General features: G+C 59.3%; 206 protein-coding genes, 2 tRNA genes, 4 rRNA genes and 1 pseudogene (2 of these 213 running past the window's edge). 100 read left to right on the top strand and 113 right to left on the bottom strand.

The annotated features are described in order from the left end of the window. Positions 1-42: the end of an amino acid ABC transporter permease gene (locus ACYZUC_RS20520; RefSeq protein WP_461990016.1), read on the top strand. Its footprint begins 795 nt before the window's first position; only the last 42 of its 837 coding nucleotides appear in the window; the start codon falls outside the window, past its left edge; its stop codon occupies positions 40-42. Positions 43-275: 233 nt separating this feature from the next. Beyond that, complete coding sequence (locus tag ACYZUC_RS20515; RefSeq protein ID WP_461990014.1) at positions 276-2,333, top strand: autotransporter outer membrane beta-barrel domain-containing protein; 2,058 nt, start codon at positions 276-278, stop codon at positions 2,331-2,333. A 189-nt stretch (positions 2,334-2,522) separates the two neighbouring features. Here the strand turns inward: ACYZUC_RS20515 and oadA are convergent, their stop codons facing one another. Both oadA and ACYZUC_RS20505 read right to left on the bottom strand, forming a co-directional pair. Then, the gene (oadA, locus tag ACYZUC_RS20510) at positions 2,523-4,331 is read right to left on the bottom strand and encodes a sodium-extruding oxaloacetate decarboxylase subunit alpha (protein WP_461990012.1); all 1,809 of its coding nucleotides are present in this window, start codon (positions 4,329-4,331) and stop codon (positions 2,523-2,525) included. Positions 4,332-4,342: 11 nt separating this feature from the next. Further along, positions 4,343-5,758: an acetyl-CoA carboxylase biotin carboxylase subunit gene (locus tag ACYZUC_RS20505; protein ID WP_008030739.1), complete on the bottom strand. Its 1,416-nt coding sequence runs from the start codon at positions 5,756-5,758 to the stop codon at positions 4,343-4,345. Between the two features lie 190 nt (positions 5,759-5,948). Here ACYZUC_RS20505 and ACYZUC_RS20500 point away from each other — a divergent pair, with 190 nt between their 5' ends. After that, positions 5,949-6,911, top strand: coding sequence for a LysR family transcriptional regulator (locus ACYZUC_RS20500; RefSeq protein WP_109626852.1), 963 nt, complete (start codon positions 5,949-5,951; stop codon positions 6,909-6,911). Here the strand turns inward: ACYZUC_RS20500 and ACYZUC_RS20495 are convergent. Then, positions 6,853-7,062: a PA3496 family putative envelope integrity protein gene (locus ACYZUC_RS20495; RefSeq protein WP_008030742.1), complete on the bottom strand. Its 210-nt coding sequence runs from the start codon at positions 7,060-7,062 to the stop codon at positions 6,853-6,855. The genes ACYZUC_RS20500 and ACYZUC_RS20495 overlap by 59 nt on opposite strands. Positions 7,063-7,276: 214 nt before the next feature. Further along, positions 7,277-8,143: a transcriptional regulator HexR gene (hexR, locus tag ACYZUC_RS20490; protein ID WP_008027445.1), complete on the bottom strand. Its 867-nt coding sequence runs from the start codon at positions 8,141-8,143 to the stop codon at positions 7,277-7,279. A gap of 353 nt (positions 8,144-8,496) precedes the next feature. On the opposite strand from hexR, the gene ACYZUC_RS20485 reads away from it, so the two are divergent. Further along, positions 8,497-8,811 (top strand): hypothetical protein, encoded by a 315-nt coding sequence (locus ACYZUC_RS20485; RefSeq protein ID WP_461990010.1) that lies wholly within the window; start codon positions 8,497-8,499, stop codon positions 8,809-8,811. Between the two features lie 59 nt (positions 8,812-8,870). Here the strand turns inward: ACYZUC_RS20485 and ACYZUC_RS20480 are convergent, their stop codons facing one another. Then, positions 8,871-11,738, bottom strand: coding sequence for an EAL domain-containing protein (locus ACYZUC_RS20480; RefSeq protein ID WP_461990008.1), 2,868 nt, complete (start codon positions 11,736-11,738; stop codon positions 8,871-8,873). A gap of 258 nt (positions 11,739-11,996) precedes the next feature. Here ACYZUC_RS20480 and uvrD point away from each other — a divergent pair, with 258 nt between their 5' ends. The 4 genes from uvrD to ACYZUC_RS20460 all read left to right on the top strand — a co-directional run bounded on the left by uvrD (position 11,997) and on the right by ACYZUC_RS20460 (position 16,374). Further along, positions 11,997-14,180 (top strand): DNA helicase II, encoded by a 2,184-nt coding sequence (gene uvrD, locus ACYZUC_RS20475; protein WP_223415547.1) that lies wholly within the window; start codon positions 11,997-11,999, stop codon positions 14,178-14,180. A 157-nt stretch (positions 14,181-14,337) separates the two neighbouring features. Then, a complete protein-coding gene (locus ACYZUC_RS20470; RefSeq protein ID WP_007934436.1) occupies positions 14,338-14,778 on the top strand; it encodes an EamA family transporter in 441 nt (146 codons plus the stop codon). A gap of 178 nt (positions 14,779-14,956) precedes the next feature. Further along, positions 14,957-15,829, top strand: coding sequence for a Tim44 domain-containing protein (locus ACYZUC_RS20465; RefSeq protein ID WP_461990005.1), 873 nt, complete (start codon positions 14,957-14,959; stop codon positions 15,827-15,829). Positions 15,830-15,966: 137 nt separating this feature from the next. Beyond that, positions 15,967-16,374 carry an SMI1/KNR4 family protein gene (locus tag ACYZUC_RS20460; RefSeq protein ID WP_461990003.1) on the top strand — a complete coding sequence of 136 codons (408 nt, stop codon included), beginning with the start codon at positions 15,967-15,969 and terminating at the stop codon, positions 16,372-16,374. Positions 16,375-16,395: 21 nt separating this feature from the next. On the opposite strand, the gene ACYZUC_RS20455 is transcribed toward ACYZUC_RS20460, so the two are convergent. Then, on the bottom strand, positions 16,396-18,159 hold the full coding sequence (locus ACYZUC_RS20455; protein ID WP_461990001.1) for a cation:proton antiporter: 1,764 nt from the start codon (positions 18,157-18,159) through the stop codon (positions 16,396-16,398). Between the two features lie 201 nt (positions 18,160-18,360). On the opposite strand from ACYZUC_RS20455, the gene ACYZUC_RS20450 reads away from it, so the two are divergent. Then, positions 18,361-18,843: an acyl-CoA thioesterase gene (locus ACYZUC_RS20450; RefSeq protein WP_008027457.1), complete on the top strand. Its 483-nt coding sequence runs from the start codon at positions 18,361-18,363 to the stop codon at positions 18,841-18,843. Positions 18,844-18,988: 145 nt separating this feature from the next. On the opposite strand, the gene pdxY is transcribed toward ACYZUC_RS20450, so the two are convergent. Further along, entirely contained in the window at positions 18,989-19,861 is an 873-nt protein-coding gene (pdxY, locus tag ACYZUC_RS20445; protein ID WP_461989998.1) for a pyridoxal kinase PdxY, read from the bottom strand. A 120-nt stretch (positions 19,862-19,981) separates the two neighbouring features. Here pdxY and ACYZUC_RS20440 point away from each other — a divergent pair, with 120 nt between their 5' ends. Continuing rightward, a complete protein-coding gene (locus tag ACYZUC_RS20440) occupies positions 19,982-20,395 on the top strand; it encodes a DUF3301 domain-containing protein (protein WP_008027461.1) in 414 nt (137 codons plus the stop codon). 84 nt (positions 20,396-20,479) lie between these two features. Here the strand turns inward: ACYZUC_RS20440 and ACYZUC_RS20435 are convergent, their stop codons facing one another. After that, complete coding sequence (locus ACYZUC_RS20435) at positions 20,480-21,445, bottom strand: CobW family GTP-binding protein (protein WP_461989997.1); 966 nt, start codon at positions 21,443-21,445, stop codon at positions 20,480-20,482. 27 nt (positions 21,446-21,472) lie between these two features. Between ACYZUC_RS20435 and ACYZUC_RS20430 the strand changes: the two genes are divergently transcribed. Then, complete coding sequence (locus tag ACYZUC_RS20430; RefSeq protein WP_461989995.1) at positions 21,473-21,829, top strand: NADH:ubiquinone oxidoreductase; 357 nt, start codon at positions 21,473-21,475, stop codon at positions 21,827-21,829. 4 nt (positions 21,830-21,833) lie between these two features. Here the strand turns inward: ACYZUC_RS20430 and ACYZUC_RS20425 are convergent, their stop codons facing one another. Then, entirely contained in the window at positions 21,834-22,484 is a 651-nt protein-coding gene (locus ACYZUC_RS20425) for a DUF1826 domain-containing protein (protein WP_461989993.1), read from the bottom strand. Then, positions 22,484-23,692 carry a zinc metallochaperone GTPase ZigA gene (zigA, locus tag ACYZUC_RS20420; protein ID WP_461989991.1) on the bottom strand — a complete coding sequence of 403 codons (1,209 nt, stop codon included), beginning with the start codon at positions 23,690-23,692 and terminating at the stop codon, positions 22,484-22,486. Before zigA ends, ACYZUC_RS20425 begins: the two co-directional genes overlap by 1 nt. A gap of 144 nt (positions 23,693-23,836) precedes the next feature. Between zigA and ACYZUC_RS20415 the strand changes: the two genes are divergently transcribed. Next, a complete protein-coding gene (locus ACYZUC_RS20415) occupies positions 23,837-24,214 on the top strand; it encodes a glutamine synthetase (RefSeq protein WP_461989990.1) in 378 nt (125 codons plus the stop codon). Here the strand turns inward: ACYZUC_RS20415 and ACYZUC_RS20410 are convergent. Beyond that, positions 24,211-25,407 (bottom strand): N-acetylmuramoyl-L-alanine amidase, encoded by a 1,197-nt coding sequence (locus tag ACYZUC_RS20410; RefSeq protein ID WP_461989988.1) that lies wholly within the window; start codon positions 25,405-25,407, stop codon positions 24,211-24,213. The genes ACYZUC_RS20415 and ACYZUC_RS20410 overlap by 4 nt on opposite strands. A gap of 85 nt (positions 25,408-25,492) precedes the next feature. Between ACYZUC_RS20410 and folE2 the strand changes: the two genes are divergently transcribed. From folE2 to ACYZUC_RS20375, 7 genes are read left to right on the top strand one after another with little or no spacing between them, the layout of a single operon-like run. Next, on the top strand, positions 25,493-26,389 hold the full coding sequence (gene folE2 / locus ACYZUC_RS20405) for a GTP cyclohydrolase FolE2 (protein ID WP_461989986.1): 897 nt from the start codon (positions 25,493-25,495) through the stop codon (positions 26,387-26,389). Then, positions 26,386-27,054 carry a metal ABC transporter ATP-binding protein gene (locus ACYZUC_RS20400; protein WP_461989984.1) on the top strand — a complete coding sequence of 223 codons (669 nt, stop codon included), beginning with the start codon at positions 26,386-26,388 and terminating at the stop codon, positions 27,052-27,054. The genes folE2 and ACYZUC_RS20400 overlap by 4 nt, the downstream gene beginning before the upstream one ends. Further along, on the top strand, positions 27,054-27,920 hold the full coding sequence (locus tag ACYZUC_RS20395) for a metal ABC transporter permease (RefSeq protein ID WP_461989982.1): 867 nt from the start codon (positions 27,054-27,056) through the stop codon (positions 27,918-27,920). The genes ACYZUC_RS20400 and ACYZUC_RS20395 overlap by 1 nt, the downstream gene beginning before the upstream one ends. An 11-nt stretch (positions 27,921-27,931) precedes the next feature. Continuing rightward, positions 27,932-28,807, top strand: coding sequence for a metal ABC transporter substrate-binding protein (locus tag ACYZUC_RS20390; RefSeq protein ID WP_461989980.1), 876 nt, complete (start codon positions 27,932-27,934; stop codon positions 28,805-28,807). Continuing rightward, entirely contained in the window at positions 28,804-29,364 is a 561-nt protein-coding gene (locus tag ACYZUC_RS20385) for a gamma carbonic anhydrase family protein (RefSeq protein WP_150630614.1), read from the top strand. Before ACYZUC_RS20390 ends, ACYZUC_RS20385 begins: the two co-directional genes overlap by 4 nt. A gap of 2 nt (positions 29,365-29,366) precedes the next feature. Then, positions 29,367-30,704, top strand: a complete 1,338-nt coding sequence (locus ACYZUC_RS20380; protein WP_461989978.1) for a dihydroorotase — start codon at positions 29,367-29,369, stop codon at positions 30,702-30,704. A gap of 22 nt (positions 30,705-30,726) precedes the next feature. Beyond that, positions 30,727-31,632, top strand: coding sequence for a His/Gly/Thr/Pro-type tRNA ligase C-terminal domain-containing protein (locus tag ACYZUC_RS20375; protein ID WP_461989976.1), 906 nt, complete (start codon positions 30,727-30,729; stop codon positions 31,630-31,632). Positions 31,633-31,711: 79 nt separating this feature from the next. On the opposite strand, the gene ACYZUC_RS20370 is transcribed toward ACYZUC_RS20375, so the two are convergent. Then, on the bottom strand, positions 31,712-32,233 hold the full coding sequence (locus tag ACYZUC_RS20370; protein WP_008027488.1) for a DUF3617 domain-containing protein: 522 nt from the start codon (positions 32,231-32,233) through the stop codon (positions 31,712-31,714). Positions 32,234-32,365: 132 nt separating this feature from the next. Here ACYZUC_RS20370 and cls point away from each other — a divergent pair, with 132 nt between their 5' ends. Beyond that, on the top strand, positions 32,366-33,805 hold the full coding sequence (gene cls / locus ACYZUC_RS20365; protein ID WP_461989974.1) for a cardiolipin synthase: 1,440 nt from the start codon (positions 32,366-32,368) through the stop codon (positions 33,803-33,805). Here cls and cfaB read toward each other — a convergent pair. From cfaB to hflK (ACYZUC_RS20340), 5 genes are all read right to left on the bottom strand, one after another. Beyond that, positions 33,802-34,986: a C17 cyclopropane fatty acid synthase CfaB gene (cfaB, locus tag ACYZUC_RS20360; protein ID WP_461989972.1), complete on the bottom strand. Its 1,185-nt coding sequence runs from the start codon at positions 34,984-34,986 to the stop codon at positions 33,802-33,804. The two genes, cls and cfaB, sit on opposite strands and share 4 nt — an antisense overlap. Positions 34,987-35,176: 190 nt before the next feature. Next, positions 35,177-37,087 carry a cation-translocating P-type ATPase gene (locus tag ACYZUC_RS20355; protein ID WP_461989970.1) on the bottom strand — a complete coding sequence of 637 codons (1,911 nt, stop codon included), beginning with the start codon at positions 37,085-37,087 and terminating at the stop codon, positions 35,177-35,179. Then, positions 37,084-38,142: a protease modulator HflK gene (gene hflK, locus ACYZUC_RS20350; RefSeq protein WP_461989968.1), complete on the bottom strand. Its 1,059-nt coding sequence runs from the start codon at positions 38,140-38,142 to the stop codon at positions 37,084-37,086. The genes ACYZUC_RS20355 and hflK (ACYZUC_RS20350) overlap by 4 nt, the downstream gene beginning before the upstream one ends. Then, positions 38,139-39,179, bottom strand: coding sequence for a protease modulator HflC (gene hflC, locus ACYZUC_RS20345; RefSeq protein WP_032828679.1), 1,041 nt, complete (start codon positions 39,177-39,179; stop codon positions 38,139-38,141). Before hflC ends, hflK (ACYZUC_RS20350) begins: the two co-directional genes overlap by 4 nt. After that, positions 39,176-41,134 carry a protease modulator HflK gene (gene hflK / locus ACYZUC_RS20340; RefSeq protein ID WP_461989965.1) on the bottom strand — a complete coding sequence of 653 codons (1,959 nt, stop codon included), beginning with the start codon at positions 41,132-41,134 and terminating at the stop codon, positions 39,176-39,178. The genes hflC and hflK (ACYZUC_RS20340) overlap by 4 nt, the downstream gene beginning before the upstream one ends. 217 nt (positions 41,135-41,351) lie before the next feature. On the opposite strand from hflK (ACYZUC_RS20340), the gene lpdA reads away from it, so the two are divergent. Then, entirely contained in the window at positions 41,352-42,752 is a 1,401-nt protein-coding gene (lpdA, locus tag ACYZUC_RS20335) for a dihydrolipoyl dehydrogenase (protein WP_461989963.1), read from the top strand. Positions 42,753-42,873: 121 nt separating this feature from the next. Here the strand turns inward: lpdA and ACYZUC_RS20330 are convergent, their stop codons facing one another. Then, entirely contained in the window at positions 42,874-43,347 is a 474-nt protein-coding gene (locus tag ACYZUC_RS20330; RefSeq protein WP_008027506.1) for an Lrp/AsnC family transcriptional regulator, read from the bottom strand. Between the two features lie 144 nt (positions 43,348-43,491). Here ACYZUC_RS20330 and ACYZUC_RS20325 point away from each other — a divergent pair, with 144 nt between their 5' ends. Then, a complete protein-coding gene (locus ACYZUC_RS20325) occupies positions 43,492-44,121 on the top strand; it encodes a LysE family translocator (RefSeq protein ID WP_461989960.1) in 630 nt (209 codons plus the stop codon). Here ACYZUC_RS20325 and ACYZUC_RS20320 read toward each other — a convergent pair whose 3' ends face one another. From ACYZUC_RS20320 to ACYZUC_RS20300, 5 genes are all read right to left on the bottom strand, one after another. Continuing rightward, complete coding sequence (locus tag ACYZUC_RS20320; protein WP_461989958.1) at positions 44,122-46,242, bottom strand: hypothetical protein; 2,121 nt, start codon at positions 46,240-46,242, stop codon at positions 44,122-44,124. After that, on the bottom strand, positions 46,229-47,425 hold the full coding sequence (locus tag ACYZUC_RS20315; protein ID WP_461989956.1) for a DUF3142 domain-containing protein: 1,197 nt from the start codon (positions 47,423-47,425) through the stop codon (positions 46,229-46,231). The genes ACYZUC_RS20320 and ACYZUC_RS20315 overlap by 14 nt, the downstream gene beginning before the upstream one ends. A 129-nt stretch (positions 47,426-47,554) precedes the next feature. Then, a complete protein-coding gene (locus tag ACYZUC_RS20310; RefSeq protein WP_461989955.1) occupies positions 47,555-49,585 on the bottom strand; it encodes a 2Fe-2S iron-sulfur cluster-binding protein in 2,031 nt (676 codons plus the stop codon). Positions 49,586-49,648: 63 nt separating this feature from the next. Next, positions 49,649-50,275: a glutathione S-transferase family protein gene (locus ACYZUC_RS20305; RefSeq protein ID WP_461989953.1), complete on the bottom strand. Its 627-nt coding sequence runs from the start codon at positions 50,273-50,275 to the stop codon at positions 49,649-49,651. A 130-nt stretch (positions 50,276-50,405) separates the two neighbouring features. Then, the gene (locus tag ACYZUC_RS20300; protein WP_461989951.1) at positions 50,406-51,308 is read right to left on the bottom strand and encodes a LysR family transcriptional regulator; all 903 of its coding nucleotides are present in this window, start codon (positions 51,306-51,308) and stop codon (positions 50,406-50,408) included. Positions 51,309-51,414: 106 nt separating this feature from the next. Here ACYZUC_RS20300 and ppk2 point away from each other — a divergent pair, with 106 nt between their 5' ends. Further along, positions 51,415-52,236: a polyphosphate kinase 2 gene (ppk2, locus tag ACYZUC_RS20295; protein ID WP_461989949.1), complete on the top strand. Its 822-nt coding sequence runs from the start codon at positions 51,415-51,417 to the stop codon at positions 52,234-52,236. Between the two features lie 69 nt (positions 52,237-52,305). Here the strand turns inward: ppk2 and glmS are convergent, their stop codons facing one another. From glmS to rpmH, 21 genes are all read right to left on the bottom strand, one after another. Next, positions 52,306-54,138 carry a glutamine--fructose-6-phosphate transaminase (isomerizing) gene (glmS, locus tag ACYZUC_RS20290; RefSeq protein WP_461989947.1) on the bottom strand — a complete coding sequence of 611 codons (1,833 nt, stop codon included), beginning with the start codon at positions 54,136-54,138 and terminating at the stop codon, positions 52,306-52,308. Between the two features lies 1 nt (position 54,139). Next, positions 54,140-54,916 carry a DeoR family transcriptional regulator gene (locus ACYZUC_RS20285; protein WP_008027522.1) on the bottom strand — a complete coding sequence of 259 codons (777 nt, stop codon included), beginning with the start codon at positions 54,914-54,916 and terminating at the stop codon, positions 54,140-54,142. Positions 54,917-55,140: 224 nt separating this feature from the next. Next, entirely contained in the window at positions 55,141-56,508 is a 1,368-nt protein-coding gene (gene glmU, locus ACYZUC_RS20280; protein WP_461989945.1) for a bifunctional UDP-N-acetylglucosamine diphosphorylase/glucosamine-1-phosphate N-acetyltransferase GlmU, read from the bottom strand. A 116-nt stretch (positions 56,509-56,624) separates the two neighbouring features. Then, positions 56,625-57,050 (bottom strand): F0F1 ATP synthase subunit epsilon, encoded by a 426-nt coding sequence (locus ACYZUC_RS20275; RefSeq protein ID WP_075946957.1) that lies wholly within the window; start codon positions 57,048-57,050, stop codon positions 56,625-56,627. Between the two features lie 45 nt (positions 57,051-57,095). Beyond that, the gene (gene atpD, locus ACYZUC_RS20270; protein ID WP_461989942.1) at positions 57,096-58,475 is read right to left on the bottom strand and encodes a F0F1 ATP synthase subunit beta; all 1,380 of its coding nucleotides are present in this window, start codon (positions 58,473-58,475) and stop codon (positions 57,096-57,098) included. Positions 58,476-58,502: 27 nt separating this feature from the next. After that, the gene (gene atpG, locus ACYZUC_RS20265) at positions 58,503-59,363 is read right to left on the bottom strand and encodes a F0F1 ATP synthase subunit gamma (protein WP_461989940.1); all 861 of its coding nucleotides are present in this window, start codon (positions 59,361-59,363) and stop codon (positions 58,503-58,505) included. A gap of 50 nt (positions 59,364-59,413) precedes the next feature. After that, positions 59,414-60,958, bottom strand: coding sequence for a F0F1 ATP synthase subunit alpha (gene atpA / locus ACYZUC_RS20260; protein WP_461989938.1), 1,545 nt, complete (start codon positions 60,956-60,958; stop codon positions 59,414-59,416). 21 nt (positions 60,959-60,979) lie between these two features. Further along, positions 60,980-61,516 (bottom strand): F0F1 ATP synthase subunit delta, encoded by a 537-nt coding sequence (locus ACYZUC_RS20255; protein ID WP_150746238.1) that lies wholly within the window; start codon positions 61,514-61,516, stop codon positions 60,980-60,982. Positions 61,517-61,528: 12 nt separating this feature from the next. Continuing rightward, positions 61,529-61,999, bottom strand: coding sequence for a F0F1 ATP synthase subunit B (locus tag ACYZUC_RS20250; RefSeq protein ID WP_008027535.1), 471 nt, complete (start codon positions 61,997-61,999; stop codon positions 61,529-61,531). Between the two features lie 56 nt (positions 62,000-62,055). Further along, positions 62,056-62,313, bottom strand: a complete 258-nt coding sequence (atpE, locus tag ACYZUC_RS20245) for a F0F1 ATP synthase subunit C (protein ID WP_002555987.1) — start codon at positions 62,311-62,313, stop codon at positions 62,056-62,058. 133 nt (positions 62,314-62,446) lie between these two features. Further along, positions 62,447-63,316, bottom strand: coding sequence for a F0F1 ATP synthase subunit A (gene atpB, locus ACYZUC_RS20240; RefSeq protein ID WP_461989935.1), 870 nt, complete (start codon positions 63,314-63,316; stop codon positions 62,447-62,449). Positions 63,317-63,332: 16 nt separating this feature from the next. After that, the gene (locus ACYZUC_RS20235) at positions 63,333-63,740 is read right to left on the bottom strand and encodes a F0F1 ATP synthase subunit I (RefSeq protein ID WP_461989933.1); all 408 of its coding nucleotides are present in this window, start codon (positions 63,738-63,740) and stop codon (positions 63,333-63,335) included. A gap of 148 nt (positions 63,741-63,888) precedes the next feature. Next, positions 63,889-64,761, bottom strand: a complete 873-nt coding sequence (locus ACYZUC_RS20230) for a ParB/RepB/Spo0J family partition protein (RefSeq protein ID WP_008027541.1) — start codon at positions 64,759-64,761, stop codon at positions 63,889-63,891. A 9-nt stretch (positions 64,762-64,770) separates the two neighbouring features. Further along, positions 64,771-65,568 (bottom strand): ParA family protein, encoded by a 798-nt coding sequence (locus ACYZUC_RS20225; protein ID WP_027926208.1) that lies wholly within the window; start codon positions 65,566-65,568, stop codon positions 64,771-64,773. An 18-nt stretch (positions 65,569-65,586) separates the two neighbouring features. After that, on the bottom strand, positions 65,587-66,231 hold the full coding sequence (gene rsmG, locus ACYZUC_RS20220; protein ID WP_007948096.1) for a 16S rRNA (guanine(527)-N(7))-methyltransferase RsmG: 645 nt from the start codon (positions 66,229-66,231) through the stop codon (positions 65,587-65,589). After that, complete coding sequence (gene mnmG / locus ACYZUC_RS20215) at positions 66,228-68,126, bottom strand: tRNA uridine-5-carboxymethylaminomethyl(34) synthesis enzyme MnmG (protein ID WP_461989931.1); 1,899 nt, start codon at positions 68,124-68,126, stop codon at positions 66,228-66,230. The genes rsmG and mnmG overlap by 4 nt, the downstream gene beginning before the upstream one ends. Positions 68,127-68,677: 551 nt before the next feature. Beyond that, positions 68,678-70,048 (bottom strand): tRNA uridine-5-carboxymethylaminomethyl(34) synthesis GTPase MnmE, encoded by a 1,371-nt coding sequence (gene mnmE, locus ACYZUC_RS20210; protein WP_461989930.1) that lies wholly within the window; start codon positions 70,046-70,048, stop codon positions 68,678-68,680. Positions 70,049-70,127: 79 nt separating this feature from the next. Continuing rightward, on the bottom strand, positions 70,128-71,813 hold the full coding sequence (gene yidC / locus ACYZUC_RS20205) for a membrane protein insertase YidC (RefSeq protein ID WP_226298303.1): 1,686 nt from the start codon (positions 71,811-71,813) through the stop codon (positions 70,128-70,130). A gap of 2 nt (positions 71,814-71,815) precedes the next feature. Next, on the bottom strand, positions 71,816-72,061 hold the full coding sequence (gene yidD / locus ACYZUC_RS20200) for a membrane protein insertion efficiency factor YidD (protein ID WP_010207715.1): 246 nt from the start codon (positions 72,059-72,061) through the stop codon (positions 71,816-71,818). Next, positions 72,054-72,455 carry a ribonuclease P protein component gene (gene rnpA / locus ACYZUC_RS20195; protein WP_027926203.1) on the bottom strand — a complete coding sequence of 134 codons (402 nt, stop codon included), beginning with the start codon at positions 72,453-72,455 and terminating at the stop codon, positions 72,054-72,056. The genes yidD and rnpA overlap by 8 nt, the downstream gene beginning before the upstream one ends. A 16-nt stretch (positions 72,456-72,471) precedes the next feature. Then, a complete protein-coding gene (gene rpmH / locus ACYZUC_RS20190; RefSeq protein WP_003213577.1) occupies positions 72,472-72,606 on the bottom strand; it encodes a 50S ribosomal protein L34 in 135 nt (44 codons plus the stop codon). 566 nt (positions 72,607-73,172) lie between these two features. On the opposite strand from rpmH, the gene dnaA reads away from it, so the two are divergent. From dnaA to ACYZUC_RS20165, 5 genes are all read left to right on the top strand, one after another. Next, positions 73,173-74,693: a chromosomal replication initiator protein DnaA gene (gene dnaA / locus ACYZUC_RS20185; protein WP_461989928.1), complete on the top strand. Its 1,521-nt coding sequence runs from the start codon at positions 73,173-73,175 to the stop codon at positions 74,691-74,693. Between the two features lie 39 nt (positions 74,694-74,732). Next, positions 74,733-75,836: a DNA polymerase III subunit beta gene (gene dnaN / locus ACYZUC_RS20180; RefSeq protein WP_017341709.1), complete on the top strand. Its 1,104-nt coding sequence runs from the start codon at positions 74,733-74,735 to the stop codon at positions 75,834-75,836. Between the two features lie 20 nt (positions 75,837-75,856). Next, on the top strand, positions 75,857-76,960 hold the full coding sequence (gene recF / locus ACYZUC_RS20175) for a DNA replication/repair protein RecF (protein WP_008041454.1): 1,104 nt from the start codon (positions 75,857-75,859) through the stop codon (positions 76,958-76,960). Positions 76,961-76,965: 5 nt separating this feature from the next. Further along, complete coding sequence (gene gyrB, locus ACYZUC_RS20170) at positions 76,966-79,383, top strand: DNA topoisomerase (ATP-hydrolyzing) subunit B (protein ID WP_461989926.1); 2,418 nt, start codon at positions 76,966-76,968, stop codon at positions 79,381-79,383. 237 nt (positions 79,384-79,620) lie between these two features. Beyond that, entirely contained in the window at positions 79,621-80,139 is a 519-nt protein-coding gene (locus ACYZUC_RS20165) for an Hcp family type VI secretion system effector (protein ID WP_461989925.1), read from the top strand. Positions 80,140-80,324: 185 nt separating this feature from the next. On the opposite strand, the gene ACYZUC_RS20160 is transcribed toward ACYZUC_RS20165, so the two are convergent. From ACYZUC_RS20160 to glyQ, 4 genes are all read right to left on the bottom strand, one after another. Next, positions 80,325-81,104: a lysophospholipid acyltransferase family protein gene (locus ACYZUC_RS20160; protein ID WP_461989923.1), complete on the bottom strand. Its 780-nt coding sequence runs from the start codon at positions 81,102-81,104 to the stop codon at positions 80,325-80,327. A gap of 82 nt (positions 81,105-81,186) precedes the next feature. After that, positions 81,187-81,720: a D-glycero-beta-D-manno-heptose 1,7-bisphosphate 7-phosphatase gene (gene gmhB, locus ACYZUC_RS20155; protein ID WP_461989921.1), complete on the bottom strand. Its 534-nt coding sequence runs from the start codon at positions 81,718-81,720 to the stop codon at positions 81,187-81,189. Positions 81,721-81,726: 6 nt separating this feature from the next. Beyond that, positions 81,727-83,781 (bottom strand): glycine--tRNA ligase subunit beta, encoded by a 2,055-nt coding sequence (gene glyS / locus ACYZUC_RS20150; RefSeq protein ID WP_461989919.1) that lies wholly within the window; start codon positions 83,779-83,781, stop codon positions 81,727-81,729. Beyond that, complete coding sequence (glyQ, locus tag ACYZUC_RS20145) at positions 83,778-84,731, bottom strand: glycine--tRNA ligase subunit alpha (protein ID WP_003213601.1); 954 nt, start codon at positions 84,729-84,731, stop codon at positions 83,778-83,780. Before glyQ ends, glyS begins: the two co-directional genes overlap by 4 nt. A gap of 81 nt (positions 84,732-84,812) precedes the next feature. On the opposite strand from glyQ, the gene tag reads away from it, so the two are divergent. From tag to ACYZUC_RS20130, 3 genes are all read left to right on the top strand, one after another. Further along, entirely contained in the window at positions 84,813-85,370 is a 558-nt protein-coding gene (gene tag, locus ACYZUC_RS20140) for a DNA-3-methyladenine glycosylase I (RefSeq protein ID WP_207284998.1), read from the top strand. 40 nt (positions 85,371-85,410) lie between these two features. Then, positions 85,411-86,298, top strand: a complete 888-nt coding sequence (locus tag ACYZUC_RS20135; RefSeq protein WP_223413987.1) for a lysophospholipid acyltransferase — start codon at positions 85,411-85,413, stop codon at positions 86,296-86,298. Positions 86,299-86,466: 168 nt separating this feature from the next. Continuing rightward, positions 86,467-86,706, top strand: coding sequence for a PilZ domain-containing protein (locus tag ACYZUC_RS20130; RefSeq protein WP_008027574.1), 240 nt, complete (start codon positions 86,467-86,469; stop codon positions 86,704-86,706). On the opposite strand, the gene ACYZUC_RS20125 is transcribed toward ACYZUC_RS20130, so the two are convergent. The 5 genes from ACYZUC_RS20125 to def all read right to left on the bottom strand — a co-directional run bounded on the left by ACYZUC_RS20125 (position 86,707) and on the right by def (position 91,379). Next, complete coding sequence (locus ACYZUC_RS20125) at positions 86,707-87,021, bottom strand: tetratricopeptide repeat protein (protein WP_008027576.1); 315 nt, start codon at positions 87,019-87,021, stop codon at positions 86,707-86,709. 116 nt (positions 87,022-87,137) lie between these two features. Continuing rightward, a complete protein-coding gene (gene trkA / locus ACYZUC_RS20120) occupies positions 87,138-88,511 on the bottom strand; it encodes a Trk system potassium transporter TrkA (protein WP_008027578.1) in 1,374 nt (457 codons plus the stop codon). Positions 88,512-88,534: 23 nt separating this feature from the next. Beyond that, the gene (rsmB, locus tag ACYZUC_RS20115; protein WP_461989916.1) at positions 88,535-89,845 is read right to left on the bottom strand and encodes a 16S rRNA (cytosine(967)-C(5))-methyltransferase RsmB; all 1,311 of its coding nucleotides are present in this window, start codon (positions 89,843-89,845) and stop codon (positions 88,535-88,537) included. Continuing rightward, positions 89,842-90,801, bottom strand: a complete 960-nt coding sequence (fmt, locus tag ACYZUC_RS20110; RefSeq protein WP_461989914.1) for a methionyl-tRNA formyltransferase — start codon at positions 90,799-90,801, stop codon at positions 89,842-89,844. The genes rsmB and fmt overlap by 4 nt, the downstream gene beginning before the upstream one ends. Positions 90,802-90,872: 71 nt before the next feature. Further along, positions 90,873-91,379, bottom strand: a complete 507-nt coding sequence (def, locus tag ACYZUC_RS20105; RefSeq protein ID WP_008027583.1) for a peptide deformylase — start codon at positions 91,377-91,379, stop codon at positions 90,873-90,875. A 172-nt stretch (positions 91,380-91,551) separates the two neighbouring features. On the opposite strand from def, the gene ACYZUC_RS20100 reads away from it, so the two are divergent. From ACYZUC_RS20100 to ACYZUC_RS20090, 3 genes are all read left to right on the top strand, one after another. Continuing rightward, positions 91,552-92,577, top strand: a complete 1,026-nt coding sequence (locus ACYZUC_RS20100) for a LysM peptidoglycan-binding domain-containing protein (RefSeq protein ID WP_461989912.1) — start codon at positions 91,552-91,554, stop codon at positions 92,575-92,577. Positions 92,578-92,657: 80 nt separating this feature from the next. Beyond that, a complete protein-coding gene (gene dprA, locus ACYZUC_RS20095) occupies positions 92,658-93,758 on the top strand; it encodes a DNA-processing protein DprA (RefSeq protein ID WP_461989910.1) in 1,101 nt (366 codons plus the stop codon). Positions 93,759-93,812: 54 nt separating this feature from the next. After that, positions 93,813-94,370, top strand: a complete 558-nt coding sequence (locus ACYZUC_RS20090) for an L-threonylcarbamoyladenylate synthase (protein ID WP_461989908.1) — start codon at positions 93,813-93,815, stop codon at positions 94,368-94,370. Between the two features lie 113 nt (positions 94,371-94,483). Here ACYZUC_RS20090 and ACYZUC_RS20085 read toward each other — a convergent pair whose 3' ends face one another. Continuing rightward, positions 94,484-95,461 (bottom strand): NADPH:quinone reductase, encoded by a 978-nt coding sequence (locus ACYZUC_RS20085; RefSeq protein ID WP_461989906.1) that lies wholly within the window; start codon positions 95,459-95,461, stop codon positions 94,484-94,486. Between the two features lie 180 nt (positions 95,462-95,641). On the opposite strand from ACYZUC_RS20085, the gene hemF reads away from it, so the two are divergent. Both hemF and aroE read left to right on the top strand, forming a co-directional pair. Continuing rightward, positions 95,642-96,556 (top strand): oxygen-dependent coproporphyrinogen oxidase, encoded by a 915-nt coding sequence (gene hemF, locus ACYZUC_RS20080; protein WP_461989904.1) that lies wholly within the window; start codon positions 95,642-95,644, stop codon positions 96,554-96,556. A gap of 13 nt (positions 96,557-96,569) precedes the next feature. Continuing rightward, on the top strand, positions 96,570-97,391 hold the full coding sequence (aroE, locus tag ACYZUC_RS20075) for a shikimate dehydrogenase (protein ID WP_461989902.1): 822 nt from the start codon (positions 96,570-96,572) through the stop codon (positions 97,389-97,391). A 133-nt stretch (positions 97,392-97,524) separates the two neighbouring features. Here the strand turns inward: aroE and ACYZUC_RS20070 are convergent, their stop codons facing one another. The 3 genes from ACYZUC_RS20070 to betC form a co-directional block, all read right to left on the bottom strand. Beyond that, entirely contained in the window at positions 97,525-99,093 is a 1,569-nt protein-coding gene (locus ACYZUC_RS20070) for a SulP family inorganic anion transporter (protein ID WP_461989900.1), read from the bottom strand. A 174-nt stretch (positions 99,094-99,267) separates the two neighbouring features. Further along, positions 99,268-100,188, bottom strand: coding sequence for a choline ABC transporter substrate-binding protein (gene choX, locus ACYZUC_RS20065; RefSeq protein ID WP_461989898.1), 921 nt, complete (start codon positions 100,186-100,188; stop codon positions 99,268-99,270). A 16-nt stretch (positions 100,189-100,204) separates the two neighbouring features. After that, entirely contained in the window at positions 100,205-101,719 is a 1,515-nt protein-coding gene (gene betC, locus ACYZUC_RS20060; protein WP_461989896.1) for a choline-sulfatase, read from the bottom strand. Between the two features lie 114 nt (positions 101,720-101,833). On the opposite strand from betC, the gene ACYZUC_RS20055 reads away from it, so the two are divergent. Continuing rightward, entirely contained in the window at positions 101,834-102,784 is a 951-nt protein-coding gene (locus ACYZUC_RS20055) for a choline sulfate utilization transcriptional regulator (protein WP_461989894.1), read from the top strand. Between the two features lie 51 nt (positions 102,785-102,835). On the opposite strand, the gene ACYZUC_RS20050 is transcribed toward ACYZUC_RS20055, so the two are convergent. Next, complete coding sequence (locus ACYZUC_RS20050) at positions 102,836-103,498, bottom strand: NAD(P)-dependent oxidoreductase (RefSeq protein ID WP_461989892.1); 663 nt, start codon at positions 103,496-103,498, stop codon at positions 102,836-102,838. A gap of 81 nt (positions 103,499-103,579) precedes the next feature. Here ACYZUC_RS20050 and ACYZUC_RS20045 point away from each other — a divergent pair, with 81 nt between their 5' ends. Beyond that, a complete protein-coding gene (locus ACYZUC_RS20045; protein ID WP_461989891.1) occupies positions 103,580-103,906 on the top strand; it encodes a DOPA 4,5-dioxygenase family protein in 327 nt (108 codons plus the stop codon). Here ACYZUC_RS20045 and ACYZUC_RS20040 read toward each other — a convergent pair whose 3' ends face one another. Then, positions 103,907-104,308, bottom strand: coding sequence for a GFA family protein (locus ACYZUC_RS20040; protein WP_223480226.1), 402 nt, complete (start codon positions 104,306-104,308; stop codon positions 103,907-103,909). Between the two features lie 408 nt (positions 104,309-104,716). Between ACYZUC_RS20040 and ACYZUC_RS20035 the strand changes: the two genes are divergently transcribed. The 9 genes from ACYZUC_RS20035 (at position 104,717) to ACYZUC_RS19995 (ending at position 115,186) form a co-directional block, all read left to right on the top strand. Further along, positions 104,717-106,024 carry a CitMHS family transporter gene (locus ACYZUC_RS20035; protein ID WP_192417821.1) on the top strand — a complete coding sequence of 436 codons (1,308 nt, stop codon included), beginning with the start codon at positions 104,717-104,719 and terminating at the stop codon, positions 106,022-106,024. Between the two features lie 85 nt (positions 106,025-106,109). Next, the gene (locus ACYZUC_RS20030) at positions 106,110-106,877 is read left to right on the top strand and encodes a TerC family protein (RefSeq protein WP_461989888.1); all 768 of its coding nucleotides are present in this window, start codon (positions 106,110-106,112) and stop codon (positions 106,875-106,877) included. A 306-nt stretch (positions 106,878-107,183) separates the two neighbouring features. Further along, positions 107,184-108,842: a Na/Pi cotransporter family protein gene (locus ACYZUC_RS20025; RefSeq protein ID WP_461989886.1), complete on the top strand. Its 1,659-nt coding sequence runs from the start codon at positions 107,184-107,186 to the stop codon at positions 108,840-108,842. 165 nt (positions 108,843-109,007) lie between these two features. Further along, positions 109,008-110,384 carry a M16 family metallopeptidase gene (locus tag ACYZUC_RS20020; RefSeq protein ID WP_461989884.1) on the top strand — a complete coding sequence of 459 codons (1,377 nt, stop codon included), beginning with the start codon at positions 109,008-109,010 and terminating at the stop codon, positions 110,382-110,384. Between the two features lie 207 nt (positions 110,385-110,591). Then, complete coding sequence (locus ACYZUC_RS20015) at positions 110,592-111,620, top strand: DUF5924 family protein (protein ID WP_192228126.1); 1,029 nt, start codon at positions 110,592-110,594, stop codon at positions 111,618-111,620. A 54-nt stretch (positions 111,621-111,674) separates the two neighbouring features. After that, the gene (locus ACYZUC_RS20010; protein WP_461989882.1) at positions 111,675-112,823 is read left to right on the top strand and encodes an ABC transporter permease; all 1,149 of its coding nucleotides are present in this window, start codon (positions 111,675-111,677) and stop codon (positions 112,821-112,823) included. Continuing rightward, the gene (locus ACYZUC_RS20005; RefSeq protein WP_192417834.1) at positions 112,820-113,623 is read left to right on the top strand and encodes an ABC transporter ATP-binding protein; all 804 of its coding nucleotides are present in this window, start codon (positions 112,820-112,822) and stop codon (positions 113,621-113,623) included. The genes ACYZUC_RS20010 and ACYZUC_RS20005 overlap by 4 nt, the downstream gene beginning before the upstream one ends. 1 nt (position 113,624) lies before the next feature. Next, positions 113,625-114,563, top strand: coding sequence for an MlaD family protein (locus tag ACYZUC_RS20000; RefSeq protein WP_461989880.1), 939 nt, complete (start codon positions 113,625-113,627; stop codon positions 114,561-114,563). After that, on the top strand, positions 114,560-115,186 hold the full coding sequence (locus ACYZUC_RS19995) for an ABC-type transport auxiliary lipoprotein family protein (protein ID WP_461989878.1): 627 nt from the start codon (positions 114,560-114,562) through the stop codon (positions 115,184-115,186). Before ACYZUC_RS20000 ends, ACYZUC_RS19995 begins: the two co-directional genes overlap by 4 nt. A 115-nt stretch (positions 115,187-115,301) precedes the next feature. Here the strand turns inward: ACYZUC_RS19995 and ACYZUC_RS19990 are convergent, their stop codons facing one another. The 4 genes from ACYZUC_RS19990 to ACYZUC_RS19975 form a co-directional block, all read right to left on the bottom strand. Continuing rightward, entirely contained in the window at positions 115,302-116,531 is a 1,230-nt protein-coding gene (locus tag ACYZUC_RS19990) for a nucleoside recognition domain-containing protein (protein WP_461989876.1), read from the bottom strand. Positions 116,532-116,745: 214 nt separating this feature from the next. Beyond that, complete coding sequence (gene gltP / locus ACYZUC_RS19985) at positions 116,746-118,077, bottom strand: glutamate/aspartate:proton symporter GltP (RefSeq protein WP_461989874.1); 1,332 nt, start codon at positions 118,075-118,077, stop codon at positions 116,746-116,748. 833 nt (positions 118,078-118,910) lie between these two features. Then, the gene (locus ACYZUC_RS19980; protein ID WP_003177151.1) at positions 118,911-119,075 is read right to left on the bottom strand and encodes a DUF1328 domain-containing protein; all 165 of its coding nucleotides are present in this window, start codon (positions 119,073-119,075) and stop codon (positions 118,911-118,913) included. Positions 119,076-119,156: 81 nt separating this feature from the next. Beyond that, positions 119,157-119,444 (bottom strand): hypothetical protein, encoded by a 288-nt coding sequence (locus tag ACYZUC_RS19975; protein ID WP_008044713.1) that lies wholly within the window; start codon positions 119,442-119,444, stop codon positions 119,157-119,159. Between the two features lie 437 nt (positions 119,445-119,881). Here ACYZUC_RS19975 and algB point away from each other — a divergent pair, with 437 nt between their 5' ends. Together algB and ACYZUC_RS19965 are read left to right on the top strand one after the other, a co-directional pair. Then, positions 119,882-121,228, top strand: a complete 1,347-nt coding sequence (gene algB / locus ACYZUC_RS19970) for a sigma-54-dependent response regulator transcription factor AlgB (protein ID WP_461989871.1) — start codon at positions 119,882-119,884, stop codon at positions 121,226-121,228. A gap of 10 nt (positions 121,229-121,238) precedes the next feature. Beyond that, complete coding sequence (locus ACYZUC_RS19965) at positions 121,239-123,029, top strand: KinB sensor domain-containing domain (RefSeq protein ID WP_461989869.1); 1,791 nt, start codon at positions 121,239-121,241, stop codon at positions 123,027-123,029. A gap of 7 nt (positions 123,030-123,036) precedes the next feature. On the opposite strand, the gene ACYZUC_RS19960 is transcribed toward ACYZUC_RS19965, so the two are convergent. The 7 genes from ACYZUC_RS19960 to ACYZUC_RS19930 all read right to left on the bottom strand — a co-directional run bounded on the left by ACYZUC_RS19960 (position 123,037) and on the right by ACYZUC_RS19930 (position 130,372). Beyond that, positions 123,037-124,650 (bottom strand): EAL domain-containing protein, encoded by a 1,614-nt coding sequence (locus ACYZUC_RS19960; protein WP_461989867.1) that lies wholly within the window; start codon positions 124,648-124,650, stop codon positions 123,037-123,039. 76 nt (positions 124,651-124,726) lie between these two features. Next, positions 124,727-125,509 (bottom strand): N-acetylmuramoyl-L-alanine amidase, encoded by a 783-nt coding sequence (locus ACYZUC_RS19955; RefSeq protein ID WP_461989866.1) that lies wholly within the window; start codon positions 125,507-125,509, stop codon positions 124,727-124,729. Positions 125,510-125,611: 102 nt separating this feature from the next. Next, positions 125,612-127,675 carry a GGDEF domain-containing protein gene (locus ACYZUC_RS19950; protein ID WP_461989864.1) on the bottom strand — a complete coding sequence of 688 codons (2,064 nt, stop codon included), beginning with the start codon at positions 127,673-127,675 and terminating at the stop codon, positions 125,612-125,614. After that, the gene (locus ACYZUC_RS19945) at positions 127,672-128,550 is read right to left on the bottom strand and encodes an endonuclease/exonuclease/phosphatase family protein (RefSeq protein WP_150630683.1); all 879 of its coding nucleotides are present in this window, start codon (positions 128,548-128,550) and stop codon (positions 127,672-127,674) included. Before ACYZUC_RS19945 ends, ACYZUC_RS19950 begins: the two co-directional genes overlap by 4 nt. Positions 128,551-128,564: 14 nt before the next feature. After that, complete coding sequence (dsbA, locus tag ACYZUC_RS19940) at positions 128,565-129,206, bottom strand: thiol:disulfide interchange protein DsbA (protein WP_461989862.1); 642 nt, start codon at positions 129,204-129,206, stop codon at positions 128,565-128,567. 199 nt (positions 129,207-129,405) lie between these two features. Then, the gene (locus ACYZUC_RS19935; RefSeq protein WP_461989860.1) at positions 129,406-130,035 is read right to left on the bottom strand and encodes a c-type cytochrome; all 630 of its coding nucleotides are present in this window, start codon (positions 130,033-130,035) and stop codon (positions 129,406-129,408) included. Positions 130,036-130,081: 46 nt separating this feature from the next. Continuing rightward, positions 130,082-130,372: a c-type cytochrome gene (locus ACYZUC_RS19930; RefSeq protein WP_008027657.1), complete on the bottom strand. Its 291-nt coding sequence runs from the start codon at positions 130,370-130,372 to the stop codon at positions 130,082-130,084. A gap of 191 nt (positions 130,373-130,563) precedes the next feature. On the opposite strand from ACYZUC_RS19930, the gene yihA reads away from it, so the two are divergent. Next, the gene (yihA, locus tag ACYZUC_RS19925; protein ID WP_008044703.1) at positions 130,564-131,208 is read left to right on the top strand and encodes a ribosome biogenesis GTP-binding protein YihA/YsxC; all 645 of its coding nucleotides are present in this window, start codon (positions 130,564-130,566) and stop codon (positions 131,206-131,208) included. A 372-nt stretch (positions 131,209-131,580) separates the two neighbouring features. On the opposite strand, the gene polA is transcribed toward yihA, so the two are convergent. Beyond that, complete coding sequence (gene polA / locus ACYZUC_RS19920) at positions 131,581-134,352, bottom strand: DNA polymerase I (protein ID WP_461989858.1); 2,772 nt, start codon at positions 134,350-134,352, stop codon at positions 131,581-131,583. Positions 134,353-134,426: 74 nt separating this feature from the next. Between polA and ACYZUC_RS19915 the strand changes: the two genes are divergently transcribed. Continuing rightward, positions 134,427-134,714, top strand: a complete 288-nt coding sequence (locus ACYZUC_RS19915; RefSeq protein WP_008027663.1) for a DUF2782 domain-containing protein — start codon at positions 134,427-134,429, stop codon at positions 134,712-134,714. Between the two features lie 58 nt (positions 134,715-134,772). Next, a complete protein-coding gene (locus tag ACYZUC_RS19910; protein ID WP_461989856.1) occupies positions 134,773-135,723 on the top strand; it encodes a homoserine kinase in 951 nt (316 codons plus the stop codon). A gap of 126 nt (positions 135,724-135,849) precedes the next feature. On the opposite strand, the gene ACYZUC_RS19905 is transcribed toward ACYZUC_RS19910, so the two are convergent. Beyond that, on the bottom strand, positions 135,850-136,770 hold the full coding sequence (locus ACYZUC_RS19905; RefSeq protein ID WP_461989854.1) for a zinc ABC transporter substrate-binding protein: 921 nt from the start codon (positions 136,768-136,770) through the stop codon (positions 135,850-135,852). Between the two features lie 66 nt (positions 136,771-136,836). On the opposite strand from ACYZUC_RS19905, the gene zur reads away from it, so the two are divergent. From zur to ACYZUC_RS19885, 4 genes are read left to right on the top strand one after another with little or no spacing between them, the layout of a single operon-like run. Further along, complete coding sequence (zur, locus tag ACYZUC_RS19900; RefSeq protein ID WP_008027669.1) at positions 136,837-137,319, top strand: zinc uptake transcriptional repressor Zur; 483 nt, start codon at positions 136,837-136,839, stop codon at positions 137,317-137,319. After that, positions 137,319-138,104, top strand: coding sequence for a zinc ABC transporter ATP-binding protein ZnuC (gene znuC, locus ACYZUC_RS19895; protein ID WP_008027671.1), 786 nt, complete (start codon positions 137,319-137,321; stop codon positions 138,102-138,104). The genes zur and znuC overlap by 1 nt, the downstream gene beginning before the upstream one ends. Beyond that, entirely contained in the window at positions 138,097-138,885 is a 789-nt protein-coding gene (gene znuB, locus ACYZUC_RS19890; RefSeq protein ID WP_008027673.1) for a zinc ABC transporter permease subunit ZnuB, read from the top strand. Before znuC ends, znuB begins: the two co-directional genes overlap by 8 nt. 37 nt (positions 138,886-138,922) lie before the next feature. Further along, complete coding sequence (locus tag ACYZUC_RS19885; protein WP_461989852.1) at positions 138,923-139,639, top strand: PA5502 family lipoprotein; 717 nt, start codon at positions 138,923-138,925, stop codon at positions 139,637-139,639. A 134-nt stretch (positions 139,640-139,773) separates the two neighbouring features. Here the strand turns inward: ACYZUC_RS19885 and katE are convergent, their stop codons facing one another. Then, entirely contained in the window at positions 139,774-141,912 is a 2,139-nt protein-coding gene (gene katE / locus ACYZUC_RS19880; protein ID WP_461989850.1) for a catalase HPII, read from the bottom strand. A 264-nt stretch (positions 141,913-142,176) separates the two neighbouring features. Between katE and ACYZUC_RS19875 the strand changes: the two genes are divergently transcribed. From ACYZUC_RS19875 to ACYZUC_RS19865, 3 genes are all read left to right on the top strand, one after another. Continuing rightward, on the top strand, positions 142,177-143,184 hold the full coding sequence (locus ACYZUC_RS19875; protein WP_461989848.1) for a methionine ABC transporter ATP-binding protein: 1,008 nt from the start codon (positions 142,177-142,179) through the stop codon (positions 143,182-143,184). Then, positions 143,184-143,858, top strand: coding sequence for a methionine ABC transporter permease (locus ACYZUC_RS19870; RefSeq protein WP_461989846.1), 675 nt, complete (start codon positions 143,184-143,186; stop codon positions 143,856-143,858). Before ACYZUC_RS19875 ends, ACYZUC_RS19870 begins: the two co-directional genes overlap by 1 nt. A 74-nt stretch (positions 143,859-143,932) precedes the next feature. Further along, entirely contained in the window at positions 143,933-144,703 is a 771-nt protein-coding gene (locus tag ACYZUC_RS19865; RefSeq protein ID WP_461989844.1) for a MetQ/NlpA family ABC transporter substrate-binding protein, read from the top strand. Positions 144,704-144,853: 150 nt separating this feature from the next. Here the strand turns inward: ACYZUC_RS19865 and ACYZUC_RS19860 are convergent, their stop codons facing one another. The 5 genes from ACYZUC_RS19860 to ACYZUC_RS19840 are packed head-to-tail and all read right to left on the bottom strand — an operon-like array spanning position 144,854 to position 148,756. Beyond that, positions 144,854-145,489 carry an SCO family protein gene (locus ACYZUC_RS19860; protein WP_461989842.1) on the bottom strand — a complete coding sequence of 212 codons (636 nt, stop codon included), beginning with the start codon at positions 145,487-145,489 and terminating at the stop codon, positions 144,854-144,856. Continuing rightward, complete coding sequence (gene cyoE, locus ACYZUC_RS19855; protein WP_008027686.1) at positions 145,486-146,385, bottom strand: heme o synthase; 900 nt, start codon at positions 146,383-146,385, stop codon at positions 145,486-145,488. Before cyoE ends, ACYZUC_RS19860 begins: the two co-directional genes overlap by 4 nt. Then, a complete protein-coding gene (locus tag ACYZUC_RS19850; RefSeq protein WP_192417858.1) occupies positions 146,373-147,446 on the bottom strand; it encodes a COX15/CtaA family protein in 1,074 nt (357 codons plus the stop codon). The genes cyoE and ACYZUC_RS19850 overlap by 13 nt, the downstream gene beginning before the upstream one ends. Positions 147,447-147,456: 10 nt before the next feature. After that, positions 147,457-148,050 (bottom strand): hypothetical protein, encoded by a 594-nt coding sequence (locus ACYZUC_RS19845; RefSeq protein WP_461989840.1) that lies wholly within the window; start codon positions 148,048-148,050, stop codon positions 147,457-147,459. Further along, a complete protein-coding gene (locus ACYZUC_RS19840; RefSeq protein WP_461989838.1) occupies positions 148,016-148,756 on the bottom strand; it encodes an SURF1 family protein in 741 nt (246 codons plus the stop codon). Before ACYZUC_RS19840 ends, ACYZUC_RS19845 begins: the two co-directional genes overlap by 35 nt. Positions 148,757-148,826: 70 nt before the next feature. On the opposite strand from ACYZUC_RS19840, the gene ACYZUC_RS19835 reads away from it, so the two are divergent. Next, positions 148,827-149,030: a twin transmembrane helix small protein gene (locus tag ACYZUC_RS19835; protein WP_008027692.1), complete on the top strand. Its 204-nt coding sequence runs from the start codon at positions 148,827-148,829 to the stop codon at positions 149,028-149,030. Positions 149,031-149,034: 4 nt separating this feature from the next. Here ACYZUC_RS19835 and ACYZUC_RS19830 read toward each other — a convergent pair whose 3' ends face one another. The 5 genes from ACYZUC_RS19830 to coxB form a co-directional block, all read right to left on the bottom strand. Then, positions 149,035-149,922, bottom strand: a complete 888-nt coding sequence (locus ACYZUC_RS19830; RefSeq protein ID WP_461989836.1) for a cytochrome c oxidase subunit 3 — start codon at positions 149,920-149,922, stop codon at positions 149,035-149,037. A gap of 25 nt (positions 149,923-149,947) precedes the next feature. Beyond that, on the bottom strand, positions 149,948-150,499 hold the full coding sequence (locus ACYZUC_RS19825; protein ID WP_461989834.1) for a cytochrome c oxidase assembly protein: 552 nt from the start codon (positions 150,497-150,499) through the stop codon (positions 149,948-149,950). Further along, on the bottom strand, positions 150,492-150,629 hold the full coding sequence (locus tag ACYZUC_RS19820; RefSeq protein WP_461989832.1) for a hypothetical protein: 138 nt from the start codon (positions 150,627-150,629) through the stop codon (positions 150,492-150,494). The genes ACYZUC_RS19825 and ACYZUC_RS19820 overlap by 8 nt, the downstream gene beginning before the upstream one ends. Continuing rightward, positions 150,626-152,218 (bottom strand): cytochrome c oxidase subunit I, encoded by a 1,593-nt coding sequence (gene ctaD, locus ACYZUC_RS19815; protein ID WP_461989831.1) that lies wholly within the window; start codon positions 152,216-152,218, stop codon positions 150,626-150,628. Before ctaD ends, ACYZUC_RS19820 begins: the two co-directional genes overlap by 4 nt. Positions 152,219-152,300: 82 nt before the next feature. Then, on the bottom strand, positions 152,301-153,428 hold the full coding sequence (gene coxB, locus ACYZUC_RS19810; RefSeq protein ID WP_461989829.1) for a cytochrome c oxidase subunit II: 1,128 nt from the start codon (positions 153,426-153,428) through the stop codon (positions 152,301-152,303). 371 nt (positions 153,429-153,799) lie between these two features. On the opposite strand from coxB, the gene ACYZUC_RS19805 reads away from it, so the two are divergent. Continuing rightward, positions 153,800-154,450 (top strand): hypothetical protein, encoded by a 651-nt coding sequence (locus ACYZUC_RS19805; RefSeq protein WP_461989827.1) that lies wholly within the window; start codon positions 153,800-153,802, stop codon positions 154,448-154,450. 100 nt (positions 154,451-154,550) lie between these two features. Here the strand turns inward: ACYZUC_RS19805 and ACYZUC_RS19800 are convergent, their stop codons facing one another. The 3 genes from ACYZUC_RS19800 to ACYZUC_RS19790 form a co-directional block, all read right to left on the bottom strand. Further along, positions 154,551-156,077, bottom strand: coding sequence for a SulP family inorganic anion transporter (locus ACYZUC_RS19800; protein ID WP_461989825.1), 1,527 nt, complete (start codon positions 156,075-156,077; stop codon positions 154,551-154,553). 90 nt (positions 156,078-156,167) lie between these two features. Next, positions 156,168-156,899 carry a carbonic anhydrase gene (locus tag ACYZUC_RS19795; RefSeq protein ID WP_461989823.1) on the bottom strand — a complete coding sequence of 244 codons (732 nt, stop codon included), beginning with the start codon at positions 156,897-156,899 and terminating at the stop codon, positions 156,168-156,170. Between the two features lie 243 nt (positions 156,900-157,142). Then, positions 157,143-158,201, bottom strand: a complete 1,059-nt coding sequence (locus tag ACYZUC_RS19790) for a PA0069 family radical SAM protein (protein WP_008027708.1) — start codon at positions 158,199-158,201, stop codon at positions 157,143-157,145. Positions 158,202-158,432: 231 nt separating this feature from the next. On the opposite strand from ACYZUC_RS19790, the gene ACYZUC_RS19785 reads away from it, so the two are divergent. Together ACYZUC_RS19785 and ACYZUC_RS19780 are read left to right on the top strand one after the other, a co-directional pair. Next, positions 158,433-158,738 (top strand): hypothetical protein, encoded by a 306-nt coding sequence (locus ACYZUC_RS19785; RefSeq protein ID WP_461989821.1) that lies wholly within the window; start codon positions 158,433-158,435, stop codon positions 158,736-158,738. 200 nt (positions 158,739-158,938) lie between these two features. Then, positions 158,939-159,580, top strand: coding sequence for a dual specificity protein phosphatase family protein (locus ACYZUC_RS19780; RefSeq protein WP_461989819.1), 642 nt, complete (start codon positions 158,939-158,941; stop codon positions 159,578-159,580). Between the two features lie 44 nt (positions 159,581-159,624). Here ACYZUC_RS19780 and ACYZUC_RS19775 read toward each other — a convergent pair whose 3' ends face one another. Together ACYZUC_RS19775 and prlC are read right to left on the bottom strand one after the other, a co-directional pair. Further along, the gene (locus tag ACYZUC_RS19775) at positions 159,625-159,909 is read right to left on the bottom strand and encodes a YheV family putative zinc ribbon protein (protein WP_461989818.1); all 285 of its coding nucleotides are present in this window, start codon (positions 159,907-159,909) and stop codon (positions 159,625-159,627) included. Beyond that, positions 159,906-161,984: an oligopeptidase A gene (prlC, locus tag ACYZUC_RS19770; RefSeq protein WP_461989816.1), complete on the bottom strand. Its 2,079-nt coding sequence runs from the start codon at positions 161,982-161,984 to the stop codon at positions 159,906-159,908. Before prlC ends, ACYZUC_RS19775 begins: the two co-directional genes overlap by 4 nt. A 62-nt stretch (positions 161,985-162,046) precedes the next feature. Between prlC and ACYZUC_RS19765 the strand changes: the two genes are divergently transcribed. The 3 genes from ACYZUC_RS19765 to ACYZUC_RS19755 all read left to right on the top strand — a co-directional run bounded on the left by ACYZUC_RS19765 (position 162,047) and on the right by ACYZUC_RS19755 (position 163,902). Next, entirely contained in the window at positions 162,047-162,592 is a 546-nt protein-coding gene (locus ACYZUC_RS19765) for a gamma carbonic anhydrase family protein (protein ID WP_008027715.1), read from the top strand. Between the two features lie 27 nt (positions 162,593-162,619). Next, a complete protein-coding gene (locus ACYZUC_RS19760; protein ID WP_461989814.1) occupies positions 162,620-163,270 on the top strand; it encodes an HAD family hydrolase in 651 nt (216 codons plus the stop codon). Between the two features lie 173 nt (positions 163,271-163,443). Next, complete coding sequence (locus ACYZUC_RS19755) at positions 163,444-163,902, top strand: REP-associated tyrosine transposase (protein ID WP_192228107.1); 459 nt, start codon at positions 163,444-163,446, stop codon at positions 163,900-163,902. Between the two features lie 129 nt (positions 163,903-164,031). Here the strand turns inward: ACYZUC_RS19755 and ACYZUC_RS19750 are convergent, their stop codons facing one another. Continuing rightward, the gene (locus ACYZUC_RS19750) at positions 164,032-165,123 is read right to left on the bottom strand and encodes an aminopeptidase (protein ID WP_461989812.1); all 1,092 of its coding nucleotides are present in this window, start codon (positions 165,121-165,123) and stop codon (positions 164,032-164,034) included. Positions 165,124-165,183: 60 nt separating this feature from the next. Between ACYZUC_RS19750 and ACYZUC_RS19745 the strand changes: the two genes are divergently transcribed. Both ACYZUC_RS19745 and ACYZUC_RS19740 read left to right on the top strand, forming a co-directional pair. Then, entirely contained in the window at positions 165,184-165,606 is a 423-nt protein-coding gene (locus tag ACYZUC_RS19745; RefSeq protein WP_461989810.1) for a PA0061/PA0062 family lipoprotein, read from the top strand. A gap of 40 nt (positions 165,607-165,646) precedes the next feature. Further along, positions 165,647-166,069 (top strand): PA0061/PA0062 family lipoprotein, encoded by a 423-nt coding sequence (locus ACYZUC_RS19740; protein ID WP_461989809.1) that lies wholly within the window; start codon positions 165,647-165,649, stop codon positions 166,067-166,069. 6 nt (positions 166,070-166,075) lie between these two features. On the opposite strand, the gene ACYZUC_RS19735 is transcribed toward ACYZUC_RS19740, so the two are convergent. Next, complete coding sequence (locus tag ACYZUC_RS19735; protein ID WP_461989807.1) at positions 166,076-166,315, bottom strand: DUF1161 domain-containing protein; 240 nt, start codon at positions 166,313-166,315, stop codon at positions 166,076-166,078. A 150-nt stretch (positions 166,316-166,465) separates the two neighbouring features. Then, a complete protein-coding gene (locus tag ACYZUC_RS19730) occupies positions 166,466-166,894 on the bottom strand; it encodes an OsmC family protein (RefSeq protein ID WP_008027730.1) in 429 nt (142 codons plus the stop codon). Between the two features lie 243 nt (positions 166,895-167,137). Between ACYZUC_RS19730 and ACYZUC_RS19725 the strand changes: the two genes are divergently transcribed. Continuing rightward, the gene (locus ACYZUC_RS19725) at positions 167,138-168,139 is read left to right on the top strand and encodes an LLM class flavin-dependent oxidoreductase (RefSeq protein ID WP_223553920.1); all 1,002 of its coding nucleotides are present in this window, start codon (positions 167,138-167,140) and stop codon (positions 168,137-168,139) included. A 69-nt stretch (positions 168,140-168,208) separates the two neighbouring features. Here the strand turns inward: ACYZUC_RS19725 and ACYZUC_RS19720 are convergent, their stop codons facing one another. Beyond that, on the bottom strand, positions 168,209-168,430 hold the full coding sequence (locus ACYZUC_RS19720) for a DUF1161 domain-containing protein (protein WP_461989804.1): 222 nt from the start codon (positions 168,428-168,430) through the stop codon (positions 168,209-168,211). Between the two features lie 122 nt (positions 168,431-168,552). Then, the gene (locus ACYZUC_RS19715) at positions 168,553-168,768 is read right to left on the bottom strand and encodes a dodecin (protein ID WP_008027736.1); all 216 of its coding nucleotides are present in this window, start codon (positions 168,766-168,768) and stop codon (positions 168,553-168,555) included. Positions 168,769-168,926: 158 nt separating this feature from the next. Between ACYZUC_RS19715 and ACYZUC_RS19710 the strand changes: the two genes are divergently transcribed. Continuing rightward, entirely contained in the window at positions 168,927-169,253 is a 327-nt protein-coding gene (locus ACYZUC_RS19710; protein ID WP_008027738.1) for an ElaB/YgaM/YqjD family protein, read from the top strand. Here ACYZUC_RS19710 and ACYZUC_RS19705 read toward each other — a convergent pair. Continuing rightward, positions 169,250-170,143 (bottom strand): LysR family transcriptional regulator, encoded by an 894-nt coding sequence (locus ACYZUC_RS19705; protein WP_461989802.1) that lies wholly within the window; start codon positions 170,141-170,143, stop codon positions 169,250-169,252. The genes ACYZUC_RS19710 and ACYZUC_RS19705 overlap by 4 nt on opposite strands. Before the next feature lie 126 nt (positions 170,144-170,269). Between ACYZUC_RS19705 and trpB the strand changes: the two genes are divergently transcribed. The 3 genes from trpB (at position 170,270) to ACYZUC_RS19690 (ending at position 172,882) form a co-directional block, all read left to right on the top strand. Further along, positions 170,270-171,505: a tryptophan synthase subunit beta gene (gene trpB, locus ACYZUC_RS19700; protein ID WP_008027742.1), complete on the top strand. Its 1,236-nt coding sequence runs from the start codon at positions 170,270-170,272 to the stop codon at positions 171,503-171,505. After that, positions 171,505-172,317: a tryptophan synthase subunit alpha gene (gene trpA / locus ACYZUC_RS19695; protein ID WP_461989800.1), complete on the top strand. Its 813-nt coding sequence runs from the start codon at positions 171,505-171,507 to the stop codon at positions 172,315-172,317. Before trpB ends, trpA begins: the two co-directional genes overlap by 1 nt. Before the next feature lie 121 nt (positions 172,318-172,438). Beyond that, a complete protein-coding gene (locus tag ACYZUC_RS19690) occupies positions 172,439-172,882 on the top strand; it encodes an anti-virulence regulator CigR family protein (protein WP_461989799.1) in 444 nt (147 codons plus the stop codon). A gap of 131 nt (positions 172,883-173,013) precedes the next feature. Here the strand turns inward: ACYZUC_RS19690 and ACYZUC_RS19685 are convergent, their stop codons facing one another. From ACYZUC_RS19685 to ACYZUC_RS19635, 11 genes are all read right to left on the bottom strand, one after another. After that, positions 173,014-174,975, bottom strand: coding sequence for a DUF7844 domain-containing protein (locus tag ACYZUC_RS19685; RefSeq protein ID WP_461989797.1), 1,962 nt, complete (start codon positions 174,973-174,975; stop codon positions 173,014-173,016). Further along, positions 174,972-175,292, bottom strand: a complete 321-nt coding sequence (locus ACYZUC_RS19680; protein ID WP_461989796.1) for a DUF2388 domain-containing protein — start codon at positions 175,290-175,292, stop codon at positions 174,972-174,974. The genes ACYZUC_RS19685 and ACYZUC_RS19680 overlap by 4 nt, the downstream gene beginning before the upstream one ends. Before the next feature lie 27 nt (positions 175,293-175,319). Then, the gene (locus ACYZUC_RS19675) at positions 175,320-175,628 is read right to left on the bottom strand and encodes a DUF2388 domain-containing protein (RefSeq protein WP_461989795.1); all 309 of its coding nucleotides are present in this window, start codon (positions 175,626-175,628) and stop codon (positions 175,320-175,322) included. Between the two features lie 110 nt (positions 175,629-175,738). Further along, on the bottom strand, positions 175,739-176,056 hold the full coding sequence (locus tag ACYZUC_RS19670) for a DUF2388 domain-containing protein (protein WP_461989793.1): 318 nt from the start codon (positions 176,054-176,056) through the stop codon (positions 175,739-175,741). Between the two features lie 144 nt (positions 176,057-176,200). Further along, on the bottom strand, positions 176,201-176,410 hold the full coding sequence (locus ACYZUC_RS19665) for a DUF1127 domain-containing protein (RefSeq protein ID WP_461989791.1): 210 nt from the start codon (positions 176,408-176,410) through the stop codon (positions 176,201-176,203). A gap of 257 nt (positions 176,411-176,667) precedes the next feature. Then, positions 176,668-176,883, bottom strand: a complete 216-nt coding sequence (locus ACYZUC_RS19660) for a DUF1127 domain-containing protein (protein WP_007947887.1) — start codon at positions 176,881-176,883, stop codon at positions 176,668-176,670. Between the two features lie 319 nt (positions 176,884-177,202). After that, positions 177,203-178,696 (bottom strand): acetyl-CoA hydrolase/transferase family protein, encoded by a 1,494-nt coding sequence (locus ACYZUC_RS19655; RefSeq protein WP_461989790.1) that lies wholly within the window; start codon positions 178,694-178,696, stop codon positions 177,203-177,205. A 180-nt stretch (positions 178,697-178,876) separates the two neighbouring features. After that, positions 178,877-180,310: an NAD(P)(+) transhydrogenase (Re/Si-specific) subunit beta gene (locus ACYZUC_RS19650; RefSeq protein WP_461989788.1), complete on the bottom strand. Its 1,434-nt coding sequence runs from the start codon at positions 180,308-180,310 to the stop codon at positions 178,877-178,879. Beyond that, positions 180,310-180,633 (bottom strand): NAD(P) transhydrogenase subunit alpha part 2, encoded by a 324-nt coding sequence (locus tag ACYZUC_RS19645; RefSeq protein ID WP_003187010.1) that lies wholly within the window; start codon positions 180,631-180,633, stop codon positions 180,310-180,312. The genes ACYZUC_RS19650 and ACYZUC_RS19645 overlap by 1 nt, the downstream gene beginning before the upstream one ends. A 15-nt stretch (positions 180,634-180,648) precedes the next feature. Beyond that, positions 180,649-181,770 carry a Re/Si-specific NAD(P)(+) transhydrogenase subunit alpha gene (locus ACYZUC_RS19640; protein WP_008027764.1) on the bottom strand — a complete coding sequence of 374 codons (1,122 nt, stop codon included), beginning with the start codon at positions 181,768-181,770 and terminating at the stop codon, positions 180,649-180,651. A 435-nt stretch (positions 181,771-182,205) separates the two neighbouring features. Continuing rightward, a complete protein-coding gene (locus ACYZUC_RS19635) occupies positions 182,206-183,105 on the bottom strand; it encodes a LysR family transcriptional regulator (protein WP_192417875.1) in 900 nt (299 codons plus the stop codon). Positions 183,106-183,263: 158 nt separating this feature from the next. Here ACYZUC_RS19635 and ACYZUC_RS19630 point away from each other — a divergent pair, with 158 nt between their 5' ends. The 9 genes from ACYZUC_RS19630 to rrf (ACYZUC_RS19590) all read left to right on the top strand — a co-directional run bounded on the left by ACYZUC_RS19630 (position 183,264) and on the right by rrf (ACYZUC_RS19590) (position 191,729). Next, positions 183,264-184,445: an acyl-CoA dehydrogenase gene (locus ACYZUC_RS19630; RefSeq protein ID WP_461989786.1), complete on the top strand. Its 1,182-nt coding sequence runs from the start codon at positions 183,264-183,266 to the stop codon at positions 184,443-184,445. Between the two features lie 13 nt (positions 184,446-184,458). After that, positions 184,459-185,679, top strand: coding sequence for a CaiB/BaiF CoA transferase family protein (locus tag ACYZUC_RS19625; protein ID WP_461989784.1), 1,221 nt, complete (start codon positions 184,459-184,461; stop codon positions 185,677-185,679). Between the two features lie 28 nt (positions 185,680-185,707). Next, the gene (locus tag ACYZUC_RS19620; RefSeq protein ID WP_461989782.1) at positions 185,708-186,028 is read left to right on the top strand and encodes a hypothetical protein; all 321 of its coding nucleotides are present in this window, start codon (positions 185,708-185,710) and stop codon (positions 186,026-186,028) included. A 292-nt stretch (positions 186,029-186,320) separates the two neighbouring features. Next, positions 186,321-187,857 (top strand): 16S ribosomal RNA (locus ACYZUC_RS19615). 82 nt (positions 187,858-187,939) lie between these two features. Beyond that, positions 187,940-188,016: transfer RNA gene (locus ACYZUC_RS19610), tRNA-Ile, on the top strand. A gap of 28 nt (positions 188,017-188,044) precedes the next feature. After that, positions 188,045-188,120, top strand: a tRNA-Ala gene (locus ACYZUC_RS19605). A 236-nt stretch (positions 188,121-188,356) separates the two neighbouring features. Continuing rightward, a 23S ribosomal RNA gene (locus tag ACYZUC_RS19600) occupies positions 188,357-191,248 on the top strand. Between the two features lie 145 nt (positions 191,249-191,393). Then, positions 191,394-191,509, top strand: a 5S ribosomal RNA gene (gene rrf / locus ACYZUC_RS19595). A gap of 104 nt (positions 191,510-191,613) precedes the next feature. After that, a 5S ribosomal RNA gene (gene rrf / locus ACYZUC_RS19590) occupies positions 191,614-191,729 on the top strand. The 16S, 23S and 5S rRNA genes sit together here with 2 tRNA genes alongside, the layout of an rRNA operon. Positions 191,730-191,944: 215 nt before the next feature. Here the strand turns inward: rrf (ACYZUC_RS19590) and ACYZUC_RS19585 are convergent. Further along, positions 191,945-192,991, bottom strand: coding sequence for a FecR domain-containing protein (locus ACYZUC_RS19585; protein WP_461996734.1), 1,047 nt, complete (start codon positions 192,989-192,991; stop codon positions 191,945-191,947). Then, a pseudogene (locus tag ACYZUC_RS19580) lies at positions 192,991-193,071 on the bottom strand (sigma-70 family RNA polymerase sigma factor); the annotation flags it as partial. The pseudogene ACYZUC_RS19580 and the gene ACYZUC_RS19585, both read right to left, overlap by 1 nt. Before the next feature lie 420 nt (positions 193,072-193,491). Between ACYZUC_RS19580 and ACYZUC_RS19575 the strand changes: the two are divergent. Continuing rightward, entirely contained in the window at positions 193,492-195,372 is a 1,881-nt protein-coding gene (locus tag ACYZUC_RS19575) for a methyl-accepting chemotaxis protein (protein WP_461989781.1), read from the top strand. Between the two features lie 126 nt (positions 195,373-195,498). On the opposite strand, the gene ACYZUC_RS19570 is transcribed toward ACYZUC_RS19575, so the two are convergent. From ACYZUC_RS19570 to ACYZUC_RS19550, 5 genes are all read right to left on the bottom strand, one after another. Continuing rightward, positions 195,499-195,966 (bottom strand): SRPBCC family protein, encoded by a 468-nt coding sequence (locus ACYZUC_RS19570; protein ID WP_461989779.1) that lies wholly within the window; start codon positions 195,964-195,966, stop codon positions 195,499-195,501. Between the two features lie 22 nt (positions 195,967-195,988). Next, positions 195,989-199,405, bottom strand: coding sequence for an amino acid adenylation domain-containing protein (locus tag ACYZUC_RS19565; RefSeq protein ID WP_461989777.1), 3,417 nt, complete (start codon positions 199,403-199,405; stop codon positions 195,989-195,991). A gap of 13 nt (positions 199,406-199,418) precedes the next feature. Next, entirely contained in the window at positions 199,419-200,348 is a 930-nt protein-coding gene (locus ACYZUC_RS19560) for a diiron oxygenase (protein WP_461989775.1), read from the bottom strand. Continuing rightward, on the bottom strand, positions 200,345-201,121 hold the full coding sequence (locus ACYZUC_RS19555) for a DUF3050 domain-containing protein (RefSeq protein ID WP_461989774.1): 777 nt from the start codon (positions 201,119-201,121) through the stop codon (positions 200,345-200,347). The genes ACYZUC_RS19560 and ACYZUC_RS19555 overlap by 4 nt, the downstream gene beginning before the upstream one ends. A 638-nt stretch (positions 201,122-201,759) precedes the next feature. Then, positions 201,760-202,470, bottom strand: a complete 711-nt coding sequence (locus tag ACYZUC_RS19550) for a GntR family transcriptional regulator (protein WP_008039600.1) — start codon at positions 202,468-202,470, stop codon at positions 201,760-201,762. A gap of 194 nt (positions 202,471-202,664) precedes the next feature. Between ACYZUC_RS19550 and lapG the strand changes: the two genes are divergently transcribed. Then, the gene (gene lapG / locus ACYZUC_RS19545) at positions 202,665-203,357 is read left to right on the top strand and encodes a cysteine protease LapG (protein ID WP_461989772.1); all 693 of its coding nucleotides are present in this window, start codon (positions 202,665-202,667) and stop codon (positions 203,355-203,357) included. A 14-nt stretch (positions 203,358-203,371) separates the two neighbouring features. Then, positions 203,372-205,318: a cyclic di-GMP receptor LapD gene (gene lapD, locus ACYZUC_RS19540; protein WP_461989771.1), complete on the top strand. Its 1,947-nt coding sequence runs from the start codon at positions 203,372-203,374 to the stop codon at positions 205,316-205,318. A gap of 150 nt (positions 205,319-205,468) precedes the next feature. Here the strand turns inward: lapD and ACYZUC_RS19535 are convergent, their stop codons facing one another. Continuing rightward, the gene (locus tag ACYZUC_RS19535) at positions 205,469-205,834 is read right to left on the bottom strand and encodes a tryptophan synthase subunit beta (RefSeq protein WP_461989769.1); all 366 of its coding nucleotides are present in this window, start codon (positions 205,832-205,834) and stop codon (positions 205,469-205,471) included. Between the two features lie 499 nt (positions 205,835-206,333). Between ACYZUC_RS19535 and bcsQ the strand changes: the two genes are divergently transcribed. The 15 genes from bcsQ to ACYZUC_RS19460 all read left to right on the top strand — a co-directional run. Further along, complete coding sequence (gene bcsQ, locus ACYZUC_RS19530; RefSeq protein WP_461989767.1) at positions 206,334-207,473, top strand: cellulose biosynthesis protein BcsQ; 1,140 nt, start codon at positions 206,334-206,336, stop codon at positions 207,471-207,473. After that, positions 207,470-209,692: a UDP-forming cellulose synthase catalytic subunit gene (gene bcsA / locus ACYZUC_RS19525; RefSeq protein ID WP_461989765.1), complete on the top strand. Its 2,223-nt coding sequence runs from the start codon at positions 207,470-207,472 to the stop codon at positions 209,690-209,692. Before bcsQ ends, bcsA begins: the two co-directional genes overlap by 4 nt. Beyond that, positions 209,692-211,965, top strand: a complete 2,274-nt coding sequence (gene bcsB / locus ACYZUC_RS19520; protein ID WP_461989763.1) for a cellulose biosynthesis cyclic di-GMP-binding regulatory protein BcsB — start codon at positions 209,692-209,694, stop codon at positions 211,963-211,965. The genes bcsA and bcsB overlap by 1 nt, the downstream gene beginning before the upstream one ends. Continuing rightward, on the top strand, positions 211,965-213,200 hold the full coding sequence (bcsZ, locus tag ACYZUC_RS19515; RefSeq protein ID WP_461989761.1) for a cellulose synthase complex periplasmic endoglucanase BcsZ: 1,236 nt from the start codon (positions 211,965-211,967) through the stop codon (positions 213,198-213,200). The genes bcsB and bcsZ overlap by 1 nt, the downstream gene beginning before the upstream one ends. Beyond that, positions 213,176-217,180 (top strand): cellulose biosynthesis protein BcsC, encoded by a 4,005-nt coding sequence (locus tag ACYZUC_RS19510; protein ID WP_461989759.1) that lies wholly within the window; start codon positions 213,176-213,178, stop codon positions 217,178-217,180. Before bcsZ ends, ACYZUC_RS19510 begins: the two co-directional genes overlap by 25 nt. Positions 217,181-217,234: 54 nt before the next feature. Next, on the top strand, positions 217,235-217,858 hold the full coding sequence (locus tag ACYZUC_RS19505) for an SGNH/GDSL hydrolase family protein (RefSeq protein ID WP_050562986.1): 624 nt from the start codon (positions 217,235-217,237) through the stop codon (positions 217,856-217,858). Further along, the gene (locus ACYZUC_RS19500; RefSeq protein ID WP_461989757.1) at positions 217,855-218,523 is read left to right on the top strand and encodes a cell division protein FtsQ; all 669 of its coding nucleotides are present in this window, start codon (positions 217,855-217,857) and stop codon (positions 218,521-218,523) included. Before ACYZUC_RS19505 ends, ACYZUC_RS19500 begins: the two co-directional genes overlap by 4 nt. An 18-nt stretch (positions 218,524-218,541) precedes the next feature. Beyond that, positions 218,542-219,957, top strand: coding sequence for an MBOAT family O-acyltransferase (locus tag ACYZUC_RS19495; protein WP_461989755.1), 1,416 nt, complete (start codon positions 218,542-218,544; stop codon positions 219,955-219,957). An 11-nt stretch (positions 219,958-219,968) separates the two neighbouring features. Then, positions 219,969-221,111, top strand: a complete 1,143-nt coding sequence (locus ACYZUC_RS19490; RefSeq protein WP_461989753.1) for an alginate O-acetyltransferase AlgX-related protein — start codon at positions 219,969-219,971, stop codon at positions 221,109-221,111. A gap of 303 nt (positions 221,112-221,414) precedes the next feature. After that, positions 221,415-222,302: a TauD/TfdA dioxygenase family protein gene (locus ACYZUC_RS19485; protein WP_461989751.1), complete on the top strand. Its 888-nt coding sequence runs from the start codon at positions 221,415-221,417 to the stop codon at positions 222,300-222,302. 18 nt (positions 222,303-222,320) lie between these two features. Further along, positions 222,321-223,346, top strand: a complete 1,026-nt coding sequence (locus ACYZUC_RS19480) for an ABC transporter substrate-binding protein (RefSeq protein ID WP_008039621.1) — start codon at positions 222,321-222,323, stop codon at positions 223,344-223,346. Between the two features lie 5 nt (positions 223,347-223,351). Then, positions 223,352-224,212: an ABC transporter ATP-binding protein gene (locus ACYZUC_RS19475; protein ID WP_461989749.1), complete on the top strand. Its 861-nt coding sequence runs from the start codon at positions 223,352-223,354 to the stop codon at positions 224,210-224,212. A gap of 20 nt (positions 224,213-224,232) precedes the next feature. Further along, a complete protein-coding gene (locus ACYZUC_RS19470) occupies positions 224,233-225,099 on the top strand; it encodes an ABC transporter permease (protein WP_008024502.1) in 867 nt (288 codons plus the stop codon). A 202-nt stretch (positions 225,100-225,301) separates the two neighbouring features. Beyond that, positions 225,302-226,228 (top strand): LysR family transcriptional regulator, encoded by a 927-nt coding sequence (locus tag ACYZUC_RS19465; RefSeq protein WP_461989747.1) that lies wholly within the window; start codon positions 225,302-225,304, stop codon positions 226,226-226,228. A 210-nt stretch (positions 226,229-226,438) separates the two neighbouring features. Then, on the top strand, positions 226,439-226,461 hold the 5' portion of the coding sequence (locus ACYZUC_RS19460; RefSeq protein WP_461989745.1) for an MFS transporter. The gene runs 1,516 nt beyond the window's last position; 23 of the gene's 1,539 nt are visible here — the first part of the coding sequence; the start codon lies at positions 226,439-226,441; its stop codon lies off the right edge, out of view.

Below are 226,461 nucleotides of genomic sequence, written 5' to 3'. Positions count from 1 at the left end.
ATGGAGCGGCATTATGGGAAGGCGTATTTAGGCCGTAGCTAGGCAAAAGATCCCCGTCTTCGGGTATGGGCACTTCTGACTTCTCTAACATTCGTTGAGAATTCCTGTAAGAAAAAGCGCCTTGGCAAAACCGATAAATACGGCCATCCCCATTTGACTGTTCTTTTTCCACGCAACCATCCGACGCCACCTGCATCGCTGCCGGACGCAGCTGACATCGGCACACATAGCCTCCCTTTTAGAGTTTGGCCTCCTGTCAAAAGAGGCCGAATTCGATGCCCGTTCAACACAAATACCGACCCAAACACCTCGCATTTTCGATAGCACTTGCCGTGGGCTGCGCTGAGTTTGCGGCGGCCCAACAAACCAGTACCGATCAAACTTCCGCACCTTTCGAAACGTCCGAAGACTTGATTATGGAACTCGATGCGTTCATCGGAGCTGCCGATACCCACCCCCACTTGATCACCAAAATCGCGGAGTGGCGAAATCTGCAATTGGATGAGCGTAACGATCTGGTCAGCGTCCTTTCCGGAGGGGGCATTACCAAGCGACTGGACGGAGGTGGTGGCATCAACGTCATCAGACTCGATCACACCAAAGGGGGCACGTTGGGTGAAACCCGGGATTTTGCTGGCCTGGATATCAAACAGGGTACGTGGACCCTGAATGGCGGCAAGGACTCCGGAGACTTCCAGATCGGTGCCTTGGTGCGTCCTCAGGCGATGCTCACCAATAACGGACATATCCAAGGGCGCGCAGTCGCTCAAGGCGCGTTGGTGAACAACGGCAGCATCGGCGAAAACGTCGAGGTGTATGAGTCGGGAACCTTCAGTGGCAAGGGCCGCGTAGGAGGGCTGGACGTAAGCGGCGGGCTTGTCGTCAATCGACAACTCGGCGCACCTGTCGTAGCGGGCGACATGAAACTGTCCAGGACCGCAGTTCTGACCTATGAAGTAAATGCCGATGGCCGAGGTGAGACGATCAAAGTCGATGGCACGGCGAGCCTTGGCGATGCAACCCTGAAAATTGCCGCAACTGGTGATTTTCCGCAAACCAACCAGTACACCCTCATTGAGGCGACCAACGTCGTGGGGCGTTTCGGCGACATCGAAAACAACCTTGTTTTCATGACGCCTGAACTGAATTACGACGACCCGAGAATTGTCAGCCTGACTTACGCACGTAACGATGTACCTTTCGAGAGCATCGCGGATACGGAAAGTGGCAAGCAGTTCGGTGCCAGCATTGAAGAGCCAGCGGCCACCCAGACCGAACAAAGAACACCCAGCACAGCCAATGCCGCCGTCACCGCCCTGCTCGGATCCGATCGAGCTACCGCCGCCCACGCGCTCGAAATACTGGCCGGTGACAGCAACGCCAACCTCGCCAAGGCGACCTTGAACAGTGACAACCCGATAAGCGCCACCCTGCTCTCGGCCATGCGCCAGCTCGATAGCACCAGTGTTTCCAATAATAAGAATGGCGCGCCTCGTCTGGCAGCTGGCAGCGATGCCAATGGCCGAGTCTGGCTCCAGGCGCTGGGACACAGTGGGAAACTGGATCGCGACTATGACCCGCTACAGCACTCCACCCACGGATTGGTGTTAGGTGCCGACTGGAAAATTGATGAGCAATGGCGTCTGGGCCTGATGGGCGGCCAATCCCGCACTCGCCAGAAGAGCCGCGAGTTGGACGGCAATCTGGATAGCTGGCACTTGGGGGCTTACGCACTTCGCCAGGACGGGCCAATGTCCCTGCGCTTGGGCGCGACTTACAACAACCATGATGGGAGCAGCACGCGCCGGGTCGAATTTTACGGTTTCAAGGATCGACCCAAAGGCCGTTACGAGGCCAACACCCAACAAGCCTTTGCAGAGTTGGGTTACAACCTTGGCCGCGCCAGCGTCATCATCGAACCGTTTGCCAGTCTTGGGTACCAGCGTTATCAGCGCGACAGTTTCACTGAAAAAGGAGGCGATGCGTCGCTGAAAGTCCACGATCAATCCGAGGAAAACTTCAGCAGTACATTCGGTCTGCGTCTGGCGAAGCTCAATATGCTGGATAACGGAATGCAACTGACGCCGCGTTTCAGCGCAGGCTGGAAACACACGTATGGCAAGGTCTACACAGAAACTAGGCAACGCCTCGTTACCGGCGGCAACGACTACAGCGTCTACAGTGCGCCGCAGGATCGGGACAAGCTGATGGTCGATGCGGGCGTGGACCTCAGGCTTTCCGCACGTAACACGATTGGAGTGGGGCTCACGGGTGAAATGGGCAGCGATAGCCGCAGTCATGGTGTAGTAGGCCAGTGGCGGATGGCGTTCTAATCAACCACTGACATTCCACCATATCTGCTCGCGATAGCGGAGGATCTGCCAATGAAGGGGCTGAATGTCACACCGTAATCGCGAGCAGGCTCGCTCCCACATGGGTCATGTGGTGCCTTGAATAGCAGGAAAAAAAAAGGGGAGCACATGCCCCCCCGAGGTTTAAAGCGTTGTATCGAGGCTGTTAACTCAGCCTTCGATCTCGATCAGAATTTCGCCCGGGTTGACCCGGTCGCCCTTGGCCACGTGGATGGCGGTGACTTTGCCGGCGATGGCTGCCTGCACTTCGGTTTCCATCTTCATCGCTTCGGTGATCAGCACGGCCTGGCCGGCTTTCACAACGTCGCCTTCCTTGACCAGCACGTCGACGATGTTGCCCGGCATGGTGGTGCTGACGTGGCCCGGCGCAGTGGCTTGCTTGCGCTTGCTGCTGCCGCCGCTGACGAATTCGTTGAGTGGTTCGAACACCACTTCTTCCGGCATGCCGTCGATGGACAGGTAGAAGTGACGCTTGCCTTCAGCCTTGACGCCGACACCGGTGATGTCGACGCGGTAGGTTTCGCCGTGGACGTCGATGACGAACTCGGTAGGCACGCCTTCGCCGCCGGCAGAGGCTACGCCGCCCGCTTCCGGAATCGGCAACAGCACTTCTGGAGTGAGGGTGCCGGCAGCGCGTTCCTCGAGGAATTTGCGGCCGATGTCCGGGAACATCGCGTAGGTCAGCACGTCTTCTTCGGACTTGGCCACGGCGCCGATTTCGGCACGCAGCTTGGTCATTTCCGGCTTGAGCAGGTCAGCCGGACGAACGTCGATCACTTCTTCGCTGCCGATGGCCTGGCGACGCAGTTTCTCGTTCACGGTGCCTGGTGCCTTGCCGTAGCCACCTTGCAGGTAGAGCTTCACTTCGTTGGTGATGGTTTTATAGCGCTCACCGGCCAGCACGTTGAAGAACGCCTGGGTGCCAACGATCTGCGAGGTCGGGGTTACCAGCGGCGGGAAACCGAGGTCTTCACGAACGCGCGGGATTTCGGCCAGCACTTCGCTCATGCGGTTCAGAGCGCCCTGCTCTTTGAGCTGGTTGGCCAGGTTGGAGATCATGCCGCCCGGTACCTGGTTGACTTGCACGCGGGTGTCGACGGCGGTGAATTCGCTTTCGAACTGGTGGTACTTCTTGCGCACGGCGTAGAAGTACAGGCCGATCTCTTGCAGCAATTCCAGGTTCAGGCCGGTGTCGAATTCGCTGCCTTTAAGGGCGGCGACCATCGACTCGGTGCCAGGGTGGCTGGTGCCCCAGGCGAAGCTGGAGATCGCGGTGTCGATGTGGTCGGCACCGTTTTCGATGGCCTTCATCTGGCACATCGCAGCCAGGCCAGCGGTGTCGTGCGAGTGAATGAACACTGGCAGCGATTGCTCGGACTTCAATGCCTTGACCAGTTCGCCAGTCGCGTACGGCGTCAACAGGCCAGCCATGTCCTTGATCGCCACGGAGTCGCAACCCATGGCTTCCATTTGCTTGGCTTGCGCGACGAAGGCCTCGATGGTGTGCACCGGGCTGGTGGTGTAGGCGATGGTGCCCTGGGCGTGTTTGCCGGCGGCTTTCACCGCTTCGATGGCCACGCGCAGGTTACGCACGTCGTTCATGGCGTCGAAGATGCGGAACACGTCGATGCCGTTGACCGCAGCCTTGGCGACGAAGGCTTTGACCACGTCGTCGCTGTAATGGCGGTAGCCCAGCAGGTTCTGGCCACGCAGCAGCATTTGCAAACGGGTGTTAGGCAACGCCGCGCGCAATTGGCGCAGACGCTCCCACGGGTCTTCTTTGAGGAAGCGTACGCAGGCGTCGAACGTCGCGCCGCCCCAGCATTCCAGCGACCAGTAGCCGACTTTGTCGAGCTTGTCGCAGATCGGCAGCATGTCTTCGGTGCGCATGCGGGTGGCGAGCAGCGATTGGTGGGCGTCGCGCAGGATTGTGTCGGTAACGTGGATTTGCTTGCTCATTGTTCTTTTCCTCACAGGCCTGCGTGGGCGGCGATGGCGGCGGCGATGGCCAGGGCCAGCTCTTCGGGTTTGCGCTTGATCGAGTAGTTGGTCAGTTCAGGGTGGCTTTCAACGAAGCTGGTGTTGAACTGGCCGCTACGGAATTCCGGGTTACGCAGGATTTCCTGGTAGTACGCGGCGGTGGTCTTGACCCCTTGCAGACGCATGTCGTCGAGGGCGCGCAAGCCACGGTCCATTGCCTCTTCCCAGGTCAGCGCCCACACCACCAGTTTCAGACACATGGAGTCGTAGAACGGCGGAATGGTGTAGCCGGTGTAGATCGCCGTATCGGTACGCACGCCAGGACCGCCGGGTGCGTAGTAACGGGTGATCTTGCCGAAGCTCGGCAGGAAGTTGTTTTTCGGGTCTTCGGCGTTGATCCGGAATTGCAGCGCGAAACCGCGATGCTGGATGTCTTCCTGTTTCACCGAAAGCGGCAGGCCGGACGCGATGCGGATCTGCTCACGCACGATGTCGATGCCGGTGATTTCTTCGGTGATGGTGTGTTCCACCTGCACCCGGGTGTTCATCTCCATGAAGTACACCTCGCCCTCGGCGAGCAGGAACTCCACGGTGCCGGCGTTTTCGTAGCCCACTGCCTTGGCTGCGCGCACCGACAGGTCGCCGATGTAGGCGCGCTGTTCCGGGGTCAGTTGCGGGCTCGGGGCGATCTCGATGAGTTTCTGGTTGCGGCGCTGGATCGAGCAGTCACGCTCGAACAGGTGCACCACGTTGCCAAAGCTGTCGCCGAGGATCTGCGCTTCGATGTGTTTCGGGTTGACGATGCATTTTTCCAGGAACACTTCCGCCGAACCGAAGGCCTTGGTGGCTTCGGAAATGACCCGAGGGAATGCTTGTTCAAGTTCTTCTCGGCTGTCGCAGCGGCGGATACCACGGCCACCACCACCGGAAGTCGCCTTGAGCATCACCGGATATCCGATGCGGTCACCTTCGACCAAGGCTTCGGCGATGTCCGCGACGTTGCCCTCGGTACCCGGGGTGACGGGTACGCCAGCCTTGATCATGCTGCGACGGGCTTCAGTCTTGTCGCCCATACGGCGAATCACTTCAGCCGATGGACCGATGAACTTGATGCCGCGCTCTGCGCAGATATCTGCCAGCTCAGCGTTTTCCGAGAGGAAACCGTAGCCGGGATGCAACGCATCACAACCGGTTTCTACTGCCAGATTCACCAGCTTGCGCGCATTCAGGTAACCGGCCAGTGGCTCGGCACCGATGCTGTGGGCTTCATCCGCACGCTTCACATGCAAGGCATGGCGGTCGGCGTCGGAATAGATCGCGACCGAGCGAATGCCCATCTCGGCGCAGGCTCGCACGATTCGTACGGCAATCTCACCACGGTTGGCGATCAGGATCTTTGTTATCACTTGGAATTTCCCTTGAGCCGGTGGTACCCACGACCTGCTAGACCAGGTCGACGCGTGACCAAATGTTTCAATTCAGTCGCAGGCCCACACTAGCCCCCGCAAGGGATTAACAAAAATGATTAATTATTGGGTCAGGCATAAGTAAAGACTTATAGTTGATGCATCAGCCTGCGGCGGGAGCTTTCAGATAATGCGTAAGTCATTGATGCGTATGACATTGCGTCAATTGCAGATCTTCAATGAGGTCTGTGATTTACGGTCTTACAGCCGTGCGGCGGACGAAATGTCGCTCACACAACCTGCCGTGAGCCTGCAGATTCGTCAACTTGAGGAGCTGATTGGTCAGCCTTTGTTCGATTACGTCGGCAAAAAACTCTACATGACCGAAGCGGCTGAAGCGCTTCAGCGGGCCAGCCGGGATATTTTCGGGCGCCTGGAAAACCTCGACATGCAGCTGTCGGACATGCAGGGATCACTGCAGGGGCAACTGAAACTGGCGGTGGAATCCAGCGCCAAGTATTTCGTGCCACACCTGTTCGCCGCGTTCAAACGCCAGCATCCGGAAGTGAACCTGCAACTGACCGTGGTCAACCGTGGGCAAGTGATCCGCCGCCTCTCCGACAACCGCGACGACCTGGTGATCATGTCCATGGTGCCGCAGGACATGGGGCTGGAGTTCCTGCCGTTCCTCAACAATCCGATCGTGGCCGTGGCGCCGCCGGATCATCCGTTGTGCCATATGGGGCCGTTGCGCTTGCAGGACCTCGAACCCTACACGCTGCTACTGCGCGAACCCGGCTCGGGTACGCGACTGGCGTGCGAAGAGTATTTCAAAGAGAAGCGCGTGCATTTCAACCAGACCCAAGAGGTCTCATCGGCCGAAGCCCAGCGTGAATGTGTGCTGGCGGGTCTGGGCGTTGCGCTGTTGACGCGCCACGCCCTGAACCTGGAGTTGGCGACCGGCGGACTGATCGAGTTACCGGTCGAAGAACTGCCACTGTTTCGCAGCTGGTGCCTGGTGCAGGCCAAGGCCAAACGGCTGTCGCCGGTGGCCCACGCATTCCTTGCGTTTATCCGCAGCGAACGGGTGCAGATCAGCGCCCTGGTTGAGCGTTTCGACGGGAAGTTGCGGGAGCTGCCTGCCAGTAGTTGAGTTCCAGCTCGGGAAAATCACCGATCTCGGCCAGCAACTGGCGGCGTTCGCAGCGATCTTCGATGGCGCGACGAAATTCCATGCGGCGCTGGTCTTCTTGCTGACGACGGGTTTTGACGGCGCTGTTGCGTTCTTCGTAGGGCTGGGCCATTTCGAGTCTCCCAAGGCGATTACGGGAGTTACAGGATGGGCGCGAGGGATGACGGTTTGGCGGCTTGCGCGTTACAGGCAGATGAAAGTTGTCGGATTTGAAAACGCCTTCGCGGGCAAGCCTCGCTCCTACGGATATGCGCTGTCTGTAGGAGCGAGCGGTGCGGCGATCCGACTTGCCCGCGAATGAAGGTCGGTACGACCTTACGACGACGTCAGTCGTCGAGGGCTTTCACCGATTTGGGCGACAACCGCAAGCTACGTAGGCTGCGCTTGACGCTCTTGAGGTGGTTGACCAGGCTCGGCCCGCGCGCCATGGCTACGCCCATCGCCAACACGTCGATCACCACCAAATGGGCGATGCGCGAGGTCAGCGGCGTATAGATTTCGGTGTCTTCGTGCACGTCGATGGCCAGATTGACGGTCGACAGCTCGGCCAACGGTGTCTGGCTCGGGCACAAGGTGATCAACGAGGCGCCGCTTTCGCGCACCAGGTTGGCTGTGATCAACAGATCTTTGGAACGCCCGGACTGGGAAATGCAGATCGCCACGTCAGTCGGCTTCAAGGTGACCGCCGACATCGCCTGCATGTGCGGGTCGGAATACGCGGCTGCCGTCAGCAGCAAACGGAAGAATTTGTGCTGGGCATCCGCCGCCACCGCACCTGACGCGCCAAAACCATAAAACTCGACACGCTGGGCCTGGGACATCAGCGACACCGCCCGCTGCAACTCCACCGGGTCGAGCTTCTCGCGAACCTCCATCAGGGTGTGCAGTGTGGTGTCGAAAATCTTCAGACTGTAATCGGCGACCGAATCGTCTTCATGGATCGCGAACTGGCCGAAGCTCGCACCGGCGGCCAGGCTTTGCGCCAGCTTCAGTTTCAGATCCTGAAACCCGGAACAACCGATGGCGCGGCAGAACCGCACGATGGTCGGCTCGCTGATGCCCACGCTGTGGGCCAGGTCGGCCATGGAGCTGTGCATCACCGCCGCCGGGTCAAGCAGCACGTGGTCGGCGACCTTGAGCTCCGACTTGCGTAACAGGTGGCGTGACTGGGCGATGTGTTGCAGCAGATTCAAGGGGCTGGACTCTTTGTTATTGGCAGGCGCCGGGGATGTAGCAAGCTTGTAGTTATACTACATGAATCGGCTTTTTGCCTGCTCAATGCGCAACCGAATCCCTCGTTTTCAGGCGTGCGCGCTTCATGTAGCACTCATTATCAAAGCTGCGGCGCAACCGAAGCACACCCTCAGGCTAACAACCCTCCCTGATCGACTCACTCAAAGCAGCAGGGTCTTAGTTGCTACAAGAGCAAAAAAGCAAAACACTCAAACTTACAAATGCAAATAACAACCCTCTTCCAAAAACAACTTCATCTAGTTACCTTGATCGTGCAGGAAGCAATCAAACTTAATTAAAGGAGTTACACACTATGAGCATTAAAACCAAAGACTGGACCGCACAAATTGACCGTATGCCTGGCGCAGCTTCTTTCCGCGCTTTCGGCACCGTAACCGTTGCACACGCAGGCATTACCCCTAAGCTGGTAATGACCGATCTTCAGGATAAATCCTTTGATCTGCGACTGGAGTTGCTGCTTGAAAACTCCAACGAAATTTCGCTGCAAGTTGAAACAGACAAAGTTGTCGAATATAAAGCGCTGGGCAACTCCAATGTTTCCGGCGTGAGCATTTTCTATAAAGGTGAAAAAATTCACCACATCGATAAAGTTCTGATTACAAACTAAGTCTATAAACACCTTCCCGTCATTTTAGTGGCGGGAAGGTGTGATTGTGCGACGCACGTTCAGTAGGCGGATTGCGCTCGCAGAAGGTCCGCCAACCCACCCGCTTCTATCGGGCGACTGATCAAATACCCCTGCACTTCATCGCAGCGCTCAGCCTGCAAAAACTCGAGCTGCTCCGACCGCTCCACGCCTTCAGCCACCACCTTCAACGACAATCCGTGGGCCATTGCGATGATCGCCCGGGTGATCGCCGCATCCACGCTCCCCTCCCCCAGGCCGCGAATGAATGCCTGATCGATCTTCACGTAATCCACCGGGATGCGCTTGAGGTAGCTCAGGGACGAATAGCCGGTGCCGAAATCGTCGATGGCCAGCTTCACCCCAAGATCACGTAGCTGCTGGAACGTCGCGATGATGTGCTCAACGCTGTCCAGCAACTGGCTTTCGGTAAGCTCCAGTTCGAGGTAGTGCGGTGCCAGGCCGGTTTCTTCCAATACTTGGCGCACCAGACTGACCAGCTTGCCCTGGCGCAATTGATGCACCGACAAATTGACCGATACCCGAATCGGTTCCAGCCCCTGACGTTGCCATTCGCAGGCTTGCCAGCACGCCTGACGCAACACGAACTCGCCGATCGGGCCGATCAGCCCGGTTTCCTCGGCCAGGCCGATGAAGTCCGACGGCGGCACGCGGCCCATGGTCGGGTGATCCCAGCGCACCAATGCCTCGGCGGCATTCAGCCGGCCTGTGGCGAGGCAAAGCTTGGGTTGGTAAAACACTTTCAGTTGTTTTTCTTCGATGGCTTTACGCAGCTGGTTTTCCAGCTGCAAGCGCTCAAGCGTGCTGGCTTGCAGACTGTCGGTGTAGAACTGGAAATTGTTGCCGCCCAAGTGTTTGGCGTGTTGCATGGCCATGTTCGACTGACTCACCAGCGCGGAGATTTCCCGTGCGTTGTCCGGCAACATGCTGATGCCCATGGACGCGCTGACCACCAGCTCATGCCCATCGACCGTCACCGGCAAACGCAGCTTGGCCGACAGGCGAGTCGCCACCCGCGCCAGGCTCGAAAGGTTGCCGTAAGCGTCGAACAGCACGGCGAACTCATCGCCGGACAATCGGGCGATGGTGTCTGCTTCCGGCAGAGCATTGACCAGCCGCCGGGCCATTTTCTGCAACAGCTGATCGGCGATTTCATGACCAAGGCTGTCGTTGAGCAACTTGAAGCGATCAAGGTTTATGTGCAACAACGCCAGACTGCGCCCGCCCTGGCGCACGCGCTGATGGGCTTCACGCAACCTTTCGCGGAACAACGAACGGTTGGCCAGGCCAGTCAGTTCATCGTAGTGGGTCAAGTAGCGCATGCGCTCTTCGGATTCGCGCCGCGCCGAGAGATCGGCGAAGAAGCCGACGATATGGCTGACATTTCCCCGCGTATCGCGCACGGCGTTCAATTGCAGCCATTGCGGATACAGCTCGCCGTTCTTGCGCGTTTCTACCAGCTCGCCCTGCCAACTGCCGTGTTGCTCCAGCGCCTGATGAATCGCCCCGTAGTGGCGACGGGCATCGCGACTGCACGGCAGCTCCACGACGTTACGCCCGAGCATGTCGTCGATGTCGTAGCCCGTTAAGCGGCTGAACGCCTGGTTTACCGCGATAAGTGCGTAATTCGGATCGAAAATCATGATGCCTTCGCTGGCGGCCTCGAACACCGTCGCCGCCAGTTGCTGCTGGGCTTCCAGACTTTTGCTGGCGCTGATGTCGCGGCGGGTGCCGACCATGCGGATCACCCGACCACTGTCACTGCGCTCCACCGCTCGACCGCGGTCCTCGATCCAGACCCAATGGCCATCTCCATGGCGCACGCGGTATTCAATCTGGTAGTCCTCGCTGCGGCCCTTCAGATGCTCGACCAGTGCGCGTCTCAGCGACGGCAAGTCCTCGGGATGCAGGCGCGGCTTGAGGTGACGCAGCATGGCCGTCACGAACTCCGGCTCCAGGCCGAACAATTCTTGAATATGGGTGTGATGGACTTCGTCGGTCTGCAGGTTCCAGTCCCACAGCCCCAGCTCGCTGGCCTTCAAGGCCAGCGCCAGGCGCGCCTCGCTTTTGCTCAGGGCCTGGTTGGCAGCATCCAGCTCAAGGCTGCGCTGGGCGACGCGGCTTTCCAGTCCGATCTGAATTTCTCGCAACTCGTCTTCGGCACGACGGCGCTGATCGATTTCTTTGGCCAGATCGTGGTTCAACTGGTCACTACGGCTCTGGGCCTGCTGCAAGTGCTCGATCAATGCCTGATTCTGGAAGCGGCGCAACAAGCCGCGATCGATCAGCCGATTGACCTGCCAGGCGACCACGCTCAACGCCCCCAGCAAAATCAGGCCGAACCAGCCCCAACCCTGCTCCTGCTCCTCACCGCCCCAGAACAGATAAGCGATGGCCGGTAACAGGCACGGCAAGGTGAAGGACAAGAAGGCTGGCAGGCTGACGGCGTAAGCGACGCTGGCCGAGAGGGCTGCCGCGCCGATCAGGCCGAACACCCAGGCTTGCTGGATGAAGTTGTCGGCGGGCACCAGGGCAATACCGGCGCCGGCCAGGGTCAGGCCGGTCATGGCCGAACCGAGTAAAAACATGCGACGCCAGACCGGATGGGCCTGGCGGTTGGGAATGGCGGAGTCGAAAGCGGCGACCTGAATCACCCGCAACGCTACCAGCGATAACAGCCACACCAGCCAGACGCTGACCAGGAAGTAGCGCTGCGGACTCCAGAGCAGTCCCGCACACACCAGGCCATTGATCAGCATGAACAGCGTCGGCAGCAGCGAGCCTTGATAAAGCAGGCGCGTGCGTTCGACCGCCATTTCCATGGCGTACTGTTTGCGGATAACCCGGGGCTCCACAGTGGGGCCCGACAGGTCGGAGCTGAGGGTCATAGGCAATGTTCTTGTTCTTATAATGGTGAGCATGAGCCCGAAACGTGGACGGAGCATACACAAGCCAATGCCCTTACCAAACTGCTCCAGATCATAATTTCTACAAAAGCCCGGAACCCTTTTACCCCCTGAAAACGCTGCAAGCGAGCCCCGCCAACGCCTGCAGCCAGTGACCGACCGGTCGTCCTTCGCATATCTTTCATCGGCTAAAGCAAAGCGGGGTTTGCCCGGTGTGGCGCCGCCCCCTAGAATGCCCCGATGCGCGATGATCTCTCCCTTCTGCTGAACTCTCTCAACGATGCCCAACGCCAGGCCGTAGCTGCCTCCGTGGGTCGTCAGTTGGTCCTGGCCGGTGCTGGTTCCGGTAAAACCCGAGTGCTGGTGCACCGTATCGCCTGGTTGATCCAGGTCGAAAACGCCTCGCCCCACTCAATCCTGTCGGTGACCTTCACCAACAAGGCCGCTGCCGAGATGCGTCATCGCATCGAGCAGTTGATGGGTATTAACCCGGCCGGCATGTGGGTCGGCACTTTCCACGGTCTGGCGCACCGCTTGCTGCGGGCGCACTGGCAGGAAGCCGGCCTGAGCCAGACCTTCCAGATTCTCGACAGCGACGACCAGCAACGTCTGGTCAAACGCGTTATTCGCGAATTGGGTCTGGACGAGCAACGCTGGCCGGCCCGTCAGGCCCAGTGGTTCATCAACGGGCAGAAAGACGAAGGTCTGCGTCCGCAACACATTCAAGCCAGCGGCGACCTGTTCCTGGCGACCATGCGCAGCATTTATGAGGCCTACGAGGCCGCGTGCCTGCGCGCTGGCGTGATCGACTTCTCCGAATTGCTGCTGCGCGCCCTCGACTTGTGGCGCGATCACCCGGGTTTGCTGGCGCACTATCAGAAGCGCTTCCGGCACATTCTGGTGGACGAGTTCCAGGACACCAACGCCGTGCAGTACGCCTGGCTGCGACTGTTGGCCAAGGGCGGCGACAGCCTGATGGTGGTGGGCGACGACGATCAGTCGATCTACGGCTGGCGCGGCGCGAAAATCGAGAACATCTATCAGTACTCCGACGATTTCCCGGACGCCGAAACCATTCGTCTGGAGCAGAACTACCGCTCCACTGCCGGTATCCTCAAGGCAGCCAACGCCCTGATCGCCAACAACACCGGGCGTATGGGCAAAGAGCTGTGGACCGACGGCGGCGAAGGCGAAGCGATCAATCTGTACGCGGCGTTCAACGAACACGATGAAGCACGCTACGTGGTGGAAACCATCGAAAGCGCGCTGAAAACCGGCTTGGCTCGCAGCGATATCGCGATTTTGTACCGCTCCAACGCCCAATCGCGCGTTTTGGAAGAAGCCTTGCTGCGCGAGCGCATTCCCTACCGCATCTATGGCGGTCAGCGCTTCTTCGAGCGGGCCGAAATCAAGAACGCCATGGCTTACCTGCGCTTGCTGGAAGGTCGTGGCAACGATGCAGCGCTGGAGCGGGTGATCAACGTTCCGGCACGCGGCATCGGCGAGAAAACTGTTGAAGCGATTCGCGACCATGCGCGCCACAGCGATGTGTCGATGTGGGAAGCGATGCGCCTGCTGGTCGCCAATAAAGGCCTGACCGGTCGCGCAGCAGGTGCGCTTGGCGCGTTTATCGAGCTGATCGAGAACCTCGCCGCCAAGTGCATGGAAATGCCGCTGCACCTGATGACTCAGACCGTCATCGAGCAGTCCGGACTGATTGCCTATCACGAAGCGGAAAAAGGTGAAAAAGGCCAGGCTCGGGTAGAAAACCTTGAGGAACTGGTCAGCGCCGCACGCAACTTCGAGAACGCTGAAGAGGACGAGGACCTGACCCCACTGGCGGCGTTCCTCGGTCATGCGTCGCTGGAGGCGGGTGACACTCAGGCCGATGAGCACGAAGACAGCATTCAACTGATGACATTGCACAGCGCCAAAGGCCTGGAATTCCCTTACGTGTTCCTGGTGGGCATGGAAGAAGGCCTGTTCCCGCACAAGATGAGCCTGGAAGAGCCGGGTCGTCTTGAGGAAGAGCGTCGTTTGGCCTACGTCGGCATTACCCGGGCGATGCAGAACCTGGTGATGACCTATGCTGAAACCAGACGCCTGTATGGCAGCGAAACCTACAACAAGGTCTCGCGTTTCGTACGTGAAGTGCCGAAAGGCCTGATCCAGGAAGTGCGCCTGTCCAACAGTGTCAGCCGCCCGTTTGGCGGCGGTCAGCAACAGAGTTCCAGCAGCCTGTTTGGTGGCAGCGAGATTCCCGACACCGGGTTCAGCCTCGGTCAGACCGTACGGCATTCGGTGTTTGGCGATGGCGTGATCCTGAACTTCGAAGGTGCCGGCGCGCAGGCCCGGGTGCAGGTGAACTTCAGCGAAGGCAGCAAGTGGCTGATGTTGGGTTACGCCAAACTGGAAGCGGTCTAAGGGCTATCGGCTTTTCTGTAGGAGCGAGCCTGCTCGCGAATGAAGGCGCCGCGGTTTATCCGGAAAACCGTGGTGCGGCTATCGCGAGCAGGCTCGCTCCCACAGGGATTAGTTTTGATTTCCACCTCGGTAGGTTGATCTTATAAAGGCGCGAACCATGGGCTCAGGCTTCTTTTCTTCCTGGACATTCTGGGCCCTGATGTCGGCAGCTTTTGCCGCCATGACCGCGATCTTTGCCAAAATCGGCATCGAAAACGTCAACTCCGACTTCGCCACTTTGCTGCGCACCGTGGTGGTGTTGGTCAGCCTGGCCTTGATTTTGTACGCCACGGGCCAATATCAGTCATTAGGATCGATCTCGGCCAGGAGCTACTTGTTCCTGCTGCTGTCGGGACTGGCCACAGGCGCCTCGTGGATCTGCTACTTCCGCGCATTGAAACTGGGGCCGGCCTCGCTGGTCGCTCCGGTGGACAAACTCAGTGTGGTGCTGGTGGCGGTGCTCGGCGTGATCTTGCTGGGTGAAAAACTCGACCTGCGCCAATGGGGCGGAATCGGCCTGATCACGGCCGGTGTGGTCATGCTGGCGCTGCGACGCTAGGCGCCTTCCTACAGAGACTATCCATTCGTCCTACGGACCGAAGTTAACAGGCCTTATTGCCCTGACTGAAGCTGAACACGACCTGTCAGGCAAAAGCCCGAAACACTCTGCCGCTAGCCAGTAACACTTCAGCTGTGCAACATGGCGCGCGTGCCATCCACAAATGGGAATTCCCTTTATGAAACGTTTTCTTAGCATCGCCATGGCGTTGTGCATCGGCCTGACGATGAGCCTCGACGCCAACGCCAAGCGCTTTGGTGGCGGCAAGAGCTCCGGCGCTGCGCCGACTCACCAGACCAGCCAAATGGCTCCTTCTTCTGCTGCAGGTGGCGCTGCTGCCACTGCGGGCGCGGCCGGTGCCGCTGGCGCTGCCGCCAAGGCCGGCGGTGCTTCGCGCTGGCTCGGCCCTCTGGCCGGTATCGCGGCCGGTGGCCTGCTGGCTTCCATGTTCATGGGCGGCGGCTTCCAGGGCATGCAGATCTTCGACATCCTGATCATGGCGGTCATCGCCTTCCTGGTCTTCCGTTTCATCGCCGCTCGTCGTCGCAAGCAGCAGGAGCACCTGGCTCCGGCTGGCGCACCGATGCAGCGTGAAGTGTTCGAGCAGAAGCCAACCGCAATGGGTTCGATCTTCGGTGGTTCGGCCGCTCCGGCTGCCGCTCGTCCGGTCATCAACGCGCCAGCCTGGTTCAATGAAAAGAACTTCATTGAAGCGGCCCGCAACCACTTCCAGTCCCTGCAGCAACATTGGGACGCCAACGAAATGGACAAGATCGCCGAGTTCGTGACCCCGCAATTGCTTGAGTTCCTCAAGCGCGAACGTGCCGATCTGGGTGAAGGTTTCCAGTCCACCTACATTGATAACCTCAATGTTCAACTGGATGGCGTCGATGATCGCGCCGACAAGACCATTGCCACCCTGACCTTCAGCGGCGTGTCGAAAACCTCGCGTTTCGACCAGGGCGAAGTGTTCAGCGAAAGCTGGAACATGGAACGTCCACAGGGTGAAAACCAGCCTTGGCTGGTTGCCGGTATCCGCCAGAACGGCTGAACCGACCTGCGTTAAATGTGTCGCAACAAAAACCCCGGCCTCGGCCGGGGTTTTCTATTTCACGGTTGCATCTATAGCGAGCTACTGTATAAACCGCCCCAACTAAACCGCGCCATACAAGCAAGAGGATCCCGGACGTGGAAGAAATCATCGAACAACTGCGTGAAGCCAACGAACCGGTACCGGTCCCCTTGGAGCTGCCCGACGAAGACCTGCTGGTCGAAATCGAAGAACAACTGTTCATCGATATTCCGTTTGTTTTCAGAGAATTTTTGCTGACCGTCAGCGACGTGGTCTACGGCAGCCTGGAGCCGGTGACCGTCACCGACCCGCAATCCCACACCTACCTGCCGGACGTTGCCGCCAACGCCTGGGACGCCGGTGTCGATCGCAGCCTGATCCCGATCTGCCAGGACGGTGATGACTACTACTGCGTCGAAGAAGACGGCACTGTAGTGCTGTGGCAAGCCGAGGAAGAGCTGCTCGCCGAAGAAACCTGGGAATCGGTGTGGCACTGGGCACGAGACGTCTGGCTGGAAAGCTGAGCCGTCTGACGCGCCGAGTAGTCAATGCCCCGAAGATTCCTTGTGATTGTCCAGGGTTTCCAGCAAGGCCACCTGCATCCGCGTGTGCACGCGGATGAACCAGCGCCAGAGCAGCGCCGCCACGGCGGCCGCAACCACGACAATCAACACCAGCAACTTGTTGGTCGGCAGAATACTGGCCGACAAGGCTGCCAACAGCAGGAAGATCACCAACAGCGAAAGGATCGGGATCACCTCGGCGATCACCCGACGCACTCGCTGCGTGTGACGGCCGGCCATCTCTGGTTTCACGCCCATCTCCGCCAACAACATTGATAGCGCCTTGAGCTTGCGATAGGCGGCGATCAGGAACGGTAGCGACAACAGCAATGCCCCGCCCCAGATCAACGCCTTCTGCCAACTCGGGTCGCTGATCCAGTCCTGCAAATAAGCGGACATTCGTTCGGCAAAGAAAGCGCCTGAGAAGAAGATCGCAATCACCAGCGCCAGATTGACCCCCACCTGCAACAGAATCCGCCGGATCATCGACGCCAGTAGCGCGCCCTCGCCTTGAGGCTGGATGCTGCGCAGCCATTCGCCATACATCCCCAATACGCGGCCCAACCGCTGCGGCATCACGCCTGCCAGTTTGATCGACAGCGGATCAGCGGCGCGGATCAGATAAGGCGTCAGCAGCGTGGTGATCACCGACACCGCCACGGCGACCGGGTAGAGGAAGTTGCTGGTGACCTGCAGGGTCATCCCCAGTGCCGCGATGATGAAAGAAAATTCTCCAATCTGCGAAAGACCCATCCCCACGCGCAGTGAAGTGCGTCCGTCATTGCCGGCGATAAAGGCACCGAGGCCACAGGACAGCATTTTGCCGAGCACCACAGCGACGGTGATGACTGCGATTGGCCAGGCGTATTGCAGCAGGATCATCGGGTCGAGCATCAGCCCGATGGCGACGAAAAAGATCGCACTGAACAGGTCGCGAACCGGCTCGATCAATCGCTCGATCTTCAGCAATTGCCGCGACTCGGCCATGATCGCGCCAATCAGGAACGCGCCGAGCACCATGCTGTATTCGAGCTTGACCACCAACAGGCAGAAGCCGAAACACAGGCCCAGCACGGTGATCAGGAGCATCTCGTTGCTTTCGAATTTGGCCACGTAGGCCAGCAATCGCGGCACCAGCAGAATCCCGATCACCAGCGCGACGATCATGAACAGCGACAGTTTGCCAACCGTGGAAAACACTTCACCGGAGCTGACCGTGCCGCTGACCGCGATGCTCGACAGCAAGGCAATGATGCCAATGCCGAGAATGTCCTCGACGATCAGTACGCCGAAAATCAGCTGCGCGAAACGCTCGTTTTTCATCTTCAGGTCATTGAGTGCCTTGACGATGATGGTGGTCGATGAGATGGCCAGGATCGCGCCGAGGAACAGCGAGTCCATGGTGTTCCAGTCGAACCAGCGGCCGATTTCGTAGCCGATCCAGATCATCAGCACGATTTCCAGGAACGCCGCGATAAACGCCGTGGCGCCGACCTTGAACAGTTTGCGCAGGCTGAACTCCAGGCCGAGGCAGAACATCAGGAAAATCACCCCGAGTTCGGCGAGGGTCTTGATGGTTTCTTCGTCGTGGATCAGGCCAAAGGGTGGCGTGTGCGGGCCGATGATGAACCCGGCGACGATGTAGCCGAGGACGACCGGTTGTTTGAGGCGGTGAAACAGTACGGTCACCACGCCTGCGACCAGCATGATCACTGCCAGATCCTGAATAAAACTGATGGCATGCATGGTGTGGGGCTCCTTAAGGCCGACTTTCGGAGGTTAACACCGCGACTTCCGCCAGAAAGGCGGTGCAATATATGGAAACAGATCGATCCGGCGTGACGGCGATCACCCGCCCGGCGTCCCGATAACTGTGGTTTGAAAAAACCGAACAGGCACCCGCAGAGGTGCACTCCTCCGAAACCTGCCTTGAACCGTGAGAACGCTATGGAACCCGGAAACGCCCAGCTGTCGATGACGGTACTGATGACTCCCGACATGGCCAACTTCTCTGGCAATGTCCACGGCGGTACCTTGCTCAAGTACCTGGACGAAGTGGCCTACGCCTGCGCCAGCCGCTATGCCGGCCGCTACGTGGTGACCCTGTCGGTGGATCAGGTGATTTTTCGCGAGCCGATCCATGTCGGCGAACTGGTGACCTTTCTGGCGTCGGTCAACTACACCGGCAACACCTCCATGGAGGTCGGCATCAAGGTGGTGACCGAAAACATCCGCGAGCGCTCGGTGCGCCACACCAACAGCTGCTTCTTCACCATGGTCGCGGTGGATGATGACCGTAAACCGGCTGCCGTGCCGCCGCTGCAACCGCAGAACAGCGAAGACAAACGCCGCTACATGCAGGCCCAGCAGCGTCGGCAGATTCGTCAGGAGCTGGAAAAGCGCTATCAGGAGATCAAGGGCGACGCCTGATACGTTTGGCCGTTAAATCGCATTCGCGGGCAAGTCGGATCGCCGCACCGCTCGCTCCTACAAGTCAGCGTCGTTTACACATTTTGTGTACGGCTCAAACTTGTAGGAGCGAGCGGTGCGGCGATCCGACTTGCCCGCGAAGCTTTTAAAGGCTGATCGCGGTCGCCTCAAACCGCACGCGCGGATGCGCAATCCGGTCCTGCGCCCGCACCAGCTCCAACTCGTAACTGGCGCACGCCTGGGTCTCCAGCAGCACTTCATGCACCGCCGATGCAGCAAATTCGAACGCCGCCACCAGGCTGTCTCCCAGCAGTACACGCGCCAGAAACAGGCCGGATGTCAGGTCGCCAACGCCCACCGGCTGACGCGGAAACGCCAGCATTGGACGTCGCAGGTGCCAGCTGCCTTCGTTCGTCACCAGCAACATCTCGAACGCATCCTCAGGTTTACCGGGATAGGCCAGATGCTTGACCAGCACCGCCTGCGGACCGCGCGCCAGCAACGCTTTCGCCATGGCCAGGCAATCGAACAGCGACTGCGGCTTGCGGCCCGAGAAGCTGTCCAGCTCCAGTTGGTTCGGGCACATGAAGTCCGCCATGGCTGCCGCTTCTTCCAGCAGAAAATCGCTGACTTCGGCCGGCACACTGCACCCCTTCTCTGGATGGCCCATCACCGGGTCGCACAGATACAGCGCCTTGGGATTCATCGACTTGATCCGCGCCACGCCCGTCAGGATCGCCCGGCCCTGGGCTGCACTGCCGAGGTAACCGGACAACACCGCATCACAATTGCCCAGTTCGCCAATCGCTGCGATGCCTTCGACCAATTCTGGAATCTGCTGCGGCGCCAGCACCTCGCCCGCCCACTGCCCGTACTGGGTGTGGTTGGAGAACTGCACCGTATTGAGCGGCCAGACATTCACCCCGACCCGCTGCATCGGGAAAACCGCGGCGCTGTTGCCAGCGTGGCCGAACACCACGTGGGACTGAATGGCGAGCAGATGGGGCGTACGTTTCATGCGGTGAGTTTTCCGTAAACCGATTGAAATTCAAGCCGCGCAGTATGCGACTAAACGCAGCCTGTACGACAGACCGGCGACGCAGTTAAGCTGACACTATCTAGTTGGAGCACCCTGTTGATGCTGACCCTCGGAAATATCTTCGTGTTGATGCTGCTCGCCACCGGCGGCGCGTGGCTGTGGCACAACCATGGCTTGCGCGAGCGCGCGCTGGAGCGGGTCAAGCTGCATTGCGTCAAGCTCGGGATCGAGTTGCTGGACGGCAACGTGGCGCTGAAAAAAATCGCCTTCATCAAGGATGCCAACGGGCGGCGACGCTTGGCCCGCGTGTATAACTTCGAGTTCACGGTGACTGGCGAAACTCGCCACAACGGCACCATCACCCAGTTCGGCGCCCACAGCGCGCAGATCGAACTGGCGCCCTACCCGATGCCGTTCGACGACACGCCTCCGGTGGTCGACGTGGCGAAGCCTCGCGCTGAAGTGATTGAGCTTAGTCAGTGGCGGCAAGAACACACAAAATGGCGTCCATAAATCATAAGATCGCAGCCTGCGGCAGCTCCTACAGGACTTCGCATTCCCATGTAGGAGCTGCCGCAGGCTGCGATCTTTTGATCTTTAATTCGACCGGCAGTCGGCCAAACCTCTTTGCAGCAACTCAATATCCTGCGGCTCAGTAAAAATCAGCTCGATCCGTGAATCCCGACGCCACTCGCTGGGCTGCCAATCCAGCGTCGAGTTATCCAGGGCATTCGCTGAAACCCAGCCGTCGCTGCTGTGGATAACCAGCTTCGCCCGCCGCCAGGCAAGGCTTTCAAGCCATCGGCCAACACGCGCGGAATCGAATGTCTGGTTCGGATGCCAGCGCCAGCCAATGCTCCAGCCACCCTCCTGCTCCTGACTCAAGCAAATCGGCACCTCGGGATCAGTCCAGACGGCCGGCATCTGCGCCATTCCTTTGGGTTGGACGAAGTTATCCACACCCGCCACAGCCTTCGCCTCCAGGCCGGGCAACTCGCTCAATGGCAACATGGCCTGCTGCGTCCAGTACACGCGACGCGCCGGCAACTGCGCAACGACTCGCTGACGATCGCCTGTGTCGAGGTTTTCCGACTTGTTCAGCAGCAACAACCCGGCGCTGCCCAACGCCTCCTGCTGCGTCACAGGCAGCGGTTTGCCGGCCGCCAGCGCTTGGGCATCCAGCACCAGCACGCTGGGCTGAACGGCCAGCACACCCAACCACGGTGCCTCTTGCAATTGCCTGAGCAACTGCGCCGGATGGCCCAGCCCGGACGGCTCGATAAACAACCGATCCGGCCGCGCCTTGCGCAGCAAGCGTCCGAGGCCAATCTGAAATGGCGCACCATTGACGCAACACAAACACCCCCCGGCCACTTCACCCAGTGCGATACCATCGGCGTCCAGGGTCAGTAACGCAGCGTCGAGGCCGATCTGGCCGAACTCGTTGATCAACACCGCCCAGCGCTCGTTCGCCGGCCGCTGCGCCAACAGATGCTTGATCAAACTGGTCTTGCCTGCGCCCAAGGGGCCGGCAATGACGTGCGTGGGAATGTTCTGCAACATGGTCGGTGTTTTCTGAGGAGGTAAAGGATGCGGTTGATTGGCTGGACGTTGCTTCTGGCGCTGGTTTGCGGCGAGGCGCTGGCCCAGGCCTGCGTGGTACATAGCACGGCTGAGCGACTCGACGTGAAAGTCTGCCAGCAGAACCGCAACATCCCGGAAAAGCTCTTCGCCGACGGGTTCTGCCAGCCCAGCCTTCCTGGCCAGAAAGTCGACGTGCAATACGTCGACCAATGCCCCGGCGGTGCATTCGGTGTGTGCAGCAATGCCCAAGTCGCCAATATGCCTTACCGGCAGGATATTCACTATTACGGCGTGGCCACCGACGCGGCGTACCTGAAGCCGTTTTGCGAAGGCCAGAGCCAGGGCAACTGGCTCAAACCTTGATTCGCTAACCCAACCAGTCGAGGGTCAGGATCAAACGGCGCTCGCCCGGCGCGAGTTGCGGCGAGCGGTGGATCAGGCCAAAGCCTTCGTTGCCATGCCATTTCTCGCCCTTGAGTAAAGCCACGTATCCGCTGCCGATGTGCTGGATCAGCGAATCATCCGTGGGTTCGGCTTCGGGTTTGCTCAATTGGCGGCGATCCATCGCCCCTTCCTTCAGCCATTCGCTGCCGATTCCGGCGTACGTGGTGATCAAGCGCACGGGCACATGATCGACGTGAAAACGCGGGCACATGGCCTTGTCCAGAACCCGTAGACGCACGCCGATGCGCTTGGCGCCCAACAGACAGGCGAACGCGCTGACCAACCAGGAAACGTCGGCGATAAAGCCTTCATAGCCCTCAAGATCGTTGAAGCCCGAGGCCAGCCCTTGCAGATTGGGCTCGGTGTCGTCACCGGGCATTTCCAAAACCAGCGACTCGGCCAATGGCTCGTTCAGGGACAGCAACAAACGGCCGAAATCGGCGATGTGCACCGGGAGTCGGCGCTGCCAAATGGCGAGGTTCACGCCATCGTCCAGAATCCGTGCGAGGGCTTGCGGCGTCTCACCCTGAACCTGGCAAATGACCGGTCGTAACTTCAAGGTCGGCGCCAGCATCACGCGGCTTCCTCTTCATGCCAAGGGCCGAACGGATCGGGCAACAATCGCCAGCCCTCGACGCCGGACGCCATTTCTTCATCACTCAGCAGGCAGTCGTCGAGTTCCGCAGTGAGTAAGTTGAAGTCGATGTTCTGGCCAATGAACACCAGTTCCTGCCGGCAATCGCCAGTGGCGGCGGTCCAGTTTTCCATGATCCCGGCGGTGCTTTCTTCGTCCTGCGGCCATTGGGTTTTCGGCACGAAACGCCACCAGCGTCCGGCAAAACCGTGGCGCATCAAACCGCCCGCCTGAGACCAACTGCCCGCGTCCATGGGTTTACTCGCCAGCCAGAAAAAACCTTTCGAGCGCAGCAGTTTGCCATTCACCCACGGACGGTCGATGAAGCTGAAAAAGCGCTGTGGATGAAACGGTCTGCGTGCTCGATACGCCGTGGAAGCGATGCCGTACTCCTCGGTTTCCGGTACGTGTTCGCCGCGAAGTTCCTGCAACCAGCCTGGCGCCTGCGCCGCTTTTTCAAAGTCGAAACGACCGGTATTGAGGATCTTTTTCAGCGGGATTTCGCCCATGACCATCGGGATGATTTCGGCTTGCGAGTTCAATCGCTCGAGGATCGCGATCAGCTCCTGGCGCTCGCGGCTGCTGATCAAATCGATCTTGCTGATCAGGATCACGTCGGCGAATTCGATCTGCTCGATCAACAGGTCGGTGATCGAGCGCTCGTCCTCTTCGCCAAGGGTTTCGCCACGAGAGGCGAGGCTTTCGGCGGCCTGATAATCGAGCAGGAAGTTCATGCCATCGACCACAGTGACCATGGTGTCGAGCCGCGCGATGTCGGCCAGGCTTTGCCCTTCTTCGTCGCGGAAGGTGAAGGTTTCCGCCACGGGAAGAGGTTCGGAAATGCCGGTGGATTCGATCAACAAGTAATCGAAGCGGCCGTCCTTGGCGAGTTTGCTGACTTCCTCGAGCAGGTCTTCACGCAAGGTGCAGCAGATGCAGCCGTTGCTCATTTCCACGAGTTTTTCTTCGGCGCGGTTCAGGGTGACATCACGCTGAACTTCGCTGCCATCGATGTTGATTTCGCTCATGTCGTTGACGATCACGGCGACTCGCAGGTTGTCGCGGTTACGCAGCACGTAGTTGAGCAGCGTGCTTTTGCCGGCGCCGAGAAAGCCCGACAAAACGGTCACGGGGAGACGATTGGGCATCAGGTAATCCTCACAGGAGATGCCCGGTCGCAGTGTCGGGCTTAATTCAATGTTATAGTATAACAATACAATTAAACCACTCCCCTCTTGCCGGCAGTGACAAAGGGCAGGATGCTGGAGCCCGTTCACCCCGTGAGAAACCCCATGCGCACTGCCTTGAAATTAACGCTGATGAGCGTTTCGCTGCTGCTCGCCGTAGACGCCTGGGCACAAATCCCGAGCCTGGCCAAATGCACCCGCAGCGCCAACCTGCTGGCCTGCGTGGATGCCGACGGCAACGCTTACAGCGTCAACACCGTCGGCAGCACGATCTACTTGCGAGGCTTCGAACGGGCGGGCAAGCGCTATTGGGCGCAAACCAACAGTCGCTATGGGCAACTGACATTCTTCACTGGGATCGCTTCCGACGGCGAAGCCTGGGTGGGCTACAACCGTCGGGTTGGCTGGACCACCATCAACCGGTTTTCCAGTTCCGGTGGCAGCAGTGCCAGGTTCACTTGCAGCCGGATCACCGGCTGCTAGGCCTGCGCTTTTTGCTGTTCCTGCTGCCAGGCGATGTAACTGTTGACCGGCGGATTCTTCTGGAAGTAGCGCTGTAATCCTTCGAACAATCCGTCAGCCACGGCCTGCTGATGCCGCGCCGTGACCAGCCGCTGACTGTCGCGAGCGTTGGAAATGAAGCCGGTTTCCACCAGGATCGAAGGCACGTCCGGCGATTTCAGCACAGCAAATCCTGCCTGCTCCACGCGCTTCTGATGCAACGTGGTGATGCTCGCCAGACTGCCGAGCACCGTGTTGCCCAACTGCAAACTCGCAGCGAGGGTGGCGTTCATCGACATGTCGAGAATCACCCCGGCCAGCATCGGGTCCTTGTCCTTGAGATTGAGCAGGCTGGTGGCGCCCAGCAGGTCCGCGCCGTTCTCTCGCTGCGCCATGAAGCGCGCCGTGGCCGACGTCGCTCCGCCCTCAGACAAGCAATACACCGAGGCACCAGAAGCCGTGAGACGCGGCGCCGCATCGGCATGCACCGAGATGAACATGTCGGCGTTGTGTTTGCGGGCGATCTCCACGCGCTTGCGCAGCGGGACGAAGAAGTCGTCGTTGCGCACCAGTTTCACGTCGAAGCCTTTCTCGCGTTTCAGCCGTTTGGCCAGCAGCTGAGCAATGGATAGCACCACGTCTTTCTCACGCTCACCTTTGGCGCCGACTGCGCCCGGGTCTTTGCCGCCATGGCCGGGGTCGACCACCACGATGATGTCTCGTTTCGGGTGAGCCTTGTCGATGGCTGCCACGGGCGCTGCGGCGATTTGCAAAGGTGCTGCGGTCTTCAGATCAAGCACCAGCCGATGCCCCTGCCCGTCCTGCGGCGGCAGCAGAAAGCTGTTGAGCTGCACCGGGCCGCTGAGGTCGAGGACGATCCGCGTATCGCCCTGACCAAAGTGCCCGGACCGGATCGAGCGAATCACCGTGTCACCGAGCACCAACTGACTGAAGTCGTCACTGAAGTTGGCGCCACTCAGGTCAATGATCAGCCGCTCAGGCGCGCTCAGTGAAAAGGTTTTGTACTGCACCGGCCCGCTCAGATCGAACACCAGGCGCAGCTTGTCGTCCGAGCGCCAGAGCCGCGCGTTGCGAATTTGCGTGGCGCCAACACCGAAGGGCAATGCAAAGGCCGCGCTGGCCAGGATCAGGTTGAGCAAGTGACGTCTGTGCATGGTGAAAGCCGCTCGTGAAAAAGGCGTAGTCGATTTTAATGTAATAACATAACATGTCGAACCGACTTCCACGATGGACCTGCTCATGAATGCGCTGACTCTGCCGGATATCGCCGCGCAGGCCTCACGCCAAGCCCTGCCACTTGAATGGGTGGGCATGTGCGGCATTGCTCTTCCAGTTTTATTCGATGGCCAACGATTGAGCGCGAAGGCCGATGCGGGCGTGAGCCTCGATGATGGAGAAGCGCGCGGCATTCATATGTCACGGCTGTACCTGGCGCTGGAAATGCTCGAACAGGAACGCCTGACGCCCGCCCTGTTACGGCGTGTCTTGCAGCGATTTCTAGATACCCATGAAGGTCTGTCCAACAGCGCTTACCTGAACATTCATGCAGATCTACTGCTCAAACGGCCAGCACTGATCAGTCCATTGTCCGGTTGGAAATCCTATCCAGTCAGCATCAATGCACGTTTGAAAAACGCGATGTTCCACGTGGAACTAAATATCGACATCCCTTATTCCTCAACTTGTCCCTGTTCAGCTGCACTGGCGCGGCAGTTGATTCAGCAGCAATTTGTCGACGACTTTGCCAACCAGCCACTGCAACACGCCGATGTTTTGGCTTGGCTCGGCACCACAAAAGGCATCGTTGCCACGCCTCACAGCCAACGCAGCAATGCGCAGCTAAGGCTGCGTCTCGATGATTATCTCGATGATCTGCCACTGATTGCACTGATCAACGACGCCGAAGCCGCCCTCGGCACCGCCGTGCAAACCGCGGTAAAGCGTGCCGACGAACAAGCCTTCGCGCTGGCCAATGGTCAAAACCTGATGTTCTGTGAAGACGCCGCTCGCCGTTTGAATCTGGCGTTGAAGCGCTCCCCCGGCATCAATGCCTTCCACTTGAAAGTCGTCCACGCAGAGAGCCTGCACGCCCACGACGCCGTCGCCGAAAGCCGATGGAATTGGGAGGACGCATGATTCGCTGCGAGGCCTTGCGCTGGGGCGCACCGGGCCAACCGCTCACGCCGCCGGTAGATTTCGAACTGAACCAAGGCAGCCTGACCGCAGTGATCGGTGCTAACGGCTCAGGCAAAAGCAGCCTGCTGAAAGTCATCGCCGGCCTGCAAAAACCACTGACCGGCAAAGTGATCCTGGATGTTCCACGCAAAGGCTCACTCTCATTCCTTCCCCAGCAACAGCACCTCGACCGGCAATTCCCGATCAGTCTGCAAGAGTTGGTCGCTGCGGGTTTCTGGGGCAGCAAGCTATCCCCTGAAGTCCGAAGCCAACGCCTTAAAGCTGTGTTGGAAAACTGGTGCCTGACCGGTCTGGAACAGCGCCCATTGATGGCCCTCTCCGGCGGCGAATTGCAGCGCGCCCTGCTCGCCCGATTGAGCCTCGCCGAAGCCCCCTTGTTGTTGCTCGACGAACCTCACGCAGCCCTCGACGAACTCGGCCAATCACTGCTGTGGAAAAACATCCACGCCTGGCACGCCGAAGGTCGAACCCTGGTGGTCGTGTGTCATGACCTCGCCGCCGTGCGCCAACACATTCCTCAAACGCTGCTGATCAAAAGCAGTGGCTGCGTCCTCGGCTCAAGCACCGAGCTTATCCGCCAACAACCACAGACGCAGGTGGCCTGATGCTCGCCGCTGCTCAACTTTGGCAACCGTTCCACGAGTTCGTGTTCATGCGCCGGGCACTGCTCGGTGGATTGGTGTTGGCCTGCAGCACGGCTCCGCTCGGCGTATTTCTGATCCTGCGACGCATGAGTCTGATCGGCGACGCGGTCGCTCACGGCATCCTGCCCGGTGCCGCGCTCGGCTTCTGGTTTGCCGGGCTGAGCCTTCCGGCGCTGACCTTAGGAGGCCTCGGTGCGGGCTTGAGCATGGCCGGGATCGCGGCATGGATCACTCGCCGCACCGGCCTGCGAGAAGATGCGAGCCTCGCTGCGATCTACCCCATCTCCCTCGCCAGCGGCGTGCTGATCCTCGGCATCGCCGGCAAACGCCTGGACCTGCTGCACCTGCTGTTTGGCTCGGCGTTGGCGGTCGACGGCCCGACGTTGACCGGCATGTTGTGGGTCTCAGGGCTCAGCCTTATCGCCATGGCGCTCATCTACAAACCGTTGTTGCTGGACACCCTCGACCCACTGTTTCTGCAAACCGTCAGCCGTCTCGGTCCACTGGCGCACGGCGTATTCCTGACATTGGTGGTGCTGAATCTGGTGATCGGATTTCAAGCCATTGGTGCGTTGATGGTCGTCGGTCTGATGATGTTGCCCGCCGCCGCGTCGCGTTTCTGGAGCCGACGCTTGCCCGTATTGATGGCCATCGCCGGGCTGCTCGGCTGCCTCTCGGTGTGGCTCGGCTTGTTGCTGTCGTTCTACTACTCGCTGCCCAGCGGCCCGGCGATCGTGCTGGTGGCTGGCGGCGGGTATCTGCTGTCCGTGGTGTTCGGACCGGTGCACGGCTTGCTGCGCCGCCCGCCCTTGCTCACATCCCAATGAGGTGTTTCCCGATGCGCGCTTTACTCGTGCTGTTCAGTTTGATGCTGTCGATGTCGTTGTCTGCGGCGGAAAAACTGCAGGTGGTCACCAGCTTCAGCATCCTCGCCGACATGACCCATCAGGTCGGTGGCGAGCACATCCAGATCACCAACATGGTCGGCCCCGACGCCGATGCTCACACCTATGAGCCGACCCCGGACGATGCAAAGGCATTGCTCAAGGCCGGACTCATCATCAAAAACGGCTTGGGTTTCGAGCCGTGGCTGGACCGCCTGGTGACCAGCACCGAGACCAAAGCCCCGGTCATCAGCGCGAGCCATGGCGTCATCCCTCGCTCGCTGGATGAAGATGGCGAGACCGTCCCCGACCCTCACGCCTGGCACAACCTGGCGAACACCGAGCTGTACATCAGCAACATTACCAAGGCACTGATCGCCGCCGACCCGGCGAACAAAGCCGACTATGTTCGCAACAGCCAGGCCTACCTGAAACAGATCTACGCGCTGCTCGCCGAAGCCAAAGCCAAGCTCGGTTCGCTGCCACCGGGCAACCGCAAGATCGTCACGTCCCACGATGCATTCGGTTATCTGGGTCAGGCCTATGGCATCGACTTCATGGCGCCACAAGGTCTGTCCACCGAGCGCGAACCTTCGGCCGCCGAAGTCTCCGCGCTGATCACCCAGATTCGCCAGGCCAAGGTCAAAGCGGTATTCATGGAGAACATCAAGGACGCCCGCCTGCTCAAGCAGATTGCCGATGAAAGCGGCGCGCACATCGGTGGCACGCTGTACTCCGATGCGCTCGCCGCCACCGGTCCGGCGAGCACCTTTACCGGGTTGTTCGAGTACAACCTCAACACCTTGTACGAGGCTTTGAGCAAGCCATGATCCGCAAGAATCCCTCAGGTGATTTGCCGCTGATTGCGGAGTCCGCCTACGTTGATAAGACCGCGATCATCTGCGGCAAAGTGGTGATCGGCGAGAACGTTTTCGTCGGCCCCTACGCGGTGATTCGCGCGGACGAAGTCGACGCCTCGGGCGAGATGGAGCCGATCACCATCGGCGCCAACTCGAACATCCAGGACGGCGTGGTGATCCACTCCAAGTCCGGTGCGGCGGTGACGATCGGCGAGTTCAGCTCGATCGCCCACCGCTCCATCGTTCATGGTCCGTGCTCCGTGGGCGACCGGGTGTTCATCGGGTTCAACAGTGTGCTGTTCAACTGCGCCGTCGGTGATGGCTGCGTGGTGCGGCACAACTCAGTGGTCGACGGTCGCGACTTGCCTGCCGACTTCTACGTGCCCTCCACCACCCGCATCGGCCCCAATACCGACCTGTCGCAATTCCCGCCGGTGAGCGTCAGCGCCTCGGAGTTTTCCGAAGACGTGGCGCGTACCAACGTCGATCTGGTGCGTGGCTACAAAGCCCTGCAAAACGAGTTCTGACCATGAACAACGTGCTGATTCGCAATGCCCGGCTGGTGAATGAAGGACGTGTGTTTGACGCTGATCTGTTGGTCAGCCATGGTCGCATCGTCAAGATCGCGAGCAGCATCGAAGGGGAAAATGCCGCCGTCGAAATCGATGCAGAAGGCCAGTGGTTGATGCCTGGAATGATCGATGATCAGGTGCACTTCCGCGACCCCGGTTCGCCCGACAAGGGCAGTTTCTACACTGAATCGAGAGCCGCAGTGGCCGGCGGCATCACCAGCTTCATGGACATGCCCAACACAAATCCGTCGACCCTGACGCTGGCAGCATTGGCCGACAAGAAGCGCCGCGCAGCGATCAATTCTGTAGCCAACTACGGCTTTCACTTCGGCGTGAGCAACGACAATCTCGACACCGTCGCGGCACTCAATCCTTGCGAAGTGTCCGGCGTAAAAGTGTTCATGGGCGCGTCCACGGGCAACATGCTGGTAGACGATCCCGAGGTTCTGGATCGGTTATTCGCCGAGGTGCCGACGATTCTGTTGGCCCACTGCGAACACACGCCGAGCATCGACGCCAATGCAGTGAACCTGCGAGAGCTGTTCGGCGAACACATTCCCGCCTCGGCCCATCCGCTGATCCGCAATGCCGAGGCCTGCTTCCGTTCGTCCTCGATGGCCGTGGATCTGGCCAAGCGGCATGGCACCCGGCTTCACGTGTTGCACCTGACCACCGCCCGCGAACTGGCGTTGTTCGAAGACAAGCCACTGACACAAAAACGCATTACCGCCGAAGTCTGTCTGCACCACCTGCTCTTCGACGATCGCGACTACGCAACCCTCGGCAACTTGATCAAATGCAACCCGGCGATCAAGACTCAGACCGACCGAGACACCTTGCGCCGAGCCTTGATGAGTGATCGACTGGACGTCATCGGCAGCGACCACGCGCCTCACACCTGGGACGAAAAGCAACGTCCCTACTGCCAGGCACCGTCCGGCTTGCCATTGGTGCAACACGCCCTGCCCGCCTTGCTGGAGTTGGTGGCGGATGACGTTCTACCGATCACCACCCTTGTGGCCAAGACCAGTCACCGTGTCGCAGATCTGTTTGCCATTCCCGACCGAGGCTATTTGCGCGAAGGGTATTGGGCCGACCTGGTGCTGATCAAACCCGAACCTGGTGGCGTTGCCGTCTCCCAACAGCCGATCCTGTCTCAATGCGGCTGGACGCCCTTCGCGCAACGGCGCTTTCGCCACAGCGTGAGAACAACGCTGGTATCGGGGCAAATTGCCTGGCACGACAAACGTCTTAATGACAGCTGCCAGGGTTTACCGCTACGGTTTATGCGCTAGCGCAGCACTCGAGAGCACCGACATGATCCACATCACTCTGAGCGATGGTTCATTGCGTGAATACGACCAACCGTTGTCGGTGTACGAGTTCGCCGCGAGCATTGGTCCCGGGCTTGCCAAAGCAGCCGTCGCCGGCCGGGTGGACGGCGTATTGGTGGACTGTCAGTTCTTGATCGAAGCCGATGCCCGGGTCAGCATCGTCACGCCTCAAGAGCCCGATGGCCTGGAGATACTGCGCCGCTCCTGCGCATTGATGCTGGCGATGGCCGTGAAACAGCTCTATCCAAAAGCGCAATTGCAGACCGGATCGGCGCTGGGTGACGGGTTCTATTATGAGTTTTCCTTTGAACGGCCGTTAAACCTGGTCGACCTTGCGGGCATCGAAGCGCGCATGAAGACCCTGGCGGCGACCAATCATTCGATCCGCCGGCGCGAGCCGTCACCGCGTTCCAAGTACATGGAAAAACTTGCGACCTACCTGCTCGGGGACTTCGAATGTGTGTCGATGGGCCCGCATGCTCCGGCAACCAGAGTGTTGCAGGCATTCGCGCTCGATCACATCAGCGGCCTTTCGCCACAGCGGATCTATGGCACGTGCTGGTCTTGCCAGGAGGAACTGGACGACTGGCGGGCACCACCGCACGTGATGGTCGTGAGCATGGATGATCGCCAATCGGATTACGCACAGTGGGTGACCGAAGCCTTGCGCCGAAGCGGCGTACGCGCCCGTGCGGACCTGCGCAACGAGAAGGTCCGCCACAAGATTCGCGAACACAGCCAGCAAGTGCCGTATCTGGTGGTGATCGGGGAGAAAGAAAAAGAAGGCGGGTTTGTCAGCGTGCGCAGTCACACCGGAGAGGATTTTGGCCGGATGGCCATTGAGGCGGTGTGTGATTGGCTGAGATCAACGGGGATTGCGGGTGTCTGAATTGACGCCTTCGCGGGCAAGCCTCGCTCCTACAGGGACGATGTAAATCCTGTAGGAGCGAGGCTTGCCCGCGAAGCTCTTAGGCTCTTGGTTTAACAGTCCCGCAATCCTGCCCCAACCACACCGCGCGAGTATCAAGGCTACCCTTCTGCTGAATGCCGGTAGCATTGAAAGTGCCATTCACCTTGGTGGTGAACTCACGATCACTGAGGAATGTGGCCACACCCGCACCCTGCGCTTTCGGGCAGCTGAAGCGGAATTTCCACTGGTTACCGGTGCGCTCGGTGATTTCCTGCTTGCAGCCCGATTGCGGATCCGTCAGCGGAATGTTGTCAGTCTTCACTTGCTCCGGCGTCAGGCAAGCCCGGATCCCCTTGCCGCCCATGGTGATGCCCTGCTTCTCCAGCTGCGCGCGCTGTTCAGGCGTCATCTGGCTCTGTATCTGGCCAAGGATCAGTTGCAGATCCGGCAGGTTCTGGTCATCGACTTTCATGTTGCTCGAGGTCAATTCCCACAAACCCGGCTGCAGCATCTGCGCCTGAGCGGCCACCGGAAGTGCTAAACCTAAAGCTACGGCCAAACCCAGCAGACGAACGTTCATTGAGTAACTCCTGATCGATAGTGGCCGTTAGACGTCAGCCACGAGCTTCGGTTCATGGGCCAATTAAATAGCGACATTCTGCACGGAACATGGTCTGTTAAGCACTGAATCTTCAGGAGCAAGGCTGCCCCCATGGATTATTTTGGACCGCATATTTTCGGTTACCTGATCGCATTGCTGCACTCGTTAGGCATGATCGCCGCCATACATGCCGTGTTGACCGTTCGGACCGCTCAGGGCTCGATCGCCTGGGCCTTGTCGCTGCTGTTCATTCCCTACCTCACGCTCATTCCCTATCTGGTCTTCGGCCGCAGCACCTTCGATGGCTACATCAAGGCACGGCGACAGGCCAACGAGGAAATGCGCAAGGCCATCTCCGATTTGAACTGGCGCCCGTGGGTTGAAGAAGCACTGACCGCCCGTGCCTCCAACGCCTACGCATCATTGAGGGCGATGCCGAAACTGGGCCGCATGCCCTGCCTTGCGAACAACGAAGTCAGCCTGCTGATCAACGGCCACGCCACCTTCGAGGCGATCTTCGAGGCCATCAGCCAGGCTAAGGAAGCCGTGCTGATCCAGTTTTTCATCATCCACGACGACCGTCTGGGCCAACGCCTGCAAACCTTGTTGCTGAATAAAGCCGCCGAAGGCGTCGCCGTTTATTTACTGTACGACCGCATCGGCAGCCACTCCCTGCCCCACAGTTATGTGCAGCCGTTGCGCGATGCCGGTGTCGAGGTCAAAGCCTTCGCGACGCGTAGCGGCTGGCTCAATCGCTTTCAGGTCAACTTCCGCAACCATCGCAAGATCGTCGTGGTGGACGGCGTGTTGGGCTTCGTTGGCGGGCATAACGTGGGCGACGAATACATGGGCGAGAAACCACCCCTCGCCCCTTGGCGCGATACTCACGTGCGGGTGCGCGGGCCGGTGGTGGCGTGCATGCAAGAGTCCTTCGCCGAAGACTGGTTTTGGGCAGCGCGCTCGTTGCCGCCGTTAATACTGCCGGACGCGTATCCGGACAACGGTGTGCTCTGCCAATTGCTTGCCAGTGGGCCGGCAGATTCCTACGAAACCTGTTCGTTATTCTTCGTTGAAGCCATTCACGCGGCGACCGAGCGGGTGTGGATTACCAGCCCCTATTTCATCCCCGACGAAGCGGTGTTCGCCGCCTTGAGGCTGGCGGTTCTGCGCGGCGTGGATGTGCGATTGCTGCTGCCTTCACGACCGGATCACCGCATCGTTTACGCCGCCTCCAGCCTGTATGCCTTCGAAGCCGTGCGCGCCGGTGTGCGGGTATTCCGCTACGAGCCCGGTTTCCTGCATCAGAAAGTGGTGTTGATCGACAGCGAAATCAGCGCCATCGGCAGCGCCAATATGGACAACCGTTCGTTCCGGCTGAATTTTGAAGTGATGTTGCTGACTGTCGACCGAGTGTTTGCCGGCGAGGTGGAACAGATGCTCAACGACGACTTCGACCAGGCGCATGAAGTTGCCAAAGAAGAAAGCCGGGAGACCCACCGCCTGCAACAGGTCGGCATGCGGATCGCCCGGCTTATTTCACCGATACTTTAAGGGTTGTAGATGTCGTCGCGGGTCCAGGGCAGTTCATGGCTGCCATCGGGGTGGGCTTTCACTGCGAGGATCTGGTGCAGGTTGATCCAGCCCCGGGCGAATGCATAAGCGCATCCCGCCAGGTACAGCCGCCAGATTCGCAAGGCCTGCTCCGGTACCTGCCGGGCGGCCGCTTCCAGGTTGTCCTCCAGGCGTTCGCTCCAATGGTCCAGAGTGCGCGCGTAGTGCAGGCGTAAGCTCTCGACATCGATGATCTCCAGCCCCGCATCACTGATCTCGGCAGAGATCATCGACAGGTGCGGCAGCTCGCCGTTGGGGAACACGTATTTCTCGATGAAATCACCCGCACCGCGTCCCACCGGCCGGCCATCGATATGCTTGGCGGTGATGCCGTGGTTCATCACCAGGCCGCCCTCTTTCACCGCGCCAAACAAGGTTTTGCAGTACTCGGCCAGGTTCTCGTGCCCCACATGCTCGAACATGCCAACGCTGACCACTTTATCGAAGCGCCCGTCCTGAGGCAGATCGCGGTAGTCCAGCAGTTGCAGCTCGACCAGATCGTCGAGGCCTTCCTCTGTCACCCGTTCACGAGCCAGGGCCAGTTGCGCGCTGCTCAGCGTGATCCCGAATACCTTCGCGCCAAACTCCCGCGCCGCATAGCGCGCCAAACCGCCCCAGCCACAGCCGACATCCAGCAGATACTCGCCAGGTTGCAGGCGTAGTTTGCGACACAGGTGGCGGAATTTGGCTTGCTGGGCCTGCTCAAGCGTTTCGCTGCCGGTCTCGAAGTACGCGCAGGAGTACGCCATGTCACTGTCGAGCCATAGCTGATAAAACGCGTTGGAAAGGTCGTAGTGATAGGAAATCGCCTTCGCGTCGGTTTCCTTGTCGTGGGCGGTGCGAACAGGCTGACTGTCGAGGTCGCCCAGCAATGCATGACTCCATTCATCAACGACGCGGATCACCTCGCTGATAGAGCCTTCCAGCTCAAGTTTGCCCTCGACAAACGCCGCCCCGAGCGCGTCGAGGCTGGGATGTGTCAACTGGGTAACCATTTGTGGGTCCTTGACCACAATCGTGACGCTGGGCGTCGGCCCCAGATTAATTTCATGGCCGTCCCAGAGTCGCAGGCGTAGCGGTAACTGCAGATTCTGTAAGGCCGGTGGAAGTTGCGCGAGCATGGAATATCCCCCTTGTTTCAGACGTCTGATGTGAGGGTAGACCATCCTTGAAAAATAGCAGGCTATCGATTTAATAGCCGTCTTCTATGATTTGCAGCGCTTGAATCAAGCGCCGCAAATTCGCAGAAGTGATTGCCCTCCCACTAGATGACTGCGAATTTCGTGCACAGTTCTGAAATGTTCACATCCCTTAGACGTCGTCCTTCATCTTGAGCAACGGCTCTTGGAAACGCAGCAGCCGCCCAGCGTTGCCCAATACCAGCAACGTACTCAAGTTATGCAGCAGCGCAGCAATCATTGCCCCTGCCGCACCGAGCCAGCCGAAGGCAGCGAAAGCAACAATTGCCAGTGTCCAGCCCAGACCGATGATCACGTTGACCTGCAACGTCTGCCGGCATTGGCGACTCAAACGTACGCAAGTGCCGAGACGACGCAGGTCACTGCCGATCAGCACGATATCAGCTGAAGCCAAGGCAATATCCGCCCCGCCCGCGCCCATGGCGACGCCCACCACACCGGCCTTGAGTGCCAGCGAATCATTGATGCCATCCCCGACTACCATCGGCCGGAAGCCGCTGCCGATTTCTTTCAGCACACGGTTGAGTTTGTCCTCGGGCAAGGCTTGGGCTTCGACATCGCTGACCCCGACATCCCGGGCCAACGTATTGGCGACGCTTTGGCGATCGCCGGTGAGCAACAATTGCCGACCCAATCCGAGTTCTCGCAATTCACTCAAGGCGAACCGCGCTTCAGGTTTGACGCTGTCCGCGAGCAACAGCCAGGCCAGGAATTCACCGTTGAGCGCCAACCCGGCGATCGGGCCATCGTGTTCAGGAACGGCCGAGGTGGCGATTGCCAATTGCGCGAACAACTCCGGTCGCCCAAGTGCTGCTTCGCCCTGTTCGGTCATCGCTACCACGCCCAGGCCCTGCCGCTCGTGAATGTCCGTGAGCAGCAGAAAATGTTCCTGGCTAACCAATCCGGCGAGCGCGCGACTGACCGGGTGACTGCTGGCAGAGCCCAGGCTGGCAGCCAGTTTCAGCACGTGGTTGCGATCTTCCAGCGGACTGTCGATCGATTGCAGGCGCAAGGTGCCGAAGGTCAGCGTCCCGGTCTTGTCGACCACCAGCGACGTCAGATCCGCCAGCTCTTCGAGAAACGCCGAACTGCGGATCAGAATCCCGTGTCGTGCGGCAACCGCGACGCCGGCAATCGCCGTGGCCGGTGCCGACAACACCAACGCACACGGACAGGCTGCCACCAACACCGCGAGCATCGCTTGCGCATCGTTGGTGATGAACCAGGTCACTGCTGCCAGCAACAACACCAGCACCATGTAGCTGCCAGCGTAGCGTTCCAGCAAGCGGGTGATTGGCGGTTTGGAACGCTCGGCACTTTGCATTAGCGCGATGACTTTACCGAGTGTCGATTCATTGCCGGTACGGGTCACTTCAATGCGCAGCAGACCATCAAGGTTGATCGCCCCGCCGAACACCGTCATGCCGACGCCCGCCTCCACCGGCACCGACTCGCCCGTGATCGATGCGGTATCGAGACTCGCCTGACCGGAGAGCACACGACCATCGGCCGGTACTCGATCACCGGCGCGAACCTCCACAAGGTCGCCTGCCTTGAGTGTGCTGTTGTCGACTTCAACGATGGAGCCATCCGCCTGAACCTTGCGTGCATGGCTGCGCGTCAGTTTGCCGAGTGCGTGAATCGCCTCCTGGGAACCGATCACGCTGCGCTCTTCCAACACATGACCGAAGATCATGATGATCGGCAACAACGCAGCGGTCAGCAGATCCCCCGTTGCCCAGGCACCCAACATCGCCAACGCAATCAACTGATCGGTGATCCCGTGCAAGCTGGGATAACGCAGGCTGTACCAGGCCGAACGCATCACCGGCACGGCCACCAGCAACGAGGCAAAACCCAGCAGCAATTGACTGACGCCCGTCTGCTCCGGCGACCACCAGCGCCAGATCAAACCGAGCGCCAGCAAGCCGAGCGCGAGCATGGCCAGGGTCAATTGGCGTGCAGCGCTGCGTTGCTCGGCCGAGGACAACATGCTCGGTGCAGCGGCGGTTTGGGCGGTCATTGTGCAGCTCCCTGAATGATCAGGCGGGAATCGTCTTTCGGATTGACTGTGGTCACCGAGCCGGCCTGACCGAGGATTTTCGGCAAGCGCTCGCGGTAAATGCGCAACAGCATTTGCGGGTCAGTGCCTTGTTGTTGCGCCTTGGCCAGGCTCAATACTGTGGCCGTGTTGGCGGAGGCTTTGGCCAGCCGTTCGCTGGCTTGAGCGTGAGCGACTTGCAGCGCACGGTCGGCTTGCTCGTTGGCGGCCTGAGTGAGTTTCTCGGCTTCAGTGCGGGCATTGGCCACGGCTTTATCGGCTTGCTGACTTGCCGTCAGAACGGCGTTGAAAGCATTGACCGCAGGTCCTGGCAGGCTCGACTGCACATCCACGCGCGCCACTTCGATCCCCAGCCCCTGCCCCGTTGCGGTCAATTGCGCGAGTCGCTGATTGATGCCTTGTACCAAATCCCCGCGCAGGCGCTCGCGTCTTTCCGCCGCTTGATTATCCGCGCCGATCAACTCCGGACGCGCCACCAGGATGGTGTCCAGATCTCGTGCGGCGGTGAGTGCCACGGCGCTGCGGGTCACCAGGCGATCCAGTGCAGGCAGCACGTGTTCACCTTGAACAACAAACGCATACGGTTCGGTGACTTTGTAAAACACCCGCACATCCAGTTGCACCACACCCGCGTCACCCGTCAGCAGATAACCGGAACCTGCCAGCGCATCACTGAGCGGCGTGGCGAAAGTGGCTGCTCGGTCGGCCTGCAACGCGGCATCGCTGCGCAGTAGATTGTCGACCCGACGCTCGATCACCCGATCTGCCGCCGGCAACAAAACCACCTGCTCGAACGGCCTCGGCCACGCCAACAGCAGACCGGCATTCTGAATGCGATCCAGCGCGCCAAAGTGCAACACCACCGCACGATTTTGCGGATCGATTTGCCGCACGTTGGAGAACGCCCACGCCAACGCGGCCAGTACCGTCACCGCATACAGGGCGAGAAAAGCCAATCGCCCGGCCTGAATCCAGGGGCTGCTTAACTCATTTGTTCCACGTGGAACCAAATTCATGGCTGCGATCCGGACTTGTTATCGAGCGTCGGCGGACCGTCAACCAACACCCGGAACGGCGCGGCATCGGTGCGCAGAATCAGTTTGGTTCCAGGCGTAACGATGGTGCCCAAGGTGTCGAGGGAGCGCAGCAAGTTATACAACTGCGGCGAACCCGCGTAAGCGCGGCCGTAAATCTGTGCGGCTTCGACCCGGGATTGAGCCTCGATGTCGGCAGCTTTTACCGTGGCATCGGCCTGGACGATTCGCGCATCGCGCTCGGCTGCAGAGCGGATTTGCGCCGCTTCACGTTTGCCGATGGCCGTGCGTTCGGTGGCGATTGTTTCACGCTCGGCGCGCATGCGATCGACGGTGGCGGTCAGGGTCACCGACGGCAAGGTCAATCGTTCGATGCCGACTTGCAGCACACGAACGCCATACGTGGCGAGTAACTGCTGATCGATTTGCTGACGTAACTGCGCTTCGAAATCAGCGATGTGCACCTGGCTGGCATCGGTGTTCACCAGATTGGCCAGATCAAAACTGCTGGCCGTGGTTTCCAGCGCCGAGCCGACGAAGGTGCGAATCTGCCGCGCAGCTTCGTCCGGCTGATTCTGCACAGCGCGCATGAAGCGCTGCACATTGTCTGGATCACCTTGCACCTGCCACGCCACGTAAGCTTGAACGATGATGCGTAAACCGTCGCGCGTGCCCACATCCTGCAAACCACTGGACGTGGTGCGCAAACGCAGATCGACCGGAATCGCCGCCTCAAAAGGCGCGGGCCAACGCCAGCCCAGTCCCGGCTCCAGCAACACCCGCGACGGATTGCCGAAGCGCGTGATCACCGTGGCTTCGCCGGAGCGCACCTGCACCAGGCTCGCGGCGGCGATGGCAAACGCCACCAGTAACGCTGCCCACCCCATGCGCCGCCACGGGAATGGACCTGCTTCCTGCGGATCGCCGTGGTGGTGATGGTGATGCCCGTGGTGATGCCCGCCATGGCCGTGATCGTGGCCGGCGTGGTCATCATGATCGTGAGTGTGCGACTGGCTCAATTGGCAGCTCCTGGCTGAGCAGTTTTACGCGCCGATGCAGGGTCAACCGGCAGCGTGAAAGTACGGAGGTCGATGGTCGGCGCGTTGCCGCTGCCGCCCAGACGATGATCGAGAACCAGCAACCTGGCGTTGGTCAGGCCTTGGGAGAGCTGACTGAAATACTGCTCCAGCACGAAAGCCTGGCCCGCGCTGGCATAGGCTTTTTGCTCGGCGCTGAATTTCAGATCGGCCGCTTGCGCAGCCGCATTGATTTCACGCGCGCTGGCTGTCGCTTGATCCCGTGCGATGCTGGCCTGCAATTGCGCCTGGTTGGTGGCCTCTGCGGCTGCGCCGCGCTCACGCGAGATCAGGGCTTGCGCAGCAATTTGCGCCGCTTGCACGCCGTGATAAGCGTTGGCCGCGCCAGCCGGTGGGTGAATCGCTTCAACCACGGTGGCGAGAATTTCCACGCCGCTGTCGAGTTTTTCCAGGTCTGCCTGCACCGCACGGCCAATCTCTTCAGCGAGCCCTACCCTGTCCTCACCGAGCAGACCGTCGAGGGTTCGCGAAGCGAAGTCGTGCACCAGAATCCGGCTGGCGGTGCTGCGGATCAGTGTCGGCACGTTGGCGCTGTTGTACGTCGCGGCCAACGCCGCTTGATCCGTGAGGCCGATGCGATAGACGAAACGCACGTCCATGTTGACGATCTGGAAGCTCTGTTTGTCGGCACGACTGCTGGCGATCACTTGAGACTTGTCGTTCACGTGGCTGGCGTCCCACAAGCGATTGGCCGTCGCCGGCGCCGGACCTTCAGCCGGTTCAGCCACAATCGGCGCCGCCGCTTCGCCAACACTGGTGGCCAACTCGTGAACCACGCCGTTCTCGACACTCAACACTCGACCCAACGGCCACGGCAGGCCTGCGTGCAAACCGGGGCCGAAGACCTCCACCGGTTTGCCAAAACGCTCATAGATGCCCCGCCCTTGCAGGGAGATTTCGTGAATGCCGGTGAGCGACCAACCGACCAGTGCCACCACCGCGAGCACCGGAACGAATGCCCGGCGCATGTAAGTGAAGGCCCAGATCTGCCGCAGATCGATGCCGAAACGGTTATGTAATTCGTGTTGCAGCGCCAGCAACGGTTGGGGTGGCCAGCGCAGCATGTCGGCGACGAAACTTCGCGCCAGCAACGCAGGTTCGAGTTGTTCACGCTGCGGACTGAACAGTGACAACACCGCGCGTAGCAGCAGTTCGACCGCGACCAGACCCGGCAGCAGGCCAATCAGTACTGCCAGACGTACCGGCCAAACCGACGCTTCGCTGCCCAACAACAGGCACAGCGCGCTCAGCACAAGACAGATGATTGCCACGCGCGTCAGCTGCGCCAACGAACCTGCTTCGGGCCACTGGGCCACGTTTTCCTGGGCAAGTTGCCGTTCCAGCACCAGCAAACCGAAGGCCAGCAGTAACGACAATGCCGCCGCGACACTGGCTGAAAAACCGAGCGCAGCGGGAGGCAGGGCCAGGTTCCAGACTTGATTGATGCTGAACACCACCAGCAGCGCCCAAGCGCCAAGCCACAGCGTCGAGGCGCCGATCTGCGCCAGCAGCCGCAACCATCGCTGGCTGATCCGCTCCAGCAGTCGTTCATACCAGCCCACCGGCGGCGTTTCAGCGACGACTTCCACAGGGAGCATCGCCGGGTTCATCGCCCTTTCACGCCACTGTGTCACCCACCACGCCGATTGCAGCCCGGCGACCAGCACCAGCAAACCGGCGCTCTGATTGACCAGCAGCGCTGGCCAAAGCGACTGCGGTGCAAACAGCCCGACAAAAAACGCCAGCACCCAGCCTGCCCCCGCGAGCGCGCCGAGGCCGATTGCCAACTGCCGCAATCGCCGCCCTTGAAAGACTGCCTGCTGAAAGCGCGGCAGCCCGGCTACCGTTGCGCCCTCAATCTCGAGATCGACTTGCATACCACCCCAGTGATTTTCTTTGCTGACGTCGCAATACGTTACGATATAACGAAAGTCGTGAAATTTTTGTACTAAATCGTTCTATCTAAAGACGCTCAACCTGTCGCTTGGCTGAAGCCTTGACCGAAAGGCGTGGCTGCGCACATATTACGCTCGTAATTTTATTCAGGAACTACGTTTATCCAGCCCGATTCCCATCCAATTCAGGAGTACATCCATGAGCAACTATGACGTCGTGATACTGGGCGGAGGCCCCGGCGGCTATAACGCGGCGATTCGCGCCGGCCAGCTGGGCCTGAAAGCCGCCTGTGTCGAAGGCCGCGCCACCCTCGGCGGCACCTGCCTGAACGTCGGTTGCATGCCGTCCAAGGCATTGCTGCATGCTTCTGAATTGTATGACGCGGCCATGGGCGCGGAATTTGCCAACCTCGGCATCGAGGTCAAACCCACGCTGAACCTCGCGCAAATGATGAAGCAAAAGGATGAAAGTGTTGCCGGGCTGACCAAGGGCATCGAGTTTCTGTTCCGCAAAAACAAGGTCGACTGGATCAAGGGGTGGGGCCATATCGACGGGCCGGGCAAAGTCACGGTGACGGACAGCCAGGGCGGCAAGACTGAGCTGAGCGCCAAGGACATCATCATTGCCACCGGCTCCGAGCCCACTCCCCTGCCCGGCGTGGACATCGACAACACGCGCATACTCGATTCCACGGGTGCGCTTTCTTTGTCCGAAGTGCCCAAGCATCTGGTAGTGATTGGCGCCGGGGTCATTGGCCTGGAATTGGGCTCGGTGTGGCGGCGTTTGGGCGCACAGGTGACCGTGGTCGAGTTTCTCGACCGGATCTGCCCCGGCGTGGACGGTGAGGCGGGCAAAACCCTGCAACGTTCGTTGAGCAAGCAAGGCATCAGCTTCAAGCTGAGTTCGAAAGTCACCCGCGCCACGGCCTCGGCGAATAGCGTTCAACTCAGCATCGAACCGGCCGCCGGCGGCACTGCCGAATTACTCGAAGCCGATTACGTGCTTGTCGCCATCGGGCGCCGGCCTTACACCGAGGGGCTGGGGTTGGAGAACGTTGGCCTCGCCACGGATAAACGCGGCATGCTCGCCAACAAGGGTCATCGCACTGAAGCGGCAGGCGTGTGGGTCATCGGCGATGTCACGTCGGGACCGATGCTCGCGCACAAGGCCGAAGATGAAGCCATGGCCTGTATCGAGCAGATCGTCGGCAAGGCAGGCGAGGTCAATTACGACCTGATCCCCAACGTCATTTACACCAGGCCGGAGTTGGCCAGCGTCGGCAAGACCGAAGAGCAACTCAAGGCTGAGGGCCGCGCCTACAAGGTCGGTAAATTCCCCTTCACCGCCAACAGCCGGGCGAAGATCAACCACGAGACTGAAGGCTTCGCCAAAGTGCTGGCCGATGAGCGCACCGACGAGATTCTCGGCGTGCACCTGGTAGGCCCGAGCGTCAGTGAAATGATTGGCGAATATTGCGTGGCCATGGAGTTCAGCGCTTCGGCTGAAGACATTGCCCTGACCTGTCATCCACATCCGACGCGCTCCGAGGCGTTGCGCCAGGCGGCGATGAATGTGGAGGGGATGGCGACGCAGATGTAGGGCTGGAGACCTGTTGAGACTGATCTACCGCCATCGCGAGCAGGCTCGCTCCCACACTGGATCTGTGGCGTACACAAAACCCATGTGGGAGCGAGCCTGCTCGCGAAGGGGGCAACTCGGTTTAAAGCGGCAAATGCTCTAGAGGCAACGCCCCCGGCGTTTTCACCGTGTGAATCGCAAAGTTGCTGCGTATGTCACTCACCCCCGGCAACTTCAGCAAACGCCCGGTGAGAAAACGGTCGTACGCACGCAAATCCGGCACCACCACCTGCAACAGAAAATCCGATTCCCCTGACACCAGAAACGCCGAAATCACCTCGGGCAAAGCCATCACCGCCACACGAAAGGCTTCGGCCTGTTCGTCGTTGTGGCGTTCGACCTTGACCCCGACAAACACCGTCAGCCCCAACCCGACTTCATCGCGGTCCAGGTTGGCCTGATAGCCGCGAATCACCCCGGCCTCCTCCAGCATCCGCACCCGACGCAAACAGGGGGACGCAGACAGACCGATTTCATCAGCCAGTTGCACGTTGCTCAGACGACCGTCACGTTGCAGGGCCGCGAGAATTTTTCGGTCGTAAGCGTCGAGTTTCATTTTTGGCAGATCCCGCTGATTTGAATGACATTAAGTGGCAGGTTATGCCAACCAATGACTATTTAGAAGCAAACTACGCAACCACCTGCCCTGTGTTTCAGCCCTAGACTGGCGCTACCGAATCGACAACGAAAGGGGTGCAGCATGGCGGGGCTTTGGCTATTTTTCATGGCACTGGCTGTGGTTTACCTGCTCCCAGGCCCGGACATGATTCTGCTGCTGCAAACCGGCGCTCGTCAGGGCAAAGGCGCGGCGCTGGCCACGGCGGTGGGTTTGGGCATTGCCCGGGGTTGTCACGTGGCGTTGGCGGCACTGGGGCTGGCGGCACTGTTCAAGGCCGCGCCCTGGACTTTCGATATGGTGCGCCTGGCCGGGGCCGCGTACCTGTTGTGGATCGGCATTCAATGCCTGCGGACCACGATGCTCCCGAGCCTGAACGGTGCAGATTCAGCCTGTGGAAAACCTCGTTGGCGCGAAGCCATTCAGCGCGGATTGTTGACCAACCTGCTGAACCCCAAGGCGCTGCTGTTCTGCTCGGTGCTGCTGCCGCAGTTTATCGATCCGCAAGCAGGGCCGGTGCTCGCACAATTCGCGACCCTGGGCGTGGTGCTGGTCAGCGTCGGATTGTTGTTCGACAGCGCGTACGCCTTGGCCGGCGCCGCGCTTGGTCGCTGGCTGCAACGCAGTCCTTCGGCCCAACGCGTACAGCAGTGGTTGTTTGGCAGCCTGTTGATTGGTTTTGCCCTGCGACTGACCTTTGTTCAACAGGCGTGATTACTGACGCACCCTACGCTTGCGACGATTGATCAGTACCAGCGCAATGGCGGTAACTGCCACGACAGCGCCCATTTCCAGCCACTTTTTGTAAGGTCGCAACGTCGCGCGGATCGGACTCAATGCCTGGGTGACATAGCGTTTGTCTGCATTATGGAAATCCGGATAAGGGCACCGCTCGCCGAAGAAAAGTGCCCAATCCACGTAGGGACCTTCTTTGACATAGCGTTGATAGAAAGCGCTTTTCTCCTCCTGACCTGTGTTCCATCCCGCCGCCGCGCACAGCACCGCCGCAAAGGCCTGACTGGTATGTGGCAAGTAATCAGCGGCGCGACTGGCCAAGGCATTCGCGACATAACGGTAGTGGAAACGCTGATCGGGTTGAGCGGCACTGGCCTGTTGGCGCCTGACCTCCTCTTCAGCCACTAATGGACCGACCTTGAGTTCGTTACTTTCGAGGCTGTAATTGCCCCCGAACGTCGCGTAATCCGGGGACATCTCGTAGCCCAACAGCTCCATCCCGTTGAAACGGGCCAGCGTCGCGGCATTGTAGTAAGCGAAGGCACGTTTGCTTGGCCACCATTTCGATTCGGCGTCGTGGCGCAACTCCCCGTACGACTTGGCCTGATGGTGCAACGTCTCGCTGTCGAAGTACGCGGGCGCCTCGTCATAACGCTCCTCACGCAACAAGCGCCGCCCGAGCAGGTTGCGCAACTTCGCCGCCACCGACAACGGCACGTAGTTATCGCGATCCTGCTGAGTCAGCGCGGGCGGGGCCGGCACCTGAGTGTCGACGTAATGCTTGAGCTCATCGACGGTCAGCACACGCTCAGCGACGGTCGCGGCGTCGAACCAGTAAATGTCGTTGCTACGATAAAGCTGATCGAATGCCTGCAAATAATCCCCACGTTGCAACGCCAGGATCGCGCTTTCCCCCTCGACTCGGCACTTGGGTTGAAGCGTTTCGAAATCCCAGTCCGGCGTCCGTCGCTCGCCCCAGGATTCGCTCTGCGGGAAGGCCTGGGCAGCCTTGGCGTACGCGGCGGCGGCTGCCGTTTTATCACCCTCGCGCATCGCCAGTTTCGCCCGCAGCCACCACGCCAGGCCACCGTCACCGGCGTGTTCAAGGAAGGCCTTTGCACTGGCGTAATCGCCCTGTTGATAATTCACGGCCGCCAGCCGATCAGCATTATCGAGGCTGCCGCGCGTGCTGTTCTGCAGCAGCTTGATCAGTTTTTGCTCGCTCGGCGGTTGATCACCAAATGACCAACCCAACCGGCTGATCAGCGACGCCGTGACCAGCTGCTGCACCGGTTTGCCTTTCAGCAACGCGGCCAGTTGCTCGTCGGGCATCGCCGCCAGATCGGCCATCAACAGCTTCATTGAGGTGTAACCCACTGCGGAACCATGGAGGTTTTGCGTGGCGTAGAGTTTTATAGCGTTGTCCCAATCGCCCGTCGTGCGAGCGACTCGCGCCTCTTCGCCGAGGCTGGCGACGCCGAGCTCCAATGGATCGCTGAAGCCGTCGATGCTCAACTGGCGCGCCTGCTCAAAGGCCTTGCGCGATTGCGTCAGCAGATCGGGCGCGGCGTCCGCTTCGCTGCTCATGGCAAACAGCGCCCGGCCCAGCGAGTAGGCAGCCCAGGTGCTGCGGAACGCGCGTTGATCTGCCGGCAATGCGAGCACTTTCTGGAAGTAATCGGCGGCCAATCTATGGTCACCGGCGTTGAACGCCACGGCGCCCGCCAGATAGAGCATGAGCTCGGTCGGCAGGCTTGCGCCCTGCGCCTCGACCTGATGAGCATCGCTCAGCGTGCGCAGTTGTTTGACCAACGCCTGCTGCTGCGCCGCCAAACCAGCCTGTTCGGCGTCGTCCCGCTGCACGGCATAGTCAGGCGCGTCCATGCTGTAGACGACTTCACTGACGTTCTTCAAACCCGCAATCACCTGCCCGAGACGACTGATCTCGAACCGGAAGTTGCCTTCCGGCAGCTCCGCCAGCGACTGGCCCCGGTTGTCGAGCAGGCGCATGGGGAAATCCGGCCCGCAGGCCACTGCCGAACCCAGTGGAAAACCGAGGCTCAGGCAAAGCAAATGGCGGGGCCAGTTACGGGTGAACATTAGAACCTCCTTGATCAATGTTTGTGCAGCGCGCCCAACCAATGGCGCGCTGCCCACCGGCCGGGATCCGACCGTCGCGCAGGCGGGTGAAGGTAAGCAGATCCGGGCTTTGTTGCAACGCATAACCGGCCAGGGCATCGGCGCCTTCACAACCTCGTGCCGCGAGCGTCAGGCGTTCGGGCCAGGCGCTGTCGAGGTTGCCTTGATTGCTGACGCTGACGTCATAGAGGCCATCCTGCGCCGAGAGTTTCAGCGTCAGGCGACTATCGAGGGCTTCGCCACGGGCTACGGCGCGCAAGGTCGTCAGGCTCCAGGCCCGGCGATCATTGGCCAACGGCAGGCGAAACCAGATCAACCCGGCCAGATGAGCCGGTGGATCGTTACGCAATTGGGTGGCAAGTGCGCTCAGTTGCTGCGGATCGGCCAGCAATTCCCGGCGCTCGCCGACGCGCTCAATGGGCACTTCGCTTTCCACGTCGAGTGCGCCGCCGGCCTGCGGCAACAACGCTACGCCATAGGCCGGCAGCGCCAGATAAAAAGGTTTCGAAGTGATGCGGCTCCAGGCGCCGGCCCATTTTCTGGCCTGATTCGAGTCAAACAATCCCATGCGCGGGTCGCTCACCGCATGCACCTGCAACACGCTGCTATCGACTGTGGATAACAATGCCGGCAGTTCGGAACTGTCGAGCCACGCCGGCAGCGCAGTAATGCTCAACGGCATGGAAGCCGGCAGCACCGCGCGCAAATCCGTGAGGAATTTCCGATAAGCCGGTAGCCGAGCGTTCCCGGCATCGTGGTCGATTTCCACGCCAGAGAGCACCAGCCCCTGCGCCTGCCAATCGCTGAGCACTTGCTGGATCTGCGCAGTGACCTCGTCCTGATCCAGCGACTTGAGCTGGCCATCGAGACGAATCACCGCTATCAGTGGCCGGCCATCCCGTTTGAGCAGCACCGGATCGATTCGCGCCCGGTTCCAACCCGCCTTGGGGAATGCTTGCAAGGCCAGCACCCGCAGGGTCGAAAAATCCGCACGGCTGTCTTTGAGTGCGGCTTCGTGGGCCGGCGTCCATTGTCGTTGCCATACATAAAGTTGCTGATCGAGCGGCGGTGCGTCCTGTCGTTCACAACCGCTAAGCAAAGCCAGCATCACCAGCAACCCTGACAGGCGAGCGAGAAAAACCATAAAACTCCTAAGCCTGAATCTCATCTTGTAGGAGCGAGGCTTGCCCGCGAAGGCGTCCTAAACTCCGCCAAAAGCTTCGCGGGCAAGTCGGGTCGCCGCATCGCTCGCTCCTACACGCCGCGTTTGATGCTACAGGTCGAGCACCAAAGGCTGCGAGCCCTGCGCCGGAATCGCACAACAAATCAGGACATGTCCTACTTCCGGCACCTCCGCTGGCGGCTGTGGATAATTCACCTGACCGCTGATCAGGCGAGTCTTACACGTCCCGCAGGAACCGCCGCGGCAACTGAATTCCGGGTGCAAACCGCGGCTTTCCGCCAACTCCAGCAAACTGCCGCCCTCGGGTTGCCAGCGGGCTTCTTTGGCCGAACGCTCGAACACCACCGGCATCGACGTGGTTGCAGCCGGCGGTTGCTCGATGACCACCGCGTCGGGGTCCGGCCGGCGACGCAAGGTCGACGGGCCGAAGGTTTCGGCGTGAATCCTGCTGTCACGGATGTCCAGTTCCCGAAGGCTGTCGTACAGCCCTTGAGTAAAACTGCCCGGCCCGCAGAGTACAAAATCCAGCTGATCGTAGTCCTCCACTTCAAGGATGTTCTTGAGCAACGCGGTGTCGATCCGTCCGGTCAGGTCAAAGTCCTCGCCCTCGTGAGCATCGGCCTCCGGTTGACTGAGCAGACGCACTACCCGCACCGAATCACCGGCGTCATCCAGCAAACGATCCAGCTCGGAGCGAAACGGTTGATCCGCCAGCGTGCGCGAACTCTGGAAAAACCATGTAGGCCGAATGTGCCGCGTGCGCAGGCCTTGATACACCACCTCCCGTACCATCGACAGCAGCGGCGTAATGCCTACGCCGGCGGCCAACAACACCAGCGGCCGACGTTCATGGGTTGCCACGGTGAAGTGCCCTTGAGGCGCGCGGGCTTCCAGCAGATCACCAACACGAACCTGCTCATGCAGATGCGAAGACACCCGCCCTTCTCGCTTCACGCTGATGCGGAAAAAGTCATCGGACGGCGCGCTCGACAGGCTGTAGGTGCGGATATGCACCTCACCGCCAATGTTGAACCGCAGCGGTAAATGCTGCCCCGCTTGAAACAGCGGCAACCCGGCGCCATCGGCGGGCTCCAGATAGATCGAGCGGATGTTGTGGCTTTCCGCTTCGATGCGCACCACCCGCAGCGGCCGCCAATGATCACCCAGCGCCCGGGCTTGCAGGCGTGCGTTGGCCTGCTCCCAGGTGCCCGTCAGCAAACTGGTGGGCGATACGCCGTCGAAGCGCCAGCGCAGAGCCAGTGCCGCGGGCCGACGCACCACCTGCTCCACCTCGAATGTCCACAGACGCTCGGCGCCTTGAAAGGCTTCGACTTGGGGGCCTTCAAGGATGATTTCGGTGCGACCGCTGAGGTGCAGCAGGTCGCCGGAGTTGAAATCGATAAACAGCAAACCCGCCCGGGGGTTGATCAACAGGTTGCCCAGGGTATTGAAGAACAGATTGCCGGCGAAGTCCGGGATGGTCAGACGATTACCTTCCACGTGTACGAAACCGGCCTGACCGCCACGGTGGGAAACGTCCACTGAGCGCCGACCGTCGACATCCACATAACTGGCGACGAAGAAGGTATCGGCACCGGCAATCATGGCTTTGGCCGCATCATCCAGACCGTTCATGTGCTGCGCGATGCGCGTCGAGGGATCCGCCAGCGGCACCGAACGAAATTGCCGCAATTGAATGTATTGTGGGCAGTTGCCGAAGGACTGTTCGACCGTTACGCCGAAGCCATTCGCTGTCACGGCGCCGACGCGACCATTGAGGCGATTGCGCCGCCGCGTGTGCAGTTCGATCCCCAACAAGCCGATCGCCGCGCCATCGGTCAATTGCGCCGGGTCATCCGCCCCCGGCAAGCCGTTGAATTGCAGCGCACCTGGCTCGGGCGAGTGAGCGAAGCCCGGTTGCCCCTCAAGAATGCTCGCCCAAGGGTTACCGTCGACGTCCACTGCGCCGTACAGCATGAACGGCAGTTGCTCATAGAATGTGCGGTGCTGGTCCGGCATCTCAGTGCGAACTACCCTACGACCCAACGCCTCCATTCGCTCGGCAACACCGACGTGTGCCTGCAACTGTTTTTCGCCCGCGTGCCAAGGTGACTGGTCCATTACGGCTTCTCCCCTGCGCGCCAGGCGCAATGTGAACAGCCCGACAATGCCGGGCCGCAGGTATCAGGCAGTTTTTTGCAGGCCGGCGACGGTGCGCGGCATGCCGACAAACCCTGGCAAGGCTTCGATGCGCGCCAGCCAGGCTCGTACGTTGGCGTAGTCCTCGAGCGACACGTTGCCTTCCGGTGCGTGGGCGATGTAACTGTAGGCGGCCACGTCGGCAATGGTTGGTTCGCTGCCGGTCAGGTAAACCGTATCAGCCAGTTCCTGATCGATCAGTTTGAGCCAGACGTGGGCGTAAGCGATCGTCTCTTCAGCCCTGTAAGGCGCGCCAAACACCGTGATCAGCCGGGCCCGGCCCGGGCCAAAGGCAATCGGTCCGGCTGCCACTGACAACCAGCGTTGAACCTTGGCGGCGCCGAGCGGGTCGTCTGGCAGCCAGCGACCGTTACCGTATTTTTTCGCCAGATAAACCAGAATTGCGTTGGAATCGGCCAGCACCACACCTTGATCGTCGATGGCCGGGACCTGTCCGAACGGGTTGATCGCCAGGTAATCCGACTGTTTGTGCGCGCCCTTGGCCATATCGACCAGGATCAGCTCGGTCGGCAGTTGCAGCAGGGACAACATCAGCTCCACACGGTGAGCATGGCCGGAACGCGGGAAGTTGTAGAGTTTGATCGCTTGCATGGTCGACTCCGCTGGGTGGTGGCGCCGTTCTGAAACGATCAGCGCCGATGGGAGCCATCTTCCACCCCCAACCAAAACAACAGAATAACCAGCAAACGCAATCCATTATTTCAGCCAGTGCAATAACCCATCAGCCCTGCAAGGCAGGGTGTTCCCGCAGCGCTTTCACCGTGAAGTCGACAAAACTGCGAATCCGGGCCGGCGCATTGCGGCCACCCTGATACACCACATGGATGGGCAATGGCGGCAGTTCGAAGTCAGCCAATACGATTTCCAGTTCGCCGGAAGCGACTTTACTGGCGACTTGATAAGACAGGACACGGGTGAATCCCAGCCCAAGACACGCTGCCGTAATGGCTGCCTGATTCGCCGTCACCACCAATCGCGATTCAACCCGTACGCTGAGTGGCTCGCCCGCATCCTGAAAAGGCCAGCTTTTAAGCTGACCGATAGCAGACGTTGAAATAACCGGTACGTGCGCCAGATCCTGAGGATGCACGGGCCTGCCCTGTGTCCCCAGAAATGGCGGAGCAGCGCAAATCACCCGCCGTACTTCGCCGACGCGGATCGCGTGCTGATTGCTGTCGGGCAACTCACCGATGCGCACAGCCACATCAATCCCCTCCTCGACCATGCTCACCACCCGATCGACCAGCAAGCCGTTGATGCAGACTTCAGGAAACTGCTTCAAATAACTCACCATCACCGGCGTAACGAACAACTCGCCAAATAACACCGGCGCGGTGATCGTCAGTTGCCCACGGGGTTCGGCATGACTGCCCGCAGCTGAATCCTCCGCTTCCTGCACCTCGGCAAGAATCCTCCTACAGTCTTCAAGATACCGCTGACCCGCCTCGCTCAAATGCACGCTGCGGGTGGTGCGCGTCAGCAACCGTGTGCCAATGCGTTTTTCCAGCGCGGCCACGGCACGGGTAACACTGGCCGCCGACAGGCCCAAACGCCGCGCCGCTGCCGAAAAACCTTGGTCCTGGGCGACGGCGGCGAAGACCTGCATTTCCTGGAATCGGTCCACTGGGTATGTCCTCTACTCAGATAATCGCTACCGTCAGGCTGCGAATCCAATACGGCGTTCAAAACAATCTAGTCTGACATAACCGGGAATTTGCGAGGTCTTGATTATGGCAAAGGATAAGAAGCGCCCGCTTAAGCAGAACGCTGCCGACAGCTCGAAGATGACTAACAAGGATTACTTGGAAGAACTGCGCCGACTGCACGTCGAAACCGTCAAGTTGCAGGAGTGGGTTAGGGAGAAAGGCATCAAGGTGTGTATTGTTTTCGAGGGCCGCGACGGTGCCGGCAAGGGAGGGACAATCAAAGCCCTGACTGAACGGGTGAGCCCGCGTATCTTTCGGGTGGTCGCGTTGAGCGCGCCGACCGACCGTGAAAAAACCCAGATGTATGTCCAGCGGTACCTGCCGCATCTGCCGGCGGCCGGCGAAGTGGTGATCTTCGATCGCAGTTGGTACAACCGTGCGGGTGTTGAACGCGTGATGGGGTTCTGCACCCAGGAGCAGGTCGACCGTTTCCTGAAGTCGATTCCTTTGGTGGAACGTGCAATCGTCGATTCGGGCGTCATCCTGATCAAATATTGGCTGGAGGTCAGCCAAGAGGAACAGACACGACGTCTTCAGGCACGCATCAAGGATGGACGCAAAATCTGGAAACTCACCGGCATGGATCTCAAGTCATATAGCCGCTGGTACGACTATTCACGCGCCCGTGACGACATGTTCAAGATGACCGACACCGAACATGCCCCCTGGTTCGTGGCCAACTCCAATGACAAGCGACGGGCTCGCCTGAACATCATCACCGACCTGCTCAGCCGCATTCCCTATAAGGACGTTCCGAGGGAGCCCGTGAAGTTGCCCAAACGCCAGAAGCCAGGCAGCTATCGAGAGCCGGATTATCCACTGCGATTGATAGAGGAAAAATTCTGAGCTGAATGTAAAAGGGGCAAGGTCCTGTCAACAACAGGAACCCTGCCCCTCGATTCAGCTGTGGATAACTTATTCCACGGTGACTGACTTCGCCAGGTTGCGCGGCTGGTCAACGTCTGTGCCTTTCAACACCGCGACGTAGTACGACAGCAACTGCAGCGGGATGGTGTAGAGGATCGGCGACAGAATGTCGTGGATGTGCGGCATGTGCACAACGTGGGTGCCTTCGCCGTTGGTCATGCCGGCCTGCTCGTCAGCGAAGACGATCAGTTGGCCGCCACGGGCGCGCACTTCCTGAAGGTTGGACTTCAACTTCTCCAGCAGTTCGTTGTTAGGCGCCACGGTCACTACCGGCATGTCGTTATCCACAAGCGCCAACGGGCCGTGCTTCAGTTCACCGGCCGGGTAGGCTTCAGCGTGGATGTAGGAGATTTCCTTAAGTTTCAAGGCTCCCTCCATCGCTACCGGGAACTGCGCGCCACGACCGAGGAACAGGGTGTGGTGCTTCTCGGCGAACAGCTCGGCGATTTTCTCCACAGTGCCGTCCATGGCCAGGGCTTCGCCCAGACGGGTCGGCAGGCGACGCAGTTCTTCGACCAGGGTGGCTTCGACGCCTTCGGCCAGGGTGCCGCGCACTTGACCCAGGGACAGCGTCAGCAACAGCAGGCCAACCAACTGAGTGGTGAAGGCTTTGGTCGAGGCCACGCCGATTTCGCGGCCGGCCTGGGTCAGCAAGGTCAGGTCGGACTCACGCACCAGCGAGCTGATGCCGACGTTGCAGATCGCCAGGCTGGCGAGGAAGCCCAGCTCCTTGGCGTTGCGCAGCGCGGCCAGGGTGTCGGCGGTTTCGCCGGACTGGGAAATGGTCACGAACAGGGTGTCGGGCTGCACCACGACTTTGCGATAGCGAAATTCGCTGGCGACTTCGACCTGGCACGGGATGCCGGCCAGCTCTTCCAGCCAGTAACGGGCGACCATGCCGGCGTGGTAGCTGGTGCCGCAGGCGACGATCTGCACGTTGCGCACTTTGGCGAACAGCTCGGCAGCCTGTGGGCCGAAAGCTTGCACCAGCACACCGTCCGGGCTAAGGCGACCTTCGAGGGTACGCTGCACCACAGCCGGTTGTTCGTGAATTTCCTTGAGCATGAAGTGGCGGAACTCGCCTTTGTCCGCCACGTCGGCACCGTCACGGTACTGCACGGTTTGACGCTCGACGACCTTGCCGCTAACGTCCCAGATCTGCACGCTATCGCGACGAATTTCGGCGATATCGCCTTCTTCCAGGTACATGAAGCGGTCAGTGACCTGGCGCAGGGCCAACTGGTCGGAAGCGAGGAAGTTTTCACCCAGGCCCAGGCCAATCACCAACGGGCTGCCACTGCGAGCGGCGAGCAGACGATCCGGTTGCCGAGCGCTGATCACAGCCAGGCCGTAAGCACCGTGCAACTCTTTAACGGTGGCCTTGAGGGCCACGGTCAGGTCGTTCAGATCTTTGAGTTTGTGATTCAGCAGGTGGGCGATGACTTCAGTGTCGGTGTCAGATGTGAACACGTAGCCCAATGCCTTGAGTTGTTCGCGCAGGGCTTCGTAGTTCTCGATGATGCCGTTGTGCACCACCGCCAGATCACCGGAGAAATGCGGGTGAGCGTTGCGCTCGCACGGCGCACCGTGAGTGGCCCAGCGAGTGTGGGCGATGCCCAGGCGACCGACCAGCGGCTCGGCTTCGAGCGCCAGTTCCAGCTCGCTGACTTTACCCGGACGACGCATGCGCTCGAGCTGTTGGTCATTGGTATAGACCGCCACACCGGCGCTGTCATAGCCACGGTATTCCAGGCGTTTGAGGCCTTCGAGGAGGATGGCAGTGATGTTACGTTCTGCGACTGCACCGACAATTCCACACATGCTATTTCTCCTGACTGACAGCCGCGCATATCAGCGTGATACCGCGGGCTTGTATCTGATCGCGTGCCTCCAGCGGCAGGCGATCATCGGTAATTAGGGTATGGACGCTGCTCCATGGCAGCTCCAGGTTGGGAATCTTGCGGCCTATCTTGTCGGACTCCACCATCACGATCACTTCGCGGGCGACATCCGCCATGACGCGGCTGAGTCCCAGCAATTCATTGAAGGTGGTGGTACCGCGCACCAGGTCAATGCCGTCGGCACCGATGAACAACTGATCGAAATCGTAGGAGCGCAGTACTTGCTCGGCGACCTGCCCCTGGAAAGACTCGGAATGCGGGTCCCAGGTACCGCCGGTCATCAGCAGCACCGGTTCGTGCTCGAGTTCACTCAAGGCATTGGCGACATGAAGCGAGTTGGTCATCACCACCAGGCCCGGCTGCTGACCGAGTTCCGGAATCATCGCTGCCGTGGTGCTGCCGCTGTCGATGATGATCCGGGCGTGCTCGCGGATCCGCGCAACGGCAGCACGGGCGATCGCCTGTTTGTACCTGGAAACCGGCTGCCCGATATCGGCGACCAGTTCCTGAGGCATGGTGATCGCACCGCCATACCGACGCAACAAAAGACCATTGCTTTCGAGCGCCGCCAGGTCCTTGCGAATCGTAACTTCCGAGGTTTCGAAGCGCTTGGCCAGTTCATCAACACTGACTTCGCCCTGCTCATTGAGCAAGGCGAGGATATTGTGACGGCGTTGAGGTGTATTGCGCTTCGACATGACTTGGTAAGTTTCGATTCGAAAGATAACGGAAGCAATCAAAACCTATTGGCGAAACTTCGTCAAGCGCGAGGCGATAAAAAGGTCTGTGGATAAAAGCTTCGCGGGCAAGCCTCGCTCCTACGGGATTCGTTCACTATCGGAGAACGACGTGAAATCTGTAGGAGCGAGCGGTGCGGCGATCCGACTTGCCCGCGAACACGATGTCATGAACTGTGGATAACTCAGGTTTTTTTGATTTTCTCTGGCCGCTTCCAGCCATCGATATTCTTCTGGCGCGCACGTCCGACAGCCAACTGCGCGTTATCCACATTCTGCGTGATGGTCGATCCGGCCGCAGTGGTCGCACCGCTAGAGATATCCACAGGCGCCACCAACGAGTTGTTGGAACCGATGAACACATCCTCACCCAACACGGTTTTCCACTTGTTGGCACCGTCATAGTTGCACGTGATGGTGCCCGCACCGATGTTGGTGCGTGCGCCAATCTCGGCATCGCCCAGATACGCCAAGTGACCAGCCTTGGCGCCTTCACCCATGTGAGCGTTTTTCAGCTCGACGAAGTTACCCACATGCGCGCGAGCCTCCAGCACAGTGCCGGGACGCAGGCGCGCGAATGGGCCGGCATCGCTGCCTTCGCCCATGATCGCGCCTTCGATATGGCTGTTGGCCTTGATCACCACACCTTTACGCAAAGTGCTGTCCTTGATCACGCAGTTCGGGCCGATCACCACGTCATCTTCGATGACAACCTTGCCTTCGAGAATGACGTTGATGTCGATCAGCACATCGCGTCCGACAGTGATGTCGCCGCGGACATCGAAACGTGCCGGGTCGCGCAGGGTCACGCCCTGGGCCATCAACCGACGACCCGCGCGCAGTTGATAGTGACGCTCGAGCTCGGAAAGCTGCTTGCGATCATTGGCGCCCTGCACTTCCATGGCGTCGTGCGGCTGCTCGGTGGCCACCACCAGACCATCGCTGACCGCCATGGCAATCACATCGGTCAGGTAGTACTCGCCCTGGGCGTTGTTGTTGGAGAGACGGCTCATCCAGCCGCCCAGTTGCGCGAACGGCAGCGCGAGAATGCCGGTGTTGCCTTCAGTGATCGCGCGCTCGGCTTCGTTGGCGTCTTTCTGCTCGACGATAGCCGTCACCTTGCCGGCGGCATCGCGGACGATGCGGCCATAGCCGGTTGGATCATCCAGCTCCACGGTCAGCAAGCCCAATTGCTGCGGCGCAACCTGCTTGAGCAGACGTTGAAGGGTCTCGACTTCGATCAACGGCACGTCGCCGTAAAGAATCAGGACGGTGTCGGACTCAATGAACGGGACTGCTTGAGCAACCGCGTGGCCAGTACCCAGCTGTTTGTCCTGCAGGACGAAATTCAGATCATCGGCTGCCAGTCGCTCACGTACGGCGTCGGCACCATGGCCAATCACCACGTGGATGCGCTGTGGATCAAGTTGCCGCGCGCTGTGGATAACATGACCAAGCATCGAGTTGCCGGCAATCGGATGCAGGACTTTCGGCAGTGCCGAACGCATGCGAGTGCCTTGGCCGGCAGCGAGGATAACAATTTCAAGAGACATGACTGGCTACCAATCCTGGATGGTCAGCGGCTGCGACCAGGTTATGAAAATCGGAAAAGAAAAAAGGGTAGCCGAGGCTACCCTTTTTAATCAATCGCGCAACAAGTGATGGCCTGTTAGTGGCCGAACTTCTTGCGGATCTGCTGGACGGTGCGCAGCTGAGCTGCAGCCTCGGCCAGACGTGCAGAAGCAGAACCGTAATCGAATTCCGCGCCCCGCTCATGCAAGGCCTTCTCGGCAGCCTTAACGGCTTCCTGAGCGGAGGCTTCGTCCAGGTCGGCAGCTCGTTGCACGGTGTCGGCAAGAACCTTGACCATGTTCGGCTGAACCTCGAGGAAACCACCGGAGATGTAATACACCTCCTCTTCCCCGCCCTGCTTGACCAGGCGGATCGGACCAGGCTTGAGATTAGTGATCAGCGGCGCGTGGCCCAGAGCGATACCAAGATCACCCAGTGCACCGTGCGCAATCACCATCTCGACCAGGCCGGAAAAGATTTCTCCTTCCGCGCTGACGATATCGCAATGGACTGTCATAGCCATCTGATTGCCTCAACCTAAATTAGCGCCCGTTGCCGGGCGCCGGGATTACAGTTTCTTGGCTTTTTCGATCGCTTCTTCGATGCTGCCGACCATGTAGAACGCTTGTTCTGGCAGGTGGTCGTAGTCACCGTTGAGGATGCCTTTGAAGCCAGCAATGGTGTCTTTCAGGGAAACGTATTTACCCGAAGAACCAGTGAAGACTTCAGCCACGAAGAACGGCTGCGACAAGAAACGCTGGATCTTACGAGCACGGTTTACCAACTGCTTGTCTTCTTCAGACAGCTCGTCCATACCCAGGATCGCAATGATGTCCTTCAGTTCTTTGTAACGCTGCAGAACGTACTGTACACCGCGAGCGGTATCGTAGTGGTCCTGGCCGATTACGTTCGGGTCCAGCTGGCGCGAAGTCGAGTCGAGTGGATCGATTGCCGGGTAGATACCCAGGGAAGCGATGTCACGGGACAGAACGACGGTGGCGTCCAAGTGGGCGAAAGTGGTCGCTGGCGACGGGTCAGTCAAGTCATCCGCAGGTACGTATACCGCTTGGATCGAGGTGATCGAACCGTTTTTGGTCGAAGTGATACGCTCTTGCAGAGTACCCATCTCTTCGGCCAGGGTCGGCTGGTAACCTACTGCGGAAGGCATACGGCCCAGCAGTGCGGATACTTCAGTACCGGCCAGGGTGTAACGATAGATGTTGTCGACGAACAGCAGAACGTCGTTACCTTCGTCACGGAACTTCTCGGCCATGGTCAGGCCGGTCAGTGCTACGCGCAGACGGTTACCCGGCGGCTCGTTCATCTGACCGTAAACCAGTGCCACTTTGTCCAGAACGTTGGAATCCTTCATCTCGTGGTAGAAGTCGTTACCCTCACGAGTACGCTCACCCACACCGGCGAACACGGAATAACCGCTGTGCTCGATGGCGATGTTACGGATCAGTTCCATCATGTTTACGGTTTTGCCTACACCGGCACCACCGAACAGACCGACTTTACCACCCTTGGTGAACGGGCAAACCAGGTCAATAGCCTTGATGCCGGTTTCCAGCAGGTCGTTGCCGCCCGCTTGTTCAGCGAAGGTTGGCGCAGGACGGTGAATGCCCCAGCGCTCTTCGGTGTCGATCGGGCCAGCTTCGTCGATCGGGTTGCCCAGTACGTCCATGATCCGGCCCAGAGTCGCTTTACCGACCGGTACGGAGATGGCTGCGCCAGAGTCGGTGACTTCCAGACCGCGCTTCAAGCCCTCGGTGGAACCCATCGCAATGGTACGAACCACGCCGTCGCCCAGCTGCTGCTGAACTTCGAGAGTGGTGCCTGCATCGCTTTTTACACTCAAAGCGTTGTAGATGCTCGGTACGCTGTCGCGTGGGAATTCCACGTCGATAACGGCGCCGATGATTTGAACGATACGTCCGCTACTCATAGCTGGATCCTCTGAATATTTGAACCGTTAAACCGCGGCAGCGCCGCCGACGATTTCCGAGATCTCTTGGGTGATCGCAGCCTGACGCGCCTTGTTGTAGATCAGCTGCAAATCGCTGATCAAATCACCGGCGTTGTCGGTAGCGTTCTTCATCGCGATCATCCGCGCTGCTTGTTCAGCCGCGTTGTTCTCGACCACCGACTGGTAGACCTGCGACTCCACGTAGCGAACCATCAAGCCGTCAAGCAGCTCTTTGGCGTCCGGTTCGTAGAGATAGTCCCAGTGGTGCTTGAGTCCTTGATCCGGGGTTGCCACCAGTGGAATCAACTGCTCCACGGTAGGCGATTGCGTCATGGTGTTGACGAACTTGTTGGACACCACGGACAGGCGGTCAATACGGCCGTCCAGGTAGGCATCCAGCATCACCTTGACGCTGCCGATCAGATCATTGATCGACGGCTCTTCACCCAGGTGGCTGATAGCTGCTACGACGTTGCCGCCGAAGTTGCGGAAGAAAGCCGCACCCTTGCTACCCACTACACACAGATCAATCTCGACGCCGTTTTCGCGGTTTACCGCCATGTCCTTGACCAGGGCCTTGAACAGGTTGGTGTTCAAACCACCGCACAAACCACGGTCAGAGCTCACCACAACGTAACCGACGCGCTTTACTTCACGCTCGATCATGAACGGGTGGCGATATTCCGGGTTGGCGTTGGCCAAATGACCAATAACCTGGCGGATGCGCTCCGCGTAAGGACGGCTAGCAGCCATGCGCATTTGTGCCCTGCGCATTTTACTGACCGCCACTTTTTCCATGGCGCTGGTAATCTTTTGCGTGCTTTTGATGCTCGCAATCTTACTGCGAATCTCTTTTGCGCCTGCCATGTAACACCTATCAGGTTAGCAAGCGGGAGCCTTGCGGCTCCCGCTGCGGCTTACCAGGTTTGGGTCGCCTTGAACTTCTCGATGCCGGCTTTCATGCCTGCGTCGATTTCGTCGTTGAAGTCGCCCTTCACGTTGATCTTCGCCATCAAATCGGCGTGATCGCGGTTGAAGAAGGAAATCAGCGCTTGTTCAAAGCTACCGATCTTGGCGATCGCGACGTCAGTCAAGAACCCACGCTCAGCGGCATACAGCGACAGCGCCATGTCTGCAATCGACATTGGGGCGTATTGCTTCTGCTTCATCAGCTCGGTAACGCGCTGACCATGGTCAAGTTGCTTACGGGTCGCTTCGTCCAGGTCAGAAGCGAACTGGGCGAATGCTGCCAGTTCACGGTACTGAGCCAGAGCGGTACGGATACCACCGGAGAGCTTCTTGATGATCTTGGTCTGAGCGGCACCACCCACACGGGATACCGAAACACCGGCGTTCACTGCAGGACGGATCCCGGAGTTGAAAATGGCCGATTCCAGGAAGATCTGACCGTCAGTGATGGAAATCACGTTGGTCGGAACGAACGCGGAAACGTCGCCAGCCTGGGTTTCGATGATCGGCAGCGCGGTCAGGGAACCGGTTTTGCCGGTCACTGCGCCGTTGGTGAACTTCTCTACGTATTCTTCCGAAACGCGGGATGCGCGCTCCAGCAGACGGGAGTGGAGATAGAACACGTCGCCTGGGTAAGCTTCACGGCCTGGCGGACGGCGCAGCAGCAGGGAAATCTGGCGATAAGCCACTGCTTGCTTGGACAGATCGTCATAAACGATCAGCGCGTCTTCACCGCGGTCGCGGAAGAATTCACCCATGGTGCAACCGGCATAAGGTGCCAGGTATTGCAGGGCTGCAGATTCCGAAGCGCTCGCTGCCACGATGATCGTGTTAGCCAATGCGCCGTTTTCTTCCAGCTTGCGAACAATGTTGGCAATGGTCGATTGTTTCTGACCGATGGCTACATAGACGCAGAAGATTCCGCTGTTTTTCTGATTGATGATCGCGTCGATCGCCAGAGCGGTTTTACCGATCTGACGGTCACCGATGATCAGCTCACGCTGGCCACGGCCGACAGGGATCATGGCATCGACAGCCTTGTAGCCAGTCTGTACAGGCTGGTCTACCGACTTACGCCAGATCACGCCTGGAGCAACTTTCTCGACCGCATCGGTCAGAGTGTTGTTCAGCGGACCCTTGCCATCAATCGGGTTACCCAGTGCGTCGACTACGCGACCCAGCAGTTCCTTACCAACCGGAACTTCGAGGATGCGGCCGGTGCACTTGGCGCTCATGCCTTCAGCCAGAGACTGGTAGGAGCCCAAAACTACGGCACCTACGGAGTCTTGCTCCAGGTTGAGAGCCATACCGAAGACGCCGCCCGGAAACTCGATCATCTCGCCGTACATTACGTCGGCCAGACCGTGAATCCGCACGATACCGTCAGACACGCTGACGACAGTGCCTTCGTTACGGGCTTGGGAGGTCACATCGAGCTTGTCGATGCGGCCCTTGATAATTTCACTTATTTCGGAAGGATTGAGTTGCTGCATTGCTCTGCTGCCCCTTCAAACTCAAGATTTCAATGCTTCGGCAAGATTCGCGAGTTTGCCGCGAATCGAGCCATCGATTACCAGGTCGCCGGCGCGAATGATGACACCACCAATTAGGGCGGCATCCTCCGCAACTTGCAGGCGCACTTCCCGGTTGAGTCGTGCACTGAGAACCTTGGCGAGTTTGTCTTGCTGTTCTTGGTTCAATGCAAAAGCACTGGTCACTTCAACGTCTACCGACTTCTCTTGTTCGGCCTTGTACAGGTCAAACAGAGCGGCAATCTCCGGCAACAGCGGGAGACGGTCGTTTTCGGCAACGACGTTGATGAAGTTCTGTGCCTTGGCATCAAACTTGTCGCCGCACACGTCAATAAACGTGGCGGCCTTGTCTGCGCTCGTCAGTCGCGGGGCCTTGAGCACGCGCTGCATGGTGTCGTCTTGCGACACTGCTGCAGCCAGGCCGAGCATGGCTGACCAAGAGGCCAGTTGCTGGTGGGCCTGGGCGTGCTCGAAGGCTGCCTTAGCGTAAGGTCGGGCCAACGTGGTCAATTCTGCCATGATCGCCCTCGCTTAAATTTCAGCAGCCAGTTTGTTTACCAGCTCCGCGTGCGCGTTTTGATCGATTGTGGCACCCAGGATCTTCTCGGCGCCGCCAACGGCCAGTGCACCCAGTTGGGCACGCAGCGCGTCTTTGACACTGTTCAGTTCCTGCTCGATCTCGGCCTGAGCCTGAACCTTCACACGGTCAGCGTCGATACGGGCTTTTTCAACAGCCTCTTCAACAATCTGGTTACCGCGTTTCTTGGCTTGCTCAATGATTTCAGCTGCCTGAGCCTTAGCTTCGCGCAGTTGTTGACCCGCTTTATCTTGGGCCAACTCCAGGTCGCGAGCTGCTCGGGCGGCAGCGTCCAGTCCATCCGCGATCTTCTTCTGACGTTCGTGCAAAGCCGCGATGACCGGAGGCCACACGAACTTCATGCAAAACAGTACAAAAATGAAGAACGCAACGGACTGGCCAATCAGGGTTGCATTAATGTTCACGCCAACACCTCGCTCGTTCGTTGCACATCAAACCAATCACTCGAAGGTTCGAGTGATTAGCCAGCGAGTTGACCAACGAATGGGTTCGCGAAGGTGAAGAACAGAGCGATACCAACACCGATCATGGTTACGGCGTCGAGCAGACCGGCAACGATGAACATTTTAACTTGCAGCATTGGAACCATTTCTGGCTGACGCGCTGCGCCTTCCAGGAACTTGCCGCCCAACAGGCCGAAACCAATTGCGGTACCCAGTGCGCCCAGGCCGATCAACAGTGCAACAGCGATAGCGGTTAGACCAACTACAGTTTCCATCTTTCCTCCCGACTTTTACGTCGTATGGTTTAGGTTTTTTAGATTTTAAAGCGGTAAAACAAATCGTTTCATAGCCCTGTTCGGGCCCCCACTCGTTTGACCGAGTGGGACATCAGACTAGTCGAGACTGGCCTTAATGGTTCTCTTCGTGTGCCATCGAAAGGTAAACGATGGTCAGCATCATGAAGATAAACGCCTGCAGGGTGATGATCAGGATGTGGAACACAGCCCACGCCCACTGCAGAACTATGCCCAGGCCGCTAAGCCAGAGCAGACCGCTGCCGAACATCACAGCAATCAGAATGAAGACCAGCTCGCCGGCGTACATGTTGCCGAACAGACGCAGTGCCAGGGAGATTGGCTTGGCTACCAGCGTCACGAACTCCAGCAGGAAGTTCACCGGAATCAGCAGGGCCTGAACGAAGATGTTCTTGCTGCCGAACGGGTGCAGGGTCAGCTCGCCGACGAAGCCGCCGATGCCCTTGACCTTGATGCTGTAGAAAATGATCAATGCGAACACCGACAGGGCCATGCCCAGCGTTGCGTTCGGGTCGGTAGTCGACACTGCACGGAACGGGATGTGATGGTCGCCGGAGATCAGGATGGCCAGCTGAGGAATCCAGTCGACCGGGATCAGGTCGACGGCGTTCATCAGGAACACCCAGACGAAGATGGTCAGTGCCAGCGGTGCAATCACCGGGCTACGGCCATGGAAGCTGTCTTTCACGCTGCCATCGACGAATTCGACCAATACTTCAACGAAGTTCTGCAAAGCACCAGGCTGACCGGAAGTCGCCTTCTTTGCCGCCATGCGGAAAAGAAGAACGAAGATCAGACCCAAAGCGACCGACCAGCCGAGGGTATCGACGTGGAAAGCCCAGAAGCCCATTTCTTTGGCTTCTGCTGCGGTGTGGGCAAAACCCCACCCGCCGGTTGGGTGCTGACCGAAAGTCAGGTTCTGCAAGTGGTGCTGGATATAGCCCGAAGCGGTTGTTTCTGCCATGGTTGCCTCAAACGCCCTAAGGTCTCGAAAGTCTTGTTCTCATCAGCAGGGGCGCGAACCAGCTGACCAGTTGGGTCAACACGAAGACGCCGAATACAGCTAGCGGCGCCAATGGCTTCACACCTGCAAACGTCAATGCAAAAAGCACTGCCGTCAAAATCAGTTTGCCCGCCTCACCGGCATAAAAAGACCGGACGATGGCTTGAGCTGCTCGGGCGCCGGAAAACCGAAATGCCCTGTGAGCGAAATAAACATTGGGCAGCAAGGCTATCAGGCCTCCGCAGAGTCCTGAGTACCCGGCAACGACTCCGTGCCATTGCCAAAGCGCCAAAGCGGCGATCATCAACACGACAAACTGAGCCATCAACACCGGAAAAACTGCCAGGCGATGGAACGGCAAGCGGTTTGGCGTGCGGGTTTCCATCACTATTGCTCTCCAATGGTCGGCTGCCAGAATTCAATAACTTGGCATAATTTGTGCCGACAAAATGCGCGCAGAGTATAGGGGCGGTTCTGCCCCTATTCAACTGTCAGGTAGTGATTTCCGACTGCACGCTACATGAGGAAATGTTTCAGCGAATGTGTGCGAGCACACCCTGAAGCTCATCAAGGGAGTTGTAACCAATTACCAACTGCCCTTTCCCCTTCTTTCCGTGTCGGATCTGCACCGCAGAGCCTAGGCGCTCAGCCAGACGCTGCTCGAGTCGGGCGATATCCGGGTCCGGTTTTACCGGTTCGGCAGGCTCCTGTTTGCCACTCAACCACTGGCGAACCAGTGCCTCAGTCTGGCGCACAGTCAGCCCCCGTGCGACAACATGTCGCGCCCCTTCAACCTGTTGATTCTCCGGCAAACCAAGCAAAGCACGTGCATGACCCATTTCCAGGTCACCGTGCGACAGCATGGTCTTGATAACTTCCGGCAACGCGATCAAGCGTAGCAGGTTGGCCACAGTCACGCGGGATTTGCCCACCGCTTCGGCCACTTGTTGCTGAGTCAGCTGGAATTCCTGCTGCAAACGCTGCAAAGCCACCGCTTCTTCGATCGGATTGAGGTCTTCGCGCTGGATGTTCTCGATCAGCGCCATGGCGATGGCGGTTTCATCCGGCACATCGCGCACCATCGCCGGGATGGTTTCCTGGCCAGCCTGCTGGCTCGCACGCCAGCGACGTTCGCCGGCGATGATTTCGAAGCGGCCGCTGCCGATCGGGCGAACCACGATCGGCTGCATCACGCCCTGAGCCTTGATCGATTGCGCCAGTTCTTCCAGCGCTTGCGGGTCCATGTCCCGACGTGGCTGGTACTTGCCGCGCTGGATCAGGTCCAGGGGCAAATGCTGCAGCTCACGCTGATCGGCTTGTACAGCCTGCTCTTCCAGCGAGCTGACGGTCGGACCGCTCAGCAGTGCATCCAGTCCACGTCCGAGACCTCGTTTCTTGACGGCCATGGGGATTCCTTAAGTTGCCTGAGCAGCGGCAGTGCGTGAATTTTTGCGCTGACGGCGAACCATCTCGCCGGCGAGTGCCAGATAGGCAATGGCGCCCCGCGAAGTCTTGTCGTAGGCCAGCGCCGGCATGCCATAGCTTGGCGCTTCGGCCAGGCGGATGTTACGCGGAATAACCGTGTCGTAGAGCTGCTCGCCGAAGTGTTCTTTCAACTGCGCCGACACGTCGTTCATCAGGCTCAGGCGCGGGTCATACATCGTGCGCAACAGGCCTTCGACTTTCAGGTTCGGGTTCAGCAGTTCAGCGATGCGCTTGATGTTATCCACAAGGTCGCTCAAGCCTTCGAGCGCAAAGTACTCGCACTGCATGGGGATAATCACCCCGTCAGCCGCGACCAAAGCGTTCAGCGTGAGCATCGACAGCGACGGCGGGCAGTCGATCAAAATGTAATCGTAGTTTTCACGGATCGGCGCCAGCGCACTGCGCAGGCGGCTTTCCTTCATCTGCATTTCCAGCAGAACCACTTCGGCCGCGGTCAAGTCGCGGTTGGCCGGCAACAACTGGTAACCACCGTGCTCGGAGTAGTGCATGGCCTGGGCCAGATCGCATTCGCCGATCAGCAAGTCGTAGACCGAGTTTTCCAGGCCGTGTTTATCCACACCGCTACCCATGGTGGCGTTGCCCTGTGGATCGAGATCGATCAACAGCACCCGACGCTTGGTAGCGACCAGGGAAGCTGCGAGGTTGATGCAGGTGGTGGTTTTACCCACACCACCCTTTTGGTTCGCTATCGCGAATACCTTAGCCATTCTTGCTTGTGTTCCCAATCATGCCGTGCGGCGCAGTATCAGCAGATGGCGTTGGCCTTGGCAACCAGGTACGGCCAGGGCGTGTTCGCTATCGAGGTGGAAGTCTGCCGGCAATGCTACCAGCTCATCGGCCGGATGAACGCCCTTCATTGCCAGCCAGCGTGTATCGGCGTCGCCGAGGTGGCGCGTCCAGTTGCTGAAGTTCTCCATGCTGCTGAACGCCCGGGAAATGATCCCGTTGAAAGGCTGTGCAGGCTGGAAGGCTTCGACGCGACTGTGGATAACTTGCAGGTTATCCAGTTTGAGTTCGAGTTTGACCTGGGTCAGGAAGCGGGTTTTCTTGCCGTTGCTGTCCAGGCAAGTCACTTGGGACTCTGGAAACAGGATTGCAAGCGGAATGCCCGGCATGCCGCCGCCGCTGCCAACGTCCAGCCAGCGACCATTTTCGATGAACGACATCACGCTCAAACTATCGAGCAGGTGACGCGAGACCATTTCGTCCGGATCGCGCACGGCGGTCAGGTTGTAGGCCTTGTTCCATTTGATCAACAGGGCCAGATAACCCAGCAACTGCGCATGCTGGGTTTCGGTCAATGTGACACCGAGCTGGCGAGCACCTGTGGATAACTCTTCGGCGTGTTGCGAGGTGACCAACGAACTCAAGCGCTTTGCTCCAACTGACGGCCCGCGCCGCGTTTTTTCAAATGAATCATCAACAGCGAAATGGCTGCCGGTGTGACACCCGGAATGCGTGACGCCTGGCCCAGTGTTTCTGGACGGGTCGCACCGAGCTTGCTCTGGATCTCTTTGGAGAGACCGGAAATGTTCGTGTAATCGATATCCACAGGCAGTTTCGTGTCTTCGCTCGCCCGCAGACGTGCGATTTCATCTTGCTGACGATCGATATAACCGGCGTATTTGGTCTTGATTTCGACCTGCTCGGCGACTTGTGGATCTTCTGCGCCCCCGCCAGTCACGGCGATCAGACCAGCGTAGTCGATTTCCGGACGGCTCAAGAGGTTGAGCAGGTTGTATTCGTGAGTCAGTGGCGTGCCGAATTTTTCGGATATCGCATCGCCTTGCTCGGTGCCCGGGCGAACCCAGGTACTTTTCAGGCGCTGCTCTTCCAGCGTGATGCTTTCGCGTTTGGTGCAGAACGCCGCCCAACGCGCGTCATCCACCAGACCCAGCTCGCGACCTTTTTCGGTCAGGCGCAGGTCCGCGTTGTCTTCACGCAAGATCAGACGGTACTCGGCGCGGGATGTGAACATCCGGTACGGCTCTTGAGTTCCAAGGGTAATCAGGTCGTCAACCAACACTCCGATGTACGCCTCGTCGCGACGCGGACACCAGGCGTCTTTGCCCTGCGCACGCAGCGCAGCGTTGGCCCCGGCCAGCAAACCCTGGGCGCCGGCTTCTTCGTATCCGGTGGTGCCATTGATTTGCCCGGCGAAAAACAGACCGCCGATGACTTTGGTTTCCAGGCTGTACTTCAGATCACGCGGATCGAAGTAGTCGTACTCGATGGCGTAGCCCGGACGCACGATGTGCGCGTTTTCCATGCCGCGAATCGATTGCACGATCTGCAATTGCACGTCGAACGGCAGGGATGTGGATATCCCGTTCGGGTACAGCTCGTGAGTGGTCAAACCTTCCGGTTCGATGAAGACCTGGTGGCTTTCCTTGTCGGCAAAGCGGTGGATCTTGTCTTCGATCGACGGGCAGTAACGCGGACCGATACCTTCGATCAACCCTGCATCGGAATACATCGGCGAACGGTCGAGGTTCGCGGCGATGATCTCGTGGGTCCGGGAGTTGGTGTGGGTAATCCAGCAGCTGACCTGTTTCGGATGCTGCTCTTTGGAACCCATGAACGACATCACCGGGATCGGCGTATCACCTGCTTGCTCGGTCATCACCGAGAAATCCACAGACCGACCGTCGATACGCGGCGGCGTACCGGTTTTCAATCGGCCGACACGCAGTGGCAATTCGCGCAGACGGTGAGCCAGGGCGATCGACGGCGGATCACCGGCACGACCACCGGAATAATTCTGCATTCCGATGTGGATAAGTCCACCGAGGAAGGTGCCAGTGGTCAACACCACGGAGTCGGCCAAGAAACGCAGGCCCATTTGGGTGACAACACCGCGCACTTGTTCCTGTTCAACGATCAGGTCATCAGCGGCTTGTTGAAATATCCACAGGTTCGGCTGGTTTTCCAGTGCTTCGCGGACAGCGGCCTTGTACAGAACCCGGTCTGCCTGGGCGCGGGTTGCACGCACGGCCGGGCCTTTGCGGCTGTTCAACACGCGAAACTGAATGCCGCCTTTATCGGTAGCCATGGCCATCGCGCCGCCGAGGGCATCGATTTCTTTCACCAAGTGGCTTTTGCCGATCCCGCCGATGGCCGGGTTGCAACTCATGGCACCGAGGGTTTCCACGTTATGCGTCAGCAACAGGGTTTTTGCCCCCATACGTGCTGAGGCCAGTGCTGCCTCGGTACCGGCATGACCGCCGCCGATGACGATCACTTCAAAACGGGAAGGGAAATCCACCACGCACCTCGTGCCTGCTTAAGTAGGTAATTCAGGAATAGTTTGAGCTCAGGTTTTTGGACCTGGTCGACAAGTATAGGGACTTCGCCCTTCCTAAAGAACCCTCTGCACAAAATTTAACCAGCTGTGGAGAAGTCGGGGTTATAGAAATTAAAAAGAAAGAAATTTATTAAATCTTTGTTTTTATGTTTATTTCTACTGAGCATCATTTCTGTGGATAGATTCATACAGCCCTTTATTTTCAATGTGTACAGAGAATCAAAACCCTGTGGTCATGTGCCAATGAGGCCCTTGGATAACCGGTGTAAGCCTGTGGATGAAAGGGGTGGTTATCCACAGAGGCGGTTATCTTCAGTTTTGAGGCCCTGTTATCAACTGCCCTTAGCGGCAGTTATTCACAGGGCTTAATCCACAGAAAAGCGGTGATTGATCAAATTCCGGACGCGGAAAATCCGCCCGAACAGAAAAAATCTGCTCGGCACTGGAGGCAATTCAGGAGAAGGGGGGAGAACAGACAGGCGCGAATGGCCTGTCTGTGGACAACGAAAGGGCTATTTACCGATACAGAAACTGGAAAAGATCCGTCCCAGCAGGTCATCGGAGCTGAATGCACCGGTGATCTCGCCCAAGGAATGTTGAGCCTGGCGCAAATCTTCGGCCAGTAGCTCGCCGGCACCCGCCAGCGTCAGCTGTGCACGGCCGTGCTCGAGGGACGCACTGGCATGACGCAACGCCTCAAGGTGACGCCTGCGAGCACTGAAGCTGCTTTCCGACGTCTGCTCATAGCCCATGCAGGCCTTGAGATGATCACGCAGCAGTTCCAGGCCTTCGCCAGCCGACTTGGCACTCAGGCTGATGGTCACATGGCCATCCTCACTGACTTCCAGGGCAATCGCTTCGCCGGTTAGGTCGGCCTTGTTACGGATCAACGTGACTTTCGCCGGATCCGGGCGGATTTCCAGGAACTCTGGCCACAACGCGAACGGATCAAGCGCTTCCGGTGCAGTGGCATCGACCACCAACAGCACTCGATCAGCTTCGCTAATGGCTTTCACCGCCCGTTCAACACCGATTTTTTCCACATGGTCATCGGTATCTCGCAGACCAGCGGTATCTACCACGTGAAGCGGCATGCCATCGATGTGGATATGTTCGCGCAAAATGTCACGGGTGGTGCCAGCAATCTCGGTCACGATCGCTGCTTCACGACCGGCCAGAGCGTTGAGCAAACTGGATTTACCGGCATTTGGCCGACCGGCGATCACCACCGTCATGCCGTCACGCAGCAACGCACCCTGCCCGGCTTCGCGCAGCACGGTGGATAACTCGTCCCTGACTTTGTCGAGCATGCTCAGTACATGGCCATCGGCAAGGAAGTCGATTTCTTCCTCCGGGAAGTCGATAGCCGCTTCTACATAAATCCGCAGGCCGATCAGTTGCTCGGTGAGGTTATGTACACGATCGGAAAATGCCCCCTGCAAGGAACGCAATGCATTGCGGGCGGCCTGTGCAGAACTGGCCTCGATCAGGTCGGCGATTGCTTCGGCCTGTGCCAGGTCAAGTTTGTCATTGAGGAACGCACGTTCGCTGAATTCACCTGGTCGTGCCAGACGGCACCCTAGTTCAAGGCAACGCTTGAGCAGCATGTCGAGAACGATCGGGCCGCCATGACCCTGGAGCTCCAGCACATCTTCGCCGGTGAACGAGTTCGGGCCCGGAAAATACAAGGCAATGCCCTGGTCCAGCACCTCTTCGTTTTGATCGAAAAACGGGCCGTAGTGGGCGAATCGCGGCTTGAGTTCACGACCGCTGAAGGCCTTGGCCGCAACGCTCGCCAGCGGCCCGGAAATACGGACGATGCCTACACCGCCACGACCTTGAGCGGTGGCGACGGCGGCGATGGTTTCACGAGGAGCGCTCATAAACCGGTATCCAGACAAAAGTGACAGATAGCAAAACGCCCCACTAGGGGGCGTTTTGAGTGGTTATCCACAGTGTAAATCAGGCAGCCGCTTTAGTAGCCGCTTCGATTTTACGAGTGATGTACCACTGTTGGGCGATGGACAGGCAGTTGTTCACTACCCAGTACAGCACCAGACCAGCCGGGAACCACAGGAAGAAGAAGGTGAAGATGATTGGCATCAGCTTCATCACCTTGGCCTGCATCGGATCCGGAGGAGTCGGGTTCAACTGCTGCTGGATGAACATGGTTGCACCCATGATGATCGGCAGAATGAAGAACGGATCCTTGATCGACAGGTCAGTAATCCACAGCATGAACGGCGCTTGGCGCATTTCAACGCTTTCCAGCAGAACCCAGTACAGCGAAAGGAAAACCGGCATCTGCACGAGGATTGGCAAGCAACCACCCAGCGGATTGATCTTCTCTTTCTTGTACAGCTCCATCATGGCTTGCGACATTTTCTGCCGGTCATCGCCATGTTGCTCTTTCAGCGCGGCCAGTTTCGGTGCCACTGCACGCATGCGGGCCATGGATTTGTAGCTGGCTGCCGACAGCGGGAAGAAGATCCCTTTGATCAGCATGGTCAGGAAGATGATCGACCAGCCCCAGTTACCGACCAGCGCGTGGATGTGTTGCAGCAGCCAGAAGATTGGCTGGGCAATGAACCACAGAATGCCGTAGTCGACGGTCAGTTCCAGACCTGGGGACAACTCTTTCAGCACAGCCTGGCTTTTCGGACCAGCGTACAGAACAGCGCTGGTTTCGGCTTTCGCACCTGGCGCAACAGTCATTGCCGGGGCGGTGTAGCCGATGATGTAGTTGCCTTTGCTGTCTTTACGGGTCTGGACGACGTTGTTTTCGCCCTTCGCCGGAATCCATGCGGTCACGAAGTAGTGTTGCAACCAGGCAACCCAACCACCGTTCACGGTTTCTTTCAGCTGAGCCTTATCCATGTCCTTCATCGACACTTTCTTGTACGGCTCGTTACTTGTCCACAGGGCGGCGCCCAGGTAAGTCGCGGTGCCGGTGGCGGTGCTGGAAGAAGGATCGGAGCTGGCGTCACGCTTCAATTGCGCGAACATCGCACCGGACCAAGGCTTGGCGCTTTCGTTGTCGATCACGTAGGAAACGGTTACGTCGTACAGGCCACGTTTCAGTGTGAAACGCTTGATGTAGTTGACGCCGTCCTTGCTGAACTTCAGGTCTACGACCAATTGGTCCTGACCGTCAGCCAGTTGGTAGATCTTCTTCTCGGAGGAGTAAACCGGACGACCGGCAGGACTTGCGTCCGGACCATCGGTACCGATCAAACCGCTTTGAGCCAGATAAGTCCGCTCGTTGCCGTTATCGAACAACTGGAATGGAATTTCCGGATGGTCCTGGCGACGTGGATACAGCGGCAGCGTCAACTGTGCAACATCGCCACCTTGTGGATCGATAGCCAGGTTGAGCACATCCGTTTTGATCTGGATGAGGTCTTTGCTTGCAGCTACTGGTGTTTCAGCAGGTGCAGTGGCACTGGTATCGCTTGCGGCGCGCGGAATGTCGTCACTGACAGAAGCATTATTGCCAGTCGCCGTATCCGGTAGGCCCGGTGCGGTAGTACTGGAAGCAACATTCTGAGTCGGCAGGGCAGCCTGGCCATAGTCCTGGTTCCATTTAAGAACCATAACGTAGGACACGATTGCCAGGGCGACGATCAGGATCGTGCGTTTGATATCCATGATTACTCGGCCATCGAAGAAGAACGGGAGGTAGGGATAGGTGGAACCGGGTCATAACCACCGGGATTCCACGGATGACAGCGACCTAAACGACGAAAGGTCAGCCAGCCACCGCGCAGAAGGCCATGATTTTCTATGGCTTCTAACGCGTAGCAGGAACAACTGGGGTAGAAACGACAGTGACTGGCCATCAGAGGACTAATGGCATAGCGATAAAACTGGATCGGAACGAGTGCCAGTTTACGCATCTGGACTGTCTACCCCTACAGTTTCGGTTTTGACTGCTGGTACCGGCGTGCTGCGTGCCAGACGCTTCCAGAGTTTGCCGAAATGCTGAATCAATTCGGGGTTTTCTACGTCACCCAAACCTTTGCGCGCGACGATAACGATATCCCAGCCGACCAGTGAATCCTGGTGCAGACGGAACGATTCGCGCATCAGACGTTTGAGGCGATTGCGCTCGACGGAGAGCTTTACGCTCTTTTTCCCGATAACCAGCCCGAGACGGGGGTGATCAAGATCGTTGTTGCGCGCAAGGAGCAGGAGATTTTTCCCCGGAACCTTGCCGGTAGGGGAGTCAAAGACTGCCTTGAAATGCCGGGGAGTAAGCAGACGCTTTTCCCGACTGAAGTCCTGACTCACCTCCAGTGCCGGCTTATCAAACTGCCAGACGCGCACGACCTTTGGCGCGACGACGCGACAGAACGGCACGACCGTTCTTGGTAGCCATGCGAGCACGGAAACCGTGGGTACGAGCGCGTTTGATAGTGCTTGGTTGGAAAGTACGTTTCATTGTCGTGTTACCTGGTTCGTCCACAACGGGCCGGAATGGCCCCCGTTTTAAGAGACCGGGGATTCTAGAGAAAGCAAGCCTCTAGGTCAATTTCCAACCAACGTTTCCTTATAAATAGATCTCCAGACGTTTTGCTCGTCTTCACCTCCAGCCAAATATAAAAATAAAGAAGGAAAGTATTTAAAGCTTTTCTGTAAAGCTTATAAAAGCTAGGGCACCGATCATCTGTGGATAACTACCTTCAGGCCTTCTATCCCGTGATGTACAGAGAATGACAACTACGGTGGAAAACGGTGGTCAGCCTGTGCTGCGCTATCGGATAAGCTGTGTGTGAAAGGGGCTGTTATCCACAGGCAGGTTATCCACCGAGTTTCGCCCCCACTTGTGCAACGACCTCAAGGGTGGTTATCCACAGAGCTTATACACAGACCACTGGTCGTCTTTTTTACGTATAAAACGTTGATTCTTCTTGGTCAGTGACCCACCTACGTGTGGATAAGTCGGCGTCTGGTCGCTACAATGGCCGCTTGTTTTTGCCTCACCGGCTTTCAACTTAGGGGATATCCGTGTCAGTGGAACTTTGGCAGCAGTGCGTGGAGCTTTTGCGCGATGAGCTGCCTGCCCAACAATTCAACACTTGGATCCGTCCACTACAGGTCGAAGCCGAAGGCGACGAGTTGCGTGTCTACGCACCGAATCGTTTTGTTCTCGACTGGGTCAACGAAAAGTACCTGGGCCGCGTCCTTGAACTGCTGGATGAGCATGGCAACGGCATGGCGCCGGCGCTTTCCTTATTAATAGGCAGCAAACGCAGTTCGGCTCCACGTGCCGCCCCGAATGCGCCATTGGCTGCTGCCGCGTCTCAGGCACAGGCGGCTCAAGCGCCTGCCAGTGCCCCGGCACCTGTCCCGGCGGCTACACCGACCAAGCGTTCGACCCAGAAAGTTGCCGAAGTCAGTGAAGAGCCATCGCGCGACAGCTTCGATCCGATGGCCGGCGCCAGTTCTCAACAGGCCCCGGTGCGTTCCGAGCAGCGCACGGTGCAGGTCGAAGGTGCGCTCAAGCACACCAGTTACCTGAACCGCACTTTCACCTTCGAGAACTTCGTCGAAGGTAAGTCCAACCAACTGGCCCGGGCTGCGGCCTGGCAGGTGGCGGACAACCCCAAGCACGGTTACAACCCGCTCTTCCTTTATGGTGGTGTTGGCTTGGGTAAAACTCACTTGATGCACGCTGTGGGTAACCATCTATTAAAGAAGAACCCGAATGCCAAGGTCGTGTACCTGCATTCGGAGCGTTTCGTGGCCGATATGGTCAAGGCTCTGCAACTGAACGCGATCAACGAGTTCAAGCGCTTCTACCGTTCGGTGGACGCGTTGCTGATCGATGACATTCAGTTCTTCGCCCGCAAGGAACGTTCGCAGGAAGAGTTTTTCCACACCTTCAACGCCCTGCTCGAAGGTGGCCAGCAGGTCATTCTCACCAGTGACCGCTACCCGAAAGAAATCGAAGGCCTTGAAGAGCGCCTCAAATCCCGCTTCGGCTGGGGCCTGACGGTAGCCGTCGAGCCGCCGGAGCTGGAAACCCGTGTCGCGATCCTGATGAAAAAGGCCGACCAGGCCAAAGTCGATCTGCCCCACGACGCGGCGTTCTTCATCGCCCAACGTATTCGCTCCAACGTCCGTGAGCTGGAAGGTGCGCTTAAACGCGTAATCGCCCACTCGCACTTCATGGGCCGCGATATCACCATCGAGCTGATTCGCGAATCCCTGAAAGATCTATTGGCGCTGCAAGACAAACTGGTCTCTGTGGATAACATTCAGCGCACTGTCGCCGAGTACTACAAGATCAAGATTTCCGACCTGCTGTCCAAGCGTCGTTCACGCTCGGTCGCTCGTCCGCGTCAGGTTGCCATGGCGTTGTCCAAAGAGTTGACTAACCACAGCCTGCCGGAAATCGGCGACGTGTTTGGCGGCCGCGACCATACGACTGTTTTGCACGCCTGCCGCAAGATCAACGAACTTAAGGAATCCGACGCGGACATCCGCGAGGACTACAAGAACCTGCTGCGTACACTGACTACTTGATGAACACCAGCGCAGCTTATTAAGGCAAGGGACTAGACCATGCATTTCACCATTCAACGCGAAGCCCTGTTGAAACCCCTGCAACTGGTCGCAGGCGTCGTCGAGCGCCGACAGACCTTGCCGGTGCTCTCCAACGTGCTGCTGGTTGTCGAAGGCCAGCAACTGTCGCTGACCGGTACCGACCTGGAAGTCGAGCTGGTCGGTCGTGTACAACTCGAAGAGCCGGCTGACCCGGGTTCCATCACTGTGCCTGCGCGCAAGCTGATGGATATCTGCAAAAGCCTGCCGAACGACGCGCTGATCGACATCAAGGTCGACGAGCAGAAGCTGGTGGTGAAGGCTGGCCGTAGCCGCTTCACCCTGTCGACCCTGCCGGCGAACGATTTCCCGACTGTTGAAGAAGGCCCGGGTTCGCTGACTTGCAGCCTTGAGCAAAGCAAACTGCGTCGTCTGATTGAACGCACCAGCTTCGCCATGGCCCAGCAGGACGTGCGTTATTACCTGAACGGCATGCTGCTGGAAGTCTCGGCCGGGATCATCCGGGCCGTGGCCACCGACGGTCACCGTCTGGCCATGTGCTCGATGCAGGCCGACATCGGTCAGCCGGATCGCCACCAGGTCATCGTGCCGCGCAAGGGTATCCTTGAGCTGGCGCGGCTGCTGACCGAGCCGGACGGCATCGTCAGCATCGTCCTGGGTCAGCATCACATCCGCGCCACCACGGGCGAGTTCACCTTCACCTCTAAACTGGTCGACGGTAAATTCCCGGACTACGAGCGTGTCCTGCCAAAGGGCGGCGACAAACTGGTGCTCGGTGATCGTCAGGCGTTGCGTGAAGCCTTCAGCCGTACCGCGATTCTGTCCAACGAGAAGTACCGTGGTATCCGTCTGCAACTGGCCAACGGTCAGCTGAAGATCCAGGCCAATAACCCGGAGCAGGAAGAAGCGGAAGAAGAAGTGGGTGTTGAGTACAACGGCGGCAATCTGGAAATCGGCTTCAACGTGAGCTACTTGCTCGACGTGCTGGGCGTGATGACCACTGAGCAGGTTCGCCTGATCCTGTCCGACTCCAACAGCAGTGCGCTGGTGCAAGAGTCCGACAACGATGACTCGGCCTACGTTGTCATGCCGATGCGTCTGTAATCATGCTCAGCAGAAGCTAGATGTCATTAAGTCGCGTCTCGGTCACCGCGGTGCGCAATCTGCACCCGGTGACCTTCTCCCCCTCCCCCCGAATCAACATTCTTTACGGCGCCAACGGCAGCGGCAAAACCAGTGTTCTGGAAGCCATTCACCTGCTGGGGCTTGCCCGTTCGTTTCGTAGTACCCGCCTTTTGCCGGTTATTCAGTACGAGCAATTGGCCTGCACGGTCTTCGGTCAGGTTGAATTGGCAGAGGGCGGGCACAGCGCACTGGGGATATCACGGGACCGCCAAGGCGAGTTCCAGATCCGTATTGACGGGCAGAACGCGCGCAGTGCGGCACAGCTGGCGGAGATCCTGCCGCTGCAACTGATCAACCCTGATAGCTTCCGCCTGCTTGAAGGCGCACCGAAGATTCGCCGGCAGTTTCTCGACTGGGGCGTGTTCCACGTGGAACCGCGATTCATGTCCACCTGGCAGCGCTTGCAGAAGGCCCTGCGCCAGAGAAACTCTTGGCTGCGGCATGGTACACTTGACGCCGTTTCGCAAGCGGTTTGGGACAGGGAACTGTGCCAGGCCAGCGCTGAAATAGATGAATACCGCCGTGCCTATATCAAAGCCTTGAAACCAGTCTTTGAACAGACCTTGAGCGAACTGGTTGAGCTTGAAGGTTTGACGCTCAGCTATTACCGAGGCTGGGACAAAGACCGCGAATTGAGTGCAGTGCTCGCTGGGTCCGTTCAGCGAGACCAGCAGATGGGTCATACCCAGGCCGGACCACAACGCGCTGATTTGCGCCTCAGATTGGGTGCACATAACGCCGCGGACATCTTGTCCCGCGGTCAGCAGAAGTTGGTGGTCTGTGCATTGCGGATTGCCCAAGGGCACCTGGTCAGCCAGGCCCGACGCGGCCAGTGTATTTATCTGGTGGATGACTTGCCGTCCGAACTGGACGAGCAGCACCGCCGCGCGCTTTGCCGCTTGTTGGAAGACTTACGCTGCCAGGTGTTTATCACCTGTGTAGATCACGAATTATTGAGGGAAGGCTGGCAGACGGAAACGCCAGTCGCTCTGTTCCACGTGGAACAGGGCCGTATCACCCAGACCCACGACCATCGGGAGTGAAGGCATTGAGCGAAGAAAATACGTACGACTCAACGAGCATTAAAGTGCTGAAAGGCCTGGATGCCGTACGCAAACGTCCCGGTATGTACATTGGTGACACCGACGATGGCAGCGGTCTGCACCACATGGTGTTCGAGGTGGTCGATAACTCGATCGACGAAGCTTTGGCCGGCCATTGCGACGACATCAGCATCATCATCCACCCGGACGAATCCATCACCGTTCGCGACAACGGTCGTGGCATCCCGGTAGACGTACACAAAGAAGAAGGCGTTTCGGCAGCCGAGGTCATCATGACCGTGCTGCACGCCGGCGGTAAGTTCGACGACAACTCCTACAAAGTATCCGGCGGTCTGCACGGTGTAGGTGTTTCGGTAGTGAACGCACTGTCCAAGGAACTGGTCCTGACCGTTCGCCGCAGCGGCAAGATCTGGGAACAGACTTACGTCCACGGCGTCCCGCAAGAGCCGATGAAAATCGTTGGCGAGAGCGAAACCACGGGCACCCAGATTCACTTCAAGCCATCGGCTGAAACCTTCAAGAACATCCACTTTAGCTGGGACATCCTGGCCAAGCGGATTCGTGAACTGTCCTTCCTCAACTCCGGTGTCGGCATCGTCCTCAAGGATGAGCGCAGCGGCAAGGAAGAGCTGTTCAAGTACGAAGGTGGCTTGCGTGCGTTCGTTGAATACCTGAACACCAACAAGACTCCGGTCAACCAGGTGTTCCACTTCAACATCCAGCGTGAAGACGGCATCGGCGTGGAAATCGCCCTGCAGTGGAACGACAGCTTCAACGAGAACCTGTTGTGCTTCACCAACAACATCCCGCAGCGTGATGGCGGTACTCACCTGGTGGGTTTCCGTTCCGCTCTGACGCGTAACCTGAACACCTACATCGAAGCTGAAGGCCTGGCCAAGAAGCACAAGGTTGCCACCACCGGTGATGACGCCCGTGAAGGCTTGACCGCGATCATCTCGGTGAAGGTGCCGGATCCGAAGTTCAGCTCCCAGACCAAAGACAAGCTGGTTTCTTCCGAAGTGAAGACCGCGGTCGAACAGGAAATGGGCAAGTACTTCTCCGACTTCCTGCTGGAAAACCCGAACGAAGCCAAACTGGTCGTCGGCAAGATGATCGACGCGGCACGTGCGCGTGAAGCAGCACGTAAGGCTCGTGAGATGACCCGCCGCAAAGGCGCGCTGGACATCGCCGGCCTGCCGGGCAAACTGGCTGACTGCCAGGAAAAAGACCCTGCCCTTTCCGAACTGTACCTCGTGGAAGGTGACTCTGCTGGCGGCTCCGCCAAGCAGGGGCGTAACCGTAAAACCCAGGCCATCCTGCCGTTGAAGGGCAAGATCCTCAACGTCGAGAAGGCGCGCTTCGACAAGATGATCTCTTCGCAAGAAGTGGGCACCTTGATCACCGCGCTGGGCTGCGGTATCGGACGCGACGAATACAACATCGACAAGCTGCGCTACCACAACATCATCATCATGACCGATGCTGACGTCGACGGTTCGCACATCCGTACACTGCTGCTGACGTTCTTCTTCCGTCAGCTGCCAGAGCTGATCGAGCGTGGCTACATCTACATCGCTCAGCCACCGCTGTACAAGGTCAAGAAAGGCAAGCAAGAGCAATACATCAAAGACGACGACGCCATGGAAGAGTACATGACGCAGTCGGCCCTGGAAGATGCGAGCCTGCACCTGAACGAGGAAGCCCCGGGTATCTCCGGCGAAGCCCTCGAGCGCCTGGTAAACGACTTCCGTCTGGTGATGAAGACCCTCAAGCGTCTGTCGCGCCTGTACCCACAGGAACTGACCGAGCACTTCATCTACCTGCCAGCAGTGAGCATGGAGCAACTGTCCGATCACGCAGCGATGCAGGATTGGCTGGCCAAGTATGAAGTCCGTCTGCGCACCGTCGAGAAGTCTGGCCTGGTCTACAAGGCCAGCCTGCGTGAAGACCGTGAACGTAACGTCTGGCTGCCAGAGGTCGAACTGATCTCCCACGGCCTGTCGAACTACGTCACGTTCAACCGCGACTTCTTCGGCAGCAACGATTACAGGACTGTCGTATCCCTGGGCGCTCAGCTGAGCACCCTGCTGGACGACGGCGCGTACATCCAGCGTGGCGAACGCAAGAAGCCGGTCACTGAGTTCAAGGAAGCCCTTGAATGGCTGATGGCTGAAAGCACCAAGCGTCACACCATCCAGCGATACAAAGGTCTGGGTGAAATGAACCCGGATCAGCTGTGGGAAACCACCATGGACCCAAGCCAGCGCCGGATGCTCAAAGTGACCATCGAAGACGCCATTGGCGCGGACCAGATCTTCAACACCCTGATGGGTGATGCGGTCGAACCTCGTCGTGACTTCATCGAAAGCAATGCCTTGGCGGTTTCCAACCTGGACTTCTGATCCAGCGGAATTGCCAAAAATAAAAAAGGCCAGCGCATTGCGCTGGCCTTTTTTATTACGCTATTTCGCCCTTCAGCGGCGGTGCCAAATCGTATGGAACGCAGGCGTTTTACCTCGGAGCCTCACAGATAAGTCCTACATACGCTATCCCGAGTGCTCTTTATCCTACAGCCTCTTCGTCAAGTGTATGACTGACGGGAGCTATCATTTTTGGGATATCGAACAGGGAATGCAGTTATGCCAACACCCGCGTATTTAGTTATAAATGGAAATCGGCAAGGGATGATCACTGCCGGGACATTTACTCCGGAGTCGGTTGGTAACGTCTATCAGGAGGGGCACGAAGACCAAATCCTGGTCCAGGCATTCAGTCACCAAATTATCATTCCGAGAGATCCCCAATCGGGTCAGCCAACGGGCCAGCGTGTGCATAAGCCGTTGATGATCTCAAAGGTATTTGATAAATCATCACCGTTGATTTTTAACGCGTTAACGAGCGGAGAAGTGTTGAATAGCTGCCATATCGCTTGGTATCGGACTTCGTCGGCGGGGAAACAGGAACATTACTTCAGCATCGAGCTGGAAGACGCAGTGATCGTAGATGTGCAGACAAGAATGCCAAGCTGCCAGGATCCCAATATGGCCCACTTTACGCATCTCGAAGACGTGTATTTCACCTACCGAAAAATCACCTGGACTCACGAAGCCTGTGGTACTTCCGGTTCTGATGACTGGCGTGCTCCAGTTATCAGCTAAGCCTCGCTGCTCAATTCGCACGCATAAAAAAACCGGCTATATCAGCCGGTTTTTTTACGTCCGAAAAAAACTTATGCACCTTTTTCCATATTTTATGAGCTTAGGAAATATGTATATAAATCATAAGCCTACAAACTAAATACGCTACTTTTCAGCAAAACGGTACACAGGTTATCCACAGATTCTCAGACAGCCATCTGATCATTGGCAGCCGGCGCTTGCGGAGCGGGTGGGAGCGAGCCCATTTCCCGTTGCATCTGCTCATTCCAGGCCTGAACCCGGTCATTGAGGTTGGCAATCGCGCGTGGGCCGCTGCCTTCGGCGTACATCGGTTCGCCGATGATCACAGTGATGACGCCCTGCTTCTTCGCCCAACCGGTTTTCGGCCAGAATTTGCCGGCATTGTGCGCAATCGGCAGCACCGGTAGTTCGGCGTTGACGGCTAACGCCGTACCACCTCGTGAGAATTTTCCGATGGTGCCGTAAGGGACCCGCGTTCCTTCAGGGAATATCAATACCCAGACGCCATCCTTCAGCAGTTCGTCGCCCTTCTTCGCCACATGCTTGAGCGCGGCTTTGGGGTTGTCGCGATCAATGGCGATCGGCCGCAGCATGGCCATGGCCCAACCGAAGAACGGTACAAACAGCAATGAGCGTTTCAGTACCTGGCTCAACGGCTCGAAATAGGCCGAGAGGAAGAACGTCTCCCAGGTGCTCTGGTGGTTCGACTGAATCACGCAGGGCTGGTCTGGCACGTTCTCGGCACCTTTCACTTCATAGCTGATGCCCAGAAAGACTTTGCTCAGCCACAAGGCGCAACGGCACCAGTACACGTTGATAAAACGATAGCGCGCCTTGAACGGCAGAAAAGGCGCGATAAAAAAGCTCAGGCTGCACCAAAGCAAGGAGCTGGTGCCCAGCAGCAGGTAAAAGAGGAAGGTTCTGATGGCCTGCAATATCGACATGGCGACGTTTACCGTGCGGGCTCTGCCCGTCTATATAAAGCGCACTCCCGATCAATCCTTGGTCAGGAATCTCGAAAACGCTCTAATTGTGGATAAGTTCTGCGGCAATCGCCGCGAGATCGTCAAAAATCAAAGTGCCTACCGGTAGGGTTTTGCCCAAAGTCTTTTCGCCTTTCCCGGTCTTTACCAAAACTGGCTGAGAATCGACGGCTTTGGCGGCTTCCAGGTCACCAAGACTGTCGCCGACGAACCATAGATTAGTCAGCGATACGTTGTAATGCGTGGCGATGGTTTTCAGCATCCCGGGTTTTGGCTTGCGGCAATCGCAGCCTTCGTCCGGCCCGTGCGGGCAATAGACGATCAGCCCGACTTCACCGCCCTGCTCCGCCACCAACGAGCGCAACCGCTCGTGCATGGCGTCCAGGGTGGCGACGTCGTAATAGCCGCGAGCGATGCCCGACTGGTTGGTAGCGACCGCTACCGTCCAGCCGGCCTTGCTCAACTGCGCGATGGCTTCGATCGAACCGGGGAGCGGATTCCACTCCTCCACCGACTTGATGTAAGCGTCGGAGTCGTAATTGATCACCCCGTCCCGATCGAGAATCAGCAGTTTCAAACAGTCTTACCCCAGCAACGAAATATCGGCGACGCCGAGGAACAAGCCACGCAGACGCGCCAGCAGCGCATAGCGGTTGGCACGGACCTTGGCATCTTCAGCGTTGACCATGACGGCTTCGAAGAAAGCATCCACAGGCTCGCGCAAGGCTGCCAGACGTGCCAGCGACTCGCTGTACTGACGCGCAGCTGCCATCGGTTGAACCGCTTGGTCTGCCTGTTGAATCGCCGAGTACAGGGAGAATTCGTTGGCGTTGTCGAAGTACTTGGCTTCAACGACTGTAGGAACAGAACCTTCGACCTTGCTCAGCAAGTTCGAAACGCGCTTGTTCACTGCAGCGAGGGCCGCCGCTTCAGGCAATTTGCGGAACGCTTCCACCGCTTGTACGCGCTGATCGAAGTCCAGCGCCGAACCTGGCTTCAGGGCACGAACCGACAGGTAAGTCGCAACGTCCACGCCTTCATCTTCGTAACGGGCACGCAGACGGTCGAACACGAATTCCAGTACCGAGTCGGCCAGGCCAGCAGCCTTGACCTTGGCGCCGAACGCATTCACGGCAAAGGCCACGGCGTCGTTCAGGTCGAGGTCGAGCTTCTTGTCGATCAGGATGCGCAATACGCCCAGTGCAGCACGGCGCAGGGCATACGGGTCTTTGCTGCCGGTTGGCAGCATGCCGATTCCGAAGATACCGACCAGCGTGTCGAGTTTGTCAGCGATGGCCACGGCCGCACCGGTCAGGGTGGTCGGCAGTTCTGCACCGGCACCGCGCGGCATGTATTGCTCGTTCAGCGCCAGCGCGACTTCTTCCGGCTCGCCATCGTTCAGGGCGTAGTAGTAACCGGCGACGCCTTGCATCTCCGGGAACTCACCGACCATCTCGGTCGCCAGGTCGCACTTGGACAGCAGGCCGGCACGGGAAGCCCATGCCGCGTTGCCGCCAATGCGTTGCGCGATGAACGCAGCAAGCTTGGATACGCGCTCGGCCTTGTCGTAGACGCTGCCGAGTTTTTCCTGGAACACCACGTTTTGCAGGCGCAGGTTGAAGTCTTCGAGTTTCTGCTTCTTGTCTTGCTTGAAGAAGAACTCGGCGTCGGTCAGGCGTGGGCGAACCACTTTCTCGTTACCGGCGATGATTTGCTGCGGGTCTTTGCTTTCAATGTTGGCCACGGTAATGAAACGAGGCAGCAACTTGCCGTCGGCATCCAGCAGGCAGAAATACTTCTGGTTGTCCTGCATGGTGGTGATCAGCGCTTCTTGCGGCACGTCGAGGAAACGCTCTTCGAACGAGCACACCAGCGGCACCGGCCATTCAACCAGCGCGGTCACTTCGTCGAGCAGGGCTGGCGGAACGATTGCCGTGCCTTCCTGCATCGTCGCCAGTTCTTCGGTGCGCTTGCTGATAATCGCGCGACGCTCGTTGGCATCGGCCAGAACGTAAGCGGCACGCAGGTCGGCCAGGTAGTTGGCCGGCGAGGTGATGCGTACGCTTTCCGGGTGATGGAAGCGGTGACCACGGGAATCGCGGCCAGCCTTCTGGGCGAGGATCGTGCAATCGATGACCTGGTCACCGAGCAGCATGACCAGCCATTGGGTCGGACGAACGAATTCTTCCTTGCGCGCACCCCAGCGCATGCGCTTCGGGATCGGCAGGTCATTCAGCGAGTCTTCGACGATGGTCGGCAGCAGGCTCGCGGTCGGCTTGCCGGCGATGCTCTGGCTGTAGCGCAGTTTCGGACCGCTCTGATCGATTTCGCTCAGCTCTACACCGCACTTCTTGGCGAAACCCAGTGCCGCTTGAGTCGGGTTGCCTTCGGCATCGAACGCCGCCTGACGTGGCGGGCCGTCGAGGTTGATGCTGCGATCCGGTTGCTGGGTAGCCAGCGCGGTGATCAGCACAGCCAGACGACGCGGCGCGGCGTAGACGGTTTTGGTCTCGTAGTTCAGGCCAGCGGCTTGCAGGCCTTTGTCGATACCGGCAAGAAACGCCTCTGCCAAGGTGTTCAGGGCTTTGGGTGGCAGTTCTTCGGTGCCCAGTTCAACCAGGAAATCTTGAGCACTCATTGTGCAGCCTCCAGCTTGGCCAGTACTTCGTCACGCAGGTCCGGGGTCGCCATCGGGAAGCCCAGCTTGGCGCGAGCCAGCAGGTAGGCTTGCGCAACGGAACGCGCCAGGGTGCGCACACGCAGAATGTATTGCTGACGCGCAGTCACGGAGATCGCCCGGCGCGCATCCAGCAGGTTGAAGGTATGGGACGCCTTCAACACCATTTCGTAGCTCGGCAACGGCAGCGGCTGGTCGAGTTCGATCAGGCGCTTGGCTTCGCTTTCGTAGAAGTCGAACAGTTCGAACAGCTTCTCGACGTTGGCGTGTTCGAAGTTGTAGGTCGACTGCTCCACTTCGTTCTGGTGGAACACGTCGCCGTAGGTCACTTTGCCGAACGGACCATCAGCCCAGACCAGGTCGTAGACCGAGTCCACGCCTTGCAGGTACATGGCCAGACGCTCGAGGCCGTAAGTGATCTCGCCGGTGACCGGGTAGCACTCGATGCCGCCCGCCTGCTGGAAGTAAGTGAACTGCGTCACTTCCATGCCGTTGAGCCAGACTTCCCAGCCCAGACCCCAGGCGCCCAGGGTCGGCGATTCCCAGTTGTCTTCGACGAAGCGAATGTCGTGGACCAGCGGGTCCAGGCCGACATGCTTGAGGGAGCCCAGGTACAGTTCCTGGAAGTTGTCCGGGTTCGGCTTCAGGACTACCTGGAACTGGTAGTAGTGCTGCAGACGGTTCGGGTTTTCGCCGTAGCGGCCGTCAGTCGGGCGACGACTGGGCTGCACATAAGCGGCGTTCCAGGTTTCCGGGCCGATAGCGCGCAGAAACGTGGCAGTGTGGAAAGTCCCGGCGCCTACTTCCATATCGTAGGGCTGAAGTACCACGCAACCTTGCTCGGCCCAGTATTGCTGGAGGGCGAGGATCAAGTCTTGGAAGGTACGCACGGCTGGCGTAGGCTGGCTCACGAAATTCACCTGTTTCTTGGGCTGCGATTTAAAGAGCGGGAGTATACCCGATTCATTGCTGCGCACGCCCCCTGGAGCCTTATGCCACGCTGCTTTTGGTGTTCCGAAGATCCGCTGTACATGGCTTATCACGACCAGGAGTGGGGCACGCCGCTACGCGATGCGCAGGGATTGTTCGAGTTGCTTTTGCTCGAAGGGTTCCAGGCCGGCCTTTCCTGGATCACCGTGTTGCGTAAACGCGAGCGATATCGCGAGGTGCTGTTCGGCTTCGATGTACAGCGCGTGGCGCAAATGAGCGACGCCGAAATCGATGAATTGATGCTCGACCCCGGGATCATCCGCAATCGCCTCAAACTCAACGCCGCCCGGCGCAATGCCCAGGCGTGGCTGGCGCTTGAAGACCCGGTCGAGTTTCTCTGGTCTTTCGTCGGCGGTACGCCTGTGATCAATCATTTCAAAGATCGCACCGAAGTGCCGGCGGTTACGCCGGTCGCTGTGGAGATGAGCAAAGGCCTGAAAAAAGCCGGCTTCACTTTCGTCGGCCCAACCATTTGCTACGCGCTGATGCAGGCTTCGGGGATGGTCATGGACCACACCCAGGATTGCGATCGCTACGCGACGTTGACGAACGGCGGTTAGAATAGCCGACTCGCGCACAGCACAAGATCAGGAGTGACCTGTGGATAAGTTGAAAGGCGCCTTGCTGGTAGGCGCTCTGCGGCTGTTTGCCCTGCTTCCCTGGCGAGCAGTGCAGACGGTTGGCTCGGCCATCGGCTGGGTAATGTGGAAAACCCCAAACCGTTCCCGCGACGTGGTACGGATCAATCTGGCCAAGTGTTTTCCGGAGATGGACCCTGCCGAGCGCGAGCGTCTGGTCGGCCAGAGTCTGAAAGACATCGGCAAGTCGCTGACCGAAAGTGCCTGCGCGTGGATCTGGCCGGCGCAGCGTTCCATCGATCTGGTGCGCGAAGTTGAAGGGCTCGACGTCTTGAAAGACGCCCTCGCCTCCGGCAAAGGTGTGGTCGGCATCACCAGCCACCTCGGCAACTGGGAAGTGTTGAACCACTTCTATTGCAGCCAGTGCAAACCGATCATTTTCTATCGTCCGCCAAAGCTCAAGGCTGTGGATGAATTGCTGCGCAAGCAGCGGGTGCAACTGGGTAACAGGGTCGCCGCCTCTACCAAGGAAGGCATCCTCAGCGTCATCAAGGAAGTGCGCAAAGGTGGTGCAGTGGGCATTCCCGCTGACCCGGAACCGGCCGAATCCGCCGGGATCTTCGTGCCGTTCTTTGCCACTCAGGCGCTGACCAGCAAGTTTGTGCCGAACATGTTGGCAGGCGGCAAAGCGGTCGGCGTGTTCCTGCACGCCCTGCGGCTGCCGGACGGTTCGGGCTACAAGGTGATTCTCGAAGCGGCGCCGGAAGCGATGTACAGCACGGATACCGAGACGTCCTGCGCGGCGATGAGCCAAGTGGTCGAGCGCTATGTGCGCGCTTATCCGAGCCAGTATCTGTGGAGCATGAAACGCTTCAAGAAGCGGCCGCCAGGCGAAGAGCGCTGGTATTGAGTTGATTGGCATGATCTGTGGATAACTTGAACCTGTAGGAGCGAAGCTTGCTCGCGAAAAGGCCATTACATTCAACATTGATGTTGGATGTGATATCGCCTTCGCGAGCAAGCTTCGCTCCTACAGGTTCAGGGTTATCCACAACTGTTCATAAAAAGGGCGCAGAAGATGTCCGAACACCGCAAATCGTTTCGTATCAAGATCAGTCACGAAAGCTTCGGCGAATGCCTCGGCCAGACCCGAAATCTCTCGACCACAGGCGTCTACGTCAAGCATCCGGGCTTGTCGGCGTTGCCCAAGGGCGCGGTGGTCTATGGTCAGGTACAGGATTTACCCACAGGCGCGCCGCGGGTTCGCATGGAAGTGGTGCTGGTAGACGCTGACGGCATCGGCCTGCGCTACCTCTGATCAGTGCGCCTGGCGCTCAAGTTTCTTCAGGAACACCGTCATCTCCTTCTCCGCCTGCTTGTCGCCGTGAGCACGAGCAGCTTCCAGACCCTGCTCCCACGCCTGACGCGCGGCCGGATAGTCCGCCAGCGCCAGATGGGCCTTGCCCAACAGCTTCCAGGCCGCTGAATACTTCGGATCGAATTCGACGCAACGCTGGAAATGCTCGGCGGCCTTGGCGTTTTCCCCAAGATCGAGATAACCCTTGCCCAGACCGAAGCGCAGCAATGAGTTATCCACACCCTTGGCGAGCATTTTTTCCAGGGATTCGATCATGGTGCACCTCGGTTTATGGGTGAGCTTCGGAATCGCCTTCGCGGGCAAGCCTCGCTCCTACAGGGAATCGCGCAAAACCTGTAGGAGCGAGGCTTGCCCGCGAAGAGGCCTTCGGATCAGAAAAAACTCAGGCCGACATGGAACAACTTCTCCACATCCCGAATATGTTTCTTATCCACAAGGAACAAAATCACATGGTCGCCCGCCGCGATCACCGTGTCATCGTGGGCAATGATCACTTCTTCATCACGAATGATCGCGCCAATCGTGGTGCCTGGCGGCAGACCGATGTTCTCGATGGCCTTGCCAATCACCTTGCTCGACTTCGCATCACCGTGGGCAATCGCCTCGATGGCCTCCGCTGCACCACGGCGCAATGAATGCACGCTGACGATGTCGCCGCGCCGCACGTGGGCCAGCAAGGTGCCGATGGTCGCCAGTTGCGGGCTGATGGCGATGTCGATGTCGCCACCCTGGATCAAATCGACGTAAGCCGGGTTGTTGATGATCGTCATCACCTTCTTCGCGCCCAGGCGCTTGGCCAGCAGCGACGACATGATGTTGGCTTCGTCGTCGTTGGTCAGCGCCAGGAAGATGTCGGCGTCGGCGATGTTCTCTTCCATCAGCAAGTCGCGGTCGGAGGCACTGCCCTGCAGGACCACGGTGCTGTCGAGGGTGTCGGAGAGATGGCGGCAGCGGGCCGGGTTCATCTCGATGATCTTCACCTGATACCGGCTTTCGATGGCCTCGGCCAGACGCTCACCGATCTGTCCGCCCCCGGCGATGACGATGCGCTTGTAGCTCTCATCGAGGCGGCGCATTTCGCTCATCACTGCGCGAATATTCGCCTTGGCGGCGATGAAAAATACTTCGTCGTCCGCCTCGATCACCGTATCGCCCTGAGGCAAAATCGGCCGGTCACGGCGGAAAATCGCCGCTACGCGGGTTTCGACATTCGGCATGTGTTCACGTAACTGACGCAGTTGCTGACCCACCAGCGGTCCGCCGTAGTACGCCTTCACCGCGACCAGCTGCGCTTTGCCTTCGGCGAAGTCGATCACCTGCAACGCGCCAGGATGCTGGATCAGGCGCTTGATGTAGTTGGTGACCACTTGTTCCGGGCTGATCAGTACATCCACCGGAATCGCTTCGTTGTCGAACAGCTCGGAGCGCGTGAGGTACGCCGCTTCGCGCACCCGGGCGATCTTGGTCGGGGTGTGGAACAGGGTGTGGGCGACCTGGCAGGCGACCATATTGGTTTCGTCACTGTTGGTCACCGCCACCAGCATGTCGGCGTCATCCGCGCCGGCCTGGCGCAGCACCGTCGGCAGCGAGCCGCGGCCTTGCACGGTGCGGATGTCCAGGCGATCGCCAAGGTCGCGCAGGCGTTCGCCATCGGTGTCGACCACGGTGATGTCGTTGGCCTCGCTGGCCAAGTGTTCCGCCAGCGAACCGCCGACCTGCCCTGCGCCGAGGATGATGATTTTCATCCAGTCACTCCCTTGAAATCCGGTTAACCGCGCGCGGCGGCGATCTTGATCAGCTTGGCGTAATAGAACCCGTCGTGGCCGCCTTCCTGTGCCAGCAACTGGCGACCGTGGGGCTGCTTGATGCCGGCCGTGGTGGCGAGGTCCAGCTCACGGGCGCCCGGCGTGCGGGCGAGGAAGGCTTCGATGACTTCGGTGTTCTCGGTCGGCAACGTGGAACAGGTGGCGTAAAGCAGAATCCCGCCCACCTCCAGAGTTATCCACATGGCATCCAGCAATTCGCCTTGCAGCACTGCCAGCGCGGCGATGTCATCCGGTTGGCGAGTCAGCTTGATGTCCGGGTGACGACGGATCACGCCGGTGGCCGAGCATGGCGCATCGAGCAGGATGCGTTGGAACGGTTTGCCATCCCACCAGGTAGCAGTGTCGCGGCCGTCGGCGGCGATCAGTTCGGCGCTCAGGCCCAGGCGTGCGAGGTTTTCTCGCACACGCACCAGACGCTTGGCTTCCAGATCCACTGCCACGACGCCGGCCAGTGCAGGTTCGGCTTCGAGGATGTGGCAGGTCTTGCCGCCCGGTGCGCAGCAGGCGTCGAGCACTCGCTGGCCCGGCGCCAGGTCGAGCAGGTCGGCGGCCAGTTGCGCCGCTTCGTCCTGCACGCTGATCCAGCCTTCGGCGAAGCCCGGCAGGCTGCGTACGTCGGCGGCAGCGTCGAGAATGATGCCGTCCCGGCTGTAAACACACGCCGTGGCGGCGATGCCCGCTTCGGTCAGCAGCCCCAAGTAGGCATCGCGGCTGTGATGGCGACGGTTGACCCGCAGAATCATCGGCGGATGCGCGTTGTTCGCCGCGCAAATGGCTTCCCACTGCTCAGGCCAGAACGCTTTCAGGGATTTTTGCAGCCAACGCGGGTGAGCGGTGCGCACCACCGGGTCGTGCTCCAGCTCGGCCAGCAGCGCTTCGCTTTCACGTTGGGCGCGGCGCAACACGGCGTTGAGCAAGGCTTTGGCCCACGGCTTCTTCAGCTTGTCGGCGCAACCGACGGTTTCGCCGATGGCGGCGTGAGCCGGGACGCGGGTGTAAAGCAGTTGATAGAGACCGACCAGCAGCAACGCCTCGACATCGGCGTCGGCAGCCTTGAACGGCTTCTGCAGCAACTTGGCCGCGAGCGCCGACAAACGCGGCTGCCAGCGCGCGGTGCCGAACGCCAGGTCCTGGGTGAAGCCGCGATCGCGGTCTTCGACCTTGTCCATTTGTGTCGGCAGCGAACTGTTGAGTGAGGCTTTTCCGTTGAGAACTGCAGCAAGTGCCTTGGCGGCGGCCAGACGTGGATTCATTGAGCGTCCGCCGTTTGACCGAGCACGGTGCCGACGGCGAATTTCTCACGACGACTGTTGAACAAATCGCTGAAGTTCAGCGCCTTGCCGCCGGGCAATTGTAGACGGGTCAGACACAGCGCTTGCTCACCGCAGGCGACGAGCAGGCCATCTTTGCTGGCGCCGAGGATTTCACCTGGTGCGCCCTTGCCTTCAGCGAGGTTTGCGGCCAGCACTTTCAGCGCTTCGCCATTCAACGTGCTGTGGGTGATCGGCCATGGATTGAAGGCGCGGACCAGACGTTCCAGCTCAATGGCCGGACGGTTCCAGTCGATGCGCGCTTCGTCCTTGTTCAATTTGTGTGCGTAGGTCGCGAGGCTGTCGTCCTGCACTTCGCCTTCCAGCGTGCCGGCGGCGAGGCCGGCGATGGCTTGAATCACCGCCGGTGGGCCGAGTTCCGCCAGGCGGTCGTGGAGGCTGCCGCCGGTGTCTTCAGCGCTGATCGGCGTGGTGACCTTGAGCAGCATCGGCCCGGTGTCGAGGCCCAGTTCCATGCGCATCACGGTCACGCCGCTTTCGCTGTCGCCGGCTTCAACGGCGCGCTGGATCGGTGCCGCACCGCGCCAGCGTGGCAACAACGACGCGTGGCTGTTGATGCAACCCAGGCGCGGAATATCCAGTACCACTTGCGGCAGGATCAGGCCGTAGGCGACCACCACCAGCAAATCCGGTTTCAGCGCGGCCAGTTCGGCTTGAGCGTCTTCGTTGCGCAGGGTTGGCGGTTGCAGCACCGGGATGTTGTTTTCCAGTGCCAACTGCTTGACCGGGCTCGGCATCAGCTTTTGCCCGCGACCCGCCGGACGGTCCGGTTGGGTGTAGACCGCGACGATCTCGTAAGGGCTGTCGAGCAGGGCCTTGAGGTGTTCGGCGGCGAATTCCGGGGTGCCGGCAAAGACGATGCGCAGTGGCTCAGTCATGGGAAGCTCTCATTTACAAAGCAGTCGCAAAAGAAAAAGGCTTGCCGCAGCAAGCCTTTGAAAGGAGGGCATCAAGCGTTCTGGCGATGGAGCTTTTCCAGTTTCTTCTTGATTCGGTCACGTTTGAGATTCGACAGGTAGTCGACGAACAATTTGCCGTTGAGGTGGTCGCATTCATGCTGGATGCACACGGCGAGCAGGCCTTCGGCGATCAGTTCGTAAGGCTGGCCGTCGCGGTCCAGGGCCTTGACCTTGACCTTCTGCGGGCGATCGACGTTTTCGTAGAAACCCGGCACCGAGAGGCAGCCTTCCTGGTATTGCTCCATCTCGTCGGTCAGGGGCTCGAACTCGGGGTTGATGAACACCCGCGGTTCGGTGCGGTCTTCGGAGAGGTCCATCACGACGATACGTTTGTGCACGTTGACCTGGGTCGCGGCGAGGCCGATGCCTGGCGCTTCATACATTGTTTCAAACATATCATCGACCAACTGACGCACTTCGTCGTCCACTACGGCCACAGGTTTGGCGATAGTGCGCAGGCGCGAGTCGGGGAATTCGAGGATGTCTAAAATGGCCATAAGCTTGATTGCTGCACGTGTGAGGTAAAGTCGGGTCGATGGCCTGGCAGGTCCGAAGATGCAGGCTACCGTTGTGAAGCGTAGCTCCCTTTTCTTTTCAGTGAAGAGTCGGGAGCGAGCCACGAGGGCTCTGGCGTTTCACGCGAACGCACATAATAAAGGGATTCACCGCATGAGGAAATCACTACTCGCCTTGCTCCTTCTGGCCTCGGCCGGTTTGGCGCATGGGCAAGTGCAACTCAAGGAAGGTTTTCCACAGCAATACACAGTGGCGGCGGGTGACACACTCTGGGACATTTCCGGGAAATTCCTCCGTGAGCCGTGGAAGTGGCCGGAGCTGTGGCAAGCCAATCCGCAGATCCAGAACCCCAATCTGATCTACCCCGGCGATTTGCTGTCGCTGGTCTACGTTGACGGTCAGCCGCGTCTGACCCTCAATCGCGGGGCTACCCGGGGCACCATCAAGCTCTCGCCACAGGTGCGCAGTTCGCCGGTGGCGAACGCCATCCCGAGCATTCCGTTGCAGTCGATCAACAGTTTTCTGCTGAGCAACCGCATCGTCGACAAGGTCGAGGATTTCGACAAGGCGCCTTACATCGTCGCCGGCGATGCCGAACGGGTGCTCAGCGGCACCGGAGATCGCATCTTCGCCCGCGGCCATTTCGATCCGAACCAGCCGGTCTACGGCATCTTCCGCCAAGGTAAGGTTTATACCGACCCCGAGAGCAAGGAGTTCCTGGGGATCAATGCCGACGACATCGGCGGCGGTGAAATTGTTGCAACCGAGGGTGATGTCGCGACGCTTGCACTGCAACGCACCACTCAGGAAGTGCGCCTCGGCGATCGCTTGTTCAGCGGTGAGGAACGATCGATCAACTCGACCTTCATGCCCAGTGCGCCAAAAACCCCGATCAACGGCCTGATCATCGACGTACCGCGCGGGGTTACCCAGATCGGCGCGATGGATGTCGTCACGCTGAACCGGGGCCAACGCGACGGTCTCGCCGAAGGCAACGTATTGGTGGTGATGAAAACCGGCGAAACCGTGCGCGACCGGGTCTCCGGCCAGCCTCTGAAAATCCCCGATGAACGCGCCGGTTTGCTGATGGTGTTCCGCACCTACGACAAACTCAGTTACGGATTGGTGCTCACCGCATCGCGCTCCTTGGCGGTGATGGACAAGGTGCGAAATCCGTAAGCAGGCTCCACAAGTTACCAACAGAGTTATCCACAGCTTATTCCCGTTTGAACGGGGCTCATAACGATCAAGGATGATCCATGTCGCTGCCTGCTGTTACACCGGTTTCCCCTGCGGAACTGGAAGCCCGTTTACGTCTGCATCGTTTGCCGGAACTCGGTCCTGCGCGTTTCAGGAAACTGCTCGAAGCCTTCGGCTCGGCGTCCAAAGCCATCAGCGCGCCGGCCAGTGCCTGGCGTTCGCTGGGCTTGCCGCTTGCTTGCGCCGAGGCTCGCCGTACCGATGATGTCCGGGACGGCGCCAGCCACGCATTGGCCTGGCTAGACCGTCCCGGCCAGCATTTACTGATGTGGGACCAGCCTGACTACCCGGCATTGCTGGCGGAAATCAGCGACGCGCCGCCACTGCTATTCGTCGCGGGCGATCCGGGCATACTGGAAAAACCGCAATTGGCGATGGTCGGCAGTCGTCGCGCTTCCCGTCCGGGGATGGACACGGCCGCCGCGTTTTCGCGCAGTCTGGCTGGCGCCGGTTTTGTCATCACCAGCGGTCTGGCGCTGGGGATCGATGCCGCCGCGCATCAAGCCGCTCTGGACGTGGGCGGGCAAACGGTCGGCGTACTTGGCACGGGACTTGAAAAGTTTTATCCACAGCGCAACCGCAGGCTTGCCGATGCCATGATTGCGTCGGGAAGCGCGGTGCTTTCAGAGTTCCCGCTGGACGCCGGGCCTACGGCCAGCAACTTCCCGCGACGCAATCGAATCATCAGTGGTTTGTCCCTCGGCGTGCTGGTGGTCGAGGCCAGTGTCGCCAGCGGCTCCTTGATTACCGCGAGGCTGGCGGCGGAACAAGGTCGTGAGGTGTATGCGATTCCGGGATCGATCCATCATCCCGGCGCCAAGGGCTGTCATCAGCTGATTCGCGACGGCGCGATGCTGGTGGAAACCATCGAACATATCCTCGAGGCGTTGCGCGGCTGGCAGCAGTTGCCGTTAGCCATGCAGGCACCGTCGGTGACACATCCGCTGTTGATGCTGCTGCACGCGGCGCCGCACACCAGTGAAGCGTTGTCCGTCTCCAGCGGCTGGGCGCTGCCCAAAGTGCTGGCGGCGCTGACGGAACTGGAAATGGACGGCCGGGCGGTCTGCGAAAGCGGGCGCTGGTTTGCGCGGGTGAGCTAGGTTTTATAAGGAACATCGGTAAACTGCGCAGAGCCTTATTCCGGAGAGTTTTTCATGGTCAACAGTTGGCGTGTGCAACAAGCCGCGCAAGCCATTCGCGCAGGGGCGGTGATTGCCTATCCAACCGAGGCGGTCTGGGGCCTGGGTTGCGACCCGTGGGACGAAGAAGCGGTCGAGCGTCTGCTGATGCTCAAGGGCCGGTCGGTGGACAAGGGCCTGATTCTGGTCGCCGACAACATTCGTCAGTTCGACTTCCTGTTCGAAGATTTCCCTGAGCTGTGGATGGATCGGATGGCGAGCACCTGGCCGGGGCCGAATACCTGGCTGGTGCCGCATCGGAATCAGTTGCCGCAGTGGATCACCGGCGTGCATGAAACAGTGGCGCTGCGGGTCAGCGATCATCCGTTGGTGCGGGACTTGTGCGCGGTGGTCGGGCCGTTGGTGTCGACTTCGGCCAACCCTCAAGGACGGCCGGCGGCGCGGACGCGGATTCGCGTGGAGCAGTATTTCCGCGGGCAGCTTGATTTGATTCTTGGCGGCAACCTCGGTGGGCGCAAGAATCCGAGCGTGATTCGCGATCTGGCGACCGGGAACGTCATTCGCCCGGGTTGAGACCGCGTCATCGTTCATCGCTGGCAAGCCAGCTCCTACAGGATTTTGGTCGTTCACATAATATGTGTACGACGCTGAACCTGTAGGAGCGAGGCTTGCCCGCGAAGAGGCCCTCAAGGCAAAAGAACGGTCGACCCCGTGGTCCGCCGCGCCGACAACTCGGTCTGCGCCTTCGCCGCGTCAGCCAGTGAATACTTCTGGCTGATCTCCACCTTCAGCTTCCCGCTGATGATCATCTCAAACAACTCATCCGCCATCCGCTGCAGGTTTTCAGCGTTGTTGGCATAAGTCGCCAGTGTTGGTCGGGTCACGTACAACGAACCCTTTGCCGACAGAATCCCCAGGTTTACCCCGTCCACCGCGCCCGAAGCGTTGCCAAAACTCACCACCAGGCCCCGAGGCGCTGCGCTATCCAGCGAAGTCAGCCAGGTGTCTTTGCCGACACCGTCGTACACCACCGGGACTTTTTTGCCGTCGGTCAATTCCAGTACGCGTTGTGCGACGTTCTCGTGGCTGTAGTCGATGGTCGCCCACGCACCATTGGCCTTCGCCAGCGCGGCTTTCTCCGGCGAGCTGACCGTGCCGATCAACTTCACGCCCAGCGCCTTGGCCCATTGGCAGGCCAGCGAGCCGACACCCCCGGCAGCGGCGTGAAACAGAATGGTTTCGCCACCCTTGAGTTCATAGGTCTGACGCAGCAGGTACTGCACGGTGAGGCCCTTGAGCATCACCCCGGCGGCCTGTTCGAAGCTGATCGCATCCGGCAGGTGCACCAGATTGGCTTCCGGCAATACGTGAACTTCGCTGTAGGCACCTAACGGGCCACTGCCGTACGCCACGCGATCACCGACCTTGAAGCGGGTGACTTCGCTGCCCACCGCCTCGACCACGCCTGCACCTTCAGCGCCCAGGCCCGACGGCAAGGCCGGCGGCGCATAGAGGCCGCTGCGGAAATAGGTGTCGATGAAGTTCAGGCCGATGGCCTTGTTGGTAACGCGCACTTGCTGCGGGCCGGGCTCGGCCGGTTGGTAATCCACATACTCGAGCACTTCGGGGCCGCCATGGGCGCGGAACTGGATACGCTTTGCCATCAGAACTCTCCTTAGGTCTTTAGCTACTAGAGGTGTAGTGCCAAGCGCCCTATCGAACTCCCAAGCTTGATCCCCGTCAACTGTGGCGAGTCCATCTGCAATGTTATGCTACGCGCCCATTTGCGCCGGCCCCCGCTCCAATTGAGCGCCGCGTAGTTTTGCCCGATTCAAGGTGAAGACATGACGACCCGCACCGAGGCCGTAAAAGCCTACCTGCTCGACCTGCAAGACCGCATTTGCGCTGCCCTGGAAGCCGAAGACGGCGGCACGCAATTCGTCGAAGACGCCTGGACCCGGCCTGCCGGCGGTGGCGGTCGCACCCGTGTGATCGAGAACGGCGCGGTCATCGAAAAGGGCGGCGTCAACTTTTCCCACGTGTTTGGCAGCGGTCTCCCACCGTCCGCCAGCGCGCATCGACCGGAACTGGCCGGCCGTGGCTTTGAAGCTCTGGGCGTGTCGCTGGTGATTCACCCGCACAATCCGCATGTGCCGACTTCCCACGCCAACGTGCGCTTTTTCATCGCCGAAAAAGAAGGCGAAGAACCGGTCTGGTGGTTCGGCGGCGGCTTCGACCTGACCCCTTATTACGGCAATGAAGAGGACTGCGTGCATTGGCACCGTGTCGCCGAACAGGCCTGCGCGCCGTTCGGTCCGGACGTCTATTCGCGCTACAAAGCCTGGTGCGACAGCTATTTCCACATCAAGCATCGCCACGAACCGCGCGGCATCGGCGGCCTGTTCTTCGATGATTTGAACGAGTGGGATTTCGACACCAGCTTCGCTTTCATGCGTGCTATCGGTGACGCTTACATCGACGCCTACCTGCCGATCGTGCAACGCCGCAAAAATGATGCGTTCACTGCAAAACAGCGCGAGTTTCAGGAATTTCGCCGTGGCCGTTACGTCGAGTTCAACCTGGTTTACGACCGTGGCACGCTGTTCGGCCTGCAATCGGGTGGGCGCACCGAGTCGATCCTCATGTCGTTGCCGCCGCAAGTTCGCTGGAGCTATGACTGGAAAGCCGAGCCCGGCAGCGAAGAAGCACGCCTGACCGAGTACTTCCTGCAAGACCGCGATTGGTTGGCCAAGGGCTGAACGAGGAATCCTGATGGACCGTTACGTCGTATTCGGTAACCCGATTGGCCACAGCAAGTCGCCGTTGATCCATCGTCTGTTCGCCGAGCAGACCGCTCAGCAACTGGACTACAGCACTTCGCTGGCACCGCTCGACGATTTTTCCGACTTTGCCCGGGAGTTTTTCCTGGAAGGTCGCGGGGCGAACGTGACGGTGCCGTTCAAGGAAGAGGCGTTCCGTCTGGCCGACAGTTTGACGGCGCGAGCGCAGCGGGCTGGCGCGGTGAACACCCTGAGCAAGCTCGCCGATGGCACGCTGCTGGGCGACAACACCGATGGTGCCGGGCTGGTGCGGGACCTGACGGTCAACGCCGGTTTCAGCCTCAAGGGTAAACGCATCCTGCTGCTAGGCGCCGGCGGCGCAGTGCGCGGTGCGCTGGAGCCACTGCTGGCCGAGCAACCCGCCTCGGTGATCATCGCCAACCGCACGGTGGAAAAAGCCGAGCTGCTGGCTGAGTTGTTCGCAGATCTGGGGCCGGTGTCGGCCAGTGGTTTCGACTGGTTGCAGGAATCGGTGGACCTGATCATCAACGCGACATCGGCCAGTTTGTCAGGCGATGTACCGCCGATTGCGGGCAGCCTGATCGAGCCGGGCAAGACGGTTTGCTACGACATGATGTACGGCAAGGAACCGACCTCGTTCTGCCGTTGGGCTACGGCGCATGGCGCTGCCGTGTCGATGGATGGTTTGGGGATGCTCGCTGAGCAAGCGGCAGAAGCCTTCTTGCTGTGGCGCGGCGTACGCCCGGAAACCGGGCCGGTGCTGGCCGAACTGCGCCGCCAACTGGCCTTGTAGGAGCCGGCTTGCTGGCGATGGGCGCGCCGCGGTGTATCAGGCAAACCGCGTTATCGTTGAATCGCCAGCAAGCCGGCTCCTACAGTTGGTTGGTATGCCGTGATCGCGGTCATTGTCCGGAGATGGGTGTGTTTCAATCTTCGAAATGAATCGGGCATTTCTCCGCACCTTCCAGCTTTCGCAACTCCTCCACCACTGGCGGTCGCGCCCCGCGCAAGGTCAGGCTACGGTCCTGTTTGCGTAGTCGCCGCGCTTCCTGGTGCAGCATTTCCACCCCCGAATAGTCGATGAAGTTGATCTGCTGCGCCTCGATCACCACCCGCGCACCTTGCATGCGTTGCAGGCGCACTTGCAGGTAATGACTGGCGCCGAAAAAGATCGAGCCGCCGACCCGCAGAATGTCTTCATCTCCGTCGCGCCAATGCTGCACCCGTGGTTGCGAGGTGCGCTTGAGGTAGAAAAACAACGACGCGAGCACGCCGGCATAGATCGCTGTCTGCAATTCCAGCAGCAGCGTGGCGACACAGGTCAGCGCCATCACCACGAACTCGGCGCGGCTGACCCTTAACAACGCGCGAATGCCGCGATGATCGACCAACCCCCAGGCGATCAACAGGATGCTGCCGGCCATGGCCGGGATCGGAATATGCGCAATCAGGCTGGCGCCGAAGATCGCAAACAGCGCCACCCATAACGCGGAAAACACCCCCGCCATTGGCGAACAGGCACCCGCTTCGTAGCTGAGGCCGGAACGGGTGAAGGAACCGGCTGAAAGCGAACCGGAAAAAAACGCACCGACCATGTTCGATAAACCCTGCGCGCGGACTTCCTGATTGGCATCGAGCAATTGCTGCGAGCGCGCCGACAAGGAACGGGCAATCGACAAGCTCGTCACCAGCCCGAGCATCCCCACCGCTACTGCGCTGGGCAGCAATCGCAAAATCATGTCCAGATCCAGTGGTAACGGGCTGAAGGGCGGCAACCGCCCGACAAACGCGCTCACCAGGTTCACGTGGCCGAACATCGATGGCCACAGCCAAACCAGCAGCCCGGCCAGGATCAGGGTGATCAGCAGCGTCGGCCAGCGAGGCAGCAACCCTTTCAGGATTATGCCGACGACGACTGTTGCCAGCCCCAGCCCGAGCGAGGGTTTATCCACCGCATCGAGGTGCTGCAGCAGCATCAAAAAGCTGTCCAGCGCGGTGGCCTGGCTGGGCAAGTCCAGCCCCAGCAGGTTGGGCATTTGACCGATGGCAATCACCACGGCGGCGCCGAGGGTGAAGCCCAATACCACCGAGTGCGAGACGAAATTCACCAGCGCGCCGAACCGCAGCAAACCCAGTAGCCACTGGAAAATGCCGGCGAGCAGCGTCAGCAGCAGGATCAGTGTGATGTAGTCCTTGGACGCAGGGACGGCCAGAGGACTGACACTGGCGAACAGGACGATGGAGATCGCTGCCGTAGGCCCACAGATCAAATGCCACGATGAACCCCAGAGGCAGGCGATCAGCACCGGGATGATCGCGGCGTACAAGCCGTATTCCGGTGGGAGACCGGCGATCAGCGCGTAGGCGATGGATTGCGGCAACGCGAGAATGGCGCCGCTGAGGCCGACGATCAGGTCACGGCCGACGCTGGCGCGGGTCTGCCGGGGCAACCACGTGAGGAAGGGGAAGAGTGAATGGCGGCTGGGGAAGGCCATGGGTCCTCTCGGGTAGGAGTTTGCGCAAGGGTATCAGGACAGACGACGATCCTTCCCTTTGTAGGAGCGAGCGATGCGGCGATCCGACTTGCCCGCGAAGAACGATAACGCGGTTTTTCTAAAGAACCGCGTTATCGTTCTTCGCGGGCAAGCCTCGCTCCTACAGAGGATCACTTACAACTTGGCTTTTACCGCCGGCAACGCATCCTTGCCGTCTGCGGTCTTCACACCTTCCAGCCATTTATCCAGCACCGCCGGATTGGCCTTGATCCACGCCTTGGCCGCATCCGCATTGCTGACCTTCTTGTTCACCACATCCGCCATGATGCTGTTTTCCATCTCCTGGGTGAAACTCAGGTTGGTCAGCAACTTGCCCACATTCGGGCAGGCCTCGGCGTAACCCTTGCGGGTCAGGGTATGAACGCTGCCGGTGTCGCCGAAGTATTTCTCGCCGCCCTTCAGATAATGCATTTTCAGCTGCACGTTCATCGGGTGCGGCGTCCAGCCGAGGAAGGTCACGAATTTCTGTTTCTTCACCGCACGAGACACTTCGGCCAGCATCGCCTGTTCGCTGGACTCGACCAGTTTCCACTGGCCCATGTCGAAGTCGTTCTTCTTGATGATGTCTTGCAGCGAGATGTTCGCCGGGGCGCCGGAGCCGATGCCGTAGATCTTCTTGTCGAACTTGTCGGCGAATTTGTTCAGGTCGGCGAAGCTATGCACACCCGCGTCCCACACGTAATCCGGCACCGCCAGGGTGAATTCGGTGCCATCGAGGTTCTTCGCCAGTTGCGTGACGTCGCCGGTGGCCACGAACTTGTCATAGAAACCCTGCTGCGCCGGCATCCAGTTGCCGAGAAACACGTCGACCTGGCCATCCTTCAACCCGCCAAAGGTAATCGGCACCGCGAGGGTGTCGACTTTGGGCTTGTAGCCCATGCCGTCCAGCAGAAACCCGGTGATGGCGTTGGTTGCGGCGATGTCGCTCCAGCCAGGGTCGGCCATTTTCACCGTCTCGCAGCTCTGATCGGCATACGCCGACGCACTGCCCAGAGCCAGCAGCCCGACCGTCAGTACTGTGGATAACTTTTGCATGGACTTCCCCTTAACATTATTGGTTTTGGCAGGGTTGTGGATAACGTGCTTTACGCTCCAGATCGTCGAGGTCGATGTGGTTGCGCATGTACTGCTGACTGGCGTCCACCAGTGGCTGGTGATCCCAGCTCTTCAGCTTGCCGATGGTCAGCGCTTCGGCGACAAAACGCCGACGACGCTGGCTCGCGAGCACCTGTTGGTGTATCGCCGGGATGTTCCATTTGGCCCGTGCTTCGGCAAGAAATTCCTCGAACAGGAGCCGATGTTGCGGCGACTGGCTGAGTTCTTCCTGTTCACGCGGGTCGTTGTGTACGTCGAAGAGCAGGCACGGATCGTCTTCGCTGTAGATAAATTTGTAGGCGCCACGGCGAATCATCATCAGCGGACTGATGGTGCCTTCGGCCATGTATTCGCCGAAGACTTCGTCGTGACCGCCCTGCCCTTGCAGGTGCGAAACCAGCGAGCGGCCATCCAGCGGCAAGCCCGGTTCCAGAACGCCGCCGGCCAACTCGACAAACGTCGGCAGCAGGTCGGCGGTGGAAACCGCTGCGCTGACCCGTCCGGCGCCAAACTGGCCGGGTGAACTGATCAACATCGGCACGCGCGCGGCCATTTCATACCAATGCATTTTGTACCAGAGGCCGCGCTCGCCGAGCATGTCGCCGTGGTCGCCGGAGAACACGATGATCGTGTCGTTGATCAGCCCTGTTTCTTCGAGCGTTTGCAGAAGTTTGCCGACGTTGCTGTCGATATAGCTGCAAGCACCGAAATAGGCCCGGCGTGCATCGCGGATCTTATCCACAGGCAGCGGCTTGTCCCACAGGTCGTAGACCTTGAGCAAACGCTGGGCGTGCGGATCGAGCTCGGTTTGTGCCGGGGTTTCGGGCAACGGGATGTCGGCGTCGTCGTACAGATCCCAGAAAGCCTTGGGAATGGTGTACGGGTCGTGTGGGTGAGTCATCGACACGGTCAGGCAGAACGGCTGGTCGCCATCCTCACGAATGTGGTCGAACAGGTATTGCTGGGCCTTGAACACCACCTCTTCATCGAAATCCAGTTGGTTGGTGCGCACGCAAGGCCCGGCCTGCAGTACCGACGACATGTTGTGATACCAGGTCGGACGCACATCCGGTTCGTCCCAGTTCACTGCCCAACCGTAGTCGGCCGGGTAAATGTCGCTGGTCAGGCGTTCTTCGTAACCGTGCAGTTGGTCCGGGCCGCAAAAGTGCATTTTCCCGGACAACGCGGTGCGATAACCGAGGCGGCGCAGGTAGTGGGCGTAGGTGGGCACGTCGGCAGGGAAATCGGCCGCGTTATCGTAGGCGCCGATCTTGCTCGGCAACTGACCGCTGACCAGGGTAAAACGCGACGGCGCGCAGAGTGGGCTGTTGCAATAAGCGGCGTCGAACACCACGCCTTCGGCGGCGAGGCGGCTGAGATTGGGCAATTTGATCGGCGAAGGGCCGTAGAACGGCAACATTGGCGCGGCCATCTGATCGGCCATGATGAAAAGAATATTCTTGCGCTTCATGTGATCGCGGCATTCCATAGTGAATATTTATGCGAGAGTGCTGCAATCGAGCATGGAGTCCATGTGATTTGTGGTAAAGCCCATGCCAGGCAATGACTAGGATAAGCACAGCTTATGTATGACGCCCTCGGTGATTTGTCTCTGGATCTGCTCCGCGCCTTCGAAGCGGCCGCCCGCCATCACAGCTTCACCGCCGCTGCGGTAGAGCTCGGCACCACGCAACCGGCCATCAGTCAGCAGATCAAACGGCTGGAAGATCAACTCGCCACACGGCTGTTCGATCGCATTTATCGCGGGATCGAATTGACCGAGGCCGGGGCGATTCTTTTCGAGCAGGTTCAGCTCGGTTTGCAGAATATCGACGCAGGATTAAGTGCGATCAGTGCACAGCATCAGCATGAAGTGTTGCAGGTCGCCACCGATTTTGCCTTCGCCGCTTACTGGCTGATGCCTCGATTGCACCGCTTTCACGCGGCCAATCCTCACGTCGACGTTAGCCTGGTCACCAGCGAACGCAGCCTCAACATGCTGCGCACCGATATTGATGTGGCGGTGCTGTTTGGTGACGGGCGTTTTAAACAGGGCGAAAGCCATTGGCTGTTCAGCGAAGAAGTGTTCCCGGTGTGCAGCCCACTGTTGTTGAAGGACCGTCCCCTGCCCTTGCTTGCACAATCGTTGCTGGAATTTCCGCTGCTGCACCTGCGTGGCGAAAACAGCAGCAACTGGTTCGACTGGAGTGGCGTGTTCCGTGAGTTGGGGATAACTTCGGCGCCGGCGCCCGGGCAGTTGAGATTCGACAATTACACGTTGTTGATTCAAGCGGCGATTGGCGGCCAGGGCGTGGCGATTGGCTGGCGGCACCTTGTGGATAACTTGCTGGCGCAAGGTTTGTTGTGTCGGCCAATTGCTGAAACAGTGATGTCGCGGCTTGGCTATTACGTGGTCCTGCCCCAACGCAAACGGCGTGGGGCGTTGATTCAACAGTTTGTGGATTGGTTGATGGCCGAGCAGGCCAGCAGTGCGCAATCGCTGAATGGCCTGCCTTTGCCTTCGATTGCGGTGTGAGCATGTAAAAGATCGTCCGAACGCGGCCCGAGCCTTTGGACGATCTTTTTACTACTCTGAAGTCGCCACGAAATTCACGTGTTCGCCAACGTGAAGATTGAAGTGCAATTCATCGGCGATCCCTATCGCGACACGTTTCAAGCGGTCCAGCGGTTCGGCCAGCTTCGGTTCCAGGCTGCTGCTGACGTGGCTGAAATGCTCGATCGTCAGCCCCGGGACGCCACGTGGCGCATTCACCAGTGTCCAGTGCAACCTACTGCTTTGCAGGGATTCGCGGATTTCTTCGGCGGCGTGGCGTTGCAGTTGGTCCTCGATCTCCGGATCGTCCAACACCTCGAAATCCCCCACCAGAAACAGTCGGGCAATGCCGGCAGCCTGCATGCCGTCTATCAGCGCATCGACGGCGAGCACCTGCTCGACCGGGCCCGGAACAATGGTTTTTTCAACGTGTTCGCTGTTGAACGGCAAGCCTGGTGCGTCTAATAGACAGATGACGGCCGAACAGCCCGCGACGCTCTGCTTCACGCGCTCGGCCTCAAACAGGTCGCCAGTCTTGGTGCGCAAACCCGGACGTGGCGCGAGTGCCGTCAAGTCATCGAGGATGGCGATCACTTCGTGTTGCCGCCGCAGCATTTCAGCCATCAGCGCACTGCCCAGGCTACTCATGGCACCATAAAGCACCACTTTTACCACCGGGGTTTCGGCATTTTTCATGGCTGGGCTCCGTTTCCTGGGTGTATAGCATTTGACCTGTGGGAGACGGTGAGGGTTCGACAGGGATTCAGAGGGTTTCAGATGCAACAGATCAAGGGCTACCACGCCCACGTGTATTTCGATGCCAGCACCATCAACCAGGCGCGGGCCTTGTGTGAGCAGGCGGCGCAGCTGTTCCCGCTGAAAATGGGTCGGGTGCACGAACGTCCGGTCGGCCCGCACCCGGACTGGAGTTGCCAACTGGCATTCGGGCCGGAACTCATCGGCGACGTGTTGCCGTGGCTGGCGCTCAACCGCAAGGGGTTGGTGGTGTTCCTGCACCCGGACACCGGCGACGATCTGCTCGACCACACCGAACATGCCATCTGGATGGGGGCGATCCGGCCTCTGGACCTGTCTATTTTTTGATCAGAGTGTTTCTTCGGCTTCGCCCGGCAGGTGTTCGTCCAGATGCAGCCAGGGCAGACGGCTGTCGGTCCAGATGTGCCGCTCGGCCGGAGCCTGCTCGGGATGATCGAGGGTGGCGATGGTCAGGTCGATGCTCTCGGGACTGAGGTGGGTCACCAGCGCGAGTTGCGCCCCACAGTTCGGGCAGAAATATCGTACGCAACTGGATGACGAGGCGTACTGCGCCGGTGTGCCTTTCAGCCATTCAAAGGTCGATGCGGGCACGGTGATCCAGGTGGTCACGATCCCGCCGCTGACTCGTCGGCAGATTGAGCAGTGGCAGTGGGCTATGTCGTGCAGCGGGCCGCTGAATTGATAGCGCAGATGTCCGCAGTGGCAGCCGCCTGTGTGAAGTTCGTTCATCACATTTCCTCCTGTTGCGTATGTTCCGACGCCTTCGCGAGCAAGCCCGCTCCCACAGTGGGAACGCATTTCAATGTGGGAGCGGGCTTGCTCGCGAAGGCCTCAACCCGGTTTATCTCTCTGCCCCCGTCCGACGACCGGTCGCACTTCCGGTCAATGCTTTCATCGGCGAAAGCTGGGTGAAAGCTTCCCCGATTAGGATCGCCCCCACTACCGGCAACAGACCGGTCGGCCAATGCCAGTGTTTTATCGCTCGCACAGCCCATTTAACAACAACAATGGTGACCCTGATGTCCTTTGCTACCCGCCGCTTCGCCGCAACTCCGCCCGTACGCCTCGTGCTTCCCGTTCTGCGCTGACCCACCCGGTTCGCCCATTCCCTAGCCGCGCTACGCCTGGAGTATTCCCATGCTGACTTTCCTTGGCTTCGCCATGGTCATCACGTTCATGTTCCTGATCATGACCAAGCGCCTGTCCGCGCTGATCGCCCTGATCATCATTCCAATCGTCTTCGCCCTGTTCGGCGGTTTTGCGCCGAAGATCGGCCCGATGATGCTCGAAGGCATCACCAAGCTTGCGCCAACCGGCGTGATGCTGATGTTCGCCATCCTCTACTTCGCCCTGATGATCGACTCCGGCCTGTTTGACCCGGCCGTGCGCAAGATCCTCAAACTGGTCAAGGGCGACCCGTTGAAAGTTTCGGTCGGCACCGCCGTACTGGCGCTCGTCGTCTCCCTCGATGGTGACGGCGCGACCACTTACATGATCTGCGTGGCCGCCATGCTGCCGCTCTACAGCCGCATCGGCATGAGCCCGCGGATTATGGCTGGCCTGATCATCCTCGCCGGTGGCGTGATGAACATGACGCCATGGGGCGGTCCGACTGCCCGTGCGGCCAGTGCGCTGCACGTGGACCCGTCGGACATCTTCGTACCGATGATTCCGGCAATGGCTTTCGGTGTCCTGGCCATCCTGGCCATCGCGTACTTCTACGGCAAACGTGAACGTGCGCGTCTGGGTGAACTGCACCTGGTGGGCGATGAAATCGACCACAGCGAAATCAGCGTTTCGCAGTTCCCGGACGCCCGTCGTCCAAAGCTGATCTGGTTCAACGGTGCCCTGACATTCGCACTGATGTGCACCCTGATCGCGGGTCTTTTGCCGCTGCCGGTGCTGTTCATGGTGGCGTTCAGTATTGCCATGATCGTCAACTATCCTTGCCTGCAACAGCAGAAGGATCGCGTTGCGGCCCACGCCGGCAGTGTGTTGGCGGTGGTCGGTTTGATCTTCGCGGCAGGCATCTTCACCGGTATCCTGTCGGGCACCGGCATGGTTGATGCGATGTCGAAGAGCCTGTTGGCGGTCATCCCGGATTTCCTCGGCCCGTACCTGGCCGTGATCACCGCGCTGGTGAGCATGCCGTTCACGTTCTTCATGTCGAACGACGCATTTTATTACGGCGTGTTACCAGTACTTGCCGAAGCGGCCAGTCATTACGGTATAACCGCGGTTGAAATGGCACGTGCCTCGATCGTCGGTCAGCCCGTCCACTTGCTGAGCCCGCTGGTACCATCGACCTATTTGTTGGTGGCCCTTGCCGGTATCGACTTCGGTGACCATCAGCGCTTTACCCTGAAATGGGCAGTGCTGGTGTGCATGTGCATACTGGTTGCAGCATTGCTGATGGGGATTTTTCCGCTGTTCAGCACGCTATAAGCCCAAGACTCACCATAACGGGTCCAGGCTTCGTTGTTTGAAGCCTGGGCCCTTTGTGGTTTAACACTCGCTCAAAGGAATACACATGGAATGGCTGACCAACCCTGAAATCTGGGTTGCCTTCTTTACCCTGACCGCCCTGGAAATCGTCCTGGGTATCGATAACATCATCATGATTTCGATCCTGGTCAGCCGCATGCCCAAACACATGCAGGCGCGCACCCGAATCTTCGGTCTGGCGCTGGCCATGGTCACGCGGATTCTGTTGCTGCTGTCGATCACCTGGGTCATGCGCCTCACCGCAGACTTGTTCGAAGTGTTCGGCCAGGGCATTTCCGGGCGAGACCTGATCCTGTTCTTCGGTGGTCTGTTCCTGCTGTGGAAGAGCTCGCAAGAGATGTACCACGCGCTGGAAGGTGAAGACGAAACCAATGAGGAGCCGGGCGGCAAGGGCGGCAACTTCCTCTACACCATCATCCAGATCGCGATCATCGATATCGTGTTCTCGCTGGACTCGGTGATCACCGCAGTCGGCATGGTCTCCCACGTACCGGTCATGGTCGCTGCAATCGTTGTGGCTGTGCTGGTGATGATGCTGGCTTCCGGCACCATCAGCTCGTTCATCGACAAGCACCCGTCGCTGAAGATGCTGGCGCTGTCGTTCCTGCTGATCGTCGGTACCGTGCTGATTGCCGAATCCTTCGACGTGCACGTGCCAAAAGGCTACGTCTACTTCGCCATGGCGTTCTCGCTGGCGGTGGAAGCGATCAACATCAAGATGCGCACCGCGATTGCGAAAAAGAAGAAACAGCAGGATCCGGTGAAGCTGCGCAAGGATATTCCTGGGCAATAAGCCGAATGTAAAACCTGTGGGAGCGAGCCTGCTCGCGAAAGCGGTGTGTCAGCCAACATTGATGTCGACTGACACGCCCTCTTCGCGAGCAGGCTCGCTCCCACATCGAATATGAGGGGGCTTTCGGGCCCCTTTTTCACGTCTGCATCAAGCTGTTTTCATGACAGTTTTGTTTCAATCGCCTCTTTAGCTATGCGATGCTGGCGCCCAGACCGTTAGCCAACTACAGCTTAAGTACACAACGTAGAAAGTCGCGCGGCACCGTCAACTTGCTCCTTTGGGGCGCTACCACCACAGGGGGCCCTTATGCTCACCCTGCTCAATTTGTTATCTGCCGTGGCCTTGTTGATCTGGGGCACGCACATCGTCCGAACCGGCATCCTGCGGGTCTACGGTTCCAACCTGCGTCATGTGATCGGCCAGAACATGTCCAAGCGCTGGCTGGCGTTCATCGCCGGCATAGTTGTGACCGCCATGGTCCAGAGCAGCAACGCCACCGCCATGCTTGTCACTTCCTTTGTCGGCCAGGGCCTGATGGCGCTGATGCCAGCGCTGGCGACCATGCTCGGCGCTGACGTCGGTACCGCGCTGATGGCACGGGTGCTGACGTTCGATTTGTCATGGCTGTCGCCGCTGCTGATTTTCCTCGGGGTGATTTTCTTCCTGTCGCGCAAACAGACGCGGCTCGGCCAGATGGGCCGGGTGGCCATCGGTCTGGGCCTGATCATTCTGGCCCTGCAACTGATTGTCGAAGCCGCCACGCCGATCACCCACGCCCAGGGGGTGAAAGTAATCTTCGCCTCGCTGACCGGCGACATCCTGCTCGACGCCCTGGTCGGCGCCCTGTTCGCGATGGTTTCCTACTCCAGCCTGGCCGCCGTCCTGCTGACCGCGACCCTGGCCGGTGCCAGTGTGATCAGCTTGCCGGTGGCCATCGGCCTGGTGATCGGGGCCAATATTGGCAGCGGCATTCTGGCGTTCATGAGCACCAGCATGCAGAACGCCGCGGGCCGTCAGGTGGCGCTCGGGAGCCTGCTGTACAAGCTGATCGGTCTGTTGCTGATCATTCCGGTGCTGGACCCGTTGGTGCACTGGATCGACAGCCTCGACTTCAGCCCCCAGGAAATGGTCATCGGCGTCCACCTGCTCTACAACACGGCTCGCTGCCTGATCTTGCTGCCGACGGTCGGCCTGATGGCGAGGCTGTGTGCCTGGCTTTTGCCGGAGCGTCCGGAAATCAACGGCACGGCCAAGCCGCGGCACCTTGACCCGACGGCGCTGATGACCCCCAGTCTGGCGCTGGCCAACGCCGTCCGGGAAACCCTGCGCATCGGCGATCTGATCGACAACATGCTCCAAGCCATGCTTGACGTGCTGCAAGGCAAGCAAACTGCCGTCACCCAGGAAATGCGCCGCCTGACCGATGATGTGGATGCGCTCTACAACTCGATCAAGCTCTATCTGGCGCAAATGCCCCGTGAAGACCTCAGTGAGCAGGACAGTCGGCGTTGGGCGGAAATCATCGAACTGGCGATCAACCTCAAACTCGCCAGCGATCTGATCGAGCGTATGTTGCGCAAGGTGCAGCAACAGAAAACCTCGCAGCGCCGGTCTTTTTCCGAGGTCGGCCTGGACGAATTGGCGGGGCTGCACAGCCAGCTGATTTCCAATTTGCGCCTGGGGTTATCGGTGTTCCTCAGCGCCGACAAGGAAAGTGCCCGCCAGCTGCTGCGGGAGAAGCGTCGCTTTCGTGCACAGGAACGCCGCCTGGCCCATGCTCACGTCAGCCGGTTGCAACGTAAGATTGTGCAGAGTATCGAGACCAGCTCGCTGCACCTGGAGCTGATCGCCGACATGAAGCGTCTGAACTCTCTGTTTTGCAGCAGCGCTTATGTGGTGCTGGAAACGTCTGACACCGGTGCGCTCGCTGTAGATGATTTGGCTGACATCACACATTCGCCTTGAACGTCTGGCAGTGTGGTCAGTCAGTTATATGTATTCAGCTTGATGGCCATTCGCGAGCAAGCCCGCTCCCACATTTGAAATGCATTCCTCTGTGGGAGCGGGCTTGCTCGCGAAGAGGCCCTGACTGACGACACGGATCTCCAATCAGCCGTATGGAAACTCGTTATGCGTTGTTTGTTGTTCGCCTGCCTGTTGCTCGGATCATTCCCCTCGTTTGCCCTGGACCGCTTCCAGGTCGAGGGCTATACCCTGCCCAACGGCCTGCAATTGCTGCTCAAGCCCGGCACCGAGCGCGGGCATGTGGCGATTCGCCTGGTGGTCGGCGTCGGCATCGATGATTTCAGCTGCGCCGACAAGGAACTGCCGCACCTGCTCGAACACCTGCTGTTCAGTGGCATCGACGCCACCGGCGAAGGTGGTCTGGAAGAGCGCATGCAGGCGCTGGGCGGTGAGTGGAACGCCTACACCAGCAACGCCGACACCACGTTCGTCATCGAAGCCCCGGCGAAAAACCAGCGCAAGGTCCTCGACCTGCTGTTGGCGCTGTTGACCCAGACCCGAATCGACGACAACGCCATCAACGCCGCCAAGCAAGTGGTCGAACGCGAAGACGGCGGCCACTACTCGCACCTGCAACGGTGGCTGGATCGTCAGGACCTGGGCCACACCGCGAGCAATCAACTGGCCGTGGAACTGGGCCTTAAATGCCCGGAGCGGGCCGAGGTCGATCACCTGACCCGCGAACAACTGGAGACGGTACGCAAGGCCTGGTACGCGCCCAACAATATGACCCTGATCGTGGTCGGCGACCTCGATCGCTTGCTGCCGGGTTATCTGGAACGGGCCTGGGGCGAGCTTGACGCCATTGACCCAACCGATCACCCGCCACTGCCGCAAATCCAGGCCAGCGCGGCCCATGAGCGCACGTTGAGTCACGGCTTCGTAGGCGGGGGGGCCAAGTTGCACTGGCTGGTGCCGGAGCCCGTGCTGGAGGATCAGCACGACGAAACCTTCGACCTGCTCAAGGATTATCTGGACTGGGCGCTCTATCGCCAGATGCGCCTCGCCCATGGTTTGTCCTACGGCCCCTCCGCGGAGCGCGAAGTGTTTGGCGGCGTGGGTTTCATGAGCCTCAACGCCGACCTTGAGCGCGACGATGTGACGGCGGCGGAACAGGTGCTGGATGAGTTGAAGGCCGGGTTGCTCAAGGATGGCCTGAACGCCGACACCTTCAACCGCCTCAAGCAGGCCGCCATCGCGCGCCAGGCCTGGGCCGTGCAGGGCAACAGCGCGTTGGCCGATTACTACTGGAGCGCGTTGAGCGACTACGAAGACGGCCGCTTCGCCGACCCGGCCAAGGAACTCCAGGGGGTTACGCTGGAAAAAGCCAACAAGGCCATGCGCGAATTGCTCCTGCAACCGGGTTATCTGCGGATCGAGAAGCCGTTGATGAGTTATGACCAGGTGCTGTGGGCAATTGCCGGGGTGTTCGCTTTGATGGTGCTGGGCCTGTTGGCCTGGCGCCTCCATCGTCGACGGTAACAAATCACTGTAGGAGCCGGCTTGCCGGCGATGATCGTTAACGATAACGCGTGTTTACTGGATAAACGCGGCGCCCTTGCGTCCATCGCCGGCAAGCCGGCTCCTACAGTTCGGCGTGTATCCGTGAATGCGGTTTGACCCTCGCCACACCGCCCCCCGGGCGGTAACCTGTCGGGGTTTTTTCCTACGACTATTGTGAACCGCCGAATGCCTACCCTGACCTTGTTCGTACAGCGCATCCTCGAACTGATGAAGCGCTATCCCGGGGTCATTGCGCTCGGCGGTTTCATTTCCGGGGTCGGCAGCTTCATGCTGGTGGATCGTCAGCAAGGCCTGGCGACGTGGATCACTATCATCATGGTGTTGAGCTGGATCTGGTTGATGCTGGAAAACAGCCTCACCAAGCTCTTCACCCGAATCTTCAAACGGGAAATTCCCCAGCCGTTGCTGCGTTATGCGACGCAGATGATCCACCAGGAAAGCCTGTTTTTCGTCCTGCCGTTCTTTTTCATCACCACCACCTGGAACAGCGGCCAGTTGTTCTTCACCGGGCTGCTGGGCATCGCCGCGCTGATTTCCATCACTGATCCGCTCTACTACAAGTGGCTGGCGCCCCGGCGCTGGGCGTTCCTCGCGTTGCATACGCTGACGCTGTTTGCCGCGCTGCTGACCGCCCTGCCCGTCATCCTGCACCTGACCACCTCCCAGAGTTTCAAACTGGCGCTGGGCACCGCCGTCGTGCTGTCGTTCCCGAGCCTGGCGTCGATCTTCCCTATTCGCACCGTGCGCAACGCGCTGGCAATCCTGAGCATCACCGTCGGCATCGGCGGCGTGGGTTGGGTGTTGCGTTCGTGGGTGCCGCCGGCGACGTTGTGGATGACCGATGTGGCAATCAGCACCCAGATGCAGGACCGCACGCCCGGCAAGAGTCTGGAAGAAGTCAGCGCCGAGCAGATTCGTGGCGACGGCCTGTACGCCTACACCGCGATCAACGCCCCGCGCGGTCTCGACGAGCGCATTTACCATGTGTGGCAGTTCAACGGCAAAGAGGTCGACCGTATCGCCCTGGACATCCACGGTGGGCGCAAGGAAGGCTATCGCGCCTGGACCCACAAGCAGAACTTCCCCGGTAACCCGGCGGGCAAGTGGCAGGTTCGGGTGCTGACCGAGGACGGTCAATTGATCGGCGTGTTGCGCTTCACGATCACGGACAGCACACCGACCAAAGAAAAGTAATGCGGTTCGTGCTATTACGTAGCTCTGCGTAACAGCCAAACAAGCACGGAGCTTATGACCAGCAGCACAATGGCCGGCAATGCCCAACTGGACGCCGCTCACTCCCCCGCTCAGTTGCGGGTGACGGGTGACTGGACGCTTGCCCATTACGCCGAACTCAAGGACCTGAGCGAAAAGCTTCGCGGCCAATACGACGACAAAACCCACATCGACCTCAATGGCCTCGGCGCGCTCGACACCGCCGGGGCATCGCTGCTGGTGGAGTTGCTCGGTTCGGACCGTCTCGGCAAATCCGCCGAACATCCCGACTGCACCTTGTCTGTCGCCGATCGTGCGTTGTTGCAGACCGTTTATTGCTCGATGACCGACTTCTGCGTACCGATCAAGGAACCGGAAATCAGCGTCGGCATTCAGTTGCTGACCCGTATCGGCCGCGCAGTGGATGCCGTCTGGCAAGACACCCTGCAACTGCTGGGCTTCGTCGGTCTGATACTGGAAACCATCGCCCGTGGGCTGTTCCGCCCGAAGCGCTGGCGCATCACGCCTATGGTCGCGCACATCGAACAGACCGGCCTCGACGCCGCGCCCATCGTCGCCCTGCTGACCTTTCTGGTGGGCGCCGTGGTGGCGTTTCTCGGCGCAACGGTGCTGGCGAGTTTCGGTGCGAGCATCTTCACCGTGGACCTGGTGGCGTTCTCCTTCCTCCGTGAGTTCGGTGTGTTGCTGACTGCGATCCTGATGGCTGGGCGCACCGCCAGTGCGTTTACCGCGCAGATCGGCTCGATGAAGGCCAACGAAGAAATCGACGCCATCCGCACCTTGGGTCTTGATCCGATGGAGTTGCTGGTGGTGCCACGCGTGCTGGCGCTGCTGGTGGCGCTGCCGATGCTGACCTTTGTGGCGATGCTCTCGGGGATTGTCGGCGGTGGCGTGGTCTGCGCCGTGGCGCTCGATATCTCGCCGGCGATGTTCTTGTCGCTGCTGCAAACCGACATCGGTGTTCAGCACTTTCTGGTCGGCATCGTCAAAGCGCCGATCTTCGCCTTCCTCATCGCCGCCATCGGTTGCCTTGAAGGCTTCAAGGTCAGCGGCAGCGCCGAGTCCGTTGGGGCGCACACCACGTCGAGCGTGGTGCAGTCGATTTTCGTGGTGATCGTGCTCGACGCCGTGGCCGCACTGTTTTTCATGGAGATGGGCTGGTGAGTCGTCTACCCCGAGCGCCCTCCGAGGCGGTGATTGAGGTCCGTGGGCTGTGCAATCGCTTCGGTCGTCAGAGCGTGCACGAGAACCTCGACCTGGATTTGTACAAGGGCGAAATCCTCGCGGTGGTCGGCGGTTCCGGCAGTGGCAAGTCGGTGCTGTTGCGCAGCATTGTCGGCTTGCGCCAGCCCAGCGAAGGCGTGGTGAAAGTCTTTGGCAAAAACCTGCCGACCCTGTCCGAACACGAGCGCTCGATGGTCGAACGGCGCTTCGGTGTGCTGTTCCAGAAAGGCGCGCTGTTCTCTTCGCTGACGGTGACCGAGAACGTCGCCCTGCCCCTGATCGAACACGCCGGCCTGAGCCGCAACGATGCCGAACACCTGGCGGCGGTGAAACTGGCGTTGGCCGGGTTGCCGCTGTCGGCGGCCGACAAGTACCCCGCTTCGCTGTCCGGCGGCATGATCAAGCGCGCGGCGCTGGCCCGGGCGCTGGCGCTGGACCCGGACATCCTGTTTCTCGACGAGCCCACCGCCGGCCTCGATCCGATTGGCGCGGCAGCCTTCGATCAATTGATCCTGACCCTGCGCGACGCGTTAGGGCTGAGTGTATTTCTGGTGACCCACGACCTCGACACGCTCTACACCATCACCGACCGCGTGGCGGTGTTGGCGCAGAAGAAAGTGCTGGTGGCGGACGCCATCGACAAGGTGTCGGAAACCGACGATGCGTGGATTCACGAATACTTCCATGGCCCTCGCGGCCGCGCGGCGCTGACAGCCGCTCAACAGCTTAACGAGGTCTGACATGGAAACCCGAGCCCATCACATATTGATCGGCCTGTTCACTGTGATTGTGGTGGCAAGCGCCCTGCTCTTCGGCCTGTGGCTGGCCAAGTCCAGCGTCGACACCGAGTTCAAGGATTACGAGATCGTCTTCAACGAGGCGGTCAGCGGCCTGTCCAAGGGCAGCGCCGTGCAGTACAGCGGGATCAAGGTCGGCGACGTGGTGACCTTGCGCCTGGACCCCAAAGACCCGCGCCGCGTGCTGGCGCGGATTCGCCTCGGCGGCGATACGCCGATCAAGGAAGACACCCAGGCCAAACTGGCGCTGACCGGGATCACCGGCACCTCGATCATCCAGCTCAGTGGCGGTACACCGCAGAGCCCGACGCTCAAGGGGCACGACGGCAACTTGCCGACGATTGTGGCCTCGCCCTCGCCCATCGCCCGTTTGCTCAACGACAGCAACGACCTGATGGCCGGCGTGAACGTGTTGATGCACAACGCCAATCAGATGTTTTCGTCGGAGAACGTCGAGCGCATCAGCAAGACCCTCGAACACCTGGAACAAACCACCGGCACCATCGCCGATCAACGCGGTGACATCCGTCAGGCGATGCAGCAACTGGCATCGGTCGGCAAGCAGGCGGGTGCGATGCTGGAACAGACGTCGACGCTGATGCGCAACGCCAACGGTTTGCTCAACGATCAGGGCAAGCAGATGTTCGGCAGCGCCGAGCAAGCCATGAAGTCGCTGGAACAAAGCAGCGCGACCATCAACAAGTTGCTCACCCACAACCAGGATTCGCTCAACAGCGGCATGCAAGGCCTCAATGGCCTGGCCCCGGCTGTACGTGAGTTGCGCGACACCCTGACCTCGTTGCGCGCCATCTCCCAGCGCCTGGAAGCCAACCCGAGCGGTTACTTGCTGGGCAATGACAAGAACAAGGAGTTCACGCCATGAAGCTGACTCACATCGCCCTCCTCGGCGCTTTTGCGCTGACCGGCGCCTGCTCGATCCTGCCCAAGTCCGAACCGTCCGACGTCTATCGGTTGCCCTCGGTCCAGGGCAGCGTTTCGGGCAGTTATGGCACACAGCAACGCTGGTCACTGCGCCTCACCAAACCGCAGGCCAGCGAGGCGTTGAACAGTCCGCAAATCGCCGTGATACCGCAAGGCGACCTGATCAGCAGCTACAAGGCTTCACGCTGGAGCGATCCGGCGCCGGTGCTGCTGCGCAATCGTCTGCTCGATGGTTTCCAGCGTGATGGCCGGGTGCCGTTGTTGAGCACTGATGACAGCAATTTCCAGGCGGATCTGGAGTTGGGTGGGAGTTTGCAAGCGTTCCAGACTGAATACCAAGGCACAGCGGCGAGTGTCGTTGTGCGTCTGGATGCGTTGCTTGTGCGTGGTTACGACCAGCGCATTCTCGCCAGCCGCCGCTTCGAAGTGCGTCAGCCGCTGAGCGATGTGAAGGTGCCGGCGGTGGTGGCCGGGTTTGGCCTGGCGAGCGATCAGCTGACGGCGCAGGTGGTGGATTGGGCGGTTGAGCAAGGACAGAAAGTCGCGCCGCCAGTTAGACCCTGAAGGTCCTGCGGACCTTATCGCCGGCAAGCCAGCTCCTACAGGTTCGGCGTTGTACGCACGATGCGTGAACGCCACAATCCTGTAGGAGCTGGCTTGCCAGCGAAAAATCTCAAACTCACCCGAAGAACCAGTAGCAGACGCCAATGGCGCCGAGCACCCCGGCCAGCTCCGCCAGCAACGCACACCCCACTGCATGCCGTGCCCGCTGAATCCCCACCGCGCCGAAGTACACGGCCAGCACATAGAACGTCGTCTCGGTACTGCCCTGAATCGTAGCCGCTACCAAGGCAGGGAAGCTGTCTACCCCGGACGTCTTCATGGTTTCGATCAGCATCGCCCGAGCGGCGCTGCCGGAGAACGGCTTGACCATCGCCGTCGGCAGCGCATCGACGAAACGCGTGTCCCAACCGGCCCATTCCACCAGGTGCCGAATCCCGTCGAGGCCGAAATCCAGTGCACCGGACGCCCGTAGTACACCGACGGCACAGAGCATCGCCACCAGATACGGCAGCAGATTCTTCGCCACGTCGAAGCCTTCTTTCGCACCTTCGACGAAGGCCTCGTAGACCTTCACTTTGCGCAGCGCGCCGATCACCAGGAACAGCATGATTATCCCGAATAGCGTCAGATTGCCGAGGATCGACGACAAACTGGCTAGCGCGGTGGCCGAGAGCGTTGCCAGCAACGCCATGAAACCACCAAGGATCAGGGCACCGGGAATCATATAGGCCAGTACCACCGGGTCCCAGACGCGCAGGCGTTGCATGAACGCGACAGCCAGGAAACCGACGATGGTCGAGCAACTGGTGGCCAGCAGGATCGGCAGGAACACCAGCGTCGGATCCGGCGCGCCTTGCTGCGCGCGGTACATGAAGATCGTCACCGGCAACAGGGTCAGGGAGGAGGCGTTGAGCACCAGGAACAGGATCTGCGCGTTGCTGGCAATGGTGTCGCTGGGGTTGAGCTCTTGCAGCGCCTTCATGGCTTTGAGGCCGATCGGCGTAGCGGCGTTGTCCAGGCCCAGGCCGTTGGCGGCGAAGTTCAGGGTGATCAGGCCGATGGCGGGGTGACCGGCCGGCACTTCTGGCATCAGGCGCAGGAACAGCGGGCCCAGCGCTCTGGCCAGCCACTCGACGATCCCGGCCTTTTCGGCGATCCGCAGAAAACCCAGCCAGAGGGTGAGGGTGCCGAACAGCAGGACCATGACCTCGACCGACAACTTGGCCATGGCGAAAATGCTTTCCACCATCGCCGCGAAGATCCCGGCATTCCCACCGATCAGCCACTGCGCCAGCGCCGACACGGCCGCCACAATGAAGAAGCCAAGCCAAAGGCCATTGAGCATCAGTAAATCCCCCGAAGAATGCGGCGAATGATAGCGGGGTAGCCAGAAACGACAAACCCCGGATTTCTCCGGGGTTCGTTTGTGCAATTGCGTCGTACACATAATGTACGTGCAACGCTGTCCTGTAGGAGCCGGCTTGCCGGCGATCGAGACGCCGCGGTGTGTCAGTCACACCGCGTTATCGTTCATCGCCGGCAAGCCGGCTCCTACAGGTTTAGTTGTTGGAAACTTCGCCGGCAGGCAGCTTCTCTTTGCTGCGCCAGTGCGGCAGGGAGTTCCAGTAGCGCTGGCCCTTGGCGTCGTCGTACATGCCTTCCCAACGGGCGATGACCAACACGGCCAGGGCGTTGCCGATCACGTTCAGCGCGGTACGTGCCATGTCCATGATGCGGTCGACACCGGCGATGAACGCCAGGCCTTCCAGCGGGATACCCACGCTGCCCAAGGTTGCCAGCAGCACCACGAAGGACACGCCCGGAACGCCGGCGATGCCTTTGGAGGTGACCATCAGGGTCAGGACCAGCAGCAACTGCTGGCTGATCGACAGGTCGATGCCGTAGAGCTGGGCAATGAAGATTGCCGCGATGCTCTGATAAAGCGTCGAACCGTCGAGGTTGAACGAGTAACCGGTCGGTACCACGAAGCTGCAGATGGCTTTCGGCGCGCCGTAGGCTTCCATCTTCTCGATCACGCGCGGCAGCACGGTTTCGGAGGAGGCGGTGGAGTAGGCCAGCACCAGCTCATCCTTGAAGATGCGCATCAGCTTGATCACCGAGAAACCGAACAGGCGAGCGATCAGGCCCAGCACCACGAAGGCGAAGAAGGCGATGGCGACGTAAACCAGGATCACCAGTTTGGCCAGCGGCAGCAGGGACGCGAAGCCGAAGTTGGCCACGGTCACCGCGATCAGTGCGAATACGCCGATCGGGGCGTAGTTCATGATCATGTGGGTGACCTTGAATATGCTTTCCGACACGCCCTGGAACATCGTTACCAGCGGGTCGCGCAACTCAGGCTTCAGACTCGACAAACCGAGACCGAACAGCACCGAGAAGAAGATGATCGGCAGCATTTCGCCGCGGGCCATGGCCGCGAAGATGTTGGATGGGATCAGGTTGAGGATGGTTTCGATGAACGCGTGTTCATGCTGTACCTCGGCGGCAGTCGCCTGGTACTTGGAAATATCCACGGTGCCCAGGGTGCTCATGTCGATGCCGGCACCCGGGTGGAACAGGTTGGCGAGCAGCAGGCCGACGACGATGGCGATGGTGGTGACGACTTCGAAGTAGATGATCGTCTTGAGGCCGATGCTGCCGAGTTTCTTCGCGTCACCGACGCCCGCAATACCGACGATCAACGACGAGATCACGATCGGGATCACGATCATCTTGATCAGACGGATAAAGATATCGCCTGCTGGTTGCAGAACGTTGCTGATCCACCAAGCCTTTTCGGCACTGAAATGGTTGAGCAGCGCACCGATTGCAATCCCCAATACCAGACCGATGAGGATCTGCCAGGCGAGGCTAAGCTTTGCCTTCTTCATATCTTTACCCTTACTTGCGTTTGACTCAGGCAGATGCGGGAACTGGAACGCTTTTGGCGAAAAAGTCTTGTGCATCTGCCCCCGTATAAGGTGCCCCGGAGCGAGTATTTATGGCTCTCTGGCAGGCGAAAAAAGGCGCAACTATTCCGATGCAAGGATGCGACGTCTAATGCCGTAAACGCCTACCCTATGCCGAATCGGCATGAGGTTTTTTCATTGAAAGCGACGTCGCAAACGGTTCGAATGTGACATTTCGGCAGGCATATGTGCCGTGAACCGGCCATCTACGGGCAGGCTGAGTGTTTTTTGATCAGTGGTGCGGGAGGGGTATTTCAGAAAAATCCGACAATCAGAGGTGAGAAATCGCTGCAAAATAAGGCGGTTTTTTCTCGATGTACGGTCACGCAAGAAACACCGGGAAAAGTATTTTCCGGTGATTAGTCGTGCGAATGAGAGGTTGGAACAGCGAAACCGGATGGATCGCTCTATTTCAAAGCGTTGCGTGCAAGCTCTTCGCAAGCCCGTCGAGCCCTGGAGGGACGACGAACTTGCGTCGCAGCTTTTTCCTGACCCGGCCCTTTCGCAGGTACTCCCTGTACCCGTAGGTCACTCCGCCCCTGAAACAGGCAGAACGTCCCGACCCCTTGGTCATGCGTCTACCTTCCTCAGGTAGCGCATTGGAGAGAAGCAATGCTGCTTCTTTCGTGTGACAAATTCAGTACCAGCCAGGATCTTTCTTCAGTTGTTTTCTGCACCGCGCCTTGCCGCCATCGCGATGGCACTGCCGCCCAGGAGCAGGGCGGCTGCCAACGTTTTGGGTGAAACGCTCATCTTCAACCTCGACCGCGACGGCCAAAGAAGAACGAAGCAATGAACATCACCAGGAACACGACAAAGAGAATCTTGGCGATACCCGTGGCGGTGCCCGCGATACCACCGAAGCCCAGTACTGCAGCGATGATGGCAATGATCAAGAATGTGATTGCCCAGCTCAACATGGTGATTCTCCTTACGCTTCTATTTAGAGAGGCTACTTGTGATGCGTTTCCCGGCGCCGCGAGCGCGCCAAGTTCGTGTGTCTAGAACACCCAACGTTCCTGACGTGTCAGTTCGTCCGCAGGCTGAGCCTGGTCGACATCCATCATTCGCGTCGGGGCGCTGTCAGCGAAGCTGCTGCTGACGGCGCTGAAGTGGGTTTGGGTCGGATGCTGAATCGACACGCGTGGCGCTTCTTGCTGCTGGCTCTGCTCCCAACGCTGAAACTGCTGGCCGCCGATCAAGGTGATCAGGAGCGCCAGAACAGCAAACAGGCCTTGCTGGATATGCAGTGGCGAGATACGCAATTGGGCGGCACGTTGGCGATTCATCCTGAAGCTCCTCCCACTCTGTAGTGATCTTGTTATGGGCCACGTTTCTGAATGCCCTGGTTAATCAGGTTATTGCAGCCTGCATGCCAGCTTTTAACGATGATAAATACCAATAAAATCAAACGGTTATGATTTCTATGAAAATCATGTCGGACGCATCCTGCACGATGGCTCCTCCACAGTCGTGCGTAATGCACGATGGCTTTTTAGGAACTTTCACTTTTTTTGAATTGCGGGGAGGGCGCGGATGTCACAAGGAGAGATGGGGAATCACCTGAAAACCGGCTATCTGATAAAAAAACAACAAAATCAGGTGATTAGCCGTAGGGTGAGGAGCGAGCTACCCTGCTGTAGTTGGAATCGACCAGAATCAACCATGCAACTTGCCCGATTATTCCGGGACTAAACCAAGATCATTCTTTAAGGAGCGTAGGAAAATGGAATCAGCCACTGAGCATCAAGGCCGCATTCTGCTGGTGGACGACGAGTCCGCCATCCTGCGAACGTTCCGATACTGCCTCGAAGATGAAGGCTACAGCGTCGCCACCGCCAACAGCGCGGCGCAGGCCGATGCGCTGCTGCAACGCCAGGTGTTCGACCTGTGCTTCCTCGATTTGCGTCTCGGTGAGGACAATGGCCTCGACGTGTTGGCGCAGATGCGCATTCAGGCGCCGTGGATGCGCGTGGTGATTGTCACCGCACATTCGGCTGTGGACACCGCGGTGGATGCCATTCAGGCCGGTGCCGCTGATTATCTGGTCAAGCCGTGCAGCCCCGATCAATTGCGCCTTGCCACCGCCAAGCAACTGGAAGTGCGGGAACTGTCGGCCCGTCTGGAGGCGCTGGAAGGTGAAGTGCGCAAACCCAAGGACGGTCTGGATTCCCACAGCCCGGCGATGAAAGTGGTGCTTGAAACCGCCCGCCAAGTGGCCAGCACGGATGCCAACATCCTGATTCTCGGCGAGTCCGGTACCGGTAAGGGTGAACTGTCCCAGGCCATTCACGGCTGGAGCAAGCGTGCGAAAAAATCCTGCGTCACCATCAACTGCCCATCGCTGACCGCCGAACTGATGGAAAGCGAGCTGTTCGGTCACAGCCGTGGCGCGTTCACCGGCGCCAGTGAAAGCACGCTCGGGCGAGTGAACCAGGCTGACGGCGGAACGCTGTTTCTCGACGAGATCGGCGACTTTCCCCTGACGTTGCAGCCTAAATTGCTGCGTTTCATCCAGGACAAGGAATATGAACGCGTCGGCGATCCGGTCACCCGCCGCGCCGATGTGCGCATCCTCGCGGCCACCAACCTCAATCTTGAAGACATGGTCCGCGACGGCCGTTTCCGTGAAGATTTGCTCTATCGCCTGAACGTCATCACCTTGCACCTGCCGCCGCTGCGCGAACGACGGGAAGATATTCTGAACCTGGCTGACCGTTTTCTGGCCCGGTTCGTCAAGGAATACGCGCGTCCGGCGCGGGGCTTCAGTGAAGAAGCCCGTGAAGCGCTGCTCAGCTATCGCTGGCCCGGGAACATCCGCGAGCTGCGCAACGTGGTCGAGCGGGCGAGCATTATCTGTCCACAGGAACGGGTTGAAATCAGCCACTTGGGCATGGCCGAAACCCCGGTCAACAACGCGCCACGCATCGGCGCTGCGCTGAGCCTGGATGAACTGGAGAAGGCCCACATCGGCGCGGTCCTCGCCACCGCCGACACCCTGGATCAGGCCGCCAAGACGCTCGGCATCGACGCTTCGACGCTCTACCGCAAACGCAAGCAGTACAACTTGTGAGCCCTGCGCGATGAAACTGGCGATGAAGTTGCGTACTCGGCTTTTTCTGAGTATTTCCGCCTTGATCACCGTGGCGCTGCTGGGGCTTTTGCTCGGCCTGGTCAGCGTGATGCAGATGGCGGGAACCCAGGAAGCGCTGGTTCGCAACAACTTCGTCACCCTGGATCTGGGCCTGAAGATGCGCCAGACCTTGGGCGATCAACTGATCCTCATGCTGGGCGACAAGCCAGATCCTGCGGCGTTTGAAACGTCCAGACAGCATTATCTTCAGCTGCTGGATGAGGGCATCGCCCATGAGCAAAGCCAAGAGAGCGGCCAACACGGTTTCAGGCAGGCCAAGGACGATTACCTGCGGTTTCTTCAGGCGCTGGGCCAGGCACACGATCCGTCCCATGTGCTGAGTGGCAACGAAGACCTCACCGAAAAATTCAACGTGCTGCGCAACGGGCTGATTACCGAGCACAAGCGAGCGCTGGATGCCATCAATGACACGCAACGTCAGGCGCGGGAACGAGCGCTGCTGATTGCCGGCCTGCTCGGACTGGTCGGTCTGGCGGTGCTGATCATCGGTTTCGTCACCGCTCATGCAATCGCACGTCGTTTCGGCGAACCGATCGAGGCGTTGGCCCAGGCCGCCGACAACATCGGCCAGGGCAATTTCGAGGTAACCCTGCCGATTTCCTCGGCAGTGGAAATGAATCTGCTGACCAAGCGTTTCGGGATCATGGCCGAGGCTCTGCGTCAGCATCAGGCCACTAATATCGACGAATTGCTCGCCGGCCAGCAGCGTTTGCAGGCGGTGCTCGATAGCATCGACGACGGGCTGCTGATGATCGACCGCGACGGCCATCTCGAACACCTCAACCCGGTGGCGCAGCGCCAGTTGGGTTGGGACACCGACCGTCTCGGCCAGGGTCTGGGCACAGCGCTCGAACGACCCGAGCTGGATCAACAGCTGCAACTGGTACTACGTGGCGGTACGTTGGAGCGGGCACCGGACGACCTGAGTATCGAGGTCGACGGCGAGTCGCGGTTGCTCACGTACAGCCTGACACCGGTCAGTCATACGCAGGGTCATATTCTGGGCGCAGTGATGGTGTTGCATGACGTCACCGAGCAGCGTGCTTTCGAGCGTGTGCGCAGCGAGTTTGTGTTGCGCGCTTCCCATGAGCTGCGAACGCCGGTCACGGGAATGCACATGGCATTCGGCCTGTTCCGTGAGCGCGCGCATTTTGCGCAAGACTCGCGAGAAGCTGATCTGCTGGACACCGTCAATGAAGAGATGCAGCGTTTGATGCAACTGATCAACGACTTGCTGAACTTCTCCCGCTACCAGAACGGATTGCAGAAACTCTCGCTGGCACCGTGCTCCATCGAGGCGCTGCTGGAGCAGGCCCGGTCGCGGTTCGCTGATACAGCGCAAGAGAAGGGCATCCACCTGCTGGTGGAGGTGCAAGGTCCGTTACCGTGGTTGCAGGCCGATCAGCCGCAACTGGACCGTGTGCTCGACAACCTGATCGACAACGCCTTGCGCCATACCGGCCCAGACGGCCTGATACGCTTGCAGGCACGGCGTCATGGGGAGCGGGTGATCATCAGCGTCGAGGACAATGGCGAGGGCATCGCCTACGGCCAGCAGGGGCGAATCTTCGAGCCTTTTGTGCAGGTCGGGCGCAAGAAGGGTGGCGCGGGGCTCGGCCTGGCGTTGTGCAAGGAAATCGTGCAGTTGCACGGTGGGCGGATGGGGGTTTATTCGCGACCGGGGCAGGGCACGCAGTTCTACATGGCGTTGGCGGTTTAACGCGCGTTTACGCTTCGTCATCCAGGCGTCGGCCGGCCAGTCGCCGACCCCGGGTTATCAGCTCGATGAACTGTACGGCGCTCAATGCATGGGCGAACAACCAGCCCTGACCGAACTTCACCCCTTCACTGCTCAAAAATGCGGCTTGGGCTTCATGTTCGATGCCTTCGGCAATCACCTTCAAGTGCAGCGACTGGGCCATGTGAATGATGTGCGGCGCCACGCCACTGCTGGCGGCGTCATGCCCCAGCGCATCGATGAACGCCTTGTCGATTTTCAGGCAGTCCACCGGCAGGGTTTGCAGATAGGCGAGGCTGCAATAGCCGGTGCCAAAGTCATCGATCAATACCTGATGCCCGACATCACGCAAGGCCTGCAGGTTTTCCCGGGCCACCACCACGTCAATCAATCCCCGCTCGGTCACCTCAAAGGCAATCTGCTTGGCCGCGACCCGGTGCAAGGTCAGCAGGCGCGCCATCACCTGACCGATTCGCGGCACCATGACATCGCACGCTGCGAGGTTGACCGAGATGTACAGTTGCGGATTGGCTCGCAACAACTGCCCCAATTGCTCCAGCAGGCGTTGCAGGACGAAGTCGGTCATCTGACGGATCTGGCCGGTGTTCTCCGCCATCGGAATGAACAGGTCGGGGCTGGTCAGGGTGCCATCCGGCCGGCGCCAGCGCAGCAAGGCTTCGGCTCCGACGCAGTTGCGGCTGTCGAGGTCGAAGATCGGTTGATACAACACCTGCAACTCGCCGCGTCGTATCGCACCGGTCAATTCGGCGTCCAGCGACTGCCGCTGACGCACCAGCAGAAACACCATGAAGCCCACCAGGATTCCCAATGCCAGGCTGGCCGGCACCAGCCACCACCAGGCGGCAGGCACATTCACGGCGGTGCGCGGGGTGATCAGCACCAATTGGTATTCGGGGCTTTTGGTCGGCATGAGGTAAATCAAGCGAGTCGGGGTGACTTGCAAGGCTTCGGTGCTTTTCGGTGGCCAAGACTCGGTCGGCGGCCAGGCTTGCGGGGAGCCCAGCACCGGAATCGCGCGGGTGCCGTGGTCGAGTATCACCAAAAGACTGCTGCCCGGTGACAGATCGACCATGTCGGTCAAATGTCCGCGAGAGGTCGCGACACGGAAATTGCCACGTCCGAGCATCAGCGCGGCCCGGTTTTCATCAGGTTCGGTGGTGGTGTTCAGCCAATAACTGTAAGTGGGGTCTTGAATGTCCGGAGCTCGTGTCAGCGACAGTCCTTCCTGGCTCGGTCGGTTGGAGCAGATCTTCGAGGCATCCATATACGCAGCCTCGTAAACGAAGCGGTAGTTGAAGGTGACCTGCTGCAAAGTGGCGATCATGTCTTTGTCGCAGGTTCGCAGCGGTTGGGCCTCCAGATCATCGAGGCCTTCGCGCAGTTGCCCGAACAACTGCTCCAGGCGCGAAAGAAATCGCTCACCTTGCGCGTTCATTTCCAGACTTTCGTTCTGCTCGATCTGATGAATGGCCACGAACAGGCTGAGCGCCAATAGCAACACGCTGCTCAGGGCGGCCGCCAGCATCGCCAGAAACCACGGGCGATAGAACCAGCTACGAAGCGTCTCTCGAGCAGCAGGCATATGGGAATATCCGAAGAATTACCAATGAGTTATAGCTGCTGATTGGGAAAAAGCCCGCACCGTCGGGCGGGCGTCATTATTTTGTCTGATTCAACACCTGGAGAAGCGCAGCTGTCTGCGCATCTGGCATGCCGTCGAAGCGGGATGGCCGGAAATGCATCTGAAAGGCACCGATCACGTGACGCGTCGCCACATCCAGCTCGCCGGTTTGCGGCGTGGCGTAACCCAGGCGGGCCAACTGCGCCTGAAACCAGCTGACGCTCGGCAGTTTCGAGTCGAACTGCACTTGTTGCCGCGCCACGGCCCGCTCGTCTGGCCAAACACCAAGGCCTTCGGCGGCCAGGCGCTTCCAGGGGAAGAGCGGCCCCGGGTCCAGCTTGCGAAACGGTGCGATGTCGCTGTGGCCAATAATGCTGTGGGGGTTGATGGCGTGACGTTTGCTGATGTCTTTTAGCAGGACGATCAAGGACTGGACCTGAGCTTCGCTGTAGGGATACCAGTAACGCCCTCCGGTCGGGAGTTCCTTGAATCCTGGATTGACGATTTCAATGCCGATGGAGCTGGAATTCAACCAGGTCCGACCCTGCCACTCACTTTCTCCGGCGTGCCATGCCCGTTGGTTTTCGTCCATCAACTTATAGATAGTGGCGTTATTGTCGTCGCCGATCAGGTAATGGCTGCTGACTTCGCCGTGGGTCAGCAGTTGCAACGAGCGTTCCAGCGATGCCGAGGTGTAATGCACCACCACGAATTGAACGCGGCTGTCGTGATTGGCCGAAGGATGGCTGGTGTCGAACCGAGGTCCGCTGGCACAGCCGGCCAACAGGATCAGCGACACGAAGAGGGTGAGAAATTTCATGGTAGAGGCAGTACGCGCAAGACAGTAATGCAACAGTGTAACGTACTGCCTTGCGCGAGAATGGTCGGCGCGAGCTTTTAAACAAAATGGAACAATTGGCTGTCAGCCCAGTTCCACTCGGTTACGCCCGGCATGTTTTGCACGATACAGCGCCTGATCGGCTCTTTTAAGCACCAGATCGCTGTGTTCGCCGGGTTTGAACGCGGTCAGTCCCATGGAAATGGTGATGGTCACCGGCTCGCTTTTGAAATGGAACGGGCAGGCTTCTACCGCCGCTCGCAAGCTTTCCAACAGTTTTGCGCCGACGGCCGGCACTGTGCCGGGCATTAACAGGACAAATTCTTCTCCGCCAAAGCGCGCAATGAAATCTGTCCCGCGCAGGCGCTTGCGCAGCACCGTGGCGATGATTTTCAGCACTTTGTCGCCCGCCAGATGACCATAGTTATCGTTGATGCGTTTGAAATGGTCGAGGTCGAGCATGGCCAGCAGAAGGGTGTTGCCGTGCTGCTGCCACTGATGGATTTCGTGGTCGAGCCGCTCGCTCCAGGCCGCCCGGTTCGGCAGCCCGGTCAGCGGGTCGATCAAGGCTTTCTGGCGCTGTTCTTCGAGATGCTCACGATAACCCTGGGCTTCCTGCTCCATGTGCGCCACCCGTTCGGCCAGGCCTTTCAGGCGGGCGGCCACTTCCTGTTCGCGTTCGTCGCGCTGCTTCTGGTGTTGGTCCATGGTGCCCAACAGGCCTTCGAGGTGGTTCTCCAGCACATGCTTGAGGTCGTCCAGGTCGGCGGCTTCCTGCATGCTGCTCTGCAAGCCGTCGACTTGTTCGCGGATCTGCGTGTCCATTTGCCGTGCCGCAGATTGGTTGTCGGCATGGCCATCGCTGGCGGCTTGCAAGTTGCTCTGGAACGACTCGAGGCGTTCGTTGAGTTGCTGCAAATAAACTTCGAACTCGTGCTGTCCGCTGTTGTTGATCGCCAGCATCAAAGTTGCCAGATCGTCGAGGATCGGCAGCAGTTCGTACCAATTCAAACCATTTTGCAGGCGATCACGCATCGCTTCGGCTTGTGGGCGGTGACGTTCGGGTAGCGACAGGTCGTCGAGCAGGCCCAGTAGCGTGTCTTCGATGTGCTTGGCCACCGAGCTGTAGGACGGCTCGGGCGAGTCCGGAAGGGCGTAGAGAATATCGTGTTCAGGTTGTTCCGGATCGATGGCGGCCAGCGCCTGGGCCGCGGCCGAGGGCAGGGGCAAGCTGTCGAGAAGCACCACCGGGGTGAGTTCGTCGGGATTGCCAGGCGGTTCAGCCTCGACAACCGGTGTCATCGCGGCGGGTGCCGGTTGCTCCGGTTGTTGAACCTGCGGCGGGACCGGTGTTTCCACGTCGGGCACTGGCTGAGGCTCAACAACTGGCGGGACAAACGCCACGACGGCAGGCGGCGGGGCGTCTGTCGGCGTCTCGATCACCGGCGGCTCGGGTGCGGCCGCGGGTGTGTCAGGCACTGTCGCCGGTGGCTCAGCGGCGACTGGCGCGGATTCGACGGCGACTCGCGGCGTCTCGGCAGGCAAAGCAGCCATGGCTTCTACAGGCGCTGGAGCGGGCGCTTGGGCCTGCGGAGCCGCAGCTTCCTGGGTGGCTTCATCCGCTTCACGACTGCCGAACAGTCGTTGCAGCAAACCCGGACGACCGGGTTCTGCCGGGTTCTCCAGCTGATTCAAGGCTTTGCCTTGCAGGCCGCTCAGTTCGCTGAGCAGTAACGGGATCTCGCGCGCCTGGCTGACGCGTCCATCCAGGGTTTTGGCAAAGTTCTTGAGTGGCCGGCTCACTTCCCGGGGCAACGGCAGCGTTTGCAGTTGCGCTACCAGCGAGGTCAGCGCGGCACTGGTCTGATTGACACGGGTTTCGCGACGCTGTTCGGAGTCGAGTACGGCTTTTTCCAGTCGCGGAAGCAGCGCCGCCAGGCCCGCATCCATGTCATTGGTGCGGATGACCTCGCGCATTTCTTTCATGCATTGGTCAACAGCGCGGTCAGTGCCCTCGGCCGCCAGCGTACTGCGCACCAACCCCCGACGCAGCAAGTCGAGCCGGGCATCCCAACGACGCTCGAGTTTTTCCTGTTGTTCGATGCTTTTGAGGTATTTCTCTTTCCAGCGCTGTGCTTCGTCGCTCATTCAGGGGTTCCGCGAGGGGCAGGACTCAACGCGGGGAATGCATCGGCCGTGAGCGAACCCGGCAGACGAATTTCTACCGCGACCGGCAGGTGATCGGAAATGGGTTGAGCCAACACTTCGACCTTTTCCAGCGTCAGGGTCGGGCTCAGCAGTATGTGGTCCAGGCAGCGCTGCGGGCGCCAGCTAGGGAAGGTCGCTTCCAGTTGCGGCGCCAGCAGGCCGAGATCGCGCAACGCGGAGTTTTGCAGCAGATCACTGGCATGAGTGTTCATGTCACCCATCAGCACCTGGTGTTTATAGCCGCCAATCAACTCGCGGATGTAAGCCAGTTGCATGCTGCGGGTGCGTGCGCCCAGCGCCAGATGCATCATGACCACCACCAGCGCTTCCGGACCTTCGCCGAAGCGCACCAGGATCGCCCCGCGCCCCTTGGGCCCCGGCAGCGGGTGATCTTCAATCGCCCACGGGCGCAGGCGGCTGAGCACGCCATTGCTGTGCTGGCCGAGACGACCGAGGTTGCGATTGAGTTGTTGATACCAGTAGGGGAAGGCGCCGAGTTGCGCCAGGTGTTCCACTTGATTGACGTAGCCGGATCGCAGGCTGCCGCCATCGGCTTCCTGCAGTGCAACCAGATCGAAGTCGCCCAGCAGATTGCCGATTTTTTGCAGATTGTCGGCACGCCCGGTGTGCGGCAACAGGTGTTGCCAGCCCCGGGTCAGGTAGTGCCGATACCGCTCGGTACTGATACCGACCTGGATATTGAAGCTGAGCAAGCGCAGACGGCTGTCTGCGGGCAGGCCCGTCGATTCCAGGTGATGCTCGTTGACCCGCGGATCATGCAGGCCAACGACGCGTTCAGTACCCCAGCGGCGCATGGCAGGTTCCGCGCTTAGTTGGCAGCAGCCTTGTTCGCCGCTCGCTCTTTGTCGACCAGTTTGTCGGCCAGTTGCAGCGCTTGCTCGGCGCCGCCGGCAGAGCCCACGTCAAAGCGATACTTGCCGTTGACGATCATGGTTGGAACGCCGGAGATTTCATATTTCTTGGCCAGTTCTTTGGCCTTGTTGATTTGGCCTTTAATGGCGAAGGAATCGAAGGTCGCCAGGAACTTGTCCTTGTCTACGCCTTGAGTCGCCAGGAAGTCGGCCATGTCGTTTTTATCGGTCAGCTTTTTGTGTTCTTTCTGAATTGCGTTGAACACCGCTGCGTGAACCTTGCTCTCGACGCCCATGGCTTCCAGGGTCAGGAACATCTGGCCGTGTGCGTCCCACGGGCCGCCGAACATCGCAGGAATGCGCACGAAATTCACGTCGGACGGCAGCTTCTCAACCCATGGATTGATCACTGGCTCGAATGCATAGCAATGCGGGCAGCCGTACCAGAACAGCTCCACCACTTCGATCTTGCCAGGCACCGCAACCGGAACCGGATTGCTCAGTTCGACATAAGGGGCGGCGGGGGCTTCGGCGGCTTGGGCAGTCATGCCGAACAGGCTGGCAGCGACGAGTGCGGCGCTGATGATCAGATTACGCATGCTTTACTCCTGGACAATTTGGGTCGCCTCGCGCGACCTGCTTTCAGACAGGTCATGGCGGGCTTGAGTTCTGTAGTGTAACGGCAGCAGGCACAAAAAAGGGTGGCCTGAGCCACCCTTTTTATACTTGCTGCGACGGATTAATAGAGCGTTAACGTTGCAGGAGATGTACATCCCGCGCGGCGCCCGCTTCGCCGTCTTAGTGCAGGCCTTGAATGTAGCTGGACACCGCTGCGATGTCTTCGTCGCTCAGGCGTTTGGCAATGGTCTGCATGGCTTTGGTGTCGCCATCGTTGGTACGACCGCCTTCTTCCTTGCGGAATTCGGTCAGTTGCTTGGCGACGTATTGAGCGTGTTGGCCACCCAGGTGCGGGAAGCCGGCAGCTGCGTTGCCAGCGCCATTAGGTGAGTGGCAGCCGGTGCAGGCTGGCAGGCCCTTGGCCAGGTCGCCACCACGGAACAGTGCTTCACCGCGAGCCACGACTTTCGGGTCGGCGGCGCCAACGCTGCCTTTCTGACTGGCGAAGTAGGCGGCGATGTCGGCCAGGTCCTGATCGCTCAGGTTGGTCAGCAGGCCGGTCATTTCCAGAACGGTGCGCTTGCCCGACTTGATGTCGTGCAACTGCTTGGTCAGGTAGCGTTCACCTTGCCCCGCCAGTTTTGGAAAGTTTGGCGCCATGCTGTTGCCATCCGGGCCATGGCAGGCGCCACATACGGCGGCTTTGGCCTGACCGGCTTTTGCATCACCCGGTTGTACTGCCTCACCTGCAGCATGGGCCATGCCGGAGATGCCCACGGTCAACAGCAGACTCACGATCAATTTGTTCATCAGCTAATCCAACTACGGCTAAGGGTTAAAGAGTTATGGACCGGGATCACTCGCTCATCCACTGGATGATGACTTGGTAATCCTCGGCACTGCAGTCCATGCACAAACCACGCGGCGGCATCGCCTTGAAACCCTGGGTCACGTGTTGCACCAGCGTCTCCATACCTTTCGCCAACCTCGGCGTCCAAGCTTCCTGATCGCCCTTTTTGGGCGCCATGGGTAGTTGGCCGGAATGACAGGCACCACAAACACGGTTGTACACAGCTTCCGGATCCTGTGTAGCCTGAGCGCTGTAAAGCGGTATCAAGACACCGGCAGCTAGCAGCCATTTCGTCATAAAACGACCTTTTCAGGGTTGAGAGCGTTCTGCGTTCTAATGCGCAATCAAGGTCAATCGCTCTCGTGAACTTCATCCTACGCTGGGACAAAGCGCACACAAAATCTGCGGCATTATATACTGGCGTCACTGAAACGGAAACGACACCGCTTGCCGCGTCCATTCCCGGCGCCGCCCACATCGGAAATCCCATGCAACTCAAGAACCCCATCCTCGGCCTGTGCCAACAGTCCACCTTCATGCTCAGCGCTGCCAAAGTCGACCAATGTCCCGACGACGAAGGCTTCGAAGTGGCCTTCGCCGGGCGTTCCAACGCCGGTAAATCCAGCGCTTTGAACACCCTGACGCATGCCAGCCTGGCGCGGACCTCGAAAACCCCGGGTCGCACGCAACTCTTGAACTTCTTCAAGCTAGACGATGATCGGCGTCTGGTCGACCTGCCGGGGTACGGTTACGCGAAAGTACCTATCCCGTTGAAGCTGCACTGGCAGCGTCACCTGGAAGCTTATCTGGGTGGTCGCGAGAGTTTGAAAGGTCTGATTCTGATGATGGACATCCGTCATCCAATGACCGACTTCGACCTGTTGATGCTCGATTGGGCCGTGGCCAGCGGCATGCCGATGCACATTTTGCTGACCAAAGCGGACAAATTGACCTACGGCGCAGCGAAGAACGTCCTGCTCAAGGTGCAGTCGGATATCCGCAAAGGCTGGGGCGATGCGATCACCATTCAGCTGTTTTCGGCGCCAAAACGCCTCGGTCTGGAAGAGGCCTACACTGTACTGGCAGGCTGGATGGAGCTGGCGGACAAGGGCGCTGAACCCGTCGAGCAATAAATCGCAGGCAAAAAAAACCCCGGACTTCTTATGGGGAGGGGGAAGTTCCGGGGTTCAAGTTCCGGACCGCTAGGGCGGGGTCCAGATTATCTGCCAACACTTAACACAACATAGGAGCATCGAAGGGCTTCACCAGCCATTCAGTAACTCTGAGTGGCAGTTCACAGGTTTAGTTCCGGTGTTTCCAAAACCATTTGAAATAAGCCGGATCGCTATCAGAAATAAGCCCCTTCATCGCGACACTTTGCCGCAGCGAAATACCCTGTAGGAGCGAGCCTGCTCGCGATGGACTCGAGAACGCCGCGTGCATTCAGGAAACACGCGTCATCGTTAGCGACCATCGCTGGCAAGCCAGCTCCTACAGAGGATGTGTCAGTGAGCCTCATCCCAGTTATTTCCCACGCCCACCTCGACCAGAAGCGGCACATCCAGCTTCGCAGCGTCGCTCATGTGCACGCGAATTTCCTCACGAACCTGGTCGACCAGGTCTTCACGCACCTCAAGCACCAATTCATCGTGCACCTGCAGGATGACTTTGGCGTCGAGGCCTGACGACGTCAGCCAGTTATCCACAGCCACCATGGCTTTCTTGATGATGTCTGCCGCAGTGCCTTGCATCGGTGCGTTGATCGCCGTGCGTTCGGCGCCTTTGCGCAGGGCCGGGTTTTTCGCGTTGATTTCCGGCAGGTACAGACGACGACCGAAAATGGTCTCGACAAAACCTTGCTCGGCCGCCTGGGCGCGCGTGCGCTCCATGTATTCCAGGACGCCAGGGTAGCGGGCGAAATAGCGGTCGATATACGCCTGAGACTGTTTGCGGTCCACGCCGATCTGCTTGGCCAGGCCAAACGCGCTCATGCCGTAGATCAAACCGAAGTTGATGGCCTTGGCGCTACGACGCTGATCGGTGGTGACCTCTGCCAACTCGACGCCGAACACTTCGGCGGCCGTGGCTTTGTGCACGTCCAGGTCATTGCGGAAGGCGTGCAGCAAACCTTCGTCCTTGGCCAGGTGAGCCATGATGCGCAGTTCGATTTGCGAGTAGTCGGCGGCCAGCAGCTTGTAGCCTTTAGGCGCCACGAACGCCTGACGGATCCGCCGACCTTCGGCGGTGCGGATCGGAATGTTCTGCAGGTTCGGATCGCTTGACGACAAACGCCCGGTCGCCGCGACGGCCTGATGATAAGACGTGTGAATCCGTCCGGTGCGCGGGTTGATTTGCTCCGGCAGGCGGTCGGTGTAGGTGCTTTTCAGTTTGCTCATCGAGCGGTACTGCATCAGCACTTTGGGCAGCGGGTAATCCTGTTCGGCCAGTTCCGCCAGCACCGCTTCGGCAGTGGACGCCTGACCCTTGGCGGTTTTGCTGAGGATCGGCAGGCCGAGTTTTTCGTACAGGATCACGCCCAATTGCTTCGGCGAACCGAGGTTGAATTCCTCACCGGCAATGGCAAATGCCTCACGCTCCAGCGCGACCATCTTCTCGCCCAGTTCCACGCTCTGGATGCCCAGCAGGTTGGCGTCGACCAGCGCGCCCTGACGCTCGATCCGTGCGAGCACCGGCACCAGCGGCATTTCGATGTCGCTCAGGACTTTGCTCAGGCTCGGAATCGCGTTGAGCTTTTCCTGCAGGGTTTGATGCAGGCGCAGTGTTACGTCGGCGTCTTCGGCGGCGTACGGTCCGGCCAGTTCCAGGGAGATCTGGTCAAAGGTCAGCTGCTTGGCGCCTTTGCCGGCGATGTCCTGGAAGCTGGTGGTGGTGTGATTCAGGTACTTGAGCGCCAGGCTGTCCATGTCGTGGCGGGTCGCGGTCGAGTCCAGTACGTAGGATTCGAGCATGGTGTCGAAGGCGATGCCTTGCACGGTGATACCGCAGCTCTGATCGCCACCAATGGCGCAGTTGGCCAGGATATTCATGTCGAACTTGGCGTGCTGGCCGACCTTGAGTTTGTTCGGGTCTTCCAGGATCGGTTTCAGTGCGCGCAGCACGGTGTCGCGATCCAGTTGATCCGGCACGCCCATGTAGGAATGGGTCAGTGGAATGTAGGCCGCTTCGTTGGCCTGTACGGCGAACGACAGGCCAACCAGTTGCGCCTGCTGCGCATCGATGCCGGTGGTTTCGGTATCGAAGGCGATCAGTTTGGCGTCGTTGAGCTTCTTCAGCCACAGGTCGAAATCGGCCTGGGTGAGGATCGTGGTGTATTTGAGTTCGCTCTCGACGGCGGCTTCCTCAGCCGCCGGCGCGGTGACTTCCTGACCGGAGCGCTTGGCGTCGCGCTGGTTGTCTTCAAACCAGCTTTTGAACTCGAGCAGGGTGTAGAGCTCGGCCAGCTTGTCGTGATCCGGCTTGCCCATTTGCAGGTCATCAAGGCCGATGTCCAGCGGCACGTCGATCTTGATCGTCGCCAACTGATAGGAGAGGAAGGCCATCTCCTTGTGCTCTTCGAGCTTGGCCGGCAGGGTTTTCGCACCGCGAATCGGCAGGGTCGGGACGATATCGAGCTGTGCATACAGCTCGGTCAGGCCGCCGTTTACGCCTACGAGCAAGCCGGAAGCAGTCTTCGGACCAATGCCCGGAACGCCCGGAATGTTGTCGGAAGAATCGCCCATCAGTGCCAGATAATCGATGATCTGCTCGGGAGCGACGCCGAATTTCTCCTTCACGCCCTCCACGTCCATGCTGCTACCGGTCATGGTGTTGACCAAGGTAATGTGGCCGTCGACCAGTTGCGCCATGTCCTTGTCGCCGGTGGAGATGATCACCGGGCGGTCGGCCGCTGCGCTGCTGCGGGCCAGGGTGCCGATCACGTCATCGGCCTCGACGCCTTCGACGCACAGCAGCGGGAAGCCCAGCGCGATCACGCTTTGGTGCAGCGGCTCAATCTGTACGCGCATGTCGTCGGGCATGCTCGGGCGATTGGCCTTGTATTCGGCGTACATGTCATCGCGAAACGTCCCACCCTTGGCGTCGAACACCACGGCGAACGGACTGTCCGGGTACTGCTTGCGCAGACTCTTGAGCATGTTCAGCACGCCTTTGACCGCTCCGGTCGGCAGACCTTTGGACGTGGTCAGCGGCGGCAGGGCGTGAAAAGCGCGGTACAGGTAAGAAGAACCGTCCACCAGGACGAGGGGGGCTTGGCTCATGAGCAGGATCAACCTTTTCGGCGGGTCCGGCGCTAGAATAGCGGGACCGTTGACGACAAAGGGACAAGGTTATCATGCGCACACTAAATCGCCTGTTGCTGGCTGGCTTGTTTGCAATTGCGCCGTTGGCCGTGATGGCGGCGGATGACGCACCTTCGCCGGACCCGGATGTCACGATCCGCACGGAAGGGGATAAAACCATTCAGGAATATCGGCAAAATGGTTTTTTGTATGCCATCAAGGTCACGCCGAAAGGTGGCAAACCTTATTTCCTGGTGCGTGCGGATGGCTCGGAAGGTAACTTCATTCGCTCGGACTACCCGGATATGCTGATCCCGGCGTGGGAAATATTTAAGTGGTAAGTCGTCCTTAATTTTAATCGGCGCCGACATTTGCGGCGCCCGTACTGGCAGTTAAAACATGTCTGTGTTCACCCCGCTGGCTCGGCCTGAGCTGGAAACCTTTCTCGCCCCTTACGGGCTCGGCCGCCTGCTTGATTTTCAGGGGATTGCTGCCGGTAGCGAAAACACCAACTTCTTTATCAGCCTGGAGCAGGGCGAATTTGTCCTGACCCTGGTCGAGCGCGGTCCGGTTCAGGAGATGCCGTTCTTCATTGAGCTGCTGGACGTGCTGCATGAAGCCGACCTGCCGGTGCCTTACGCCTTGCGCACCACCGATGGCGTCGCCCTGCGCGAGCTGGCCGGCAAGCCTGCGCTGCTGCAACCGCGTCTGGCGGGCAAGCACATCAAGGAAGCCAACGCGCAACATTGCGCTCAGGTGGGCGAGTTGCTTGGCCATCTGCACCTGGCGACCCAGGCCAACATGATCAAGCGCAAAACCGATCGCGGTCTGGACTGGATGCTGGAAGAGGGCACGCAACTGCTGTCGCACCTGAATGCCGAGCAGAGTGATCTGCTGCAACGGGCGCTGGATGAAATCACACAGCAAAAAGAGAAAATTCTGGCGTTGCCACGGGCCAACATCCACGCGGATCTGTTCCGCGATAACGCGATGTTCGAAGGCACGCACCTGACCGGGTTGATCGACTTCTACAACGCGTGCTCGGGGCCGATGCTCTACGACGTAGCGATTGCCTTGAATGACTGGTGTTCGGATGACGACGGGCTGATTGACGGACCGCGGGCGCGGGCGTTGCTTGGGGCGTATGCAGCGTTGCGGCCATTCACTGCGACCGAGGCTGAATTGTGGCCGACCATGCTGCGCGTGGCGTGTGTGCGATTCTGGTTGTCGCGGTTGATTGCCGCGGAGTCTTTCGCCGGGCAGGACGTGTTGATTCACGATCCGATGGAATTTCAGCAGCGGTTGGCGCAGCGGCAGAAGGTCAATACGCCGTTGCCTTTCGCCCTTTAAAAGCTTCGCGGGCAAGTCGGATCGCCGCACCGCTCGCTCCTACAAGTTGGCGTCGTACACAAATTTGTAGGAGCGAGCGGTGCGGCGATCCGACTTGCCCGCGAATGGGGCGCCGCAATTCTGGAATTACAACGACTCCAGACACCCCGCCAAATCATTCCCCAACTTCTCCAGCACCTGCTCATACCCCTGAGCAGTCGCCGGTGTGTACCCGCCCAGCGCATCCAGCTCCGCCAGTTTCACCGGCAAACCCGCCACCAGTGTTTCCGCCAGACGCGGTCGCAACGGCGGCTCACTGAACACACAGGTCTTGCCCACTTCCTGCAACCGCGTGCGCATTGCCGACACATGCTGGGCACCCGGCTGGACTTCGGCAGCGACGCTGAACACGCCGGTATGCTTGAGGCCGTAAGCCTCTTCGAAGTAGTCGAACGCTTCATGAAACACAAAGTACGGTTTGCCCGCGATGCCCGCCAGTCGAGCCTTCAAGCGCAGGTCCAGCGCGTCGAGACGCTCATCGAACGCCTTCAGATTGCTCTGATAGCGCGCCGCGTTGGCCGGATCGGCAGCGCTCAAATCAGCGGCCATTTTCGTCGCGATCACGCGAGCGTTGATCGGCGATAGCCACAAATGCGCATCCAGGCTGCCCGGACGGTGATCGTGATCATGCTCGTCGGCTTCTTCGGCGTGGGAGTGGCTGTCTTCGGCGAAACGACGCAATTTCAGCCCCGGCAGATCCTGCACGGCAACGCTCGGCAGCGTACGACCGTTCAGCACGCGAGGCAGGAAGCCTTCCATGTCCGGCCCGATCCAGTAAACCAGATCCACCGACTGCACCTTCCGTACGTCGGACGGGCGCAACGCATAGTTATGCGGCGAAGCCCCCGGCGGCAGCAGCACTTCAGGAATCGCCACACCGTCCTGCACCGCAGCGGCAATCAACTGCAGCGGCTTGATGCTGGTGAGGACTTTGACTTCGGCCTGAGCAGAACCGATCAACAGAAAACTGGCGACAAATGCGACAAAGATAGAAAAAAGTCGGGACACGATGACCACTCAAAGAGGCGAGAACGGGTAACATAATAACGTCTCTCACAAAACTCGTCGCCGCTCATGCCTAAAACACCGATTGCCAGCCGTCCCCACGACCACTCTCATTGCGTGCATAGCGCACTGTCTGAGGCCGATGCCCTGTGCGCTCGGCAAGGCTTGCGCCTGACCGCCTTGCGCCGGCGGGTGCTGGAACTGGTGTGGCAAAGCCATAAGCCGCTGGGTGCCTACGACATTCTGGCTGTACTCAGCGAGCAGGACGGCCGCCGCGCTGCGCCGCCGACCGTGTACCGCGCGCTGGATTTCCTGCTGGAAAACGGCCTCGTGCACCGCATCTCCTCGCTGAACGCCTTCGTCGGCTGCAATCACCCGGAACACGCGCACCAGGGCCAGTTCCTGATCTGCCGCGAATGCCATGCCGCCATCGAGCTTGAGCAAAAATCCATCAGCGACGCGATTATCACCAGCGCCAAGGATGTCGGGTTCGTTGTCGAAGGTCAGACGGTCGAAGTGGTCGGCCTCTGCTCGGGTTGCCAGGGGGCTTGATGAGCAACGCGTTGATCCGTCTCGAGCAGGTTGCCGTCACGTTTGCCGGGCAAAGCGTGCTGGATAACATTGAGCTGAGCGTCGAGCCGGGGCAGATCGTCACCCTGATCGGCCCCAATGGCGCCGGCAAGACCACCCTTGTGCGGGCGGTGCTCGGTCTGCTGAAGCCGGACAGCGGCAGCGTGTGGCGCAAGCCGAAACTGCGCGTTGGTTACATGCCGCAAAAACTTCACGTCGACCCGACGCTGCCGCTGTCGGTGCTGCGCTTTCTGCGTCTGGTGCCCGGCGTGGACCGTGCCCGCGCCTTGGCAGCCCTCAAGGAGGTCGGCGCCGAACAGGTGATCGACAGCCCGGTGCAAAGTGTTTCCGGCGGTGAAATGCAGCGCGTGCTGCTGGCTCGCGCGCTATTGCGCGAGCCGGAACTGCTGGTGCTCGATGAGCCGGTGCAAGGCGTCGACGTAGCGGGGCAGGCCGAACTCTATAGCCTGATCACCCGTCTGCGTGATCGTCACGGGTGCGGCGTGTTGATGGTTTCCCACGATTTGCATCTGGTCATGAGCACCACCGATCAAGTGGTCTGCCTCAACCGTCACGTCTGCTGTTCCGGCCATCCCGAGCAAGTCAGCGGCGATCCCGCTTTCGTCGAGCTGTTCGGAAAGAACGCACAAAGCCTGGCGATTTATCACCACCATCACGACCACGCCCATGATCTGCATGGTTCGGTCGTCAGTGCGGCCCCGTCGGCCCAACCTCACGTTCACGGAGATAGCTGCAAGCATGGCTGATTTTCTGCTCTACGCCCTGCTTGCAGGTCTGGCTCTGGCGCTGGTGGCGGGCCCGTTGGGTTCGTTCGTGGTCTGGCGGCGCATGGCCTATTTCGGCGACACCCTGTCCCACGCCGCCTTGCTCGGCGTGGCGTTGGGCTTCCTGCTGGATGTCAGTCCGACCGTGGCGGTCACCGTCGGCTGTTTGCTGTTGGCCGTGTTGCTGGTGACCTTGCAACAGCGTCAGCCGCTGGCGTCCGACACTCTTTTGGGAATTCTCGCACCGAGCACGCTCTCTTTGGGCCTTGTCGTACTAAGCTTCATGCACGAAGTGCGGATCGACCTGATGGCGTACCTGTTCGGCGATTTGCTGGCGATAAGCCCGACCGATCTGGCCTGGATTCTCGGTGGCAGCGCCGCTGTCATGGCCTTGCTGGTGACATTGTGGCGGCCATTGCTGGCGATCACGGTGCATGAAGAACTGGCGAGGGTGGAAGGTCTGCCCGTGCCGGCGCTGCGCCTGACCTTGATGTTGCTGATCGCCGTGGTGATCGCGGTGGCGATGAAAATCGTCGGTGTGTTGCTGATTACGTCGCTGTTGATCATCCCTGCGGCTGCGGCACAACGTCACGCCAAGTCGCCGGAACAGATGGCGCTGGGCGCGAGCCTGCTGGGCATGCTCGCCGTGTGTGGCGGGTTGGCGTTGTCCTGGTTCAAGGACACCCCGGCGGGCCCATCGATTGTTGTGACGGCTGCCGCACTGTTTCTGCTGAGTTTTGTCCTGCCCCGTCGAGGGGTGTAGACTTGCTCGTTTTTTGCGCAAATAGAGAGTCGCAGGAATGAAGCCGTTCGCCTCCCGTTATCTGCTCCTTGTCGCATTTTCGCTGCTACTGGGTGCATGCCAAAGCACGCCACCGGCGGCCACCGAGGCCACTGATGCGCGGGCTACGGCCATCGCACAGCTCGAGCAAAGCCTCGCCAGCAGCGAACTGGCCACTGCCGAAGATCAATTGGCTGCCTTGCAGGCTGAGTCGCCAAACGACCCGTCCCTTGTGCAATACCAACGGCAACTTGCCGAAGCCTATCTGCAACGCAGCCAGATCGTGCTGCAAAAAGGCGATGTGAATGCTGCGGCGACCGCACTGAGCCGTGCGCGGGCGTTGATGCCCAAGGCGCCGGCGTTGACCGGTGGGGTCAACAACGCCATCGTCAACGCACGCAAGGCAGAGCTCGACAAAGCCGAAGCGGCGCTGTTGGCTGCCAAGGCAAAACCTCAGGCAAAAGTGATTGATCCGACCGCTGAAAGCACCACCGTCGCGTTGAACCTCGCCGATATGAGCAAACTTCGCCGGCAACTGGATGCGATCGCGGCCGATGTGGTGAATTACCAATGTGACGTGAGCATTCAGGCGCCGCGCACGCAGGACTATCCCTGGTTGGCGACGTTATTGACCAAGCGGGTAAAGAAGCTGGATTCGGGGTTTGACCTGAATCTGGAGAAGCAGATCCTGCGCAATGTTCCGGCGCAGATGGTCTTGAGTCCGCGTAAACCTTAAAAGCTTCGCGGGCAAGTCGGATCGCCGCACCGCTCGCTCCTACAGATTTGAGTCGTACACAAAGTGCGTGAACGACGTTGACCTGTAGGAGCGAGGCTTGCCCGCGAAAGCGTCCCTGCTAACGATACAAAACCCTAAGCCGGAATCGCCTTGGCCTTCGGCTCCCGATCCCAAACCCGATGCTGCCCGATCGCGGCGAAAAACGCTTTGATCAACTTGGCATCCGTCCCCACGATCAGCCCCGCATCAACCTCAAGCTTCAACACATCCAGCAACTGTTTCGCCTCGCCTTGCAGGGCTATTGCCTTCAAATGCTTGTAAGCCTCCAGCACGTAATGCAGCGCCACACCATCACCGCTCAACGCCTTGATTGACGCCGCACCACCAGGCACGAACACCGCGTCGAACGCTATCGAAGGTAGCCCTTCCATCGAAGCATCCACGGGCAATGTCTTGCCGTCAGCGGTGGTCACCGGCGCGGATGTCGGGCCGAGCAATTTGGCGTGTGCGCCTTCTGCCTTCAGCGCTTTCTTCATGGCATCGATGGCTGCGCCATCAACCCCATTGGCCGCCAGAATCGCCACTTTGCGGGTTTTGATGTTCGCCGGTAGCAAGTTCGCCTGGCTCAACGCTGGCGAGCGATCCAGTGAGACTTTGCGCACCGCGACTGTCCCGGCCTTCGGTGCCGGCAAACCAAGGTTCTGGGCTACACGCTTGGCCAGTTCCAGATCGATGTTGGCGAGGATCTCATTCACCTCGCGTGCGCGGATGTGCGCTCGCTCAACCTTGCCCAACTCAAAGCTGTAGGCCGAGATGATGTGTTCCTGCTCGTGCTTGCTCATGCTGTGGAAAAACAGCCGCGCCTGCGAGAAGTGGTCGCTGAACGACTCACTGCGCTGGCGGATCTTGTTGGCGTCGATGCGCTCCGGATAACTCTCGAAGCCGCCTTCCTGAGCGGCGGGTGGCGTCTCTTTCGGCCAGCCGCCATCGATGGAGTTCGGCTCGTAGGACGCACGCCCCTTGTCGATGGTGGTGCGGTGCAACGCGTCCCGCTGGCCGTTGTGAAACGGCGCCACCGGACGGTTGATCGGGATCTCGTGAAAATTCGGCCCGCCGAGTCGGCTGATTTGCGTATCGGTGTAGGAAAACAGCCGACCTTGCAGCAGCGGATCGTTGGAAAAATCGATCCCTGGCACGATATGCCCCGGGCAGAAGGCGACTTGTTCGGTTTCGGCGAAGAAATTGTCCGGGTTGCGGTTCAGCGTCATTTTGCCAAGCGGTGTGATTGGTACCAGTTCTTCCGGGATCAGCTTGGTCGGGTCGAGGATGTCGAAGTCGAAACTGTGCTCGTTTTCCTCTTCAATGACCTGCACGCCCAGCTCCCATTCCGGGTAGTCGCCCGTCTCGATGGAGTCCCAGAGATCGCGCCGGTGGTAGTCGGTGTCTTTGCCGGCGAGCTTCTGTGCTTCGTCCCACACCAGCGAACACGTGCCCGCGGTCGGGCGCCAATGGAATTTGACGAAGCGCGATTTGCCCTCGGCGTTGATCAGCCGAAACGTGTGCACACCAAAGCCCTGCATGCTGCGCAGGCTTTTCGGGATCGCCCGGTCGGACATCGCCCAGATCACCATGTGCGCGGACTCCGGCACCAGCGAGACAAAATCCCAGAAGGTATCGTGCGCCGAGCCGCCGGTAGGCATCTCGTTGTGAGGTTCGGGTTTTACCGCGTGCACGAAGTCAGGAAACTTGATCGCATCCTGTATGAAAAATACCGGCATGTTGTTGCCCACCAGATCGAAGTTGCCTTCGTCGGTGAAGAACTTCACGGCGAAACCTCGTACGTCGCGCACGGTGTCGCCTGACCCGCGTGGACCCTGAACGGTGGAAAAACGCACGAACACCGGCGTTTTCTTACCGGGGTCCTGTAAGAAACCAGCCTTGGTCAACACGGAATGGTTTTCATAGCTCTGAAAGTAACCATGAGCGCCGGTGCCGCGGGCATGGACGATGCGCTCGGGAATGCGTTCATGGTCAAAGTGCGTGATCTTTTCACGCATGATGAAGTCTTCCAGCAGCGACGGTCCGCGAGCGCCGACCTTCAACGTGTTCTGGTTGTCCGATACCTTCACGCCCTGGTTGGTGCGCAAGGCCTGTTCGGTGGCGTCGGAGCGAAATTTTTCCAGGCTGTCGAGCTTGGTATTGGTGTTGCCGCGGTCCAGGGTGTCGGTCCCGGCCAGTGCACTTTTAGGGGCGGCAGGCTTTTTAGTACTCATCAGTCGTAGACTCCTCGTTGCGATTCCCGCCGTAGCCAGGACGCTAATTCAGACCCCAGGCACGGCACCGGGGGCGTTTTCGAGTTGCCTTATTAGTGACTGATGAGCTTTTTAGCCGTTCCTTTTTTATGACCTTTGATCGCGTTATTGCCAAATGAAAGGTTGAATGCGGAATAAATGCTAATAACCTCTATACGGACAGGCTAAAATGCGCGCCCGGCTAACCGCTGATCCTTTTTCAACGCGCCCCACAAGGTTCGCTACGTGATCGAGTTTCAAAACGTCCACAAAACCTACCGCGTCGCCGGTAAGGATATTCCCGCCCTGCACCCGACCAGTCTGTCGATTGAGAACGGTCAGGTTTTCGGCCTGATCGGTCATTCCGGTGCGGGAAAAAGTACCCTGCTGCGTCTGATCAATCGCCTGGAGAACTCCAGTGGCGGCAAGATCATCGTCGACGGCGAAGAAGTCACTGCGCTTGACGCCACTGGCTTGCGACGCTTCCGTCAACAGGTCGGGATGATTTTCCAGCACTTCAACCTGCTGGCCTCCAAGACCGTGGCCGACAACGTCGCGCTGCCGTTGACCCTGGCGGGCGAACTGTCGCGTGGCGAGATCGATCAGCGTGTCGCCGAGTTGCTGGCGCGGGTAGGTTTGTCCGACCACGCCAAAAAGTACCCGGCGCAGTTGTCGGGCGGCCAGAAGCAGCGTGTCGGCATTGCCCGCGCACTGGCGACCAAGCCGAAAATCCTGCTGTGCGATGAAGCCACCAGTGCACTGGACCCGCAGACCACGGCGTCGGTCCTGCAATTGCTGGCCGAGATCAACCGCGAACTGAAACTGACCATTGTCCTGATCACCCACGAGATGGATGTGATCCGTCGCGTGTGCGACCAGGTGGCCGTGATGGACGCTGGCGTGATCGTCGAGCAAGGTTCGGTCGCTGAAGTGTTCCTGCATCCGAAACACCCGACCACCAAACGCTTCGTGCAAGAAGACGAGCAGATCGACGAAAGCGAGCAGCGTGACGATTTCGCTCACGTGCCGGGCCGCATCGTTCGTCTGACCTTCCAGGGCGAAGCGACCTACGCGCCATTGCTGGGAACCGTCGCTCGGGAAACTGGCGTGGACTACAGCATCCTGGCCGGTCGTATCGACCGCATCAAAGACATCCCCTATGGGCAACTGACCCTGGCGGTCACCGGCGGCGACATGGAGGCGGCGTTTGCCCGCTTCACCGCGGCTGACGTTCATATGGAGGTGCTTCGTTAATGGAAGCTCTGACAACGTTTTTCGCCAACATCGATTGGTTCGAAATCTGGCTGGCCACCGGCGACACCTTGATGATGCTCGGCGGTTCGCTGCTGTTCACCGTTTTGCTCGGCCTGCCGCTGGGCGTGCTGTTGTTTCTCTGCAGCCCGCGTCAGTTGCTGGAAGCCAAAGGCGTTTACGCGATGTTGTCGCTGGTGGTGAACATCCTGCGTTCATTGCCCTTCATCATTTTGCTGATTGTGATGATCCCGTTCACCGTGTTGATTACCGGCACTTCGCTGGGTGTCGCCGGTGCGATTCCGCCGCTGGTGGTCGGTGCCACGCCGTTCTTCGCGCGTCTGGTGGAAACCGCCTTGCGTGAAGTGGATCGCGGCATCATCGAAGCGACCCAGGCCATGGGCGCGACGACACGTCAGATCATCACCAATGCCTTGCTGCCGGAAGCCCGCCCGGGCATCTTCGCGGCGATTACGGTGACAGCTATTACACTGGTGTCCTACACGGCGATGGCCGGTGTGGTGGGCGCCGGTGGTCTGGGTGACCTGGCGATCCGTTTCGGATACCAGCGTTTCCAGACTGACGTGATGGTCGTCACGGTGGTGTTGTTGCTGGTGTTGGTTCAAGTGCTGCAAACGGTTGGCGACAAGTTGGTCGTACACTTCTCGCGCAAATAATTTATGAGCAGGCCATTCGCTGGCGGGCGCCGCAAACAGGCGCCGCAAGCGGATATTCACAAGGAGTTAGCTGAATGAAAAAACTACTCGTCGCGTTCGCTGCCGTTGCAGCCTTTTCTGCCCACGCCGACACCCTGACCGTTGCGGCCACCCCGGTCCCGCACGCAGAAATCCTCGAATTCGTGAAACCGGCACTGGCCAAAGAAGGCGTGGACCTGAAGGTCAAAGTCTTCACCGACTACATTCAGCCGAACGTGCAAGTGGCCGAGAAACGTCTGGACGCCAACTTCTTCCAGCACCAGCCGTACCTCGATGAGTTCAACAAGGCCAAGGGCACTAATCTGGTTTCCGTAGCCGGTGTGCACCTGGAACCGCTGGGTGCTTATTCCAGCAAGTACAAGGCACTGACCGAACTGCCGGGCGGCGCCACCGTGGTGATCCCGAACGACGCCACCAACGGCGGCCGCGCCTTGCTGCTGCTGGCCAAGGCTGGCCTGATCAAGTTGAAGGATTCGAACAACATCCTGTCGACCTTCAAAGATATCACCGAGAACGCCAAGGACCTGAAATTCCGCGAACTGGAAGCCGCAACCATCCCGCGCGTGCTGACCCAGGTCGACCTGGCGCTGATCAACACCAACTACGCGCTGGAAGCCAAGCTTGATCCGGCCAAGGATGCACTGGTCATCGAAGGCAGCGACTCGCCGTACGTGAACATCCTCGTTGCCCGCCCGGACGACAAGGACAGCGAAGACATGAAGAAACTGGTTGCCGCGCTGCACAGCCCGGAAGTGAAAGCCTTCATTCTCGAGAAGTACAAAGGCGCTGTGGTGCCGGCGTTCTGATCTGACGCTGTAACGAAAAATGGGGCGCATTGAATGCGCCCCATTTTTTTTGCCCGAAGTACGCGCCCCCTGTAGGAGCCAGGCTTGCCGGCGAAGGCGTCCGAGAGATCGCCTTCGCCGGCAAGCCTGGCTCCTACAGGGGCGTGGTGTTTATTTACGTTTAAGCATTACGGGCAATTGCGCCACCAGCTTCGCGTTGTTCAACGGCGCCCGGATAAACCCGCGCTGTGTCCCGTCCGGCCCGATCACCGCCAGGTTGCCGCTGTGATCAACCGTGTAATTCGGTTTGCTGGTGTCCGCCGGAATGAACGGAATGCTCACCGCGTTGGCCAGTTTCTGAATGTCTTCCACCGACGTCGCCGTCAGGCCTTGAAACTGCGGATCAAAGTAGCCCAGGTATTGCTTGAGCTGCTTTGGGGTGTCGCGGTTCGGGTCGACGCTGACCAGCACGATCTGCAATTTATCCACAGCCTCCGGCGGCAGTTCGCTCTTGATCTGGCGCAGTTGCGCGAGGGTGGTGGGGCAGATGTCCGGGCAGAAGGTGTAGCCGAAGAACAGCAGGCTCCACTTGTCTTTCAGTGCGTTGACCGCCACCGGTTTGCCGTCCTGATCGGTCATCGTCACGTCCGGCAGATTACGGCTTTGCGGCAACAGGATGATCCCGGCGTCGATCAACGCGGTCGGGTCGCCCTGGCCTTTGCCGGACAGTACTTTATTGATGGTCAGGCCCAGAACCAGTGCGATCAGGGCAACAAGGATGAAGACGGTTTTCTGGGTTCGAGTCATAGGTTCAACAGTAGGTAGTGGTCTACGAGCAGCGCGATAAACAGCAGGAACAAGTAGTAAATAGAGTACTTGAACGTGTTGATCGCTGCGTGCGGTCGAGTGCCACGGTACAGCACCACGGCCCATTGCAGAAACCTTGCGCCCAGTCCCAGCGCACAAATCAGGTAAAGCATGCCGCTCATGTGGATCACGTACGGCATCAGGCTCACGGCCAGCAGCGCGAAGGTATAGAGCAGGATGTGAATCTTGGTGTAGTGCTCGCCGTGGGTTACCGGCAGCATCGGAATGTCGGCCTTGGCGTATTCCTCTTTGCGGTGAATCGCCAGCGCCCAGAAGTGTGGCGGGGTCCAGGCGAAGATGATCAGCACCAGCAACAACGGTTCGGCGCTGATGTGGCCGGTGGCGGCGGTCCAGCCGAGCAGCGGCGGGGCAGCACCGGCGAGTCCGCCGATGACAATGTTCTGCGGCGTCGCGCGTTTGAGGAAACCGGTGTAGACCACGGCGTAACCGAGCAAGGAGGCGAGGGTCAGCCAAGCGGTCAGCGGGTTGGTGAAGGCCAGCAGCAACGCCTGGCCCAGCACCGCCAACACCAATGCGAACGTCAGCGCCGCCGTCGGTGAGACCCGGCCTTCGGCCAAGGGGCGTTTGTGGGTTCGGGCCATCACCGCGTCGATGCGTCGGTCCACTACATGATTCACCGCCGCCGCACCTCCGGCACACAAGGCGATCCCCAGATTGCCGAACACCAGCACGGTCCATGGCACCCCGGCGCGGGTCGCGAGGAACATGCCGACCAGCGAGGTGATGAGCATCAGCACCACCACTTTCGGCTTGGTCAGCTCCAGGTAGTCACGCCAGATCGCCTGGTTGTGACGTGCGCCGATCAGAGTCGCCATGGCATCTCTCCTTTTATTGTTATGGGCCCGGCTGAATGTTTACGCGGGCTGAACCGCCAGCGTGTCGGTTGCTTGACCCGAACCAGACTGGTTCGCGCGTGATAATTGACCAGCACCATCGTCAGCAGCAGCGCTGCGCCGCCGGCGTTATGCGCGACGGCCACCGGCAGCGGCAGGTGGAACAGCACGTTGCTGATGCCGAGGGTGATTTGTGCGGCGAGGGCAATCAGCACCAGCCCGGCCAGGCGCGTCATGCCGACGACTTTCAGTTGCCATGCGAGGCCGAGCAGCACCACTGTCACCAACAGCGCGCCGATACGGTGAGTCAGGTGAATCGCCGTGCGAGCATCGCTGTCGAGCTGCCCGCCCAGATAATTGGGGCCGATATGTTGGGTCAGGTGAAAGCCGTTGGCGAAGTCCGCCGGTGGCAGCCATTGCCCGTGGCAGGTCGGGAAGTCGATGCAGGCCACCGCCGCGTAGTTGGAGCTGACCCAGCCACCGAGGGCGATTTGCAGGATCACCAGCAACAACCCGGCCGTCGCCCAGTACTGCAAGCGCCGGGGCACGGTCAGCGCAGGCAGCACGCCGGACAGGCGCAGGGTCAGCAGAAACAACAGGCTCAACGTCGCGAAGCCCCCGAGTAAATGCCCCGTCACCACTTGCGGCCAAAGCTTGAGCGTCACCGTCCACATGCCGAACGCCGCTTGGGCAATCACCACCGCCAACAGAAACAACGGCAGCTTCACCGGTTGCCCCGGATGACGACGATGCACCCACGCGCGACCGGCCAGCACCGAGATCAACAGCCCCAGCGTGCCGGCGAAGTAACGGTGGACCATCTCGTTCCAGCCCTTGTGCGCTTCGACGGGCGCATCGGGAAAGTGCAGTTCGGCATGGGCCAGTTGGGCTTCGCTTTTCGGCACGCTGATAAAGCCATAGCACCCCGGCCAGTCCGGGCAACCGAGACCGGCGTGGGTCAGGCGGGTGTAGGCGCCGAGCAGCACCACAATCAGTGCCAGCAAGGTGGCAAACAGCGCGAGGCGAAATCCAGGTTTGGCCATGACGATGCCCTTATCCGATGTTCGACAGTTTCAGCAGATGGCGCAGGTCGTTGAGCAAGTCCTTACCCTTCACCGTCGGGTCGTAGCGCAGCACCAGATTGCCGTGGGGGTCGATGATCCACAGGTGCGGCGTGTCATTGCTCTGAGCGCCTTTGGTGTAGGTCGGCAGGTCCAGTGGATAACGCTGCAACTGCGGGTACTCGCGTTGAAGTTTAGTCTCGTAATCGCTGTCCAGCGGCTGCGCGGTGGCGACGGCATGACTGGCGCGGGACGCATCGCGACCGAGGCCGATCTGGATTTGCCGTGCCAGATACACCAGTTGCTGACAGTCCACCGAACACGCCTTCGGTGCCGTGACCAGTAGTTGCCAGCGCTCTTCCTGCGCTTGCACACCAAGGTCGGCGCGGGTCTGGCCGTTGCCGATCAGCTCGCCGTGATAGCTGCGACCTTCCGGCACCCAGAAATTCAGTTTGTACATGCCGGTGGCGAGGATCATCGGGCCGATCACCACGAGCAGGATCAGTAACAGCTGCAAGCGACCCTTGCGCCGGTTCGCCGGCGTTTTCGCTTCAGACATGCTGGGTGGATTCATGGCCGCTCCCATGGTGTTTCTCCTTTGCGTTGTGCCAGCCGAGGTAGATAAAAAGGCCGAGCAGGGCGATCGACATGGCGAACCACTGCACGGCATAAGCGATGTGTTTTTCCGGCCCTGTGGCAACGATCGGCCAGTCGGCCCGGTAGGTCGCAAGGCTGTTTTCTGCGCGTAATTCGTAGGCAAACCCTTCACGGTCCAGAGCTGACCAGAGCTTCGTCGGCTCCACCGCTGTGATCAGCTGCGGCCAGGTTGTGCTGTCCGGGTCAGCGTGTAATTGAAACGTCGCGCCGGGGGAGACATAGACCCAGGCATCGAGACTCAATGCCTGGGCGGGTGTGGTGAATTGCGGCGGTGTGCGTCGGTCCGGCCATGGCAGCCAGCCGCGATTGACCAGCAGCCAGAGCCCGGTCGCCTGATCCTGAAACGGTTGCAGCAGCTCGACGCCAACCTTGCCGTCGCGCTGACGGTTATCCAGCAGCAGACTGTGCGCGGCGTCGAATTGGCCGTGCAGGCGAACCCGGCGAAAGGCCGGATCCTCGGTGTGTGGCAGTTGGGTGCTGGCCATCGGTTCGGCGGCACGGCGTTCGGCATAGGTGTGCAGCAGGGCGCTTTTCTCTGCGCCACGGCCCAGTTGCCAGAAGCCGAGCGACACCAGCAGCGGCAGCAGGAGGGCGACCACCAGCGTCGGCACGATGCCCGGCCGAAAGCGCTTCATGGCGTCGCCAGAAAGTCATTGGTCGCGATAGCTATACTCAAGTGCATCGCCTGTCCCCCGGAGTCCCACCATGCTCAAAGCAGCCATCGTCCTGATGCTGATTGCCACGGTTGTCAGCCTGTTCAGCGGCCTGTTTTTTCTGGTCAAGGACGACAGCAGCTCGAACCGCCTCGTCATTGCCTTGAGTGTCCGTGTTGCCCTGGCCGCTGTTACCGTCGGCTTGATCGCCTGGGGGTTTTTCAGCGGCCAGTTGGTCTCTACTGCGCCTTGGTAAAGCCTCAGAGCACGTAGACGAAAATGAACAGTCCGATCCACACCACGTCCACGAAGTGCCAATACCAGCTCGCTGCCTCGAATCCGAATTGGTGCTCGTTATCGAAGTGACCGCGCAGGATCCGCATCAGCATCACAAACAAAATGATGGTGCCGATGGTCACGTGGGCGCCGTGGAACCCGGTGAGCATGAAGAACGTCGCGCCATAGATGCCCGAACCCAGGGTCAGGCCCAGTTCGTGGTAGGCGTGGATGTACTCTTCGGCCTGGAAGCCGAGGAACGCGCAGCCCAGCAACACGGTGATCGCCAGCCAGATTTTCAATACGCCGCGATGGCCCTTTTTCAAGGCGTGGTGAGCGATGGTGATCGTGACGCTGGAACTCACCAGCAACACGGTATTGAGCAACGGCAGGCCCCAGGGGCTGATGACTTCCTTGGGGGGCACAAAGAGTTTGGAATCCGGGTTGTTCAGCAGCGGCCAGGTCCACTCGAAGTTAGGCCATAGCATATGCGCAATGCCTTTGGCGCCTTCACCACCAAGTGCCGGTCCGGACACGTGGCGCACGTAAAACAGCGCACCGAAGAAGGCGATGAAGAACATCACCTCCGAGAAAATGAACCAGCTCATGCCCCAGCGGAACGAGCGATCCATCTGCGGGCTGTACAAACCGCCGCGACTTTCCTTGATCACCGTGCCGAACCAGCCGAACAGCATGTACGCCAGCAGCAGACCACCGACGAAAAAGATCAGCGGGCCGTGGGATTCCGGCCGCGCCGCTTTCAGATCGTTGAACCAGGTGGCCAGGCCGTACACGGTGGTGAACATCCCGACCGTGGCGATGATCGGCCATTTGCTTTGGGCCGGTACGTAATAGTGCTCATGAGTTGCCATTTATTGTTCTCCTTATCGGGCACGCTCAGCCGCCAGTATTTACAGCCACCGGTGGATGTCGGGCGGTGATATCGAACAGCGTGTAGGACAGCGTCAGGTGCTTCACTTCCTTGGGCATGTCGCGGTCAACGATGAAACGTACCGGCATCTCGATCCGTTGACCGGGCTGCAGCACTTGCTGGGTAAAGCAGAAACATTCGGTCTTGTGGAAATACGCCGCCGCGTTGCTCGGCGCGATGCTCGGCACCGCTTGCGCGCTCATCGGCCGGTCGGTCGGGTTGTGGGCGATGAAGATCATCTCGTTGACCGCGCCGGGATGGGCCGTCAGCTCGTCGCTCTTGGGGTAGAAATCCCAGGACATGTCAGCAGAGTTGGTCGACAGAAACTGCACGCGGACCTGCCGCGAGGTATCGACGGTTTGTTCGCCTTCGTATTGCCCGGCGGTCTTGCCGTTGATGCCGAACGCCTTGCACATCACGTCGTAGATCGGCACCAGGGCAAAGCCGAAGACAAACATCGCCACCACCACCAGCACCAGGCGGGTGACGAGCTTCTTCATCGAAATAGAATCAGCCATGATTCAAACCCTCAACACCGAACCCTGTAGGAGCCGGCTTGCTGGCGATGCAAACACCGCGGTACGTCAGGCACACCGCGTAATCGTTCATCGCCAGCAAGCCGGCTCCTACAGGACCGAGGCGTTTCATTTCACTTCCGGCGGCGTGGTGAACGTGTGGTACGGCGCCGGTGACGGGATGCTCCACTCCAGGCCTTCCGCGCCATCCCACGGTTTGGCCGGTGCCGGCGGGCCGCCACGGATGGTCTTGATCACGATGAACAGGAAGAAGATCTGCGTGGCGCCGAACATGAACGCACCGATCGACGACACCATGTTGAAGTCGGCGAATTGCAGGTTGTAGTCCGGAATCCGTCGCGGCATCCCCGCCAGCCCCACGAAGTGCATCGGGAAGAACGCCATGTTCATGCCGATGAACGACAGCCAGAAGTGCAGCTTGCCGAGGGTTTCGTCGTACATGTGGCCGGTCCATTTCGGCATCCAGTAGTAGGCCGACGCGAAGATCCCGAAGATCGCCCCCGGCACCAGCACGTAGTGGAAATGCGCGACCACGAAGTAGGTGTCTTGGTACTGGAAGTCCGCCGGGGCGATGGCCAGCATCAACCCGGAGAAGCCGCCGATGGAAAACAGGATCACGAACGCCACCGCAAACAGCATCGGTGTCTCGAAGGTCAGCGAGCCTTGCCACATGGTGCTGGCCCAGTTGAACACCTTCACCCCGGTAGGCACCGCGATCAGCAGCGTGGCGTACATGAAGAACAACTCGCCCACCAGCGGAATGCCCACCACGAACATGTGGTGCGCCCAGACGATAAAGGACAGGAAGGCAATAGATGCGGTGGCATAGACCATCGAGGTGTAGCCAAACAGCGGCTTGCGCGAGAACGCCGGGATGATCGAGCTGACGGCACCGAAGGCCGGCAGGATCATGATGTACACCTCCGGGTGACCGAAGAACCAGAACACATGCTGGAACAACACCGGATCACCGCCACCGGCAGCACTGAAGAAGCTGGTGCCGAAGTGGATGTCCATCAGCATCATCGTCACGCATCCGGCCAGCACCGGCATGACTGCGATCAGCAGGAACGCGGTGATCAGCCAGGTCCAGACGAACAGCGGCATTTTCATCAGCGTCATGCCGGGGGCGCGCAGGTTGAGGATGGTGGCGATCACGTTGATCGCGCCCATGATCGAACTGATCCCCATCAAGTGGATGGCAAAGATGAAGAACGTCACGCTTTCCGGCGCATAGGTCGTGGATAGCGGCGCGTAGAACGTCCAGCCGAAGTTCGGCCCGCCGCCGGGGGTGAACAGGGTCGACACCAGCAAAATGAACGCCGCCGGCAACAGCCAGAAGCTGAAGTTGTTCATTCGCGGCAGGGCCATGTCCGGCGCGCCGATCATCAGCGGGACCATCCAGTTGGCGAGACCGACGAAGGCGGGCATCACCGCACCGAAGACCATCACCAGACCGTGCATGGTGGTCATCTGGTTGAAGAATTCCGGCTGGACGATCTGCAATCCTGGCTGGAACAGTTCGGCGCGAATCACCATCGCGAACGAGCCGCCCAAGAGGAACATGGAGAAAGCGAACCACAGGTACAGCGTGCCGATATCCTTGTGGTTGGTGGTCAGCACCCAGCGCATCAGGCCTTTGGCAGGGCCATGGGCGTGCTCGGTATGGGTATGGACAGGGTCATCGATGACAGCCGTCATTTCATGTCTCCTGCAAACAGAGAGGCTGGGCGGGCCGGGGCGCAATGCCCCGACCGGTTGCTGGTGTACGCAATAGACCGGGTCATTTGCTTTCCGCCTGTTTCAGCTCCAGCACTTCTTTTGGCGTGACCATGTCGCCCTTGTTGTTGCCCCAGGCGTTACGTTCGTAGGTCACGACCGCTGCGATATCGACTTCCGACAGCTGCTTGCCGAACGCCGCCATGGCGGTGCCAGGCTTGCCGTGGAAGACAATGCTCAAGTGATCCTTGATCGGTCCAGTGGCGATTTTCGAGCCCTTGAGCGCCGGGAACATCGGCGGCAGGCCCTGGCCTTCGGCCTGGTGACAGGCCACGCAAGTGGTGTGATAGACCTTGTCGCCGCGCTCCTTGAGCTCGTCGAGGGTCCATTCCTTGCTGGTCAGTTCTTTGAGTTGCGCAGCTTCTGCCTTGCGCTCGCCCAGCCATTTTTCGTAATCGGCCTTTTCCTTGACCTCGACCACGATCGGCATGAAGCCGTGGTCCTTGCCGCACAACTCGGCGCACTGGCCACGGTAGAGGCCGGGCTTGTCGACGCGGGTCCAGGCTTCGTTGACGAACCCCGGGATCGCATCGCGCTTGACCGCGAAGGCCGGCACCCACCAGGAGTGGATGACGTCGGCAGAGGTCACCAGGAAGCGCACCTTGGCGCCGATCGGCAGCACCAGCGGCTTGTCGACCTCGAGCAAGTAGTGCTCGCCCTTGGCTTCCTTGTTGTGAATCTGGTCGGCGGGGGTGGCCAGGTTGCTGAAGAACTCGACGTCCTGGCCCAGGTATTTGTAGTGCCACTTCCACTGATAGCCGGTGACCTGGATATCGATATCCGGCTCACTGGCGTCGTACATCTTGATCAGGGTCGCCGTCGCCGGTACCGCCATGGCCACCAAAATGATGAAGGGCACGATGGTCCAGAGGATTTCGACGGTAGTGCTTTCATGAAACTTGGCGGCCACCTGCCCGGTCGAGCGGCGGTGGAGGATCATCGACCAGAACATGGCGCCGAAGACGATGATGCCGATCACTACACAGATCCAGAAAATGGTCATGTGCAGGTCAAATACTGCGTGACTGATTTCAGTCGCTCCCGGCGCCATATTCACAGTCCAAGCCGCTTGCGCCTGACTGAAAATCGACCACAACAGGAGGCCCATCCAGACGTGTGGATGTCGCATCATTGCGGGTTCCCCTTATCGTTCTTGTTATCCCGCCGGCTTTCACCTGCGGCAAGGGAGCGGCATTTTCAGACTACGAACTTGAATCGCCGGGTCTTGCTGCGTGTGCAGTCGGACGTCATCAGCTAACTCCATTCCAACCCGAGTATAGACAGCGACTGCTACCTCGCAATGTGAGGGCGTAAATCATCTGAAACAGCTGGGACTTGCGTTCTAGGTCACGAATGGAGAAGGATGCAGAGGAGTGGTGGCACATCGATATAACTTTGACGTATCAAGGATGAAATATTTATGACAAATGCGTCTTAGCAGATTTTGGATGCCAGCTAAGTTATGTCTTCCCTATTTCATTGCCTTTGTTTCCTGGAGTTTTCATGAACACCGCCGCATTGCGCGAGCAGATCCAAAAAGCCCAACAACATGAAGCCGAGACCGGCCTGCTGACACGTCAGCTGGAAAGCAAACTGCCTCATCTACACCCATCGATCCAACTGCCGGAGGCGGATGCCAATGGCGTGCTGACGCGTTTTGTCGCTGCCTATATCGATGAAGTTCCTGATCTGCTGGATGCAGCCAATGAAGTCGCAAGGGAAGCGGGTATCGAGTCACAGATCAAACCGGTGTTGAAAATCGCCGAACAGTACTTCCTCCAGCCACCAGAAATCATGGCAGGGCACGTCGGACTGGACAGCCTGCTGGACGAAGCCTATCTGGCGCATCGGTTTGTCGAAGAGGTCAACGACCTGTACATCAAGCATTTTGGCCAGCCACTGATCCCCTTGGACATGACTGTCGCCAACCTGATCGCTCACCAACTGATCGGTGAGGAATTTGCCAACCAACTGGATGAAGTGGTGCACCACGCGGTGGATAACATGCTCGACGATGAAAGCTTTGCGCTGGAGTCGGTGGAAGCCTACCGCGAGAAACTCCGTAGCCCGGATACCGGCGCTGCGTGGACACGCTGGCCATGCATGTCGCGCCGGCTGGGCGTAGGTCTCGAACTGGACCAGCCCGCCGCCTAAACACCCCTCCTGTAGGAGCCGGCTTGCTGGCGATGAACGATAACGCGGTGTCACATGACACCGCGGCGCTCCCATCGCCAGCAAGCCGGCTCCTACATGGTTAGGCGGTGGAGCCTACTCCGGTGGTGGTTCGCAACCGCCCTTCCAGCCTGCGCTTCAACCCCCGCGCTTCAATCAACAGCGTCGAACCCTTGGCCGCATTGGCCCGCCCCCATTCCTCAAGCAATTCCAGGCACGAATGATCGATGTAGCTCAGGTTATTGAGCGGCACATGCACCGTCGCGCCAGCGGGGATGGTACCCAACACCTGAGTCAGTGCCGGCACCTTGAGAAAGGTCGCCGCCCCGATCAGTCGCAACTCCATTTCACCGTCCTTGGGCAGATCGATCAGGCTGATTTTCAACCGTGAGGCCTTCCACGCCAGTTTCGCCAGCGTCAGACCGAAGCCGATCAGCACGCCCGTCAACAAATCGGTAAAGATGATCGCCAGCGCTGTCGCCGCGTAAGTGAACATTGGCATCCGGCCGTATCGGCCCAGACTGCGAAAGGCTTTCAGGTCCACCAATTTGAAACCGGTGTAAACCAACACACCCGCCAGACTCGCCACGGGAATGCTTTGCAGCACGCTCGACAGCAGCAACACGAACGCCAGCAGCCACAGGCCATGGAATATCGTCGACATTCGTGTGGTGGCGCCGGCCTGCACGTTGGCCGAACTGCGCACGATCACGCCGGTCATCGGCAGCGCACCGAGCACGCCGCAGAGCATGTTGCCGACACCCTGAGCCGATAATTCCCGGTCAAAGTCCGAGCGCTGGCCGCTGTGCATGCGGTCTACCGCTGCGGCCGAGAGCAGGGTTTCGGCGCTGGCAATGAAGGCCACGGCGAAAGCGGCGATCAGCAAGGTCGGGTCGGCCAGGTTGAGCAAGTCTTCGGGTTTCAGCCAGTCGATGGCTTCCGCCAGATTGGCCGGGACTTCCACGCGTTTGACCTGCAAGGCGAGCATCAGGCTGGCGATCGTCGCCAGACCTACGCCCAGTAGTGCTCCCGGAATGAAGCGCAGGGAATGTGGGCGGAGTTTTTCCCACAGCCACATCACCGCTATCGTTGCGAGCCCGAGCAAGCCGGCCTGCCATCCAAAAGAAGGCAAGGCTTGAGCCACGGCAGCGGGGAAGGCGGCCAGGTTATCCAGCCCGGAAGGTTTCGGCACCGCGTCGAGCATCACATGCACCTGTGACAACACGATCAACACGCCAATCCCGGCCAGCATGCCGTAGACCACCGCCGGCGCCGTCACTCGAAACCAGCAGCCCAGCTTCAAGCGCCCGGCCACCAGTTGCAGGAAGCCCGCCAGTAGCAGGATCGGCCCAAGCATGGCGATGCCGTGCTGGCGCACCAGTTCGAATACCAGAACGGCCAACCCGGCCGCCGGGCCACTGACTTGCAGTGGCGAACCGGCAAGCCAGCCCACCACCAGACCACCGACGATCCCGGTGATCAGGCCTTTGGCGGGTGGCAGGCCCGAGGCGATGGCGATGCCCATGCACAAGGGCAGGGCGACCAGAAACACGACCACTGAAGCGAGCAGCTCCCGTGGCAGAACAGCTTTGAGTTGCGCTGCACGCATGGTGATTCTCCCGAAGTTTTCTTCAGGCATGGCAAGGCCGGACCGCTGAAACAGCGGCCGGGGTCAAACCACACAGATTTTTAGGAAGATTTAGAAGCGCGCTTTGGGCGTCGCCACTGGTATCGGATGGCTGCCATCGAGCGGCAGGAAACGACCCTGATCGGCGTCATAAGCTTTGATTGCGCTGGTCTCGATGTCGTAGACCCAGCCATGGATGAACAGATGACCGTTCGCCATGCGCGAGGCTACCGAGGGATGCGTACGCAAGTGTTGCAATTGGGCGATGACATTCTCTTCGGTGAGGATGTGCATGGTCTCGTTTTCGTCGGTGCAGTTGCAGTTGTCGTGCACCATGGTTTTCGCGACTTCCGCATGCCGCAGCCAGGCTTTGACTGTGGGCATCTTTTCCAGGCTGTCGGGATTGAGCACCGCACGCATTGCGCCACAATCGGAGTGGCCGCAGATGATGATGTGTTGCACGCCCAGCGCCAGCACCGCGTACTCGATGGCCGTGGAAACGCCACCGTTCATCTGACCGTAAGGCGGTACGACGTTGCCCACGTTGCGGGTTACGAACAGATCGCCAGGCGAACTGTGGGTGATCAGTTCAGGCACGATGCGCGAGTCGGCGCAGGTAATGAACATCGCCCTTGGCTGTTGAGCCGTGGCGAGTTTTTTGAAGAGCTCTTCCTGCTGCGGAAAGATCTCATGATGAAAATGCAAAAAGCCGTCAACGATATGCTTCAACGCTGCATCGGCGGTTTCTGCCTCGGATTGGGCTGAAGCCAACGCAGCCAACGGCTGTTTATCCTTGTCACTCATGAATTCATCCTCATTGGCGGAGTCAGGGAATTTTCCCGTTTTGTCCGGTGTGAAGCCAGTGGCTGTATAAAAAACATCCAGGCCGGAAATCTCGACCCGTCAGTCACTCGATGAACAAGGTAGCGGCCGAATCTTAACTCAAACTGAATGAACCGCTCTAGAACGTGTGTTCCAGATCACAAAAACCGTGACCAGCCTAAATGCATCGCACGTTTTCCATTACTCACCATAGGCCAATTGTCCTTAAATCAGCGACATCTGGCGACCCGGCGGACAGAAGGCTTCGCAATCCAGATTGAAACCTTCCCGCTGATTGAGCCCAAGGCGTTTGATGGTTTTGGCAAAGCGTTGCGCCAGCAGGTCGGCAAATGGACCTTCGCCCCGCATCCGGCTGCCAAACCGACTGTCGTAGAGCTCGCCACCGCGGCTCTGGCGGATCAGGCTCAGCACATGGGCCGCTCGCTGAGGATAGTGGGCCGCCAGCCATTCTTCGAACAGCGGCGCCACTTCCAGTGGCAGGCGCAGCATCATGTAGGCCGCACTTTGTGCGCCGGCCGCCTGTGCCTCGGTCAACAGGCTTTCGAGCTCGCTGTCGTTGATCATCGGAATCATCGGCGAACACAGCACCCCCACCGGAATCCCGGCTTCACGCATCACCCGGATCGCCCGCAATCGGGCCTTGGGCGCAGCGGCACGCGGTTCGAGGATGCGTTTGAGTTCATCGTCCAGCGTGGTGAGGCTGATCATCACTGCCACCAGTCTTTGCTCGGCAAGTTCGGCCAGCAGGTCCAGGTCGCGAAGAATCAGTGAGCCCTTGGTGATGATGGTCACCGGGTGACGGTAACGCAGCAGCACCTCCAGGGTTTTGCGGGTGATTTTGTGTTCGCGTTCGATCGGCTGATAAGGATCAGTGTTGGAACCCAGGTTGATCGGCGCGCATTGATAGCCGCGTTTGGACAGCTGTTCTTCCAGCACATCGGCGGCGTTGGTCTTGGCGATCAATCGGGTTTCGAAATCCAGCCCCGGCGACATGTCCCAATAGGCGTGGCTGGGCCGTGCGTAGCAATAAATGCAGCCATGCTCGCAACCGCGATAGGGATTGATCGAGCGATCGAAGGGCAGGTCCGGTGAGTTGTTGCGGGTGATGATGGTTTTAGCGGTCTCGATGCGCACCTCGGTGCCCTGGGTCATCGGCGCTTCCTGATACCAGCCATCGTCCTCCGCTACCGAGCGGTTTGGCGCGAAGCGGTTGTGCGGGTTGGTGGCGGTGCCGCGACCGCGGGGTGGCAAGGGAGTGCTCATCGGACAATACTCGTAGCTGTATGTGCATACAGTATCGAAGGTTGAGCGAACCGGCCAGTGCCGTTTGGCGCTCTGGCAAAGCAGGATGATCATTTATTGTGTAATTGATTGATAAGTACAACTTTGCGCAACGCCGGGAAACATATGTCGAATAGCCCCGATGCTAACTTGATAAGTAATATTCGCTTCGCACGAAGTTTCGTGTGCTCACTCATTAAATGGAATTAATAAATGTCGTTTTTTAATCAGCGCGGTATCTTTTTGCAATTACTGGCACCGAGTATTACTAATCCACGGGAAGCCCAGGTATCGATGCAACTGGCTCGAAAGGAGCTGGGGTGGGACCCCGTGAATGAGCTGTCGACCGAGGCCCTGGTGGATTCCGTCTACGTGACGGCGGTTTCCAGTGATGGTGGTCGGTCCTTCACTATCAAAGTAGTCAATAGCGATGTGGACGGTGACGGCGATATCGACAGTGATGACAAGGAGAAACTGTTGGCCTTGGCAAAAGCGTATTCCAGTATCGTCAATCCTTAAACCTGTTTATTAACTAAGCCTGTGTGAGTGTTCATGCAGGCCTAGTTGTAAGAGAGCATAAATCAACCATCATCCATGGTTGATAAATCGTATGTAAGTGGACTGATTCACGATTCTTTGACAGACGGCTCACAGGTCTTTGACTGGTCAGGGTCCAATCTGGCGTCGTCATCCCGCCTCTTTGCATACGGTCGTCGAGCATGTCCCTACGTCTTATCCCTGCGATGTGCCTGTCGCTGGTCGCATTCCTCAACCTGACGTTCGCTCACGCTGACGATGCGGTCGCACCCCGTCCTGCGGAGTGGGCTCAATCGGTCGAGGTGCAGTACAACCTCTTCCAGATGTCTCCAACTCTTTACCGCAGTGCATTGCCTGACCGCGGAGCTGTCCCGTTACTGGAAAAACTCAAGGTCGCCACCGTGATCAACTTCCTGCCCGAGTCGGATTCAAGTTGGCTGGCCACGCCTGGTATCAACCAGGTGCAGTTGCCCTATCGCACCAACCACGTGGATGACGCGGATGTACTCAAGGCCCTTCGCGCCATTCAGGCCGCCGAAGCCAAAGGCCCGGTGTTGATGCACTGCAAGCATGGTTCGGACCGGACCGGCCTGATGGCCGCCATGTACCGGGTGGTGGTGCAAGGCTGGAGCAAGGAAGACGCCCTGAACGAGATGACTCAAGGTGGCTTTGGCGACAGCACCCACTTCAAGGACGGTATTCGTTACATGATGCAGGCGGATGCCGAGAAGCTGCGCACTGCCCTGGCCAATGGGGAGTGCAGTACAAGCCCGTTCGCGGCCTGCTCGATGAAGAGCTGGTTCAAGTCGGCCCACGTTGAGTAACAGCACCTCCCACAGCATTGCGCTGCGGGAGGTCATTGCTGCACTCAGTGTTCGTCAGGCTTTTTCTTCAGCTTCGGGTTCGGGAAAAACTGCACGGCCTGAACCTTGGCGTCCGGCACCTTCAGCGCCGATGTGTTGACCCGTGTGCCCAATTCCTTGGGCACGGACAGGCCTTGTTCATTCAGCGTGTCGGAATAACCGCAGGCCACGCATTCGCGATGCGGGACCTCGTCTTCGTTCCACATCATCAACTTGTCCGGCTCGCTGCACGCCGGGCAGACCGCCCCGGCGATAAAGCGTTTTTTCGTCTTCACAGGCCCCTCGCTCATGCTGCTGCGTCCTCACTCAGGCCGCTGTGGCGCAAGAGTGCGTCAATCGACGGGGCACGGCCACGGAAGTCGACGAACAGCACCATCGGCTCCTGCGAACCACCGCGAGCGAGGATCGCTTCGCGGAAGGCGCGACCGGTTTCGGCGTTGAGCACGCCGTCCTCTTCGAACTTCGAGAAGGCGTCTGCCGAGAGCACTTCCGCCCATTTGTAGCTGTAGTAACCCGCCGCATAGCCGCCGGCGAAGATGTGCGCAAAGCTGTTCGGGAAGCGATTGTAAGCCGGCGGGCGCATGACCGAGACCTCGTCGCGTATGCCTTCGAGCACTTGCAGCACGCTGCGGCCATCGCCGTGGGTGGCGTGCAGTTCGAAGTCGAACAGCGAGAATTCGAGCTGACGCACCATCATCAGGCCGGACTGGAAGTTCTTCGCGGCGAGCATCTTGCCCAGCAGGTCCTGCGGCAGCGGCTCACCGGTTTCGTAGTGACCGGAAATCAGCGCCAGACCTTCCGGCTCCCAGCACCAGTTTTCCATGAACTGGCTTGGCAACTCGACCGCATCCCACGCCACGCCGTTGATGCCGGATACGCCGGCGTGTTCAACGCGGGTCAGCAGGTGATGCAGGCCGTGACCGAATTCGTGGAACAGGGTGGTCACTTCGTCGTGGGTCAGCAGCGCCGGTTTGCCGCTGTCGGCCGGGGTGAAGTTGCACACCAGGTTGGCCACCGGGCTTTGCAACACGCCCTCAGCCGTGCGACGACGGTCGCGGGCGCCGTCCATCCACGCGCCGCCGCGCTTGTTGGCGCGGGCGTAGAGGTCGAAGAAGAAGCGGCCGACGTGCTGGCCGTTTTCCTTGATCTCGAACAGTCGAACGTCCGGGTGCCAGGTGTCGAAGCCTTTCTGCTCGGCGATCTCGATGCCGTACAGACGTTGAACGATGGCGAACAGACCGCCCAGCACTTTATCGATCGGGAAGTAAGCGCGCAGGGCTTCCTGGGCAACGCTGTAACGTTGTTCGCGGAGTTTTTCACCGTAGAAACCGCTGTCCCAGCTTTGCAGGTCCGGGCAGCCTTGTTCGGCGGCGTAGGCCTTGAGCTGGTCCAGATCCTGAGCAGCGAACGGCTTGCTGCGCTTGGCCAGATCGCGCAGGAAGCTCAGCACCTGATCGCTGGATTCGGCCATCTTGGTGGCCAGGCTCAGCTCCGAGAAACTGGCGAAACCCAGCAGTTTTGCCAGCTCCTGACGCAGGTCGAGGATTTCTTCCATCACCGGCCCGTTATCGTTCTGGCCGGCATTCGGGCCTTGGTCCGACGCACGGGTGCAGTAGGCGGCGTAGACTTCTTCGCGCAGGGCACGGTCCTGGGCGTAGGTCATCACCGCGTAGTAGCTCGGGAATTCCAGGGTGATCAGGAAGCCTTCCAGATCTTTGGCCTGCGCAGCCGCAGCCATTTGTGCCTTGGCCGAATCGGTCAGGCCGGCGAGGGCGGCTTCGTCGGTAACGTGTTTGGTCCAGGCTTGAGTCGCGTCGAGCAGTTGGTTGGAGAAGCGGCTGCCCAGTTCGGAGAGCTTGCTTTGTACTTCGGCGTAACGCTTCTGCTCGGCTTCTGGCAGGTCGATACCCGACAGGCGGAAGTCACGCAGGGAGTGTTCCAGGATAGTTTTCTGCGCGACGTCGAAACCGGCGGCTTCCGGGCTGTTGGCCAAGGCTTCGAAGGCCTCGAACAGTTCGCGGTTCTGGCCCAGCTCGGTGGAGTAGGCGCTGAGTGCTGGCAGGCAGGACTCGTAGGCTTCGCGCAATTCGGCGCTGTTGCACACGGCGTTCAGGTGACTGACCGGGCTCCAGGCAGCGCCGAGGCGATCATTGAGTTCGTCCATCGCCAGCACCAGGCCGGCCCAGGTCGGTTGTTTGCCCTGGGTTTTGAGGATCTCGATAATCGCGGCGCGGTTGTCAGCCAGGATCTGTTCAATGGCCGGTTGCACGTGTTCGGCCCGGATCGCCGAGAACGGCGGCAGGTCGTAGGACTGCAAAAGAGGGTTGTTCACGCTCACGTTTGGCACCTTGGCTGGAAGAAACATGCGGCCATCTTAATTACAATCGACGCTCACCGCAGCTATCGGCAACAGAGAGAAACCCTATCGTGACCCTTCGCAAGTATCAGAACCACACGCCGCTGCTGGGCAAAGGCGCTTTTGTCGACAGTTCGGCGGTGGTGATCGGCGATGTCGAAATCGGCGATGACAGCTCCGTTTGGCCCCTGACGGTGATCCGCGGCGACATGCACCGTATCCGCATCGGTGCGCGCACCAGCGTGCAGGACGGCTGTGTGCTGCACATCACCCACGCCGGGCCGTTCAACCCCGATGGCTTTCCGTTGCTGATCGGCGATGACGTGACCATCGCGCACAAAGTCATGCTTCATGGGTGCAGCGTGGGCAACCGCGTGTTGATCGGCATGGGCAGCATCGTCATGGACGGTGCGGTGGTCGCGGATGATGTGATCATCGGCGCCGGCAGCCTGGTGCCACCGGGCAAGCGCCTGGACAGTGGTTTTCTGTATGTGGGGAGTCCGGTGAAACAGATCCGCCCGCTGACGGACAAGGAAAAAGCCTTTTTCACCTACAGCGCGGCGAATTACGTGAAGCTCAAGGACCTGCATCTGGCCGAAGGCTACGACCAGCTCTGACCCCGGCGCTCTTATTCAGGATTCAACATGCATTACCAAACCGTTTTGTTCGACCTCGATGGCACCCTGACCGACCCGCGCGAGGGCATCACCCGTTCGATCCAGTTCGCCCTGAGCAAACTCGGCATCGAAGAACCCGACCTGACCAAGCTTGAACACTTCATCGGCCCGCCGTTGTTGCAGGCGTTCATGCAGTTCTACGACTTCGACGAGCCCAAGGCGTGGGAGGCGGTGAATTTCTATCGCGAGCGCTTCAAGGTCACCGGCCTGTACGAAAACCGCGTGTTCGATGGCGTCACGCCGCTGCTCGAAACCCTCGGCGGGCAAGGGCGTCAGCTGTACATCGCGACCTCCAAGCCGTGGATCTTCGCCCGGGAAATCGCCCGGCACTTCGACTTCGCCAAACACTTCAAGGTGATTTACGGCAGCGAGCTGGATGGCACGCGGACCAACAAAGTCGAGTTGATCGCCCACCTGATGGCCGAAGAAAACCTGGACCCGGCCAACACCTTGATGATCGGCGACCGCAAACACGACCTGATCGGCGCACGCAGCAATGGGCTGGATGCGGCAGCGGTGGGTTACGGGTTTGGTAGCCGTGAAGAGTTGAACGCTGAAGCGCCGACCTATCATTTTGAAACGCTGGATGAGATGCATCAGGCGTTTTTGCAGCGCTAGCAAGTACACCTTCGCGGGCAAGCCTCGCTCCTACGGATCTTCATCAGTCCTGTAGGAGCGAGGCTTGCCCGCGAAGGCGTCCTCCGATACACATCCTGATCAACTGTTCCCACTCAAAACCCTTCTTGTCGTTCTAGCCTGAAGAGGCGGGCCACGATCAAGGAGGATCATCATTGCCGGAGTTAAAACACGCTCACCGATTGCGCACAGGACGATATTCGGAGTCCGGGCAGATTTACCTACTCACAGCAGTACTTTTGAATCGAGAACCGTTGTTCCGCGACTTCTACAATGGGCGTTTGGTGGTTGATGCTTTTCGAACGGCAGAGCGAGAAGAGTTTGCGACGTCGCTAGCCTGGGTCGTCATGCCCGATCATTTCCATTGGTTGATCGAGCTACAAAATACTCAGCTACCCAAGTTGATGGCTCGGACCAAATCACGCATTGCAGTGACGCTTAATCGTTCAGTTGGCCGTCAAGGTCCGGTTTGGCAACACGGCTATCATGATCGCGCCATTCGAAAGGAAGAGGACTTGCAGGCTGTTGCTCGCTACATCGTCGCTAACCCGTTGCGTGCGGGTTTGGTTGAGAAGGTAGGGAATTATCCGCTGTGGGATGCAATCTGGTTGTGACCTTTGAGGGCTCCTTCGCGGGCAAGTCGGATCGCCGCACCGCTCGCTCCTACAGGATCAGCGTCGTTCGCCAATAACGTGAACGACGCGGAACCTGTAGGAGCGAGGCTTGCCCGCGAAGAGGCCCATTCAGTCACCGAAAATTTTCGATTCCGCCAACGCCTTCAATGCCGCCTTGCGCTCAGTAACCTCCAAAGCGCCAAGCTTCTCCACCGCCGCATAAAACTTCACCCAATCCCCACCCGATTGCCGGAACAACGCCGCAAACGCTGGCACCCACTGGTCGTACAAACCAAACGGCAACAACCGCGCATTGTTCATCGGCGCGTTGATCCACGCGTCGTAGCGTTTATCTCCAGCCCACTGGCTGTCGCGTATCTGCCGGTATTCGGCTCGTAATCTCTCGAATTCTACTGCTTTACGTTGCCTCATCTGCTCGGTTGGCAGCGGCAGGGCGTAGAGTTTTTCCAGTCGCGAGCGCGTATCCAGAACCAGCTGAATGAACTGATCCCGTCGTTGCGCCTGGGCGCCGTTGTCCGGCGCCAACCCGCGATGGGCACGCCACTGCCGAGTGCCTTCCTGTTCAACGAACGTGGCGAAAGACTCGTTGAACTCCGTGTCGTCCTTCACATAAAAGCGCTGATGCGCCAGTTCATGGAAGATCAACGTTGCCAACCGTTCATCGCCCCAACCCATCATCGAACTGATAATCGGATCGTTGAACCAGCCGAGCGTCGAATAGGCCTCGACGCCGCCGATCGACACGTCCATACCTTGCAATCGCAGCAGCGCAGCCTCACCACGGGCCGCGCTCTGGTTGTAATAGCCGCGGTAGGCGACGCACCCGGCGACGGGAAAGCAGTGGTTTTGCGGCGTCAGGGAAAATTCCGGCGTGGCGAACACGTTCCAGACTACGAACGGTCGGCCAATGTCGGCGTACAAACGGTAGCTCTGGTTATCCGGCAGATGCAGCTGCTGGCTGGCAAACGCCCGGGCCTTTTGCGACTGGGCCAGATGCGCACGCAGCTTTTGATCGCGGGTGGGGTCGGCAATCACGTCGGTAACCGGCTCCCGAGCACGCAGCAATTGCAACTGACCACTGGCCAATTGGCTGTAGTAGCTGACGCTGGCGCAACCGTTGAGCAACAAAAACAACACACCCGGAAACAAAACACGCAAAACGCGATCAAGTAACCCAAGGCTTGGAAGCGGCCTGATCAAAATAAAATCATCCCTGGAGAGTCTTCCCGCAAGACTATCCCGCCTGACTGGAGCTCCGCTATGCGCAAGATGATGCTGACGGGAGGCCTGTTGTTGCTGACAGGCTGTGCAGGATTCGGATTTCCCCACCATGATCCGTCTCAAGCGTGGATCGATCTCGATACACAGCAGGAAGACACCGCACTGCAAGCGCTGGAAGTCGATAACAAGGCCTCCACCGATAAGCGCTACTTCGAGGTCCAGCCCGGCAGTCATGAGTTGACGGTGCGTTATCTGTTCCCGGTCGATCCGAGCAATATCGGGCCGGACGCCGAGCCGCTATGGCGCGATTGCCAACTGAATGTGAAATTCAACAATTTCAATGCGGGTGAGAAATATCAGCTGCAAGCAGGGAATATCGGTTTTCGGCCGTGGGCCAAGCTCTATGACCAACAGCGAAAAGTGATAGGCCAAGGCACACCGGCAGGCTGTCAACGGACCTGATCGGCGTTATGCTGAAAGCCCAATCCTCGGGACATTCATCATGCGCAGGTTGTTGCTATTGCTCGCGGCAAGCGCCTTTGCCGGTTGCCAGAGCCCGTTACCGGCGGTCGATCCTCAGATGGCGTGGGTCGAATTTTCTACGCCATTCCCGAACGACAAGTTGCTGATGGCGGAGCGACTGGACAAGCAGCGAATGCGCGATGGGCGTTTTTTCCAGGTGACGCCCGGCAGCCATGAGCTGGTCGTTCGATTCGACTTTGAAGTGCCCGGTGGCGGAGGCTTTGGTGTGATGAGCGGTCCCACGGAACGGTTGTGCTACCTGACCATCAACTACGATCATTTCGAAGCAGGCCAGCGTTATGTGCTGGAAGGCCGTTCGATAGCGTTCACTCCCGGCGCTCGTTTGTACAACGCCAAGCGGGAAATCGTCGCTGAAGACCGAGAGTCCTATTGCCTCATGTGAGGCGGATCAACTGTCGTTCTTCTGGTAAATGATGGCTTTGGTGCCGTTGTCGCAAGTGCCGACGACCATCGCGGCGTCATGCTGGGCAGCCTCTTCCTTCGACACGATTTCCAGCGTGTAGGAGGGCACGGCATTCGCCTGAATCTTCACTTCGATCTCATTCTTGAGTTCTTCGCAATCCTTGGGCGCAGCGAGTGCCGAAGTGGCCAGTGCACTGCAGATAATCGCCAGGGCAAAACGTTTCATGGTTGAAGCTCCTTTGAGGCAGCACGCAGGTTGATGCGTTTTCACTGCTGTCATTTATTCGACCACAGGGACGCCAGCCGGGTTTTGTTTCAGCGCAAAAAAATCGCAGCCTGTCGAAGGCTGCGATTTTTTTTGCCCGATAAGACGGGACTAGAGCAACGTCGCATCCAGGCTGATTTTCGCATTCAGCACTTTGGACACCGGGCAGCCTTCTTTGGCTTTATTGCTCAGTTCCTCGAACTGCGCCTGGGTCGCCCCGGGGATTTTCGCCTTCAGGATCAACTTCACCGCAGTGATCGAAAACCCTCCGTCGACCTGGTCCAGCGTGACCTCGGCATTAGTATCGATGCTGTCAGCCTTGAGACCGGCGTCGCCGAGAATCATCGAGAAAGCCATGGAGAAACAACCTGCATGGGCCGCGCCGATCAGCTCTTCCGGATTGGTGCCTTTACCGCCTTCGAAACGTGCCTTGAAGCCGTAGGGCGCCTCTCTGAGAACACCGGTTTCGGTGGAAATCGAGCCGATACCGGTTTTCAGGTCACCTTCCCAATGCGCCGATGCTTTCTTGGTAATAGCCATGTCTGCCTCCTCAAGATCCGGCGCGAAGCTTCGCGCCTTCGTGGTTTTCGGTTGCCAGGGTTCTGAGGATAGACGGTGGTGAAAAGTTCACCTGATCTCATTAGTCCTACCGTTTCCGTAGGTTTTTTTGCCTCGGCTATTGAAACTCGGGTATATGCCCTCATTGCATGAAGCACGCTTATGGATTCGGCAGGTTTTCGTTTGCAAGAAAAAACCTGCGACCTCAACTGGAGAAGCAGGTTTATGAAACGACTGTCCGATATCAAGTTCTCGACCCTTGATCTGGTGCCCGTGCGCGAGAACGGTAGCGCGGCCCAGTCGCTGCGCAACTCCCTGGACCTGGCGCAGCATGTCGAAAAATTTGGCTACAACCGCTTCTGGGTGGCCGAGCACCACAACATGGACGGCATCGCCAGCTCTGCGACCTCGGTGTTGCTGGGCTATCTGGCCGGAGGCACGTCGACCATTCGGGTCGGCTCGGGTGGCGTGATGTTGCCCAACCACGCGCCGCTGGTGATCGCTGAGCAGTTCGGCACCCTTGAAAGCCTGTATCCGGGCCGGATCGACCTGGGCTTGGGCCGCGCCCCCGGTTCCGATCAGATGACTGCGCGCGCCTTGCGCCGTGAGCGTTCCGGCAGTGCCGATGATTTCCCCGAAGATGTGGCGGAGCTGGTGCGCTACCTCGGTCCACGCACGCCAGACCAGCGAATCATCGCCATGCCAGGCACCGGCACCAACGTTCCGGTCTGGTTGTTGGGGTCGAGCCTGTTCAGTGCACAACTGGCAGGTGAGCGCGGTTTGCCCTACGCGTTCGCTTCCCATTTCGCACCGCGTTTCATGCACGAGGCGATTCGCGTCTATCGCAATCACTTCAAGCCTTCAGCGGTATTGGACAAGCCTTACGTGATGCTTGGCGTTCCGTTGGTAGCGGCAGACACCGACGAGCAGGCCGAGTATCTGGCGACATCGGTTTACCAGCGCATCCTCGCGTTGATGCGTGGCCAAAGCCTGGTCCAGCGACCGCCGGTGAAAACCATGGATGGCCTGTGGCTGCCCCATGAGAAAGAAGCGGTGCATGATTTCCTGGGACTGGCGATGGTGGGCAGCCCGCAGAAAATCCGCGCCAAGCTGGACGTGTTGATCGAGCAGACCCAGGCAGACGAGCTGATTTTTACCTGCGACCTGTATGAACATGCCGATCGCGTGCACTCCTATGAGCTGCTCGCGCAGGTCATGAAGGGCTGACGCTTAAACAGCGCCCATAAAAAAGCCGACGCCATTGCGTCGGCTTTTTCGTTTAACGATGGAATCAGCCTAGCGTTTGTAGACGATTTCCTTGGTGCCTTTCTCACATTTGCCGACGACTGTTCCGCCAGCAGCGCTGCCCTTATCAACGATTTCCAGTGAGTAGCCAGATACGCCTTTGGCATCCAGCTTCGCTGCAATTTCGGCTTTCAGCTCTTCGCATGCCTTGCCGTCAGCAAACGCCGCGCCCGCAAGGCTCAACAAACCTACCGCCAACATAAACTTCTTCATCGGTCGCATTCCCTGGTCGGATCAAAGGGAGCATCCAGCCCTCAGCCGGATGCACTCATGTAGCGCTTTGCCATTCCCTATGGCACTCGGCCAGCGCGCAAGTTCAGAAGACTAGCTCAAACTCAGCTGCTGGCAATCCGGAACCCGACTTTGAGCGTCACCTGGAAGTGCGCTGCCTTGCCGTCCTTGATGTGCCCGCGGGTTTCGGTCACTTCGAACCATTCCATGTACTTGAGACTTTTACTGGCTTCAGCCAGCGCGTTGTTGATGGCGTCTTCAATGCTGCTGGTGGATGAGCCGACAAGCTCGACTTTTTTGTAAGTGTGATGGTCAGTCATGAGCGTTCTCCTCAGGGTGTGAAATACAGCCTAGCAGTGATTTTTCGTATTACTTCTGTCGGCCTTCAAGAGGCAGAAGTTCAGATTTACTGCACTTTCTCGAACCCCTGAAGTCCCAACCAACACACGCCACTCATCATCAATGCAGGAGAGCCACCATGGCCAACACCTCTTTACGTAAAGCCTCATTGCAAAGCATGGAAGCCGAGATCGAGAGTCTGCTGAAGTCTTTGGAAAACCTGAAGGACGACGCCTCGGATGAGTCGCGTAAAACACTCAAGGCATTGAAAGCCAACGCCGAGAGCGCCCTCAAGCATTCGCGTCATTTGCTCAGCGATGCGTACGAAGAAGTCAAAGTCAAAACCCGTGAAACCGGGATCGCCACTCGGGACTACGCCCAGGAACACCCTTGGACTACAGCCGGTGTCGCGGTGGGTGCACTGGGTCTGCTCGCGGCCTATCTGCTGTGTAAACGCGGCGATTAATCCGTCTGGCGCAGCTCGTTTTTCAGCCACTGCGCCAGTTGCCGAGCGCGCCCGTCCGCGGCGCGCTTGGGTAGCCACAACGCCAGTTGCGCCGGGGTTTCGCTGAAACCCCACGGCGCAACGAGGCGACCTGCCTTCAAGTCCTCGGCCACTAAAGGTTCAGGGGCAATCGCGACGCCCAGACCGGCCACTGCCGCCTCCAGCAAATAATACAAATGCTCGAAGCCCTGCCCGTACTTCAACGCTTTGGTGTCGAGGCCACTTTGCTGCGCCCAGCTTGGCCAGGCCTGCGGACGGGAAGTGGTGTGCAGCAACGGCTGCTTCAACAGAGCGCTTGCTGGCGCCTGTTGAAGCAGTTCGTAATCGGCGAAGCGTGGGCTCATGACCGGGCCGATGCGTTCGCTGGCCAATTCGTAAACCTGCATGTCCGCAGGCCATGGCGGCTCGGCGAACACCAGCAAAGCGTCCAGCCCCGGACGACGGGGGTCGAGATCGCCTTCTCCGGCGGACAAGTGCAGGCGCAGGTCCGGTAGATCAGCATTCAACCGCCCCAGTCGCGGAATAAACCAGCGCGCCAGCAGACTTCCCGAACAGCCGAGCACGAACGGCGCGTCGGCGGTGCTTTGGGTCAGCTCGGCGCAGACCGTGCGCAAGCGCTCAAAGGCTTCAGCGCTGGCATCGCGTAAACGCACGCCGGCATCTGTGAGTTTAAGGCCGCGACCCTCCTTGATGAACAGACTCACCCCGAGATGCTCTTCGAGCACTTTCAATTGCCGGCTGACTGCACCATGGGTGACGTGCAGCTGTTCGGCGGCCTGGCTGACGCTGTTCAGGCGGGCAGTGGCTTCGAAGGCGCGAAGCGCGTTCAGCGGGGGAAGGTCGTGGCTCATGGGATCTGTGAGTTTTCCTGACAAGTTGCGGCGATCTTATCGGTTTTCAGCCTGAGGCGTCAGGGGTAGAGTTAAGCCCACTCTCTTTTCAAAAGCTTCATCTCACCCATTCAACCGGAGCGACCCATGACCCAGACTAATCTGCGCAACGGCCCCGACGCCAACGGCCTGTTTGGCTCGTTCGGCGGCCGCTACGTCGCCGAAACCCTGATGCCGTTGATCCTCGATCTGGCCCGCGAGTACGAAGCGGCCAAGGAAGATCCGGCATTCAAAGAAGAATTGGCCTACTTCCAGCGCGACTATGTCGGACGTCCAAGCCCACTCTATTTCGCTGAACGCCTGACCGAGTTCTGCGGCGGCGCGAAGATTTATCTCAAGCGTGAAGAGCTGAACCACACCGGCGCGCACAAGATCAACAACTGCATCGGCCAGATCCTGCTGGCGCGGCGCATGGGCAAGAAACGCATCATCGCCGAGACCGGCGCCGGCATGCACGGCGTGGCGACCGCCACCGTGGCCGCGCGTTTTGGCCTCGACTGCGTGATCTACATGGGCACCACCGACATCGAACGTCAGCAAGCCAACGTGTTCCGCATGAAACTGCTGGGCGCCGAAGTGATCCCGGTCGTGGCCGGCACCGGCACCCTGAAAGACGCGATGAACGAAGCGCTGCGTGACTGGGTGACCAACGTCGACAGCACCTTCTACCTGATCGGCACCGTGGCCGGTCCGCACCCTTACCCTGCAATGGTTCGCGACTTCCAGGCCGTTATCGGCAAGGAAACCCGCGATCAACTGCAAGCCCAGGAAGGCCGTCTGCCAGACAGCCTGGTGGCGTGCATCGGTGGTGGGTCCAACGCCATGGGCCTGTTCCACCCGTTCCTCGACGACAAAAGTGTCGAAATCATTGGTGTCGAAGCGGCCGGTTACGGCATCGAGACCGGCAAGCACGCGGCCAGCCTGAATGGCGGCGTACCGGGCGTGTTGCACGGCAACCGTACCTTCCTGCTGCAGGATGACGACGGCCAGATCATCGACGCCCACTCGATCTCCGCCGGCCTCGACTATCCAGGCATCGGCCCGGAACACGCCTGGTTGCATGACATCGGTCGCGTTCAATACACCTCGGTGACCGACGACGAAGCCCTCGACGCGTTCCATAAATGCTGCCGTCTGGAAGGGATTATTCCTGCTCTGGAAAGCGCCCATGCCCTGGCCGAAGTGTTCAAACGCGCACCGACCCTGCCGAAAGATCACCTGATGGTGGTCAACCTGTCCGGTCGCGGGGACAAAGACATGCAGACCGTGATGCACCACATGGAAAACTCTCAACAAGTGCAGTCCCAGCAGGAGAAACACTGATGAGCCGCCTGCAAACGCGTTTTGCCGAACTCAAGGAACAAAACCGCGCCGCCCTGGTGACCTTCGTCACCGCCGGCGACCCGAGCTATGACACTTCCCTGGCGATCCTCAAAGGTTTGCCTGGTGCTGGCGCCGACGTGATCGAGTTGGGCATGCCTTTCACCGACCCAATGGCTGACGGCCCGGCGATCCAGCTGGCCAACATCCGCGCCTTGGGTGCCAAACAGAACCTGGCGAAAACCCTGCAAATGGTTCGCGAGTTCCGTGAAGGCAACAGCGATACGCCGCTGGTGCTGATGGGTTACTTCAACCCGATCCACATGTACGGCGTACCGCGTTTCATCGCCGACGCCAAAGAGGCCGGCGTGGATGGCCTGATCGTGGTCGACCTGCCGCCCGAGCACAACGGCGAACTATGCGACCCGGCCCAGGCTGCCGGTCTGGACTTCATCCGTCTGACTACCCCGACGACCGATGATGTGCGCCTGCCGACGGTTCTGAACGGCAGCTCCGGTTTCGTTTACTACGTGTCTGTGGCCGGTGTGACCGGTGCTGGCGCGGCGACGCTGGAGCACGTTGAAGAAGCGGTGGCCCGTCTGCGCCGCCACACCGATCTGCCGATCAGCATCGGTTTCGGTATTCGTACACCGGAGCAAGCGGCGTCAATCGCGCGTCTGGCCGACGGTGTGGTGGTGGGTTCGGCGTTGATCGATCACATCGCCAACGCCTCGACGCCGGATCAGGCGATCGATGGTGTACTGAGTCTTTGCGCGGCGCTGGCCGATGGCGTGCGTCAGGCCCGCTTCAGCTGAAGGTAAAGTTCCTGATACAGAGGAATTAGAGCTTCGCGGTACAGACTAAACAGCAAGACCGAGGGCTTCAGGACTACGTTCTGAAGCCCTTTTTGCTGTGTGTGCCGTGAGGAAAGACCCGATGAAAATGCCGAAACGTCTGATTGCCAGCCTGGGTGTGCTGATGTTCAGTGCCACCCCGTTGCTGCACGCCAGCGCCGATCAGCGCGACGATCACGACCGCGGCGGTCAGCAACAGGGCCATTACGATAACCATGGCGATGACCATCGCGGCCCGCAGGACAACCATCGCGGCGGCCCTCTGCCACGGGACTTTGGTCCAGTGCGCCAGACGATTCATGACAATCATGGCTACTTCGTACGGGGTGCGCCGCCACCTCCAGGCATTCGTCTGGAGCGTGGTCGGCCGTTGCCGCACGGTTATTACGGCGAACGCCTGGACAACCGCGCGCTGAGTCGGCTGCCGTATTACCAGGGTTACGAATGGCGCCGTGCCGGTGGCGACATTGTGCTGATCGCCGTGGGTACCGGGATCGTCTATGAAATTCTGGAAGGGGTGTTGTGAGCGACGCACCTCCCTGTAGGAGCTGGCTTGCCAGCGATGGTCGTCGAGATGGCGCGTTTGATCTGACTAAACGCGGCGCTCTCGAGTTCTTCGCTGGCAAGCCAGCTCCTACAGGGGTTTATGCAACGGCTTCAGGGCAATTCCAATCCGCCCGCCGCTTTGTGCAATTTACGCAAATGCTCGCCAACCTGCTTCAGGTTGGCTTCGTTGGCAGCCATCTCTGCCGCACGACTCGGGTCGAGCAGCGCTCTCACTTCCTTGTCCAGGTCGCCGGTCAGCGCCTGGAGCTGCTTTTGCCGCAGGCTGCTTTCCGATTCCAGGCGTTGCCACTCGCCGGGTTGCGGCAAGCCATAACCGCCGGTACCGAGCAGCTCCGCCGGACGACTGAGGAAGCCGCTGTTGGCGAGAATCTGCTTCAACGTCGCATTGGCCTTGTCCATGCCACCGTTCTTCAATTCCCGGGCACCGAGATAGCGTTGCTTCACTTCGTCCTGGGCCAGCACCAGTTGTTGTCGGAAAGCGGCCTGTTCCAGTAGCAGCAAAGCCGCGCTGGTACGCAGGTCAGCCTGATCAATCCATTTGCGACGCTCTTCAGCCTTTAATGCCAGCCAGTCTTCGACCTTGTCCTGTTTGATCGGCAGGTGCTTTTTCAGCACCTCGAACATCGCTTGATAACGATCGCGGAAAGAGTCGAAGCGATAGCCAAGCCGCAGTGCTTCGCGAGGATCGTCCAGCACGCTGGTATCCGCCAGGCCGCGACCCTTGAGCACTTCCAGCAAGCCGTTGGGCATGATGTTGTCCAGCCCGACCAGCTTTGCGTTGTTGGTGCCGCTGCGCAGCAACTTCAGGCCTTCTACGGCGCAGTTGTTGGACAGGAAGAAGTAATTGCCGTCGTAGCTCCAGTGCATCTCGGCGGCGTGTTCCACCACGTCTTCGATCTCGTTGCGCGACAGGTTCAGCGGCACCGAGGCGAGGCTGCGCAATTCGGTCTTGGTGTACTCATCGATGACCTGGGCCAGCGGCAGGACAAACAGGCGCGACGGGTATTTACCAACCAATCCATCCCAGCTCGACAGCTGTACATCACCGACGAAGGCGCGGTAGGACAACACCAGGTGCTGATCCAGATCCAGCCGGCAATCCGGCCCCCGTGGTCGGCCGGGAGCACAGATCACCAGGCGCAACATGCTGTGGCCCCAGCGGCTGACCCAGTTCTGGTTGGCTTCGGCCAACAGATAATCCACGGCATACACCCGCTCCGGATCGACCTGGCCCAGAGGTTGTTTGGCGAAGTCGTTACCGGCATTGAGGAAGGCGAATGATTTGCCGCAGGTGTCTTTGGCGGCGGGAGCCCAGCCGAAATGTTCTTTGTAGTAGCGGTAGAGCGCAGGGCGGCGACAGGCGTAGCTCGGGTCGAGGAGGAAGTACTCCATGTTCACCGCGACGAACTCTTTGGGACTGCTGGTCTCGTAGATGTCAGGGCTGCGGGCGATCTGGCGGTTGTACTGTTCGCGCTCGCCGCGACGACCCACGTATTGCGGCCAGCCTGCGAGGTCGAGCAGGCGTGGGTCATCGCTGAGGGTGAAGCGTCGGTCGGACTGGCCACGGCATTCATCCGGGATACCAATCAGGCCGGAACTGTTGGTGCGCCGGGTGCAGCGCTGGATCAGCGTGCGTTCGGTGGCTGGCCAAAAACGCGAGCGGTCATAGATGTGGGTGAGTTCGTGCAGCACCGTGGCCAGCATTTCCCTGCGCACGGTGCCGTGGGGGCGATAAGTCTTCTTGGTTGCGGCGCTGCCGTCGGTGAGGCTGGCGAGCAGGTTGCGGTTCAGGTCGAGTTCGGACACCAGCGACGCCTGGCCGTAGGCATTGCTCGGCATGTCATCGGTCCAGCCAACGTCGATGCGTCGGTCTAGCTGCTCGATGAACCGCGGCGGCAACGCCTGCATGGCTTCATCAAGCAGCGCCTGGCTGGCCTGCTGTTGCGCGGGACTCAGGCCTTCGGTCTTGAGCTGTAATTGCAGCCCGGCCTGAGCCGTGTTGCCGAGCAGCAACATGGCCCCCGTCAGAAGCCAGGCATTTAGCGACCTCACAGTGCGAGGATGGCTTCGGCGATGACCTGATCACTGGCGTCCCGAGCTTCCGGCACGCGGGTGCGCAATAGGTTGAGCGCTGCTTCCAGGTGCGCGCCTCGGATATCGCCATCACTGGCGACGAAACTGGCGGCATCGTCATGGGCTTCTCGAACGATTTTCGCGTCGCGGATGGACGTCGTGGTATCGGAAGTGAAATCAAGGGTCCGGCGAGTGGCGTTGATGAGGATGTTGCTGGTGGCAACCAGGGTGTGCGCCTGGGTTACATCGGCCAACAACAGCAGGCCAAGGGTGGTGATAATCAGCGGGCTACGCATGGAACGACTCCGGACAAACGAGGATAACTATTGGACGAGAATAGTTTGTGCCAGTTCAAGGTCGCTTGCATGAAGTTTTGGCTGGGTCTGGCGCAGGTAAATCAGGGCTGACTCCAGTTGTGCGCCTCGCAGTTGGCCGTCACTGGCGATAAATGAAGCGGCATCATCCCTGGCGGCGAGCAGAAGCTTACGGTCGAAGGGGGCGGAGGTCACCATGCTTGTGGCGTAGCCCGTAGCTACAACGCCTTGCGTCGTCAGGTCGAAGGCATGGGCCTGGCCTGCCCAACTGGCCGCCATGAGAACCGGAGAGATCAACAGACAGGTAAGAAAACGCATGAGACTCGACAGTTGAAAGCGAGTCCCAAGGCTAGCGCAACGCCCGGTTTAGAGCCAGCGCCGAAACATCGGGACACGTTGGGCGTGTCCCTGATATGGATGACGCTTGGTTAGATAGTCAGGATGGCCTGAGCCAGCTGTGCGTCAGACGCGTTCAGTTGAGGGGCCTGGTGGCGAATGTGGTCGAGCGCGCTTTCCAGTTTCACGCCACGAATGGCGCCTTCGCTGGCGACGAAGCTGGCGGCGTCGTCACGGGCCGCGCGTACGATCTTGTCATCGCGAAAGGACGACGTGACATCGGAAGTGGCATCGGACGTAGCCTTCAATGCATTGACGACGGCATCGGTGGTCACGATGAAGCTGGTGGCGTGGGAATTGGCAGCCACGGCAAGCAGGGCTGCAGCGCTGAGCAGACGAAGACGGGACATGGTGTAACTCCTTTGGGTAAACCGATTGAGAGGCGGCGCGGTGTCTGTTGAGTCAGACGTCTGTCGCGCAGTCATCGCCACGTTCTGGCTTGATATTAGGCCTGTAGGTATCGGTTCGCACAGTCCCGTCTGTTCAAGCGGACATCAGCGCCAGAACGGCTTATCCAATTCTTTGACACGATCTGAATGACTGATGCCCAGGTCAGACAGCTGCCTGCCGTCGAGTTGCGCCAGTAAACGCCGGGTTCTGGCCCTTTCGAGGCTGTTGGCGAGGCCTCTTAACAATCTTCTGAGCCAGGTAAACCGAGGCTTGGATTGCGAAGTGGTCGCGGGGAGATCCATTGGATGATCCATGGTGCAGTCCTTTTGCTGGCAGGTCGGGATTTCATGATGATCCCGCCCGGTTCGCCAAGACAGACACACAAGCTTGAAATTGTACTGGTTCAGTTTTGATTAAAATAAAACTGTACCTGTTGTTGAGTGTACTTATTGTTTTGAGGGTTTCATCACCCCAAAACGACAAAACCCGTCGTGGTTTCCCACGACGGGTCTTGTTTGTTCAATTCGGGTGCTGGCGGTTGACCTTAAAGATCAGAGCCAGCGACGCTAACTTAGCGCCAGAACGGCTTGCTCAGCTCTTCGTAGCGTTGTGCTTCGCTAATCCCGGCGTCAGCCAGCAGACGCGAATCCAGACGAGCCAGTTGGTGGCGGCTGGAGATGCGGCGCTGCCACAGCATCAGGTTGGCGATAACGCGAAGAGGCATGGAAGCCTGGGTTTTTGCAGCGGTGTCTTCGAAGAACAGATCGGAACTGAGTGTACGTTCCATGGTTTTCATCCTTCCGCTTGTGGCGGGATTAGGTAGTGGTTTAACTGATGCCAATGATCCTCTCGTTTGGCCAGTCTCTCTAGATACAGTTCACCTGTATTGTGAGGGACCAGTTAACTGTTAAAGGGTGGTGTACTGGTCTAAATTGAGGCAACTGTACCTATCGGCACTAATATGGTGCGTTTTTGGTGATTAAGGTCGAAAAGGTAGGTCATTACGGTAGGAAAAGACCAGTACAGCAGTACAGTTTTAAACACATTTCTGCCTGGCAATAGTCCGCTGTCGAAACTGTGTTTGCGACAGCGGCTATCTGTATCAATCACACCGTCAGCATTCGACCGGTTTCTTCCAGGTTGATGTGCCAGCTCAGGGCGTCACGCAGGATATGTGGCGTGTGCCCGCCGATGGCGCAAGCGGCGGTGAAGTAGTCATCCAGCGCCTGGCGATAGTCCGGGTGTACGCAGTTATCGATGATGACGCGAGCCCGCTCCCGCGGTGCCAGCCCGCGCAAGTCCGCCAGACCGACCTCGGTCACGAGGATGTCGACGTCATGTTCCGTGTGATCGACGTGGCTGACCATCGGCACCACGCTGGAGATCGCGCCGCCCTTGGCAATCGACTTGGTCACGAAGATCGCCAGGTGCGCGTTGCGCGCGAAGTCCCCCGAGCCACCGATGCCGTTCATCATTCGCGTGCCGCAGACGTGGGTAGAGTTGACGTTGCCGTACAGGTCGAACTCCAACGCAGTGTTGATGCCGATGATCCCAAGGCGGCGCACCACTTCCGGGTGGTTGGAGATTTCCTGCGGACGCAGGACCAGTTTGTCCTTGTAGCGCTCCAGGTTGCCGAACACATCAGCGTTGCGGCGGCTCGACAAGGTGATCGAACTACCAGACGCAAAACTCAGCTTGCCGGCGTCGATCAGGTCGAAGGTCGAGTCCTGCAACACCTCGGAATACATGGTCAGGTCTTCGAACGGTGAATCGATCAGTCCACACATCACCGAGTTGGCAATGGTGCCGATGCCGGCCTGCAATGGGCCGAGCTTGTTGGTCATGCGCCCAGCCGCCACTTCCTGCTTGAAGAAGTCGATCAGGTGGTCGGCAATGGCCTGGGTATCAACGTCCGGCGGCAACACCGTCGACGGCGAGTCGGACTGATTGGTGATGACGATTGCGACGATCTTTTCCGGCGGAATCGGAATGGCGGTGCTGCCAATGCGATCGTCGACCTTCACCAGCGGAATCGGCGTGCGGGTCGGGCGATACGTCGGGATATAGATGTCGTGCAAACCCTCGAGGTTCGGGTTGTGCGCCAGGTTGATCTCGACGATCACCTGTTTGGCGAAAATCGCGAAGCTGGCCGAGTTGCCCACCGAAGTGGTCGGCACGATGTGGCCTTGCTCAGTGATCGCCACAGCTTCGATGACGGCGATGTCCGGCAGTTTCAGCTGCTGGTTGCGCAGCGACTCCACGGTTTCTGAAAGATGCTGGTCAATAAACATCACTTCGCCGGCGTTGATCGCCTTGCGCAATGTGCTGTCGACCTGGAACGGCATGCGTCGCGACAGGACGCCGGCTTCGGTGAGCTGTTTATCAAGGTCGTTGCCCAGGCTGGCGCCGGTCATCAGCGTGATTTTCAGCGGGGTGATTTTGGCGCGTTCGGCCAATGCATGAGGCACGGCTTTGGCTTCGCCGGCGCGCGTGAAACCACTCATGCCGACGGTCATGCCGTCCTCAATCAGAGCGGCAGCGTCTGCAGCGCTCATCACCTTATCCAACAACGAAGGCAAGCGAATACGATCACGGTACATGGATTGTTATCTCGGGCAACGGAAGCAAGGTGTGCAGTCTAGTGATTTCAAAAAAAATCCTCCCGCTACCATGGTCGAATGCGGACCCCCGATTTAGAGCCTTTTGTCGGGTTTCTCGGGGAATAAAAAAACCCCAGCCTACTAAAGGCTGAGGTTTTGGGTATTGCGCTGGAGCAGTTTTTACTCGACGGCTTTGACCATGTCTTCGATGACTTTCTTGGCGTCGCCGAAGACCATCATGGTTTTGTCGAGGTAGAACAGTTCGTTGTCCAGGCCGGCATAACCGCTGGCCATCGAACGCTTGTTGACGATGATCGTCTTGGCCTTGAACGCTTCGAGAATCGGCATCCCGGCAATTGGCGATTTCGGATCGTTCTTCGCTGCCGGGTTGACCACGTCGTTGGCGCCGAGCACCAGCACCACGTCGGCCTGACCGAACTCGGAGTTGATGTCTTCCATCTCGAACACCTGGTCGTAAGGCACTTCAGCCTCGGCCAGCAGTACGTTCATGTGACCAGGCATACGGCCCGCCACCGGGTGGATCGCGTATTTCACGGTCACGCCACGATGGGTCAGCTTCTCGGTCAGCTCTTTCAGTGCGTGCTGTGCCCGTGCTACCGCCAGGCCGTAGCCTGGAACGATGATCACGGTATCGGCGTTGGTCAGCAGGAAGGTCGCGTCGTCGGCCGAACCGGATTTCACCGGGCGTGCTTCCTTGGCGCCAGCCGGACCGGCATCGGCCGTATTGCCGAAACCACCGAGCAGCACATTAAAGAAGGAGCGGTTCATCGCCTTGCACATGATGTACGAGAGGATCGCACCGGACGAACCCACCAGCGAACCCGCGATGATCAGCATCGAGTTGTTCAGCGAGAAGCCGATACCCGCTGCTGCCCAACCGGAGTAACTGTTAAGCATCGACACTACAACCGGCATGTCCGCGCCGCCAATCGGGATGATGATCAGGACGCCCATCACGAAGGCCAGCGCGAGCATCAGCGCGAAGGCACTGAGATTGCCGGTCAGCATGAAGGTGATGCCCAGCGCCAGTGTCGCCAGACCCAGCAGCAGGTTCAGCTTGTGCTGGCCACCGAACTGTACCGGTGCGCCCTGGAACAGGCGGAACTTGTACTTGCCCGAGAGCTTGCCGAACGCGATCACCGAACCGGAGAAGGTGATTGCACCGATGGCAGCACCCAGGAACAGCTCCAGACGGTTGCCCGCAGGAATCGAATCACCCAATTGCTTGACGATGCCCAGCGATTGCGGCTCAACAACAGCGGCGATCGCGATGAACACCGCGGCCATACCGATCATGCTGTGCATGAAGGCGACCAGTTCCGGCATCTTGGTCATTTCAACGCGCTTGGCCATGATCGAGCCGGCGGTGCCGCCGACCAGCAGGCCGACGATGACGTAACCGATACCGGCGGTGGCCAGCTCAGCACCCAGTTTATAGATGAGGCCCACGGTGGTGAGGATGGCCAGCGCCATGCCGAGCATGCCGTACAGATTGCCGCGACGCGACGTGGTCGGGTGCGACAGGCCTTTCAAGGCCTGGATGAAGCAGATGGACGCGATCAAGTAGAGCGTCGTTACGAGGTTCATGCTCATTACTTAGGCGCCTCTTCTTTTACGGCTTTCGGGGCTTTTTTCTTGAACATCTCAAGCATCCTGCGGGTCACCAGGAAGCCACCGAATACGTTCACTGCCGCCAGGGCCACGGCCAGGGTGCCCATGGTCTTGCCCAGTGGCGTAACGGTCAGCGCCGCGGCGAGCATGGCGCCGACGATCACGATCGCCGAAATGGCGTTGGTGACCGCCATCAACGGCGTGTGCAGCGCAGGTGTAACGTTCCAGACCACGTGATAACCGACATAGATCGCCAGCACGAAGATGATCAGGTTGTAGATACCGGGGGAGATAAGCTCTTCCATCGTCTGAATCCCTGCTTAGGCGTTTTTGCGGATGACTTGGCCGTCGCGGCACATCAGGCACGCGGCGACGATGTCGTCTTCTAGGTTCACTTCGAACTGGCCTTCTTTGTTGAAGACCAGCTTCAGGAAGTCCAGCAGGTTGCGTGCGTACAGGGCCGATGCATCTGCCGCGACTGCGCCGGCCAGATTGGTAGGACCGCAAATGGTCACGCCATTCTCGACCACTACTTGATCAGCCACGGTCAGCGGGCAATTGCCGCCCTGGGCTGCGGCGAGGTCGATGACCACCGAGCCTGGCTTCATCTGCGCCACGGTTTCCGCGCTCAACAGCGTCGGTGCCTTGCGGCCCGGAATCAGTGCCGTGGTGATGACAATGTCAGCCTGCTTGGCGCGCTCGTGCACGGCCAGGGCCTGACGCTGCATCCAGCTCGCCGGCATTGGCCGTGCGTAACCGCCGACCCCGACGGCGCATTCGCGCTCTTCATCAGTCTCATAAGGCACGTCGACGAACTTGGCGCCGAGGGATTCGATCTGCTCTTTAACCGCAGGTCGCACATCAGACGCTTCAATCACCGCACCCAGACGTTTCGCCGTAGCGATCGCCTGCAAACCGGCTACCCCGGCGCCAAGAATCAGCACGCGCGCCGCTTTCACGGTGCCCGCAGCGGTCATCAGCATCGGCATGAAGCGAGGGTAATGGTGAGCGGCCAGCAACACGGCTTTATAGCCGGCGATGTTGGCTTGCGAGGACAGCACATCCAGGCTCTGGGCGCGGGAGGTGCGTGGCGCGGCTTCCAGCGCAAACGCGGTAATGCCGCACTCGGCCAGCTTGGCAATGGTTTCATTGCTGAACGGGTTGAGCATGCCCACCACAACGGTGCCGCTCTTGATCAGAGCGAGTTCGCTGTCGCTGGGTGCGACCACCTTGAGAATCAGCTCGGCACCAAACGCATCGTTGGCGCTGCCAATGGTTGCGCCTGCCGCTTCATAAGCACTGTCGACAACGCTGGCGTTAATGCCGGCGCCGCTTTGCACAGTGACCTTATGACCCTGGCCGATCAGCTTCTTGATGGTTTCCGGGGTTGCAGCAACCCGTGTTTCACCCGTCTGGGTTTCGAGAGGAACACCAATGTGCACGTCAAATCTCCTGCGTGATCTTATTGAGTAAACCCAGGCACTTCGGATGGTGCGGCTGGGGCGGCCGATCAGCACGATCCCGCCAAATCAGGGCGGGGCGCGGCATTTTGCAGGCGAACTTTGTGCCCTTCAAGGGATTATGACGGGTGACGGAAAATTAACTACAAGTCACCCCGTGACCGAATGTCGCAACTAACCGCTTCAATCCCTTGCAGGCCGTGCCTTGTAAGGTTTTTCGCCAAAATTCAAGAAATTACGCATGAGTATGGTGAATGCAGTGTTATTGCCATCGAATAGCGGCTCAAGGCCACGTCTTCAGGCGCTTGTGGGACGTTTGTGCCGCTTCTCGGTACAGTCTGCGAATATGCGACAAATACTTATATCTGTAGGGCTTTCAATTTATTGACTACGGGGTCAGTTAATAGCGCAGAGCCTTTATCCTTCTAGGCTGTAGCTTTGTGCCTGATTTACCAGCCAGTCGCGAAATGCCTTCAAAGACGCAGATTCGACCTTTCGATCAGGAATCATCAAGTAATACGCCTTGATGCTGGACAGCGCCTGAGCATTGGCAATCACCAGCCGCTTCTCCGCCAGTTCGCGCTGAATCAGGAACGGCGGGATCAAGGCAATCCCCATGTCATGCATTGCCGCTTGGGCAAGCATGGAGAATAGCTCGTAGCGCGGCCCTGTCATGTCGCGCGGGATATTAAGGTTTTGTGAGTTGAACCATTGGCGCCAGGCATAGGGGCGGGTGGTCTGTTGCAGTAGGGGCAGTTCGGCGATTTCAGCGGGTGTGAGGCTTGTCCTTTTGCCCAGTAGGTTGGGGCTGCACACAGGCATGGGATTTTCGCCCATCAGTCTGTGGGATTCAGTACCTGACCAGTCTGCATCGCCAAAGTAAATGGCGGCATCGAAGTCTGTGTCGGCAAACAGGAAGGGGCGTGTGCGGTTAGTGAGGTTGACCGTCACTTCGGGATGTTTTTGCTGGAAGTCCTTGAGTCTTGGCAGCAGCCACTGGGTGCCGAAGGTTGGTACGACCGCCAGTTCAATCACGTTGGTGCCCTGCTGGCCCATCACTGACAGGGTGTCGCGTTCTACGGCATCCAGCTGTGTTGCTACCCGACGGCTGTAGGAAAGTCCGGCTTCAGTCAGCTTCACTCCGCGTCGCGAGCGTCGGAACAATTCCACACTCAAGAACTCCTCAAGGCTGGCGATCTGTCGGCAGATCGCTCCCTGAGTGAGGGAAAGTTCCTGGGCTGCCTTGGTAAAGCTCTCATGGCGTGCCGCTGCTTCAAAGCTGACCAGGGCGGTTGTGCTGGGGATCTTCCTGCGCATGTACGTCAACCTCACTAATACATCGTACAAAAAACTGCTTCGCGATGTTTCGGAGTGAGAAATTAGCACAACAGTATGCAAAATCCTCGTTTGTGGTAACGCCGAACCCGGCCTAGGATCAGTCCACGTTATTTGACCCGATTCGAGAGGACACACTCATGGGCGGTAAAGCTAGCTTCAACTGGATCGATCCCCTGCTGCTGGATCAACAGCTCACCGAAGAAGAGCGCATGATCCGCGACACTGCCGAGCAATTCGCTCAGCAGAAGCTCGCGCCGCGTGTTCTTGAAGCTTTCCGTCATGAAAAGACCGATCCGGCGATCTTCCGTGAAATGGGTGAAGTCGGCCTGCTGGGTGCAACCATCCCTGAGCAATATGGCGGCAGCGGCCTGAACTATGTCAGCTACGGTCTGATTGCTCGTGAAGTCGAGCGCGTCGATTCGGGTTATCGCTCGATGATGAGCGTGCAGTCCTCTTTGGTGATGGTGCCGATCAATGAATTCGGTACTGAGGCTCAGAAGCAAAAGTATCTGCCGAAACTGGCCTCGGGCGAGTGGATTGGCTGTTTCGGTCTGACCGAGCCTAACCACGGTTCCGACCCGGGCGCGATGATTACCCGTGCACGCAAAGTGGAAGGCGGCTACAGCCTGACCGGCAGCAAGATGTGGATCACCAACAGCCCGATCGCCGATGTGTTCGTGGTCTGGGGCAAGGACGACGAGGGCGACATCCGTGGCTTCGTTCTGGAGAAAGGCTGGAAAGGCCTGAGCGCGCCGGCCATTCACGGCAAAGTGGGGCTGCGTGCATCCATCACCGGTGAGATCGTCATGGACAACGTGTTTGTCCCTGAAGAGAACATCTTCCCTGACGTCCGTGGTTTGAAAGGCCCGTTTACTTGCCTGAACTCGGCGCGTTACGGCATTTCCTGGGGGGCGCTGGGCGCGGCCGAGTTCTGCTGGCACACCGCTCGCCAATACACCCTGGATCGTCAGCAGTTCGGTCGTCCATTGGCTGCTACTCAATTGATCCAGAAGAAACTGGCTGACATGCAGACCGAAATCACCTTGGCTCTGCAAGGCTGCCTGCGTCTGGGTCGTATGAAAGATGAAGGCACCGCTGCGGTCGAAATCACGTCGATGATGAAGCGTAACTCTTGCGGCAAGTCCCTGGATATTGCGCGTATGGCGCGTGACATGTTGGGTGGTAACGGTATCTCCGATGAATTCGGCGTGGCGCGTCACCTGGTCAACCTGGAAGTGGTGAATACCTATGAAGGTACGCATGACGTCCACGCGCTGATTCTTGGTCGTGCGCAGACCGGCATCCAGGCGTTCTATTAATAGGAGAACGGCCATGGGCGCGCTTTCGCATCTACGGGTACTGGATTTGTCGCGGGTGCTGGCCGGGCCGTGGTCCGGTCAGATACTGGCGGACCTTGGCGCCGAGGTGATCAAGGTCGAGCGTCCGGGCAATGGCGATGACACGCGCGCCTGGGGGCCTCCTTTTCTGAAGGACGCCTATGGCGAGAACACCAGCGAGGCCGCCTATTACTTGTCGGCCAATCGCAACAAGCAATCAGTGACCATCGACTTCACGCGCCCGGAGGGGCAGAAGTTGGTGCGTGAGCTGGCGGCGAAGTCAGACATCCTGATCGAGAACTTCAAGGTCGGTGGCCTGGCGGCTTATGGATTGGATTATGAGTCGCTCAAAGAGGCCAATCCGAATCTGATTTACTGCTCGATCACCGGATTTGGTCAGACGGGTCCATACGCCAAGCGCGCGGGTTATGACTTCATGATCCAGGGCTTGGGCGGCCTGATGAGTCTGACGGGGCGACCGGAAGGGGATGATGGTGCCGGGCCGGTGAAAGTCGGCGTGGCGCTGACGGATATTTTGACCGGGCTTTACTCGACTGTGGCGATTCTCGCGGCGCTTGCGCATCGGGATCATGACGGTGGCGGCCAACATATCGATATGGCGTTGCTGGATGTCCAGGTTGCGTGTCTGGCTAACCAGGCGATGAACTACCTGACGACAGGCAATGCGCCGAAGCGGCTGGGTAATGCGCATCCGAACATCGTGCCGTATCAGGACTTTCCGACGGCAGATGGCGATTTCATCCTCACCGTGGGTAATGACGGGCAGTTCCGCAAATTTGCGGAAGTGGCCGGGCAGCCGCAGTGGGCGGATGATCCGCGCTTTGCCACTAATAAGCTGCGGGTGGCGAACCGTGCGCTGCTGATTCCGTTGATTCGCCAGGCTACGGTGTTCAAGACCACTGCAGAGTGGGTGTCGCAGTTGGAGCGGGCGGGCGTACCGTGTGGTCCGATCAATGATCTGGCTCAGGTGTTTGCCGACCCTCAGGTAAAGGCGCGTGGATTGGCGATTGAGCTGCCTCACGCCTTGGCAGGGATGGTGCCGCAGGTCGCGAGCCCGATTCGTTTGTCCGAGACGCCGGTGGAGTACCGCAATGCGCCTCCTTTACTGGGCGAGCATACGATGGCGGTGTTGCAGCGGGTGTTGGGTCTGGACGCTTGTGCGGTGACTGCATTAAAGGACGCTGGAGTGCTTTGAGGAATCCTTCTATATAGAGGGCGTGGTTTTGCTCTTCTATATAGAGGGAGACGCGCTGTTTTCAGGCTTTCTGCAAGTTATTGATAGAAAGGCTAAATTAGGGGTTGACGGCAGATTCTGGAAGTCTATAATTCGCCCCACTTCCGGCGCAGTCGAAACGGAAAACTCCTTGGTAAACAAAGAGTTACGCAGTTTTCGGCAGCGAGTTGCTTCAGGTCATCGAAGCCCAGAAGGAGTTGGTCAAGCGGTGTTGTGTGGCTTGATTGACGGTTCGATCTTCTCGGTCGAAAGCGGAGAAAAAGAGGTGTTGACAGCAGCGAGTAACGCTGTAGAATTCGCCTCCCGCTAACGAGAGATCGGAAGCGCAAGTGGTTGAAGTTGCAAAGGAAACTTTGAAAACTTCTGAAAATAATCGCTTGACAGATACAGAGGACGCTGTAGAATGCGCGCCTCGGTTGAGACGAAAGATCTTAACCAACCGCTCTTTAACAACTGAATCAAGCAATTCGTGTGGGTGCTTGTGGAGTCAGACTGATAGTCAACAAGATTATCAGCATCACAAGTTACTCCGCGAGAAATCAAAGATGTAACCAACGATTGCTGAGCCAAGTTTAGGGTTTCTTAAAAACCCAAAGATGTTTGAACTGAAGAGTTTGATCATGGCTCAGATTGAACGCTGGCGGCAGGCCTAACACATGCAAGTCGAGCGGTAGAGAGAAGCTTGCTTCTCTTGAGAGCGGCGGACGGGTGAGTAATGCCTAGGAATCTGCCTGGTAGTGGGGGATAACGCTCGGAAACGGACGCTAATACCGCATACGTCCTACGGGAGAAAGCAGGGGACCTTCGGGCCTTGCGCTATCAGATGAGCCTAGGTCGGATTAGCTAGTTGGTGAGGTAATGGCTCACCAAGGCGACGATCCGTAACTGGTCTGAGAGGATGATCAGTCACACTGGAACTGAGACACGGTCCAGACTCCTACGGGAGGCAGCAGTGGGGAATATTGGACAATGGGCGAAAGCCTGATCCAGCCATGCCGCGTGTGTGAAGAAGGTCTTCGGATTGTAAAGCACTTTAAGTTGGGAGGAAGGGCAGTAAATTAATACTTTGCTGTTTTGACGTTACCGACAGAATAAGCACCGGCTAACTCTGTGCCAGCAGCCGCGGTAATACAGAGGGTGCAAGCGTTAATCGGAATTACTGGGCGTAAAGCGCGCGTAGGTGGTTTGTTAAGTTGGATGTGAAATCCCCGGGCTCAACCTGGGAACTGCATTCAAAACTGACAAGCTAGAGTATGGTAGAGGGTGGTGGAATTTCCTGTGTAGCGGTGAAATGCGTAGATATAGGAAGGAACACCAGTGGCGAAGGCGACCACCTGGACTGATACTGACACTGAGGTGCGAAAGCGTGGGGAGCAAACAGGATTAGATACCCTGGTAGTCCACGCCGTAAACGATGTCAACTAGCCGTTGGGAGCCTTGAGCTCTTAGTGGCGCAGCTAACGCATTAAGTTGACCGCCTGGGGAGTACGGCCGCAAGGTTAAAACTCAAATGAATTGACGGGGGCCCGCACAAGCGGTGGAGCATGTGGTTTAATTCGAAGCAACGCGAAGAACCTTACCAGGCCTTGACATCCAATGAACTTTCCAGAGATGGATTGGTGCCTTCGGGAACATTGAGACAGGTGCTGCATGGCTGTCGTCAGCTCGTGTCGTGAGATGTTGGGTTAAGTCCCGTAACGAGCGCAACCCTTGTCCTTAGTTACCAGCACGTAATGGTGGGCACTCTAAGGAGACTGCCGGTGACAAACCGGAGGAAGGTGGGGATGACGTCAAGTCATCATGGCCCTTACGGCCTGGGCTACACACGTGCTACAATGGTCGGTACAGAGGGTTGCCAAGCCGCGAGGTGGAGCTAATCCCATAAAACCGATCGTAGTCCGGATCGCAGTCTGCAACTCGACTGCGTGAAGTCGGAATCGCTAGTAATCGCGAATCAGAATGTCGCGGTGAATACGTTCCCGGGCCTTGTACACACCGCCCGTCACACCATGGGAGTGGGTTGCACCAGAAGTAGCTAGTCTAACCTTCGGGAGGACGGTTACCACGGTGTGATTCATGACTGGGGTGAAGTCGTAACAAGGTAGCCGTAGGGGAACCTGCGGCTGGATCACCTCCTTAATCGACGACATCAGCTGCTCCATAAGTTCCCACACGAATTGCTTGATTCATTGAAGAAGACGATAAGAAGCAGCCCGAAATTGGGTCTGTAGCTCAGTTGGTTAGAGCGCACCCCTGATAAGGGTGAGGTCGGCAGTTCGAATCTGCCCAGACCCACCAATTTTTGTGTGGGATCCTGTAGCAATACGGGGCCATAGCTCAGCTGGGAGAGCGCCTGCCTTGCACGCAGGAGGTCAACGGTTCGATCCCGTTTGGCTCCACCACTACTGCTTCTGATTGTATAAAGCTTAGAAATGAGCATTCCATCGTGATGGTGGTGAATGTTGATTTCTAGTCTTTGGCTAGATCGTTCTTTAAAAATTTGGGTATGTGATAGAAAGATAGACTGGATAGCACTTTCACTGGTGTTTATTCAGGCTAAGGTAAAATTTGTGAGTTTAATCGCGAATTTTCGGCGAATGTCGTCTTCACAGTATAACCAGATTGCTTGGGGTTATATGGTCAAGTGAAGAAGCGCATACGGTGGATGCCTTGGCAGTCAGAGGCGATGAAAGACGTGGTAGCCTGCGAAAAGCTTCGGGGAGTCGGCAAACAGACTTTGATCCGGAGATGTCTGAATGGGGGAACCCACCTAACATAAGTTAGGTATCTTAAGCTGAATACATAGGCTTAAGAAGCGAACCAGGGGAACTGAAACATCTAAGTACCCTGAGGAAAAGAAATCAACCGAGATTCCCTTAGTAGTGGCGAGCGAACGGGGACTAGCCCTTAAGTGGCTTTGAGATTAGCGGAACGCTCTGGAAAGTGCGGCCATAGTGGGTGATAGCCCTGTACGCGAAAATCTCTTAGTCATGAAATCGAGTAGGACGGAGCACGAGAAACTTTGTCTGAATATGGGGGGACCATCCTCCAAGGCTAAATACTACTGACTGACCGATAGTGAACTAGTACCGTGAGGGAAAGGCGAAAAGAACCCCGGAGAGGGGAGTGAAATAGATCCTGAAACCGTATGCGTACAAGCAGTGGGAGCCCACTTTGTTGGGTGACTGCGTACCTTTTGTATAATGGGTCAGCGACTTATTTTCAGTGGCGAGCTTAACCGAATAGGGGAGGCGTAGCGAAAGCGAGTCTTAATAGGGCGTCTAGTCGCTGGGAATAGACCCGAAACCGGGCGATCTATCCATGGGCAGGTTGAAGGTTGGGTAACACTAACTGGAGGACCGAACCGACTACCGTTGAAAAGTTAGCGGATGACCTGTGGATCGGAGTGAAAGGCTAATCAAGCTCGGAGATAGCTGGTTCTCCTCGAAAGCTATTTAGGTAGCGCCTCATGTATCACTGTAGGGGGTAGAGCACTGTTTCGGCTAGGGGGTCATCCCGACTTACCAAACCGATGCAAACTCCGAATACCTACAAGTGCCGAGCATGGGAGACACACGGCGGGTGCTAACGTCCGTCGTGAAAAGGGAAACAACCCAGACCGTCAGCTAAGGTCCCAAAGTTATGGTTAAGTGGGAAACGATGTGGGAAGGCTTAGACAGCTAGGAGGTTGGCTTAGAAGCAGCCACCCTTTAAAGAAAGCGTAATAGCTCACTAGTCGAGTCGGCCTGCGCGGAAGATGTAACGGGGCTCAAACCATACACCGAAGCTACGGGTATCACTTAGGTGATGCGGTAGAGGAGCGTTCTGTAAGCCTGTGAAGGTGAGTTGAGAAGCTTGCTGGAGGTATCAGAAGTGCGAATGCTGACATGAGTAACGACAATGGGTGTGAAAAACACCCACGCCGAAAGACCAAGGTTTCCTGCGCAACGTTAATCGACGCAGGGTTAGTCGGTCCCTAAGGCGAGGCTGAAAAGCGTAGTCGATGGAAAACAGGTTAATATTCCTGTACTTCTGGTTATTGCGATGGAGGGACGGAGAAGGCTAGGCCAGCTTGGCGTTGGTTGTCCAAGTTTAAGGTGGTAGGCTGGAATCTTAGGTAAATCCGGGATTCTAAGGCCGAGAGCTGATGACGAGTGTTCTTTTAGAACACGAAGTGGTTGATGCCATGCTTCCAAGAAAAGCTTCTAAGCTTCAGGTAACCAGGAACCGTACCCCAAACCGACACAGGTGGTTGGGTAGAGAATACCAAGGCGCTTGAGAGAACTCGGGTGAAGGAACTAGGCAAAATGGCACCGTAACTTCGGGAGAAGGTGCGCCGGTGAGGGTGAAGGACTTGCTCCGTAAGCTCATGCCGGTCGAAGATACCAGGCCGCTGCGACTGTTTATTAAAAACACAGCACTCTGCAAACACGAAAGTGGACGTATAGGGTGTGACGCCTGCCCGGTGCCGGAAGGTTAATTGATGGGGTTAGCTAACGCGAAGCTCTTGATCGAAGCCCCGGTAAACGGCGGCCGTAACTATAACGGTCCTAAGGTAGCGAAATTCCTTGTCGGGTAAGTTCCGACCTGCACGAATGGCGTAACGATGGCGGCGCTGTCTCCACCCGAGACTCAGTGAAATTGAAATCGCTGTGAAGATGCAGTGTATCCGCGGCTAGACGGAAAGACCCCGTGAACCTTTACTATAGCTTTGCACTGGACTTTGAATTTGCTTGTGTAGGATAGGTGGGAGGCTTTGAAGCGTGGACGCCAGTTCGCGTGGAGCCAACCTTGAAATACCACCCTGGCAACTTTGAGGTTCTAACTCAGGTCCGTTATCCGGATCGAGGACAGTGTATGGTGGGTAGTTTGACTGGGGCGGTCTCCTCCTAAAGAGTAACGGAGGAGTACGAAGGTGCGCTCAGACCGGTCGGAAATCGGTCGTAGAGTATAAAGGCAAAAGCGCGCTTGACTGCGAGACAGACACGTCGAGCAGGTACGAAAGTAGGTCTTAGTGATCCGGTGGTTCTGTATGGAAGGGCCATCGCTCAACGGATAAAAGGTACTCCGGGGATAACAGGCTGATACCGCCCAAGAGTTCATATCGACGGCGGTGTTTGGCACCTCGATGTCGGCTCATCACATCCTGGGGCTGAAGCCGGTCCCAAGGGTATGGCTGTTCGCCATTTAAAGTGGTACGCGAGCTGGGTTTAGAACGTCGTGAGACAGTTCGGTCCCTATCTGCCGTGGACGTTTGAGATTTGAGAGGGGCTGCTCCTAGTACGAGAGGACCGGAGTGGACGAACCTCTGGTGTTCCGGTTGTCACGCCAGTGGCATTGCCGGGTAGCTATGTTCGGAATAGATAACCGCTGAAAGCATCTAAGCGGGAAACTAGCCTCAAGATGAGATCTCACTGGGACCTTGAGTCCCCTGAAGGGCCGTCGAAGACTACGACGTTGATAGGTTGGGTGTGTAAGCGCTGTGAGGCGTTGAGCTAACCAATACTAATTGCCCGTGAGGCTTGACCATATAACACCCAAGCAATTTGACTACTCGAAAGAGCATCAGATTGCGGTGTGTGAAGACGCAATGAACCGAAAGTTCGAGAGCAACACACAAACTATCGCATACCCAATTCGCTGGAACGTCGCAAGACGCGTCAGCTCAAGAATTTCTTGACGACCATAGAGCATTGGAACCACCTGATCCCATCCCGAACTCAGCAGTGAAACGATGCATCGCCGATGGTAGTGTGGGGTTTCCCCATGTGAGAGTAGGTCATCGTCAAGATTAAATTCCGAAACCCCAATTGCGAAAGCAGTTGGGGTTTTGTTTTAGTAGAAGTCACCAATTTTGCTGGCACGTTACAGCGTAACGGGCTGGTCACAGAATTTCTTGACGACCATAGAGCATTGGAACCACCTGATCCCATCCCGAACTCAGCAGTGAAACGATGCATCGCCGATGGTAGTGTGGGGTTTCCCCATGTGAGAGTAGGTCATCGTCAAGATTGAATTCCAAAACCCCTGTCTGTTAACGCAGACAGGGGTTTTGTCGTTTCGGGCTCGCTAATATCCCGATAGCCCGCCTTGAAGAAACAAAAAAGCCAGCCCCTGAAAATCAAGGGCTGGCTTTTTTGTATGCCGAGTATTTAGAACGGGTAGCTCACCGTGGCGGTTTTCGGTCAGCTACCCGCCTGGCGTGCAAACTGATTGAGCGCATCGCTCAAAGGTCCGGCGGCAACGTTGTAGCGGTGGCTGCTGACTGCCGCTCCAACGTCACCCACCATCGGGTGCGGTAGCGCAGTTGCACCGGCAAGGTCTGCGGAAGGGTGGCCAGCAGTTTGTCGGTGTCTTCCAACCGGAAGACACCGGACAGCCGCAAGTTGGCAATATCTGCTGCGCACGTCAGATAACCATGGCGGTAGCGTCCGATCTCCTGCAGGAAATCGCCAAGACGCATATTGCGGGTGACGATCAGACCGTCGACCCAGGCGCCGACATCCATGTCCTGCGGTGGCGCCAAACGTGCCCGATGATGATCAATCACATAGCTCTGACCGGCCTGCACCTGAATCGGCACGCCATCGGCAGGCAGCGGCGATTGGATCGCGACCATGCCGCTGGTCACGCTGAGCCGCGTGCAGTCCGCTTCCTGACGAAGGATGAAACGTGCGGCGACGCCCTCATACACACCGTGGTGACTGTGCACGCGTAGCGGTCGATCCAGTGAAGATCCTTCATCGGCCCCGCCGCACGTCACGATGATTTCGCCACGGGTCAGTTTGATCAGGCGCTGGTGCACGGTGTAGTCCAGATCCACTGAGCTGGCGGTATTCAGTTCCAGTCGCGTGCCATCCGGCAGCTGGAAACCACGGCGCTCGCCCGTAGCGGTGGCGAAATCCGCGGTCCACTGTTGCCAGCCCGTCAGATCCCTGCCCAGCCATGCTGCCGACCCCATCAACAACGCACCCGACAACAGTTTCAAGGCCTGGCGCCTGCCCGGTCCTTGAGCACTGTTTTCCAGCGTGTTGAAGGCGACGTGGGCACCGGGTACCGCACGCAGATTGTTGCTGAGTTCGGCGTGCAGGGACTGCACCCGTTGCCAGGCCAGTTCGTGTTCCTGATGTTCTGCCCGCCAGACATCGCATTGCTGGCGGAGCCTGGGATTGCTCGCGTTGTTTCGCAAGCGCAGCAGCCAGTGGATGGCTTGTTTGACCACCTGTTGATGAGGTTCGCCACGCCGACCCAGTGACGGATTATCCACAGGCATCATGTTTGGTACCGCAGCAGATAGCAGTGATAGAGCGTATCAGCGACATAGCGCTCCACCGAACGCAGGGACAAGCCCATCAGAGAGTGAGCCCTTCGGCCGTATTGCCCAGTCAAGCGCGCAGCCACGTGTTGAGCCAACCGTGATGGCTACCGTAAAGCGCCTGTACTGCAAACTCAGGTGAGGACATGAACGCAACAGCCCGAACGTCACAAATGATAATTAGTCGCATTGTTGTCAAGGGACGGGGAATTTGCAACTGCCGCTCGAACAACCGTCATCACACCAATGCTACTCAAGCGCTCTAGCACGCCGTTCGGCGGGTATCTGACGGAAATACCGGTCATTTCGTACATGCCCCTAAGATTTATCCCACCTGTGCCGACAGACTGGTGAGACATGCGTGCACCAAAGTAGAGCGGCCATAGAGCCGCTTGAGCTGTACATGGAATGTTGCAACCCGGAACGCATCCCCACTTTCTGCATAGAAGCCCTATGAAATGAATCTCAAGTTCAGCCATAAAATCCTGTTGGCCGCCTCCGGCGTCGTGGTGCTGGCTTTTGCGTTGTTCACTTTGTACAACGACTATCTGCAGCGAAATACCATTCGGCAAAACCTCGAATCCTCCGTTCAACAAGCCGGCGACCTGACCGCCAGTAGCGTGCAGAACTGGATGAGTGGCCGCGTGCTGGTGCTGGAAAACCTCGCGCAAAACGTCGCTCATCAAGGCGCCAATGCCGATCTGCCGGGGCTGGTTGATCAGCCGGCCTTCACCTCCAACTTCCAGTTCACGTACGTCGGCCAGACTAATGGTGTGTTCACTCAACGCCCGGACGCGAAGATGCCGGACGGCTACGACCCACGTCAGCGTCCCTGGTACAAGCAAGCGGTTGTCGCTGACAAAACCATGCTGACCCCGCCTTACATGGCTGCCGTCGGTGGGTTGGTCGTGACCATCGCCATGCCGGTGAAAAAGAATGGCGAGTTGCTTGGCGTGGTCGGCGGTGACCTGAGCCTGGAAACCCTGGTGAAGATCATCAACTCGGTGGACTTCGGCGGCATTGGCCATGCGTTTCTGGTCAGTGCCGACGGCCAGGTGATCGTCAGCCCGGACAAAGACCAGGTCATGAAGAACCTGAAGGACATCTACCCCAACGCCGGCCTGCGCATCGAGAAGGGCAATCAGCAAGTCACCCTGAACAACCAGGAACGCATCCTCTCGTTCACCCCGGTCAACGGTTTGCCGAATGCTGCGTGGTACATCGGTCTGTCGATCGATAAGGACAAGGCCTACGCACCATTGAGCCAATTCCGCACCTCAGCGTTGATCGCGATGTTTATCGCTGTCGCCGTCATTGCGGTGCTGCTGACCCTGCTGATCAACGTGCTGATGCGTCCGCTGACCACCATGGGTCGTGCGATGCAGGACATCGCCCAGGGCGAAGGCGACCTGACCCGTCGTCTGTCCGTGGAAAGCAAAGACGAATTCGGCGAACTGGGCGGTTCCTTCAACCAGTTCGTGGAGCGAATTCACGCGTCGATTTCCGAAGTGTCCTCGGCAACCCGGCAGGTCCATGACCTGTCGCAACGGGTGATGGCTTCGTCCAACGCGTCGATCGTCGGTTCCGACGAACAAAGTGCGCGCACCAACAGTGTGGCGGCGGCGATTAACCAGTTGGGCGCCGCCACCCAGGAAATCGCCCGCAACGCCGCCGACGCTTCGCAGCATGCGAGCGGCGCGAGCGAGCAGGCCGATGACGGTCGTCAGGTGGTGGAAAAAACCATTCTGGCCATGACCGAGCTGTCGCAGAAAATCAGCCTGTCGTGCACGCAGATCGAAACCCTGAACGCGAGCACCGACAACATTGGGCACATTCTCGATGTGATCAAAGGCATCTCCCAGCAGACCAACCTGCTCGCACTCAACGCGGCCATTGAAGCGGCTCGTGCCGGTGAAGCCGGTCGTGGTTTTGCGGTGGTGGCGGACGAGGTGCGCAACCTGGCGCATCGCACGCAGGAGTCGGCCGAGGAGATTCACAAGATGATCACGTCGCTGCAGATCGGTTCGCGTGAAGCGGTGACCACCATGAACGCCAGTCAGGTCTCCAGCGAAGAGAGCGTTGAAGTGGCGAACCAGGCGGGTCTGCGTCTGGTCAGCGTGACGAAGCGCATTGGCGAAATCGACGGGATGAACCAGTCGGTGGCAGCAGCGACCGAGGAGCAGACGGCGGTGGTGGAAACCCTCAACGTCGACGTTAACCAGATCAATCTGCTGAATCAGCAGAGCGTGGCCAACCTCAATGAAACGTTGAAGGATTGCGATGCGTTGTCGTTGCAGGCGAATCGGTTGAAGCAGTTGGTTGATAGCTTCAAGATCTGATTCAGGTCAGATCTACCGCGTTATCGTTCTTCGCGGGCAAGCCTCGCTCCTACAGGTTACTCGATACCTTGTAGGAGCGAGGCTTGCCCGCGAAGAGGACTGGCTCATCACCGAAAAAAGTGTGTCCTACGCAAACAGCTTCAACACATTATTCATCGCATCATCGGCAAACCCCTGCACAAAATCCTTGAATCCCGGCAGCGCCTCCGCGCCGCCCGAGGCCGGCTCGGCGATGATGGTCCATGTCGCTCGGGACTGGCCTTCACCCAGCACCTCAACCGTCATCGCCGCCCACAAATTGGCCACGCCCAAGGTGTTGTAGATCGTGGTCCAGGTCATGCTCCGCGCCTGGTCATCCCGCGAGTTGAGTTGCTCGACCACCAGGTTGCCGTCCTTGAAGAATTTCTTGCGCAGCGATGACACGCCTTCGCCGGTCGTCTCGATGTGCGACAACGCCGGGATGAATTGATCGAAGCCGGCAAAGTTGCCGACCACCGCCCAGACTTTTTCAGCCTGCGCCGGCACGTCCACCGAAGACACGACGTGGCAGCCTTGCGGGTTTTTGATCAGGGTATCGGGTTGCAGGTTTTTCATGGTTTTGCTCCGCTTGAGTGATTCAGATGAAGTTGATTTCTTTGAGGTAATCGCAGCCGCGACGCAGCAGCGCCGGGGATTTTTCCGGGTAGTGCGCGCCCATCTGCCGCACGCCGGCCTGAGCGTTGTCATGGCCGATCATCGAGATGTCGCCGATGTCTTCTTCGAAGCCGTTGAGGTAAAAACCGAGCACGCCGAACAGCGCGTTGTCGCTGTCGACCCGGCCCAATTGCTGCTGCCAGTCGGAGACGCTGACCATGGAAAATTCCCGACCCGCCTCACGAAAGGACGCGACGTAATCGTCCCAACTCAGCGGCTCGGGGTTGTGCAGGTTGAACACCGCTTTTTCAGGTGAATATCGGCTGGCGTGGAAGGCGATGAAACGGGCGAGGAAGTCCACCGGCATCAGGTCGAAATTCAACGCGAATTCCGGCACCTGGCCGAGCTGGATCGAGCCTTTGAGCATCAGCATCAAACGGTTTTTGTGCGGCTGGCAGACGCCGCTCAGGCTGTTGAAACTGATGTTGCCGGGGCGGTACAGATTGACCCGAACCCCGCGCTCCCGAGCCCTTTCCAGGATCCGTTCGCCGACCCACTTGGACAGGTTGTAGCCATTCTTGATGTAGATCGGCGGGGTCTGCGCGGCGGGCAGTTCGAGCACCCGGCCATCAGCGGAAATCGTGCTCGAAGCCGACAGCGTCGAGACGAAATTGAAGATTTTTTTACTGCGTCCTTCGCACAGGCGCAGACACTCGAAGATTGGCTCGACGTTGTCCCGCGCCAGCGACTCGTAATCCAGCACGTGATTGACGTTGGCGGCGTTGTGCACCAGCGCGCCGTACTCGCGATCCAGGCGCTCGTAAACATCCACCGCAAGCCCCAGCGAGGGCTGTGTGATGTCCGCCGCGTAAACCCGCACCCGGCTCAAATCCAGATGCTCCAGACGGTTTTCCCGCAACGCGTGGGCGAAGCGTTCCGCCGCCGATTGCCCGCTGCCATCGCGCACCAGACACGCCACTTCGCTGGCGCCCCACGCCAACAGTGCTTCGACAATATGCACACCGACAAAACTGTTGGCGCCGGTGACGATCACCTTGTGTACGTCACCCATGCGACTGACGGGCAGCGGCTCGATATCCAGCTCGCGGAAGGCGTCCGCCATGGCCTGTTCGCTCAGCACTTCCTCTGTGCCGGAGCCGCGCACCAGTGTCGCCAGTTTCGCGATGGTCGGCAGTTCGATGAAGCGGTTGATCGAGATGCTGCGACCGAACTCTTCACGCAGGCGCAACAGCATGCGTGACAGCAGAATCGAGTGGCCGCCGAGATTGAAGAAGCTTTCGTCGGTGGAAATGTCGCTGGCTGGCAGCTCCAGCAGCTCGGCCCAGATCTCCAGCAGCAGCGCTTCATCGGCACTGGCCGGCAAGCGTCGCTCGGTGTTTTCGGCGATGCTGACGGGCAGCGCCAGCAGGGCTTTACGATCGACCTTGCCGTTGCTGGCAAACGGCATGCTCGCCAGTTCGGTCCAGGCGGTGGGCTGCATGTAGTCCGGCAGAAACTGGGTGGCGTGTGCTTTCAGTGCTTCACGCGCCGCGCCGGGCAGCGCTTCTTGAGGCTGGGCGAGGAACGCCAGAATCCGCCGTTGGCTGTCGATGACCACGGCCACCTGGCGGTACAGCTGACTGTCGCGCAGGCAACGTTCGATCTCCTCCGGCTCGACCCGAAAGCCGCGAATCTTCACCTGATTGTCCCGGCGTCCGCACAGCTCGATACCGGCGTCGGTCCACTTCGCCATGTCGCCGGTACGGTAGGCCCGCAGGTGCTCACCGCTCGGCAGGCTCACGTTCAAATAGCGCTCGGCGGTCTGTTGCGGATTATTCAAGTAACCCAGGCACACACCGGGTCCGACGATGTACAACTCGCCGACGGTCTGTTCGGCCACCGGTTGAAAATCCTCGTCGAGGATCAGCACCTGACTGTTGGCAATGGGCGCGCCGAGGGTGCGATTGCTGTCGCCGGCGCGCAGTTGCCGCGCGGTGATCAGCACCGTCGCTTCGGTCGGGCCATAGAGGTTGTAGAGGTTGCCCTGGCGGGTGAGTTGCTCGATGACATAGGGTTCGCACACATCGCCACCGGTCATCACGTGATCCAGCACCTGCAACTGCTCCAGCGGCAGAATGCTCAACAAGGCTGGTGGCAGAAACGCGTGGCTCAAGCGTTGGTGGCGGATCAGTTCCACCAGTTGCAGCGGATCACGGCGTTGATCGTCGCTGGGCACGATCAGCTCGGCGCCCTGCAACAGGGTCGGGAAAATATCGATCAGCGACGAGTCGAAACTCAACGACGAAAACTGCAACGCCCGGCTCTGCTCCGTCAGTTGCACATAGTCGGCGTACCACGCGGTGAAGTGCGCGAGGTTGGCCTGGCTGAGCAACACGCCTTTGGGATGGCCCGTGGTGCCGGAGGTGTAGAGCGCCATGCACGGCGCATCGAGGTCCGGGCGCTGGCGCATCAATGGTTGGTCGAGATCCACGCTGTCGATGTCGATCGCGCTGATGTCCAGGCTGAGCATCTCGGATGCAAGAGGATGCTGCCCGTCGTGCAGCAGCAACACGGCACCGGCATTCGACAGAATGTAGTGCTGACGTTGCAGCGGATGGCTCGGCTCCAGCGGCAGATACACCGCGCCGCTGCCGAGAATCGCCAGAATCCCTGCATACAACGCGCTGCATTTCGGCAGGCAAATGCCGATCACCCACGGCCCGTCGAGTTGTTCGAGCATTGGCTGCAAACGCTGCTGGATGGCGCGGCTGTGAGCATGCAGTTGGCGATAGCTGAGGGACGTGCCGGCAAGGTTCAGTGCCGGTCTTTCGGCGGACTGCATGAAGCGCTGCTCAAGCCGCTCGATCATCGGTACTTGCGCGAGTTGCAGCAACCGAGGATCAGCGGTGGAGTTGAGCCGGTGGACGAAGGCCAGCCGCTCCAGAAACTGCAGGCTTTCCAGCCGCTCGAAATGCACCGGGGTCGCTGGCTCGGCCAGTAGAAAATAGTCGGCGTCCCGCGAGAAACGACTGACCAGCAACGCTACGTGGTCCACCAGTTCCGCCACCGCCCGCACACGCAATGCCTGGCCGTTTCCCGAAGGTTCGTCGGCAATCGGCATGCGCGTGAGCAGCGTCGAACCGTGCAGGCACAGCAGGTCCAACGGCACAAGACCTGAAGTCTGCGGCTCGCCGATACCCAGTTGCAGCGTCAGTCGCGATGTCGCGCCGAAATCCACAAACGGCAGGCTTGTGTCGTCGATCAGCAAATCGAACGGTCCCGCCGCAGGCTGACCAACTGCTTCAAGCCGCGTCAGTGAGTGACCGTGTTGTTCGAGCTCCAGCGCCAGGTCGGTCAGGGCCTGGCTCTGCCCGATGAGCAGAATGTCGAGACGTCTCATGATGTACTCCTCGTTAAACCAGGTAGTCGCTCAGGGCTTCTTGAACGCACGGCGAATCGAGCAGCGAACTGCTGCGGAAAAACCGCACGATGTTGGCGACCAACGGGTGATGGCGGTTGATCGGGAAGGCCAGTCCCGACACTTCGCGCTTGAGTGCGGCGCGCGCGGCTTCGCTGATTTGCAAAGACTCGATCAGGCGAAAGTCGAACGACTTCTGAATGTCGTTGGTCAGGTAATGGCCGATGAACACCGGCAGAATCTGCGCGATGTATCGCCGGTCTTCTTCACTTGCGGTGTGCCAGTAGATGCGCACCAGCCGAGCCCAGAAGCCGGAGTGACGACCCTCGTCGAGCAGGTGATCTGCCATCAAACCCTTGATCGATTGCTTGACCGTGTCGTCCTTGGCAAACGCCGCCACATCCCCGGTGACGGTGTTCTCGGCGATGGCCACGCAGATCAATTCCACGGCACTGCGCAAGTGTTCCGGTGCGAGTGCCACGGCGGCCGGAATCGCCCGGCTCAGTTCGATTTCATCCGGAAGGTCGATGGGCGTGATGCCCGTCATGGCGACGGTTTGCTGCATGAAATCCATCGCCACCAGCGCGTGATAATCCTCGTCCACCACCACGGTCATGGCGTCGTACCGGCAGGCGAACGGGAAGGCCACGGCAAAGCGGTTCTTGGCGATGCTGCGCGCAGTTTTGTCGACGATCTCGGTTTCGAAAATCACCACGTCGTTGATGAATTTGTAGAGCGTCTGCACCAGGGCGAAATCCCGTTGCTCCGGGCATTCGCGCAGAAAGGTTTCACTCAGTACCAGCGGTTGGCGACTGAGCGGGTAGATCAGCTTTTCGTCGTTCTCCAGCACACGGCGCGGGCGGGTGCGGATGGTCGCGCGGCTTTCCCAGGCGTCGGCGAAGGATTGGTAGTCGGCGGCGTTCATGCGTTCACCTCTGCCACCGGTTCGCTCATGCTCAGGCGCAGGCCGTCCCACAGGGCAATGCGGCTTTCCACGGCGGCGAGGGCGCTGGCGTAGACTTCTTCTTCGCGTTGCGGATCGCCATTGACCAATCGCGCGAGGAGTTTTTCCGCTGCCGGGCCGTGGTCTTCGGAATCGACTTCGATGTGCCGTTCCAGGTAGTAACGGAAGGTCGGCGCCTGCTCGATGCCGATGCCCCAATCATCGAGAATCCGTTGGAACATCTGCGGAATCACGCTCTCGCGACCGTGCAAAAATGCCGCTGCAACACTGTGGCCGGGTGCATGCAGCGCGGTGTGCAAGGTGTGGCGCACGAACTGCGCAGCGGCCGGGTCAACGTCCACGCTCTGCAATGCCACGTCATAACTCACGCCTTCTTGCTGCAGGGCCACGAAGCGTTCGATGGCAGCCGTGCAGGCCCCCACTTCGCGCATCGCATCAAGGTACAACTCGAAATGGCTGTAATGGCCGTGGGCCGGACGATCATCGGACTCTTCGCCAAGCACGATCTCGTTGATCAGGCGCGCCGCTTGCGGATCGCTCGGCGGCAGCCAGGGCAACTGAACGCAGGTCAGTTCCTGTTGCAGGCGCTTGGTCAGCGACATGAAATCCCATACCGCAAACACATGGGATTCCATGAAACGTTGAAGTACCGGAAGCGAATGTATTTCAGAGAAAATCGGGTGCGCGCTAAGTTCTGCTTTCTTCTGATTAAGACGATCTTTAGTCGATTTCATGGCGAGCCTATAAGTGGTCCGGAGTGAGGTGCGATCAATAACTAGCGGGTGCTTTAAGTAGTCTGATGGCGAGCAGATGCCTCAAATGAATTGATCGGTATTAGTTGCATATAAGTCTTGTGGCTAAGGGGTTTCAGCCAGTGGTCAGTAGTGGCGGAGAAAAACTAATACACGAATAAAGTGCTGGGCAAGTTATTTTTATATTATTTTAAAGTTTAACTTTTTCGAGCGTGACAAGTTCCAATAAGACTTTTTGAATAAGTTTTATTTGGGCGTAGTTGCTCCTTTCGGCTTATATAAGTCGAAATCGAAATAAAGAGTGAATGCCTCACTCGAAGCAACTTTCTAAGGGTGATCGTTAGTGTGATTTGAGGGGTGGAAGTTGGCCGGGACGCCGATGCTTCCTTTCCCGTGGCAAGACTCCTTCCTTAGGTTCTTGATGCGGGGACTGCGCCGCTCATGCGGTGCGTCGCCCGTTTGTTATTCGTTGGCAGCCCAAGAGTGAGCGTAAATCAAGGCAGCCGCTATCACCGACGCGTCATAGGGTCAGTGCAAGGGGCGGGTTTGGCAGAAAGGATGTGCAGGCGCGGCAAGCGCGGGCGAGCAGGTCGACCTGCTCGCGCCGTTGCCGGGGTGATTTATTTCGAGGTTTTTCTGCTTTGCGCTTCGGGGCTTTCTAGATAGCGGGTGATGACCTCGACACCTCGGTTGAGGTGATGTTCGAGCAGCTTCACCGAGCGCTCGATGTCGCGGTCTTCCACCGCCCGCAGCAGCGCACGGTGATCTTCCTGGGACAGTTTGCCCAGGCCCATGGCTTCCAGGTTGAAGCGCAGGAAGCGCTCCTCTTCGTTCAGGCCGTCTTCGACCAGCCTCAAGAGCCGACGGTTAGGCGCCTTGCAATACATCGACATGTGGAACAGGCGGTTAAGCCGGCCGATTTCGGTGTAATCGTGTTCCGTTTCCAGTTCGTCGATGTAGCGGGCCGCCTGCTCGAAGTCTTCGTTGGTGAGCAAAGGGATCGACAGGCGCAGGGCTTCGGACTCCAGAAGGATGCGCAATGCGTAAGTCTCGACGGCGTCGCCCTGAACCAGTGGCGCGACCACCGCACCTTTGTGGGCGACCACGTTAAGCAGTGCATGGGCTTCGAGCTGGCGCAAGGCTTCACGGACCGGCATGCGGCTGACACCGAACAGGTCGGCCAGGTCTTGTTGGCGAAGGGCCGTGCCGCAAGGAATGCGACCATCGAGAATGGCGGCACGCAGGGTCTCTTCGATGACCGAGCGGGCCAAATGCGCGGGAATCGGCCCGTTGACCTTGATACTGCTGAGAGGGTTGGGCTTCTGTGTCACTACAACGCACCCTGAATGACTGAGATAAATTTGGATCCAAGAGGACACTAGTGACTGCCTGACAGGTTGTCAAACGCACACAGGGTCACACTTCAAGTTTAGTCGGCCCGCAGTGATCTCACCGTGCCATTGTTATTTAACAGGCTAACCTTCAACATCAATCGATTCCACCTGCCCATCCTGGATGCCTCGCATTGGCGGCACGTTTCGCGATCCCTCGGACCTTGCGCTGGTTGTGCTGCGCGTTGCTGCTGGCCGGTGTCATTTCGGGCGGCCTGCACGCTGACTGGGATTTTTCCCTGATCAGCCGTCGGGCGCAGGCGTTGTACGGACCATTGGGCGAGGGTCAGCAACGCATCGATGCCTGGCAGCAATTGTTGGCGACGCAGAAGCAGCTTGGCGAGCTGGACCAGCTCAATGTGGTCAACCAATTCTTCAACAAACAGATGCGCTATGAAGAGGACATCGACCTGTGGCACGAGGTCGATTATTGGGAAACCCCGATCGAAGCCTTGTGGAAAGGCGCCGGTGATTGCGAAGACTACGCCATCGCCAAGTATTTCAGTCTGCGCCGCCTCGGCGTTTCCAGTGACAAGCTGCGCATTACTTACGTAAAGGCCCTGAGCCTGAATCGCGCGCACATGGTGCTGACCTACTACGCCAGCCCCGACGCCATGCCGCTGGTGCTCGACAGCCTGATCGATGCGATCAAGCCCGCCAGCCAACGTACCGATCTGTTGCCCGTCTACGCTTTCAATGCCGAAGGCTTGTGGTTGCCGGGTGCCAAGGGCAACAAGAAAGTGGGCGATACCAAGCGGTTGTCCCGTTGGCAGGATGTGTTGAAGAAAATGCAGGCGGAAGGATTCCCGGTCGAAACGATTAACTAGGAGCACGCGCTCAGATGTCTTTGTTCAAACAGCTATTGATCGCTATTTGTCTGTTCCTGGTGGTCGCCTTCACCGGCAGCTTCATGGTCAGCCTCGAAAGCTCGCGCACCCAGTACGTCAACCAGTTGCGCTCCCATGCCCAGGACGCCGCGACAGCGTTGGCGCTGTCGTTGACGCCGAACATTGATGACCCGGCGATGGTCGAGCTGCTGGTCAGCTCGATCTTCGACAGTGGTTATTACGCGAGCATCCGCGTGGTCGATCTGTCGAACGACAAGGCGCTGGTCGAACGCAACGGCATCCCGGCGGTCACCAATGTGCCGGACTGGTTCATCAAACTGATCGGCCTGGAACCGGCGGGTGGCGATGCGATTGTCAGCCGTGGCTGGGAGCAGGCTGCGCGGGTCGAAGTGGTCAGCCATCCGATGTTCGCGCTGGCCAAGCTTTGGCAGAGCGCACTGGGTAGTCTCGGCTGGTTGCTGCTTTGCGGCGCGGTGAGTGCGGCGCTGGGTGCGTTGCTGTTGCGCCGGCAATTGAAACCGCTGGACTACATGGTCCAGCAATCCCACGCCATTGCCCGCCGCGAATTCCTCAGCCTGCCAGACCTGCCGCGCACACCTGAATTGCGCCGGGTGGTGCAGGCCATGAACCAGATGGTCGAGAAGCTCAAGGCGTTGTTCCAGGAGCAGGCCGAACGCAGTGAAAAACTGCGCGCCGAGTCCTATCAGGACAACCTGACCGGGTTGGCCAACCGGCGCTATTTCGAGATGCAATTGAACGCGCGGGTGAGCAATCCGGAACAGGCGAGTTCGGGTTATTTGTTGCTGCTACGGGTCAAGGATCTCGCCGGGCTGAACCAGCGTCTGGGCGGTCAACACACCGATGATTTGCTGATCGCGGTCGGCGAGCAACTGTCCCGCGAGTGTGCCAAATACCCCGAAACGCTGAACCTTGTCACGCGGATCCGTGGTGGCGAATTTGCCGTGCTGGCGCCGGGATTGCTGCGCGCAGAAGCGCTGCAACTGGCGCAAAACCTCGACAGCGCCTTGGCCAGCCTGCATGCGACCGGCGCCACCGACGTGGCCGCAGTGGCCTTCATCGGGTTGGTGCCGTTTGTGTATGGCGACGCCCCGCAAGCGGTGCTCGGGCTGGCGGATCAGGCACTGGCGCAGGCCGAAGGCCAGGGCGATTCGCGGTGGGTGTGCCTGGACCGCGCGGCGTCGGCCCCTGTCGGCGATGATCATCATGCCTGGCACAGCTTGCTCGATCTGGCGCTGAATCAGCAGCGTTTCGAGCTGTATTTCCAGCCGGTGGTGGCCAGTCAGGACACAACGTTGGTGCTGCATTACAAAGTGCTTTCACGCTTGATCGACGAGCAGGGCCAGGCGATCCCCGCCGGCCGGTTCTTGCCGTGGCTTGAGCGTTTCGGCTGGGCCGCGCGCCTGGACCGCCTGATGTTGGAGCGGGTGCTTGAGCAGATGGCCGACCATGAAGCGTCGTTGGCACTGAACCTGTCCTCGGCGACGCTGGCCAATCCGCAGGCGCTGGGTCAACTCTTCGATATTTTGCGGGCGCATTCCAGTTTGGGGTCGCGGCTGACGCTGGAAATCGGCGAGGAACAACTGCCGGAGCAGGCTGAGCTGGAAGAACTGACACGGCGGCTACGTGAACTCGGCTTCTCGTTGAGCCTGCAACACTTTGGCGGGCGCTTCAGCATGATCGGCAACCTGGCACGGCTCGGTTTGGCGTATTTGAAGATCGACGGCGTTTACATCCGCGCGATTGATCAGGAGAGTGACAAACGATTGTTCATCGAGGCGATTCAGCGGGCGGCGCACAGTATCGACTTGCCGTTGATTGCCGAGCGGGTCGAGACGGACGGGGAGTTGGCGGTGATCCGCGAGATGGGGATTTACGGTGTGCAGGGGCAGTTGTTTGGTGAGCCGAAGCCCTGGGGTTAGAACCTTGACCTGAGATGTCAGTCAGACCGCTTTCGCGAGCAAGCCCGCTCCCACAGGGTTTTGTGGTTGATTGCAAATTTGTGATCAACCCTGATCCTTGTGGGAGCGGGCTTGCTCGCGAAGGCGTCAGCTCAGGCGACAAAGGTTGGATCAGATCAACCCCGAATCATCCTCATCAACCAGACTACTCAACCCACCCAACGCTTCCCGGGCCTGTGACCGGTCCATCAGTTTGGCCTGTGCGGCGGCCGGCAGGTCGGTGACGCGGATTACGCCCTTATCGGTCAGCACCTGAATCAAGTCGTCGAGTACCCGGATCATGTCCAGGTCACTTTGTCTCAATTGCTTGAGTTGTTTGATTTGCTGAAGTTGTTTGTGGCTGGTCGCCATGACTTCGCTGGCGAACCAGGCTTGAAGATCGGGGTGGTCGGCCGGGAGTATTTCGGTAGACCCGGTGTAGGCCTCGGCTTCCACGCGCATCAGTTGGCCGTCTGCATTGCGTTGCACGTAGAACATTGAGCATCCCTCATGAATGACCCACATCGGTCTGTCAGCAGCATAGCCAACGGAGCGGTGCCTGGATGTCAGGCCGTGGCAAAACATGCTTTTAAACTAAGTAACTAATTGATTTAAAAGATATATACGAAACAACTAAACGTCTGTTCGTTAATTACCAGGGTAAATGGTCCGCTTATTGCTCCGTTGTTACTCATGTTCGTAATGATTTCAGCGACTGAATGAGCCTGCCATTCGGCGCAAAAATGAGCGGCCTTTCAGGCATGAGTGGATAATCGCGCGCCGTCCGGTCGAGCCGTTTTTTCGGTGAATGCATGCATAGATCAGCAGCCAAAAAAACAGCGCCAAGTCAAAAAAATGGCGATTAAAAAATAATTTTGATCGCGATTAAGTATTACGCTAGTGTAGTTCAAAATATTGACGATATCATTTTAGTGGCTCACCTCGACGGACCGTCACGAGCTTCGTGTTCTATCTCAGCAAGCGCCTCGGGCAGTCTATGAATCGTACAGACGATATATCGAACCTGTTCAACAGGTTCGGGGCAAGTGCGGACAGCTATCTGGAATTCGATAGCCATTTTGACTACAAAGAAAAGCCGTTGACGCTGGTGCCGACTACGCCTGTGTCCGTGGTGATTGACGCCCCTCAGGCCGCAATTGAGGTGGTTGAAGCCGCACCGATCGATCGCACGATCCCTGACGAGGCTGAACTGCCGCCCGCCAAAATCCCCCAGGTCGCTGCGCCGCTTCGCCATTTACTGGCCGAGGTCGCGCTGGCGCGTCAGGCAGAAGCACAGGCACGCAACGAAGAGGCGCTGCGCCAGGTGCTGCCCAATGGTCGCCCGAGCAAAACCAAAGCGCATGTCATCGCGTTGATTTCGGGCAAGGGCGGTGTTGGCAAAAGTACCCTGGCCTCGGCGCTGGCCACCCTGTTGCGGGTTGAGCACGGTCAGACGCTGGCCATCGACCTCGATCCACAAAATGCTTTGCAGCATCACTTGGGTGCCGAGCCGGATGTGGCGGGCATGGGCAACGCAAGCCTGCAGGGTGAAAACTGGAATTCACTGCTGTTGGCCGGGCCGGCCGGCTCATTGTTGCTGCCTTATGGTGCGGTCACTGAAGATGAGCGCCGGACGCTGGAACGCTATCTGGAAAACGATCGATACTGGCTGGCCCGTCAGCTGGCGAACATGGCGCTGGGTGAAAACGACGTGGTGATTCTCGACACGCCACCGGGTCGCACGGCTTACCTGGACCAGGCCTTGATGGTGGCTGATCAGGTGCTGGTGGTGGTTACCGCCGACGCCGCGTGCTTCCTGACGCTGGACCCGATGCAGCGCTTGCTCGACGAACGCAAGGCCCGGGGGCAGGCACCGCTGTGCAATTACGTGATCAATCAGTTCGACGCTTCCCGAGCGTTTTGCCGGGATATGCAAGAGGTGCTCAAGCGCCGTCTCGGTAATGATCTGCTGGGGTCCGTGGCGCTGGATCACAGCATCGGTGAGGCGTTGGCGTACGGTCAAAACCCTTTGCTGGAATCGGGCTTTTCCCCGGCTTGCCGAGACATGCGAGTCCTGAGTGACACGCTCAAGGCGCAGTTGAAGTCGATGGATATCGCGGAGTCGTACGCTTCGTGATTACAGCCTCAGCTCCTGATACCGAAGCCCCGACCCGATCGCAGCGTTGGGCGCAAGCGTTGTCCGATCGCGTGGACGGCTTGCCCAAGGCATTGCGTCGAGCGTTGACCCTCGGCGTCACCCTGATGTGCGCGCTGCTGGCTGTTTTTATCATCACGGTGCCGTTCGATCTGTATTCGCAGTGCATCTTTGCGGCGGGTTGCTTCGCCACCGCGTTGGTGCTGCGCAAGATTCCGGGGCGCCTGACGGTGATGGTGCTGATCGGTTTGTCACTGACGGCGTCCCTGCGCTACCTGTACTGGCGGCTGACCTCCACCCTCGGTTTCGAAGGTTGGCTGGACATGCTGTTTGGCTACGGACTGGTCATGGCCGAGCTGTACGCGATGATCGTGCTGGTGTTCGGTTACATCCAGACCGCCTGGCCGCTGCGCCGCAAACCGATATTGATGAGTGGCCCGCCCAGTGAATGGCCGACGGTCGATGTGTTCATCCCGTCGTACAACGAAACACTGGATATCGTCAAAGTCACGATCTTCGCCGCTCAGGCCATCGACTGGCCTCGCGACAAGCTGCGCGTGCATGTCCTCGATGACGGGCGCCGTGAAGACTTCCGCGAGTTCTGCGAGCAGATCGGCGTCAACTACATCGTTCGTGACAACAACCGCCACGCCAAGGCAGGCAACCTCAATGAAGCGCTGAAGGTCACCAGTGGCGAGTTCGTGGCGATTTTCGACGCCGACCACGTGCCGACGCGCTCGTTCCTGCAGGTGAGTATCGGCTGGTTCCTCAAGGACCCGAAGTTGGCGATGCTGCAAACGCCGCACTTCTTTTTCTCGCCTGACCCGTTCGAAAAGAACCTCGACACCTTCCGTTCCGTGCCGAACGAAGGCGAGCTTTTCTACGGCCTGGTACAGGACGGCAACGACCTGTGGAACGCGACGTTCTTCTGCGGTTCCTGTGCCGTCATCCGCCGTGAACCGTTGCTGGAAGTCGGTGGCGTGGCCGTCGAGACCGTGACCGAAGACGCCCACACGGCGCTCAAACTCAACCGTGCCGGCTACAACACCGCGTACCTGGCCATTCCTCAGGCGGCGGGCCTGGCGACGGAAAGCCTGTCGCGGCACATCAGCCAGCGGATTCGCTGGGCACGGGGCATGGCGCAGATTTTCCGCACCGATAACCCGCTGTTCGGCAAAGGCCTCAGCCTGGGTCAGCGGCTGTGCTACGTGAACGCGATGCTGCACTTTTTCTATGGTTTGCCGCGTCTGGCGTTCCTTACCGCGCCGCTGGCCTTTCTGATTTTCGACGCGCGGATCTACCACGCCTCGGCCTTGATGATTACCGCTTATGTGCTGCCGCACATCCTCCACGCCAGCCTGACCAACTCCAGCATTCAGGGGCGATTCCGCCATTCGTTCTGGAACGAGGTCTACGAGACGGTACTGGCCTGGTACATCATGGGCCCGGTGCTGATGGCGCTGGTCAATCCCAAGTTCGGCGGCTTCAACGTGACCGACAAGGGCGGGATCATCGACAAGAAGTACTTCGAATGGAAGCTGGCGCGCCCCTACATCATCCTGCTGAGTTTGAACGTCGCCGGCATGATCATCGGTGTGGTGAAGCTGATGGAGGGCGCGGACGATGCGGCGACCACGATCCTGATCAACCTGGCCTGGACGGTTTACAACATCATCATCACCAGCGCCTCGGTGGCGGTGGCCAGTGAAACCCGGCAGATGCGTTCCGAGCCGCGGGTCGCGGCGGCGCTGCCGATGCGCCTGACCCGTGCCGACGGCAGCGTCATCGAAGGCACCACCCTGGATTTCTCGCAAAAAGGCCTGGGCTTCCGTTTGCCTGACGGGGTGACGGTTCCTCAGGGCGAGCGGGTGCAGATCTCGCTGTTCCGCAATAAGCACCTGTGCGTGTTCCCGGCGGTGATTGTGTTCAGTCGCGGCACCGTTTTGGGCGCGCAGTTCGATCAGTTGACGCTGCGTCAGCAAAGCGAACTGGTGCGCCTGACCTTCTCGCGCGCCGACACCTGGGCGTCGACCTGGGGCAGCGGTCAGGTCGATACGCCGCTGGTGGCGTTGCGTGACGTCAGTGCCATTGGCCTGCGTGGAATCTACGAACTCTTCAAGGCCACGGTCCTGGAAGCGCGGGCATGGCTGCGCAACCGTCGTCCACCCCCTCCCCTCTTAGAAAACGTTCTGGACAAGTGATGAACTCGAAGTCTTTCGCTGTCGGTAACCTGCGCGGTGTTCGCCGCGCTCTGGCTCGTGCGACCTGCACCTTGCTGGCGTTGGGGAGTGGTGTCACGGCGTTCGCCGAAACGGCGCCGGCGACCAGTGCCACGGCAGGTGCCGGCAACTACAGCCTGACGCTCAAGCAGCTGGGCCGGAACTATCCGATGACCCTGCGCGGTGTCGAGTCCGCCGACAGCGTCAACTTCGACGTGCGCGCCGATGCGATCGTGACCGGCGCGCATCTGACGTTGCAATACACCTATTCCCCTGCGCTGCTGGCCGACCTTTCGCAGATCAACGTGATGGTCAACGATGAGGTGGCTGCCAGCCTGCCATTGCCCAAGGAAAACGCCGGGGTAATGCAAAAGCAGGTGGTGGAGATTCCCGCTCACCTGATCACCGAGTTCAACCGTTTGAGCCTGCAGTTCGTCGGCCACTACACGATGAGTTGCGAAGACCCGCAGCACTCCAGCCTGTGGGCCAGGATTAGCAACAACAGTCAGCTCGACATCCAAGTGTCGCCACTGACCTTGCCGGACGATCTGGCGATCCTGCCGCTGCCGTTTTTCGACCGTCGGGATGCGCGTCAGCTGAGCTTGCCGTTTGTGTTTGCCGCTGCGCCCGACAACAGCACCCTGGAAGCCGCCGGTGCACTGTCGTCGTGGTTCGGCGCGCAGGCCAGCTATCGCGGCGCGGTGTTTTCCTCGCGCTTCAACCAGCTGCCGGCCAGCGGCAATGCCGTGGTGCTGCTCAGTGGTCCTGATGCGTTGCAACTCGGTGGTTTGACACTGCCGGCGGCGACAGGGCCGACCCTGACGCTGATGAGCAACCCCAACGATGCGAACGGCAAATTGCTGGTGATCACCGGCCGCGACGGGGCCGAGCTCAAGCGCGCAGCGACGGCGTTGGTGCTGGGCAGCCAGGCGTTGTCGGGCAGCCGCGTGGTGATCGACCATCTCGACAACGTGCAGCCACGCAAGCCGTACGACGCACCGAACTGGTTGCCCACCGATCGTCCGGTCAAGCTGGGTGAGTTGATTACGGCCAAGCAATTGAATGTCGCCGGCTACAACCCCGGCGAGATCACCGTGCCGCTGAATTTCCCGCCGGACCTGTTCACCTGGCGCGACGAAGGCGCACCGCTGGACCTCAAATACCGCTACACCCCGCAGGAGAAATCCTCCAACTCGTCGTTCATTATCAGCTTCAACGACGGGCTGATTCAGTCTCGCAACCTGCCGTCCCAGGACAAGCTCGACAGCGGTGTGCTCAGCGCGCTGAAGACCAACGACAGCCTGGCCCGCGAGGTTCGTGTGCGCCTGCCGTTGAACTCGGTCGCCCTGCAATCGCGTCTGCAACTGCGCTACATGTTCGATTACATCAAACAGGGCGAGTGCGGCGACATCATTATCGACAACATGCGGGGCAGCGTGGACCCGGAATCGACCCTGGACCTGCGCGGCTACGACCACTTCATGGCCATGCCCAACCTCGGCGTGTTCAAGGACGCAGGCTTCCCGTTCACCCGTCTTGCCGACCTGTCGCAAACCGCCGTGGTGCTGCCGGACAACGCCGGGGCTACTGACCTGGACGCCTACCTCACGGTGCTCGGACGGTTTGGCCAGTCCACCGGCTACCCGGCCACCGGCGTGCAGGTGACGCAAGCGGCGCAGGTCGCGACGGCTGCCGACAAGGATCTGCTGGTGTTGGCGTCCGGTGCCAACCAGCCGCTGCTGACCCAGTGGGCCGACCGTCTGCCAGCGGCCGGGAATGACGGCCAGCAACGTTTCGAACTGTCCGATTTGCCCATGCGTGTACGGGATTGGTTCAGCCCCGACCCGGATGCCAACCAGCGCAAGGCACGGCTGGCCATGGCGTTTTCCGGCGGGCAGCGCAGCACGTACTTGACCGGTTTCGAGTCGCCGCTGAAGAGCGGTCGCAGCGTCGTGGTGATTGCCAGCGACCGGCCGGAAGGCCTCACCGAAGCGACCAAAGCCTTGGTCGGCGGCGAGGAGTACACCCAGTCGATCCAGGGCAGCCTGGTGGTGGTTCGCGGCAAATCCATCGAAGCGCTGGTGGCGGACGAGCAGTACTACGTCGGCGATCTCGGGCCGTTCAAGTACGTGCAATGGATGTTGTCGCGGCATGTGGGCTGGATGTTTGCGCTGACCGGACTGGCCATCGTGCTGCTCAGTGGTCTGGCGTACGTGTCGCTGCGTGCCCGCGCCAAACGACGTCTTGACGTGTGATGAGCGTGCCCGCCTTCACCCATAAACGCCCGTGTCGTGCCGCCGTGATCGCGCTGTCGACGCTGCTGCTGGCATGGCTGCTGCCTGCCACCGCCCAGGCGCAACGTTGCGAGGCATCGACCTGGCCGTTGTGGCAGACGTTTGTCGAGCACTTTGTGCAACCCGACGGGCGCGTGCTGGACGCCAGCACGCCGCAACGTCACAGCTCGTCTGAGGGCCAGTCATACGCCATGTTCTTCGCCCTGGTGGCGAATGATCGGGTCACCTTCGACAAGCTGTGGCGCTGGAGTCAGGACAACCTCGCCCAAGGCGATATCAAGAATAATCTGCCGGGTTGGTTCTGGGGCCTGGACGAGCAGGGTCAATGGCGCCTGCTGGACAGCAATTCGGCGTCTGACGCTGATCTCTGGTTCGCCTACGCGTTGCTCGAAGCCGGAAGACTTTGGCAGAGCGACGCCTACACCCAGGCGGCGCGCCAGATCCTGCACAACGTCGCCACCCAGGAGGTCGAGGACCTGCCGGGGCTGGGCAAAATGCTGATGCCGGGGAAATTCGGATTTATCAAACCCGACCTCGACAAGCCCGAACTGTGGCAGCTCAACCCCAGTTACCTGCCGATTCCGGTGCTGCGCCGATTCGCCGACATCGATCGCAACGGACCGTGGGCGGAAATCGCCACGAACACCGCGACCCTGATCAAGGCCGTCAGCTACAAAGGCTTCGTTGCCGATTGGGTCAGTTATCGCCGCACCGGGCCGGGCAAGGGCGAGTTCATCGTCGACCCGGTCAAGGGTGAATTGGGCAGTTACGATGCGATCCGCACGTACCTGTGGGCGGGCGTGATGCCCGTCAAGGACCCGCTGCGCAAACCGTTGCTCGGCAGCTTGGGCGGCATGCTCGCCGCCACGCTCGCCGACGGTGTGCCGCCGGAGAAAGTCCAGGTGCTCAGCGGTCAGCGCAGCGGTGCCGGCCCCTTCGGTTTTTCCGCCGCGCTGCTGCCGTATTTCAAAGCGCTGGGCAATCCGTCGCTGCAACAGCAACAGGCCTTGCGCGTGCAGCAACTGATGGCCCAGACCCTGACCCCCGAAGCGGTCCAGGCAAAGCAGCCACCCTATTACTTTTTTGTACTGAGCCTGTTTTCGCTGGGCTACATGGACAACCGCTACCACTTCCTTGATCACGGGAAGTTGCAACCGATGTGGGAGAAGCAATGCCAGCGCGCCGTCACGCCATAGCCTTCGGGGTTTTCGCCGCCCTGATCCACAGCAGCAGCTTTGCCGAGCTCAATGGCGCCGGCAAGGCGCTGCTGCAACAGGGGCAATACTGGCAGGCACAAGGTGACCAGGTTCGGGCCACCGAAGCCTGGAAAAAACTGCTGCTGATCGATCCGCAGCAAGCCGATGCGATTTACGGTCTGGGCTTGCTGGAGCTCAAGGCCAACCGCCCTGCTGGCGCCAATCGCTATCTGGACCAGCTCAAGCAGTCTCATCCCGGTGAGTCGCAAACGTTGTTGCTGGAACAGGCCATCGCCTTGCAGAGCGGCAGCAATCTCGACCAGTTGGAGCAGGCGCGCCTGCTGGCGACGGCGGGCGAGCTGGACAAGGCCATGCCGATCTATCGGCAGATTTTCGCGGGCAAGGCACCTCAAGGGGAGCTGGGCCTGGAGTTCTACAACTACCTCGGTTACTCGACCGGCGGCTGGACTGAGTCGCGCCAGGGCCTGGAGCGTTTGCTGCAACAGAGCCCGGACAACGCCAAGGTCAAACTGGTATTGGCCAAACTGCTGCTGCGCAACGAGGCGACCCGTACCGACGGTATTCGTCGCTTGGGTCAGCTGTCGACCCTGCCCGAACTGGGCGGTGAGGCTACCGAAAGTTGGCGCGAGGGTCTGGTGTGGCTGGGTTCGCCACGAGCGGCGGAGATCCCGCTGTTCGAGGAATATCTCAAGGCCAATCCGGATGACGCCGAGATTCGCACGCAAATGAACAGCCGTGGCACGGCCGCCGTGGCTGCCCAGCAGAATCCGAACCTGGCACGCGGTTTCAAGGCGCTTCAGGACAACCAGCTGAATGTCGCCGAGCAAGCCTTTTTGGCACGACTCAAAGAACAAGCGCAGGACGCCGACGCGTTGGGCGGTCTGGGGATTGTCCGTCAGCGTCAGGGCCGTTTGAGCGATGCCAATGAATTGCTCAAGCGTGCCGCCGGCCGTGGCGGCAACCCGCGCTGGCAAGCGGCGTTGGAGAGCAATCGCTACTGGGATTTGCTGGGCCAGGCTGACAAGGCCAAATCCGACCATGATCTGGTGCGGGCGCGCAGCCTGTTGCAACAGGCGATCGCCAGTAAGCCGCGACAAGTCGAAGGCTATGTCGCTTTGGGTGGTGTGCAAGCGGAGCAGAACCAGTTGGACAATGCCGAGGCGAGCTATCGTCAGGCACTGACCCTGGACAATGACAACCCTGCGGCCCTGCTGGGGCTGATCACCGTGCTGGCGCAAAACGGTCAGGCCAGCCAAGGGTTACGAATGATCGAAGGGCTGAACCCGGCCCAGCAAAAACGTCTTGGCGATTTGCGGCCATTGCGTGCCGCCGTCGCGGTCGGCCAGGCGAAAAATGCCGAGCGCAGCGGCGACCTCAACGGCGCGATTGCCGCGCAACAGGAAGCCGTGCGCAACGACCCGCAGAATGTCTGGACGCGCTATGACCTGGCGCGTCTGTACGTGCAAGCGAAGGCCCCGGACAAAGCCCGGCAGACCATGGCGGAGCTTCTTAAGGCCGATCCGCAGCGCGTCGATGCGCTGTACGTCAGCGCACTGCTACTGAGCCAGTTGGGCGAATGGTCGAACGCGCAAAGCACGCTGGAGCGCATCCCGGTGAGCCAGCGCAGCACGGCGATGCAACAACTGGCCAACGAGGTTCAGGTGCAATCCCTGGCCAGCCAGGCCTCGACCCTGGCCAAGCAAGGTGACCGCAGCCAAGCCATCACGTTGCTGCGTCGTGCCGAACTGGCCGCCAACGGCAAACCCGAATCATTGGGCATGCTGGCCTCGGCGTACGTCGATGCCGGTGATACCGAACACGCGTTGTCGATGCTGCGCAACGCCATGGCACAAAGCAGCACACCGTCGGCGTCGCTGCGCCTGGCGTATGCCGGCGTGCTGCTGAAGACCGGTGACGACGTGCAGGTCAATCAGATCCTGCTCGAGTTGCAGAGCCAGCCATTGGCGGCGGCGGATCAGCGCAGTTATGACCAATTGTTGTACCTCTACACCGTGCGTCAGGCCGATCTGTTGCGGGAGAAGGGCGACCTCGTGGCGGCCTACGACACGCTCGCGCCGGCCCTGGCTCAGCGTCCGAACGACCCCTTGGCGGTTGGCGCGCTGGCGCGCATGTACCTGGCCAACAACAACGCCAAAAAAGCCATCGAGCTGTATCAACCGTTGCTCGACCAGGCGCCGAATGATCCGCAGCTGCAGATCGGCATAGCCCAGGCCTTGAATCAATCCGGCGATTATCGCGGCGCTGAAAAAGCCATGGACAAGGCGCTGGAACTGGCGCCGAACGATGCGCCGATTCTCGCCACCGCTGCCAGTCTGTATCGCGCCCAAGGCAAGAACGCCAAGGCCGCGCAGCTGTATGCACGTGCCCTGGCACTGCAAGCGCCGAGCAAGGAAGACGCCAATCCGTTTGCCGGGACCGTGGCCGCCAACCCGTTTGTGGGCAAGGCCGGCCAACGCAGTCAATCGCGGCTGGCCGAGGCTACGCTGTCGCAAATTCCGGCGCCCGCGCAGGTGCAGGTTGCGCAGGCTGCGGATGAGGCCGAGCCGGCCCTATCGAATGCCTTGGCGAGCAATGGCAGCGCTGGCGCTTACGCTGTGCAACCCGCGCGCACGGGCTTCGATGACCCTCGCCGTGCGGCCCCGGCCAAGCCGACGGACCCGCAGGCAGAAGCCCGCCAGGCGATGCAAAGTGCGCTGGACCAGATTGATCAGGAACGCAGCCCGCGTGTCACTCAAGGCGTGACCATCCGCAGCAATGACAGCGAGTCGGGCCTGAGCAAAATCACCGACGTCGAAACGCCGCTGGAAATCAGTGTGCCGCTGGGTGATGACCGCCTGGCACTGCGCGTTACGCCGGTGTCGCTGAACGCCGGTGGCATCAGTGATCCTGCCAAGTCGCGCTTCGGTGGTTTCAATGAGCAGCAGATGGCCGCGTTGCAAGCCCAGTTGGCGAACAACACGGACCCGGTCCAGACCGATTTCCTGCGTAATCAGATCAGCGGCCCGATCGGGCGTCAGAAGGACACGGGTGTCGGCCTGGCCGTGGCTTACGAGAACCCGTCGCTGGGGCTGAAAACCGATCTGGGCGCAAGCCCCATGGGTTTCCTCTACAGCACCGTGGTCGGCGGTATCAGCATTGATCGTTCGTTCACCGAAGGCAGCGATTTCCGCTACGGCCTGAGCCTGTCGCGGCGCCCGGTGACCGACAGCCTTGTGTCTTTCGCTGGTGCGCGAGACGCCCGCAGTGGCCTGGAATGGGGCGGCGTCACCGCCAATGGCGGGCGTTTGCAGCTGAGCTATGACAATGGCGATTACGGCGTCTATGGCTACGGTGGCCTGCATAAATTGGTGGGCAATAATGTCGAATCCAACAGCCGTGCCGAGGCCGGCACCGGCGTCTACTGGTACTTGCTCAATGACGACAGCCGTCAGCTGACCGCCGGCCTGAGCCTCACCGGCATCAGCTACGACAAGAACCAGGGCAACTTCACCTATGGCAACGGCGGTTACTTCAGCCCGCAAAACTTCTTTTCCATCGGCGTGCCGATCGGCTGGTCGCAACGCACCGATCGCTTGAGTTACTCGATCAAGGGCTCGGTCGGCGTGCAGCACATCGAGCAGGATGCGACGCCGTACTTCCCGAACGACAACGACATGCAGAGCGTGCTGAGTCAGGTTTCGCAGCAGTACGCCACGGCCGGGATCATTGTGCCGACCCAGTACTCGGGACAGAACAAGACAGGCGTCGGTTACAACCTGAATGCGGCCGCCGAGTACCGTTTTGGCGACAACGTCTTCCTGGGCGGCAGCTTCGGCCTGGACAACGCCCAGGACTACAAGCAATTCACCGGTGGTTTGTACCTGCGGTACATGTTTGAAGACTTCACCGGTCGCATGGCGATGCCGGTCAGCCCTTACCGTTCCCCTTATTCGAATTAAGCAGCAGGAGTTTGCACCGTGGCAGTATCGATTCTGGCAGGCATGACCATTTTGATGATTGGCGACAGCCACCTGGCAACGCCTGACTATCTGATTTCCTCCCTGCACGACAGCCTGGTTGCCCAGGGTGCGACCGTGCATACCTTGGGTATTTGCGGCGCCAACGCCGGTGACTGGCTCAAAGCCACGCCAGGCACCTGCGGTGGCGCCGAGCGCCGTGGCACGGAAAAAACCGTGGTGCTGGGCGGCAAAGCAGCGACCTTGCCGATCAGCCAATTGCTGGCCACCGACAAACCGGACCTGGTGTTGATTGTCATGGGTGACACCATGGCCAGCTACACCAAACCGGCGTTCCCGAAAGCCTGGCTGTGGCAGCAGACCACTGCGCTGACCAAGGAAATCTCGGCCAACGGCACCCGTTGCGCATGGGTCGGCCCGAACTGGGGCACCGAAGGCGGCAAGTACGGCAAGACGTTTGCCCGGGTCGAGATGACCTCCAAGTTCCTCGCCGCCAACGTGGCGCCGTGCAGCTACATCGACTCGCTGCAGTTTTCCAAGCCGGGCCAATGGGCCACGGTGGACGGTCAGCATTTGACCGCGCCGGGCTACAAAACCTGGAGTGCTGACATCAGCAAGGCTCTGCTGGAAGCCCCGGCCGTCAAGGAAGCCAAGAAATGATCAAGCTGTTCGCGGCGCTCGCGGCCGTCCCGGTGTTGTCGATCAGTACCCTGTCCCACGCCGAAGTGGCGTTGTACCCCACCGGCCCGGCCGAAGATTCGGCGTTCATCCGCTTCGTCAACACCGGCACCGCGCCGCTGGACGTGATCGCTCAGGCCGGCCAACCGCCGCTGCGTCTTGAAGTGGCCGCACCGGTATCGTTGTTTTTCCCGGTGCAGGCCAGCAGTCCGATCAAGGGCAGCCTGGTCAGCGGTGCGCAAAAACTGGCCATGGATTTGAAAGTCGAGCCGGGTGAATTCGCGACCGTGCTGGTGTTGCCGGACGGCACTGGCATCAAGCAAGTGGCCGTGCGCGAACAGCCGGACGACTTCAACGGCCTGAAAGCGTCGCTGGCGTTCTTCAACGTCGACGCTTCGTGCGCCGACGCCAGTCTGCGTCCTGCCGGGCGTACCGCGGACCTGTTCAAAGCGGTGCCGGTCGACAGCTTGCAACGTCGCTCGATCAACCCGGTGAGCCTGTCGGTGCAACTGGTGTGCGCCAACGCCAACGTCGGCGGGCCGCTGGATCTGGGGGAACTCAAAGCGGGTGAGCGCTACAGCGTGCTGTTGGTGCCGTCGGCCGCAGGACCGCGTCTGTTGAACGCCACGGACTCGTTGTCCCACTGATCGGATCTATCCGCTGCCATGGTCTTCGCCTCATTAGAGTTCCTGACATTGTTTTTGCCAGCGTTTCTGCTGGTCTACGCATTGGGCCGACCGGCCTGGCGCAATGTCATCCTGTTGCTCGGCAGCTGGCTGTTCTACGGCTGGCTGAGCCCGTTGTTCCTGACGCTGCATATCGTGCTGACGATTGTGGCGTGGGTGGGCGGCCTGCTGGTGGACCGCGCACCGGACGGCTCCCGTGGGCGAGTGCGGCTGTTGATCGCGTTGATCGTGTTCAACACGGCGGTGTTGTGCTGGTACAAATACGCCAACATCCTCGCCGGGACCTGGAGTGAGCTGATCACGTATTACGGGGCGATGCCGCTGGAATGGCAGCGGGTGGCGCTGCCGGCGGGCCTGTCGTTCATCGTGCTGCAGGCGATTTCCTATCTGGTGGATGTGCATCGGCATACCGTGCCGGTGGAGCGCAGTTTCATCAATTACGCCACGTACATTTCCATGTTCGGCCACTCGATTGCCGGCCCGATCATTCGTTATGACTGGGTGCGCCGGGAGCTGACGCAGCGGTATTTCAGTTGGCAGAATTTCTCCCTCGGTGCGCGTCGATTCATGATCGGCATGTGCATGAAAGTGCTGGTGGCCGACACGCTGTCGCCGCTGGTGGATGTCGCGTTCCACCTGGAAAACCCGTCCTTTGTCGACGCCTGGATTGGTTGCCTGGCCTACTCGCTGCAACTGTTTTTCGACTTCGCCGGCTACAGCGCCATGGCCATCGGCCTGGGCCTGATGCTGGGCTTTCACTTCCCGGAAAACTTCAACCGGCCGTACCTGGCCAGCAGCATCCAGGACTTCTGGCGGCGCTGGCATTTGTCGCTGTCGAGTTGGCTGCGCGACTACCTGTACATCGCCTTGGGCGGCAACCGCAACGGTGCGTGGAAGACTTATCGCAATCTGTTCCTGACCATGGCCATCGCTGGTTTGTGGCACGGCGGCGACAGTTGGAATTACCTGTTGTGGGGTTCGGCGCACGGGGTCGCATTGTGCGTTGATCGCCTCTGGTCCCGTTCCCGTTTGCCAAGCATTCCACCGTTGCTCTCGCACAGCCTGACGCTGTTGTTCGTGTTCCTCGCCTGGACGCTGTTCCGCGCGCCGGATTTCCATTCGGCGATGACAATGTATGCCGGGCAGTTTGGCCTGCATGGCTTTGCGTTGGGCGATGCGCTGGCGGTGACCTTGCGCCCGGTGCATGGGCTGGCAGCGTTGCTCGGCGTGGTGTGCATCCTCGCGCCGCTCCTGCAAAGCCGTGTCGAGCAGCGGTTCGCCCGTCACGCCTTATTCGTTCCGGTCACGGCTCTGTGGCCGGTGGCGGGGTTCCTGCTTTCGTTTGCGTTGATCGCGAGCCGTGAAGCCGTACCCTTTCTGTACTTTCAGTTCTGATGACCGCGCCCATGACTTCTTCGTCTCCCGCACCGGCTCAACCCTGCGAACGTACCGCCCGCATCAGCAAGCTGTCGGGCGTTGTGTTCGTGGCTTTTCTGGCGCTGGGTTTCGCCTCTTGCGCCTGGCTGCTGGCGAGCGGCAAAGTCGAGTTCGTGCCGCCAAAACTCACGCGTCAGGCCGCACTGGAAGGCGACATCACCCACAAGATCGCCAAGCAGTTGTCGCAGGCGTCAGTGCCTGAGCAGGCGGCGAATCTGGAGCGCGGCGCAAGCTGGCTGGCGCTGCACGATACCGGCCCGCGGGTGCGCTCGGGGTGTGCCGGCTGGTTGTTCCTGACCGATGAGATGCGCATCAACCGTCACGCCGGCGCCAATGCCGACACCAAGGCCGGCGTGGTGCGTGAACTTCAGCAACGCCTGGCCAAACGCGGCGTCACGTTGCTGGTGGCAGTGGTGCCGGACAAGAGCCGTATCGCCCGGGCGCAATTGTGCGACCTGCGTCGCCCGGCGATGTTGCAGGACCGCGCTGCGGCGTGGGTCGATGGGCTGAACAAGGCCGGTGTCGCTGCTGTGGACCTGGCGCCGAGCCTGCAACCATTGGGCGCTGACGCGTACCTGCGCACAGACACCCACTGGAGCGAAACAGGCGCCGCCGCCGCGGCCAAAGCCGTGGCCGCGCAGGTGCAGCGCATGGGCATAAGCGCCACGCCGCACAAAGATTTCGAAGCGCAGGTGCAAGAACCGGCACGGCGTCCGGGCGACCTGGTCAGGCTTGCTGGTCTGGAATGGCTACCGGTGACCCTGCAACCGGCCCCGGAAACCGTGGCGGCGACCCGGATCAGCGAGAAAGCGGCCGCAGCGCAAAGCGGCGGCGATAACCTCGATGACCTGTTTGGCGATGACAACCTGCCGAACGTGGCGCTGATCGGAACCTCGTTCTCGCGCAACTCCAACTTCGCGGGATTCCTGCAGCAGGCGCTGGGTGCACCGATCGGCAATTTCGCCAAGGACGGGGGCGAATTTTCCGGTGGCGCCAACGGCTACTTCAACAACCCGGCGTTCAAGCAGACGCCGCCCAAGCTGATCATCTGGGAAATCCCCGAGCGGGATTTGCAGACGGCATACAGTGAAGTGATCGACTGGGCAAAGTGAGTGAGGCTTATGGCCTCTTCGCGAGCAAGCCCGCTCCCACTTTGACCGTGTCCGTCGGGACAACTCGGTTAACTGTGGGAGCGGGCTTGCTCGCGAAGGCTGTCTGACAGACAGAACAATTCAAAAGCCATATCGTTATTCACTAACGGTATTTAAATTTAAATTCTTATATCTATAAAGTCACTCCCCTGCGTACCTGCCGACCAATCGGCGCGCCGCACGAAACGAACCAACACGGGACCTCCGTGAGTTTCTGATCGACGCGCGCGCCCTTGAGCGTGCCGTGCGTGGGAGTGATTTTTTATGTCAGCCGTCTCTGCGTCACCTGCAATCGCACCGCAAACCTTCGAGATTCGCCCGTTCAGCGGTGCCGTCGGAGCCGAAATCATCGGCCTGGACCTGTCCCGCCCGATCAATGATCAGGACTTTGCCCGCATCCATCGCGCACACCTGGATCATCACGTCGTGGTGTTCCGCGATCAACGCATTACCCCCGAGCAGCAAATCGACTTCAGCCGCCGTTTTGGCGTGTTGCAGATCCACGTGCTCAAGCAGTTCCTGCTGACCGGGCACCCGGAAATCCTCATCGTTTCCAACATCATCGAAAACGGCCAATCCATCGGCCTCGGTGACGCCGGCAAGTTCTGGCACTCCGACCTCTCCTATAAAGAATTGCCAAGCCTGGGCTCGATGCTGCACGCCCAGGAATTGCCGTCCGAGGGCGGCGACACCCTGTTCGCTGACATGCACAAAGCCTGGGACAACCTGCCTGAAGCGTTGCGCAAAGCGGTCAAAGGTCGCTCGGCGGCGCACTCGTACACGGCGCGCTACAGCGAGACCAAGTTCGAAGGCAACTGGCGTCCGACCCTGACGCCGGAGCAATTGGCCCAAGTCGCTGAAGTCGTCCATCCCATCGTGCGCACGCACCCGGAAAACGGTCGCAAGGCGTTGTTCGTCAGCGAAGGTTTCACCACCCGCATCGTTGGTTTGCCGGACGACGAGAGCAAGCAGCTGCTCGACGAGCTCTACGCCCACAGCGTGCTGCCGCACAACATCTACCGCCATCAATGGCAGCCCCATGACCTGGTGTTCTGGGACAACCGTTCGCTGATCCACCTCGCCGCCGGATGCCCAAGCCATCTGCGCCGCAAGTTGTATCGCACCACCATTCAGGGCGACGCGCCTTTCTGATTTGTCGGAGATTGAATCATGTCCAAACGTCTTCCCTTTGCACCGTTGGCTGCGGCCATCGGCCTGGGTTTCAGCCTGATCGCCGGCAGCCTGGTGGCGCCGACCGTGGCTCACGCCGAAGGTGAAATCCGCATTGCCGAACAGTTCGGCATCGTTTACCTGTTGCTCAACGTGGTGCGCGATCAGAACCTGATCGAGAAGTACGGCAAGCAGGAAGGCATCGACATCAAGGTCGACTGGACTCAGCTGTCCGGCGGCGCGGCGGTCAACGATGCGTTGCTCTCCGGTTCGATTGATATCGCCGGTGCCGGCGTCGGTCCGCTGCTGACCATCTGGGACCGCACCCACGGCAAGCAGAACGTCAAGGCCGTGGCTTCCCTCGGCAACTTCCCGTACTACCTGGTGAGCAACAATCCGAAGGTCAAAACCATCGCCGACTTCACCGAGCAGGACCGTATCGCGGTGCCGGCCGTGGGAGTGTCGGTGCAGTCGCGTTTCCTGCAATACGCGGCCGCCAAGCAATGGGGCGACAAGGAATTCAATCGCCTCGACAAGTACACCATTGCCGTTCCGCACCCAGACGCCACGGCGGCGCTGATTGCCGGCGGCACCGAGTTGACCGGGCATTTCTCCAACCCGCCATTCCAGGATCAGGCGCTGGCCAACCCCAACGTCCATGTGGTGTTGAACACCTATGATCTGCTCGGCCCGAACTCGCCGACGGTGCTGTTCGCCACCGAGAAATTCCGCAACGAGAACCCGAAAACCTACAAGGCCTTCGTCGAGGCGCTGACCGAAGCGGCGCAATTTGCCCAGAACGATAAAGGCGCTGCCGCCGATACCTACATTCGCGTGACCAAGGCCAAAATCGATCGCGCCGCGCTGCTGAAAATCATCGATAACCCGCAGTTTGAATTCAGCGTCACGCCGAAAAACACGTATCCACTGGCCGAGTTCCTCTACCGCGTCGGCGCGATCAAAAACAAACCGGATTCGTGGAAGGATTACTTCTTCCAGGACACCAAACCGCTGCAAGGGAGCTGACCGACATGAACGCCCCTTTGCAAGGCCACACGGTCAGCAAACCGAACGTCGCAGCCCAGGCGCTGCTGTCGGTCGACAACGTCAGCCTCGAATACCGCACGCCTCAGCGTGTGGTTCGAGCGACCCACCAAGTCAGTTTTGAAATCGACCCGGCGGACCGCTTTGTGCTGCTCGGTCCTTCCGGTTGCGGCAAATCCACATTGCTCAAGGCGGTTGCCGGGTTCATCCAGCCCGTTGAAGGCGAGATTCGTCTGCAAGGGCAAACCGTCCATGCACCGGGGCCCGACCGGATCGTGGTGTTCCAGGAATTCGATCAGCTGCCGCCATGGAAAACCGTCAAACAGAACGTGATGTTTCCGCTGCTGGCGTCGAAAACCCTCAAGCGCCAAGAGGCTGAAGAACGGGCGCTGCACTATCTGGACAAGGTCGGGCTGGCGGCGTTTGCCGATGCTTATCCGCACACCTTGTCTGGCGGCATGAAGGCTCGCGTTGCCATCGCGCGGGCATTGGCGATGCAGCCGAAAATCCTCCTGATGGACGAACCCTTCGCCGCCCTCGACGCCCTCACACGCCGCAAGATGCAGGAAGAATTGCTCCTGCTGTGGGAAGAGGTGCGTTTCACGTTGCTGTTCGTCACGCACTCCATCGAAGAAGCGCTGGTGGTGGGCAATCGCATCCTGCTGTTGTCGCCGCATCCCGGTCGGGTACGGGCGGAAGTCCACAGCCATCAATATGATTTGCACAGCCTCGGCGGCGTGGCGTTTCAGGAATCGGCGCGGCGGATTCATCGCTTGTTGTTCGATGAAGGCCCGTCACCGGAAACCGAGCGCGAGCTGGATTTTTCCGACATTCGCATCGCTTACTGAGCCATTGAGAGGAGTGCCCGATGAGCCAGTTATCATCTGCGCGTGAAGAGTTCGAAACCGTGTTGCAGCCGCTGACCAGCGTACCGCTGGAACGTGAGTTGCCCCTGGGTCAACGCCTGTGGCAACAGGGCTGGATTCGCAAAAGCCTGATCCTGATTTTGCTCGCGGTGCTGTGGGAAGTGGTTGCCCGCATTCAGAACAACGACCTGCTGCTGCCGAGTTTTCTGCAAACCGCCAGTGCGCTGTATGACGGCCTGCTCAGCGGCGAATTGCTGGGCAAAGTGTGGATTTCGCTGGTGGTGTTGCTGAAGGGGTATTTGATCGGCATCGTCCTGGCGTTTGCCCTGACCACCTTGGCGGTGTCCACACAGTTCGGTCGCGATCTGCTGAGTACGCTGACCTCGATGTTCAACCCGCTACCGGCCATTGCGTTGCTGCCGCTGGCGCTGCTGTGGTTTGGGTTGGGGCAGAACAGCCTGATTTTCGTGCTGGTGCATTCGGTGCTCTGGGCGTTGGCGTTGAACACCTACGCGGGTTTCCTGGGCGTCTCGGAAACCTTGCGCATGGCCGGGCGCAATTATGGTTTGAAGGGCATGCGTTTCGTGTTGTTCATCCTGATTCCGGCGGCGCTGCCGTCGATTCTCGCCGGGCTGAAAATCGGCTGGGCCTTTGCCTGGCGCACGCTGATCGCCGCTGAGTTGGTGTTTGGCGCGACCAGTGGCAAGGGCGGTTTGGGCTGGTACATCTTTCAGAATCGCAATGAACTGTACACCGACAAGGTGTTTGCCGGGTTGGCAGTGGTGATCCTGATCGGGTTACTGGTGGAGAACCTGGTGTTTGATTCGCTGGAGCGGGTGACGGTGAAGCGGTGGGGGATGCAGCGTTAGGTTCTTTGTTGTCTGGCCTGGCCTCTTCGCGAGCAGGCTCGCTCCCACAGTGATCTTCAGTGGATACAGGCTTTGTGTTCGACACAAACCCCCTGTGGGAGCGAGCCTGCTCGCGATGAGGCCGGGGCCGTCACCACATCACTTGAGGGATGTTTGCTAGCATTGCGTCTGAATCAACTTAGATCAGCCACGAGTGCTCAGCATGCAACTCCCGGACATGAATCTTCTGGTCGCCCTCGACGCCTTGCTCGACGAAGGCAGTGTGGTGGGCGCCGCGCGCCGCATGAACCTCAGCCCGGCGGCCATGAGCCGCACGCTCACACGAATCCGCGAAGCCATCGGCGATCCGATTCTGGTGCGCGCCGGCCGCGGCCTGGTTCCGACGCCCAAGGCATTGGCGTTGCGCGAGCAGGTGCGGGAGGTGGTCGAACAGGCCGCGTTGCTGTTCCGTTCCGCCGATGACGTGGAGCTGGGCAGTTTGCGCCGACGCTTCAGCATTCGCGCCAACGATTTCTTTGTCGGTGTCTACGGCGGCAAGCTGTTCGACACCATGGAGCGTCAGGCGCCGCACTGCGAATTGCGCTTCGTTCCGGAGGGCGATGGGGATGACGAAGCGTTGCGTGAAGGGCGCATCGATCTGAGCGTCAGCAACAACCGGCCGATCATGCCGGAAGTGAAGGTCCAGAACCTGTTCTCCACCCACTTTGTCGGCCTGGTGCGCGAAGACCATCCGCTGTTCGACGAAGAAATCACCGCCGAGCGTTTTGCCGGGTTTTCTCACATCAGCATGTCCCGGCGCGGGATTGCTCGCGGCCCGATCGATACCGCGCTCAATGCCTTGGGCCTGGAGCGGCGAGTGGCAGTGATCGCGCCGAGTTTCCATGCGGCGATGTTTGCCTTGCCTGATTCCGATCTGATTCTGCCGGTGCCCAAGGAAGCGCTGCTGAGCGTGCGGCGGCTGGGCTTGAAATTGCGCTCGTTTACCCTGCCGATCCCGTTGCCGACCCTCATGCTGACCCAGGCCTGGCACCCGCGTTTTGACAAAGACCCGGCGCATCGCTGGATGCGTGAAACGCTCAAGGCGTGCTGCGACGCGACATGGCTGGCCGCGCAACTCACGTCAGACTGAACACGGTCCCTGTAGGAGCCGGCTTGCTGGCGATAGCGATTTTTCATTCAGCATCTTCATCGACTGATGCACCGCTATCGCCAGCAAGCCGGCTCCTACAGGGTTTTGTATTGCTGCATGGGGCGCACTTATAACCTGCCGATAAGTTGATTTTCGTCATGTCCCGCGCTTCTTAGAATGCTTCGGTCATCAACCCCGGAGTTTGCAGTAATGACTTCCCTCACGGCTTCGGC

This window comes from Pseudomonas sp. GT1P32, assembly GCF_054897805.1.
This window is presented reverse-complemented; position numbering and strand designations above follow the sequence as displayed.

Excerpts from the sequence above, each read along its gene's own strand:
- ACYZUC_RS20515 (WP_461990014.1), top strand. The coding sequence starts at position 276 with ATGCCCGTTCAACACAAATACCGACCCAAACACCTCGCATTTTCGATA.
- oadA (WP_461990012.1), bottom strand. The coding sequence starts at position 4,331 with ATGAGCAAGCAAATCCACGTTACCGACACAATCCTGCGCGACGCCCAC.
- ACYZUC_RS20500 (WP_109626852.1), top strand. The coding sequence starts at position 5,949 with ATGCGTAAGTCATTGATGCGTATGACATTGCGTCAATTGCAGATCTTC.
- ACYZUC_RS20495 (WP_008030742.1), bottom strand. The coding sequence starts at position 7,062 with ATGGCCCAGCCCTACGAAGAACGCAACAGCGCCGTCAAAACCCGTCGT.
- ACYZUC_RS20485 (WP_461990010.1), top strand. The coding sequence starts at position 8,497 with ATGAGCATTAAAACCAAAGACTGGACCGCACAAATTGACCGTATGCCT.
- ACYZUC_RS20480 (WP_461990008.1), bottom strand. The coding sequence starts at position 11,738 with ATGACCCTCAGCTCCGACCTGTCGGGCCCCACTGTGGAGCCCCGGGTT.
- uvrD (WP_223415547.1), top strand. The coding sequence starts at position 11,997 with ATGCGCGATGATCTCTCCCTTCTGCTGAACTCTCTCAACGATGCCCAA.
- ACYZUC_RS20470 (WP_007934436.1), top strand. The coding sequence starts at position 14,338 with ATGGGCTCAGGCTTCTTTTCTTCCTGGACATTCTGGGCCCTGATGTCG.
- ACYZUC_RS20465 (WP_461990005.1), top strand. The coding sequence starts at position 14,957 with ATGAAACGTTTTCTTAGCATCGCCATGGCGTTGTGCATCGGCCTGACG.
- ACYZUC_RS20455 (WP_461990001.1), bottom strand. The coding sequence starts at position 18,159 with ATGCATGCCATCAGTTTTATTCAGGATCTGGCAGTGATCATGCTGGTC.
- ACYZUC_RS20450 (WP_008027457.1), top strand. The coding sequence starts at position 18,361 with ATGGAACCCGGAAACGCCCAGCTGTCGATGACGGTACTGATGACTCCC.
- pdxY (WP_461989998.1), bottom strand. The coding sequence starts at position 19,861 with ATGAAACGTACGCCCCATCTGCTCGCCATTCAGTCCCACGTGGTGTTC.
- ACYZUC_RS20440 (WP_008027461.1), top strand. The coding sequence starts at position 19,982 with ATGCTGACCCTCGGAAATATCTTCGTGTTGATGCTGCTCGCCACCGGC.
- ACYZUC_RS20435 (WP_461989997.1), bottom strand. The coding sequence starts at position 21,445 with ATGTTGCAGAACATTCCCACGCACGTCATTGCCGGCCCCTTGGGCGCA.
- ACYZUC_RS20430 (WP_461989995.1), top strand. The coding sequence starts at position 21,473 with ATGCGGTTGATTGGCTGGACGTTGCTTCTGGCGCTGGTTTGCGGCGAG.
- ACYZUC_RS20425 (WP_461989993.1), bottom strand. The coding sequence starts at position 22,484 with ATGCTGGCGCCGACCTTGAAGTTACGACCGGTCATTTGCCAGGTTCAG.
- zigA (WP_461989991.1), bottom strand. The coding sequence starts at position 23,692 with ATGCCCAATCGTCTCCCCGTGACCGTTTTGTCGGGCTTTCTCGGCGCC.
- ACYZUC_RS20415 (WP_461989990.1), top strand. The coding sequence starts at position 23,837 with ATGCGCACTGCCTTGAAATTAACGCTGATGAGCGTTTCGCTGCTGCTC.
- ACYZUC_RS20410 (WP_461989988.1), bottom strand. The coding sequence starts at position 25,407 with ATGCACAGACGTCACTTGCTCAACCTGATCCTGGCCAGCGCGGCCTTT.
- folE2 (WP_461989986.1), top strand. The coding sequence starts at position 25,493 with ATGAATGCGCTGACTCTGCCGGATATCGCCGCGCAGGCCTCACGCCAA.
- ACYZUC_RS20400 (WP_461989984.1), top strand. The coding sequence starts at position 26,386 with ATGATTCGCTGCGAGGCCTTGCGCTGGGGCGCACCGGGCCAACCGCTC.
- ACYZUC_RS20395 (WP_461989982.1), top strand. The coding sequence starts at position 27,054 with ATGCTCGCCGCTGCTCAACTTTGGCAACCGTTCCACGAGTTCGTGTTC.
- ACYZUC_RS20390 (WP_461989980.1), top strand. The coding sequence starts at position 27,932 with ATGCGCGCTTTACTCGTGCTGTTCAGTTTGATGCTGTCGATGTCGTTG.
- ACYZUC_RS20385 (WP_150630614.1), top strand. The coding sequence starts at position 28,804 with ATGATCCGCAAGAATCCCTCAGGTGATTTGCCGCTGATTGCGGAGTCC.
- ACYZUC_RS20380 (WP_461989978.1), top strand. The coding sequence starts at position 29,367 with ATGAACAACGTGCTGATTCGCAATGCCCGGCTGGTGAATGAAGGACGT.
- ACYZUC_RS20375 (WP_461989976.1), top strand. The coding sequence starts at position 30,727 with ATGATCCACATCACTCTGAGCGATGGTTCATTGCGTGAATACGACCAA.
- ACYZUC_RS20370 (WP_008027488.1), bottom strand. The coding sequence starts at position 32,233 with ATGAACGTTCGTCTGCTGGGTTTGGCCGTAGCTTTAGGTTTAGCACTT.
- cls (WP_461989974.1), top strand. The coding sequence starts at position 32,366 with ATGGATTATTTTGGACCGCATATTTTCGGTTACCTGATCGCATTGCTG.
- cfaB (WP_461989972.1), bottom strand. The coding sequence starts at position 34,986 with ATGCTCGCGCAACTTCCACCGGCCTTACAGAATCTGCAGTTACCGCTA.
- ACYZUC_RS20355 (WP_461989970.1), bottom strand. The coding sequence starts at position 37,087 with ATGACCGCCCAAACCGCCGCTGCACCGAGCATGTTGTCCTCGGCCGAG.
- hflK (WP_461989968.1), bottom strand. The coding sequence starts at position 38,142 with ATGAATTTGGTTCCACGTGGAACAAATGAGTTAAGCAGCCCCTGGATT.
- hflK (WP_461989965.1), bottom strand. The coding sequence starts at position 41,134 with ATGCAAGTCGATCTCGAGATTGAGGGCGCAACGGTAGCCGGGCTGCCG.
- lpdA (WP_461989963.1), top strand. The coding sequence starts at position 41,352 with ATGAGCAACTATGACGTCGTGATACTGGGCGGAGGCCCCGGCGGCTAT.
- ACYZUC_RS20330 (WP_008027506.1), bottom strand. The coding sequence starts at position 43,347 with ATGAAACTCGACGCTTACGACCGAAAAATTCTCGCGGCCCTGCAACGT.
- ACYZUC_RS20325 (WP_461989960.1), top strand. The coding sequence starts at position 43,492 with ATGGCGGGGCTTTGGCTATTTTTCATGGCACTGGCTGTGGTTTACCTG.
- ACYZUC_RS20320 (WP_461989958.1), bottom strand. The coding sequence starts at position 46,242 with ATGTTCACCCGTAACTGGCCCCGCCATTTGCTTTGCCTGAGCCTCGGT.
- ACYZUC_RS20315 (WP_461989956.1), bottom strand. The coding sequence starts at position 47,425 with ATGGTTTTTCTCGCTCGCCTGTCAGGGTTGCTGGTGATGCTGGCTTTG.
- ACYZUC_RS20310 (WP_461989955.1), bottom strand. The coding sequence starts at position 49,585 with ATGGACCAGTCACCTTGGCACGCGGGCGAAAAACAGTTGCAGGCACAC.
- ACYZUC_RS20305 (WP_461989953.1), bottom strand. The coding sequence starts at position 50,275 with ATGCAAGCGATCAAACTCTACAACTTCCCGCGTTCCGGCCATGCTCAC.
- ppk2 (WP_461989949.1), top strand. The coding sequence starts at position 51,415 with ATGGCAAAGGATAAGAAGCGCCCGCTTAAGCAGAACGCTGCCGACAGC.
- glmS (WP_461989947.1), bottom strand. The coding sequence starts at position 54,138 with ATGTGTGGAATTGTCGGTGCAGTCGCAGAACGTAACATCACTGCCATC.
- ACYZUC_RS20285 (WP_008027522.1), bottom strand. The coding sequence starts at position 54,916 with ATGTCGAAGCGCAATACACCTCAACGCCGTCACAATATCCTCGCCTTG.
- glmU (WP_461989945.1), bottom strand. The coding sequence starts at position 56,508 with ATGTCTCTTGAAATTGTTATCCTCGCTGCCGGCCAAGGCACTCGCATG.
- ACYZUC_RS20275 (WP_075946957.1), bottom strand. The coding sequence starts at position 57,050 with ATGGCTATGACAGTCCATTGCGATATCGTCAGCGCGGAAGGAGAAATC.
- atpD (WP_461989942.1), bottom strand. The coding sequence starts at position 58,475 with ATGAGTAGCGGACGTATCGTTCAAATCATCGGCGCCGTTATCGACGTG.
- atpG (WP_461989940.1), bottom strand. The coding sequence starts at position 59,363 with ATGGCAGGCGCAAAAGAGATTCGCAGTAAGATTGCGAGCATCAAAAGC.
- atpA (WP_461989938.1), bottom strand. The coding sequence starts at position 60,958 with ATGCAGCAACTCAATCCTTCCGAAATAAGTGAAATTATCAAGGGCCGC.
- ACYZUC_RS20255 (WP_150746238.1), bottom strand. The coding sequence starts at position 61,516 with ATGGCAGAATTGACCACGTTGGCCCGACCTTACGCTAAGGCAGCCTTC.
- atpE (WP_002555987.1), bottom strand. The coding sequence starts at position 62,313 with ATGGAAACTGTAGTTGGTCTAACCGCTATCGCTGTTGCACTGTTGATC.
- atpB (WP_461989935.1), bottom strand. The coding sequence starts at position 63,316 with ATGGCAGAAACAACCGCTTCGGGCTATATCCAGCACCACTTGCAGAAC.
- ACYZUC_RS20235 (WP_461989933.1), bottom strand. The coding sequence starts at position 63,740 with ATGGAAACCCGCACGCCAAACCGCTTGCCGTTCCATCGCCTGGCAGTT.
- ACYZUC_RS20230 (WP_008027541.1), bottom strand. The coding sequence starts at position 64,761 with ATGGCCGTCAAGAAACGAGGTCTCGGACGTGGACTGGATGCACTGCTG.
- ACYZUC_RS20225 (WP_027926208.1), bottom strand. The coding sequence starts at position 65,568 with ATGGCTAAGGTATTCGCGATAGCGAACCAAAAGGGTGGTGTGGGTAAA.
- mnmE (WP_461989930.1), bottom strand. The coding sequence starts at position 70,048 with ATGAGCGCTCCTCGTGAAACCATCGCCGCCGTCGCCACCGCTCAAGGT.
- yidC (WP_226298303.1), bottom strand. The coding sequence starts at position 71,813 with ATGGATATCAAACGCACGATCCTGATCGTCGCCCTGGCAATCGTGTCC.
- yidD (WP_010207715.1), bottom strand. The coding sequence starts at position 72,061 with ATGCGTAAACTGGCACTCGTTCCGATCCAGTTTTATCGCTATGCCATT.
- rpmH (WP_003213577.1), bottom strand. The coding sequence starts at position 72,606 with ATGAAACGTACTTTCCAACCAAGCACTATCAAACGCGCTCGTACCCAC.
- dnaN (WP_017341709.1), top strand. The coding sequence starts at position 74,733 with ATGCATTTCACCATTCAACGCGAAGCCCTGTTGAAACCCCTGCAACTG.
- recF (WP_008041454.1), top strand. The coding sequence starts at position 75,857 with ATGTCATTAAGTCGCGTCTCGGTCACCGCGGTGCGCAATCTGCACCCG.
- ACYZUC_RS20165 (WP_461989925.1), top strand. The coding sequence starts at position 79,621 with ATGCCAACACCCGCGTATTTAGTTATAAATGGAAATCGGCAAGGGATG.
- ACYZUC_RS20160 (WP_461989923.1), bottom strand. The coding sequence starts at position 81,104 with ATGTCGATATTGCAGGCCATCAGAACCTTCCTCTTTTACCTGCTGCTG.
- glyS (WP_461989919.1), bottom strand. The coding sequence starts at position 83,781 with ATGAGTGCTCAAGATTTCCTGGTTGAACTGGGCACCGAAGAACTGCCA.
- tag (WP_207284998.1), top strand. The coding sequence starts at position 84,813 with ATGCCACGCTGCTTTTGGTGTTCCGAAGATCCGCTGTACATGGCTTAT.
- ACYZUC_RS20130 (WP_008027574.1), top strand. The coding sequence starts at position 86,467 with ATGTCCGAACACCGCAAATCGTTTCGTATCAAGATCAGTCACGAAAGC.
- ACYZUC_RS20125 (WP_008027576.1), bottom strand. The coding sequence starts at position 87,021 with ATGATCGAATCCCTGGAAAAAATGCTCGCCAAGGGTGTGGATAACTCA.
- trkA (WP_008027578.1), bottom strand. The coding sequence starts at position 88,511 with ATGAAAATCATCATCCTCGGCGCAGGGCAGGTCGGCGGTTCGCTGGCG.
- rsmB (WP_461989916.1), bottom strand. The coding sequence starts at position 89,845 with ATGAATCCACGTCTGGCCGCCGCCAAGGCACTTGCTGCAGTTCTCAAC.
- fmt (WP_461989914.1), bottom strand. The coding sequence starts at position 90,801 with ATGACTGAGCCACTGCGCATCGTCTTTGCCGGCACCCCGGAATTCGCC.
- def (WP_008027583.1), bottom strand. The coding sequence starts at position 91,379 with ATGGCCATTTTAGACATCCTCGAATTCCCCGACTCGCGCCTGCGCACT.
- ACYZUC_RS20100 (WP_461989912.1), top strand. The coding sequence starts at position 91,552 with ATGAGGAAATCACTACTCGCCTTGCTCCTTCTGGCCTCGGCCGGTTTG.
- dprA (WP_461989910.1), top strand. The coding sequence starts at position 92,658 with ATGTCGCTGCCTGCTGTTACACCGGTTTCCCCTGCGGAACTGGAAGCC.
- ACYZUC_RS20090 (WP_461989908.1), top strand. The coding sequence starts at position 93,813 with ATGGTCAACAGTTGGCGTGTGCAACAAGCCGCGCAAGCCATTCGCGCA.
- ACYZUC_RS20085 (WP_461989906.1), bottom strand. The coding sequence starts at position 95,461 with ATGGCAAAGCGTATCCAGTTCCGCGCCCATGGCGGCCCCGAAGTGCTC.
- hemF (WP_461989904.1), top strand. The coding sequence starts at position 95,642 with ATGACGACCCGCACCGAGGCCGTAAAAGCCTACCTGCTCGACCTGCAA.
- aroE (WP_461989902.1), top strand. The coding sequence starts at position 96,570 with ATGGACCGTTACGTCGTATTCGGTAACCCGATTGGCCACAGCAAGTCG.
- ACYZUC_RS20070 (WP_461989900.1), bottom strand. The coding sequence starts at position 99,093 with ATGGCCTTCCCCAGCCGCCATTCACTCTTCCCCTTCCTCACGTGGTTG.
- choX (WP_461989898.1), bottom strand. The coding sequence starts at position 100,188 with ATGCAAAAGTTATCCACAGTACTGACGGTCGGGCTGCTGGCTCTGGGC.
- betC (WP_461989896.1), bottom strand. The coding sequence starts at position 101,719 with ATGAAGCGCAAGAATATTCTTTTCATCATGGCCGATCAGATGGCCGCG.
- ACYZUC_RS20055 (WP_461989894.1), top strand. The coding sequence starts at position 101,834 with ATGTATGACGCCCTCGGTGATTTGTCTCTGGATCTGCTCCGCGCCTTC.
- ACYZUC_RS20050 (WP_461989892.1), bottom strand. The coding sequence starts at position 103,498 with ATGAAAAATGCCGAAACCCCGGTGGTAAAAGTGGTGCTTTATGGTGCC.
- ACYZUC_RS20045 (WP_461989891.1), top strand. The coding sequence starts at position 103,580 with ATGCAACAGATCAAGGGCTACCACGCCCACGTGTATTTCGATGCCAGC.
- ACYZUC_RS20040 (WP_223480226.1), bottom strand. The coding sequence starts at position 104,308 with ATGAACGAACTTCACACAGGCGGCTGCCACTGCGGACATCTGCGCTAT.
- ACYZUC_RS20035 (WP_192417821.1), top strand. The coding sequence starts at position 104,717 with ATGCTGACTTTCCTTGGCTTCGCCATGGTCATCACGTTCATGTTCCTG.
- ACYZUC_RS20030 (WP_461989888.1), top strand. The coding sequence starts at position 106,110 with ATGGAATGGCTGACCAACCCTGAAATCTGGGTTGCCTTCTTTACCCTG.
- ACYZUC_RS20025 (WP_461989886.1), top strand. The coding sequence starts at position 107,184 with ATGCTCACCCTGCTCAATTTGTTATCTGCCGTGGCCTTGTTGATCTGG.
- ACYZUC_RS20020 (WP_461989884.1), top strand. The coding sequence starts at position 109,008 with ATGCGTTGTTTGTTGTTCGCCTGCCTGTTGCTCGGATCATTCCCCTCG.
- ACYZUC_RS20015 (WP_192228126.1), top strand. The coding sequence starts at position 110,592 with ATGCCTACCCTGACCTTGTTCGTACAGCGCATCCTCGAACTGATGAAG.
- ACYZUC_RS20010 (WP_461989882.1), top strand. The coding sequence starts at position 111,675 with ATGACCAGCAGCACAATGGCCGGCAATGCCCAACTGGACGCCGCTCAC.
- ACYZUC_RS20000 (WP_461989880.1), top strand. The coding sequence starts at position 113,625 with ATGGAAACCCGAGCCCATCACATATTGATCGGCCTGTTCACTGTGATT.
- ACYZUC_RS19995 (WP_461989878.1), top strand. The coding sequence starts at position 114,560 with ATGAAGCTGACTCACATCGCCCTCCTCGGCGCTTTTGCGCTGACCGGC.
- ACYZUC_RS19990 (WP_461989876.1), bottom strand. The coding sequence starts at position 116,531 with ATGCTCAATGGCCTTTGGCTTGGCTTCTTCATTGTGGCGGCCGTGTCG.
- gltP (WP_461989874.1), bottom strand. The coding sequence starts at position 118,077 with ATGAAGAAGGCAAAGCTTAGCCTCGCCTGGCAGATCCTCATCGGTCTG.
- ACYZUC_RS19980 (WP_003177151.1), bottom strand. The coding sequence starts at position 119,075 with ATGTTGAGCTGGGCAATCACATTCTTGATCATTGCCATCATCGCTGCA.
- ACYZUC_RS19975 (WP_008044713.1), bottom strand. The coding sequence starts at position 119,444 with ATGAATCGCCAACGTGCCGCCCAATTGCGTATCTCGCCACTGCATATC.
- algB (WP_461989871.1), top strand. The coding sequence starts at position 119,882 with ATGGAATCAGCCACTGAGCATCAAGGCCGCATTCTGCTGGTGGACGAC.
- ACYZUC_RS19965 (WP_461989869.1), top strand. The coding sequence starts at position 121,239 with ATGAAACTGGCGATGAAGTTGCGTACTCGGCTTTTTCTGAGTATTTCC.
- ACYZUC_RS19960 (WP_461989867.1), bottom strand. The coding sequence starts at position 124,650 with ATGCCTGCTGCTCGAGAGACGCTTCGTAGCTGGTTCTATCGCCCGTGG.
- ACYZUC_RS19955 (WP_461989866.1), bottom strand. The coding sequence starts at position 125,509 with ATGAAATTTCTCACCCTCTTCGTGTCGCTGATCCTGTTGGCCGGCTGT.
- ACYZUC_RS19950 (WP_461989864.1), bottom strand. The coding sequence starts at position 127,675 with ATGAGCGACGAAGCACAGCGCTGGAAAGAGAAATACCTCAAAAGCATC.
- ACYZUC_RS19945 (WP_150630683.1), bottom strand. The coding sequence starts at position 128,550 with ATGCGCCGCTGGGGTACTGAACGCGTCGTTGGCCTGCATGATCCGCGG.
- dsbA (WP_461989862.1), bottom strand. The coding sequence starts at position 129,206 with ATGCGTAATCTGATCATCAGCGCCGCACTCGTCGCTGCCAGCCTGTTC.
- ACYZUC_RS19935 (WP_461989860.1), bottom strand. The coding sequence starts at position 130,035 with ATGAACAAATTGATCGTGAGTCTGCTGTTGACCGTGGGCATCTCCGGC.
- ACYZUC_RS19930 (WP_008027657.1), bottom strand. The coding sequence starts at position 130,372 with ATGACGAAATGGCTGCTAGCTGCCGGTGTCTTGATACCGCTTTACAGC.
- yihA (WP_008044703.1), top strand. The coding sequence starts at position 130,564 with ATGCAACTCAAGAACCCCATCCTCGGCCTGTGCCAACAGTCCACCTTC.
- polA (WP_461989858.1), bottom strand. The coding sequence starts at position 134,352 with ATGAGCCAAGCCCCCCTCGTCCTGGTGGACGGTTCTTCTTACCTGTAC.
- ACYZUC_RS19915 (WP_008027663.1), top strand. The coding sequence starts at position 134,427 with ATGCGCACACTAAATCGCCTGTTGCTGGCTGGCTTGTTTGCAATTGCG.
- ACYZUC_RS19910 (WP_461989856.1), top strand. The coding sequence starts at position 134,773 with ATGTCTGTGTTCACCCCGCTGGCTCGGCCTGAGCTGGAAACCTTTCTC.
- zur (WP_008027669.1), top strand. The coding sequence starts at position 136,837 with ATGCCTAAAACACCGATTGCCAGCCGTCCCCACGACCACTCTCATTGC.
- znuC (WP_008027671.1), top strand. The coding sequence starts at position 137,319 with ATGAGCAACGCGTTGATCCGTCTCGAGCAGGTTGCCGTCACGTTTGCC.
- znuB (WP_008027673.1), top strand. The coding sequence starts at position 138,097 with ATGGCTGATTTTCTGCTCTACGCCCTGCTTGCAGGTCTGGCTCTGGCG.
- ACYZUC_RS19885 (WP_461989852.1), top strand. The coding sequence starts at position 138,923 with ATGAAGCCGTTCGCCTCCCGTTATCTGCTCCTTGTCGCATTTTCGCTG.
- katE (WP_461989850.1), bottom strand. The coding sequence starts at position 141,912 with ATGAGTACTAAAAAGCCTGCCGCCCCTAAAAGTGCACTGGCCGGGACC.
- ACYZUC_RS19870 (WP_461989846.1), top strand. The coding sequence starts at position 143,184 with ATGGAAGCTCTGACAACGTTTTTCGCCAACATCGATTGGTTCGAAATC.
- ACYZUC_RS19865 (WP_461989844.1), top strand. The coding sequence starts at position 143,933 with ATGAAAAAACTACTCGTCGCGTTCGCTGCCGTTGCAGCCTTTTCTGCC.
- ACYZUC_RS19860 (WP_461989842.1), bottom strand. The coding sequence starts at position 145,489 with ATGACTCGAACCCAGAAAACCGTCTTCATCCTTGTTGCCCTGATCGCA.
- cyoE (WP_008027686.1), bottom strand. The coding sequence starts at position 146,385 with ATGGCGACTCTGATCGGCGCACGTCACAACCAGGCGATCTGGCGTGAC.
- ACYZUC_RS19850 (WP_192417858.1), bottom strand. The coding sequence starts at position 147,446 with ATGGCCAAACCTGGATTTCGCCTCGCGCTGTTTGCCACCTTGCTGGCA.
- ACYZUC_RS19845 (WP_461989840.1), bottom strand. The coding sequence starts at position 148,050 with ATGGGAGCGGCCATGAATCCACCCAGCATGTCTGAAGCGAAAACGCCG.
- ACYZUC_RS19840 (WP_461989838.1), bottom strand. The coding sequence starts at position 148,756 with ATGAAGCGCTTTCGGCCGGGCATCGTGCCGACGCTGGTGGTCGCCCTC.
- ACYZUC_RS19835 (WP_008027692.1), top strand. The coding sequence starts at position 148,827 with ATGCTCAAAGCAGCCATCGTCCTGATGCTGATTGCCACGGTTGTCAGC.
- ACYZUC_RS19830 (WP_461989836.1), bottom strand. The coding sequence starts at position 149,922 with ATGGCAACTCATGAGCACTATTACGTACCGGCCCAAAGCAAATGGCCG.
- ACYZUC_RS19825 (WP_461989834.1), bottom strand. The coding sequence starts at position 150,499 with ATGGCTGATTCTATTTCGATGAAGAAGCTCGTCACCCGCCTGGTGCTG.
- ACYZUC_RS19820 (WP_461989832.1), bottom strand. The coding sequence starts at position 150,629 with ATGAAACGCCTCGGTCCTGTAGGAGCCGGCTTGCTGGCGATGAACGAT.
- ctaD (WP_461989831.1), bottom strand. The coding sequence starts at position 152,218 with ATGACGGCTGTCATCGATGACCCTGTCCATACCCATACCGAGCACGCC.
- coxB (WP_461989829.1), bottom strand. The coding sequence starts at position 153,428 with ATGATGCGACATCCACACGTCTGGATGGGCCTCCTGTTGTGGTCGATT.
- ACYZUC_RS19805 (WP_461989827.1), top strand. The coding sequence starts at position 153,800 with ATGAACACCGCCGCATTGCGCGAGCAGATCCAAAAAGCCCAACAACAT.
- ACYZUC_RS19800 (WP_461989825.1), bottom strand. The coding sequence starts at position 156,077 with ATGCGTGCAGCGCAACTCAAAGCTGTTCTGCCACGGGAGCTGCTCGCT.
- ACYZUC_RS19795 (WP_461989823.1), bottom strand. The coding sequence starts at position 156,899 with ATGAGTGACAAGGATAAACAGCCGTTGGCTGCGTTGGCTTCAGCCCAA.
- ACYZUC_RS19790 (WP_008027708.1), bottom strand. The coding sequence starts at position 158,201 with ATGAGCACTCCCTTGCCACCCCGCGGTCGCGGCACCGCCACCAACCCG.
- ACYZUC_RS19785 (WP_461989821.1), top strand. The coding sequence starts at position 158,433 with ATGTCGTTTTTTAATCAGCGCGGTATCTTTTTGCAATTACTGGCACCG.
- ACYZUC_RS19780 (WP_461989819.1), top strand. The coding sequence starts at position 158,939 with ATGTCCCTACGTCTTATCCCTGCGATGTGCCTGTCGCTGGTCGCATTC.
- ACYZUC_RS19775 (WP_461989818.1), bottom strand. The coding sequence starts at position 159,909 with ATGAGCGAGGGGCCTGTGAAGACGAAAAAACGCTTTATCGCCGGGGCG.
- prlC (WP_461989816.1), bottom strand. The coding sequence starts at position 161,984 with ATGTTTCTTCCAGCCAAGGTGCCAAACGTGAGCGTGAACAACCCTCTT.
- ACYZUC_RS19760 (WP_461989814.1), top strand. The coding sequence starts at position 162,620 with ATGCATTACCAAACCGTTTTGTTCGACCTCGATGGCACCCTGACCGAC.
- ACYZUC_RS19745 (WP_461989810.1), top strand. The coding sequence starts at position 165,184 with ATGCGCAAGATGATGCTGACGGGAGGCCTGTTGTTGCTGACAGGCTGT.
- ACYZUC_RS19740 (WP_461989809.1), top strand. The coding sequence starts at position 165,647 with ATGCGCAGGTTGTTGCTATTGCTCGCGGCAAGCGCCTTTGCCGGTTGC.
- ACYZUC_RS19735 (WP_461989807.1), bottom strand. The coding sequence starts at position 166,315 with ATGAAACGTTTTGCCCTGGCGATTATCTGCAGTGCACTGGCCACTTCG.
- ACYZUC_RS19730 (WP_008027730.1), bottom strand. The coding sequence starts at position 166,894 with ATGGCTATTACCAAGAAAGCATCGGCGCATTGGGAAGGTGACCTGAAA.
- ACYZUC_RS19725 (WP_223553920.1), top strand. The coding sequence starts at position 167,138 with ATGAAACGACTGTCCGATATCAAGTTCTCGACCCTTGATCTGGTGCCC.
- ACYZUC_RS19720 (WP_461989804.1), bottom strand. The coding sequence starts at position 168,430 with ATGAAGAAGTTTATGTTGGCGGTAGGTTTGTTGAGCCTTGCGGGCGCG.
- ACYZUC_RS19715 (WP_008027736.1), bottom strand. The coding sequence starts at position 168,768 with ATGACTGACCATCACACTTACAAAAAAGTCGAGCTTGTCGGCTCATCC.
- ACYZUC_RS19710 (WP_008027738.1), top strand. The coding sequence starts at position 168,927 with ATGGCCAACACCTCTTTACGTAAAGCCTCATTGCAAAGCATGGAAGCC.
- ACYZUC_RS19705 (WP_461989802.1), bottom strand. The coding sequence starts at position 170,143 with ATGAGCCACGACCTTCCCCCGCTGAACGCGCTTCGCGCCTTCGAAGCC.
- trpB (WP_008027742.1), top strand. The coding sequence starts at position 170,270 with ATGACCCAGACTAATCTGCGCAACGGCCCCGACGCCAACGGCCTGTTT.
- trpA (WP_461989800.1), top strand. The coding sequence starts at position 171,505 with ATGAGCCGCCTGCAAACGCGTTTTGCCGAACTCAAGGAACAAAACCGC.
- ACYZUC_RS19690 (WP_461989799.1), top strand. The coding sequence starts at position 172,439 with ATGAAAATGCCGAAACGTCTGATTGCCAGCCTGGGTGTGCTGATGTTC.
- ACYZUC_RS19680 (WP_461989796.1), bottom strand. The coding sequence starts at position 175,292 with ATGCGTAGCCCGCTGATTATCACCACCCTTGGCCTGCTGTTGTTGGCC.
- ACYZUC_RS19675 (WP_461989795.1), bottom strand. The coding sequence starts at position 175,628 with ATGCGTTTTCTTACCTGTCTGTTGATCTCTCCGGTTCTCATGGCGGCC.
- ACYZUC_RS19670 (WP_461989793.1), bottom strand. The coding sequence starts at position 176,056 with ATGTCCCGTCTTCGTCTGCTCAGCGCTGCAGCCCTGCTTGCCGTGGCT.
- ACYZUC_RS19665 (WP_461989791.1), bottom strand. The coding sequence starts at position 176,410 with ATGGATCATCCAATGGATCTCCCCGCGACCACTTCGCAATCCAAGCCT.
- ACYZUC_RS19660 (WP_007947887.1), bottom strand. The coding sequence starts at position 176,883 with ATGGAACGTACACTCAGTTCCGATCTGTTCTTCGAAGACACCGCTGCA.
- ACYZUC_RS19655 (WP_461989790.1), bottom strand. The coding sequence starts at position 178,696 with ATGTACCGTGATCGTATTCGCTTGCCTTCGTTGTTGGATAAGGTGATG.
- ACYZUC_RS19650 (WP_461989788.1), bottom strand. The coding sequence starts at position 180,310 with ATGAGCATGAACCTCGTAACGACGCTCTACTTGATCGCGTCCATCTGC.
- ACYZUC_RS19645 (WP_003187010.1), bottom strand. The coding sequence starts at position 180,633 with ATGGAAGAGCTTATCTCCCCCGGTATCTACAACCTGATCATCTTCGTG.
- ACYZUC_RS19635 (WP_192417875.1), bottom strand. The coding sequence starts at position 183,105 with ATGCGCAGGAAGATCCCCAGCACAACCGCCCTGGTCAGCTTTGAAGCA.
- ACYZUC_RS19630 (WP_461989786.1), top strand. The coding sequence starts at position 183,264 with ATGGGCGGTAAAGCTAGCTTCAACTGGATCGATCCCCTGCTGCTGGAT.
- ACYZUC_RS19625 (WP_461989784.1), top strand. The coding sequence starts at position 184,459 with ATGGGCGCGCTTTCGCATCTACGGGTACTGGATTTGTCGCGGGTGCTG.
- ACYZUC_RS19585 (WP_461996734.1), bottom strand. The coding sequence starts at position 192,991 with ATGCCTGTGGATAATCCGTCACTGGGTCGGCGTGGCGAACCTCATCAA.
- ACYZUC_RS19575 (WP_461989781.1), top strand. The coding sequence starts at position 193,492 with ATGAATCTCAAGTTCAGCCATAAAATCCTGTTGGCCGCCTCCGGCGTC.
- ACYZUC_RS19570 (WP_461989779.1), bottom strand. The coding sequence starts at position 195,966 with ATGAAAAACCTGCAACCCGATACCCTGATCAAAAACCCGCAAGGCTGC.
- ACYZUC_RS19565 (WP_461989777.1), bottom strand. The coding sequence starts at position 199,405 with ATGAGACGTCTCGACATTCTGCTCATCGGGCAGAGCCAGGCCCTGACC.
- ACYZUC_RS19560 (WP_461989775.1), bottom strand. The coding sequence starts at position 200,348 with ATGAACGCCGCCGACTACCAATCCTTCGCCGACGCCTGGGAAAGCCGC.
- ACYZUC_RS19555 (WP_461989774.1), bottom strand. The coding sequence starts at position 201,121 with ATGAAATCGACTAAAGATCGTCTTAATCAGAAGAAAGCAGAACTTAGC.
- lapD (WP_461989771.1), top strand. The coding sequence starts at position 203,372 with ATGTCTTTGTTCAAACAGCTATTGATCGCTATTTGTCTGTTCCTGGTG.
- ACYZUC_RS19535 (WP_461989769.1), bottom strand. The coding sequence starts at position 205,834 with ATGTTCTACGTGCAACGCAATGCAGACGGCCAACTGATGCGCGTGGAA.
- bcsQ (WP_461989767.1), top strand. The coding sequence starts at position 206,334 with ATGAATCGTACAGACGATATATCGAACCTGTTCAACAGGTTCGGGGCA.
- bcsB (WP_461989763.1), top strand. The coding sequence starts at position 209,692 with ATGAACTCGAAGTCTTTCGCTGTCGGTAACCTGCGCGGTGTTCGCCGC.
- bcsZ (WP_461989761.1), top strand. The coding sequence starts at position 211,965 with ATGAGCGTGCCCGCCTTCACCCATAAACGCCCGTGTCGTGCCGCCGTG.
- ACYZUC_RS19510 (WP_461989759.1), top strand. The coding sequence starts at position 213,176 with ATGCCAGCGCGCCGTCACGCCATAGCCTTCGGGGTTTTCGCCGCCCTG.
- ACYZUC_RS19505 (WP_050562986.1), top strand. The coding sequence starts at position 217,235 with ATGATTGGCGACAGCCACCTGGCAACGCCTGACTATCTGATTTCCTCC.
- ACYZUC_RS19500 (WP_461989757.1), top strand. The coding sequence starts at position 217,855 with ATGATCAAGCTGTTCGCGGCGCTCGCGGCCGTCCCGGTGTTGTCGATC.
- ACYZUC_RS19495 (WP_461989755.1), top strand. The coding sequence starts at position 218,542 with ATGGTCTTCGCCTCATTAGAGTTCCTGACATTGTTTTTGCCAGCGTTT.
- ACYZUC_RS19490 (WP_461989753.1), top strand. The coding sequence starts at position 219,969 with ATGACTTCTTCGTCTCCCGCACCGGCTCAACCCTGCGAACGTACCGCC.
- ACYZUC_RS19485 (WP_461989751.1), top strand. The coding sequence starts at position 221,415 with ATGTCAGCCGTCTCTGCGTCACCTGCAATCGCACCGCAAACCTTCGAG.
- ACYZUC_RS19480 (WP_008039621.1), top strand. The coding sequence starts at position 222,321 with ATGTCCAAACGTCTTCCCTTTGCACCGTTGGCTGCGGCCATCGGCCTG.
- ACYZUC_RS19475 (WP_461989749.1), top strand. The coding sequence starts at position 223,352 with ATGAACGCCCCTTTGCAAGGCCACACGGTCAGCAAACCGAACGTCGCA.
- ACYZUC_RS19470 (WP_008024502.1), top strand. The coding sequence starts at position 224,233 with ATGAGCCAGTTATCATCTGCGCGTGAAGAGTTCGAAACCGTGTTGCAG.
- ACYZUC_RS19465 (WP_461989747.1), top strand. The coding sequence starts at position 225,302 with ATGCAACTCCCGGACATGAATCTTCTGGTCGCCCTCGACGCCTTGCTC.